Origin of the sequence: Glaciecola sp. XM2, from assembly GCF_018595715.1 — a bacterium.
Taxonomy (GTDB): domain Bacteria; phylum Pseudomonadota; class Gammaproteobacteria; order Enterobacterales; family Alteromonadaceae; genus Glaciecola.
Genome location: NZ_JAHEOJ010000019.1, coordinates 1 through 196,141, shown reverse-complemented (window position 1 = coordinate 196,141; position 196,141 = coordinate 1). Strand labels below are relative to the sequence as shown.

The window sequence follows — 196,141 nt, the reverse complement described above, 5'->3', positions numbered from 1 at the left end:
GTTGGTATGACTCCCTTTGTCAAGTTTGACAAAACAATCCTGTGACATTCTTTCGGTCCATAAGATATTTAAAAATTAAGCTAACGCATCAGATGAGGCAGTATTGTCGTCGGTTTACATGCTGGTATCCGTAGGTTACTTATTTTTCAATAAGCAGAGCTGACCTTACTTTTTCCGCCGCAGTGCCTTCTCATCACTCTATGTTCGTGGGTCAAAAACGTGTTGTTTATTGCCTTCCTAACACCCTCGGAGGTTGCACCACATCCGCGGCCTGATCTAAATGCGCTAGCTTAAAACTCTTTATCATGCTGGCACTCTACTAGTGCGCAATTTTGGATTGACCGGTGTGAGTACCACTTCTTTGGTAATCGCCCATATGTAAGCCGCCATCTCCCTGGCAATCGCTGCAATGATTAAATTGTAGTGTTTGCCCTGCTTACTCATGCGTTGATAGCGCTTGCACAATCGTAGTTGCGCCTTCCAAGCAATGTCCAAAATATCTTTGGGTAAGCACTCTTGTCGCTTTTGTAACTCGGTAGAGATATTAGCGGCGAATCGGTAACTATGAGCGCCTTCGATAAGTAATCGTCGTGCACGGCCATTACCTGTTTTGGTAATGGCCCCAATACGGCGTTTACCACCAGAGGAATGTTCTGAGGGCACCAGACCTAAATAACTCATTAGCTTTCTTGGGTGGTCAAAGCGGGTTAAATCACCCAGCTCAGCCACTACACCAACAGCAACCAATAGTCTTACTCCTCGCATAGATTGAATCGCCTTGACCACAGGATAATAGCGCCACTGACGTACTTGATGTTCAAGTTCATTATCGAGTCGCTCTAAGCGCTGTATTCGTTCAGTGATGGTTTGAATGTATTCTTGTAACACGATGTGCTGTGCAGGATGCGGCAGTACCATTTCAGTGAGCCAACGAAGGTGTTTCTTAGACCAGTTAGCCACTCCGTCGTAGTGAATATTGTTTCGCAGCAAAAGTGCCTTTAATTGGTACTTTGCATCCTTTAAATCTTTCATGGCTGTTTCACGGCCACGAGATAAATCACGTACAGCCTCATCTTCCGGCTCGGGGACATAGATGGGGGATAGATCTTCAGATTTTAGTAATTTCACGAGCTTAAGTGCATCGCGTCTATCGGTCTTTATTTTATCACCAGGCTTTTTAGGAATGAGTGACGGCGCTACCACATAACAACAATGACCTAAGCTGGTGATAAACCGATAAATCCAATAGCCACAAGGGCCTGCTTCGTAAACAAAGTGCAGAGTTGCGTTTGGGTATTTGGATTCAAACTGACGCACAAGCTTTTTCACGCTTACTTTTGAAGAGGCTATGCGTCCCATATGAACCGGTGCTTTCCCTCTACCATCTTCGCAATACGCCACTTCGTGAAATTCTTTATGAGTATCCAATCCAATAAAAATTATGCTATGTTTATTCATGCTAGTCTCCAAATTTATATAATGTTTAATCGACAATTATTTATGGCACTGGCTATTGTAGCTAACCCACGAAAATGCGGAGACTAGCACTTTTGAAGGGAGTCATAATGTCTATACAACAAGTAATTGATTACGACTTTTCATATAACCTGACCGCTAAGACATCCTGCTTAACACCATGTAAAACGGCATTTGCGGTAGAACCAAGTAAGAGTTTTATACCGCTTCGGCCATGCGTCCCGATAACAATTAAATCAACATGATTTTCATTAGCGATCTGATGAATTTCGTCAGCAATTAAACCAGACTTTACATGCACATTGTCTTGCGCGATCCCGAATTTCGTTGCTATTTCACTGAGCTTTGTCTTTGCGTTTTTGGTCCAATCTACGTCGTTATAACTCGTATCAGGCATGCCATAAAGATATGGTTGAACGTAATACGATGGCAATGTGATATAAACAAGGCCTACATCCTCAGGCGAGTCAGCGATGGACAGTGCCTTCTCAATAATATGTTCATATTCTGCATCGTAATCAATAGCCACTAAAATTTTCTTATAAATACTCATGGTTGCACCTCTTGGTCTTTAGTAAAACAAACTTGTGATAAACATCTGAGCACAAATATCTTAATGGATATCGTAGTGTGTATACGGCGTGTAAGGAAGCGGCGTGACCCGATATTCAGGTTGCAAATAAGCAACCACGTCAATGAGCTCTGTCACTGTCATCACATCATTGTAAATAATCATCTTAGATTCTCCAGTGGCCTCATCGGTTGTTATCCACTTTGGACCTCTCGATATGCGATGAGAAGGATTAATAATGCTTGTAACGAGTTGCGCATAGGTCTTAATTTTCGGTGATGCTCCGCCTAAACGAATCTTCTCGTCAAGTTGACTTTCAAAGGCACTATCATCAAGTCCATCTACCGTATGACATGCCATGCAGTTATGCTTAATAAAGACCTGTTTTCCAGCTTCCATATTGCCCTCTGGCAGACTAAAGCCTGTAGGCGCATCAACGCCTTGACCACAGCCTGTAAGTAAAAAACTGATTGCCGCTAGACCTAACATAATGCGCCGACTCATAACATCTCTCCAATTTACAAAATGTATTCTTTACACTACCTAGCATACCGTTAACAAAATTGTAAAGTTTGACCTACGTCAAAAAACCGTTTAGCTAAAAGAAAAGCCAAAACTAAAGAGGCCAAAGAAACGTTGTAACGCAAAAAAATGTAAGCATACAAAAGATAAGTCCACCTAAATGAAGTGCGCAGACGCATAAGACCTTGAAATCAGCAGTATAAATACCAACCTTCTTATTATCCATGATTACCGAGCATACTATGCTACCCATCCTATTTCTTGTCTTACTAGCGAGTGTGATCATTGGCTGGATCGTTTTTCAGCCTACATGGCGAGACTATCAACGTAAAAAAATAGCATCCATACCGTTTAGTCGGGATTGGCGAAAAATCATACAGCGCAGGATGCCTTATTTTCGGTCCATGCCTGCTGATTTGCAGCTGCAGCTCAAACGCCACATTCAGATATTTTTAACAGAGAAAAAGTTTATCGGGCTTCAAGGCATAGAGATTAATGACGAGATAAGAGTCACTATAGCGGCCCAAGCATGTCTGCTTTTATTAAACCGTAAAACTAATTACTACCCCAAACTCAAGAGCATTTTGGTTTATCCCAGAGCCTTTGTCACAAAACATGATACTTCCCACGCTAACGGCGTGAAGTTCACCCAGCATGCGATTTTATCGGGAGAGTCTTGGGGTTACGGGAAAATCGTTTTATCTTGGCACGATACCCTCGAGGGTGCGCAGGTACCTCATGATGGACGCAATGTGGTTATCCATGAATTTGCACACCAACTTGACCAAGAAGACGGCTCAGCCAACGGAGCACCGATACTCGGTAAGCATCAAAGCTATGAAAACTGGTCACAAGTGTTCTCAAAGCAATTTATGCTGCTGCAACATCAAGCTGAAATTGGGGCCAAATCAATTTTTGATTACTACGGCGCAACCAATCCCGCTGAATTTTTCGCCGTTGCAAGTGAGGTGTTTTTCGAGCAAGCGCAAGCGTTTAAACAAGACTATCCAGAGCTTTATGAGCAACTGCGCTTATACTATAGGGTGGATCCAGCGATATGGTGAGCATCCATACATGGATAATAAAGCTAGGTTTTTTGGGTGCTTTTTGCCAACGCTAAAAATGCTTGTGAACTTACCGGCTTGCTCCACAAATACCCCTGCCCATAAGTACAACCAATATTCAGTAACTGCTGGCGCTGTTTCTCAGACTCTACGCCCTCAGCCACTACTCTCATATCGAGGGTTTGAGACATATTCACAATCATTTCAACAATCGCTAAGTCTTTATCCGATTCGAAAATTTTATGTATAAAACTGCGATCTATTTTTAATATATTAATATCGTTTTTGTGCAAATAACCAAGGTTTGAATAGCCCGTTCCAAAGTCGTCAATAGCAACACGAACGTTAAGACTGATGATCTTACATAGCGCGACATTAAACTTGCTATGCATATCAAAAAATACCGACTCGGTAAGCTCAAGAATAAGGAACTCACCATCTAAGTCGTACTCTTCAAGCACCGCTTGCACTTTATCTTCAAAATTGCCTCTTTGAAATTGAATCGCAGACACATTTACTGCAACACATAAGTTGGCTAATCCAGCGTCGTGCCATGATTTACAGGTTTTAACCGCCTCACGTAACACCCAATAGCCTATTTCACTGATAAAGCCAGACTGCTCAGCAATAGGAATAAACTCAACCGGAGAAATCATCCCAAGCTCAGGATGCTCCCAGCGAATAAGGGCTTCAGCTGCGACCACTTCACCAGTCTCAATCATTTGTTTACTTTGATATAGCAAGCTAAACTCATGATTGGTCAACGCCGCTCTTAAGTCTTGAGATAGCCTCAAGTGGCGCGCGCTGTCTTTATTCATATCGGCGTTAAAATATTGATAGCTGTTTCGCCCACTGCGCTTGGTTGAATACATCGCCAAGTCAGCCTTTTGATACAACTCAGAAAAACCAGTGGCATCCCCTGGAGCGACTGAAATACCAATGGAGACCGTTGGCGAAATATTGCTCGCATCAAGCTTAATAGGCGCGCTCACCACTTCAAGTATCTTTTCAGCCAATGCGGAGTAATGTGGTGAGTGGTCGTCACGTTCATGCAGTGCAATTACCACAAATTCATCACCGCCAAAACGACAGACGGTATCCGTCTCGCGTACGCAGTTCATTAATCTATCGGCCACAGTTATCAGCACAGTGTCGCCGATAGCATGCCCAAGGGTATCGTTAATAGTCTTAAAGTTATCAAGGTCAATAAACAACAATGAGGTTTCAAAACCCTCTCTTGCGCCCAACTTTAAGCGCTCACGAACAACATCTTCCGCCATCGCTCGATTAGGTAACCCAGTGAGTGCATCATGGTTTTGTAGACGTATGATTTCTTGTTTGGACTGAGTGACCTTTTCATTTTCTTGAGCTAAATCGCTTAAAAGCTGTTGGGTATTCACAAAAGCCAAATACACCGAAAGACTCACGATTATTAAGACTAAGATAAGCACAATTGCCGTATCTATATCGGAAGGCGTGGTCTCGTTAACATAAAAGCCGTATTGGTTGGCAAAACCATTTAGTAAAATATTGCAGCATATGACAAGCAGCAAAAATCTCACAAACGTCAGATTTGATACCAGCATAGCGAAGATTAACAACGCCGGGAAAGCTAAAATCGCTTCATCATTGAGGCCTTCGCTACGCCACATAAAAAAGCAGGATGTAAGCGTAGCGCTTACCAAGAATAAAGATGTGCCAAATTTGGGTTCAAAACGTTCGGCGATATAATAGCAAACGACACAAACAAGCATATTTGCTACAAAAACACCCACCGCAAACCAGTTTTGCATAAGAGCAAAATAGCCGGTAAGTAATAGGGAGCAGAGGATGCTAGCAACGATGACCTGTTGAAATACGTGTAATTTAAAGTGCACGATGGGCTTGCCGTTAGACTCAAGCAACTTAAAGATTTTAGACACCTTCCATTTGGGTTTAATTGTTGAAAGCTCTCAATAAAATTACACTCTACCGGTACAATAAGGCGAACCTTGTTGGATTGCAAGTAAGCGTGATTACTTATCAGAAAACATCATTCGCATCCGCGCATGTCTGCGCGGACAAAGCATAAATTACCCATTGGCTAACTCAAAAATGTTGCCGCTTTTCCTCGTCCTTCCACTGCCCGTTTACGCAAAGTAAATGCAATGATCCGTTCTAGCTTAAAGGCAGTTCTTTCTTCGATATCATCACGTGAAGAGTTACCGGTGCGACGACATACCCGTTGTAGATCCCAAAATACTGCGCTAGCAAATAACGATAAGAAGCGTCGCTCTACAAAATACCTATTTTGTTGAGCATCCTCACTTTCCTCACAAATTGGGTCGACAATTTTTGCCATTTTGTCATAAAGGCGAGAGCGTATACTGTCTTTGGTGCCCGTCAGTACGAGGTCTTGGATGGTGCTAACAATACCATCGTAATCGCCTAGAGCGTTCAGTAACTTGGAGTCGGTCTCTTCGTCCGCCTCGCGGTCGCGCGATTCAGGGATGTCGTTACCAGGTAAGAGGCTGAGTGTCACTTTGAGAATAAATCGTAGCCTATCCTCTGTGGGTCTTAATATATTGATGGTTAACAAACGATCAGTTTTGCCCGCTGGGCGCATTGCATGCAACACAAAGCATTCATCATGGCTACCAAAATTGTCCGAAGAATGAGGATATCGACGATGTATCTCGTTGACGTAGTCTTCAAATAAATCGAAGTCTTCTTCGCTCGCCAATTGACTTGGGTGCGTCTCATCAGAAATGCGTCCAGGGTTTGGATAGACCGTTATGCCATTGATGCGCTTACCATCGTGGTTAGGCTCAATATTATTACAGTATTCATTAATTTCAGTGATGATACTTTCAGACGGCACAATGGTTTCGCCTGTCGCATAGTTATTTACATTGCCATACAAACCTAAAACAAGAGAGCAGAAACGCGGGTCTATCACTTTATATGCTTCTGCTCTGGCAGAATTACCAAGGTTATTAATGGCTTGTTTGGCGACGATGTCGGCCGTAGGCGTGACTAGTGGCACGTGACCAAGCTGGTCTTGGATAGAAATAATTTCTTGCTCAAACATATCGAGCGCCGTTTCTAGAGAAACATTGAGCATGCGACACACTTGCGAGCTGATGTCTTCTAAAATAAAAGGAATTGCGCCGCCTGGGATGCCAATACCCACCATTCGCTTTAAACCCTCTAGCGATATTTTAAGGTCTCTGCGCTCACCAACGCGGCTGCCAAATACCTCATTCATAGTATTATGAAGCATTGTGAGTGCATCAGTATCAATATCTTGAATAGTGTTACCATGAATAAAGTAGTTGATATCATTGTGCGAAGTACCTCCTGCTAAAGGCGCGATGGCCACCTCAATACCGTCTATACCCGCCTCAACTGCCAACATTTGAGTTGCCGCCGCCTTTGCCTCATCTGTACTATGACAGTGCAAAAATACCGGCAGCCCCAAGGCTTTCAATGCAGGAATGAGGTCTTTTGCCGCATCTGGCGCTAACTGCCCACTCATATCTTTAATGGTAAATGAGTCTAACTGTCCTCCTGCGGCCTCGGCTATACCCATCAATTTTTTGGCATATTCCACATAGTACTGAGTGCTATAGCACGAATTTTCATCGAAATTTTTAGGGCGTACATAAGAAAGCGCTGCCTGCACATGCAACCGTTTGGCCTTGGGTGACTGCCCTTTTTTTATCAAAGCCTCATTGACCTGCGCTGCTTCTAAGTCTTTACGCACCATATAATCGATAGACGCGCGTAAATTTTCATAGTCGTTGAGTGCATCGAAGTTTCTGATGATTAAGGCTTCTTCTTTGTCGACGCTGCTACCCGCGTCGACTAACAAATCGATATTTTTTTGCTGTAGGCTAGTCGGGTAGTGTTTAAACCCAAGCTGGTTAGCACCACGCAGCAATATTTGCAGCGGTAGCCTTTTCCCTGTCTCATCTACTGTCTTTCTGGCAATACGCAACACATTATAGGGGTTATACCCTTGTTGCATGGCAATTTGATAGCTCTGACCACCGCCAATCTCTAAGCTTCCAAAACCTACCGCTGCGGCTTGTTCTACCAAACGTGTTACTACATTTGTTTCAAATGTCCATACACCAGTCGATTGCATCGAGTCGCGAAGAAGCCAACAGAGCTTTACCTTTTTTTGCTGCATAGTTATCCAAGGTTTGTTCAAGAGGAAAGTTAAGAGTATGCGACAAGGTGAGTAGTAATGTAAATTTTAAAATCGTGGTAATTGTGTGCTTTTTAGTTTATTGGGCTATTTAGCGGCTCCTTGCCTTCGCAAGAATAACGAAATGGAGGTTATTTAGTAGCCAAGCTACCTTTCATTTATTGGATTTTAAAGTTTAAAAAAGCCAGCACGTGAAACACGACTGGCTTTATTTTTTACTAAGTTACTTTTTATCACTAGGATACAAATGCTGCCACCACTGCGGCTCATCTTTTAGCTTCATATCAAAGTAAGCCAGCTTGGTTTGCCACCACCTGAAGCGTCGTTCACGGCTATTCACATGATGGTCATCGCCTTGAAACTCAATCAGCTCAACATCTTTGCCAAGCAGCATAAGCGCAGTATACATCTGGTGGCTCTCGCCTACCGGTACGTTAGTGTCGGCGTCACCATGCACTAGCAACAGCGGTGTCGTCACCTTGTCGGCGGCAAACACTGGGCTTTGCTCAACATAAAGACTGGTTCTATTCCAAGGCCACGAGCCTTTGGTTGCAATACCAGAGTAGCCATAGCCCCACCAGCCATGGCCCCAATAGGAGGTTAAATTACTGATGCCCGCGTGTGAGATGGATGCAGCAAACATGTCGGTTTTTGTAGCCAAATACATGGTCATGAAGCCGCCATAAGATGCGCCCATGTTACCAAGACGACTTTCATCTACGAATGCATGCGCATCAACAAAGGCTTTTGTGCTTTCAATGATTTCCTCAGCGGTATTAATACCCCAAGCATTGACATGACGCGCCGAAAATTCTTGCCCATATCCAATAGTGCCAGAGGGTTGCAAGACATACACAACGTAGCCCATCGACGCATACCAACTAAACGGATAGCGCCCAGTAAACCCCCGACCTACGGGCACTGTGCCTGCGTAGTAATAAATAATCGCTGGATATTTCTTTGTTTCATCAAAATCGGCAGGATAGTACACACGCCCATCAATGAACTGCCCTGATTCAGTCGTGTAATCCCAATCCTTAAGGGTGACCAACTCAATATTGCTAAAATCCTCGCTCACTGAATCAAACAAACGCGTGTCGTTACTCGCTCTGAGTCTTTTTGTATATACGCGCTGCGGAACAGTAGCGTTACTGCCAGCATACACCAACTGTGGCCGCCTGCCCTCAGAAATAGAGAATGCAGTCATTGCTTCTACGTTTATTTCAACTTTGGAAAAGCGCTCATCGTCAACGTCATATTCATATAGCTGTTGACGGTCTTGTTCGGTCACATTCAGCAAAAGATTGCCGTTTGCAAACACTTGAGCGCCGCTAATGCTAGGGTCAAAATTCAATGATAATGGTTTTGTGTTGTTATTATTATCCAGCAGATACAACTGACCATCGTAATCGTTGGCAATTGACTCTTGGCCGATGTTTTCGCCCAAACCGTCACTAAAACTTGGTCCAGCAATGACGATGATGCCGTCCTTATGATACTGCGCAGTATTGAGAGTTCTATACTCTCCCAACAAGCGCTCATCAGACGTATCTAAATCAATTTCGAGGAGTTGGGTTAAACTATGCGGGGGCTGATCGTAATCGATAGGATTTCTGCCAATAATCGCCGTTCTTTGCTCGGCATTTATATCGAATACTCTTGTCGATAGCGCGTTATCGGTAACCTGTTTGAATAAGCCAGATTGAATATCAAGTATGTAAAGCTGCTGATTGCCGCGAAAGTAGTTCCAGCGGTCTTCTAACGCACGAAGTCTCTTAGTAAACGCATGAGGCTTATCTTCAGGTTTATGCCATGACAAAAGGAGTTCGCCATCGCTTAAGTATTCGAGACTGCGAACGTCTTTAATGTCCGTCGCTAACTCCTTTAAGCCCCAAGAGCTGGTATCTAGCTCAAATATTGTATTGTCATGCACAAATGCCAGTACTTTGCTGTCATCTCGCCAGGTAACATTGCGCGGTGTTGTACCTTGAAAGCGATACACCACGTTTTGCGAATCTACATCGATAATTTCCACCAAACTATGGGGAGTATCGCCACCTAAATCGCTATACCAGCTCTTTGACCACATTAGCAATTCACCGTTAGGTGACAAATCAAGCATGCCCACGTTTTTACTATCGTAAAAGTGACGCATAGTCGGGCGCATGCGCTTACTATCATCACCAAAGGTCACGGCGACCTTCTGATTGTTTTGTTGCTCTTGCTCCGGTGTTTCCCATGCTATTGTAAAGCTTTCCCAATCTTCAACACCCGACACAATCAACAGTGCACGATGGTCTTGATTTAGGAGCTTTAGTGAAAACTCACCATCACCACTGATGGCCTGGCCGTTTAAAAACAATGAAACGTTCGCAGCACCTTCAACGTTAAGTTTACCGGTTACAAACTGATGTGCCGATATAGAAAAGCGTAACATGTGGGTGCCGCCCGCTTGTCCGCCAAGTGCGTTCCAAACCTTTTCCTCGTTAAAGACGCGGATTGGCTGCCCCTCGTCTAATGCCTGCGAAATCTTCCTAACAATGTTGTGCTCGGCAGTGGATTGAAAAGGATGCGCGTTAAGAGCGTGCGCCGCGTTTTCATCTTGTAGCGTGATTTTGCTAATCAACGCCTTGTCGATAGGCTCAGCTAAAGCCAAAGGCGCAAGGAAGATAAGTGTTAGAGCTAGAAAGTACGTTGTATGTTTCATTGTTATTCTCTGTCGTTATTATTCATGAACCTAGCCGCTATTACGATGCAATGGAGTCGCACGTTTTTGAGCGCTTTGGTTTGTGTTAGCTAGGGTAAACTAGGAAGGATGCTGGCGCAATGTTCCTTTAAGGACTTGGTTAGCATACAGATTTTGTTGATTTATACATCTAACGCGATTAAAACTATGGCACTTACCTCCCCCGCTTATGCCGCGTGCTTGCATCGCCTTGGTTCATGCTTCACCTATGAAGACTTTTACAAATGAGGTTTGGCTTATTTAAAGCACTTGTTGATTGACAATATCCGCAACCGCTTTGCCCCATTGCTCATATATGTGAGGACCGGGATGGAACCCATCTTGTGCCATGGCGCTGGCATCCGCCTCAAAGTTCATCGGAAGGTAATACATATGGACGCTTAAGGCTTCACTTTGGCCGTCGCTCACATCACGATTATGCTTTTTCACATAAGCTTCCTGTTGTCTGTCAAAATGTGTTGCTCTAGCGCCTAAAACATATCGCAGCGGCTGAGGGAGCAACGGGAATTTCCCCATAGGTGGCATGCCACTGATAATAATATGTTTAGCGTGTAGTTGTGTTGTGCAGAACTCACATAAAGCGCGAAGGCTGTTTAAACGAGTCTTACTAGTACAAAACGACGTTACATCGTTTACGCCTAAACTCAGTACCACGACATCAAACACCTCATTTTCACTCAGGTTTGCCTCTGCATGCGCCAGCATATCGCGGGTTTGCATACCTGACTCTGCAATTAAGCGCCATGTTGCACCTATTCTTGCATCTAAGTGTTTGCGAATATTACCAAGCAGTGCCTCATCTTGATGAGTTGCTCCCACACCCGCTGCCGCAGAGTCACCCATGATAAGCAACGATAGTGGTGTTTGTGAGCTCGATGCATTATTTGAACTTGGACCACCTGCTCTTTCGCCATCCGCCTCAGGCAACTTTAGCGCTGTTTTGCGTACTTTTTTACCCTGTAAAACCAATAATGGAAATGTGATAAGCGCGACGAGTTTGTAGAGAAGCATTGATTCAACTTTGCTGGGTTAGGAGTGAGTCAGTATAGTCGATAAGTGAGCCTTTCGGAGTGCAGAAATCAACCGTGCAATATATTACACATATCGAATAAACGTTTTAAGAATCTTCTCATCGCTCTAAGGGCCAATCGTTTACAACGTTTTATATAGCGCTTGTGTAAACAAGCGACATCTGCTGTACTGACTGCCAAGCACCACAAAACCTTTACTCATTGAATATGACTCAGCAAACCTGTAAAAATTGTGGTCACCAAACCACTCACAACTATTGTGCACATTGCGGTCAAAAAACCTCTCTAGATACCTTAAGCACAGTAAAACTTCTGAAGGATTTGTCAGACGCAGTTTTTCAACTTAACCGAGGTTTGTTTTTCACGATCAAAGAAATGACCTTGCACCCAGCTGCTAGTATCACCCAATATTTAGCCGGCATGCGCACGCGTTACTCACAACCCATCACTTATGCCTTTACTTTGGCGACCTTGTTTTTTTTAATGACCAAACTCATGGGAAGCACTACCTTTATAGATCAGCTGTTTGAAGGTTATACAAACGCGGCTAACGACGAACAAAGTGGCGTTAGCGACTCGATGCAGGCACTTATAGAGTGGTTTTCGAGTAATTACGCATACACTACCTTGTTGCTAACACCGGTGTATGCGCTGTCTAGCTATATTGCCTTTGCAAATGCCAAGCGCCGATTTTTAGAACATGTAGTGCTGAATTTGTATATCACGGGCCACCAGTCTTTGATTTACGGCGCGTCTATCTTCCTTGCGCTTACCGGTATTAGGCAGGACATTGTTGAGCTGATGACTTTGCTGTTTTCAATGACCTATGCCATCATTGTATTTACGACATTTTTTAAGAAGAAACATGTAATATTGATGCTGTTACAAGCTCTTCTAACCTATGCGCTTTCAATAGTTTTCATATCACTTTTCATGGGTTTTAAGATATTCTTAATTACGGTTGTATGAGCATATTTATTACAGGTATGATGACTATTTAAACAGCTTCCACCTCAACAAATACGGTATCTCACACCATGCATAAGTGGCAAAAAATTACCCTGAAGATTGTGTTAGCAATTTCGCTAACCACTACCAGTATCTATTTTTTCGCGCCTTGGGAATATGCACTTTATTACATGAAACCTTTACCGGTGACAGTAGAGGCGGAGGTTCAGCAAGCGACCAAAAATGGTTTAGACGGGATAATCATATACTCACAAAGAGCCAGTGAGCCGGCACATATATACACAAGTGGTTGGCATAATCGCGCTGAACAAATACCGGCTTACGGCTCTGCACTTTTTAAAATCGCAAGCATTGCTAAATTATATGAGGCCGTTGCGGTAGCCAAATTAGCAGCCGCTGACCAGCTCGATTTAGACAAAACCCTCGCCGATTATCTACCCGACTTGGCGCAGCGAATCGAGTATGCAGATCAAATAACCATACGAATGATGGTAATGCATCGTAGCGGGATCCCTAACTTTACCGATCAAGATGGCTTTGATTGGGCATCAAGTTCGCTTGACACGTTGGCTTTAGCATTGGATAAACCCGCAGACTTCCAACCTGGGACTGATTACGCATATTCAAATACCAACTATCTGCTGTTGCAGATACTGATGAGCAAAACCTTAGGCTACGACTACACGCAATACATTGAAAACCACATTCTTACACCATTAAAACTGCACGATACCTACTTCTCTATTCATGAAGTCGACAATACGCGCTTAATGAGCGGTTATTATGTAGGTTATGAGGATGACCTCAAACACTTAGACCAGGGCTACGTAGCAAGCGCTGAAAACGTAGGTAGATTCATTCGAGCGCTCAATGACGGCACGTTGTTAAACAAACAAGAGCAAGCCATATACAGCAGCCTTTATGAATATGGGCATACAGGATGGGTACTTGGATATTCAAGCATAGCGAAGTATCACTCAGATATTGACACCGTTGTTGTTCAGTTCACAAACACGACTGGCGATGACCGCGTGATGCTCACCAACATTATATACAACCGCGTATTGAATATTTTGCGCAACCAGTCATGACTAAAATGTCGAGTGTCGTGAGTCCTTCAAAGAAGAACCACGCAGCAATCACAGTACAGTTGATATAAACGTTTCAATCAACGAGCCTATTGCCCACGAAAGTGGAATAGAAATAGCTACAAGCACGCCTTTTATGCTCTGAGGCAAATCAATTGGCCATTCTGATGCTTTGGAAACCTCTTGCTTTAATGCCACTAGCGAACTGAGCCTGCGCAATCTCTCCGGATCGTCGGTGAGCCTGCGCATATTAATTTGGCGGTGGTCAAAAATAACAAGCATTGAATTATTAATGCGTTCCAAGGCTTGTTGTTTTTGAAGCGCAATGCTCTTTTGTACTTTTATCACTGGGCGAAACAACAGCGAAACAATGGCAATCAGAACAACGATTATTAGCGCTTTATCTATAATGGGTATGTCTTTGTTTATCCAGAACACCGGAAAAAGCGCGAAGAAAAACACTGTCATAACCGTATTTGAAATCACCAAGTCTGATATTGGCAATAGTTTTTTATTACCAAATATGCCAATGCGCTCTTTATCTAAAAAGTGTTTTATGACCAAGCGGGTAATAAAAATTAACTGCAGTATGAGCAGCATACACATTGACCAAAATGGCACCGCAGAGACATTTAAAAATAGAATCAGCGGATCTAGGTCCACTGCCAGTAAACCTTCGGTGTATAAATAAACAAGCGTAATGGTAATACCAACCACCCAAGCGACTTTGAAATTTAACCACGAGCGTTTAACAAGTTTGTTTAACACCCATTTTTCTCTGCGAATTAGTTGATTTAAGGTTAAAAACTCATAAAGACAGAATCGTGCGCGCGCAAGCAAGTAGTAATTGCAAATAAAACTGTAGGCGGTAAGTAAGGGCATTCCGATTGCTGCATTTCGTTCTCTGTAAGTTGCTTGAGACTCAAATACACCTAAATAAAAGGCCGCTAGCACCATGATTGCAAAATATAAGACAGACAAGACAATCACTCTTGAAAGCGTCACGTTTTTCATGAGAAATCTTTGGATACGCGCTCTCATACAGGCACTACCACTTTGAGCATTTGACTCACCAAAGCAGCACCAACCCACGAAACAAAAGGCAGTAGCATTAGCATGACAAGTTTTGATGTAAATGGCAGGTTTATTGGGAAAAGGCTTGTTTCTGCAACCTCCTTCCTAACAAGCAACAGGTCGCTGATAAACTGCATACGGATATTGTCGTCGACCAAGCGTCTCGTCGATTTTGTTTCTGGCTGTCTTTGCAGTTGAATGTTTAATGATTCATTGAGGCGGTCGACGGTATTTTCTCGGCTCTCATAGAGTTTTGCTCTAACCACGACAAGTGGCCAAATCAAAAGCCCTAGGGTTAACATTAAAGCGGTGCTTATTAAGATAATATCAGCGAGTGGAATATTAATAACAACTACTTGCATCGCGTAAACCGAAACCAATGCACTAGCTACAGAAAAGCTCGCAAGCACAATATTGCTCAGGGGTTGCATTTTTTCGATTTCAAACAGGCGCACTCTGAGGTTCTTTGCAATATGCCTATGCATGAGCATATAAATTACGAGCACAGTGTAGGCAAAGCACAAAATTGAAATCCAGAGGGGCAGTGCTTGTAGCAGTAAAATGTAACGATATTGGTTGCCGGTATCGGCTAAGATTAATCCTTGCGAACTAAAGTATACAGCGACGACAAAAAGCATGATCCCAAATATGAACGGAAGAGCGCGTTTCACATTTGTGAGAATGATGTGTTTGAGGTAAATACTAACTTGTTCAAGCGTTCGTCCTCGCCTGTGTGCAATCAATACCGACATGTTTTGAGTAAACACGCGCACCAAAAAGCCCTGCCCAACAAAACAAAGAGTGGTTAATATGGGCAACACGACCGCCGCGCCAGCGTCTCGCGCCTCAATGGAATCTCTTGGGAAGTCAAAAGACATAAAACCCAGCAAATAGTTTACTAGGAGCATGGTTATGCAGAAAACTGTACCAATCTTGTATGTCATATTATGCATACTCAATTCGAAACGCTCCTAACGCCTAAAACTATTATTAAAAAGCAAAGCTTTGCAAATATCAATGTTCATGCATGCACGCGTATGTTACGCATTCCCGCAACATTGATTTTCTCATTTATTTTCACCAATAAAAAAGCAAGCCTTAAAGGCTTGCTTTTAATTCTTTGCATTATGAGTAAAGCGCATTATTAATTGCTTTACCATAAAAGTGTATGGCGTTTTTAGGCGCGGCTGATGAGCTTTTGCTTTCTCGCTCTCATTGCGATTAAACCACCCGCTAGCACGAACAAGGCTAAAGTAGATGGAGCAGACACCTCACGCCAAACTAGTAGGTCTTGCTTGCCTGGATCACCTACGCTGCTAAGTACAAATAACTCGTACTTGATAGGGCCAGTATACGCTTTAGCGTCAGCTAGAATCGAGCTAGTAGTGAACGTGGTAGTTTCGAAATTACCAGCGTCAAAATCACCTGGAAGTGCTTCATCATAAACCAGCTCCCATATAGATGCTTGAATTTCCCCACTTACTGTTCCATTAAAACCGAAACCTGGAAGGGAAGAAAGCAACTTTGCAATGGTGGTAACAGAGCTAACGGAAAGTACGTCTTCTGCTTTGACTAAGTCAAACACTGTGGTACTGCCGATACCAATAGACTCGTCTAATTCTACGCAAAATGCATAAATTTCGTTGTTAGCAACGCTATCAAGCCATGTTCCGCTTGTACCGACTTGTGACAAATCGTACATGCCAGCTCTGAATGTCCCGCCGAAATCTGGTGTGTCTAGATCGACGCTAACGTTTTTATAGCCGTTTGCAAAGCCGTCAAACTTAATCGTTACGGGCGTTGCATTAGCAGTGCTCATTGTGAATGTAGCGGCTAGGCTTAAAGCTGCAATTATGCTTTTTAGGTTTTTCATGTGTGTTTTCTCTCTTTATAATTTAGCTCTATCTTCAAACTTAGAGCTACTGCAATTACTTCTTATACACTGCTTAGCAGTTTTTGCGCCAATATTGTAAGCCGTTGAAGTTAAAGATTTTTAATGAAGTCAAAACTTGACAATAGCATGCATTGTAAAATTTTCTGACATGCGTGCTCGTTCACTAAACTACCCTGAATTTAATTCAAAATATAAGAATATAGGAACTATTACTGTTGGCTGAAGTCACGAGGAATTTCATCGCATACATGTCTCATGCTTTAGCCAATGAACAAGGCTAGCCGGCGGCGACGATCACTTTCGGTACTAATATAGACCGTCAATCAAATTTGCGAGCTGCCGTCTTAAGGCTGATTAAAACATTGAACGTATGATAGAGATTTATTGCTGAAGTGCTTTTAATAGAAAAGGGGCCCCTATAGAGCCCCTTATTGGTATGACCTTGTTTAATATGGTCTAAAAATATCTTCTTGTAAAACTCGCGCCAATCACGCCTAGAGCTAAGAGAAATATTGTTGCTGGTGCAGGCACGTATTCAATCACGTAGCCCCCATTTGTATAATTGCGATAAGTAGAAGGGGCATCGTTCCAACTGCCATCACCTCTGAAAAACGCGTATGCAAGTGCGTCTTCCGTTCCGCCGCTACCATTGTTTGGCTCACCGCTAGCCCAGTTAGTAAAACTCCACTCTTCACCAGTGATCCACTGCCAACCACCAATCGGTTCCATAGAACCAGCAGGTTGAAAAGCACCTAACCAGTACTGTGCGTCTCCAACGCCGAGGTTAAAAACAAAATCGCTTTCAGCTTGACTTGTAATAGTTGCTAAGTGCCCGCCTGCTTGCTCTGCTGCTAGTTTAGCATCATGCCACGTTATGCGTGGTGCAGACACCAACTGATATGAGTTACCGTTGCCACCAGACTCAGTTGTCCAAGTAAATATTGGGCTGGCTACTGCGTTGCTAACACCTAACGAGATTAAACCCAGACAAACCACTAATTTCTTACAAATTTTAAACATCGTTACTTCCATCATACTTCGATACCTTCCATGAACTGCAAAAATCGAGCCAATATAATATTCCATTATAATCATATACTTATAATTGCAGCCCTATGTGTTTGTAAATTTAGCTGACACCATAAACATTATATATTGTACATCGTCTAGCGGCTAATTCTTTATCAAAAAATGAGAGTATATAGACTCAGTACTCTTAATAATACTGCGTTTAAAGAAAAATCAGGCCCTATCTGTTACTTGCCAAGTTCATCAATTGGCCTCGCGATGTAGCGCAAACATATAGGTATCAACAATATTCGCACTCAGCCATTATCAATGGCCGTGGAGCATATTTTATATATTCGGGAGGTTTACTCGGAGTACTTTCGATTTGTTAAACATTACCTGCCTGTAAAGAAGCCTTGGGTTGAGTTAAATCGTTTGTTTGTGTGGATGGGGGTAGTTATTTTAATGGAAAAATAAACAGGGAAACCGACACAACAAGCCGACATAGTTGCCGGCTCAGGAATACTTAGGTTGTGCGTATTGCACTACCCTTTTGGCTTAGAAGCCATTTTGATAAACTCCAAATAACTGTTTAACGTTCTATCGCAATACTTCGTCTTTATGACCGTCGACCCATCTCCGGCTTCGTACACTCCTCCAAAAATGAATTGGCCAGTATGCTGTTCATTTGAAACTCGAGTAAACATGTAGTCTGGACGCTCTCCCCACATCAACACATAGTCGTTTTTCAAATCGGCACTTATTTTTTGCTCATCAAACACGCATAAATCTCCGCGAATGGGATATACAGCATCATCGGCTGCTAACCACTTTGCTCCCAAGCCAGATGCATTAAATACAATGACATCTTCATCAATAGATTTTACAAATTCACTTAGACTCTCAACTTCTTTTTTGGTTATCGGTACTTGCATATCCTTTAATGCGGCCATTAGCCGTGGCACATACATGCTTGTATCGATAAAAAAGGTGGAGGCTTGATACCCACCTATTGTAAATCCTTCTATTGGAAGTGTTTTATGCCACTTGACAGGCGTTTGTTCAAAGGGAAGGAAAAAATGTACTTCCGACACCAGAAGACTATTGGTGGGCACAAATAATTCAACGGGCCTTATGCCCCAAGCTTCTTCACTCACTAAACCGCTGAACCAATCTAGGGAGTCTGCTTGGATTTTAAAAAGGCGTTGTGAGCTTTTTTCATCAGAAGCAGAAATATCGTAGGGGTTCCAGAGCGCCGCGGCAACGCCTGAGACTATGTCGGGATACGTGTCTTTAGTCAGCACTTCTACCTCGATATTGCGCTGCGCCAGCATGTAGGCGATCGTCAAGCCGTTCACACCAGCCCCAATGACGATTACTTTGGTGTTGTCGTTAAACGTATCTTCCACAAGGCTGATAGCTTCGATTGCGCTTCCAGGTGATAGCGTCACGCCATAGCCACCGTGACCATAATTGTGCACCACTGTTTGTGAGCTTAAGGTTTCAGCTTCTATTCTAAACCCACCTTCTCGACCAGGGCGTAAACCAACTATGTGGCGATACTTGCCAACTTCGTTTTTCACAATGCTTTGGTCAGGGGGAGACGCATACAGTTTATCTGTTGCCTGAGCTGCCGGCATAAACAATACAACTGCAAGTAAAAATACAAATGAGCGCATGTGTAAAACCTTAGATTTAAAAATAGGAAGTCTGTCATACAGTAACCTAGCAAGGTACAAATAAATTTACAATCAGCAATGTTTAGCAAAAGTATCCTGTGCTGAGAGGTCTAGAAACATTCACCGCAAGAAAACAGACTATTTAACGGTTGGATGAAAGACAAGAAAAGCACGTGTTACGCGAGGCGACGAAAGACGTGTTGATTCCTCAAGTTTACAATCGTCAAAAGCATCCGTTTACAACCCCTCCTTCTCGGGATAAGAAAGACCCAATGTTGGCGTTTTATCACGATACCTTTGCATCTCAAGCGGCAAAAGAACAGCCTATTTACGACATAAAAATGGCTCAGATGGCGCTACATAACTTATTTCAATGCCCAGACGACAAAAGGATCGCCATTGAAGCAGGCTTGCAGCGAGTCGCGAGCGCAGTCATTATGCATGACAAGTTTCAAATGTGTTAACGCGCTGTATTTTGCAATACATTGGCAGTTTACAATTAATGTCGATGCAATCGCTTTACTAGTTGTCTATTGCTTACAGATGCTTTAATTTGTTGAAAAAACAACGAGGTCATCACATGAAGTATGTTGCAGTCGCCATCATCGTCGCGCTTGTTATCTTTTTCTTTATCAAAAGCGCCAGCAATAAAAAAGCAGCTGAAGCCAACTTAGAAATAGGCAAACAATTTTTAATTGAAAACAAACTCAGTGAAGAAGTCATCGAGACCGATTCGGGCTTACAATACACCGTAATGCAAAAAGGCGACGGACAGCAGCGCCCCACTGCGTCGTCCACCGTAAAAGTGCACTACCACGGCACCCTACTAGACGGCACTGTATTTGATAGCTCGGTAGAAAGAGGCGAACCCATTAGCTTCCCATTAAACCGCGTCATCAAAGGTTGGACAGAAGGCGTTCAATTAATGGTAGTGGGCGATAAATTTAAGTTTTTCATACCTGCTGAGCTGGCATATGGCAACAAGTCCGCCGGAAGCATTGAGCCTGGTTCAACCTTGGTATTTGAAGTTGAGTTACTAGGGATTGAATAACAAAATCCGATGGGGTGAGCACGTTTGTGTTTCTAAGAAAAGTAGATATTTAAACCAGATGAGCCATTTAAGAAAGACCCGCTAACAGCGGGTCTGGATGTAAATTTATAAACCGATACGCTTATCTTAACTTCGTCTTGTAAAAAACAAACCAACTAACGCCAAACCCAGCATCGTTAGTGCTGCCGGAGACGACACTGCTACGGTGCTAAACGTTAGATTATCCATACCAAAGCCATCGCCACTAGCTGTTGTTGTAAATACCGCTTGGGTAAATGTTTCTCCAGCATTGGCCACTACCCCCCACCACTCGGCACTATTACCTGTTTCACCTGTGGTTGAGACACTTGCGACAAAAACGCCTGCATTATATAAATCAATTGAAGTGTTAACTAACGCCCTATTATCGATGAAATAAGCACCAAAAAATGAGATGGGCGCTGCAAAATCCAAGGTTGCAACACTTTGAGTTGAGCCGTTCCATTCGACTCGTAAAGCGCGATTGCCTATTGGATTTGAGCCAAATACATCATCCTGGACTGTTAAACCGTTTGGAGTAGCACTCATGCTAACCCCTAAACTGGCAAATTGGTTGGTAATTGAAGTGCCTAACGCCGTAGACTCAAAATCGATTACAGTGGTGTCCATACTAGCGATTGCTGCATCAAAGCCAGATTTGTCATTGTCGTATTCGACTATTGCAGCAGTTGTGAATGAAGAATACAGGAGGGCAGAAACTATTGTGATAAAACTTAACTTTGAGAAGACGTTCATATTATGTTCCTTTTTATAGTAGTGACCGTGTTATGCATATTCCGCGCCCTATACGCAAACAATCGTAAGTTGTTGTATTTAATTGTTTTTTTAATATTAAATAGTCTTTACATAAAATGAATAGTGACTGTTGTAAATAAAGCTGACAGTTTTTTTATGCCAGCCGCCCAAGCAAATGGGGTAACACAAGCTCTCTGAACTCTATAATCACCGATGACATTACGTCTAAATGTTCAAATACATATTGATGAAGTTAATGCTTAAGCCTAACCGCCTCATCATTGAAGCAGTTCTTAATCTGATTAGAATGGGCGCATCACGATAATTTGTGAAGTCGTTATTTATGTTCTATTCTCATTCAACGTAAGTTTTTTTACAGTAAATAATATACATGTACGAAATCGACGTTACTAAAGTGACGGATAAAATAGAAGAGGAGGGAAAAGCTCTTATTATCTATGCATTTACTTCGGTTGGCGGTGCGGTACTCACCTTTTTTTGTACTCTTGCTTACCTTAACCAAAATCTACCATTGGCGATTGTTTTAACTACCGTTATCGTATTCATTCTACTTGCAGCGATCTTAACTTATTCATTTAATTGGGTGCATGAAATGACACTCGTGCTAGCAGTCATAATGCTGCTACTAGCGAACTATCTTGTCATTTCTGGGAGTGTTGAAGGAGCTGGTCCTTACTTTTCATTTCTTATTGCAACGCTGATGGTTCTCAGTTTAGGGCCTTATTTAGCCGTCGTTTTTATACTGCTATACTTAGGCTCGCAAACTTATTTTTTAACATCAGACTTCGCATTTGTTTATCCTTACCCCCCTTCTCATGTACTTAGAATTATAGTTGGACAAACAGCCCTATTGTTTATGATTTGCACAAGTGAATGGGTACGACGACACTCTTATTATCAAATGCAACTTAGCTCAGAGTCCCATTTTAAAATCGCTGTGACAGATGCGCTCACAGGCATTACCAATCTGTCGGTGTTGAGCAACACATTGAAAAATGGGAGCAGGAGAACACCTCTGGCATTATGATTCTGATAGATCTTGACCACTTCAAACACGTCAACGACAAATATGGACACCACACTGGTGACAAGGTCCTAATGGAGTTCGCCAAAACATTGAGAGCGAACACAAAAGGGCGTGATACCGTCGCTCGTTGGGGAGGTGAGGAATTCATATTATTGTTACCCGACACCACACTCGAAAATGCGGCTCAGCTATTGGACACTGTCAAATTGCGCTTCTCTCAAACCAAGTTTGTAGCTCAGCCTCATGAGTTTACCGTGACATTTAGCGCTGGTTTGGTTGAACTCAAACAGTCTGAAGAATGTGAAAGTGCATTAAAACGTGCAGATGAATTGCTATACCAAGCAAAAGCGGCTGGCAGAAATCGCGCGTTACATGATGGCATAAATCCCTTTTTTGCAGTTAACGCCTAATAGATAATAGTGTAATGCTTACTTATTGCTGTTGAGCACCGCTCAGCGACTTCAACGATGTTAGATTCACGGCCCTTGCTAGAAAATCATCAGTTTTTATCTTACGCAGCGATCATTGAACATGTATTTTAAGTACAAACAAACAAACATGATACTTAGAATGGATAATATAATGATGAAAGGTTTTGCCTGTGCTGCCGTTTTGCTTTGTTATATATTTTCCCCAAGCGTATATGCCGACTATGCATTGGGATGCGAAGACCCAAACTATCATCAATACATTGAAGCACAATTCGCTGCTGACGAGGCCAAAAATAGACGATTACTGGCCAGCACATGGCAAGATTATGTGCGCAGTGCACAAACAAGTGATAATCCTTATCAAGTTATCAGCGACTTAAGCCATCACCTTAAATATAGCGCTCAGTTTGATCCAGTTGAGGACGTGACCGCAAAAATAGCACTCGTATTCGACCATGCCGACGCCCTCAGTGTCGAGCAACAAATTGCCGGCAACATTTTTGATCGCTTCAGCAGCGAAACCCACGCCGTTGGTATTGCAAGAGCTTGGATAGCTTACAGAACCGGCAAACGCGACGAAGCCTTTGAAGAGCTATTGAAATCTATTGAGATCAGCGATTCCGCCGTATTAAGCTCCTTCGGCCCAGATTTTTACTTAGTTCGCCAAATGTATAGCGATGGGCATGTAGAGCCCGTAGTAGCGTATATCAATAAATCGGAAGAGTTTTGGAAAGGCCGGCGCCCTGACGGCTTGCGCTACGTATGGCAAGAAATGATAAAAGCCGATTGTAAAATTCAGTTTAACAGTGTTGATACCATTCAAGTGTTAGAACTCGGTCTGCGTGTCTTAGATGTGAAGAAAGACTATGGTCTGAGTCGCTAAGTAATATACGCTATTGTTGAGGCTGCTAATGCTTTTAGCACAGTATTGATATGCCAATTTTTGCGAGTGTTTATTTAGCAGAAGTGTAATATTTATCAATAATATCAGTGCAGTACACCAGTATTAACCACCGTATGCTTCTGCTCTTAAATGAAAACGTTTCCTGATTATTTTTTTATTGCACTGAAAAAATTTATCTGTAATATCAAGTCCGACCTATTGATTTGGTCATATAAAAATACTCATTTAAGGATAAAAAATGAAGAAACACATTATAGGAACAATCGCACTTGCCCTTCTTTCAACCAGCGCTTTAAGTCAGCAAACAGGTCCAAACCCATATAAAGATTGTGGTATTGGTGCGGCACTATTTGCAAACACACCATGGGCAGCCGTTACGTCTAACGTAATTTGGGATGTAGGAACAACAGCTGTTGTCTCAGCTACTGCTAGCCCAGAAACATGCAGTGGTTCTACTTACAAGACTGCCGTATTTATTAACGAAACGTATGAATCTCTAGAGCAAGATATGATTCAAGGTGAAGGTGAGTTCATCGATACGTTAGCAGATATCATGTCGTGCGATAGTGATACAGCTAAAGCGTTAACCGCTGAAGTCCGCCAGAACATCGCGACAAGCGATCTTTCAATCTCGCAAACACGTTTAGAAAAAGCAGAAAGCTTATATCTAAATGTTATGAGCACAAACGCTGCGAAAAGCTGCTCGACTCAATCATAATTATCGATGTTTGAAGTATGTTCAAAGGGCCGATTTTTATCGGCCCTTATTTGTGCTTTTGTGGCAATATTTTCACCAACTCTCCATGCTAGTAGTATCTCTGATGGTTTTATTGATCAGTTTACACGCGTAATGCATGCCCACCCTGTTGGCGCAAATACCTTTAAAAGTGAGTTTCTTGAGCCAGCGTTATATAGTGCTGACTCACAAACCTTTGTGCCTACTGAAGAGATTAAGGCGCTAAAAACGCATCTCGACACGCTAGCACAAGCACACACGCTGTCAGCATATTATTGCAAATACCCAGCTCGCTATCTTGTCATGCAATCGAATACTACAGATTTGCCTGAGCCTGACTACGCCTTGTGTCCTGAACTGTCTCCCTTTGTAGAGGATTTAGAAGATATATCCATTGTGTTTGCCGCCGGATACATGGGAAACCCTGCATCATACTTTGGGCATATGTTTATAAAACTAGGAAGAAAAGATACAAAACTAGCAAACGAAACGCTCAATATCGGTGCAAATGTTCCGGAAGGAGAAAACCCCGTTTTATATATGCTCAAGGGCTTGTTTGGTAGTTACGAAACTCAATACACTTCTACTTCTTATTACAAACAAAGTCATGCTTATCTGCAGCTTGAAGGGCGCGATTTATATGAATACAAACTAGCCTTAAGCGAACAAAACAAATTGTTTTTAAGCTTGCATCTTTATGAGTTGCAGAGCAGTAGGTTTACTTATTATTTTACACATAGAAACTGTGCCTACGAAATATATCGGTTTTTATACGCACTGCCCGATATGGCGGATATTGGAACAAAACCCTTGTTTTATCCGGTACACCTTATTGCATACTTGCAGCAGTATAATTTGGTAACAGGATTTGATTATACGCCTGCCAATAAGACCAAGTTTTCACAACTCTACTTTGATGCTGAACCTGCTACCAGAGCCCTGATAAAAGAAGCAATCGCGAAAATCCAAGCGGGTGTTGAAGTGCCTGAAATTGCGCAACACATTACCAAAGAAATTTCAGAAGCACTGCTGTTTTACGCGTATGCCCATCTTGATGAAGACGTAGACAAGATGATGCTGAACAAAATAAAAAGGTTAAGGTTATTTTTCTCAGCCGGTAAAGCATATGAAAACTCGAGTTTTGCTCAAAAGGATTTGACCGAACGTCCGCCCATTATGATATCTGCTGGCTTTACCAATTTAGGTGATGCAAATGGCATGAGACTGACCTTTCGTCCTGCTCACTATATTCAAACAGATCGAGCAGATGATGTATCTGCAGGTGGCAAACTAGTTTTTTTACAAACTTCTTTGTTTATAGGTGAAGAGATTTTACTCGACCAAATTGATATCGTGGATGTGCACAAGAGCGAAATTGGTAAAACTGGGCTATACGGGGACAATGAGCTCGAATGGGGTCTCAACGTTAATTACCGCAATGTATATAATGATATGGGCCGCTTTGATGATGTATTATCTGCAAGCGGCTATATAGGCGATGTGTATTTTGCGGGTAAAAACACGTGGCTGCAATACGGTATCAAAGGCGGTATCCGTAACAATGTAGCTAGCAACGGCAGTATGTTCGTGGTTCCAACCGTTACGATGGTCAGCGAGCAAAACAATAATGTGAATATGATGATAAGCGTCGGGCATGAATTTGGCTTTTACCAAGCAAGTCAGCAAGGCGTAAACCTTGAAATCGCTGCAAATGTTAAAGTGAACAATTCAAGCGCTATTTCTGCAACCTTGGAGCAAGATTTATTCGGTAGGACGCTTTCGCTGACCTATCACCATTACTTTTAAAATGAGCATATGTTTGTGTAACGCTTAACTGAGTGAAAGTTTTCTATACACAAACGCAAATTGAGCTTGTTTAGGTATGCGAAACGCCGCACTGAACCCTCAACATTTAGCTACTCATGACGATATAACTATATAAGAAGTAGCACTTTTTATACGAGCTGCTGTGTTAATGCGCAGGGGCTTTGTCGTTTTTCGCATTTTAAAACAAGTGAGTATGCGTTATTAATGGGTATGATTTTCTCATTTCAAGCTATGGTTTTTAGCAAGCTTTTGCCTTGCGTAGCGAAAACAAAAGCATTGCAGATGATGACCGTTTTTGCGGCGCATCGGCGCACGCGCGCCCGCGGCTGTGTCTCATTGCCGATGGTATGCGCATTGCTGTTTGTAAGTCATGTCATATTCTTAAACAAAGCCACCGCATTTCAGGGTGCGCCTGTGTTAAGCACCCCCACATCCGAATTCCGCTTTGATGAAATCGAATACACCCCTCCTTCCAACACCGTAATAGACAGTATAGGCGGTCTCGATGGGCAGGCTTTTTCGGCAAGCACCACCACTGGGAAGCTATGCAACGCGTTAGATTTAAGTGCCACAGGCACCAGTGATTACGTTGAATTAAACAATGCCATTGGTGATGGAGTAAGTGATTTTACGATTTCGCTGTGGACAAAAACTACAAAAACGGGGTTTAGCTCTTATGTTTCGGGCGCTGGGAGCAGTGCCGCTAACGAATTGATATTTTGGTCAGCTCATACAAGCTTCAGTCCGTACCTCCAGAATGCTGTGAATGGCTCCGTAAGCATGTCGTCTATCGCCGATGATACATGGCATCACTTAGTCTGGACGCGAAGCGGAACGAACAACTGCTTATATCGCGACAAAGTATTTCAGGGCTGCGTTACCTTAAACACGGGCTCTTTGAGCATCGCCAGTATCATTATAGGGCAAGAACAAGATAGCATTGGCGGTAGTTTCGATCCCAATCAAAGTGTTGATGGCCTGATAGACGAGCTCTTGTTTTTTGATGAAGCCATATCCGCTAGCGATATTGAAGCCATTTATGATAATCAAAACGCAGGGCTTAACTATGATGGTAGTGCTCGCAGTTGCCCATTATCAACTGAGCAGCTCAACTATCGATTTGATGAAAATAGCTGGACGGGCCTTGCAGGTGAAGTTGTAGATACGTCTATCAATAGCGTCAATGGACAAGCTATAGGCGATGCGTCAACAGTTCGCCCCGGTCAAATTTGCAGCGCAGCAATCTTCGATGGCACGGGAGACTACATAGAAGCAAACGGCATCGATGCCTATCTTCGTGACAGCGCCAGCCTGTCATTTTGGATCAATACTACCCAAGTGGGCAATAATACCCCATGGGTTGCCCCTGGAATAACCGGTAATGAGCAAGCCGGTGGCGCTGACGATATTTTTTGGGGCTTTTTGGACGGCTCTGGGCATTTAAATATGCAAAAAGGCAATGGCGCAGCAGCGCGTACTAGCACCCCTATCAATGATGGCGTTTGGCGTCATATTGTGATGACATGGGACAGCGTCAGTGGACAGGCCGAAATGTACGTTAACGGTGTTTTAAATGACACAGTACTGAGTGAAACGGGGGTTGTTACAACCTCTTTTTCAAGCATTGGCAGAATAGAGGGAAGCTCAAGTACAACGAATTTCATAGGTCAACTAGACGAATTTATCGTTTATGACTCGGTGATATCGCAAAGCCAAGTTACCACTATTTATAACAATCAATTGGCACGAAACAACGCCGACGGCACACCAAGAGCCTGCCCTGTTGAACTGCAAGCGGGCCAAGTTACGCTGCGCAATACCTCTGACGAACCTGGGTTTACTTCTGTATGTTTTGATAGGCCGTTTTCCCAAGTTCCTCGCGTGTTTAGCATTCCGGCGACCGCAAGTGCCACTGATTATTTAGCGCTTAGGATTCGTAATGTCAGCACAACCGGTTTTGAGATCGCGCAAGTAGAATCGCCCGAACGAGCGAACCCGAACACACCAGAAGGTAACCTATCTCAAGTTGTCGATTTTATCGCAATACCAGAGGGTGACTATGAGTTAGACGGTGGCGCTATGATGCGCATAGGCTCAGTGCAAACTATTACATCTCAAGCACGCAGACTACCTGGGAGCGCTTTCGATAGAGTATCAATAAGCGATTTAGGCTTTACACAAAACCCCGCGATTATTGCCTCCATTCAAACCATGAACAATGAGAGCAACCCCTTTCCCATCTCCGAGCCTTTTTTAGCCACAACAGTTGATAATGTAACTAACAACAGATTTGATATTGCGCTTGAGCGCGCAGAAACAAATACTGGAGATATCACAAATAACGAGGTTATAGCTTATATGGCGGTTACAAGTGATGCTCAGGGGCAACTAACCAACGACATTGGTTACGAAACCTTTGTCACACCCGATAATATAAATGGTGTAATTAACTGCAGAACTTATGATTTCACCGGTTCATACAGCACTAACCCTTTGGTTGTAGCAAGCCAAAATACACGCGATGGCGGCGATGGCGGCTGGGTAAAACGCTGTTCAATATCGCCAAATAATGTAGGTTTCAGTATTGTTGAAGATGGCGATAATGACATTGACAATAGCCATACCACTGAAGTCGTTGGCGGCATTGCCCTATCTGGCAGTTTCACTAATCAAACTTGCGCGGTGCAAAGTGAGATTATTCATCATTACGAAATTGTGCATGATGGACAAGGCCTTACTTGCGATACCGAGTCAGTCACAATACGAGCGTGTGCCAACGAAAGCTGCTCTAACTTGAGTTCGCAATTAGTTACATTAGACTTTTTGGCTGATGGCGCGTTAATTGAGACACTCTCTTTTACCGGTAGCACTAACGTCAATGTCGACCAAACTACACCAGATATATTAACCTACTCGCTGACTAATACGTCTATATTGGCGTCAAACCCTGTTGAGTGTATCGATGGCAGCGGCAACTCTTGCGATATGGAGTTTACTGACGCTGGCTTTCGCTTCCTTTACGGCGCTACTAACAGCCCTGTTGTGCCCAATCAATTATCAGGCATTGCCTTTGCCGACACACTAAAAATACAGGCAGTTGAAAACAATAATGGCGTTTGCTCAGCACTTTTCACAGGTAATCAAAGCGTTGAACTGGCGCAAGAAAACGTTCAGCCAGGTGGTGTAAGTGGACTAAATTTCACAGTATCTGGCAATACCATTGCCAAGCATCCATCGACTACCGCCGTTAGCTTGAGCTTTGGGGCCGATAGTATTGCAACCCTCCCTACCCCAATCTATAACGATGCAGGGCAAATTCGCATTCAGGCAAACTATAACATTGGCGGTATTAACCTTCGCGGTAACAGCAACACATTTTGGGTGAGCCCAACGGAGTTAGTGGTGAGCGCCAGCGCCGCTGGAGTTTCTATTAATGGAGCGAATGCGAACGCAGCGATAACTCATGGCGCGGGTGATGAATTTGACTTAAGCGTCATTGCATACAACGGTGCATCACCTAGAGCCATCACGCAAAACTATCAGCCTGGGCAAATGCAGTTTCAGCTTAATCGTGTTGCACCTAGCTTAGCCGGCAGCGCGAACGGTACTTTCCAGTATTCCGCCAGCCCGCCTATTAGCGCGGGTGTGGGCGCATCATTCCAAGATGTGACCTTAAATAGTTTTAGTAACGGCGTGTCACTTTACAACGCCGCGACTTATTCAGAAGTAGGCGTGATCAATCTAGATGTGCAAGATAGCAACTATGGTAATGCCGGAATTACTATCCCAGCGAGCAGCATAAATATTGGACGTTTCGTACCGCATTATTTTACCCAAACGGTTGCAGATAATGGGGTGTTAACCGCTAGTTGTGGCCTTAATACCGGCTTTTTTGCCTATAGCGGGCAGCGCAACGAAAGCAACAATACCCTTGGTGCTATTTCTTACTTGAGCAATCCGATAATGGCCATTACTGCCTTTAATAAGCAGGGCAATATCACGCAAAATTACTTCCAAGATACTCAAGGAAGCGCCAATGATTTTATGAAGCTGCGCCCCTCTGATATTAGTATTGCACCACCTAGCGCAGACCAAGTAGCAACGGGGGTTAATGGTATTAACCTTCCGGTCGTTGCCAACCTAAATGCGGGTATTATCAGTCAAAATGACTTAACCGCGCTGCCTAACACCGTGGCGCTACCTAGAGGCGTTTTACACTATCAACTATCCGACGCGGATAATTTTTATTACGTGCGCTCGACCAATGCATTAGTCAGCCCGTTTATTGCAGATATTGATATGTCAGTAGCCAATATTGTGGACCCTGATAATGTCAGCGCCATTAGTACACAAGCACTCTCACCTACCGGTCTAGAAATTCGCTTTGGCAGACAAGTGCTAGAAAACAGTTTTGGGCCAGAAACCTCTAACTTCCCACAAATTATGTCAACCGAGCACTTTGACACAAACCGATTTATTACTAGCCTTGATAATAACTGTACCAGCTATTCTGCCAGTAGAATTAGCTTAACCAATATCAGTCTTGACCCAGCCCTAACAAGTCTTATCGGTGGCCCCGGTAGCTTTGTTTCGGGGCAAACGCAAGCCATCCAATTTGTCGCACCAGGTGCGGGTAATCAAGGGCAGTTGGGCGTCACGTACGATACTTATGATTGGCTTAAGTATGATTGGGATAACGACGGTGTATTTGATGAAAACCCAACAGCGGTGGCAACGTTTGGATTATTTAGAGGAGATGATCGCTTTTTACACTGGCGGGAATCTTTGTAAGCAACCAACAAAAAAGGCAGCGTTACGCTGCCTTTTGTCATTTTACACGCGTCTAATCGAACTGGTAAGACACCGACAGCCCAAATAAACGAGGCTGGTTAGGATACGCATTGAAGCTCCCTGCCTGAATTGGCGGTGGGAAAGCCGTTAAGAAAAACTCATCATTATTTAAATTACGCACCCATACTTGGAAACTTAAACCGTTATCCATGCTCAAACCGGCACTCGCATTAAAGGTACTCACTTCGCGAGTTAACTCAGGCGGAACGTTAGACACTAACTCGATTTCACTTTCATATTGATAATCTAACCGCACATAACCAAACATGCCATTGTCTAAATCATAGTTGTAAGTAATGCCCGCGTTAAAGCTACGCTCATGAATACCAAACGGCTGTTGACCAGTTAAATCAATTGGCCCGTTAATACCAGATGCACCTACAAAAGAGTCATAAACTGGGTCAAGTATGATACCCGCAAAGGTTAAATCTATGGAATCAGTAGGACGATACACTGAGTCAAACTCAATACCCTTAGTCGATTGTTGACCTGCATTTGCCAGTACAAACCCAGTTCCTACAAAAGTACTAGACTGAAAGCCCTCAATGGTTTGGTCGAATATGGTCGCGTTGAATGCCCCATCTCTAAAGCGAGTTTTAACGCCCAGCTCGTAGACCTTACTTTCTTCAGGGCCGGCAAAACGCGTACCGTAGCTTTGGTTGTTTTCCAATAAACCAGCTGCGTCTAATGCGGCTTGATCACTTGGAAAGGGTCGCGTATCGCGAGACAGGTTCCATGAAGTGGCTTTAAAACCGGTTGCCGCTGTCGCAAAGAAGCTTACATTACGGTTAAGTTCATAGGCTAAACGCAAACTCCATGTGGTTTTACTATCGTTGCTGTTTCCGTCTTCAATCGCATTAGGGAAAATAAGCTGTTGAGGCAGGAACTGCACGCCCTGTAAAGTGGGTACAAACGGCGCCAAATCCGGAATTGCGCTCACCGGCACATTAAAGAGCGTTGGCGTAGCATTTAAGTCAATCGCCGAAAGTGCTTCAGTATTCGTTTGGTTTACCGTCACATCCTTTTCATCATTAGTGTAGCTCAAGCCGAGCGTCGCAGTTAATTGCTCCGTAAGGTCATAATCTAAGCTAACAAACAACGAATAGGCTGTGTTATCTTGCATAAAGTTGGTATCAATCTGCGGACCTGCGCCAAAGAATGTGCCAGGCGCTAAACCAAACACCCCTTCTACGCCACCTAGCAAAGGCGCTAATCCCAAGGCATTAAAATAAGGTCTTGTACCATCACCATAAAAAAGTGTATCGCCTGTGTCTACTTGTTCATCAAAGTAGAAACCACCAACCATCCAGTCGAAGGTATTGTCACCATTCGACGTCAAACGAAACTCTTGGGTAAAGGTATCGATATCGGTGCGACCATCCTCAGTCAAAATATCAAGAGAGGTGTAGTCAACGTCTGAAAAATAACCCGATTTATTATTTCTAAACGCTGAGATAGAGGTCAATGCGAAGCTACCGTAGTCCACATCAATTTGCATCGACACACCGCCATCCTCTACCGTATTGTCCGAGTCAGTATTCAGCGCTGACTCATATGCAAATGGGTCATCCGTATCTAGTACCACGCCGCCAAGGGCTCTGACTGCTGCAGTCGTTGGACCGTTAATCACGTCAGCGACGGTACAGCAACGTTCATCAATCTCGCTATAATCGGCAATAATACGCACCACTACGTCCGACGATGGCTCGTACAATGCCTGACCGCGGATATTCCAACGGTCGCGGTTGTTCAGATCACCCAAGCCAACCACACTGTCGGTAAATCCGTCACGCTTGTTGATGCCGCCAGATAAACTCACCGCGAGCGTCTCACTTATTCCATTAGATACATAGCCTTTTAATATGCGCTGATTGTAATTGCCAATCGTAAGTTCTGTTTTACCTTCTAGGCTGTATGTAGGCGCAGCGGTTCTGACATTGATAACCCCAGCTGATGCGTTTTTACCAAACAAGGTACTTTGCGGCCCAGATAATATTTCAACTTGCTCCAAACGCGGTAAGTCACCAATTTGCGCGGCAGCGCGTGAGCGATATACGCCGTCGATGAATACCCCCACCGAAGGTTCAATGCCTGTGTTATTCGTACCATTACCAAATCCGCGAATGGCAAAGTTAGTGTTAGTAGAGCGTTGTAAGGGCGTCACGCGTAAGGTAGGAACAATGCTTTGCAAATCACCGATGTCGAGCACTTTTGTTTGCTCAATATCTTCAGCGCTAGTCACTGAGATAGCAATTGGCGTTTCTTGAAGACCAGTAGAGCGCTTTGATGCCGTAACCATAATGACTTCAAATTCGTCATCGGCCTGCTCCGCTCCTTGTGCATCTTGTGTTTCTTGGGCGCCTGCAACATTGCTCATAAGGCCTAAAGACAAGGCGATGATAGCGGCTAGCGGCTTTGGTGAAAATTTATCTGACAGTTCCTGAATCATTGTGTGCTCTCATAGTGATAAGAATATGCTTTTATTATTATGTGTCGTGTGTGCAAGTGGCTTTTATCTAAAAACACCGCAAAACGCCGACGCTAAGCAATCTATCAAACAATGAGATAAAAAGTAAAAGATATGTTTGTAAAATGTTAACGAACAGGCAGCACTTCCCTTATGAGTCAAATAAAAGTTGCAACAATTTTAAGAAAATCAATGAGTAAACTCTGAAAACTCGGCTATGAAAGTACTATTTATATTGATTATAGATCAACATTAACCAAACAGATGCACATATGCTGTGCATCATCGATGACTAGCTGCGTAGGTCCTGTTCGAATTCTCGAGGCGACACAATATAGCCGTCATCTTCGGTCAGCGGAAATGCTACGATTTCAACTTCGTCCCCTATCAACCCATCGGTCCATCTGCTTTTCCATACCTGCAAACTAATTGCGCTAGGTTCGCACGCTTCCCAGTCGCCGCTCGCCCATTGTTTGGCAAACTCATAACTTGGCCAGACCGGCACGCAATCTTCGTCTTCGGTATTGAGCATAACGCAGCCATGCTCATCGGTAAGGATCCAAACCTCTTGGGTGTGTAAAACTTGTTTAATAAGATAAGCGTAGCGCTTGTCGGGGCTCAAGGCTTGTATGTCATTGATAGATGCTGACAAGATATTACTCCACGATAAAAGGTCGTATAAGGTGTGTTGGTCGATTTATGCTAAAAAACACTTCTATTTTAGCTTTAAAATACCAATTAATACACAAATTGCACCGCCCACCATGGCGGCCCATGCTTCGATAGGTGTGTCGCCACTAAAAGCGCGAGTGATTTGAGATTGAGCAGAATCATATACGTCATATCCCCAAAATCCAAGCGCAATACCAACTACGATAAGTACTATGCCAATGTATTTGTTTTTCATGTTTTTTCCTTGGCTCTATGCATTAGTTTCAAAACGGGAATCGTGCACAATTTTGGTAGATTGAATCGGACACGGCCAATTGCATTTCACATTAGCACTGCTTGCATTGATTGTGCTAGTGTTGCTGATGACACCTATTTTTACTGTATCACAACGTTTACTTGGATTGCTCTTTATGACCCACCTTAAATCATCACGTATGTTTGCAAATTTTGCGCTGCTCGTTTCAGCTCTTTTCTTATTGCAAGCTTGTGCAACGCATGAACAAACGACTATTTTGCCAAAATATACCTACACATCGAGCGAGACTGCGACAAACCAAATTGATGCGATGCTCACGCAAGCAAAAACTGAGAATAAGCTTGCAATGGTGGTACTAGGGGCCAGCTGGTGTCATGACAGCGTGGGACTGCAACAGAATTTTTCCAACCCAAAGATGCATGCCCTGCTAGAGGAAAAATATGTCACGCGATTTATTGATGTGGGATATTTAGATGACTTACGCCATATCACGCAGCGCTTTGGTTATCCTGCATACTTTGGCACGCCAACGGTACTGGTTATCGAACCTCATACACAAACGCTGTTAAATCATGAGCAAGTAAGTATATGGCAATCGGCAGACAGCGTGCCTTTTGATGAATATGTAGCTCATTTTCAAAGCTTTTCGTTGAATGAGTCAACCCCCACAAAGTCACCTGCCGTTAACCACCAAGCGCTCGCTGACTTTGAACAAGCGCAAATACAAAGGCTCTTTGCTGCCTATGCGATTCTTGGTCCACAGCTACAGGCCGATGAAGAAGGTACACTTGAAGATAAAGACGCTTTTTACACTCAATGGCGCAGTGTTTATCAATTTCGCACACAATTACAAGCTGATCTTGTGGCGTTAAAACAACAGGCTTATCAAAGCGCTGCACAAGGCAATGAGGTCAACCTCTCATTCCCTGAATATCCGCCGTTTGCTTGGGAGTAAACAAAACTGATAAAGCACAAGCGCTCATAACGCGTAAATAACAAACCAACAGCAAGCGGGTTTAGGTCATGCGCTTTTTAGTCGTGGTCGTGGCGGGAGAATTTGCTGGTTCATCGGGCCAAAAATGTCGTGGGTAGCGCCCTTTCATTTCTTTTTGAATCTCTTTGTAGCTTCCCGCCCAAAAGCCAACAATATCTTGTGTGGTTTGCAATGGGCGCTGCGCCGGTGAGAGCAGTTCAAAGGTAATGGGTATGCGCCCTTTTAACAAACGCGGGTGGACATTCAAACCATACACCTCCTGCATTCTGACTGACACCGTCGCCGTGCCCTCAGCACTATACTCTATATTTACCTTGCGTCCCGTGGGGATGGATAATGCTTCGGGCAAGAGCTCATTGAGTGATTTCAATTCTGGGTAACTTAATCGTTGGCTGATTAATTGATAGAAATCGAGACGACTCAATGCCTGAAGCGTGGTTTTATCGATTAAATAGGGGAGTAACCATTCGTCGATATCCCTTTGCAACGCCTCTATCGATAGGCTTTCGCATATGCCCACTTCATGAGCATTGGCAATATGTGCGCGTGTAATCAGTGCTTGTGCGCGTCCACCTAACGGCAACCATTGTATTGAATTTTGCTCTATGAGCTTGCGCCACATATCAGCAACCACAACTTCAGACGGCTTCGCCAAAGGTGTTTTGTTGATGATAATCTTACCGAACATACTATGTTTGCTCGCACTGATTTTTTGTTTCTCATGTTCCCACACAACTTGTTCAGACTCGGTAAATAGCGACTCGAAGTGCTTCCTCAAGCTCGTTACCGGCACTGTTTGAGCATAGCGAATGCGAGCGTTATCACTTTGCTTGTCGGTGATTTGCATTAAGCCTATGGCTAACCAGTCGGGGGATGCACTTGCTTGCGTGTTCTGAATACGGGCAAGCATTTCATCCTCATCGGCTAGCGTCGCGCCGCTGCCATTGGCCAAGGTAAACCGCCCTTTTGATGCAGGTTTTGCAACCCAATCCACAAAGCCAAAGGCCAATAATAGCCCTGTATCTTCCAGCGGCCATGGATGAATAGGCACAGATATTTTTTTATGCCACTGGCGAATCAACTGCCATATGCTGTGCGTCTTTTGCGTTTGCAAAAACTGTAAGCGTAATGCGAGCTCAGCACTGCCATGCCCAAACATAGGATCTTTGCTCTCAAGGACTGCTGCAATCGCGCAGGCCATGCTCTGGTGTGCTTCGCTTAACGACTCGCTGCGAATTAGCATCACCGCTAGGTTAACGTCTGTGCCAAGCGCATGCACTTTTTTGCCTAAAGGCGTTAGCTTATCGGCGCTATCGAGTATGCCTAAGTGCTTCAATTTGTCACTCGCTTGTGCCTGTTGAGCGTTTGACGGCGGGTCGATGAGTGCTAAATCGGCAATTTGGGTTCCCCATACAGTAGCTTCTAGCAAGAGCGATGAAATGTCTGATTGCAAAATCTCAGGCACTGATTGTTTGGCAAGTCGGTGATGCTGCTCTTTTGGCCACATTCTGTAACAGGTGCCTGGCATCAACCGCCCTGCTCTCCCAGCCCGCTGAGTAGCAGACGCCTGCGATATTTTGTGCATGGCAAGCTGCATAACGCCTCTTCTTAAGTCAAAGGTCGCGCGCTTTTCAAGACCGCTGTCGACTACCACTTCTATGCCGTCAATGGTTAAGCTTGTTTCAGCTATGTTGGTGGCTAGCACGATTTTTTGCTCACCGGGTTCAGATGCCTCAAGTGCGCGCTGCTGCTCTTTCTTATTCAAGTCAGCGTATAACGGCATTACTTTTGCCGTTATAGATGATGAAGCGTTTAGCAGCGCCGCGGTCTTTTTAATCTCTAATGCCCCCGGCAAAAACACCAACCAATCTCGCTGATGCTCGCCAAACTTATCGATGACCAGCCGGCTAACGCGCTCAGCAACGGGCAGTTTACTTTCACCGGTGGCGTAATGAATATCTACATCAAACTGGCGGCCGTCACTTTGCAATACAGGCGTATTGGGCATAAACCGAGCTAAACTCTCAACGTCTAAAGTTGCCGACATGACAAGAATACGCAAATCCTCCCGAAGCGCTTGTTGCACCTCTAAACTCAGCGCGAGAGAGAAGTCGGCATGCAAATTCCGCTCGTGGAATTCATCAAAAATGATTAAACCTACGCTGGGCAGTTCACCAGACGACTGCAACATTCTTGTCAGCACGCCTTCTGTGACAATCTCAAGGCGAGTGGAAGGGCTAGTTTTGTTCTCACCCCGTATTCTGTAACCTACGGTTTCCCCGACTTGTTCTGACAGTTGCTGTGCCAAATATGCGGCAATACTGCGAGCGGCAATGCGTCGTGGCTGCAGCATAATAATTTTGCAATCACTAAACATTGGGAGGCTAAGTAGGTAAAGCGGCAAACACGTCGACTTCCCCGCACCAGGGGGCGCGATAACAATCGCATCGCCCACTAGCATTTGCTGCGCGAGAGGCTGAAAAATAGTTTCTACTGGAAGCACATTGCGTCTCAAATTGGTGTAAAGCTCAGAGGCTTATATTAACGACATCATAGCAAATTAGATTTATGGATGCTCTCTAGGCTATGGTAACCTTAATAAAAATTGAAGCGTCTATGCGCACGCTGTATTCAAACTGTGAAATACCAGATTGTGGTAGTAGTATGTTTATAGGCAAGGCGCTACTGCGCTTGATAGCATGACGGCACAAACTTCTGTGCAAAAACACCGATATACCGTCAATCCGTTTTAGCGATAGCAAGCTACTTAACCCTTTCGTTTTGTAATCTTTGGACCAAAATGTAATGCGCTCAAACCGTTTTCCAATGAATGAAGAGGCCAAGTTCAACTGGCGTATCTTAGGCAAGTTGTGGCCTTATTTAGCGGAGTTTAAAACTCGTGTATGGCTGGCGCTAAGTTGCTTAGTCGCCGCAAAAATTGCCAGTGTCACCCTGCCCTTCATTCTGAAGCATATCGTTGACAACTTGAATCTAGATACTGCAAAAGAGCAAATTATGGGCGTCATCCTCGCCCTTATTGTGGCGTACGGGGCATTGCGCTTGGCCAATGTGTTGTTTGGAGAAATTCGCGATACCCTGTTTGGAAGAGTAACCGAACGCGCTATGCGCCGATTAGGCTTAACCGTATTCCAACACCTTCATCGCCTCGACCTAGAGTTTCATTTATCACGTCAAACCGGCGGGCTTTCAAGAGATATGGAGCGCGGTACCTCAGGGATAAGCTTTTTGATGCGCTTTATGGTGTTTAACATCGGCCCGACCTTGCTCGAAATTGCTATGGTTGTGGGCATTTTGTTTTATAACTACGGCTTTACCTTTGCCACCATCATCTTGGCTGCGGTTATCATTTACGTGGTATTTTCAATGCGCGCCACCGACTGGCGCACCAAGTTTGTCAAAGAGCTCAATCAAGCCGACAACCAAGCCAACACTCGCGCTATCGATAGCCTTCTGAATTTTGAAACGGTACGCTACTTCAACAATGAAAAATTTGAATCCGATCGCTACGACGTAGGTCTTGAAACGTGGGAAACCGCAAGGCGTAAAAATCGTTTATCGTTATTTGCACTAAATGGAGGCCAAGCCTTTATCATTGCGCTGGCCATGACTTCAATGCTAGCCATGGCGGCATTTGAAGTAGCCAACGGCAACATGACCATTGGGGATTTTGTATTGGTCAACGCATTTACCATGCAAATTTTTATGCCCCTTAACTTCTTAGGTTTTGTTTATCGAGAAATCCGTGGTTCACTGACCAATATCGAAAACCTGTTTATGTTGCTCGACCGCGTACCTAAAATACAAGACCAAAGCAACAGTGCTGATATACTTGTTTCTAAAGGTGAAATCCGCTTTGAGAATGTGAACTTTGGCTATACGCCCCAACGAAAAATACTGTCAGATGTAAGTTTCACAGTGTCGCCGGGCAGTAAAGTAGCGGTTGTAGGCGAAAGTGGTTCAGGGAAGTCTACACTGGTGAAACTGCTGTTTCGTTTTTATGACTTGCAGGCAGGTAAGATATGCATAGACGGGCAAGCTATTAATGAAGTAACCCAAGACTCGTTGCGGGCAAACATAGGCATTGTGCCTCAAGACACCGTGCTGTTTAACGACACTCTATACGAAAATATCCGCTATGGCCGCCCAGATGCTAGCGAGGAGGATATCCAGCAGGCAATTAAGCTTGCCCATCTTGATGCATTTATTGCAAAACTGCCCGACGGCGATAAAACCCAAGTAGGTGAGCGGGGCTTAAAATTATCGGGAGGTGAAAAACAGCGTGTTGCTATCGCAAGAGCTATTCTGAAAAGACCACCAATCATGGTGTTTGATGAGGCCACCTCTTCACTTGACAGCCAATCAGAGCAAGCTATTTTAAGCGCCCTTAAAAAATTAGAGCAAGGTCATACGAGTTTAGTCATTGCTCATCGATTATCGACAATTGTGGATGCTGATCGCATTTTGGTCATGCATGACGGACGCATTATTGAAAGTGGCAACCATGATAAGTTGTTAGCCGATGATGGTTACTATGCAACCTTATGGCGTACGCAACAAAAGCAACAAAGCAAAAGCTGAATTCTATTTAGACGTACTGCGCGACTCTAGCCACGGCATAAATGCTTCTGCTGGCATTGGTTTGGCGAAGTAATAACCTTGTACATAGTGACAACCCAGTTCTAGCAAGGCTTCACCGTGCTCTTTGCTCTCTATGCCCTCTGCGATGACGCTGAGCTTAAATACTTTGGCAAGCTCAATGATGCCCTCAATAATCGCTTTATCATCAGCATCCACCAGCATATCGCGGACAAAGGACTTGTCGATTTTTAAGTATCTTACGGGTAGGCGCTTTAAATACACTAAAGACGAATAGCCGACGCCAAAATCGTCAATAGAAAACGTAACGCCTAAGGCTTTACACGATTCAATAATCGCTGATACCGCCTCTACATCATGCAAAGCACTGCTTTCAACAACCTCTAAATCAAGACTGTTTGCTTTGTAATTAGGATATTTATCTAAATAGGTTTTAAGCTGCGCAGTGAAATCGCCCTGCTGCAGGTGCAAAGGGCTAATATTGACGCTTACCGACAAATCTAAGCCCTGGGTCTGCCAAAAGTGAAGCTGTGCTAAGGCAGTCCTTATTACCCATTGCCCTACCCCAATGCATAAGTTGTCGCATTCAATCTCCGGTAAAAAATCAATAGGGAATAACAACCCTCGCTCAGGGTGATTCCATCGAATCAGCGCTTCAAGCCCCACCACTGTTTGCGTTCGTAAATCCACTTTTGGCTGATAATACAGTTCAAACTCTTCGTTATGTAACGCCATCGAAATGCGTGCTAACTTTTCATTTAAATGTTTTACCGCTACGTCGTTTTCAACGTCGAATACGTGATAGCAATTTTTGCCTTTTTGCTTTGCCAAATACATGGCTTGATCGGCATGGCGAAGCAGCTGATCTGGGTCACAGCTGTCTAATGGAAATATAGTGACACCGATACTGGCCGAAACACTTAATGTATGTCCATCGGCCTTAACAGGCGCAGAGACTGAACAAAGCATACGTGACAACACTGCGTCACTTTCGTGTGGATAAGAAAGATTGTCAATCACCGCGACAAACTCATCCCCGCCTATGCGCGATAAGGTGTCACCGTCTCTGAGCGCATGCTTGAGTTCGCCGGCCAGTTTTTTGAGTAGCTCATCACCAACATCATGCCCATAGTTATCATTCACGGCTTTAAAGCTATCAACATCGATAAAGGCAATCGCCACGTAGTTCTTTTTTCTCAGGCTTTTCACCATCGCTTGCTGCATTCTATCTGCAAGCAAATATCGGTTGGGTAGTCCTGTCAAAGGGTCATAGTGTGCGGAGCGCTGAAGGGCTTGATTCGCCACTTCAAGATTTTGATTAATCTGCTCTAGTTCACGTTGTGTAGCTTTTTGCTCGCTGATATCCTGAAAAATCCCCGTAAGACGAACTGATGCTCCATTTTCTTGCGTTACCACACACGTGGTACGAACATCGATTTTTCGGCCCTTTGTTGTGTAAGTTTCAAGTTCAAGATCATACCCTTTACCATGTTGAATCGCCTCATCTAAGGCCTTGGAGATCCTATCTTTTGACTCAGGTAAAAAATACCCTACGCCAGCGTCAACGGTGGGATTAAATTCTTCGGGACATGTATCGTGGATGCGGTAGGTCTCGTCGGTCCAAAATAGAATGCCCGTGATTAAATCGAGCTCCCAGCCCCCTACTTTTGCAACTTTTTGAGACTGATTGAGTAACTGACTGGTGATGAGCAGACTTTCTTCATTTTTATTTCTCTCATCAATGTTTAAATGCACCCCTATCATTCGCTCTGGCTTACCCTTATGCCACTCAACCACTTTACCCGTCGCCAGCACCCAGATATATGCGCCTGATTTGTCTCGCATCCTAAGTTCCGCTTCGTACTCTTGCGTTATACCATTGAAGTGATCATCTAACGCTTTTTGGGCCCTTTGGAAGTCATCTTTATGAAGGTTATCAAGCCATGCTTTGAATCCTCTAGGCTTTAGCTCCTCTTGTTCATAGCCTAGCATTTGCGCCCATTGCCGGTTAAAAGTTAGCTCGCCAGTTTGCACTTTCCAGTCCCAAACACCAATACCTGTGATGTTGATAATCAGTAATAAGCGCTCACGGTCGAAAGTATCAATATCGGAGAGTTTGAGGTCTTTTTGTGTCATTGACACTCCTGTTTACAAAGCCGTCTTCTTTGAAACTCTGTAAATTTTGATGAAAGCCTTGTTTACAAAGGGTTAACAAGGTCTTCTACACGGTAAATTAATTTTCGATTGTTGTAAATATTCGATACACCATGCCGATATAGTGTAATCACCATTAAAAGGTGAAATCGAGATGCAACATTCATCACACACATACTTAAGTAACAATAGGAATTCATTCCATGTATAAAAAAATGCTAGCAAGTGCGCTGTTACTATTCTTCGCCCAGTTTGCATTGGCAGAGATAGTGGTAGTTGTTCACCCGTCTAATGCCGACTCTTTGGACTCAAAAATGGTGCAACGTATATTTTTAGGTAAAGAGAAGAAGTTTCCAAACGGTAGCGAAACTGTCCCCGTTAACCAAAGCCCAGAATCCAATGTTCGCCAGGGTTTTGACCAAGACGTTTTAGGACGAAGCTCAAGCCAAGTCTCTGCATACTGGTCAAAACTTGTATTCACGGGCAAAGGCGTTCCACCTAAAGAGGTGAGCACCGACGCTGAGGTTATCGAACTGGTATCACAAAACCCAAGTGTTATTGGTTACATTGACCGCGCGTCTGCGACCGATGCCGTCAAGATTGTGGAACTATAAGGACAACACTAATGAAAAAATTAACGACAAGTTTATCAGTCTTGGCAGCATCAATGATGCTCATCGGCCAAGCACAGGCAGACCTACGCATAAACGGGTTTGCTAATTTCACGGGCGGTATAACGTCAAGTGATGACACACTCTATGGCTTCACAGATCGCGTTTCATTTGCAGATCAAAGCCTGTTTGCAGTACAAGTCAGTGGTGACATCAACGATAAAATGACGGCTACTGGCCAAATCATTGCGCGTGGTGCAAACGATTTCAACGCAGATTTTGAGTGGGCTTACATCAGCTATCAAGCAACGGATGATACTAGTGTGTCTGCCGGCCGTTTGAGAATGCCTTTATTCCGTTATTCAGCGTCTCTTGATGTCGGTTATTCGTATCACTGGATTGCTGCGCCGCAGTCAATCTATAATGTTCCATACAACAATATAGACGGCATACGCGTCGACCATTCTGGTTACACTGGGGGTTGGGATTACAACTTCCAAGCGGCGTTTGGTAGGATCGATAACGATTTTGTGCTAGCCGGTCAGCCAGGGCAATTAGCCATCGATAATGTTATCGTTGTAAACGGTGAGTTAGGTTATGAAAACTGGAAGTTCCGTGGTGTTTACGCCGCTGGAAAAACAAACTTCGACCTACCTGCTTTGGATCCGGCGTTTGCTCAGCTTGGTCAAATCTCACCGGAACTAAGTGATAAATTAGCGGCCAGTGATGATACGGGCACCTTCGTGGGCGCGAGCATTGAATATGATGCATTTAGCTGGTTTGTTGCAGCTGAATATACTGCTATTGAAATTGCAGATTCATTTTATCCTGATGAAGCTAACTACTATGTCACTGCAGGTATTCGAACTGGTAAATGGACTCCTCATATTACTTACGAAAAGTCTGACTTAAACGACGGTCCTAAGTTCTTGGATGAAGTTGCAAACTTCCCTGCACCTTTTCAGTTGCCGGTGACACAGCTATTAGTTGGTATCCAACAACCTGCTGCATCTGAAGATACTACTATCACTGTTGGCGTAAGATACGACTACGATACAAACATCGCAGTTAAAGTTGAGGCAACTCAGCAAACTAACGACATCACTGACGATGATGCAACTCTGTTACGTTTTGCAGTTAACTATATCTTTTAAAGATAAGCGAAACACCTAGGCGATAATTGCATCGCTGCACACATAAAAGCCGCCCCTTAATAAGAGGCGGCTTTTTTATTTTTAGCACTCCAATGCATTTAATGCTTGCCATTTGTTTACAAATTGTTAACGTTAGCAACACGAAATGTAAACGCTTTCATTTGAAAAGAGCACTAAATGTCAACACACGTTCATCAAGAAACCTTGCCCCAAGATAAGGTCCCTATTTCAAAGCGCATTATTTATGGCTTTGGTGCCTTTATAAACAATATGTTGGGAGCGGCCATTGGCGGTATGATGATTGTGTTTAATCTAGGTTTAGGCATGAACCCAGCGCTTGTGGGTTTGCTTAGTTCGCTACCACGTTTAACCGACGCCATTACCGACCCACTTATGGGGTATATCTCCGATAACACTCGCACCAAATGGGGTCGCCGCCGCCCTTTCATATTTTTTGGCGCAATACTCGCTGGACTGATTTTTGCGCTTATTTGGCAACTTCCAGACGGTAAGTCTGAGCAATTTTATTTTTGGTACTTTTTAGCAGGCTCTATGATTTTTTATTTAGCCTACACCATGTTTGCAACACCTTGGGTAGCCCTCGGCTATGAGCTGACTCCAGACTACCATGAGCGCACCCGCTTAATGGCTACCCAGAATTTTATGGGGCAATTGGCTTACTTCGTCGCGCCCTGGTTTTTGTGGTTCATGCAAAACGATCAGCTGTTCGACAACATGATTGAAGGCGCCGGCTGGCTCGCCATTATTATCGGAGCGTTTACAATTTGTGTAGGTGTACTCCCAGCGATATTTCTGATCGAACCAGAGCGCGTACCTTATGGCCTTCCACAAACAGGCAACGAGCAACCGAAAACCCTATCTGAGAGCGTCAAAGACTTTTTTAAAGGTTTCGCGATCACCGTACAATTTAAGCCATTTTTATATTTAGCTGGTGCTACGTTCCTTATCTTTAATGGTTTTATGATGATTGCCTCATTTCAATCATACGTCATCATCTACTACATTTTTGGCGGTGATACCGATTTAGGCTCTCAGTATGCGGGTAAAGCAGGTACCCTCGCCGCAGTCGCAACCTTTGTCGCCATAGCCACGGTTACTAAGGTCTCTACCTTGTATGGAAAACGAAAAGCGTTTTTCTTTGCCATTGGGCTTTCTATCTTCGGCTATTTATTAAAGTGGCCTACCTACAGCCCTGAAAACCCGATGCTGTTATTAGTACCAGTACCCTTCATTGCGTTTGGCTTAGGTGGTTTGTTTACGCTCATGGGCTCGATGGTCGCCGATGTGTGTGACTTAGACGAGCTCAATACTCACGAAAGACGTGAAGGCATGTTTGGCTCCATTTATTGGTGGGTAGTTAAACTTGGCATGGCAGCCGCGTTGTTAGCGGGAGGCTTTTTGCTCAACGCAACTGGCTTTGATGTTGCCCTAGGTGGTGCACAAAGCGACTACACTCTATTAATGCTGCGTGTTTACGATATTGTTGTTCCAGTGATCTGTTCTGCCCTTGCTATCTTGCTGGTATGGAAATACCCGATTACTGAAGAGAAAGCCCGAGAGGTAAGGGCTCAGCTCGAAATAGCGAAGGGTACGCAGCCTAAAGATGGTGAATGACATTGTTATATGCGTCCATAGTTAGTTTTGCAATATCCGCAGTGCTTTCTTGCATGTATGCGCACGTTTTAACCTACATGCATAAAGGCAGCAACATGCCATTGTTCGAGTAATATTGAACAAGCACTTGTCCCTCATCCTGCCTTATTATCTAAAACCGCTGGTTTTTTAACCAATACAGCACTAGACTTTAGTAGTGTATTTAACACTGCTGGAGGCACACATTGTCAAAAAGCCCCGCTTTTGAAGCCTCATTGTTGCGCTTTAAACAAGAGTTAACGCGTAATTTAGTGCTTGGCTTTTTTATTGTCTGCGTAATAGGCTTGCCTATTTCCCTGTCTCGCTGGTTCTCCATCGGTTTTCAGCCAATCTTTGTACATCACATTTTGATTACATTGATTGTTAGCGTGTGTTTTTTTAATCACAATAAAAACCACTTTAAACTCAACCTTGTCATTATTATTACGCTACTGAGTTCAATGATTGTTTCTGGCACTCTGTCTTTTGGACTACAAAGTGGTACCTTCGCATTCTCAGCGTTTTGCGCAGGTCTTATTGCTTTGGTCTGGGGCTTTCGCGCAGCTATTTCGTACGCGCTTGCCTATGGCGCATTCATCTTATGCTGTGGCTATTTATTTATTGGCGGTAACATCGCTTATGCTATTGAGCCAAATGCTTATAGTAATACCTTTAGCGCTTGGGCAATAGCCGCTGTTGGGACCAGTCTAGTGAGTATTTTCACCCTTATTAGCGCCAGACAATGCTATCTATATTGTAGTGATTTAATCGATGAAATAGAGCAAAACAAGCAGGACATGGAAGTATTAGCAAACACCGACAGCATGACCGGATACTGCTGCAATCGTTTATCGATGCCTCATCTATCTCAGGCAATCAGCGTGGCCGCGCGGGAAGGTACAAAAGTAGCCACGGTGTTTGTCGATTTAGACAATTTTAAGCAAATTAACGACGAATATGGACATACCGTGGGAGATTTGGTGCTATCTAGAGTCGCCAAGCGAATGCGAGGCGCATTGCGTGAAATTGATATCCCGTGTCGTGTAGGGGGGGACGAGTTTTTGTTTGTTCTACCTGGACTTCAGACGGCAGAAGAAGTAGATGCGATTGTTGCGCGGATTGAAGAGGTCTGGAAACAACCGATCGATGCGGCCGGCACTAAGCTTTATGTAAGAGGCAGCGTAGGCGTGGCTATCTATCCGGATGACGGGAAAACAGCAGACGCCCTGCGCACACGCTCAGATTTAGCGATGTATAGCACAAAGGCGCAACATCGAATTTGTGAGTCAAGCTGATACTTTCAGCCTAACTTTTTGCTTGTTTAAGATGATCGGCAACCAAAAACGCCATTTCTAGTACTTGGTCAGCATTTAAGCGTGGGTCGCACTGAGTTTTATACGCTTGCGCTAAGTCATCATCACTGATTTGATAAGCCCCACCCGTGCATTCAGTCACGTGTTGACCCGTCATCTCTAGGTGAATACCACCTGCATGGGTGCCCTCCGCACTATGCACGTCAAAGAACTGCTTTATTTCTTTTAAGATTGCATCAAAGTTACGGGTTTTATAACCGCTTGAAGCCTTGAAAGTATTGCCGTGCATTGGATCTGAACTCCACACAACATTACGCCCTTCTTGCTTGACACGACGCAGCAAGCGAGGCAAGTTCTGCGCAAGATTATCAGCGCCCATGCGGGTGATAAGGGTTAAACGGCCGGGCGAGTTTTCAGGGTTAAGCGCATCAATCAATGTAATTAATTCATCTTCTTGCATGGTAGGCCCAACTTTCACCCCGATAGGGTTGTTGATACCTTTGAAAAACTCTACATGAGCGTGGTCAAGCTGACGTGTGCGCTCACCAATCCAGAGCATGTGCGCCGAGCAGTTGTATGGCAAACCCGTAAGCGTATCAATGCGCGTTAATGCTTGTTCATAATTGAGCAGCAAAGCCTCATGTGACGTATACAAAGACGTTTCATGCAAGGCAGAAGTGTTTTGACTATTAAGGCCTATTACGTCCATAAACCCTAAGGTATCTTCAATGCGAGTCGCCAAATCTTGATAGCGTTCTTTAAGCGGGTTGTTTTCTAAAAACGCCATGTTCCATCGATTGACCTGATGCAAATCTGCTAAACCGCCTTGTGCAAAGGCTCTCAGCAAATTCAGCGTTGACGCACTTCTGTGATAAGCATCTAGCATGCGCGTCGGATCTGGCTCTCTTGCTTCTTTGGTGAACTCAAAACTGTTAATGATATCGCCGCGATATGAAGGCAAACTGACGCCATCGATAGTCTCGAAGTCACCTGAGCGAGGTTTTGCATATTGACCAGCCATGCGAGCTACTTTTGTGACGGGACTGCGCCCGGCGAAAGTCATGACCACAGCCATTTGTAATATCACTTTAAAGGTATCGCGTATTTTGGGGGCATTGAACTCATCAAAAGATTCAGCGCAATCACCACCTTGCAGTAAAAACCCCTTTCCTTGGCACACTTCACCTAGTTGTTTGTAGAGTTGACGAGTCTCTTCTGCAAATACAAGGGGAGGATAGTTGGCAATTATCGCCTCTACCTCTTTTAAAGCTGCGAGATCGTTGTAATGCGGTTGTTGTAAGATGGGTTTTTCGCGCCAACTATCTGGGGTCCACTGACTCACTTTTGTTCCTTTTGTACGGTTATATTTTGCCTAGTAATGATGCGCCAATAAAGACTTTCGTCATCGTTCAGGCTAGCATCACATTCATATTCGGGAGAATATCATATTTGCGGAGTTTAGGCGTCTGGCTGGGCAATTAAATAGCTTTTTTCACCATTTTCGCTCTTTATTTTGGTAAAACGCTGCTGATACAAACCTTCGACGTTTGATTGCGTTAATACATCAGAGGATTTACCGGCTTCAATCACACGTCCATGAGAGAGCAAACAAGCGTGCGTTGCATAGTGCATGGCTTGATTCACGTCATGATGGCTCATTACTAGTAAATTGCCTTTTTCTCGCAGCGCTTCAAACAGGCTCAGCACTTCAAATTGATGCTTTACGTCAAGTTGCTGCAGTGGCTCATCGAGTAAAATAAGCGCTTTCCCCTGCTCTATCATTGGCCACACTTGCATTAAGTTTCGCGCAAGGTGAACGCGCTGTTTTTCCCCCCCTGATAGCTTATCGAAGTCATGAGTCAACAATAAGCTTAGCTCGAGTTTGCTTTCAATTAGCGCGGGAAGGGCATCAATAGATGTAAAAAAACGTAATAACTCACTCACGGTGATTGAAAATGCACTGCTGTAAGCCTGTGAAACTAAACACCTTACACGCGCTAGTTCGGCAAACGTATGAGCCTGCAAAGATTCGTTATTCAGTGCAATACCGCCGTGATATTGATGCTCGATGCCTGCTACAAGGTTTAACAACGAACTTTTCCCCGCGCCATTTGCGCCTAGCAGCATCCACCAATGGCCTTGCTGCATTTGCAATGACACATCGTGTAATCGAGCGTCTAAGGTAATGTTTGAAAGTGATAGCACCGCAGGCCTCAATAGTTAACACGCAGCAAAAAAGGGAAGCCGCATGAGCGTGGAGAACATCAACAGCGTTAAATTAAACGCTGGCACATATGATGTGATCATGCCCTGTCGATGTAAAGTCTTATGCGTGAGTGATTGCATCATAAGCGCGCTGCAAAGCAAGCTAAGTTTCCCTAATTCAGAGGTTTACGCCATTTGAATTAACATTGAACACCAGCAAAAAAATGTGTAATGATGCTTTAGGTGAATCATTTTAAGAACAAACATCACATGCAAACCGACAAAATTGGCATACTCGCCATTGACCAAGGCACCACTTCAAGCCGCGCCATTGTGTTTCTAAAAGACGGCACGCAAGTGGCTAGCGCTCAGCAAGAGTTTACACAATACTATCCTGAGAATGGCTGGGTGGAGCATGACCCAGCAGAGATTTGGCGCACGACACTGCAATCGTGTCAGCAAGTCCTACAAAGCGCAAAAGAGGCTGGGGTTAAGGTCACTTGTATTGGTATTACGAATCAGCGAGAAACCACCGTTGTATGGGACAAACGTAGCGCCACCCCCATTTACAACGCCATTGTGTGGCAAGACCGACGCACGGCTGCTTTATGCTCTGAGCTAAAATCTGAATTAGAAACCGTACGTAATAAAACGGGGCTTTTGCTAGACCCTTATTTTTCAGCTACCAAGATCAGCTGGATCTTAGACGAAGTAAGTGGCGCCAGAACCTTGGCTGAACAAGGGCATTTAGCCTTTGGCACTATCGATACCTTTCTTGCTTGGCATCTCAGCGGCGGTCATGCACACGTTACCGATGCAACCAATGCCTCGCGTACCAACCTTTATAATATTCAAACGGGCGAATGGGACGACGACTTGCTATCGTTGTTTCGCGTGCCTAAAGCCATGTTACCAGAAGTCAAAAACAGTGCTGATGACTTTGGTATTACCGACCCAGCGGAACTAGGTGCCGCAATTCCTATCACCGGTATTGCTGGCGACCAGCAGGCTGCCTTGTTTGGACAATGTTGTTTTAAAGCCGGTGAACTAAAGTCGACCTATGGAACGGGATGTTTTGCTTTGCTCAATACCGGCAATACACCGGTTTTCTCCGAAAATAAACTACTCACTACTATAGCGTATCAAATCAACAACCAAACAACCTATGCCCTTGAAGGCGCTATTTTTACTGCAGGAGCGAATGTTCAGTGGCTAAGAGATGGCATAGGCGTGCTAGAGAGCGCCAAACAAAGTCAAGCTCTGGCACAAAGCTTGTCTTACGATCACGGTGTGTTTTTAGTGCCTGGTTTTGCAGGCCTTGGCGCGCCTCACTGGGACCCTAATGCCCGTGGTGCTTTATTCGGTATGACGCGTGATACTACGCAGGCTCACTTGGCGCGCGCTGCGCTTGAGGCGGTTTGCTACCAAACCTATGACTTACTCAAAGCGATGCAAAATGACGGTATGGCATCTAGTAATATTTGGGTAGACGGCGGCATGGTCGCTAATGACTGGTTGTGTCAGTTTTTGGCCGATATCCTCGATATCCGCATACAACGCCCTAAAATTATGGAATCAACCGCGCTAGGTGCGGCTTATTTAGCCGGTTTACATACCGGGATATATGAAAATATGGGCGACATTGCCTCGCACAAGCAAGTAGATAAACAATTTACACCCCGCATTGACAAAACGGTGAGAGCAACCCTCTTGAAACAGTGGCAAAAAGCGGTCACGGCAACCTTGGCATTTTCGAATTAAAACGAAAGGTTAGCGTTTAAAAGGCTTTGCGACTTAGCACATAAATAAACAGAGGTGCGCCTATAGTGGCGGTCAGCATTGAAATAGGCAGGGTGATACTGGCAAAATGACTATTGATGATGGCACACATTATCATCACGCTGGCGCCCACAAAAGCACTTAAAAGTAAGACCATTCGATTGTCGTTACCATGCAGTCGTCGAATAAAGTGCGGTACCAGCAGCCCTAAAAATGCAATTGAACCTGCTATTGATACGCTGATACCAACCAGCAACGCAATTAAAACAAGCATCCTTTTATTAAAACGCTTTACGTCGACACCACTTAACTGAGCGGTTTGTTCTCCCAAATACATTTGATTAAGTGGACCTGCGCACCTTAACAAAAAGGCAGTTGCTACTAATGCAAGCGGTCCAGCGACAGCTAAAGTAAGCCATGTGGTGTTGTTAAGGCTGCCCATCAGCCAAAAAGTGAGGCTTTGCAATTGCGTTGGCGGCGCCACTAAAAACATCCACCCTACCAATGCACTGCATACCGTTGAGATAGCGATGCCCGACAAAATGACAGAGCTAATCGAACCGCCCATCCATTTTGCCAGCTTAAAAATCAGTAAGCTACTCAGCAAGGCGCCAACAAAACACAAAACGGGTAAAGCATAGACATTTATCTGCCATTCAGGGCTTAGGCCCAAGGTTGCAAGAGAAGTCCCCGATAACAATATAAATGCAGCGGCAAACAAACTCGCACCGCTGCTGATCCCGATGATGCCAGGGTCGGCAAGTGGATTGCGTAATAATACTTGTAAGGCGGCTGATGCAGCTGCAATGCTTGCCCCTACTGTGATAGCAGTTATTAGAACCGGCAGTTTAAGATGCACAAGAATATAGCGCTCTAGCTCATTAAACGTTAGGGATGGTGGGAGTAAATACACACCTGCTAGAACACATAAAACGCCCAAATAAATAAGAGTAAAACGGTTTGCTTGATGCAAATTATTTCACCAACTGCAGTATCAAACCGTCAGCGGCCTGTTCTATCAAGTCTAAGACAAGCTCAAACCCTTTTGCGCCCGAATAATACGGATCAGGCACTTCCTGGTAGTCACTTTGCGCATAGGACATAAACAAGCGTATTTTGTGATGTAGTTCAGGCGGGCACATTTGCTTTAGGTTAGCTACGTTTTCGTTATCCATGGCGATAACATGATCGAAGTTCTCGAAATCCGTCGGCTCGACCTTGCGGCATTGGAGTTTAGACAGGTCGTAGCCGCGTTTTTGGGCAACATTTTGAGAACGATTGTCAGGGGCTGCACCAACATGATAGCCAGCGGTGCCCGCAGAATCGACCACCACTTCTAAACCCACTTTTTCTGCTTTTTTAAGAAATACCCCTTCAGCCGTCGGGGATCGACAAATATTGCCTAAACAGACAAACAATACCGAGAGATTATCTTTTTCCGCCACACTAAATCCTTATGCTTGCGTTAGTTGAATAAAAAGTGGCAAAATTATAGGTGAATTACCAAAATCATGCATCCGATTTCTTTTGTTTGAGCGCCCGCTCGTGCTCTGCATTTTCGTGCTCACGCTTGACGAGAAGAAAGGTCAAAAACATCTTGGTGGGCAACGACATGATCATGCCTATCGCTACTGTGCAAGCACTGATTAATATGCCGGTAACGCCCATATTTTCGATGGTTTCACTGAACATATGAAAATATACACCTAGCAGAATCAGGCTGATCCCACATGCCATAATCACTTTTAACAGTCGAATGATGCTTTCGTCAGACACAACAATACCCTCAAATAAGCCAATAAAAAAACGCTTTACTGCCTATAACCTTAGCGCAATTCTTGTTCTAAACTATTGATATAAATCATGTCTACGATGGCTAGTTAAGCGCTGAGTATCTCGTCAAACGCAGCAAAGCATTTCATACCACCCGACGCATCGCTCACCTTACTTTGATGCGCCACTTCCGCTAAAAGTGGTGCCTTAATCAGGCTTTGTAAGCTTGCTAGATTCTCATTGTAGTAAGGCATATCATCACTGAGTTGATTGGCGATCCACCCTACGCAGTTTAGCCCGTCATTGACAATAGACTCATAGCTCATCACTGCATGATTCAAGCACCCTAGTCGCATCCCAACCACTAAGATCACCGGCATCTGATTGTGTTTGGCAAAATCGGAAAGGTACACACCATCTCGATTGAGCGGCAGTCGCCATCCACCAGCCCCTTCTATTAACAACACATCGGCCTGATACGCTTCCAATGCCTTAAGATGAGTTTGTAAGGTATCGAGGGTAATACTTTGCCCAACTAACTCTGCGGCAATATGCGGTGCAATAGGCGGTGCATATGCGATAGGATTGATGTGATCATATTCAGCCTTGATAGAACTGGCACTTTGCAGTATCAGTGCATCTTCGTTTCGCAAGCCCGCAGGCGTGTTCTCGCATCCCGCTGAGATGGGCTTAAAACCCAATGTGCTGTTGCCCCGCTGTGTAAGCTCTCTTAAAAGCAAGTTGCTCACATACGTTTTACCCACATCGGTGTCGGTGCCTGTTACGAAAAAAGTGTGTTGTGTCATGATGCTGCATCCTGAAAATTGTAATTTTGTAGCATGCATATTTTCATCAATGTGCATGCCTCATAAAGGCGTTATTTGCTGCACTCGATAAACAAAACTCGATAGTCGAGCTGCAGTGATGATTGATGAGTAAAATATTCGTCAAGCTTGATAAATTCGTTTTTACTCAAGGGAGATTGTGCTGTCAAAGCGGTTTGCGCGCTTGCACCCACACCAGAGATGGATTTAAGCATATGCGACAAACCACGGTGCTCACTATAAAAGCATTCTTCAGAGCTGCGCACCTTCCAAGGGTAGGCTTGAAAAGCGCTCAACCATTGCATAGGTGAGGCAAACGCATTTACTCTGCTAGGCATCTTAATCGCTCGCCAAGCATTGTCGAGGGTTGAAAATGAGGGCGATACCATAATCGCCAATACCGCCCGACCTTGCGGTTTTAGCACTCTAAACATTTCTTTCACAACCTGCTGCGGATGTTCACACCACTGAAGGGCCATGCTTGAATACACCCTATCAACGCTACTATTTGCCAGTGGAATATAGTGTGCGTCAGCAAGGATGCTATGTTCCTTAAGTTTTAAGCGTTCAGTTGCATTCGCTTTAGCACTTTTGAGCATTTCTAAGGAAACATCTAAATTCAACCACTGAGCATGGCCATCTGCGATACGCTTACCCAGGTAACCGGTTCCACACCCTAAATCTAGGGCGACACCGCTTTTGCTTGTTTGCAAGCTGCCCCAATCAATCAGGCCATCGGCTATCTCTTTTTGGATTTGTGCGTGGCGATCATAGCGGTTTGCTGCGCGGCTGAAATGCTCGGCTACCACACGTTTTGGCTTCACGGCTTGCATCAATGCTGGTGGTTCATGCACGAGCGACACCCCTTTAGGCACAGCAACACTCACACACCACCCCAACACTCGTCTCGCACAATGCAAAGACCATCGATAAGTGCGTGAATATCTTTTGGGGTATGCAGGGCACTTAAGGTCACTCTGAGTCTCGCCTTACCTTTAGGCACCGTTGGCGGACGAATACCCGGTACATAAATACCCAATGACATCAGCTTTTCAGAAGACCACATACAGGCTTTATCGTCACCTACAATAATGGGCTGAATAGCCGTATCTGAGGCCATCACCTCAAGCTCCTTAGCCTTGCTTAAGGCTTGAAACAATGCAATGTTTTCATGTAGCGTGGTTCGCTGCTCACCTTGTAGCATGATATTGAGACTCGTTAGCGTGGCCATTGCTTGGGCAGGCGGCATTGCCGTGCTGTACACGTAATGTTTGGCAAAGTTGACTAAGTATTCTATGAGGTTTTTGTCACCTGCAATAAATGCCCCTGCGGTACCAAGTGCTTTGCCAAAAGTGGCCATGAGGATATTAATATCGTTTGCATCTACCCCATCCACCTCGATACTGCCAAGGCCATTGTTACCAATCACGCCAAGTGCGTGGGCATCATCCACTAACAGCTGGATTGACCCTGCATGACGTTGTCTTTCATCGATGGCTTGTTGAATGCTGGGGATATTACCCAAATCACCGTCCATGCTAAACACGCCCTCAGTTGCCACCAGCACATTATCTTTGCAGGCGTTAAGTCGAGCGTTGAGGTGGCTAATATCGTTGTGATGAAAGCGCGAAAGACGTGCATTGGTATGCATTGCACCTTCTAAAAACGAAGCGTGCATGAGCTTGTCGCTCACAATATGGTTAGTTGGCTTTGACTCGCTTATTCCACTGCCTGAAACTTGGCCAAAAAGTGCTTGGCACAGGGCTTGATTGGCACAAAACCCACTGTTAAACAAAAGCGCAGCAGGTTTGTTGAGCAGTTCGCTTAAGCGGGATTCTAAATCATGGTGAGGCTGCATATGACCACACACCACAGCAGACGCCGTGCTACCGGCACCAAACTCGGCCAAACCATTGGCGTAGGATTGCAGTACATCAGGATGTTGACTCAACCCTAAATAGTCATTACTCGCAAAATTTAAGCAAGGCTTGCCGTCTATTGTAATAATGCCGTCGCGCGTTGAAGATACTAACTTTCGCGTACGCAGCAAACCTTGTTTTTTGCGCTCATTAAGAACGTCGTCGACGAACGCAAAACTCATACACTAAGCGTCAGATAATTGCTTGGAGGCACGCAGTGACGTTTGCGTGGCATCTACGAACATCGCTGGCTGCTGATTTTGCTCAATTTCATCGTGCAGTGCCGCTGCATAAGCCTCATCAGAGTAGCTTTTGGTTTGCTTCGAATTGATGCCAAGTTTTTTAAACAGCAGTACATCTTCGTGAGTTTCAGGATTAGAGGTGGTTAACAATTTGCAACCGTAGAAAATACTGTTTGCACCCGCCATAAAACACAGCGCCTGTATTTGCTCGTTCATCGACTCCCTACCCGCTGACAATCGAACAAAGCTTTGCGGCATCATGATGCGAGCAACGGCAATGGTGCGAATAAACTCAAAGGGCTCTAAATCGTCAACACTGTCTAAAGGAGTGCCTTTGACTTTTACCAGCATATTAATTGGCACGCTTTCGGGCTGCTGCTCTAAATTCGCTAATTGAATAAGCAAGCTCGAGCGGTCGTTTGCAGTCTCACCCATACCCACAATGCCACCAGAACACACATGCATACCTGACTCTCTTACATGCTTTAAAGTATCAAGGCGGTCTTGATAAGTGCGAGTGGTAATGATTTCACCGTAAAACTCTGGTGATGTGTCAAGGTTATGGTTGTAATAATCAAGGCCCGCTTGTTTAAGCGCGACGGCTTGATCCCGCGTCAACATACCCAAGGTCATGCAGGTCTCAAGACCTAAAGACTTGACCTCTTTAATCATCTCGGCCACATAAGGAATATCGCGGTCTTTAGGGTTGCGCCACGCCGCCCCCATACAAAAACGCGTTGAGCCTGCGGCTTTTGCTTCGCGAGCACGCTCGATGACTTTGTTAATCTCAAGCAAACGCTCTTTTTCTAGGCCAGTGTCATAACGAGCGCTTTGCGGACAATACTTACAGTCTTCTGGGCATGCGCCGGTTTTGATCGATAACAAAGTGCTCACTTGCACATGGTTAGGATCAAAATTTTGTCGGTGAATGGATTGTGCTTGAAAGACTAGGTCGTTAAAGGGTAACGCAAAAAGTGCATTTACTTCTTCTAATGTCCAATTGTGGCGGGGTGTTGATTGAAAGTGTGCTGACATAAAAAGGTTTACTCAAAGCAATAATGGCTCTAGTCTATGCGCACTGCTCGCTTTGTCAATCTTAGCAACACAATAAGTTTTACAACAGGTTAAATATTGAACAACATCGAATTTGATCGCCAACACATATGGCACCCTTACACCTCCGCAACCGCGCCCTTGCCCTGTTATGAAGTGACCTATGCAAAAGGAGCACAAATCACACTGGCCAGTGGCGAAGTATTAGTCGATGGCATGTCGTCTTGGTGGGCAGCTATACATGGCTATAACCACCCTGACATTAACCAAGCAGCGCATACTCAAATTGAGCAGTTTTCTCATGTTATGTTTGGCGGCCTTACGCACTCACCCGCCGTTGAGCTGACAAAAACACTGTTAGACATTGTGCCTAGTGGTTTACGTCGCGTATTTCTTGCTGACTCAGGTTCAGTGTCCATTGAAGTGGCGATTAAAATGGCTATTCAGTATTGGGCATGCCAAGGGCGCACCGAAAAATCAAAGTTACTAACCCCACGGGGCGGTTATCATGGTGATACCTTTGCTGCGATGTCGGTATGCGATCCGGTTAACGGTATGCATAGCTTGTTTCAAAAAACGCTCATTGAGCACTATTTTGCGCCCGCGCCACAAATTCCTTTTGGGCAAAGCTGGCATCCTGACGAAATAGCCCCCATGCGGGATATTTTAGAACAGCACCACCATCAAATCGCGGCGCTTATCCTTGAACCCATAGTACAAGGTGCTGGCGGCATGCGCCTTTACCACAGCGAGTACGTCAAGCAATGTAGAGCCCTTTGCGACGAATTTGATGTACTACTAATATGCGATGAAATTGCCACAGGTTTTGGTCGCACAGGTAAGCTCTTTGCTTGTGAGCACGCGGGCATTAGCCCCGACATTTTGTGCCTTGGAAAGGCGTTAACCGGCGGTTACATGACCATGGCTGCAACATTGTGCACCGAACAAGTCGCCCAAGGCGTATGTGAGGGTGAACCAGGCGTCTTTATGCATGGCCCAACGTTTATGGGTAACCCGTTAGCATGCGCTGTGGCTAACGCCAGCATCAAGGTACTGCAAAGCTATAACTGGCAAGAGCGTGTGACTGATATTCAAGCGCAATTAGAAGCAGGACTTGCGCCACTCGCGAATTTAGATGCGGTGGCCGATGTCAGATGTTTAGGTGCTATTGGCGTAGTGGAAATGAAACAACCTGTAAACGTCGCACAAATTCAAAAGTATTTTATTGGAAAAGGCGCTTGGATTAGACCTTTTGGAAAGCTAGTGTACGTGATGCCGCCGTTCATATGCACCCATGAGCAAATTAATACGCTTGTAAGTGCAATTACGTACGGAATAGAACAAGTCACCGCGAAATAAACCCGATGACTTGAGGGCTTAATCCACTTCCCTAAAGTCAGCCGCATTTAGCCCATGCTTTTTCATCAGTTTGTGCATGTCGGTGCGGTTGCGCCCGGCTAAATCTGATGCGCGAGTCACATTGCCATCGGTTAACTGCAGTAAGCGGCATAGGTAACGATACTCAAATGAGTCTCTTGCCTCAGTCAGTGTTGGCCAATACTCCGTCTCTTGCGATAGCGCTTGTTCAACAAGCGATACTGGAATGATCTTAGAGTTAGTCAGCGCCACACAGCGTTCAACCACATTGACCAACTGTCTTACGTTCCCCGGCCAGTCGGCTTTAGTGAGGCGACTAATCGCATCATCAGCAAACTTTATCACGTTAATGCCATGCTTTTCAGCGCTTTCTTTTAATAGGTAGTCGGCCAATAATGGAATGTCTTCAAAGCGGTCTTTGAGTTTTGGAATATCGAGATTCACCACGTTTAAACGATAGTATAGATCTTCTCTGAACTCGTTTTCACTCATCGCTTGGTGCAGATTTTTATGGGTAGCGGATATCAAACGCACGTCCACATCCACTGAGGTTGTGCTGCCTACCGGCCTGACAGAACGCTCCTGCAGGGCACGAAGCAACTTCACTTGCAGCGTAATGGGCATGTCGCCAATTTCATCTAAAAATAGAGTGCCACCATCCGCCTCTCTAAATAACCCTGGGTTGGCCTGCACAGCTCCTGTGAAGGCTCCTTTTGCATGTCCGAATAATTCAGATTCCAAGAGGTTTTCAGGCAACGCGCCGCAGTTGATCGCGACAAAAGTTTTATCTTTTCGCCCAGAGGCTTTATGGATCGCTTTTGCTAACAACTCTTTACCTGTGCCGCTAGCACCGTTGATTAGTACGCTGACATTTTTGTCTGCCACTTGCTCCGCTTGCTTGAGCAATTTAATCATGTCGGGAGAGCGGGTAATAATATCCTCACACCAATCACCTAAATCATTTTTGGTGGTTTGCGCGATGGCTCTAAACAGAATTTTACGCAACTCGTCATGGTCAACAGGTTTAGTTAAAAAACTAAACACGCCGCGTTGCGTTGCTGCAACCGCATCGGCAATGGTGCCATGCGCGGTCATAAGAATAAGGGGTAAATCTCGTTGTTGCTGCAGCACTTCATCAAACAGCGATAAACCGTCCATACCTGGCATGCGCAAATCACTTAATACCACATCAAATTCATTATTAAACATTAACCTTAATGCTTGAGTCCCATTGTCAACCGCGGTCACATCAAAACCTTCGGCCTTTAACCGTATAGACATCAATCGCAGCAAACTCTCGTCATCGTCAACTAACAATAACTTAGGTGTTTTTTCTAGGGCTAATTCTGACTCAACACTCAAGCCTAGTTACTCCTCTTTTGTTCAGACATTTTGGCTTCTATTTTTAATAATTGCTCTACTTGAGAGCGCTGTTTTTCAATTTCTTCACTACGAAGCACTAACGCGTCTTCTAGTTCTTTCATGGTTTTTTCTTGTTGTGCGTTCAGTCGGCTTAGCAGCGTAATGGCAGACTCCAACTCTAGGATCTGTTGAGAGGGATCACGAATGAGCGTATTGAGCGCACTCACCATGGTCTCATCCATCGACTCGCTCACGGTCCTTATCCAGTTTTGCGCCCTTAGGCGGTTTCGGTAGGGTGTATCTTGTGCTTGGCTAAGCAATATTTGTTCTAGCATTGTCTTTGGCGTGTCGCCACGTTTATCAATTTCTGCGCGTCGCTTTGCCCACGATAAACTTTGCGCAGATACCATAAAGCGGCTCCATTGGCGCAGGTCGCAATACTCTTCAAAGGTATTTATGCTTGCTTCGTTTTGGCACAGTGCGGCGGCATTAAGGTCGACAACCTCGGCACTTTCACCCATAGACTGTTGCAACACCTCGCACCCCGATAGCCATATGACCGACATGAGTATCATTAGGTTTCTAAACATTAGTCTCTCCTAGGCAAGCGCACCCTGAAACACACGTCGGCGTCAGGTGTATCAATAATTGCAACGTCACCATTAATTAGGCGTGAGCAATCAGAAACGATGGATAAGCCTAAACCTGCCCCCATTACTTTGTCGTTACGTTTGTCGCTGCCGCGCTTAAACGGCTCAAAAATTTCTGCACGCGTCTTTTGGTCGATGGGGTTGCCTGAATTGAGCACATCTAACAAGATATATTGATTGTTTTGTGAAACGCGCACCACAATTGTGCTAGAGATGTTGGCATATGCAATAGCATTGGACACAAGATTGTCGAGAATACGGCGCAATAACTCCACATCGGATACCACTTTGACTTTTGGCAACACCTGGATATCTATTTGTTGGTCATTTTGCGCCAACAATAACTGATACTCAGATACACACTCATCTATCATTTCAGTAATATCGATGGGCACAAAACTAGGCTGAGCCTGCTGCAGTAAGGCGTTATAGTCGAGTAATTTTACCACCAGTAGGTTTAAACGTTCTGTGGAGTTATTAAGCAAGCCCACCACCTCAGTCTGGCCTTCAGACAGCTGACCGACAGCTTCTGTTTGCAGGATTGCACACCCCTCTTTGATACATGCTAGTGGCGTTTTGAGCTCGTGAGAGGCATGGCGCAACAAAGCAGTTCTCACCTTTTCTAACTGCTGCAAACGGCCATTTAACCAAAATAGGTCGGTTTCAACCGCTCGCAATTCTTTTGGACCAACAACCGACTTTTCGGGCAATTGATGACTAGATTTTGCTATTGCATGAATAATTTCTTGTAATTTTTTAATGGGTTTCAAGATGAGTTGTGCGGCAAGTATAATAAGTGCAAGGGAAAGCACTACCAGCAAACCCGTTGACCAGCCCTGACGCTTTTGGATGCTATCGAGATGTGCTTGCTGCTCATTTATTCTAAAAGCAACCGCTTCATTCACTTGTTCTTTGATAAACTCCACCGACTCTGCAAAGCGAGATAAATGGGCGTCCATTAAAAGCTGATCATTAAAATCAGCATAGCCTCTTAGCGTAGTAATATGCTCTTTCATGACGCTACATTCTGGAAAAGTACCTAGCACATTGCACAAAAACGCTAACTTGTCTTCAAAGCGCACAATAGCAAAATCGGCGAGTTCGTCGAGCTGCGCATTTGGCAATACCTGGTACTGCATGATAAGACGCTCCACATCTTGGCCGATAAGCTCTAAGTCTCTTAGTTCGCTTGCAACAGACACGTAAAACTGAGTGTTTACCGTGGTAATGTAGCTTACGTCGTCAAAGTCTTGCTGACTCTGCCAAAGCAAAGCTATCAGGGGGATTAGCGCAACCATGTAACTGCCAAGTACAAGTTGCCTGAGTGAACCTATCTGCACGTTGTTTTTCTGCTCAATCCTTTAAGTGGGCTAGCCGACATCTTATTACCTTCAGCATGTCAGTGGGTAAACGCGTCTAGCATTGCACAGCGCGCCGCTCTCATCAACCTAATATCGTGTAAATAAAAAGAGGGCGCCCGCCACTCGCAAAGCAAAGCGCCCTACTGAACTTCGATATTTCCCTTGCTCACAGCATGAAAAACTATCAGCCAATGGATTATTTTTTTATATGGCTATACAAAAAGAGTCTTACAAATCTCGTGCCAATTTTATATTTGTTATATAAATCATGACATTATAAAAATTCAAAGAAATAACTCGCGATATTTTGTTGCTGATCGCAGACAGCAGTTCTTCTGTACGGTAAGGATACGCGCCACATTATAGCGACTAGCCTAGAACACTCGATGTACGACGTGATGTTGCAAATTACACACAGCCACTAAGAGTCTGCTTTCAATGGCGGCAGTCGCAGATAAAGCAGGTCGTTGTAGTGCACAAAAATATGCGTCGTAAAGAAGATTATGCGGCACTATATGATGGTGTAGATGGTCGCTAGGCTAATGAGAGAGAGAATAAAAAGCGCTAACAGGTTAATGCCATAATGATCGGCTTTTCGCCGGTTTCGTCTTGCTCGCACAATGAGTGTGAAAAAACTAACCAGTAAGCTGGTTTCTAGTAAAATTGTCAGCCAATTTAGTTGCTCTTGACGCCAGACTTCACGCCCTTCAATACCCCAATAATTTTGCAACCCAGTAATAAATTCTGGGCGAGCGTAATGAAAAACCACCAATGCACTGAGCAACAACGTCCACGCTAAAATATTCAGACCTACCGCTATTTGGTAAACCACATCTTCTGAACGCAGTTTTTTGCGGCGTTCCCGTCTAAAATCAGGCATTTTTAAGTGCATATGCTGAACATCATCAGACTTTTTGGATTTATTTTGCATAATCAGCTTTGACTAGTGGCATACTCAATTCGGATAAGTATACTAGTGTGCTTGAGATAATAATGCGACCAAGAAACGCAAATTCTTTGTCCTTTTCCCAGAGTCAGTCGCTTGCCTCCTACTTCGAGGCACAATTGCCTCTTGTTTATTTAAATGGAGACCCCTATGAGCAAAGCCCCAGTCGCCGATGTTTTGGCTGGTAAATTTCCTGTTGGCAGCACCGTGCAAGTGCAAGGTTGGGTTCGCACTAAACGCGACTCAAAAGCTGGCCTGTCATTTATTGCACTGCATGACGGCAGCTGCTTTGACCCCGTTCAAGTTGTCGCGCTTAATACCTTGGCAAATTACAATGACATCACGAAATTGACCACCGGCTGCTCTTTAACCGCTATTGGCATAGTAAAGCAATCTGAGGGCAAAGGGCAAGCGATTGAGATTGAAGCTTCAGAGGTTAACATTGTTGGTTGGGTTGAAAATCCAGACACCTACCCTATGGCAGCCAAACGCCATAGCTTAGAATATTTGCGAGAGCATGCGCATCTTCGCGCCAGAACCAACATCATTGGTGCGGTTACCCGTGTGCGCAACTGTTTATCGCAAGCGGTTCACCGCTTCTTCCATGAAGAAGGTTATTGTTGGATAAGTACCCCCATTTTGACCTGTGCCGACACCGAGGGTGCCGGTGAGATGTTTAGAGTCTCGACTTTAGACATGATGAACATCCCAAAAACCGATGAAGGACAAGTAGATTATTCAAAAGACTTTTTTGGCCAAGAGACCTTCTTAACGGTTTCTGGACAATTAAACGTTGAGACCTACTGTACCGCCATGTCAAAAGTGTATACCTTTGGCCCAACATTCAGAGCAGAAAACTCAAATACCACTCGCCATTTGGCGGAATTTTGGATGATTGAACCTGAAGTCGCATTTGCAGATTTAGACACCATCGCAGAGCTTGCAGAAAAACTGCTTAAATATGTATTTAAAGCGGTGATCAGCGAAAGAGCCGATGATTTAGCGTTTTTTGAGCAGCGAGTGAATAAAGACGTGATTAAGCGCATGCAATCGGTTATCGATTCGGACTTTGTAAGAATGGACTACACCGACGCCATTGAGATTTTGAAAAACAGCGGTCGCAAATTTGAATTCCCTGTGGAATGGGGCGTTGACTTATCTTCTGAACACGAGCGTTACATTGCTGAAGAGCATGTTGGCGCGCCAGTGATCATGCAAAACTATCCAAAAGATATTAAAGCATTTTACATGCGCATCAATGATGACAACAAAACCGTTGCCGCTATGGACGTACTCGCGCCAGGAATTGGTGAGATTATTGGTGGTTCGCAGCGCGAAGAACGCTTAGACGTGTTTGACCGTCGCCTAGCAGAAATGAACCTCAACCCAGAAGATTACTCGTGGTATCGAGACTTGCGCCGCTACGGCACGGTTCCTCACGCAGGATTTGGTTTGGGTTCAGAGCGCTTAGTAGCGTATGTAACGGGCGTGCAAAACGTCAGAGACATCATCCCCTTCCCTCGTACACCAGGTAACGCAAGTTTTTAAGAATAGACGAAAATGTAACGAGGATTGTTATATTTTGGTTAAAAAGGCTATTTGTTAAAAATAGCCTTTTTTATTGCCTCTCATCCTACCTCTCGCAACACCAGTATCCATCGCTATTGTAGGTAAATTTAAGCATTTCGTTACATTTGGCACATACCTTGTAAACACTTGCTCTATATAGTGCGACTAATGCTCTTTTAGGATAAAAAATATGAAAGCCACTCTTATAAAAACTGCCGCGTTTATCACGATCATAGTGCTAGCGCTTGGCGTGAACAAAGCGATTCAAGCAACGGCAAAAGAGCAGGAAGAAAAAGCTCCTGTAGACAGCAGACCGTTGGTTAGTGCACAAGCGATGCAAGCCATCAATCACGACGTGATCATTTCAAGCTTTGGCGAAGTCCAGCCCTTAGAGCAAACGGTGCTAGCCGCTCAAGTTAGTGGTGAAGTCATCAGTTGGCATCCAAACTTCGTGCAAGGCGGTGTAGTCAAGCGCGGTGATGTGCTCTTTAGTATAGAGAAAGACGCGTACGAGGCTGCCGTGCTGCAAGCGCAGGCGCAAGTAAGCCTTGCGGATGCAACGCTTACCGAAGAGTTGGCTCGACAACAGGTGGCAAAACGCGAAGCTAAAAACCTACCAAATAGTTCGGTCAGCGACCTGTATTTGCGTAAACCTCAAGTATTGAGTGCACAAGCGCAGTTGAAGTCAGCCCAAGCAAATTTAAGAATTGCCGAGCGCAATTTAGCAAAAACCGAAGTCACAGCACCTTATGATGCACTGGTCATGAACAGAGACATTGGCACCGGCCAATATGTCAGCGCCGGCATGCAGGTTGCGACCTTGAGCAACATTGAGAATGCGGAAGTAATTGTCCCTATTGCCGGATTTGATCGTCCATTTCTACTTGATCAAATACAAGGTAATGAAGCGATTGTCAGCACGAAAGACCGTGCACCCGTGCAGCGCTCTGGGCTAGTTTCAAGAGACTTAGGTGTGCTTGACCAAGATACGCGCATGCTCCATTTGGTCATAAGAATAGAAGACCCCTATAGCCTAAATAGTGACGCACCTCCTATCAAATTTGGCTCTTATGTAGAGGTCAGCTTTAAAGGACAACAGCTTAAGGGCGTATTTAAAGTACCTCAGTCTTTAGTCAACAATCGCAAGATATGGTTGCTCGATGAAAATGACACATTGCGCTCACAATCCGTTGAAGTCATCAGAGAAGAAGGCAGTTACTTTTTGATTTCTAGTGGCCTTGGTGCAGACGATATTATGGTCAAAGACCTGCCTGAATATCCGCAAAACGGCATGCAAGTAAAAGTAAAAACGCCAGAACAAGCGCTTATTTCTTACGTGCGTCGCTAGGGAGATAGGATAATGGAAAACACAACACACAAAAACGAAGCACAAACCGATGATAACGCCCCATTACCCAGCGGCATAATTTCATATTTTGCCCAAAATCCGGTTGCGGCAAATCTACTCATGGGTTTTATCATCATCATGGGAATCATCAGCTATAGCACTATACAAAAGCAGATGTTTCCAAATATCGAAATTAACTACATCAACGCATATGTGACCTACCCTGGCGCATCCCCCAAAGAAATTGAAGAAAGCATCATCATTAAAATTGAAGAGGCGCTGACTGATGTTACCGAAATCAAAAAGTCCGTTGGCCGCTCCTTTAGGGGTGCTGGTCGCGTCACAATGGAAATTCATACAGACGTCCACTTGCCAGATGTACTCGATAAGATTAAAGCGCGGATAGACGGCATATCAAATTTTCCAGCGGGCATGGAGCCAATTACGGTCTCGCAAATAGAGTGGCAGCAAGAAGTTATCGAAATGACCATTTCTGGAGACATGCCACTCACTGAGCTTAAACCTTTTGCCGAGCAAATCGAAGAGGAGTTACTGCAGCTAAGCAATGTACAGCTTGCTAACGCCAACTCTCCTAGTGCAGAAATTGGAATTGAAATCCAGCCAGAGATGCTAAAAAAATATCAGCTATCGATTAACGAAATCACGCAAGCTATTCGTCGTTATTCCGCTAATTTTTCAGCTGGTCAAATTCGTACCGATAGCGGCATGATTGCTGTGCGCGTAGAAAACCAATCATATAACGGTGATGAATTCCGCAATATTCCAGTAAAAGTCGGTGATAGTGGCGCCCAGGTACTATTAAAAGATGTTGCAACTATCAAAGATGAATTTACCGAAGGTGAGCGCTACTTTAGATTTAATGGTCAAAACACCATTATGATTGGCGTGTCGGCCACTCGCAGTCAAAACATCATCCCGGTTGCAGATTCCGTAAAGGCCTACATTGAAGAGAAAAACAAAACCTTGCCCGACGGGTTACACCTCGACGTCTTAGTAGATTTTACTTACTACCTGAACGGTCGCCTCGACATGATGCTCAACAACCTCACTCAAGGTGCAATTCTAGTATTTTTAATGCTGGCAATATTCTTGCGCTTTAAGCTTGCGTTTTGGGTCATGATTGGATTACCAGTGTGCTTTTTAGGTGCCATGATGCTCATGCCCTTCGTCGGTATCACCATTAACATTCTGTCGCTCTTTGCCTTTATTATGGTGCTAGGGATTGTGGTGGATGACGCCATTGTTATTGGCGAAAGCGCTTATACTGAAATTGAATCAAAAGGCGAAGGGGTAAGAAACGTCATTGTTGGCGCAAAACGTGTTGCTACGCCAGCTACCTTCGGAGTATTAACCACTATCGCCGTATTTGCGCCGTTTGCCTTTGCATCGGGCCCAATGGGTGACTTTTTTATCAATATTGCGGGGGTCGCGATCCTATGTTTAATCTTCTCACTGATTGAATCGAAGCTCATTTTACCTGCACATATCGCCCACTCTACCTTTAAACCCCTTAAAGAAACCAGCTGGCGTCACAAGTTTAACCGTGCTTATTTTGGATTTATTAATGGCCCGTACAAACGTTTTGTTACCCTTTGCACCCGCTATAGATGGATTGTGTTTGCAACATTTGTGGGACTTTTAATTATCAGCTACGGGCTCATCGCGGCCAATTATGTGCGCATGGTTCCCGAGCCTAAGGTACCTCATGACTTTCCGAGCATCAGTATTGAAATGAGTGAGACCGTGGCAGATGACGTCACCATAAATGCACTTAAAACCATAGAGCAGGTCGTGCTTGAAGTGGATCGCGAAATCGAAGCTGAGTTTGGCACAGGCATGGTTCGCGATATTCTAGTATGGAACAATAACCGTACCAATGGCCGCATCATGGCACCATTGATTGACGAAGACTTGCGTCCAATGGATACCTTTGAGCTAGCGCGCAGATGGCGTGAAAAAATGCCTGAAATTTCCGGTATGAAATCACTCACTATTCAAGATGACGTAAATGGCGGTGGTGACAATGGTGAGTTTGGTTACATGCTGTTTGGTTCAGATGTGGCAACGCTCAATCAAGCTGGCCGCGTGTTAATTGAAAAACTCCAGCTAGAGAAAGGCGTGTTCGACGTTAGCTCTACTATTGACCCTGATAGCAAAGAAGTGCAACTGCAGCTAAAACCCGTTGCCTATGATTTAGGTTTAGATCTATCTAACATCGCCGCGCAAGTAGGCGCGAGTTTCTACGGCGGCGAAGCGCAACGCGTATTGCGAGATGGCGAAGAAGTGCGAGTCATGGTCAGATATCCTCAATTAACCCGCGAACGCTTCGCTGACTTGAAATATGCCTTAATCAGGACTCCGACGGGTGACGAAGTGATGCTAGGCGATGTTGTTGATTTATATGAAGCCCCTGGGATCAGCTATATTCGTCGTGAAGGTGGATTCCGTAGCGTGTATATTTGGGGCTCAATCGATGAGGAAATCATTGAGCCAGGTGATGTAGTCGACAATATCAAAGAAAATATATTACCTGAGTTAAAACAAATCTTTCCATCAGTGAAAACCGAGTTAGGTGGGCAAATTGAGGAACAGCAAGCACAGCAGTCAGAGCAAATTATGTTCTTCGCTGCTGGCATGATCATGGTATATATTTTACTGGCTGTGCCGCTTAAAAGTTATGCTCAACCTTTGATTATTATGTCAGTCATTCCATTTAGCTTCACCGGCGCCATTTGGGGGCATTTCTTGTTTGATATGGATATCAGCATGTTTTCCTCGTTTGGTTTAATTGCTGCGGCAGGGGTGGTGATTAACGACTCCTTGGTGATGACAGATTTCGTTAATCAACGCAGGGCACAAGGCTACAGCGTAAGAGATGCTGTGATTGAAGCAGGCTGCGCAAGGTTTAGAGCAATCACTTTGACGTCTATTACAACGTTTGCCGGCGTGCTGCCAATCATGTTCGAGACCAGCTTGCAGGCAGGCTTTGTAATCCCCATGGCCGTCGCGCTTGGATTCGCGGTAATGTATGCCACACTTGTCACACTGCTGTTAGTGCCATGCTTATATATGATGCTGTCTGACATTGGTGAATTTTTTAGCTCTATTGGCAAAAAGGTTAAGGGTTTGTTTGTAAAATCAAGCAATACCGACGTGGTGACACAAGACGCATAACGCAATAATCGTTGTGATTTTGAAAACGGGCTTTACGCCCGTTTTTTATTGGCTAAAATTAAATTGCGATTAGTACTTAACCTTTTTGCATTCTCTACGTTAAAGTATTAACAAACATAATCATTTTGTGAACTTTCATTTGTGTCATGCTTAACGAGCGACTGGAAAGTGAGTGCATAAAAATGGTTATTTTCAGACAAAAGCACGAAAGCGATATAAGGGATCTATGCCAGCAAAAGCGCCAATAAAAGTCATGGTAGTCGACGATTCATCTCTAATGCGAAGTCATATATGCAGCGCATTAGTCGAAAATGGAATGGTGACCGACACTGCCGCAAATGGACAAGAATGCTTAAATAAGCTCAATACGTTTGTGCCAGACGTTATCACGCTGGACATAAACATGCCGGTAATGGATGGTTTAGCCTGCTTAAAACGCATCATGCAAAACCGTCCGACGCCTGTTGTGATGGTGTCATCGCTGACACAAAAAAACGCAGAAGAAACCTTGCAGGCACTTGAAATGGGTGCGGTTGATTATGTTGGCAAACCACATGGCCCTGTGTCCCTCACACTTAATCGCTCCAAATATATGTTGGTCAGTAAAGTGCTCAATGCCAGCAAAATAAAAGTCAAAGCAAAATCAACCGGCCGGGTGGTTGAGCAAAAAACGGTTGCACGGCCACTGAACATGGGTTCATTGGGTGGCGGGGGAAGAAAGTTTGATTTAGTGATCATGGGAGTGTCTACCGGAGGACCAAGCAGCCTAAATGAAATACTGCCGAAGTTACCCGCGAACTACCCCTACCCCGTTGTTATTGCACAACATATGCCATCTCGGTTTACCCAAGTATTCGCTGCCAGATTAGATAAAATGTGCGAAATCAGCGTAAGCGAGCTCACCAGCCCAACTGCACTGCAACCTGGCCATGTATATATTGCGCAAGGCGATGCTAACGTCGAAGTATTTGCCAGAGGCTCACAACTATGGGCGCGACCAAACGATGAATCAACTGAGCATATTTGGCGACCTAGTATCACTAAATTGGTTGAATCGGCGCTGTTAGTCGTGTCGCACAAAAAGTTATGTTGTGTGCAATTGACCGGTATGGGAAATGACGGAGCCCAAGCCATGGCAAAAGCCCACTCACTGGGCGCGACGACGTTTGCGGAGTCTGAAAAAACCGCTACTGTCTATGGCATGCCAAAAGAGCTTGTAAAATTAGGTGGAGCGAGTAAGGTACTGCCAAATTATGACATTGCGCAGGCTTTGTTGTCTCTTAACTAACTTATCGAGCGTATAAAACTGTCGTGGACAAGCAAGAATTTATTCAGATTCGCCGCTTTATCGTAAAACTCGGTAAAATGCTACATAAATACGGCACACCTGCATTTAGGTTAGAGGCCCACCTTTTAGAGGTCGCGGCATACCTAGGCGTGAATGCCAGCTTTATCTCTACACCGACCTCATTGACCTTCGTTATTTGGAGCGACCAGCATGAAGATGAATACAATCATGCGGCTAGAGTGCAACCTGGCGAAATCGACTTAGGCTCGCTATCACGCACCGACGAACTTGTTAATCGCTTATTAAGCGGCGAGCTAACGCTCGCTGAAGCAGATGTTGAAATAACCCGCATCGATGGCTTACCCAACTTCTATCATCCGATTGTAGAATTGATTGCCTTTGGATTATCCACAGGCTCTTTTGCCATTGTCATGGGGTCGAGTATTCATGATGCCGTGGCAGCCGGGGCCATTGGCTTAGTGATGTATTTGATAGCCCTGTGGGCACTTAATTCAAAGCGCGTATCGCTTATGCAAGAGCCATTAGTGGCGATGGTTGCCGGTATTTGCGCCTGTGCGATAAGCGCGTTTGTCGACCCCGCCATCAATATTAGACTGGTTGTGCTCTCCTCCATCATCATATTTATACCGGGTTTAGCGCTCACCATAGGCCTAGCAGAACTTTCTTCGCGTAATTTAGTATCCGGCACCGCACGGGTAATGGATGCACTGATGCAGTTATTTAAACTCTATTTCGGAGCATTTTTGGGTATCGCCATGGGATTCTGGCTATTTGATGAGGTGACTTTGGTACCTACCGAGCCCACGCCTAAATGGGCCGTTTGGTTATCGGTCTTGGTATTGTGCTCAGCCCTTGTGGTGATTTTTAAGCTGCGCATAAAACACGCGCCTTGGGCAATCATGTGCGGGGTAATTGGTTACTTTGGTACTTATTGGGCATCTAAATATTTGGAATTTGGCTTAGGTACCTTCGCCGGTGCATTTGCCGTTGGGGTATTTGCAAATGTGTTTACTCGTTTGATGAATGCGCCTGCTAGTATCGTGCTTATGCAAGGGCTAATTGTGTTAGTACCAGGCTCAAAAACCTATATTGGGTTGAATTCGTTTGTTTCGGGGCAAGACTTTATGCAAACCGAACATATTGGCCAAGAGACCTTTGTTATCTTTATGTCGCTAGTCGCAGGATTGATATTTGCGAATGTGATTATGCCTACCAAAAAAGCGCTTTAGGTATTAAATATTTTAAGCAAAGGCGGCGGGTTCGTTATTGCATACCACGCATTGATTGCGCCCGTTTTCTTTGGCTCGGTATAGGGCTTTATCGGCTCTATCCAACCAATCATAGCTCGATTCTGCTGCTTCAAAGTGAGCGACACCTGCAGAAACAGTAATGGCAATATCAATCTCCCCCCAGTCAGCCATACTCACTTCCTTTGTGATATCTCTTGCAAGGCTAGCAGCTTCAAACAAACCGGTATTTTCAAGCAACAGCACAAACTCTTCTCCGCCTAGTCGGTAGAAACTGTCACTTTTTCGGATGCGTTTTGTCATAAAATCAGCAAACATTTTCAGTACTTGATCGCCAACCCCATGGCCAAATTGATCATTGATACGTTTAAAATGATCAATATCGAATATTATCAAAGAACTCGTCTGCTCAGGTGCTCGCAGCATTCGACGCACACTTTCTACCAAACGTTCCTCTAGTTGACGTCGATTGCCAACACCGGTTAATGGATCTGTTGTGGCTAAATCGGTTAAGAAAAATGCCTGCTCCCGCATTCGGCTGGAAAATGAATACAAAAACAAAAATGTCGCCCCAGCAGACACCACAAAGGTCATTAAGAAAACAAAATCTACGGTCGAATATATAAACAAAACTACTAGCACTAAACACACTAGAGATGCACAGGCAGCAATGAGCGGCGTAAGGAGGTAGAAAGCCGTGGTTAACGCGGGGTAAACCCAAAGCACATTAGATGCGCCTTTTAAGTAAACAGTGCCCAGTAATACACCAAAAGTAACAACGGCCAGGCCAGTGCGGGCATGATGTGTTTTTCGCGTGACTAAAACAAGCAAGAACAATGCAAATGTAGAAAGCATCGCCGAAACATTTAAAATGGCGATTGGCCAATCTTCCTGAAGCACTCGCAACAAAGAAAACGGCAGCATCCCCAGCGAAATTCCGGCACTGAGGATCATAAATACAATGCTATCTGCTTTAGCCCCCATTGGTCGGGAACCCGCCATAATGCTCATACCGCTGCTCATCATAGTGTCACATCATGTTTTGAATCCTTGTTTGATAGGTTCAAAACGTCACCATGCAAGTAAAATTTAATGCAAAAAGATACACCAAAGTCTAAGGTATTGCACATAAAAAACACACTTATTGACCGTTTGATACCAGCGCTTGAGTTCACAAACACAAAAAACGCATTAAAAACCGAGGCTTAAACTCAAGTTTTTACGATATAAATAAATGGCGTCACGGTTGATTGCCCTGCACTTTACGTTTATTGTTCTTGGCAAAGAAGACGAATAATAAAATTACACATGACTGAACGTTTCAAAGTTCCCCACACGCTAATACTGCTCCTTTCGATGATGCTCGTTGCCTACCTAGCGACATGGCTTGTACCCCAAGGCTTTTTCGAAACTATCACACTAGACAATGGCAGAGAAGCGGTTGTAGCAGGCACTTACGCCTTAGCCGATGAGCAAATTCGGCTGACACCGATGGATTTTCTAGTGGCCATCCCGCGAGCCCTTGCTGCCGCGCAAGACGTTATTTTCTTTGTGTTTATTGTTGGCGGTGTGTTAGCCATTGCACGTTCTACCGGGACGATTGATGCACTCATTGGTCGCCTATTAGAGCGGTTTGGACATAAACCAGAACTCTTGATTTTTATGGTGGTGTTTAGCTTTGCATTAGCGTCTGGGGCTATTGGAACGGCTGGCGAATATATTCCGTTTGTATTGATTCTCGTGGGGCTGTGCAAGGCCATGCGTCTTGATGCGATGACCGCAGTCGGCATGGTGGTCACCGGTTACGGTATTGGATACGGAGTATCTGCATTTAGCCCATTTACCGTCATGGTGGCACAACAAGTGGCAGGACTACCGCTCTATTCTGGCATAGAACTGCGGCTCGCTATTTTTGTACCATTTGTATTAATTGGCTTTCATCATGTGTGGCGATATGCCAAGCGGGTACAACAAGACCCCGCGAACTCATTAACAGCAGGACTACCCTGTCCTTTGCAAGGGTCTGATGCTGCCGACTACCCTACCTTAAACGCTCGTCATAAGCTTATTTTATTTGGGCTAGTTGCCACTATTATCACCGCGGTTTGGGGCATTTCGCAGCGTGGTTGGTACTTATATGAATTGGGCGGTATTTTTATTCTGTGGGGAATGTTCACCGCTATCGTTGGACAACTGAGCGCCGATACCGCCGCTGAAAAATTCATCGAAGGGGTAAAGGATTTAGCCACCACCGCGATTTTAATCGGTATTGCCCGCGGCATAGCCTTGATTATGGAGGATGGTCAAATCTTACATACCTTGGTGTACGCAATGTCATCTCCGCTATCCCACCTCGGCGCAGAGCTTGCTGCAGTAGGTATGTTCTTTATGCAAACCCTGCTTAACTTATTTATCCCATCTGGCAGTGGCCAAGCGTATGTGACTATGCCTCTTATGGCCCCAGTGGGCGATTTAATCGGTGTAAACAGGCAAATTGCAGTATTGGCTTATCAATTTGGTGATGGATTCTCTAACATGATCATCCCTACCAATGCGGTATTGATGGGCATCATTGGTATGGCGGGCGTGCCGTATCATTTATGGTTTAAGTTTTGTTGGCCGTTAATTGTCAAACTCATGCTCGCAGCCTCTGTGGTATTAGTACTGGCTGTAGTGTTTGACTACGGTGCCGACGTTCAACCACAACAAACTAGCCAAGCACAAACTATCGAGCTGGCGCTCTAAAGCCTAGCCCAGAGTTAATTGATAGGCACAAATATTAACGGCGCTGGCAAGATTAAGAGAATCGATAGCACCGCTGCCTTTTATGGTAAATGCTTTTGCATTGAGTGCCTGCAAGCGCTCGGTGGGCACGCCTCTAGCCTCATTGCCAAATAGATAACAGTCAAATTGCTTAAAAGATGGACTTTGTATGCCCTCTCCGTTCATATCTAAATATGCAAACTCTGAATACTGCTGAGCTAAATCCTCTAATGTGACATCGAGTTGCATGGGCACGTGAAATATCGCGCCCATGCTAGATCTCACCACTTTTGAGTTGAATGGGTCGACGCTATTTGGGCTAAGCAAAATATGAAAATTATCAAACCACGCCAAGCTTCTTAGAATCGTCCCTAGATTACCTGGGTCTTGAATTTCATGCAGGTAAATCGCTTTTTGATGCTTGCTGACTAACGTCGGCCTATCCTCAGTAGCAGGCAATGGCACTAAAGCCACCATTCCTTGGGGCGATTTGGTATCGCTAATATGTGACATCTGCTTTTGTGAGAGCACTTGCAAAGTCCATTTCGATGAAAATTGCGCCGCCCACGCTTGGTGTTCTTGGGTGATATAAAGCGTCACTTTTGGCGCATACTGGATATTTTGATGAGCCTTTGCAAGCTCGAGTATCAGATGCTCCCCCTCAACAAGGAAATGCTCAAACTGAGTTCTATATTTTTTTTGATGTAGTTTTTTCAGCTCATCAAACTTCATATTTTACAATCCATAGAGGTAGCCATAAGCGTCATGGCAAAACTAGAGGCTTGCACGACATAGACGCTCACATTAAGCGGTTAGTGTATCTTGATGGACTGATGAAGTCATATGCCATCAACGAAATTTGTTAGATTAGTTTGTTTAAACGGGTTGTTTAACACCATAACGCCCTTCAAGCCTTTGCAAATTGAAGGCGCACCTTTACAATAGCGTCGTTTTCACTATCACAACGACAATGGCGTAATGGCAAAATCAAAGACCAGCAAAAAATGGATGGAAGAGCATTTAAACGACCCTTACGTGAAGCAGGCGCAGGTGGACGGTTATCGCTCGCGAGCAAGTTATAAGCTGCTTGAAATAAACGAAAAAGATAAGCTTATTCGTCCAGGTAACATTGTCATGGACTTAGGCTGTGCGCCAGGAGGTTGGTCGCAGGTGGCCGCGCCTATCGTGGGTGATCAAGGATACATTATTGCATCAGATATTTTGCATATGGACGGCATAGTTGGCGTTACCTTTATACAAGGTGATTTCACCGAAGATGCGGTATTTGAAGCCATTCTTGAAGAACTTGGGGATGATAGAGTCGATAGTGTGATATCCGACATGGCACCTAATTTAAGCGGTGTAAACGTCACTGACCAATACGCTTCTATGTATCTTACTGAACTAGCGCTCGATATGGCTCGCAACGTTCTGAAAACCGGTGGCAACTTCTGCGTAAAGGTGTTTCAGGGAGTGGGCTACGACGAATATTTAAAAGACGTGCGCACCTCATTCAATAAAGTCCTCATCCGCAAACCCGAAGCTTCACGCCCTCGCTCTCGAGAGGTTTATATCGTGGGCCTGGGGTTTAAAGGGCGATAATATCGCTATATAAAAAAACCGGCTATATCACTAGCCGGTTTGTCATTAACATTTAAGCGTCTTAGTCAGACAAGCCTCTGTTTCTTAGCAAAGCATCCGTTGTTGGCGCTCTACCTCTAAAGCCTATGTATGCTTCGGTGTAATCAAGCGTGTCACCACGGCTAAATACAAAGTCATACAACTTTTGAGACGTCTGTTCATCAAAGATATCATTGGCTTCTAAAAACGCATCAAAGCCGTCGGCATCAAGAATTTCAGACCACATATACGCGTAGTAAGCTGATGAATAACCACCAGAGAAAATGTGACCAAAATGCGTACTGCGATGGCGCATAATGATTTCGTCTGGTTTACCGTATTCAGTTAATACTTTATCTTCAAATGCTCTAACATCTAAACTCTCGACTTCAGTCATTTGATGGTAAGCCATATCGACCAATGCTGAAGCAGTAAATTCCACAGTCGCAAAACCCTGGTTGAAAGTACTTGCCTCTTTAATACGCACAAGCAGCTCTTCAGGCATAGGCTCATTGGTTTGATAATGACGCGCAAATTGCTGCAAAATCTCTGGTTGGGCAATGAAGTGCTCGTATATTTGCGCAGGAAATTCTACCCAGTCTCTTGGTACATTCGTGCCCGACAAGGTTGGGTAGGTTACATCAGATAGCAATCCGTGAAGCGCGTGTCCAAACTCGTGGAAAAGCGTCACCGCATCACCGTAGCTTAGTAGCGTAGGCTCGCCTTCTGCGGGTTTGTTAAGGTTCATATTGTTTAAAATAAGTGGCTTAACATCGCCTGCTAGCTTTTGCTGCATTCTAAATGCACTCATCCACGCACCTGAGCGCTTAGACTCTCTAGCGTAGTAATCACCATAGAATATACCGACAGTTTCACCATTAGCATCTTTGACTTCCCACGTGCGCACCACTGGATTGTAAAGTGGGATATCAAATCGCTCTTCAAAGGTAAGACCAAACAATTTAGTGGCTACGTAAAACTGGGCCTCAATCATATTGTTGAGCTCAAAGTATTGGGTAACCTCGCTTTGGTCTAGGTTAAAGCGCGACTTTCTGACCTTTTCAGTATAATAACGCCAGTCCCACGGCTCTAGCTCATGCTCAACGCCCTCGCTGGCCATCAATTCTAGAATCCACTGCTTTTCTTGCTCTGCTTTTGCAACCGCTGGCTCCCAGACTTTCAACAGTAAGTCCATTGCAGCTTCTGGCGTAGCGGCCATCGCATTCGAGAGTACATAGTCAGAGTGATGCTCAAAACCTAGTAACTGGGCGCGCTGTGCTCTGAGCCCTACAATCTGTTCAATAATCCCTTTGTTATCAAACTCATTGTCGTTATCACCGCGTTTTGCCCAGCCTTCAAACGCTTGTTGGCGTAGATCTCGGCGCTCAGAGAACTGCAGAAATGGTTGCACGCTTGAGCGGTTTAGAGTGATTACATATTTATCTTCAAGACCGCGACTCTTTGCTTGCGCTGCGGCAGCATTGATTACGCTATCAGGTAAGCCTGCTAGATCGCCTTCAGATAAGGTCAATGTAAATGCTCGGGTATCGTTGAGCACGTTTTGACCAAACTGTGTGGTTAAGCTCGACAACTGTTCGTTGATGGTGGCCAAAGTGGCTTTATCTTCATCAGAAAGATTGGCACCCGCACGAACGAAATCATCATGAGTTCGCTCGGTGAGTCGCACTTGCTCAGCGTTTAAGCCACTGCTGTTTCTTGTTTCGTATACCGTTTTTATGCGTGTGAACAAAGCGTCGTTCGTTAGTATTTCGTTTCTATGGCGCGTGAGTATAGGCGATAATGTGCGCTGCAATGCTTGAAGCTCATCGGTAGATTCAGTGTTTGCCACGTTGAAAAAGACCCGTTGCACTCTTCCTAATTTTTCACCCGCCAACTCCAGTTGTGCTAAGGTGTTGTCGAAGGTTGGCAGGCTGTCAGCATTCGCAATTCTCTCAACTTGCTGTTTATGCTCTTCAATGGCTGCTTCAAAGGCAGGCATAAAGTGAGCGTTTTCAATTTGCTCAAACGGGGGGGTAGAAAACGGCGTATTCCATTCTTGGAAAAATGGATTTTCTTGTGCTAACTCGGCAGTAGTTTGCTCAACGGCGTCTGCGCTTTGTTGGTCAACGGTAGTTTGTTGGGGCTTAGAACAGCCGGTTATTGACAAGCCGACAAACAGAGCAAGGCCTGCGAGCGGGAAAGTGGGTTTGATCAACTTCATGATATTCCTTATTACCTCTTATAGTTGTTATGAACTTATTATATGAAAATTATTCACGCTAACGAAGCGTTTAGATGCATGTTTTAACCGCAGTTTTATTGCGAATTATTGGAGGATTTATTTAGTAGCAATAAGCGATTTGTAAAGATCAACAAAAACGCACACATTGTTAAAACCACCCACAAGTATTTACATAAAATTTACAAATAGCGCATATTGTTTATTTATTGTACACTTGCAAAGGTGACTTATTAGGACTAACGCTATGAAAAAATTACTATCACTGTTCGTTGTCGTATTGTCTGTTTCCCTCATGTCTTGCAGTCAAGAGCAAAGACCGACAAATCAAGAATCCTCAACAATGTCTTCGTCTGACCCGTCTACAAGCTATCAAAACACTATGGCAGAAGAAGCGCCTACTGTTGACGCATGTTCATTTGTACTGGGCTTTGACGCATGGGACCCCTACCAATATGTGGATATTGACGACCAAGTTCGTGGTCTCGATATCGAAGTTGTGTCAGCTGTAGCCGAACAAGCTGGATGTTCACTGGAATTCGTTCAAGGCACTTGGGTATCTTTACTTGAAGGACTCAGAGAAGGTGAAATCGACATGCTCTTAGGTGCCTCAAAAACACAGGCGCGAGAAGAGTTTGCATATTTCAGCGTCCCCTATCGCACCGAAGAGTTTGCCCTGTATATACGAAGCGACGATGCAAAACATGCCGGCTACGCAGATATTGAAGAGTTCATCGCTAACGATAGTAATATTGGCGTGGTAGGCGACTATTTTTACGGCGCAGACATATCAAATATGCTGGATGATGAAAAAAGTGCTGAACAGTTTAATTTTGCCATTATGGGTGAATTAAATATTGCTCGCTTGCTCGACATGGACATTGACGGCTTCTTAGAAGACAGTTTTGTTGGTGCCTCAATGATCCGGCGCAAAGCATTACAAGACTTTGTGACTCCTCATGGCTACACCATACAAACTGGCGACATTTATGTGATGTTTAGTCGCACCTCCGTTGAACAAGAGCATGTTTCGAAATTCAACCAAGCCATGGCTGACTTTAAGGGGAGTGATGAATACAAGCGAATCATGAACAAGTACCGTGGCAAGTGATGGTCTTGTTTTAACACCTTAAGGTAACAACCGCTAGCCAATCAACGATTGTCAGATGTCGTAAAAGGGAGCATACTTATTTTAAGGTAATGATTTAAGGAACACTATGAAGCTGTCTTCTATTTCTCTAGCAATGTTAATGGGCATTGCTTCTTATACACACGTTCACGCGCAAGACGCAGTCGTCATATCCGAGCAGCTCGAACAACAAGTGATTGAGTGGCGACGCGACTTGCACCAAAACCCCGAGCTAAGTAATCGTGAATTTCGTACCTCTAAGGTGATTGAAGAGCACCTAAACTCATTGGGATTAGAAGTGCAGACGGGTATTGCACATACCGGCGTGGTGGGCGTGCTAAGAGGCGCTAAGCCGGGTCCAGTCATTGCCATGCGCGCAGATATGGATGCTCTACCTGTGGTAGAGCAAACCGATGTGCCTTTTAAATCCACGGTAAAATCTGAGTATCGCGGGAATGAAGTTGGCGTGATGCATGCGTGCGGACATGATTTGCACATGGCGATGCTGATGGGTGCAGCACAAAAACTAGCGTCGATGAAAGATGAAATTGAAGGCACCATCGTATTCATTTTTCAACCCGCTGAAGAAGGCGCACCGAAGGGTGAAGAAGGCGGCGCCGAGCTGATGTTAAAAGAGGGTTTGTTTACCGAGCATCAACCAGAAGTAGTGTTTGGCATTCACGTGTGGTCAGCAGGCACAGCCGGTCATATCGGCTACCGTGAAGGCCCCCTTATGGCCTCTTCCGACCGCTTTGAAATTACCGTGACGGGCCGCCAAACCCATGGCTCAAGACCATGGGGAGGAGTAGATCCTATCGTGGCTGCAGGTCAAATCATTGGCTCTACGCAAACCATCGTAAGCCGGCAGGTGGATATCACTAAAGCGCCAGCGGTGGTCAGCTTTGGTATTGTTGAAGGCGGCGTCCGCAATAACATAATTCCTGACGATGTCTATTTAGAAGGTACGATACGTAATTTCGATATGGACAACCGAGCTCAGATTTTTGAAAACTTAAAAACGACCGCTGAAATGACTGCAAAGGCGACAGGCGCTCACGCTCATGTGCATATTGACGAAGGTTATCCTGTTACTATTAATAACCCTGAACTGACCCGTAAAATGCTGCCAACCATGAAGCGTGTGGCCGGCGAAGACAAGGTGCATGTAAATGATTTAGTCACCGGCGCTGAAGACTTTTCATTCTTTGCGCTAGAAGTACCAGGGCTGTTTGTGTTTTTAGGGGTAACGCCAGAAGGACAAGACCCAATAACCGCACCGAGTAACCATTCACCGTTTTTCTATGCCGATGAGACGGCTCTAAAAACCGGTACCGAAATGTACGTCAATTGGGCGCTCGATTACGCCAAACTCTAAACGAATGCCATTACTCATATGGCATCCAATTAGCCAATTCGAGTCCATAAGCAGCGGTTCCTAACATGCTGTTTGTGGTCTCGACCTTCACTGTCCCTTCAAACCAAAATGCATCTTCTAAACTTTTGAGCTGTACACCTTTGTCTGTTTTCACATGCAGCATCTGATTAGGCGGCGGTGGCGGTAAATGCAAACACGCGCCAAAGTATGGCACGATAAAGAACTCGGTAATATTTTGATCATCATCCGACGACAAAGGCACGATGAAGCCGGGTATGCGAATGTTTCTACCATTATATTCTTCAATAACGGTTGTCGAGCCAAGTGCCTTTAAATAAGGAGCCGTACGCGGATCTTCTTCAATTCCGCCATGTAACAAGTCTAGCGAATCGGCCGGTGAGCCCTCCATGACATCGTCAATATACGATGGAGGGTTCATGAGTGCAGCTAAGTCATCGTCTGGCATTAAAACAATCCACTCGATTTCCTCATATTCAGTGTCGTTTTGTGCATTTGCAAAGGGTAAGATTAAACAAAACACCACTGCGACTAACCATTTTTTACACATACATCCTCATTCTTAAAAAGTTGTCATTGTTCTTTGAAGCTATCGCGCTCAACATGAGAGTGTTATAACATACCAGAGAATACTGTAGAAATATGTTTAAACACGGATATAAGATTACACTCAATGCAAAAAGACGCGATCGCCATACAATTTGAAGACCTTGTCTACCGTTACAACAAGGACAGTGAACATGCCGATGTTGCCGTCGACGATTGGAAGATACACGCCGGACAACACGTATTTTTGCGAGGCCAATCTGGCTCTGGTAAAAGCACGCTGCTAAATTTACTGGCGGGCATTTTGAAGCCCGACTCCGGCACCATACGCATACTCGGCGAGGCATTTTCCGATTTATCGTCACGTCAACGAGATGCATACCGGGCAAAACATATTGGCGTTGTGTATCAACAATTTAATCTTATTCCCTTTATTAGTGTGCTAAAAAACGTGCAGTTAGCGGCTCACTTTGCCAACACTCCTACATCGCAAGTCGAGCAGTTTCTCAATGCATTGTTTCCTAAGCTTGAGCTACCGCTGGATTGTTTACATAAGAAAGCGTCTGAACTCAGTGTGGGTCAGCAACAACGCGTTGCTATCGCCCGAGCATTAGCTAACAAACCCGACATTTTGTTAGTAGACGAGCCTACCTCAGCATTAGACGCCAGTGCACGTGATGCCTTTATGAAAGTACTCATCGACGTTACCAACAAATATGGGAGCACCCTAATTTTTGTTAGTCATGATGCACACCTACAAAGCTATTTTGAGACCGTCATAGATATGCAAACACTCAATACCGCAAGGAGTGCAGCGCTATGATGATGTCATTTGCATGGGATAGCTTGAAAAATCGCCGTAAATCAGTGCTACTTACCCTATTTTCACTGTTAATTAGCGTGAGTGTACTGATGAGCGTAGAACACATCAGAGCGCAGGCAAAAGACAGCTTCAATCGCACCGTATCCGATGTTGACCTGATTGTGGGAGCGCCAAGTGGTCAGTTGAATTTGTTGCTATATTCGATTTTTCGTATGGGAAGCCCAACGAACAACATAAGTTGGAAAAGCTTTGAAACCTTAGATGCCCTCGAACAGGTCGAATGGGCCATTCCCATTTCACTAGGGGATTCTCATCGGGGCTATCGAGTGTTAGGCACCTCTCAAGCGTATTTTGATCATTTCAAATATGGTAATCAGCAACCGTTAAGCTTTTCATCTGGTGAACCATTTGCAGGTACATTTGAAGCCGTCATCGGGGCGGATGTTGCCAAGCAATTAAACTATCAGGTTGGTACCGAGATTGTCATTGCTCACGGCATTGGTGCGGTGAGTTTTAAAAACCACGACTATGCCCCCTTTGTGGTCAGTGGGGTGCTCGCCCCCACCGGCACACCCGTCGACAAAACCGTTCACGTAAGCCTAGCAGGTATTGAAGCCATTCATTTGCCCCAAGCAGCCCTTAAGCAACTCTCTGAGGCTAACGCAGAGCAAACGATTGACCTAACACCCACATCTATATCAGCGGTATTGCTTGGCCTTGAGTCAAAGATGATGGTGTTTACCCTTCAGCGCAGTATCAACAACTACCAACAAGACCGTTTGATGGGCATTATGCCAGGGGTTGCTTTAGCCGAACTTTGGCAGCTGATGTCGATGGTAGAAAACATTCTTATTGTCATCAGTGCATTGGTATTAGCGTCGTCACTGATTGGTTTATCTGTAATGCTGCTGTCATCTATGCGAGAGCGCAGACGTGAAATTGCCATCCTTAGAGTAATTGGCGCAAGCCCCTTCACGGTCTTTTCATTGATTATGACCGAAGCAATGTTGGTGGTAATGATTTCACTTATCAGTGCTTTAGGTTTGTTAACGGCTGGGTTTTGGCTTGCGGGCGATTGGTTATCAGCAACCTATGGCCTATTCATTGATGCAAACTTATTCACGACGAATAACCTAATCATCGCCGCAATTGTGCTTGCGTGCGCCGCACTGACAACATTAGTGCCGGCAATTGACGCTTATCGCACAGCCCTTCAATCGAACCTATCGTCCGACAACTAAGCTTCCTTAGCTGTCGAATAAGCTACATAGGATCTATCGTGAGCAATAGACGTGCATCTGCTTGATTACACGCTGGAGAGCGATGCACAATGCCATTGTTTTCGTTTTCAGGCCACGCCTCTCCCTTTAGCAACAACACATCACCACTTGATGCCTGCATGACTCGATGCTGTTCGCTATTGATTAAATCCTTTGAGGATTTTTGTGGGTACTCGCTATCTAACCATTGTGTTGCCGCGCCAACATAGGTACATATTAGTCTGCCGCTAATTTTATCGGTATGAAATTTAGGGCACATGGCGCGGTCTAGCTTTGCAAGTCTCAAGCCCACACTGTCGCACTCAAATAAGCAGCTGGTCATATCCACTAGCAGCAATAGGTCTTCTAAAAACGCCGATTTTTGCGGATGCCCAGGCAGTGCCGCATCCAAAATTGAACGTGCCTCATGCGTGTCGACTGCCCGCACAATATTGATATTGTGATTCACTAACTCTGTGGCATATTGCTCGAATTGACTCGAAAGCTCTCTTTCCCATATGCACAGGTTGATAGCATCGTCGAAAAAAGAGGTAAATACTTGGTGTGAATCGTCTTTGATGGTACCCGAAAATTCAATTGCCTGAATTGCCATGTATTGTAGCCTCCTATCTATAAGCGCTGGTAGTTAGCTTGTTTACTAAGCTTTAAACTAATTAAATGTGCCGATATTAAGCAGGCTGACCCAATCATGGTTAACACAACCTCTGGGAAGCCGTGGAAAAACATTGCGCTTAAAAATGCGCATATGCCAACACTGGCTAGTATCAACATGGTCTGATTTCTTGTTTTTAACCATTGTTTAGGGATACTCAACGCTGCAAATAACAAAACGGGTAGCAACAAGGTTTTGTGCACCCACTCTTGCTCTAGCACGCTAAGTACCGCACCACTGCCGAGTAACAAAATCAACACTGGCGTCACTAAGCAGTGACATATGCATAAGGAAGAAAAAGTAATACCTAATCGGTCGGAGATCATTTGCTTTTTACTCTCGCTAGTCTATATTGTTACAATATAACATCTCAAACATTAATGTTACAATATAACATTTACAATTGATGTGTCTTTGTGATCAGGAACATGTTAAAAAACATAATATTGAAAAAGATTATCCCACCATCAGTCGTCATTGCTGACAGACTGATGGTTGTTTTGAGAAAGAGAGCAGATATGCCATTAACAAACAAAGCACCTTTAAAGCAAAATAGCCTCGTAATTGGGCTTTTAGTCAGTCTTTCGACCTTCACCTATGGCAGCACAAATGCACATATCCACGGTCAAGCTGATTTCACCGTTGCTATGGAAGCAAACCTTGTACATATGCAGTTAACACTCCCCGCTGGCGATGCTATTGGATTTGAACATAACCCTACCAATCAACAAGAGCAGCAAAAGTTGAACGACGCCAAAGCAAAGCTGCAAGAAGTATCTACATTATTTGTGCTCAATACCCAGCAATGCGAGATAGTCGAATCCATCGTCGAATTTGGCACAGACAATGCGCTAAAGGGGTCTTTTGAATCTAACAGCATGTTGCAAGATGTTGGCAGAGATGAGCATGAACATGGTCATCAGCACAACCATGACCATACTGATAAACATGCTTCAACGGAGTCTAAACATCAGCATAACAATATCATCGCACAGTACATGCTTGAGTGTTCAAGTGCAGATGCGCTTAAGAATATGAGTGTCAATCTCTTTGATATATTCCCAGCAATATCTACCATTAATGCACAGTGGATTGCCCCTCACGGTCAAGGTGGGCAAACACTGTCGGCAAACACGCGACAACTTAATTTACAATAATCCGGAGGCTTCTATGATTTCAAGACGACAATTTAACCAAGGTTTAGTAGCGTTAGCATTTGCCGGACTCTCAAGACAACTCATGGCCATGCCCGGTAGTCAAACCAGCAAAGCACTTGCCGATGGCCTCGGATACGGAAAGCTTATTAGCGACCCTAATGGGATCTTAGATTTGCCCGCAGGATTTTCATATAAGGTCATATCATCGCTAGGCGATATGATGTCTGACGGGCTAACCGTGCCTGATAGAGCAGACGGGATGGGATGTTTGCCTCTAGACGAAGAGCGTGTCGCGTTGATTAGAAATCACGAACTATCTCCTTTAAAATCCCCTAAATCAAAATCTGATACACCTCGCTTAGTCAACACCGCACTTTCATATGATCTTGACGCAAATGACTTCCCATTGCCTGGCGGCACAAGCAATATTATCTACAACCTTAAAACCCAGCAGGTTGAAAAAGAATTTATGTCGCTCATCGGCACTATTCGAAACTGTTCGGGTGGTATTACACCTTGGAATACTTGGTTGACCTGTGAAGAATCGGTGATGAAGGCATCTGATCAGATTGGCAAAGATCACGGCTATGTATTCGAGATACCCGCTAATGCAACACAGTTAGTCGATGCTAAGCCTATTAAAGCAATGGGGCGCTTTAACCACGAAGCGGCTTGTGTTGACCCTAGAACCAACATTGTCTATCTCACCGAAGACAGACATGACAGCTTGTTTTATCGTTTTATTCCCGATAATAAGCAGGACATCCATGCAGGCGGTCGTTTGCAAGCCATGGCATTAGCCACTCAATCTCAGTTTGATACACGTAATTGGGAGCGTCTTGAAATGCATCTCAATCAAGACTATGCCGTTCGCTGGATTGATATCGATAACGTAGAAAGCCCAGAAGATGACTTACGCGTACAGGGTTTTGAAAAAGGCGCAGCGCTTTTTGCAAGGGGCGAAGGTATCTATTGGGACAATGACCAAATGTACTTTTGCTGCACCAACGGTGGACAAACAAAACTTGGACAAGTGATGCGCTATAAGCCGTCTACTAAAGAAGGAAGTGAGGTCGAAGTTAGCGAGCCGGGTATCTTAAGTCTATTTGTAGAGAGCCCTAACAAAGCGACGTTCAACTATGGCGATAATATTTGTGTTGCACCAAACAATCATTTGATTGTGTGTGAAGACCAGTACTCTGATACCGTCAATAATCACCTTAAGGGCATTACGCCAAACGGAGAAATTTACGACTTTGCAAAGGTAAGATGGCAAACCGAGCCAGCAGGCGGATGTTTTTCTCCTGATGGAAAAACCTTCTTTGTGAACCTCTATTCGCCCACGGCAACACTTGCCATCACGGGGCCTTGGGAGAGCTTTAAACAAGCTTAAAGCTGTTTTGACGCAGTATTTGCAGGAGAGAAAATAAGTAGTGGGACAATTTAATCTTACATTATCGCCTCGCACTAGAGGGTTTCATCTTATTACAGATGAAGTCCTCGATGCATGTGGCCCGCTTCCCGATACTGGATTAATGCATGTGTTTATCCAACACACATCAGCCTCCCTTACTATTAATGAAAATGCCGACCCGAGCGTGCGCCAAGATTTAGAATCCCACACCAACGTACTAGTGCCTGAAAATGCCTCATATTATCGACATATCTATGAAGGCAGCGACGATATGCCTGCGCATATCAAAGCCTCGCTGTATGGAAGCAGCGTATCGATTCCAATCATCCGTGGCCGATTAGGACTAGGTACTTGGCAAGGGATTTTTTTGGGTGAGCATCGTGACCAAGGGGGTAAAAGGCAACTGGTTATTACCATCATTGGTTGCATGGAATAATCGGCTATTCGAACTCTAAGGTGGGAAGTATTTATTGATGCATGAGCGTAGCTCTATGCTTTTAAATAACGTGGCAAATGCTTTTGACTAGCGTCTATTGTCTATTGCCGTATTCTCAATGTTGTGAAGTTGTGAAAAAACACGTATGTTTATTTTATACACACAAAATAACCGTACAAAATGATAAAAAATCTATTTTTAGAAGCCCAAAGACGACGCGTTTGGTCTGTTATAGCATCCTACGCTATCGCTGGATGGGTCGCGGTTCAGGTGCTAAGTATTATTCCTCAGGCGATTGGCTTACCTGACTCGATTTTAACGCTTTCAACGGTGCTGTATTTAGCCTTCTTCCCTGTAGTGATTTTCTTTTCATGGTATTTCGATATCACCTCTGAGGGCATAAAACGCACACCTAATAAGGGGGAAACTGAACCTGCAAAGGTAGGTAAGCTGTATTGGTTTGGGTTTGCAGGTATGGTTGTTTTATCAAGTATACTTGGCTTTTACGGATATCAGCATGCAATATCGCAAATTGGTAATAATGCAGAACTCGTAAAGCGAGAAAATCTAAGTCAAAGCATAGCGGTGCTGCCGTTTAGAGATGCCAGTTCTAATTCAGATCAACTCTTTTTGGGGTTAGGACTACAAGAAGAAATATCCAATAAGTTATCAACCTTTGCAGGGTTAAAAGTTGCTTCTACCTATTCTTCAACCGCCTATGCCGCAAAGTATACAGATCTATCAGTTATCGCAAGTAAGCTAGGAGTCGCAACCATCCTCACCGGGAGTTCTCGCGTAAGTGGCGATCGCCTCAGAGTAAGAGTAGAGTTAATCGTTGGCGCTACTTTAGAGGTAATTTGGTCCCAGTCATTTACGAGGGAATTAGTTGATTTTTTTAGTATTGAGGAAGAAATTAGCCGGGCAGTGGTAAACCTACTTCAAGAAAAGGTGATTAGCGATGATGATTTTATAATCGCAAGTAAGACGGAAAACTCGCTCGCACTAACCCTGTATTTACAGGGCCGGGAAAAGCTTCGCTTGAGAACCTCTGAAGATATTTTAGAAGCTCGTAAACTTTTCGAACAGTCATTGGCGCTTGACTCCGAATATGCAAATGCCAGAGTAGGCTTAGCACAGACATTTTTGTTGTCTGCTTCCGGCCACAACAGCTTAGGTAACTTGGATCCCGAACTCGCTGCGCAACTTGCCAAAGAAAACATTGATGTAGTGTTATCAAGATTCCCGGAATTACCGGAAGCCCATGCTAGCTTAGGAAGGGTGTTGGCTTATCGTGGCGAACATGAACAAGCCTTAACGCATTATCAACAGGCTATCTCGCTAAGCCCCAACTACGCCACTGCATATGTTTGGCAGTATTTTTCTCTAGAGGCATTACAACGTTCAGAACAAGCGTTTGCAAGTTTGGAAAAAGCCTATGCTCTCGACCCCGCATACCTTCTAGTCATATACAATTATGCACTTGCTCAGCAGGAGTTAGGCAATTTAACAGACGCTGAAAGGCTTTATAATGAAATATTAGAGCTTCATGAAGAGTCGCCTTTGTCGCATAGAGGCTTCGCAGCCTTGGCCTTCTCCCAAGGGGATTTACCGAAAGCCGCCATTGAATACAAAAATGCCTTAACCAAATCACCAAAAAGTGAATCTTACCGAACTGCTCTGTTGAGTATTTTGTTTCAAGTGGGAGCGGTAGATATAGCAAAAAGCTATCTTGTGAATAAAGAATGGGACGTAAACGTCCTAATAGCGGAAGAAAAATATGATCAAGTACATGCTTTGATGGAGCAAAAACTAATCTTATCGGAAAACAACAAATGGTTAGTTTATGAAGCTGCTTGGTATCAGTATCTTTATGGAGATATGAATGCCGGTTCTCAGCTATTGTTAGAAAATAACTCCCAGTTTTCAGAGCAAGAAATGTTTCTCCCTCCTCTGTGTAACCCTGCGATGGAGTTTGCTTATGCCTACCAACTAAACGATGACTTAGCTAAAGCCACAAATCTATTGCAAGGCTGTCGCGACCTTCTCGCTAATGCAGAGACTGCGGGCAAAAAAAGTGAAGCACAAGACTATTTAGCAGCACGTATAGCAGCGTTAAGTGGTCAACCGTCGATGGCAATAGACAGGCTGCAGAATGCGTTTGATAAGGGTTGGCGCGAGCATTGGAGTAAGAATGACCCGCTTTTAGTCAGTATTCGTGATGACAAGCAGGTGCAAGAAATTTTTTCACAGATAGATGATGAATTAAATAAAGCAAAAACAGCTATCGAAGATAACTTTGCCCAGTGACATTGTAAGCCTGAGGAGTACTTAAGTCACTGGGCTAGTTTGCAAACGCACGTATTTAAGTGCGTTTTTTACGCCATAAAATAAAGGCCAAGCCCAAGGCAAACAACGAAATAACACTCGGAGCACTTACCAGTTTTAAACCATAGCGCTGCGTTGTAAACTCGAATTGTTCACCTATCTTAGTCCACAAGAAAAACCTAACACCGTTTTCGTCAAATATAGACAAATTAGGATCATATTCGCCAAACTCAAACCCATCAGGCGCACTATAAATTGTAGTCAAAGCAATTTCGTAATTCCCTACGCCAAGACTATCTGGAAACACGGTATCTAAAAACACATCAACATGACTACCGGGCACCAGTGATGAGGCTGTCGCCGCGAAGCTTATAAGGGCCTCTCCTGGTGTTGTACCTGTGCCCTCGGCAAATATTGTCCATTCATAAGAAGCGGTTACACCGTTTTCCTTACCATACAAATCACCGAAACCTTGTACGCTAAATGGGTCATTAATATTAAAGACGTACTCGCAGGTAGACGGGTCGCATCTTTGAGCTTCATCGACTTCTGAAAGTGCTCGATTTGCAAAAGGAATGGCTTTTGTCAACTCATTGTTAGCACCTGGGGTCTGAATAAGTGTTGGCAGGTTCACATCTTGAAACAAACCAGTGTCTACTGGCGCTAGGTAGCGAATAGTGCCACCGCCGCCAAGACCAACTCCCGCGCCACCGCGTATGATGAGTTTCGCTTCTGCAATGGATGTGAATAATGTACAAATCGCTATGCTTAAAATGAAAACGCTTGTGCTCATGGACTTCATATGGAAAATCTCGTGATCCGAACCAGACTAAAATGTATGCAATATCTACGCCCTTGCATAACCTATTGAAATTAAACACTTATTTTATGCTGATAAAAAAACATGTAAAAAAATCTGACATGTTTGGTGATTAACAATCACAGGGCTTTGGGAGAGCTTTAAACAAGCTTAAAGCTGTTTTGACGCGGTATTTGTAGGAGAGAAAACAAGCAGTGGGACAATTCAACCTTACATTATCGCCTCGCACTAAAGGGTTTCATCTTATCACTGATGAAGTCCTCGATGCGTGTGGTTCGCTTGCTGATACTGGATTAATGCATGTGTTTATCCAACACACATCAGCCTCCCTTACCATCAATGAAAATGCCGTTCACCAGCGTTCCACCTCGATATGGCGTATTCAATTCACAGCGCACTTTTCCATGGTCAGTCATGCTTGAACGCTGTTCGCTAACAAACACCAACCTGTTCTTATGGATTCATGAAATAAAAAATAAAAATTTATGGAATAAATCATTTGGTAATCCGTTAATCAAGCAAACGGTCTTAGAAGTTTCTGACATTGGTAAGCGTGGTTATGCGGTTTTGAAGTGCATAAGCACTCATATAAGAAAGATGCGTTTATTTTAAATAACACAAAATAGTTAGTGAGGATAAACAATGAAAATGCAAAAGCGATATATTTTAAGCACAATGGTAGCAACCTCCATGCTTTACGCATGCGGTGGCTCAGGCGATACAACTACTGAAAGCCTACCGACAACGGCAACTGGCTCTTTGTCGGTGGCGATTGATGGCCTGCCTGCGGGCGCCCAATCCGTTGTATCTGTCACGGGTCCAGGGGGATTCTCAAGCAACGTTAACCAAAGTACAACCCTATCTGACTTAGTCCCGGGCACCTATACATTAACAACGTCGCCTGTATCGGCGGATAATATTGAGTTTAACGTGCTACCTGCCAGCCTCTCTGTAAACGTCAGCGCGAACACAACGGTATCGCAAGAACTGATTTACATGACTGACGTGCGTAGTGAGGGCGTGATTAGCAACTTTGGTAGTGTTTTTGTTAATGGGGTGCGTTTTTCTACCGATGATGCAACAGTAGAAACTGACGACAGTGATAATGCAAGCGAAGATGATCTTCGGGTTGGCATGAACGTCACGGTAAAAGGTCGTCAGACCGCCGATGGTGCTATTACTAGCGCAAGTAACATCATTCACTCGGTGCATGTTGAAGGACCATTAGACGCAATCTCGCTGGCAGATAATCAACTTGTTGTCTTCGGGCAAGTGTATGTGGTTGACTCGCGCACCGTTTTTGACGATATCACCTTTGAGACTTTGCAAGTAGGCGAAATTGTTGAAATTAGTGCCATTGAAGGCAGTGATGATACATGGATAGCAACCTATGTAGAACTTGAAGATGACGCGGACTCTTTCAAACTAAGTGGTGAAGTTTCCAACCTAAATTCTGCAGAGCAACAGTTTAACCTTGGCAGTGTCATCATCGATTATTCGCAAGCCAATATCGACGCTGAATTAGCAAATGGACAGAAGGTAAAAGTCATTTCAAGCCTAGGACTGATAGATGGTGTGATTAACGCAGACAGAATTCAGCTTAAGAATGATGAAGATGACAATGATTCAGATCGGGAATCCATCGATGGCATTATTAGTGCATTGGGCGATAATCAATTTAATATAGGCGACAAAACAATTCTTTGGAATGAAAGCACTTCTTTCAAAGCGGGCACTAGCGAAGACCTGACACTAGGTTCAAGAGTTAAAGTAAAAGGCACAAAAACTGACGACGGTATTGTTGCTGAGCGTATCCGTTTTGATAAGCAAAGCGAACTTGAAGTGGAAGGCGTGCTGCAGTCTGTTGATATAGAAAATAGCACTGTGACCGTTTTAAATACCGTATTTTTAGTCGATGAGTTTAGTGTATTAAAAGATGATTCTGATTTAGAAATCCGACGCTTTAGTTTGGACCAGCTCAATGTTGGCGACCTACTTGAAATAGAAGCGTTTTTAAACGGCGATACTTTAGTAGTGAAAACGCTGGAGCGCGAAGAAATTGTGGGCGGCAGTGGTAACGACGATGATGATGCCAAATTAAAAGGGCAAGTTGTCGCTATTGAGGGCAACACGATGGAATTGTTAGGAACCACTGTATCAACAGGCCAATTTACCGAGTTTGAATTAGGTGATGCAGATGTATCAGCAGATGTGTTTTTTGCTCAACTTGCTATAGGTGATTGGGTTGAAGTTGAAGGCATCAGGCAGACAGACGGCAGCATTCTGGCCACTGAAATTGAGACTAGCAGTGCAAATGGAAATAATGGTGATGATGAGTCTGGTGGTGTTGAATTTGAAGGCTTGATTTCTAACTTTGAATCGCCAGAATCATTTACCGTCAATGGTCGTCAAATAACCACTAACGACCGTACCTTTTTCAAAGGCAATGCACTTTCTATGCTCGCAAATGGTGTGTTGATTGAGGTGTATGGCCGTGAAGCCGACAACGGTGATATTTTAGCAACGAAAATTGAACTCGAAGATATGGACGACAGAGACGACTATGACATCGAGATTAAAGGTCTTCTGGAGGCCGATGCCGCAAACGGTTTGATAGTTGTCAATCAACAGGAAATAAGGTTTAACGAGTCCACCGAGTTTTCAGACGGGGGCGTTGCGGACTTACTCCAGGGCACTTTTGTAGAAGTAGAAGCGACTCTTGATGAAGACGGCGTGTTATTCGCTAATAAGATTGAGATTGATGACCGCGACGACGACAACAGTGTTGAACTTGAAGGCCTCATTTCAGAGATTTTAGAAAATGGCGAAATTGTTGTTGCCGGAATCACAATTGTTCTGACTGAAGGCACGGAGTTTGAAAATGGCAATATGGATCGCCTAGAGATAGGTTTGTATATTGAGGTAGAAGGACGCTTTAACGACGAACAAAAGCTAATCGCCGATGAGTTAGAATTTGGTGAAGCTGAGCGTGATGAATTAGATGGCGCTATTGGACAAGTGTTAAGCGATAATCAATTTACGCTTGGTAGCTTCATAGTGCAACATGACCGGTATACCCGTTTTAAAGAAGGCTCTGTAGGCGATATTGCTGCTAACGTGGAGTTGGAAGTAAAAGGGTTTTTCAATGATGAGGATATTTTCATCGCCGAGAAAATAGAGTTTGAAGATGATTAATTAAACCCTAAAAATAATGCCCTCAGTCGATAGTGTCATTGACAGGGGGCATTTCTTTATTTAGCTTGGTATAACAGGCGATTGTAAATGGAGCAAAGGAATGAGAATAATGACGTTTAAGGTTGCCATCACCTACCTTATCTATGTATTTACAGCCATATATTTAGTTGGCTTGAGCAAAGTTGCTTTTAGCAAAGATGCGGGAGGTTTTTCTTTCGATGGACAGCTAGAGGCCTTTGTTGGTAATGATAATAACGTTGTGATAGAGGAAATTGATTTAACAACGTCCACCAGTGATACCTTTTTTACGTTTAAAGCAAAAGGTGGTTTTGACTATAATTTTGATCAACAACATAGCGTTACGGCAGCGCTAAGCTACACCGATAAAAGCTATTCTGATGCCGACCGTTTTGATCTGCAAACGACTTTGTCTACCGTCGGTTATAAGTTTAAACATGAAAGCTACACAATCAATTTTGATTACAGGAAAGCGGACGCCGAACTAGGTGGGAATGATTTTCTTGTTTTGACACAAATATCTCCAGCTGTGTCGTTTTTTCTTACTAAGAAAAGTTTTTTTCGTCTGGCCTATACGAATATTGAAAAAGAGTTAGTCAACAATCCAGTGCGCGACGCAAGCAGCGATGAATTTGGTCTTGATTATTATTTTTTCTGGAATGGCTTGAATGACTATTTCATTAGCTCAATTAGGTTGAGACAGGAAGATGCACAAGACCCCATATTTGATTTTCAAAGCTACCAATTGCGGTTCGCCTATAAAAAGCGATTTGAATTAATGGAATATAGCTCACGCTTAAGTCTTGATGCTAAATATCGGACACGCGATTTCGACACAAGCATTAACCCTTCAATCAATGCCTTTCGCGTTGATAAAAGAAGATCATTAAGTGTTTCGAACGAGCTAGAAGTCTTCGATAGCCTTTTTTGGACCTTAGCGCTTGAATACGTTAACAACGATTCAAACTTAGACACCGCTAGTTTCAGCGAGACAGAAGTTATCACTGGCATTTTGTATCAGTTTTAGTTATTCCGCTTTGCTTTTAATTTGCTCTTTTTGCAAAAGCGAACTCTGAGTAAGCGCACCAAAACCGTAAATCTCGTCTTTTCCTGGCTCCCCAAGGTCAAGCGTTAAGCGCATTAGCTGATTTAAGAGAACCCTTTGTGAATCCTCGTTAAGGGGTTTTTCAGGCAGCATACTGAGAATCTTGGCAGTAACAAACGGGGTAGCAAAAGAGGTACCGGTTACATTTGCGTATCCCTGTTTATCATCTGCTGCCCGAACATTCACACCATATGCGGCTATATCGACCTGTGAACCTCTTACCGCTCGGCGGTACACGAGTTGATTTTCAGTAATTGCAGTGACCCCAACAACACAATCATAAGCTGCTGGAAACAAGGGCTTAGAATGAGGGCCATTATTACCAACAGCCGCAATAATAATAACGCCCTGTTGACAGTACTTATTGATAACGGATGATAATATCATGTTTGGAGGGCCAGCTAAGCTCATATTAATCACCTTAATATCTTGCGACACAAGCCAGTCCAGCGCCTTAATTAGACTCTCGGTGGTAGTAATTTGACCATTTGTAGCGTCGTCAAAAAATACTGACGCGGCAAACACATCAATATTACTCAATAAGCCTGTATACTCCTTACTATTGCCGGTGAGAATACTTACCACTGAATTGCCATGCGCGCTTGCTGAAGCGGGTGTGTTTTCGGCAAAGTCTTTACTGGTAATATTGACTGAGCGCAATGCCGGGTGATTTCCTTGTATTTGAGTATCGATGATACCTACTTTTTGTTTTCTGGAAGGAGACTCAATACTTAATAAATGATGTGGATTTAGTTGGGTTGCTTTCACTTTTTCATTTTGCTGCGAAAGCGCATAGATATGGTTGAGATCAACGGCTCTATCGCGAGTATTTAAGCTCATTAGCAATCGTGCGCCTTCGCGATCTCGTTTAAAAGTACTGGGGGCTTCTACACGGACTAAATCTTTATCCAAGCTAGGCAAATAGCGTGTGCTAATGATGGAATAGCCCTTAGAGCTGAGAAAGTCAGCATCATCTGGGGTATTTAATATTAACCAGTCGTCACTAAATACCTTTTCAATGCTTGCGTCGTTAATTTGCCCGATAACATCTTCTACTTCCCGAGTAGCACGCATCTCTATAATATCGTAGTTATCATCAATATCAGCTATAGCTAAGGCTTCGGTTGCAAGCTCTCCGTCTATAAAATCGTCTTCGACGTCCTCTTCAATGTCATCGAAGACATCGTTTTCAGTATCATCCTCTACATCATCCTCTACATCATCCTCCACGTCGTCCTCTACATCATCCTCCACGTCGTCCTCTACATCATCCTCCACGTCGTCCTCTACATCATCCTCCACATCGTCTTCAACATCGCTTTCAACGTCGTCTTCTACATCGCTTTCAACGTCGTCTTCTACATCGCTTTCAACGTCGTCTTCTACATCGCTTTCAACGTCGTCCTCTACATCGCTTTCAACATCGTCTTCTACATCGCTTTCAACGTCGTCTTCTACATCGCTTTCAACGTCGTCTTCTACATCACTTTCAACGTCGTCCTCTACATCGCTTTCAACATCGTCTTCTACATCGCTTTCAACGTCGTCTTCAACGTCGTCTTCAACATCGCTTTCCACGTCGTCTTCTACATCGCTTTCCACGTCGTCTTCTACATCGCTTTCCACGTCGTCTTCTACATCGCTTTCAACGTCGTCTTCTACATCGCTTTCAACGTCGTCTTCTACATCGCTTTCCACCTCGTCTTCTACATCGCTTTCCACCTCGTCTTCTACATCGCTTTCAACGTCGTCTTCTACATCGCTTTCCACCTCGTCTTCTACATCGCTTTCCACGTCGTCCTCTACATCGTCTTCAACATCTCCCTCTACATCAACTCCTAGCTTAAAAACGTCATGAATCGGTAATGAAGTCGAATCCAAGAACTCACGGGTATAACGAGTAAGAATATAGTCAACATTAAAATATAGAGGTGTTGACCTGTGTGCGAGTAAAGCATCATCTTTGTTCTGGTCTAGTCCAACCGCAGTTCCATGAGCTAAAAAAGCGCTTATAGACAAGGCTAGCTGATGGTATGATTTAGAAAACCGCATATATGTTTTACCCGCGCCGAAAAAATAAAATAAAAAAATGCTTAGTTCTTGGAATAAAGCATAAAGTCATTCGTTAGTAAAGTAGATTAGAGAATACAAAAGATGGACAAAGAAGCTTTGAAGTTACTAATTTTAGATAATCTCAAAGATCTGCGTCGCTTTGCTTATTCACTGACAAATGACATTAATGATGCCGATGACTTGACCCAGATTGTTGTGGAGAAGCTGCTAACAAAACCTATTCCTGACAATGTTGAGCCTTTGCCGTGGATTTTTAGAGTTTGCAAAAATGCTTGGATTGATGAGCTGAGGTCAAGAAAAATACGCACCATCGATGATAACGTTGAGGTATCACAAATCGAGTCCTCGACTAAAAGTAGCGAGATTGCTGAAGACAATTTGCAGCAGTTAAAAATAGCGATTACTGAGCTCCCTGAGGCTTATAGAGTCGTCATGAGTTTGATAATAATATCGGGGCTTTCCTACGCAGAAACGGCTGAAGTGTTAGAGATACCGATAGGGACCGTGATGAGCCGGGTTGCCAGAGCGAGAGAGAAATTGTCACAAATGTTAAATAAGTATGGGGTGGGTGAACAATGAACAAATCGGATATTGAGATGCTCTCAGCTTACTTAGATAACGAGCTTAGCGAGGCCGAGCGCAGTCATTTTGAAGAACGCCTGGCCACAGACGAGGTTTTAGCTGAAGCGTTTACGAAATATAGTGAGAATGATCAGGTATACCGAGAAGCATTCTCCGCTATTGATGAAACTCCTGTTCCAGACTCTATACTCAGCTTAATCAGTGAGTCGGAAAAAGACGTGTTGTTAAGTAATCAGCACAATGTGGTTGAGTTGAAAAAGTGGCGGCGTGTTAAATGGCTCCCAATCGCGGCTTCGTTTTTGATTATTGCTTTGTCTTTGCCCGTATTGTTCAACATGAATGAACCAGATAGTCCCTCTGTTGCAAGCGTGCTCGATAGTCAACTCTCTGGTCAAAAGGTTGAAATAGCTGCGACAACAAATTTAGAGCTGGTAATGAGCTTCATTGATCAGCAAGGTCATTTGTGCAGAGAATATGTACTTTCGCAATCTAACAGCGTTGAACAGAAAATAGCGTGCAAGATTGACGGCATGTGGCAGACTCAAATCAGCGATACCCTTTATAATCTTGGTGGGAATCATTATCAGGTCGCTTCAAGCGGCGGCTCTGACAAGATTGAAAACTGGCTGGATCTCAACATGTCGGGCATTCCGTTGAGTACACGCGCCGAGGAAGCCGCGTTAAACCGCTCTGCTCCTCAAGAAAAATAAATGAGAATGCAGGTTAGTTCAATCGGACCAGGCTTTAGAGTGCAAATAGCCAAATAATTAAACTCTTCTTTTGCTAGATCTACCCTTTCAATACTTACTGACGCTCATCCTTTGTTGATTCCATTAGCACATGCGTCGTAATAGTGGCGACTTGAGGGAGTGTGCCAAGCACATCGGTATGAAACACTTTGTAGTGTTTTAAGTCGCGTGCCTCTACCCGTAAGATATATTCAAATGACCCTGTGACGTTGTGGCATTCCTTTACCTCTGGTGCTTGTGCGATAGCAGCTTCAAATTCTTGTTGAGATTTTTTGGTATGTTCACTGAGCCCCACCATCACGTATGCAATAAACCCTATCCCTAACTTCTCTTTATCAAGGACAACACGATAGCCCTTTATAATACCCGATGATTCTAGCTCTTGGACCCGACGTAAACATGCCGAAGGCGATAAATTTACTTTGCTCGCAAGCTCAGTGTTGGTAATTCGGCCTCTCACACCAAGTACTTGCAATATTTCTCTGTCTATTTTATCCATAATGAATTTTTATTGCGCCATTGATTATTTATATAAAACATATTGCACATTAATTTACCATTTAATTCACTATAATTGCGAGAACAAACAATTACATCGGATAAAAGCCTAATGACATTAGAAATCGCGCTTGCACTTATGCTCTTTGCAATGGCTTCATCAATCACTCCGGGGCCGAACAATCTAATGCTAATGACCTCCGGCGTAAATTTTGGGTTTAGACCCACCCTGCCGCATATGTTTGGTGTGTCATTAGGCTTTGTATTGATGGCAATTTTAGTGGGCGTGGGGATTATGCAGTTGTTTGACGCCTTTCCCATCAGCTATCAAATTTTGACGGTACTGAGCGTGTGTTATATGTTGTTCTTGGCATATAAAATTGCGTTTAGTGCAAATAATATCAAGTCTGTATCCGGTAAAAGCAAGCCAATGACCTTTATTCAGGCAGTGCTCTTTCAATGGGTCAATCCTAAAGCATGGACGATGGCACTGACCGCGATTAGCGTATATGCGCCGTCTAAGACAGTAATGTCTATTATGTTTGTAGCGTTGATTTTTGGGGCGGTCAATTTCCCATGTATTGCGCTTTGGGCAGGGCTTGGAACGAAAATTAAACGTATCCTTCACTCCCCAAAACGTCTGCACCGATTTAACTTCACCATGGCAGCCTTACTTATATTGTCTTTGTATCCCGTGTTTATTTAAGCTAAGGGTCTGCTGAATGAACGTAAGTCACCATCAAACAGCGCTGAGTGGTCTGACTATCACAGTTTTTCGTATCCTCCATTGATTTTATAAAAGGTAAAGCTAGCAGGGGGATGCGTGATACAGGTTTCTGATCTAACCATGGAGTATGGGCAAGAGGGTGCGCCTCTGCGGGTACTTGATAATCTAAATTTTAGCATGCAGCGAGGTGACACCGTCGCCATCGTTGGGCCATCTGGATCAGGCAAAACCACCTTAATGCAGCTGCTTGCAGCCTTAGAGCAACCCACGCACGGAAAGATTGAGCTTGACCAACAAGCATTATCAGGCTTATCGGTAGATGAGCTGGCAGACTTTCGGCGCGACAACATGGGCATTGTGTTTCAATCCTTTCACTTAATCGACAGTTTAACTGCACTAGCGAATGCTGCCCTACCCCTTGATATCGCAGGCAAAGCTAACGCATCACAGCGTGCCAAAGACATGCTAGAACGCGTAGGTCTTGCTCATCGTATATCACATTACCCACAGCAACTATCGGGTGGCGAACAGCAGCGAGTTGCCATTGCAAGAGCCTTGGTGCACGAACCTAGGCTGATACTGGCCGATGAACCCACCGGTAATTTAGATGAAAACACGGGTAATCGCGTAGCAGATTTACTGTTTGATCTGCATGCACAGTCAAACGCAACCTTAGTACTCGTGACGCACGACATGCGTTTAGCACAGCGCTGCAAACGTTTGTTTTGGCTCGAATCAGGTAAATTACGTGTTGAGGACAACAGTGAACTTTCAGCTTAAATTTGCATGGCGTGATTTGACTCAAAGCCTCAAACGCTTGTGGCTCTTTTGCGCTTGCTTGATGTTTGGCGTGTGCTTGGTAATGGCGGCGGCAAGTCTTTATCAAATGCTCGATCGCGTCTTGCTGTCGGATACTCGCGCGCTGATGGGAGGCGATGTCGAAATTGAGTCCAGCCAAGCCATCGAGCAAGAGGTATTAGATTGGATTGCAAACACCTCTGAAATATCACTCACCCGTGAACTCGATACCATGATGAGTACACAAAGCGATGAATTTTCCCTCGTTGAATTATTAAGTACCGATAACGCCTACCCTCTCTATGGAGAGTTACTGCTTGAACCCAATCAAGCGCTGAGCGCGGCGCTAGAGCAGGTTGATGGCCAATGGGGCGTGGCGATTGACCCTTTATTGGCAGAGCGCTCAAAACTCAGTGTTGGAGATATTATTTATATCGGCGATTTGGAACTTGAGGTTCGCGCTTTGGTGCTAGAGCAGCCCGACCGTCGATTAAACGCAAATTGGCGCGGCGCACCGGTGCTCATATCAGAATCGGCAATGGATGCTTCAAATCTTATCTTGCCAGGTAGCCGCGTAGAACATGAATATCGCATTAAAACCTCGCTTGATGTGAAAACTTGGGAGGCGAATTTCATCGCACAATTCCCAAACACTGATTGGGAAATACAAACCTTTGAGGATAGGAGCGAGCGCATCGCAGAGCGTCTTTCGCAAATTGCATCTGGCTTGCTGATTGTTGCATTTAGCACCTTGTTTATTGGTGGCTTAGGGGTTTACAACAGCATATCGGTGTATCTACAAAGTAAACGCGAAACTATTGCAACTTTGAAGGCTTGCGGGCTTAGAGATGGCAGAATTGGGCAAGTTTTTATCATCCAGATCGCTCTCCTTGGTGGCATTTCAGGCCTATTGGGGGTCGCGCTTGGTAGCATTATGGCTATGTTAGGCAGCCAAGTTTTAGCGCAAGACCTGCCCATTGCTTTGCAAGCGAGCGACGTGATGATAGCGGCAATCGCGGCTTGTTTTTTTGGCATGGTAACGGCTTTTACCTTTGCGCTGCCGGCTTTAGGACGAGCCCTGCAAGTGGATGTGGCGCATTTGTTTAGAGCCAACAATATTGGCGGCGATAGAATTAGTCCACGTTGGCGTATTGCCAGCTACGCAAGTGCCGTACTGCTGGCTTTCATTGTATTGCTGGCTATTCCTAACCTTTTATTTGGCTTGGCGTTTTTGGCAACGGTGCTCTTATGCTTGGCATTTTTTGAGGCTGTGGTGCACGGTTTACGCAAGCTATCCAAAAAGATGGAGCAGCGACCTTGGCTCGCCAGTCATGCAGCAACACGTTTAGCACTTGCTAATATGCATCGCCCCGGCACGCCCTTGCGAATCACGCTGCTGTCTTTAGGCACTGCGCTGACGCTGTTGGTTGCCTGCACCGTTATTGTGATTGCTTTGCTTCGATTGGTTCAAACGACTATTCCTAACGAGTCTCCTGCACTGGTGGTTTATGACGTGCTCGCTGAGCAAAAAGATGCCGTCACCAGCATCACACAAGAATTCGATTCGGTGACCAAGTTATCTTTGTCGCCCATCGTTCGAGCACGCGTGTCGTCCATTAACGATACTGCCATACGCGACTTAGCAGACCAACAAATCGATTGGCAGGACATGGCCCGCGATGAGCACAAGCTAAGCTACTTAACCGGCAATATCGACGGCATAAAGATGGTTGAGGGTGAAATATGGGACGACGCTTTAGAGCAAAGCATCGCCGAAAACGACCAACTCGACTTTGCATTTATTATGGAAGATAGAGAAGCCAATCAAATGCGCCTAGAGATTGGAGATACCGTTCAATTTACCATCGTTGGCATCGAGCGCACAGGAGTACTCACCGGTATCTATAGCCAACAAGGCATACAAACCCGCTTTTGGTTTGAAGCTATCTTTTCTGATGGTGCACTCGATGATTTCATCACGTCTTATGTGGGTACCGTGTATATGGACAATGAGCAAGCGCTGACCCTGCAATCACAATTGGCGCGTAATTATCCCAATATCATTACGGTTCGTACTCAAGATCTTATTGATTCGGCCAGTGACCTATTAAACAAAGGTTCCAGCGGATTAACCGTGATTTCGTCTATCAGTTTGTTGGTAAGCTTAATGGTGCTAGCGAGCGTAATGGCAGCTGGCCGCAGCAAGCAAAGCTATCATGCCATTATTCTATATTGTATGGGGGCACGAATTTCTTATATTCGACGTGCAATTGCCATTGAATACGCCTTTCTAGCAGCAGTGGTCAGTAGCTTTTCGGTTGTTTTAGGGCTCACAATCGCCACACTCGTTTTACAAGTGCGACTGAAGCTATTTGCATGGGACGTATATTGGTTAGGCATTACAGTGGCAATACTCTCATCACTTATTGTATTTGCTCTCGGGGCGCTTTATTTATTCCAAAAGTTGAAAATTCAGCCTGCCCAGTTGCTTAGAGAATCAAGTTAGGCAAATTACAGTACGAAAGTGCACTTACACCTACAAGAGCGTCGCTCTTAACGCGCTGCCCGTCGTTACCTTGAGGTACGATTTACCGGTGGACCTTTAAACACTTAAGCCTTTTTTCGCGCAAAAAAGTGAAATTTGTAGCAAAGCCGTCATCTATTTGGTAAGTTTTTGATTGAACGATAGACATATCAAAATAATTACTGGATATTTTAGAACAACAAGGAAGGCGCTATGAAGTTGCTGTTAGCATCATTAATATTTTTACTCTCTTTTACTACCTACTCTACCGAACTCCCCATGGAACAATTCACGCGTCATGGCGATTATTTAGACATGGAACTTTCACCCGATGGTAAGCACGTGTTCGCGCGTGTAAGAGTTGAAGGACTCGTTGCTATCTTGTTTATAGAAACAAAAACAATGAATGTCGTTGGTGGCGTAAGACCACCAAATAAGGGACAGATTCACTCAGCCGAGTGGATTAACAACGAACGCATTGTTTATCAATTACAAGAAAAACAGTCTCGTTACGACGCGCCTGTAGCAACCGGTGAGCTATTTGCGATCAATATAGACGGCTCTCGCTCCACCATCCTATTTGGGTATCGTGCTGGTAATGCTGAAACCGGTAGCCGGATCTCTAATCGTGAAGATGTGCGAGCTAGCGCAGAAATCTTAAGCTATTTGCCCGAAGACGATAAATACATTCTTGTGGCCGAGTATCCCTGGACCTTAATTGGTAATACCTTGTACGATGACCGCAAAAAGAATCCTAACATCGTCCGCTTAAATGTTTATACCGGTACGCGCAGAAGAGTCGAAACCATCCCCTTCCCAGGCGCAAAAGTCTTTGCCACGCAAAATGGCGACATTAAATTTGCACGCTGGATAGATGAAACAAATACGCTAAATACTGCATCACGTAAATCAGAAGATGATGAATGGACGCCTTTTGAGGTAGATGGTATTCCTGATTTTGTGCCAATTGCACTGAGCAACGACGGCACAAAAGTATTTGCCTATGGCGATATGACTGACAAAGAGTTAAACACTATTTATCAGCTTGATTTAGAAACCCAAGAGGTGAGCAAATTATTTGGTGATATCACCACCGATATTTTTGACATTAATTGGGATCCTGCGCTTAACATGCCGGTGGTCGGGATGAGCTATCCAGGCAAAGTCCAATATAGCTATGCCCCGGTAGAAAGCGAAACCGCTAGTCTTCATAAGCGTCTTATACCGGCTTTTGGCAGTCAGAAAGTCTCTATTCCTAGCCAAAGTAAGAATGGCGAAATTTTGCTTTTACGCATCGACAGTGATGTGAACCCCGGCGAGTATTATTTGTTCAATACCAAGACCAATGGCGCTGAGTTTATTTGGGCGAACCGCTCATGGATTGACCCTCGCATATTGTCAGCAAAACAACCCATTTCATTTGAAACCGAGGATGGTTTAACGGTTCATGGCTACGTTACGCTGCCACAAGGCACCACAGCAGAAGACAAACTCCCTATGGTCGTCATGCTTCATGGCGGTCCACATGGCGTTTATGACCGCTGGGAGTTCGACACTGAAAGTCAATTACTCGCGAATCGCGGATATGCTGTGCTACAAGTAAACTTCAGAGGTAGCGGTGGTTATGGCGATGCTTATTTACGAGCAGGCTATAGAGAATGGGGCGGTAAAATGATTCAAGACATTCTCGACGCCACCGAATATACCGTAGCTAACTTCCCTATAGATAGAGACCGCATGTGTACCTATGGTGCCAGTTATGGCGGATATGCCGCGGTAATGGCAACGGTCAGAGCCCCTGACATGTACAAATGTGCTATTGGCTACGTTGGATTGTATGACTTAAGCTTTGCCTACACCGACTCGGATATCACCCGATCATTGGGCGGTCAGGCATATCTTGAGCGTGTAATAGGCACGGATCCTGAGGAGCTTGCCGCAAACTCTCCGGTAAACTTCACTGATAAAATCAAGGCCAATATCATGCTTATTCACGGTGAGCGCGACGCCCGAGTATCTGTTGAAAACTCAGAAGTACTCAAAGAGCGCTTAGAGGCCAATGGTAAAGAAGTACCCTATCTGAACTTCAGCCGCGCCGGACACGGCGTGTTTGATGAGTCGGGACGATACGAACTTTATACCGCAATGGTTGAGTTCTTTAATGAGAATATAGGTAAATAGAGTTAACGCTGTTTTCTCGCTACCCGTTAGTCTAATAAAAATAACGGCAGTTTTTAACTGCCGTTATTAACGCCAACAATACAATAATTCATATATGTTTAAAGCCCGTTGAACATATGACTACTCAACTACAAAGCTTCATGCGCTAGTCAGACTGTTAAGTAATTTTCCATAGCAACTTAAGTAGTGCTTTCTTCTATCTGAGGCAATCACCTGAAAATTGACAACCACACAACGTATGCTAGTTTTTGACATGGTTTACAAAGATTTTTTAACCCACTGCGTTTACTAATGGAAAAATAAATGAAAATAATCACTACAAAAATAGCACTCACTATCGCTTTAACCGGCTTTACCATGATGGAAGTCGAAGCCTTAGGTTCAAAGAACGTTCAAAACTTCAAAGTGTCTGAAAGTAAAATAATATCTAATGACTTACGCTTAGCATTGCAATTAGGGCTATCACAGACTCAATACAAACGCTTTATTGAAGTAAAAAGCCTCTCTGGGGCATTTTACAACTTACCAAACGCGATAAACCTAGAAGCAAGCGCCGCTTGGATGCAGGTAAAGCAATTAGAAAAGCAGCTTGATGAATTGCCTATTAATCTGCAGGATGAGGTTCAAAATATCACGCAACATAACATACAAGTAGCAGCAGAATATGTGGGCGTGACTGCTTCTCAATTCAACGAATTGTTATCTAAATATGTATCCCTGACTGGTACAACATTCAAGGCCACCAGAACAATACACTCAAATAGCGCCTCGGCAACGAGTACAAATGAAGATGACGAGCAAGAGGAGGAAGAAGTTCAAGTAGAGGTCATCAGTGTGACGTATACGGTGTCTGGTAGTAATGCCCTTAGTCTATTAAATCATGGGCACGCGGGGTTAATGAATCGCATACAACGCGATGCTTCTAACACAATCACAAGCCAACTTGGTGTCGTAAATGTTACTTTTAATGTGCCAGAAAAAGGTATGGTTGTTCAAAAACAGTACCAATACGATAGCGGCAGCATTAGTAATAATGGCGACTTTTCATGCACCGGCAACTGTAATGATGGGAATATTTTTATTCCTTTTTAAGCAGGGTCTTTTCTTGAATACCATCAGTCAGCGTTGCGCCCATTTGGGCCTTCGCACTATGTAGGGATTTGAGTACGGATTTGAATACTTGGATAGCGAGGCTTTTGGGGTAATTGTTTGAGAGCATTGCAATCCTGACGGCCAGTTTATACAAAATAATCGCTCTAACTGGAAGAATCGGCATCTAGTGTCAAATACAACGCTTTATTCTTGGCCAAATATTCAGCAGGTTGATGAGTCAATAAAATCACCATCCTAGTCGATAACCACGGGCTGATGTTCTTCCAAATTCGATTAGCCATATTTGCATCAATTCCATTAAATGGCTCGTCTAATATAATTAGCTGAGGGTCGCGCAGCAGCAATCTGGCAAGACAAATCCGCCTAGCTTGCCCGCCAGAAACCTTGCCGCCAGTTTCACCTAACCAAGTATTGAGGCCTTGCGGTAAACTGTTGACCCATTGCGCTAATTCAAGTTGTTTTAAGACACTCCACACGTATTGTTCATCTACCGTGCTTAAACCCATAACAAGATTGTATCCTAAGGTTCCCGCGAAAATAGTATTTGCCTGCTCGAGGTAAGTCACCTTTTGGTGCCAACTGTTTTTAGCAATATCTGAGATATGCAGACGATCGTTTATGAGTACTTCGCTTTTCGAATTTAAGGCAGTCACGCCCGCCAAAAGATCAGCGAAGCTTGATTTGCCACTTCCCGATTGACCTATAATGTTTAACATTTGATTATCACAGAGCGTAAGATTAACTGCTTGTTGTTGACTTATGCTGACCTTTTGTTCATCAACAAGGCGCACAGCAAGCGAACACACTGAATTGACATTGTGTTTAGTAGACTCATTACTTATGAAAGAAACTGCGCCAGAATCGTCTAACTTCGCTAAACGACCGGCTGAGAAATCCGTTTTACCCCATGTGCTAAACTGCATCACAAAAGTTTGCAGCACTTCGTTTACGCCTAAAAACATCATGACTAGCATAATCGCTTGTGGGCCTGTAATAACCGAGCTATTGACAGCACTCAGCAACGCGACACTGACCACAAATAAATTGATATTTAATACCCAGTCTAACAAAGACTGCAATTGAACCGTTTTACGACTCAGCGTGTTTTGTGCAACGTCCAATTGCTGCAAGCGAGTATCGAGACCACGTTGGTGAACGTCCATAAGATGATATGATTGTAATTCAACAGAGCCATTTAAATGCTCGATTACCTGCGTTCGGCAATGATTTAAGATTGCGCATGCGCTAGAAGAAGATGCTTCTGTGCTTTTAATGGTATAGAAAACACTCAAGCTTAAACAAAGCAACATAAATAACCCCGAATAAAGGGCAAACTCAAACCAAAAGACACTGATAAACACACTCAAACCAATGATCAGCAACAGTGCGGCGATGGGTGGCAAAATATAGCGCACCAATATGCTGTCAAGGGCATCAATATCGGCGGTAAGCCTGCTTAGCCACTCGCTATCGGAGCTTTCGCGCAATTGTTGTAAAGACATATTCGATAAGCGCCTAAACAAGGTCACTCGAAATAATGAAATCAGCCTTAAGATAGTATCGTGATTATAAATGCGTTCAATATAACGGCTAATCGTTCGACTCAAAGCAAAAAACCGAATACCAGAACCGGGCACGTACATATCAAAGGTAATCACAAGACCCGCAGCAATACTAATGCCTGCCAGTGCAGTTGCGTTGATAAACCAACCAGAGAGCATCAGCAAGGCGATCCCAGAGAGCATAGTAATCAACGTCAGTAAAATACCTACGCTGATTCGTTTTAGGTTGGTTTTAACAATTAATTCAAACCAAAATCTCATGAGTACCCTACCCCCTGTTCGCTCAACTTCATGCGTAAATCGGCCATTTCAATCAGGTCAGGATCGTGGCTTGCAATCACAAGCATTGAATGGGCTCTTAGGCGGCTTATGGCTTGAAGCACAAAGGCTTTGTTGTGCGAGTCGAGTTTAGCGGTAGGTTCATCGAGCAATATCACTGGGCTTGGGTTTAATAATACCCTGGCAAATGCGATGCGCTGCAGCTGCCCACCAGAAAGGCCAGCAGAATGCTCACCAATGACGCTACTTAAACCGTTATGTCTAATATCTAGCTCATCAGATAAGCCCAATTGTTCAAGTGCTGTGAGCATTTGTTGCGTGCTGGCGTTAGGCGCCAAAGCTTGTAAGTTTTCACGGATAGTGGCGTTTTTTATCCATGCAGATTGTGGCAAATAGGCCAGGCCATAAGAACACTCAGAAGTAATGGTAAAGCTACCTTTCACGGGCTCAATAAATCCCGCTAAAGTATTTAATAAGGTGGTTTTTCCTGCGCCTGACTGCCCATAAACAACCAACATTTCGCCCGTTTTTACAGTTATATTTAAACTGCTTGGGCCCACACTTTTATCCGCATAACCGAGCGTTAAATCTTCCAATGTTAAGGTGGCAGGAGGCGCAGCAATAGCATTTGATGACGTGTCTGCATAAGACTTGCGCATGGCATCGCTATCTTGGCCTGACAACATCGTCACCAAATGGTGAGCGGCGCCAAGCGCCGTTGCCCTGTCATGATAATACTGCGATAAGATTCTCAGCGGCTGAAAAAACTCCGGTGCCAATATCAAAATCGCCAGTCCAGAGAACAGCGTCAAGCTAGCTGACGGCCCCCATGCAATTGCGCCATATAAGGAAAATCCGATATAGATAGCCAATGCGGCAATAGCAACACTGGTGAAAAATTCCAGTACCGTGGATGACAAAAACGCAACGCGCAACGTACGCATTATTACGCGTCGATAGCGCTCACTCACATCGTGCACCTCTGTCAGTATTTCCTCTTGTGCATTGAGTAACTTAATAGTGCTTAGCGCAGAGACTCTATCGAGAAAGTGGCCCGCTAATCGCTGGCGCTGCAGGGCATATTTTTGGTTAAGTTTCTCAGCTCCCATGCCCACTAAAATCATGAACGTAGGGATGAGAGGAGCACTGATGAGCAATAGCAGGCCGCACAGCCAATTTAAATAAAACACTACCGCTAAAATCAATAATGGTGAAATGATGGCTAAGGCTTGTTGAGGCCAGTAGCGGGAGATGTATCCATCTAAACTCTCGATACCTTCAACAAACTGACTCGCATAGGCACCTGCCGACACCTCTTTAAGTGCCAGCGGGCTTGTGCGTCGCCATTTTGTCAGCATTTTTTGACGAATATTGTTTCGAATATTCACACTCGCATCGTGTGCAAACTTGCTTTGGGCTTGCTGAAATAGTGGCTTGCTTAGCAAGCTAATGGCTAAAATACATAGCAAGGACACCTGCGTATTCAAGTCCACTTCATAGACGATGACAGCTTCAGCGAGTTTGGCAAAGCTCACCCATTGAAATAGCATGGCAACGCACGCCAGCGCGCCAAACGCCACTGATAAAAGTAACCTTTTGCGCTCACTGTTCACCTGAGTTCGCAAGAACGTATTGCCGGCAGAACGTTTCAAGCTCGCGCTTGCTTTTGCACCCTTTATTTTATCGTTTGCTTGTTGAACAAAAGCAGAATTGGAAGTGTCTTCCAATTCTGCTTGCGAGTGATTGTTACCCATGGTTTTAATGGTATCCAGTCGCCTTCACTTTGCCTCTAAAAATCCAATACGTCCATGTTGTGTATCCTAAAACAATAGGAATAACGAACAAGAAACCAAGTAATAGGAAAAGCTGTGAATTATAGGAAGATGCCGCGTCCCAGATCGTGAACTTTGGTGGCACGATATAAGGTAGTTTACTGGCAAGTAGCCCTAGATAGCTGAACAGAAAAATACCCATTGAAGCCACAAATGGCATGCCATCTTGACGCTTTTTCACTGAGCGAAGCACTAGATACGCACAGTACAAGGTCAAGGCCGGAATTACCCAAATCACGCTTATATTATCAAACCAACGCTCTTGCACATAAGGGTCGACAAACGGTGTATACACACAAACAATAGCAAATACAGTTAATAGCGCGCCTAATAACGGTGGCGTGAGTTTATATGCCCATTCTTGCACTTCACCCTCTGTTTTCATTATCAACCACGTGCTACCGAGCAAGGCGTAGCCTGCGACCATACCTAAACCGGTTATCACGGTAAATGGCGTGAGCCAATCTAAAGGTCCACCTGAATATACAAACCCTTCGGTTTCAAAACCTTGAATATAGGCTCCTACTACCGCGCCTTGAGCAAACGCTGCAATGGTTGAACCCGCTGCGAACGACCAATTCCATAAATACTTAGAGGTCTTTGCCTTGAATCTAAACTCAAACGCAACCCCTCTAAAAATTAGGCCGGCTAACAGCAAGAACACACCAATATAAAGCGCAGGTAAAAACACCGAATAGACCAAGGGGAAAGCCGCTAACAAGCCAGCCCCGCCTAATACCAACCACGTTTCGTTGCCATCCCATACAGGTGCGACTGAGTTCATCATCTGATCTCGCGCCGCTTCATTTGGAGCAAACATAAACAGGATCCCTTGGCCCAAATCAAAGCCATCCATCAAGACATACATCATTAAACCAAAGCCAATTATGCCTGCCCATATAACCGTTAAATCAAAAGTTGCTTCCATGATTATGCCTCCCCATCTATGGCAACGTGTGCAGCAGAAAATGGTCTCATCGGCCGCTCTACTTCTTCTAGTTCATGAGGTGCATTTGCTTTTTCTATGCCGCCTTTGAACACTTGTAATAAATAATAAACACCAGCACTAAATACCGCTGAGTAGACCAGCACATAACCGATTAAGGTAAACAGCGCCATACCACCAGAGAGTGAAGGGGTTAAACCTTGTGCATGTGTCATCTGGCCGTATATGAGCCAAGGCGCTCTGCCTACCTCTGTGACGACCCAACCTGCTAACACTGCTACAAAAGGGCTCAAGCTCATAAGCCTAAGGCCATTGAGAAAGGTTTTGTTTTGATAGTAACCGCCATTGCGTCTGAGTATTAATCCCCAGATACCAAAGCCAATCATCAATAATCCCAACCCAACCATGATGCGGAATGACCAAAATACGATGAAAACAGGCGGCTGCTCTTCAACGGGAACATCCTTTAATCCCGGTACTTCGCCATTCCAGTCATGGGTTAATACATAACTCGCTAAGCCAGGAATGCCTATTTCAAAATGATTGGTCTGGCTTTCTTTATCAGGAATGGCAAACAACAACAGAGGTACATTAGTATCTCTTTCCCAATTCCCCTCCATCGCCGCTACTTTAATAGGCTGATGCTCTAAGGTGTTCAAACCGTGGAAGTCACCCACAACCGTTTGTGCCGGTGCAAGAAACAGTAAAAACCATAAGGCAACAGATAGCGCTTTCTTGTTCGCTTCTAGCTCACGCTTTTGCAGGACAAACCATGCGCTCACACCAGCCACCACTAACGCGGCAGTTAAAAATGATGCTAATGCCATGTGTGCAAAGCGATAACCAAAGGATGGTGTAAATAAAGAGTCTGCCCACGAGGTGACAAAATACATACCGTTAATTAACTCCAAACCTTGCGGTGTTTGCATAAGAGAATTAGCGGCCAGTATCCAGAATGACGAAATAAACGTACCCGTAGCGACCATAATGGCTGCAAATAGGTGAACGCCTTGCGGAACTTTATCGCGACCAAATAACAGCACACCTAAGAATGCAGCTTCAAGGAAAAACGCAGTCACTACCTCGTAACTAAGCACAGGTCCAAGAAAGTTGGCCGTCGCATACGAGAAGTTACTCCAGTTAGTACCAAACTGAAACGACATAACGATGCCCGAGACAACACCGATACCAAACACCACAGCAAACACCTGAATCCAAAATTTAGATAGCTTTTGCCAGACGGGGTTACCGGTTTTGTAATGAAGGGTTTCAAATCCCGCAATGGTGCTTGCAAGACCTATCGTAAACACCGGAAAGATGGCGTGAAAACACACCACAAACGCAAACTGTATGCGCGAAAGAATGAGAGGATCGAGTTCCATAATTTTACCTTTTAGAATGTTGAGCAGATTTGCATGTAACGGGCAAACGAATCTTGCTTACACGCATGACATGTTAATGCCACTCCTGCACAGACTGATCCAAGTTGTCGAAATAGAATCGGAAACTGCCCATCAGTCAATCCAGACACTGTAAATATCTTAGCGCGGATATTTTATTTTTTATTTACAATCAAACACTTACAAATACCTTTGAAGAAAAAAACCACAAGCATGATTGCTAAAACTATTCATGTACATAAGAGCGTTTTAGCGCTTTTGAGCTACAAACCATCGATTTTTGTTAAATTTTATGCCAATAATGTCAGCTGGTTTGTCAAATGTGTCTAAACTTATTTAAACGAGGGTCTGTTGACTTTTTCTGGGTGATTTAACGGAATTTTGAGCGTGATTTGTACAAAGGAACGTATCGAAGGTGCAGTCATCTACAAAAATTACGACGAGAGAATACAAATGAAGCACAAGCGCTACCAGAAGGGTTCTCACAGTAAAAATCAACAGGCCCTAGACCCTTTTTTACCAAATGGACGAGCGACAGTCGCCACCCTCCAGCAGTGATAATGCTAAAGTCTTAATTAAGCCAAAAAAAGCCATGCGTTAGCGAAATGCTTAGTCGTATTTAAGGCCGTATTTTTGTAATTTGCGGTACAAAGTGCGCGTACTTAGGTCTAAGTTGTTGGCAAGCTCGTCTATTGTCAATGATGGGTTTTCACACAGAAAACGTAAATAATCGGCCTCCACTTGTTCGAGTGACTTAATATTGTTGCTCCCTTCTGAAGTCGTTGTATGTGGGGAGTGACCATTACCTGCCAAAGCCATACCGTCCTTATTATCATTATGAAGACGATGTTGAGAATGCAACACATGTTCGGGTAAGTCTGCGATTTCTATGATGTCTTCGTTTGCTAATAAGGCGGCATGCTCAACTATATTCTTTAATTCGCGGATATTACCTGGAAATGAATATCGGCTCAGATGCGTAAGCGCATCTTCAGAAAATCGTTTAGTTTTTTGCTTTGTCAGGCTCAAAAAGTATTTGCATAAGGCAGGAATGTCTTCTTCACGCTGCGACAAACTTGGCAGGTTTATGGGGAAGCCAGCAATCCGATAATATAAATCCTTTCGAAATAGCCCCTCGTCGACAAGTGTCAGCAAATTTTTGTGGCTAGCGCATATCAAACGAAAGTTTGCCTTGCGCTGCTTTAAGCCCCCTACCGTTCTGTAGCACTGGGTTTCTATCAAGCGCAGTAATTTAACTTGCATGCTAAGGGCAACGTCGGCAATTTCATCAAAAAACACCGTACCGCCATTGGCAATCTCTATTAAACCTTTTTTACTGTGTGTTGCGCCCGTGAAGGCCCCTTTTTCATGCCCAAACAATTCTGATTCGAATAAGTTTTCGTTCAATCCGGTGCACTCGATAACCACAAAGGGTTTGTCAGCACGCTCGCTAGAATCGTGTAATGCTCTGGCAACAAGCTCCTTTCCAGTGCCTGTCTCACCATGCAACAATACGGCGATATCAGCTTTCGCTGCGCGGTTGATTTGGGTCAGCATCTTTTTAAACGGAGCAGACTTACCAATCATTTTATTTTTTTGCGGTTCGGCAGCAGCAAAGTTAATTTTATCTAAAATTTCTAAAAAGCCGATCACCATACCGTCAGCATCTTTGACGGGCTTCATTAGAATATCGCAGTATGTTTTGCCAAACTCCGTATTGTGCACATGCATTACATTACTAGACTTTTGGGTACTCATGCACGTTTGAATCGGGCAATCTTCGCCATGCTTGTCACAGGGGCTCGAATGGTCGTGCGAGATTTCAAAACATCGGCTTTTGCCAAGTACCACTTCGCTCTCGTATGTTCCTCGATAGGCCTCATTGACAGCTAATATGGTGTATTGGGTATCAATAAATATCGCGGGTCTTTCGATGGAATCGATCATGTTTTGAACAATAGAATTGTTCATCCTAGTACTTCCCCTCTTATCAACATCGCCTTATCGCTTGCTGTGTTAGTCTGCTCATTATTTGAGTCGTTCTCAGCGCGCTTTACTTTATATTTAGATGCTGGTGGTTGCTAGCGTTTACGCCATATCTGTCTTTCATTCTGTCAAGATTGACAGTTTTGACAAGCATTTTTTTATTTTAATTGATACTGAATTGAAAATACTTTAATAATTTCAATTGGTTATATTTTTTATATGATGGCATATTTTTTGATAAGTTATTATTTAATGAATAGCTCGGTGCGCTTAGCACTGAACAGATAAATAAGGAAAACGCCATGTCTTGTTCAAAAACAAAGGTAATGCATTACCTGCTGATTTGCGGTTTGTGTACTACCGCTAGTTTTATGCTTGATGCGAAAACAACTGAAGATGCTCAAACACCGGCGACAGTCGCTAGTGAGCAAGTGTCTATGCAAAATCAACTTGATATGCAAGCCAACAACAAAGTGAAGGCCTTTGCTACTGAGTTAAAGCAAGCACTGGTAGGTGCTATTCAGCAAGGTGGATTTGAAAATGCAGTTGAAGTATGTCATTCAAAAGCACCAGAAATAGCCAGCAATTTATCGCGAGACGGATGGACAGTAGCGAGGACCAGCCACAGAGCAAGAAACGAAAATAATGTGCCAGATGCATGGGAACTAGATCGCATGCAAACGTTTAGCGAGCAATACAAGGCGGGAACACCAGCCAATCAGTTAACCTTCAGCAAAATTGAAGACGAGCAATATCGATTTATGAAAGCAATACCTACTGACAAAGTATGTTTAGGTTGCCATGGCAGTTCTGTTAACCCTGACTTAGCCACCAAAATCAACGCCCTTTACCCCCAAGATGCAGCCGTTGGTTTCTCTATCGAAGATTTAAGGGGAGCGTTCACCTTAACTAAGTCGCTTGAGGATAAATAAATGAGCATGCTTGATATAAAGCCGTTTTTTGATACCAATACAAATACCGTGACATATGCTGTAACGGATATTGCCAGTAAGCAAACCGCCATTATCGATCCTGTTTTAGATTTTGATGCGAACTCTGGGACGCTCTCTTCTCAAAACGCCGATGACGTAATTGCTTATTTGGACAAAAATAATTTCACCTTAGAGTGGCTGCTGGAGACTCATGTACATGCAGACCATATAAGCGCCTCAAACTACATACAAAGCAAGCGTGGTGGTCTAATAGGCATTAGTACCCATATTACCAAGGTACAATCTACTTTTTGTAAGCTGTTCAATAATTGTCAAGAGATAGACTGCAAGGGTGAACAGTTTGATTGCTTATTTGATGACGGAGAAGTCATTAAACTAGGGCACTTAGACATTCAAGTTATACATACACCTGGTCATACTCCAGCGTGTGCCTCCTATAAAATAGAAGATGCAGTTTTTGTGGGAGACACCATTTTCATGCCCGACTTCGGTACTGCAAGAACGGACTTCCCTAGCGGTAGTGCAAAATCTTTATATCACTCGATTCAGCAAATTTTATCCCTACCTAACAATACAAGAATATTCGTGGGGCATGACTATAAAAGCGAAACGCGCGACGAATATGCTTGGGAGACTACCGTTTATGATGAAAAAGCAAGCAACATCCATATCAAGCAAGGTACTTCAGAGCAAGCGTTTATAAACATGCGCAATGCTCGCGATAAAACACTGATGGCTCCGCGATTACTACTACCGTCAATACAAATTAATATGCAAGCAGGCAAACTGCCAACGCCCGAAGAAAATGGTAAGCAATACCTTAAGTTACCCCTTAACCTCGCTTTGAGCTAACTATTTACATCGCAAACCATAGTGACTTGCAGCTTGATAGCGAAGGTTAGTCTCAAGCTGCTTGCTAATGCCTATTCAGGTAAAAGTATCACCGTACAGTTCACTCATTAAAATGCTTGAAATGGCCCTCCTCCTTGTATTGTTTTAGTTTCGAAAACGACAAAATTAGCGCCGCATTTGTCAGTTTTCTTGGCATCGCAAAGATCAAAAAAAGCGCCTGTGTGTGTTAGTTCATGAAGCATTACTAGAATCAATTTCTGGCCATTCAGATAAGACTAGTCAGGCTGTGAAACGCTTGCTGCCATTATTGTCTTTATATATGTCAATAATGACAAATGAGAATCTAAGACTTTTGTTGAAAATTAAAATACCTAATAAATACAGTGACTTATATTATCTAAATGTTGGTACGGATATTGAAGTATACAAAGTAAATAGAGTTTCTTTTTACATTGTTACGACTTAGGAGAATGAGTATGAATGCTCAACCAGAACTTTTAGATACTTTTAACGTGAAACAACTTTTGGCAAACCTTGTCGCTTTAGTTGCTCTAGCACTTTTGCCTTACTTGGTATACATCGGTGTATTAATTTTTCAATAACCTTTTAAATAGTTGATGGAGTAAAATATGTTATCAATGATATTTAGCGATCCAGTTGTATGGGGCTCACTGTTGGGCATTTTAATAATGATAATTATGGCGGGATATTATACCTACCTGTTTATTCACAATAGTGGCGAACAAACCTCAGAAAAGTAACGGCATAGCAATAATATCTAACCATTAATTTGTTTAGATGCGGATGTTGTTGCTATCGCCAAGATGGACTAAGCCTTCCTAATGTAACGCCAGTGCTCATTTTTCTGATAAACATCGAAGGTCATTGTGGATATCCACAATGTTGTCTTTGGTTTTTTTAAGATAGCCTTGTTGCATGAATTGAATCTCTGCTGAGGTATTTAAGATGGAAATACAACGACATGGTTTAACCGTTGGTATTGAACGGATTGATAACAACATTTACCTTTTTATCAAAGTGATTGGCAAATTAACCCATGATGATTATCAAACCATTACGCCCATGTTAAATGGCGCGCTAGAAGGTATTAGCACGCCAGAAGTCAATGTCCTGTTTGACGCAAGTGAACTGGAAGGCTGGGAGCTTAGAGCTGCTTGGGATGACCTGAAGTTAGCCTTAAGCCATGGCAAAAGTTTAAAAAAATCGCAATACTCGGTGGGAAACAATCCCTCAGGTATGCATCATCCATTGGTACTTGGTTTACTAGTGGCGAGATAAAAAACTTTGATGATGCGACCAATGCTTATCAATGGCTAAGCGGCCAGTAATAATGCATCAAGGTATTACGCTTTTAAATCAATGAGGCTAAATTATGATTCGCTTTGAACAAACCAAGGATGCGATTAATCACATCCACTCTTTTCACGTCGCTTTAAGCGAATACTATTTAACCTTAAGTAAGCATCATGGTGATGAACGAGTTCGTCTTTGTTTGCATTACTTATCCGAGCAGGAACTCAAATTTGCTGAAGAAATGTCGCATTATAAGTCGCAAGCAAGTGCCGCAATATTAAATACTTGGTTTCAATATACCAATGACGATAGCATATTGCAGATACCCACAAGCAGCGAGGCTGATAGCAACTTAAGCTTAAACGACATTATTTCTCTCGCGACACAGTTTTCAGAAGAACTCATGACCTTATACAACGATTTGCATGAACAAGCGAATACAGACGAGTTGCAGTCAGTGTTTGAACACCTCAAAAGCGCCCAGGTGCAAAAGAACAAACAACTGTCGGTCAATCTAGACCGAATGATGGACGTGTAGGTCTAGTTAGCTGGCTAATCTATTTTGGTTAATGTGATCTGATTGGCCGGAGGATAAATAGCATTAAAAGGCACAAAGACAAAGGTTTGCTGCACGCTGAACCTGCGCAACAGTGACTGCAAACTGCTGGATGTAATCGAAATGCATGACCAATCTGGCATAGGGTAAAGGGTGACCGTTCCGCCCTTTTTTAACACTCGATAAAACTCCGTAAATATCTTTAGTAATTCTTGTTCATCATCAATCCAAATAAACATCAACCAACAGCTTAAGATGGCATCCATCTCGCCATCGGCAAAGGGTAAATTGTCAGCGGTTGCATGCAGCGCTTTTTCACTCGATGCTGGCTTTGTGTGAAACGAGCCCTGACCGCTGCTAAACAAAGAAAACATCGCATCGGTGTGATCAATAACGACATTATGTTGAATAATCGGATCGATGCCGTAAAAGTCGATGCCCTTTAACGCGCAAGCTGTAAACATAGAATCAGAGAAATAAGGGGTGTAGCCGCATCCGACATCAACGAGCTTTTTGCCCTTCAAACTATCGAGCACAGCTGCCGCATTTTGGTTATGATAAAACACCCTTCGATAGTACGAAAAAGGCCTATGAGTACTCAACACTTTATAAAAAAAAGGCCGTAAGGCTTGCAACTGCAATCGCGTAATGAAAAACGACGAGGTAGCAAGCCAGTTAGTTATCATGGAGACAGCACGCTTTGTGTTGAACGGGCAATGACCAACTCTTCGTTGGTGGGTATCACAAGCACCTCAACTGCGCTTTTATCGCTATGAATAACAGATGCGTTATCGCGATTTGCTTGCGTATCGAGAGCAACATTTAGCCAGTTCAAATGCTCACAAATTTTATTGCGCACAACGGCTGAGTTTTCACCCATTCCACCGGTAAACACAATCGCGTCCAACCCATTATTAGCGCATGCTAGTGAAGTGAGCTCGCGAGCTGCCCGATAACAAAATAGGGCCACGGCTTGCTTAGCATTAGCATCGCTGCTGTCTAATAGCGCTTGCATATCGCTAGTGATACCAGAGACACCCAGTAAGCCGGACTCTTGATACAACATATGTTCTATAGCGTGCGCACTCATTTGCTGATGCTGCATTAAATATAAGATGACGCCGGCATCTAAAGAGCCGCAGCGTTGCCCCATCATTAAGCCGTCTAATGCAGTAAACCCCATGCTGGTGGCAACGCTTTTTCGCTTACTGAGCGCGCACATGCTTGCGCCATTACCTAAATGCGCCACCACAATACGTCCATCGTAATTATCAGTTAAAACGTGAGGTAATTGACTGGCAATATATTCATAAGATAAGCCATGAAAGCCATAGCGAATGATACCCTGCTCTGTCAGCTTTCTAGGTAAGGCAAACAATGTTGATAGTTCATCTTGAGTGCGATGAAAGCTTGTATCAAAACAAGCGACCTGCGCGAGTTCTGGGGCCCATTTATTGACTGCCTCTACTGCAGCTAAGTTGTGGCCTTGATGCAAAGGTGCAAGAGGGATAAGCGATTGAAGTTGCTTTGCCACCTTGGCGTCAATTTGCGTGGCTCCAGTAAATGACACACCACCGTGAACTACACGATGCCCTACACCAATAACATTAAAATGATTATCCTGATGATGTAACCACGTCAACAAAGACTGAATAATATCTTCATGAGAGGTACTTTGCTTAAGTCTAAACTCTTTATCTACCTTAAGCGGTGTTCCTTGCCCGTTTGTTACAGTGACTCGCGGAGATAAGCCAATATTGGCGACTTTGCCTTTAAGTTGCATCGCAAGTTGCGCTGCATCGACGCTATAAAGCGCAAACTTTATGCTAGAGGACCCGGCATTAATGACTAAAATAGCATCGCTCATATTGTGTCTCAGACTTGTTTGTTAGTGTGAAAGTCAACATAGCGCTGGGCAAGCACGCAGGATGCTAGGCGCGAGAGAATGCCATCTGCGCGGCTAGTCAATATAATGGGTACCGATGCCCCTAGTACAATCCCTGCTGACTCTGCTCCCGCGAGGTAGATAAGCTGCTTGGCTATCATATTGCCTGCTTCTAAGTCGGGGGCGAGCATGATGTCTACATCTCCTGCCACATCAGATTCTAACTCTTTAGTAGCCGCTGCCGCTTTTGATATGGCATTGTCAAAAGCAAGGGGACCATCTAACAAGCCGCCTGTTATCTGCTTGCGATCTGCCATTTTACATAGCGCGGCGGCATCTAATGTTGATGCCATTTTTGCGTTAACGGTTTCTACCGCAGCCAAAATACCAACTTTTGGCATTTCAATACCTAAGGCATGAAGCAAGTCTATTGCGTTTTGCACAATATCGCGCTTGGTATTGAGATCTGGAGAAATATTGATAGCGGCATCGGTCACAAACAGCGGTTTATGATAGGTTGGGACATCTAAAGCAAATATATGACTCATCCTGCGTTCAGTGCGGATGCCGTGCACTTTATTGACTACCGCCTGCATCAGTTCGTCGGTATGCAACTTTCCTTTCATCAGGGCTTGAACTTTCTTATCACGCACTCGCTTGACTGCTGCCTCGGCCGCAGCATGACTATGAGCGACGTCGAGTATTTCAATTCCATCTAAGGCGCATCCGCACTCGCGGGCCACCGCTTCGATTTTGTCTTTTGGGCCAATTAAAATAGGCTCAATAACGCCCTTATTCTTAGCTTCTATTGCCCCCATTAATGACAACTCATCGCAAGGGTGCACCACGGCAACTTTAATAGGCACCAGGTCTTTGGTGCTGTCGAGCAGTTTTTGATAATGCGCACCACGCTCATGCAAATGTACTTCTGGCAACATTACTCTAGGACGGCGCACTTTTTCACTTGGTGCAATCACCTCTGCTTGCCCTTTAATCACCAGCTCACCTGCCTGATTAATGCATTCACAATCAAGTAGCACTTTGCGTTTTTCAAGGTTCTTTTCTTTGACGGTGACTCGCACCAGCACCTTGTCACCCAGGCCCACTGGTCGGCGAAAGCTCAAAGACTGGTTCAAATAGATGGTGCCCGGACCAGGTAACTGCGTGCCTAAAAGGGCAGAAATAAGCGCCCCGCCCCACATTCCATGGGCAATGACTTTATGAAAGATATCGTCTTTTGCATACTCATGATCCACGTGCGCCGGATTGACATCTCCCGACATGACCGCAAAAAGCTCAATATCTTGAGGCTTTAACTCTCGCGTAAGCTCTGCAGTATCTCCAACCTCTATTTCATCAAAGGTTTTGTTTTCGATGTATTCCATCTTAGCTCCTAAGCTAGGTAATATGCGGCAACACATTCAACTTTATGCGGTAACGTAGTAAACAGCATCCAATTTTATCTTCGAGAATACCATTTAATATTGACTCCTAGCCTATTTGAATGAACCGTTTAGCGTCAGCAACAGCTATTTTTGCATTACATACGTTCCTGGTGCATCACACAAAACCGGGAGCTGTTTCTTAGGAGCACCCATCTGTGGCGGTTTGCACATCGTGCCTGAGCGCTCATGCAGCCATTGGGAAAACTCCGACCACCACGAACCCTCTTTACGCGGTTGATGCGCCGCCCAAGTGTCAGGGTCAGTATAGTTATCTTCTTTTAAGGTAGTGGCGACCTGATAGTGTCTTCGCGGGTGCCCAGGTTCACATACAATGCCGGCATTGTGACCACCACTGGTTAGTAAAAAGGTGACATCGGTGTCACACAAACGATGGAATTTATAAACAGAATGCCATGGCGCAACATGATCTTTCTCAGTACCCACCACAAATATAGGAACCCTAATATCAGTCACAGAAATAGGTACATCGTCGACCGTATACCGCCCTTCTGATAAGTCGTTATTAAGAAAGAGTTTGCGCAAATATTGCGAATGCATTTTATATGGCATACGTGTGGTATCGAGGTTCCATGCCATTAAGTCGTTTATTTCAGCGCGCTTTCCCATGAGATAATCATGCACCACGCGCGACCAAATCAAATCATTAGAACGCAACAATTGAAAGGCCCCTGCCATTTGTTTAGCGTCTAAGTAGCCTTGCTCCCACATCATATCTTCTAAAAAGCTCACTTGGCTTTCGTTGATAAATAGCATCAACTCACCTGCTTGCGTAAAATCAACTTGCGCTGCAAATAGCGACAGTGAGGCAAACCTTTCATCTGCGTCTCTTGCCATTGTAGCTGCCGCAATCGAGAGCAAGGTGCCACCTAAACAATAGCCTACACCATGTACTTTAGTGTCACCGCAAATTATACCAATGGCATCAAGCGCAGCCATCACGCCCAGTTTACGATAGTCTGGCATGCCCATATCGCGATCATCAATGTCAGGGTTTTTCCACGACACCATGAACACCGTAAAACCTTGCTCAGTTAAGTATTTCACCAACGAATTGTTAGGTGATAAATCTAAGATGTAGTACTTCATGATCCACGCCGGCACAATTAGGATTGGCTCTGGGCGAACTTCTTTTGTAGTGGGACTGTATTGAATGAGCTCTATCAACCGGTTGCGATACACCACTTTGCCCGGCGTAATCGCGAGCTCTTTGCCCACACGAAAACCCTCTACCTCGCTAGGCGGTTTGTTCGCAATGACGCTTTGCATATCTTCTACGAAATTATTTGCACCTCGAATAAGGTTTTGACCCGCTTCTTTTTGGGTTTGTTCAATTAACTCAGGATTAGTTAGCAAATAATTTGAGGGCGAAAATACGTCTAATATTTGCCGCGTAACAAATTCCATGACATTTTCGTGCTGCTGGGTGACCCCATTAACACCGGTGGTCGCGTTAGACCACCATTGCTGGTTAAACAAAAATGATTGATAAATCACATTATACGGCCATTTTTGCCAAGCATCGCCGCTAAAGCGTTTGTCAAAAGGCATTGGCTCAATGCAGGCTTGAGCTGAACTTTGCTTGTGCGCACACGTGCTTGCAAACGTACCCAACCGAGCCGCTTTGCGGGCTGCTTTTTCTATTAACTGCAGGCGTTTACCCGGAGATGATGCTAGATGTACCGCCCAGTCCGAATAAGCCTCTAATAAGGCGCTTGGAGAAAGACCTGCGGTTAACTTAGCCACATTTGCGTGTAAAAATTTGTCCATGATCTGTTGCTGAGATTCTTCGTTTTTCATTCTGAAGCCTTAGCTGGGCAGCAGCATATTGCTCTGCCGCATAAAAGAGGATGATGTGAGTGTAAAGTAGCATGGTGGCCGTATTGCCAACAATTGGGACTGCCCGCACATCGATGTGGCTGCCCACAATGTTCATGCGAACGCCCCACGGCGACGCTCAACCGTCAATTCAAAACGTTACTCCTTAAACGAAATTTCAAGAATGTTTAAGCTGAGTTTGCACTTGACCGAATTGGCCACCAAGCAACTACTGTCGGCCTTATGCAGCAAACGCTCCGCTTTTTCAATGCTCTCACCTTGCGCTATTACTAGCTTTACTTCGCTAACCACTTCAGTGAACTGACTTTTACCTTCAATCCTATCTAAAGTGCCCGTTGAATTGCACTGAATAGACATCCACTCAAACTTTGACGCTCTTGCGATGGCTTTAAATGACAAAATCAAGCAGCTCGAAATAGACGCCATAAAAAAGTCCTCTGGTGACCATTTATCGCCGGGACCACCGAACTGCGCGGGCGCGGCTACCGCTAGTGCCTCTACATTTTCAATTTTAACATCGAGGGTATTATCAGATTTGCCAACTGCATTTACATGATAATGATGGGGTAAAGACTGCATGATTTCTCCTAAAAGGGTATGAATGGATAGTGTGAATTGAGATTTTGTATAGAATTGGTGAGATAGTAACGAAATTAATCTGTCGTTTTTTTGATATAGGTTAAAAACTCATCGTAATCTTTTGCTAGCGTAATAAGAAAGCTAAACAACGCTAGAGAGAAAAATGCAAGACAAAGGCCTTGAGCAAACACCTTGGCATTCAATGAGTGTTCAAGAAACCTTAAACATGCTTAACTGCAGCGTCTCTGGACTTTCCCAAAATGAAGCCCAAAAACGCTTGGACGAGTACGGCGAAAACGTACTCAGTCGAGGCCAAAAAACTCATCCACTACTGAGATTTCTCGCCCAATTTCATAATATTCTCATATACGTATTAATCGCTTGTGCACTGGTCACCACAGCACTTGGGCATATTGCCGATACACTTGTCATTTTAGCCGTTGTGCTAATTAATGCTTTGGTTGGTTATGTGCAGGAAGGCAAGGCCGAGCAAGCACTTGACGCTATTCGACAAATATTAGCACCAAAAGCCAATGTGCTAAGAGACGGGCAGCGGGTGAATATAGATGGAGAGCAACTCGTACCCGGTGATGTGGTGCTCTTAGAGGCGGGCGATAAAGTCGCCGCTGACCTTCGAATCATTTCTTCACATGGCCTATCGATTCAAGAGGCCATTCTAACCGGCGAATCTATGCCTGTGGACAAAGACACAGAATCAGTAAGCAAACAAAGCGCATTGGGTGACCGAGTGTCGATGGCATTTTCAGGTACTCTAGTTACTAGCGGCAAGGGCAAAGCGCTTGTTGTGGCAAGCGGTCAACAAACCGAACTTGGACGAATAAGTGGATTATTGGCAAAAGTAGAGCCTCTCACAACTCCTTTAGTCGCGCAAATGAACCAGTTTGCGAAATGGCTTACCTTTATTATTTTTGTTATTGCATTAGCCCTGCTTGGCTTTACTTACTTTGCCTCACAGTTTGAGTTTACAGACATGTTCATGGCGGTAGTAGGACTCTCTGTTGCAGCCATTCCTGAAGGCTTGCCCGCGGTATTAACCATAACCCTAGCGATCGGCGTAAAGGCAATGGCACATCGAAATGCCATTGTAAGACACTTACCCGCTATAGAAACCTTAGGTTCAGTGTCAGTTATTTGCAGTGATAAAACCGGCACCCTTACACGTAATCAAATGATGGTAGTAAAAGCGATTACCCATGCTTATAGCATGATGGCAGACGGCACTGGATATTCACCTAAGGGCTCGGTCACAATAAACGACGAAGCGGTGTCGATTGATAACAACCCTATTGCCAAAGAACTCGCCCAAATCGCGGTGTTGTGCAATGACGCAGCTTTACGCCAGCATAAGGATGCATGGGTAGTAGAAGGTGACCCAATGGAGGGCGCGTTGCTGGCCTTTAGCGCAAAACTTGGGGCTGATGCGGATGATATCCAGGAAGGATGGAAACTAACCGACACCATTGCATTTGATGCAAAGCACCGTTTTATGGCCACGCTCCATCATGACCACGATGAGCATGCTTTTATATTTGTCAAAGGCGCACCTGAACGCATGTTGGCCATGTGCAGTGCTCAGCGCGCAGCCGATGGCAGCGCAGAGGCACTTGATGAGCACTACTGGAACCAACAGATTGAAGAGGTAGCAGGCCGAGGGCAACGGCTATTAGCCCTGGCGATTAAACCCATTGATTGTGAGCGTCATGTTTTAGAGCATAAAGACTTAGAAGAAGGTTTGGTGTTAGTCGGCATGTTGGCGATGGTTGATCCACCTCGCCTAGAAGCAATTGAGGCCATTGCACAATGTCATGATGCAGGCATACAAGTGAAGATGATCACCGGCGATCATGCAAAAACTGCCGCAGCGATAGCGAAACAAATAGGCTTAAACAATACTGACATGGTGCTAAGAGGCGAAGACATTGACCGCTTAGATGATAAAGCCTTAAAAGAGGCCGTATTAGAATGTGATATATATGCACGCACTAGCCCTGAGCATAAATTGCGCCTAGTCATGGCATTGCAGTCACATAATATGACCGTAGCGATGACCGGCGACGGGGTAAACGATGCGCCATCACTAAAACGCGCAGATGTGGGCATTGCAATGGGTAAAAATGGCAGTGAGGCGGCAAAAGAAGCCGCAGATGTCGTGCTTGCTGATGATAACTTTGCCTCGATAGTGGCTGCTATTCGAGAGGGTCGAACGGTATACGACAACCTCAAAAAAGTCATTAGCTGGACACTTCCTACAAACGCCGGCGAAGCAAGCACCATTATTGTTGCGTTGCTGCTGGGAATGACGATGCCTATCACGCCTATTCAGATTTTGTGGGTCAACCTGATTACGGCTGTCACCTTAGGGATTGCCTTAGCGTTTGAGCCAACCGAAGCTTCCACCATGAAACGCATGCCCCGTTCTCGCGACGAGCCGCTCTTAAACAAAGAGCTCATCTGGTATGTGGTTTTAGTATCGTTTTTATTTCTATGCGGCGTTTTTGGCTCATATCATTATGCAATAGAGCGAGGTTATTCTATTGAATTGGCCCGCACTATCGCCCTGAATACCCTGGTAGTGATGGAAATCTTCCAGCTGTTTTTTATTCGCAACATTTACGCAAGCGCTTTAAATTGGGAAGCCGTGCGCGGCACAAAAATAGTATGGACCGTGGTAGTAATTATTACGCTTGCGCAGTTTGCTATGACTTATTTACCGCCGTTACAAAGCGTTTTTGCTACCGCGTCTATTCCGCTTATAGATGGGGTTTTGATTATTGCTATCGGGGTTGCCTTATTCATTATTATTGAATTAGAGAAGCGGTTGCGTATGGCGGTAAAAAGACGCTACGCCTAAATAAAAGGTTCATCATAGAGCTAGATACGCTAGCTTTCATGAATATTTGACTCAAAAAATTGAGCACCATAAATGTCATGATGAGGTCGAGTAATCGACAATATTCTTTAGGCCCTCGCAACGACTCAAATACGTAATTTGCAATGCAAAAGCGTGCTCAAGAGCGTGAAAAGCTATGTAGCTCTCGCCACAACTACCTCTCTGTTTCATATGGCGTTGGGGGCCTGCCCTAATTAACTCGATGTTACCTCTTTGTGTAACATGCTGACCATCGCCATCAATTTTAAATGGTGAGTTTTAAGCTTTTTATGCAGCTCGGCTTGGGCGGCATGCTCCTTCGCTTCTTGCTCGTGCAAACCGACTTGTTTCTCGTCCGCTTCAGCGAACTTTTCACTCGTATGGTCTTGCTGAACTTTGCGCATGGTTTTTTCATGCTCACGCTGTTCGCCTTCGTGTGCTTTGATTGCCTTTACATGATCTAACAAGTTGGCAGACCGCTCACGCAACGCTGACTCAATGTATTGAAGTTTATTTAAAGCTTGCTCATGCTCTTTCAGCCAAAAACCCACTTCATCTAACCACATTTTATGCTCACTTTCCCACTGTGCATGTTCATGGTGAGCAGTCAAATGGGCTTCATCTACCACAGCGTCAGCTTGCTCTCGTAAACTTTGCGTAAATGCGATTAACTGAGCAGTATTATTGTTAGCAAGGGTTTTAAACTTGCTCCACATAGACTCATTTAAGTAGGCCATATCAAACTTTAACTGTTCTTTATACGCCTCTGTAGCACCTTCTACAGCATCGCTAAAGGTTTTGAAGTTGTGCTTTAAGGTTTCACTGGCGTGCTGGATATTTTCTTTGCTATGTTCTGTGGCTTCTTCAAGCTTTTTCTCCGCGGCATGAAAGGCCTCTTGCAAGCTTTTACCTTCTTTTTCTACAAACTCTTCTACGGCTTCTAGCATGGCTTTGTAGCTTGGTTGATGCTGTTTATCATGGTTATCATTTTTCATAAGATGTCACCTCTGTGGGATTCTTTGGTGTGTTTTATCAAACACGCAACTGATATAGATTTGTCGTGAGTAAAATGTGAATAGGCTCACATTACATAAAAACATTCAGCTATTACCACCAAGATTACACCCCTGTGCACTTTGTATCTATAAGCAATGATACGCATGCAATTGTGGCTACTACGGATAGCGCAAAAGGGATGAGTGTAGGAAAATGGGACAAACAAGGTGACGCTGTTATTTTGCTTTGCGCACGTCAAAGCAAGGAAGAACAAAAGGTGTTCGACGGTTGCTTTGTGTGGAGATGCTTATGCACTTTAAAGACTATTATGAAATTCTTGGTGTGAAAGAAGATGCTGACTTAAAAGACATCAAGAAAGCCTATCGAAAAATTGCGTTAAAACTGCACCCCGATGTCAATTCGGGGGCAGACGCGGATGAGAAGTTCAAAGAGCTAGCCGAAGCATATGAGGTACTAAAGGATCCAAAGCGCAGAGCGCAGTACGATGAAATGCGCAAATATGGAGGAAATACAGCCGACGGATTTAACCCACAGCGAGAGTGGCAAGGCCAATCAGACGGTTTTAACGGCGCTCATGAACACCAAGATTTTTCAGACTTTTTTAACTCTGTGTTTGGAGGTGGCGGTTTTCATAAATCCGGTGGCGACAGAGGCTCAACAGAGTATTCCAACGATTTTGCCATGAAAGGTCAAGATGCAGAGATTGAAGTGCCGATCTTTCTTGAAGATACCTTGCACATCACTGAAAAAACCATCCAGTATTCGATACCGCACGTGCTCGATGGACAGATTCAACATAAACGCAAAACCTTAAAGGTCAAAATACCCGCAGGAGTCAGCGATGGTGAACGCATTCGCCTAAAAGGACAAGCAGGTAAAGGGCACGGTGATGGCCCTAATGGCGACCTATACTTACATATTCGCCTAGTCCCCCACCCCTTATTTGATGTCAGCGAGCATGATCTGATGATCACCGTTCCTCTATCACCATGGGAGGCAGCACTCGGCGCAGAAGTCACGATTCCAACGTTGGATGGAAAAATTAAGCTCAGCATAAAAGCAAATAGTCAGGCTGGTCAAAAACTCAGAATAAAGGGCAAAGGCCTCAAGAGCAAACATGGCAAAGGCGACCTCATCGCCATATTGAAGATTGTGATGCCTGAGAAATCCGATGAAAAAAGTCAGTTGCTGTGGCAACAATTAGCGCAATCGCAAGACTTTGACCCACGTGAACAATGGAGTAAATAAAATGTCAGATAACATGCTAATTATCTCTTTTGACGAGCTGTGTGAATCCCACCACATTCAACAAGAGTTTATTATTGAAATTGTTGATTATGGCATTGCCAAACCCATATCGGGAGATAGCGCTGACCAATGGCAGTTTGAAACCGCAAGCGTGCCTTGGCTTAAAAAAGCCATTGATTTATACACTATGCTTGAAATGGACTGGTTTGCAGTGGCAATGATAATAGAGTTGCTGAAGCAAAAAGAAGCTTTAGCGAAGGAAAACACTCAATTAAAAAGGCGCTTAGAAAGGTAAGTGTATCTGCCAAAATCAGAGTCAGTTTTTGTTATCGCCGCTTTGCTTGGCTTTGACATGGGAGGGCTTGTCGTATTTGCGCTGAGCTTAACAGTGGTGTCTTTTTTAGCACTGCCTTATTTGTTTATAGTAATGAAAACTATCGTTCATTCATATTGGACGTGCAGGATAGCGCTTTAACACATTTTTGAATGTTCTTGTTGAAAGCGAGCGCTTTAAATCATACGATTTGGCCTTATGGCGAAGGGTTTGAAATTGTTTAAAGGGTAACAAATAAGGAAAATTATTGGACTATGGACGTCACCTGTTCTAAATGTAAAAGAAAAATCGATGCGAACAATATTAATGTAGCGAAAGACACCGCGTTTTGTAGTTCTTGTGAACGTCTTACATCTTTATCAGACATACTTCAATCAACCCCAAGCAAGAATTTTCGCGCAAACTCACCCGTTCAAGGCACGACCCTCGATGACCAAGGTTATATGTGGACGGTTTGTGGTTCGCATCGTAGCTGGATGGCGCTTTTCTTCGTTCCCTTCACCATGGTATGGGCGGGAGGTTCGCTCTCAGGTATTTATGTTAGCCAAATCATTAAAGGTGAATTCGATGTTACTCAGTCACTTTTTGGCCTGCCGTTCTTAATCGGTAGTATTGTATTAATATCGGTGTGTCTGATGAGTGTTTTCGGAAGGACATTAATCTCCGTTGAAAACGGCAAGGCACTTGTTTTTATAGGCGTAGGCTCAATTGGCTGGTATCGAAGGTTTGATTGGAAGACAATTGACAGAGTCACGGAGAAGCACTCTGGGCAATATAAATATATTTCTTTGGAGGGAAGTAAACGGATTAATTTAGGCTGGGGTCTGAACGGAAAAAAGCAGTACTATATTGCAAACTTTCTTCGGACTAAACTTTAATGGTAAACATTGGCATTACGGAAAATTGCATATAACAACAAAGGAGCAAGTTAGTGTTTGAATCAGATGTATTTAACCGAAAATCAAGCGGCGAAGAAGAAATTAGTGGTGCGGCTCTGTATATGGATATTATTAATCTATTTGTGAGAATTCTACGCATTATGGGTCGAAAATAGTGACGGGATTTTTGTAACGCTATTTCTTTGCATCAACTCAAAGGGGACATGAGTAATGGAACTACTAGTAGCATTATTAACAAACATTGGCCTAATCTTTTTCTTTGTATTTGGCATTGCCGTGTATTTGGCGGTAAAGCAAAAAAATCACAATGATTAGCATTTTGCTCCAATTAAGCCATAGCGATTGCCATTGCCAAATTTGGCGTTTGTGTTTTCATAAAGCAGTTTGGCACCAACCTGTATGGTGGTATTGGCGGCGGTAATCAAGGTAACACCCTATAAAGCGAGCTTGAGTGCCATAAAGCATTGAGTTGAACAACATTTGGTGAATACGTGTGGCGTTTGAGCAAAATGAGTGTTCGCAAAGCAGGCCATATCTTATTGTGGTATTTGTGAACACCAAAAGCGGTATTTTTTATGTAGGCTTGGTAAAAAATGCGTGCTGTAAACTTAGCGTAAATCGTGTGAAAAACGGGCAATAGAAGCAAGATAACTTAATGGAGTCTTGCTGTATCGCCCGATATCTTATCCTGCTTTTACTCCGACTTAAATTTAACCGCAGTGCCGTAGGCAAGAAGCTCGGCTGCACCTTGGGCAATCATCGACGTGGTAAAGCGAACATCGATAATCGCATCGGCATTAAGGCGACTTGCTTCATCTAACATTCTATCAATGGCTTGCTCGCGGCTTTCTGCCATTAGCTTAGTATATTCATTGATCTCACCGCCCAGAATGTTTCTAAATACGGCTAAAATATCTTTGCCAAGATGACGTGCCCGAATAGTGTTTCCTCGCACTAAGCCTAAGTGCTGAGCGATGACTTTTCCGGCGACTTCATCAGCAGTAACTATCATAATGCTTTTCATAACTTTACTCCTTTATATTTATCTGTTTTTCTAGCTATAAATTGTTGGCGTGCCACGCTTACAAAGAGGCCAATAATACTGCCCCAAACCAAGCTTGGTATTAACTTTTCAAATACACTTAAATTACTTTCAAAATAAAATTCATAAACGCTAAAAACAAGCCCGATGCACAAGGATATAATTAATATTGTCCATGCAATGGTTTGCGCGATTCTTGACCCCGAGCCTTCAAGCAGCGCCTCAATTTTATCGGCCTCTAAGCTTGGTGCACTGCTGCCTTTCACCATATTTTTCATTTGAATTAACTCTTTTAGCTCTTGCGCACATGGCGCACAGTCAGCAATGTGTAAATCTATCAATTGTCGTTGTTGTTGGGTGAGTTCATTGTCTGCATATGCACTAAGTAGTGTGCGGTCGCAATTACGCTCATTTGCACTATGAACACTTTCATTGCGTATGGATTTATTCATTGTATTCTCCTTTTTCCGCAAGCTTGAGTAGCTCTGTTTTTAGGGACTGCCTTGCGCGAAACAGACGTGACATAACTGAGCCGTTCGCGATGGCCAAAATCTCAGCTATCTGTGCGTATGAAAAGTCGTGATAGTCTTTTAGTAAGATTATCTCTCTGTGCGATGCGCTGATACTAGCCAATGCCAAATCTATCCTTTGTTTACTTTGCGCTTGGCTCAAAAGCATATCTGGCTCATTGCTGCTAGCGTGTGGGAGTATGCTATGGGCGTCATCTGGTTGATTGTTATTCTGTAATTGACAATCAGCTTGTTGACGTTTGAGCGCGATAGTATTTGCTCTTAATCTGTCTATTGCTTTGTTTCGCACAACTTTAAAAAACCATGGCTTGAACTCAGCATCAGCGTATTCGCTTTCTTTGCGCTTTGTTAAGGCAATAGTTGCAGCATCTTGCATTACGTCATAGGCGTCGTCTGGCTGGCCAACAATATTAGCTGCCAGCCTATATGCGTCGTTGACGAGATCTATAAGATGCTTTTGCATAAATACCTTACCCAATTAATTTAACGCTTATTACTATAACGAGTGAGCTCTCTGATTTATTCCCACATTATGAAAAAAAATGCAAAAAGATTCAGCCTATAGGCAAATCACTCACCAAAGCAATGAGCAATCAGATAAACCCTATCAAGCAAAAAGTATGACATGGGTTATCCGGTTACCGGCTCAGCGCTTAAAACGGGTGTTTAACATAGATATTAGCGAATGTGAAAAATGCGAGAAACGCAATATAAGCATCATCGCTTGGATTATAGATAGTCAGCTTATCCACAAAATACTGGCATATTTAGAGAAAAAGTCAGACAAACAAAGCTATCTTACGACTGGCTGAATGTCTGCTGTGGATGTTCGTTGCCAGTCAAGCGATTGAGTAGAAAGCAATTCTTTGACGATGTTGTGCAAATAGCTACCCTCAGAAACGGAGCATTTGGGCCGAAGAACTCGTTTAAAACACCTGAATGCCGTGGTTACGCAACCAAAACTCATCAAGCTCCCATTTCACTTGTGTAACATCGTCTTGCTCAGTGATGAGCTTAGCCACTTTCAATTGTATTCTTGCAAGCTCCTTTTGCGCTGCTACCATCTTTTCAGAGTCATCATCTTCATAGCGAAGTTCTGATGACATTGCTCTGAGCACAGACGTGGCAGATACCTTACCAGAGCGTGGGCTCGATATGGTGACCACGCCGTTGTCAAAAGACTCAACGCTAAACGTATAAGGATAATTACTAATTTCTGAATCATCTTGCAGAACGTTGTTGAGCTGATACACACGCAAATCAAAAAATAACAGCCAGGCCAGTATAATTAATCCTGCGCCGATGGCTATACGCTTTTTTGTTCGTGTATTCATATAGTTATACTCTTATAAAACAATCAGCAACCAGAAGTATCTCAATCATTTAGTACTAACAACACGCCTTTTGAATTGTATCCATATCACAGGTGATCACGGTAACATTGGTGTACCCTACTCTAGCTAATTGCTCTGCTGACAGCATCGCTCTTGCCGATGTGGCGCAATGCAAATAAATAGGTCTTTGCGGGTCCTTTTCTATTTCCATTAATTTCATTTCAACTAAGCCACGAGGAATATTAATTGCCCCTACCGCTGGCTTAGCAGCATGCTCTGCTGGTTCACGAACATCTATGAGCAGCCCGTTGTTTTGCTCTCTTTCTTTCGCGGCAACATCTGCCGAAATACAGCGAACATTAGGCTTCACTTCGCTCAGTAAGTCGGGAATGGTTTTTAACATGGTGTATTCCTTTTGCGGATTATCTTATCTTAAGACGGATATATTCTAAAACGCACTCTATCGGGAGGCGTTTTTTTGAAGTCGTTTGAATATATATCACCCAATAAAGCCTTATCTTGACGTGCATCAAAAATGCGATCGTTGGTTTGAATATTCTCTATTGCAGGTGCATGATCGGTGCTATGGTTAACAAATAATTAACAATGGGCAGCAATATATGGCGACCGTAACATGCTTAGGTGCAGCACAAGAAGTAACAGGCTCATGCCACTTAATCGAAGCTCCTTCTATCGGCAAGGTGTTACTAGATTGTGGCATGCATCAAGGGGCAAGCGCAGTCAAGCGACTCGGCAAAGAACGATTCGCGTTCAATCCCAAATCGATTGATGCTTTAGTGCTCTCTCATGCCCACTTAGATCACAGCGGACTAATACCTAAACTCGTAAAAGAGGGCTTTTCTGGCCCTATATATTGCGCTGATGCAACGGCTGATTTACTCAAGATAATGCTGTTCGATTCGGCGAGCATTTACCTGAGTGATCTAGAGCGTGAGAACCGCAAACGCCAGCGTAAAGGCAAGCCTCCTCTTGAGCCAGAATATACGGAAGACGACGTGCGCTCGGCGCTTTCTTTGTGTATTACCAAAGACTATTTAACGCCTTTTACGCTATCGGATGAAGCAAGTTGTACCTTTTATGATGCAGGACATATTTTAGGCTCAGCCATTGTTGAGATTACCTTAAGCGATAAAGGCCAAACCAAGACATTAGTGTTTACAGGCGATTTAGGCAATCAAAATACCGTATTGATGAACGACCCTTCGTTTTTAAATAAGGCCGATATTTTGCTCATGGAAGGTACTTATGGCGATCGTAATCACCGCCCCATCGAAGATACCGTGCAAGAATTACGCGACATACTAAAAGAGACTCAAGAAAGAGGTGGAAACATCATGATCCCGGCCTTTGCAGTGGGCCGAACCCAAGAGATACTGTTTTACTTAGGCCAGTTACATCGCGAGGGCGCGTTGCAAAATTGGCAAGTGGTACTCGATAGCCCCATGGCCATTGAAGTCAGCAAAGTATACGACCGTTGGTTCTCTTCATTAGACGCAGACGACATTGATGAAGCTGCGCCTAACGCCCGTTCTATCATTCAAGACTTTATACCTAGTTTGTTTTTATCCGTTACCACCGAAAACTCAATGGCAGTGAACAATATAAAAAAAGGCGCAATCATTATCGCAGGCAGCGGAATGTGCACTGGCGGGCGGATTAAACATCATTTTAAAAGCCGCATTTGGAATGAGCGCAATACGATTATTTTTTGTGGTTTTCAGGCAAAAGGCACGTTAGGGCGATTGTTGGTAGACGGCAAAAAATCAGTGACCATTTTTAATGAAAGATTTGCTGTGCGAGCGCAAATCGAAACGTTGGGCGGCTTTTCGGCCCATGCTGGCCAAAGTCAGCTTGTAGAGTGGGTAAGCCATTTTTCACCTGTACCCAAAGTCGTCCTTGTGCATGGCGATGCAGAAGCTTTGGACACTCTGTCTTACGTACTTTGGGAGGACAAAAAGATTGGCAGTATCATACCGAGCTTAGGGCAGTCTATCGCGTTTTAATATCAAAGGTAGAAGCGACTCACAAGAAGGTAGTCATTCATGAGTCGCACGTATAACTGAAACGCAATCATGTAGCCACACGGATCAGGGCTGAAGATTACAATTTAAGCCTGGTATTTACGGTATTTAAAAAGTCTTAACGACAAACTTCTCTTATAAGCAGTTAAGCGGCTGCGCTTTGCGCCAACTCGCGGATTTTACCAACGATGGCGCGCAAGCCATTTCCGCGCGTTGGCGTAATGTGGCTCTCTAAATCTAACTGCAAAAAGTAGTCGTCTATGTCAAAAGCAAGAATGTCATCAGCAGACTTTTCGTTGTAAGCCGCTAGCACGAGTGCTAATAGGCCTTGAACGATTACGGCGTCGCTGTCTACGACAAAATGAAACTTACCGCCGCGATGCTCCGACTTAAGCCAAACGTTACTCTGACAGCCTTTTACGAGCTTGTCAGGGCTGTGTTCACTCTCGGGAAGTTTAGGTACATGTTTACCTAGGTCAATAATGTATTGATAACGCTGCGACCAGTCGTCAAAGAAGGCTAAATCATCAATAATTTCTTCACTTGAGGGTAATTGCATTACATTTCCTATGGGGGAATTGGGTTAAAAGCTGTGTTCAATCTAATGGGTTTAAGCGCTGGCGCGCGTTATTCACGCACGCATGATATTACTTTGACTTAAAAAAACACGCCAGCTTCAAGCTGTGCTTCTTCACTCATCATATCGCGAGACCAAGGTGGATCAAACACAAGCTCAACGCTCACCTTCTCAACAAACGGCACCATGCTCACGCGATATTCAACATCTCCCACCAATACTGGGCCCATGCCGCACGCTGGTGCGGTAAGCGTCATATTGATGTTGACGCATTTTTGCTGCTGGTCAATATTGACGTCGTATATCAAACCGAGGGAGACAAGGTTAATGGGAATTTCAGGGTCAAACACGCTTTCTAACGCGTCCCACACTTGGTCTTTATCTATGTTGCCATCACTGGGCGCATCAAATGATAAATGCAGAGGCTTGCGACCAATGGCGCTGGCATCGGTACCGTCGATGCGATACATATTACCGCGCCACGTCACCGTGTAGTTGCCGCCTAAATCTTGGGTAATATTCACAAACTCACCCGCGGGGATGGTCGCGGGGTTGCCAACAGGTACTAGCCTCGCTTTACAGTCACGCTCGGTGACTACCATTTTTTGCTTCATACTGCTTTACACTGCCTTATATGCTTAGTGTGTTTTAACCTACGTTAAAGCTCTCGCCACAACCGCACTCGTTAACCACGTTAGGGTTGTTGTACTGAATAATGCCGTTTACACCCGCCTTTACGTAATCGATTTCAGTGTTTTTGATTAGACCAACCGCATCGTCGGCAATGGCAACGGTCAAAGCATCGCTAAATTCAATGACTTCATCGCCGTCTTTCGGTGCATCTGCAAAATCAAGGACGTACGCATAGCCGGTGCATCCGCTCATTTTAGTTGAGAAGCGAATGATACTGCCGGGTTTTGTTGACAGCATACTTTCAAAATGCGCAATAGCACTGTCGGTCATGGTAATGACTTGGGTGCTTGGGACAAATGTTTCTACACTCATAATGACTCCTATGCCAACATCATCTTGGCTTTTTTAAGCGCAGCAAAAAGCTGGTCAATTTCTTGGTGGGTATTATATATCGAAAACGAAGCTCTTGCTGTACCAGGAATGTTCAAGCGCTTCATAAGCGGTTGCGCACAATTATCCCCAGTGCGAATGGCTACGCCTTGCTTATCTAAAATAAACCCAATATCGGCAGGGTGAGCATTATCAAATAAAAAGCTCATCACACCAATTTTATGTTTTGCCTTACCTATAATGCGCATTCCTTCAAAAGCATTGGCTTTCTCGGTGGCGTAATCAAGTAAACTTTTTTCATGTGCCTGTAAGGCGGCCATATCTTGTGATTTAAGCCAATTTACCGCAGCGCCTAAACCAATCACACCGGCAATATTAGGCGTACCTGCCTCAAGACGGTTTGGCAATGCGCCCCACGTGGCTGTATCGTAATCCACATCGTGAATCATCTCACCACCGGTTTGCCATACCGGCCAATCTTCAAGTACTGAACGCTTACCCCAAAGCACTCCAACACCGGTGGGTGCAAAGATTTTATGACCTGAAAAGGCATAAAAATCACAGCCAATATCAGCTACATCAACATCGCCATGAGCAATACCTTGCGCGCCATCTACTAGCACCCAAGCGCCCTTCTCTTTTGCTTTTGTGCTGAGAAGTTTAATTGGGTTGATTGTGCCTAAGGCGTTAGAAACATGCGGAAAAGCGACCATGCGCGTGTTATCGGTCAACAACGCATCAAAGGCGTCTAAATCAAGCTCGCCGTCTTCGGTCATTGGGCACACCTTTAAGGTTGCGCCGCTGCGCTTGCACGCTTGTTGCCAGGTCACTAGATTCGCGTGGTGTTCCATTTGGGTTACCAACACTTCATCACCGGCTTTAAGCAGTTGGCCAAGACCATTGGCAACCAAGTTAATACTTTCTGTCGTACCGCTGGTCCAAATCACCTCTTCTCTGTGCGGCGCATGAATAAACGCAGCCACATCATCGCGCGCTTTTTCGTATCGGCGCGTAGCATTATCCGATAATTGGTGAGCACCGCGATGCACATTTGAATTGCACGTGGTGTAAAAATCAACAATGGCGTCGATGACCGCTTGCGGCTTTTGCGTAGTTGCAGCGTTATCTAGGTAAACCAGAGGTTTGCCATGAACACTTTGAGCAAGTACGGGAAACTGCGCTCGAATAGCCTCTACGTCAAAGCTCATTTAACCTCCATGCTCTCAAAGCGCTTGCTGAGCAATGGCAGCAACCAGTCACGAATCGCTGGGTTTGGTATCGCATTCACCAGTTCTTGGATAAAGCCAAAGTTTAGCATTACCAGAGCCTTTGAGCGTTTAATACCGCGGCTAAGAAGGTAGTACAGCGCTTGCTCTTCTATTTCTGCCACCGTTGCACCATGTGCGCACTGCACGTCGTCAGCGTAAATTTCTAGCTCTGGTTTAGTATTGATAATCCCGCGACGAGACAGCAACAAATTGCGGTTGTTGAGCTCAGCAAGGGTCTTTTGCGCATCTCTGTGAATATGAATACGACCGTTAAAAACCGCTCTGGCTCTGTCACCAACAATACCACGAGCGTTTTCTTCTGTGGTGCCGTTTGGCATCGCATGCTCAATGGTCGAGTGAAGGTCAAATAATTCGCCCTCACCCAATAAATAAATCGCATTCATCTTCGCTTTCGCGTGCTCACCAGCGTGAATAATATCCACGTCAACGCGAGATAATTCGCTGCCATAACCTACAAGCGTGCTATTTAAACGCGCATTGTCGTGTAAGCTGAAATGACTACCACCCACTTGCTTAGCAAGCTCGGTAAAAAACGCAAAGCGATAGTGCTCAAGAGAGGCCGACTCGCCAATACGATATTCAGCAAAGGCGGTAGTAAAGCTTTGCTCAGTGCCGCTACCATATTCGATAATTGAGCACTGAGAGTTGTTTTGCATATTCACCAGCACGCGGGTATGTGCATCGGTGTCTTGGGTTGCTAAGTTCACAATGCGCACTGGCGTGTCAATTTTGGCGCTCTGCTGCACCTCAATATAAATACCTTGCTGACATAATGCGTCGTTGACCAAGCCAAACAAATGGCGTGTAGGTTTAACCGCACCAAACAATGCTGTAATTTCGGTTTGCTGAGTTTGTGTTGCGTTAGTCAATGAATGTATTTGCAAACCTGCAGGTAGAGTTAAAGCCGACAAGTCACTAACCAATTGACCGTCAATAAAGACGATGTCAATTGAGTCAACGCCTGGAATGCTTTCAACCTTGCTAGCAACAGCGCTATCTAGTTGATCAATCGCAGCTTCACGCTCTTTTAACGAGCTTAGCGGCGTAAAGCGCCAAGCTTCATTGCGCCCGGTAGGCCAGCCTTCTGCGCGCAAGTGTTCAAGGGCTTGCTGACGCACCGGTGCAAGATAATCCTGCACTTTTGTTGCATCATCAATGACCTTGTTTAGCCATTGACTCATGCCTCCACTCCTTCAAACTCTTTGCCTAAGAATGCATAACCTTCTTTTTCAACTTTTAAGGCAAGTGATGCGTCGCCGCTTTTCACTATTTTGCCGTTTGCGAGGATATGTACAAAGTCAGGCTTGATAAAATCTAGTAGTCGCTGATAATGCGTGATCACTATAAAGCTTCGCTTGTCATCGCGTTGACTGTTGACGCCGTTTGCCACAACCTGCAGTGCATCGATATCAAGACCAGAATCTGACTCATCTAAAATGCACAAGCTTGGCTTTAATAAAATCATCTGCATAATTTCGTTACGCTTTTTCTCGCCGCCGGAGAAGCCCTCATTCACGCCGCGCTTTAAGAAGTCGAGGGGCAGTTGTACTTGCTTGCATGCTTCTTTCGCGCTTTTCAAAAACTCAGCAGCCGAGAGAGGCTCAAGACCTTGTTGCTCACGCACGGCATTTACCGACTCTTTCATAAATTCCATGTTGCTCACGCCTGGAATTTCAACAGGATACTGAAACGCTAAGAACAGTCCATTAGACGCGCGCTCTTCAATTTCCATGTCAAATAAAGCTTCGTTGTTAAAGGTCACATCGCCTTCAAGCACTTCATAGCCTTCGCGACCAGAGAGTACATAGCCAAGGGTACTTTTACCGGCACCGTTTGGTCCCATAATGGCATGAACTTCACCGGGCTTAATCTCAAGGTTAACGCCATTTAATATGGTCTTTTCTTCTACTCGCGCGTGCAAATTATTAATTTTTAACATTACTATCCCACTGACCCTTCTAAGCTAATCTCTAGTAATTTTCCTGCTTCGACGGCAAACTCCATCGGCAGCTCTTTAAATACTTCTTTACAAAAACCGTTCACAATCATCGATACCGCTTTTTCCGGATTGAGACCTCTCTGCTGGCATAAGAACAGCTGCTCATCGCTCACTTTTGAGGTGGTCGCTTCATGCTCAACAATCGCGGTAGGGTTTCTGCTTTCTATATATGGAAAGGTGTGCGCGCCACAGGTATCGCCAATCAGTAACGAATCACATTCGGTAAAGTTTCGAGCACCATCTGCTTTGGGTCCCATTTTTACTAAACCGCGATAGGCGTTGTTACTTTTGCCTGCTGAAATACCCTTGGAAATGATGGTAGAACGGGTATTTTTACCCAAATGAATCATCTTCGTGCCGGTATCGGCTTGCTGTCTGCCACGTGTAAGGGCAACTGAATAAAACTCACCTACGCTGTTATCGCCTTTTAATACGCAGCTTGGGTACTTCCACGTTACCGCAGAGCCAGTCTCGACCTGTGTCCAAGATATTTTGGCATTGGTGTGGCATATGCCGCGCTTGGTCACAAAGTTATATATACCACCCACACCATTTTCGTCGCCTGGGTACCAGTTTTGTACCGTGGAGTATTTAATGGTGGCATCGTCTAGGGCAACCAGCTCAACCACCGCTGCATGCAGTTGGTTTTCATCGCGCTGCGGGGCGGTGCAACCTTCAAGATAGCTCACGTGGCTGCCTTCATCTGCCACAATTAGCGTGCGCTCGAACTGACCAGTATTCATTTCGTTAATGCGGAAATAAGTAGAAAGCTCCATCGGGCAGCGAACGCCCTTAGGAATGTATACAAAAGAGCCATCGGTAAATACAGCACTGTTTAAAGCAGCAAAATAGTTGTCGGCGCGGGGAACCACTGAGCCAATATACTTCTTCACAAGCTCTGGATATTTATGAACCGCCTCTGAAATTGGGCAGAATATCACGCCCGCTTCTTCAAGCTTGCTTCTAAAAGTGGTCACAACCGATACCGAATCAAATACGGCGTCTACTGCTACACCGGCTAGCATTTCTTGCTCATGTAATGGAATGCCAAGCTTTTCATAAGTGCGCAGGAGCTCTGGGTCGACTTCGTCTAATGACTGGGGCTTATCGGCCATACTTTTTGGCGCAGAATAATAAGAAATACTTTGATAATCAATTTTAGGATAATCAACGTGCGCCCACTCGGGTTCTTCCATCTTCAGCCATGTTTCGTAAGCTTTCAGGCGCCATGCTAGCATCCATTCTGGCTCACCTTTCATCTCAGAGATACGGCGGATGATTGATTCATCCAAACCGGCTTCAAAGGTTTCTGACTCAATTTCAGAATAAAAACCGGCATCGTACTTACGTTCTAATGCTTGTTCTATCTGTTCACTCATATTTGAACCCACTTAATTGTTAGTTTTGACTAGTACTTTGCTCACTGTAATCAGTGATGCTGTCGTGTCGTGCTTAATTATACCCAACTACTCTGATATAGATCCCATGCATGTGTGCATGGTCACGTGATGTAGAGCATGTCTGCATCACACCGTCCATGGGATATCGAGAGGTGTATATTTTATACTTGAAGCAAAATATTGATGTCGGTTGTTTTGGCTCGGTCGCTTTGGCGACTCGAAACATCTTTTACTTGTTCTGTGCTAATTAAATCTTGAAGTGAAATGCCGTTAAGAAAATCATTAACGCGGTCACTCAAGTCTTGCCATAGCGTATGTGTTAAACAACGCTCACCACCTTGGCAGTCTGCTTGACCTTTACAACGAGTGGCATCTACCGTTTCGTTCACCGCATGAATCACAGAGCCTACGGAAATTTCTTTGGCTTTGCGCGCCAGCGCATAACCGCCACCTGGACCACGCACACTGCGCACCAAATTAGCCTTGCGCAAACGCGCGAATAGCTGCTCGAGATAAGACAGCGAAATGTCTTGACGCTCTGAGATCTCCGACAACGAAACCGGACCTGAATCACAGCGAATGGCTAAGTCTAGCATCGCGGTAACAGCGTAACGCCCTTTAGATGTTAGTTTCATGCGCACTCCATAATTAAACAACGAGCGCGATTTTTTCATAACCTACTAAAATGGTCAAGTATTAAACCAACTATTTTAGTCAAGTATTGTAAAGCTCACCGTACTCATCCGATGAAAAAACCTATTATGAGTAGGGCAAGCATTTATTTACGGTCGGTACAAGGATTCTAGTATATCACAGCAAACTTGCACGATTGAATTTACTTATGTTTGAGATTGACAAATCTATGTGATGAATAGCTGACAATCTGCCCATTTTCATCTCGTGTAAAAGTGAGCGTTTCGCCCATATCACCCTCGTCACGTTTAAACCGGAACGTATCGCCTTCAACATGAGCATTATTGTTAGCATTACCATCTACTAGATTAATGACAAAGATGGTTAATAGGCGCTAAAATTAAGGTGATACAGGTCACAAACATAATCGCTTGTTTTCATAAGTTCTCAATTTCTCCTGATTATATTAAAGCAGTGCTTTGCAAGCCGCCTTTGTACTGCAAATCGTTACGGTTGAGGATCTCGACTACGCGATTTCGAACATCGATAATCCCATCATGTTGTAAATGTGCAAGGACTCTACAAAGGGTTTCTATTGCCATACCCAAGTAGCTTGCCATATCGGTGCGCGTCATCGGCAAACGAAACTCGTTGCCAAGCAACCCCTGAGCTTCAAATCGATCTGACAGACGTATTAAAAATTGAGCTACCCGTTGCTCTCCAGTGCAATAACTGTGATTGAGCTGCATATGCTGTTCGTAGGTTAATCTACTGCTTAAAATACTGAGCAATTGATGTCGAAATTGCTCGCTATTTGCCAACAGCGCATTGACCTTTTTTGCGCTCAAATAACCCACGCTACTTTTTTCAAGAAACTGCACATTTTGCGTGTGGCTGTTTTGATAAAAACCATCAACCCCAATTAAATCCCCTGGTAAAAAGAATTGTGTAACAAGCTCCATACCCGAATAAGAACTAATGGCGCTCTTTGCAGAGCCTGAACGTAATTGATATAGGCCGTTAAAGCGGTCTCCGGCAAAATACAAGGCTTGTTTCGCTGGGTAGACTCTGTGTGAAATGCTATCGACCCATTGATTTAAAGAGACATAAATAACACCCTGGCTAAGGGCGCTATTTTGACAGTCTTTTCTGCGTGCTTGATGCGTTGTTAACATCCGTGGGATATCCTATGTCTATTCAACATGTTATGAAGCAATAATCGCCTCATAAATATGATAGTCATGATACTCACGTAGTTAATTAATATGCCATTGGGTATTTCGCTTAGATGATTGCGGATAGTACTTAGTGCTAATGCTTGTCTTTAGAATAATTCTCCTTTTTACGGCGCACCGTCTAAGATTACTTTGCCTAGCATAAGGATTTCGGCTATTGTTTTTGAGGTTACACTGCTTTATTTTCATATTAACGTTTGAAAAGTCAGCCAAACCCTATAGTCCGGCGCAACCTACCATTTTGCATTTAATAAACTTTCATTTAACGGCTTCATGATGACCGACATCTATAAACAAAGCTCAGCGGCATTTTCAAAACGAGTATTAGCGTATTCATTGCTTGCCACATTCGCGACAGCCTGTTTGATCGCTTTGAGCCTATTTTATATTGATTCACAAGGCCGCGCCCACATCGACCGTTTAACCGAAAATACCGCGAAAGGAGTCGCCTCGCTATTACAGCAAGACTTAGAAAACAAAATGATGTCTTTAAGCGAGTTTGCGCAAATCTCTCAAATTGACGGCGTCATTAGCGAGCAAGAATGGCAATCAATCAGTCAAACTTTATATGACACAAACAGGGGTTATCAAGCGATTGGCTGGTTAGACGCTGACTTTAACATTCTTAAGGTGACCCCCGTTGAAGGCAACGAAATTGCACAACGCTTTAATATATCCGCCAATCCATCCGCTTTCATTGCCGCGACGAAGGCTAAAAACGAAAAACGTATTGCGATAACAAGTCCGCTTGAATCGATTCATGGTGGATTAGGAATGGGCATTTATGTGCCTATGATAGATAAACAAGAGAACGTAACTGGATTCTTTTCAAGTCTCATCTTGTTTGAACGGTATTTAGAGGCAGTGCTACCAGAAAACTTACTATCGGAACACGTTCTTTATTTGCGCATAAATGGTCAACTCATTCAGGCCTCTATGCTTGAAAACAATGCACTAGAAACCCCTTGGTTACACGAGGTCAGCATCAATATAAAAGACCAAGTATGGACGGTGGGTGTAGCGCCAATAGCGCAATATTTAACGTATGCTCACTTCAGCAAAATCCGCATCCTCTTCATCTTGGGAATTGCGCTGTGCATATTGGTTGGCTTAGCTACCTTTAAAGCCCTTAGTGCAAAAAGAAAGACAGATATCATCAGTGATGAACGACATAAGGTAGAGCATTTACTAAAAAACTTGCCTGGCATGGCGTATCAATCATATAACAAAGTCGATTGGCCAATGATACTGGTTAGTCAAGGCTGTGAACAACTTACAGGCTACACAAAAGAAGAGTTTGAAAATCACAAAATACTGTGGGGGAAGATAATTTACCCGGACGACTATATCCGAGTGCGAGATAAAGTAAATGAAGCAGTGGCGAACCAATGCTTTTTTGAGCTCGAATATCGTATTTTAAGCAAGAACAATGGCGTACGTCTGGTATGGGAGAAGGGGGAGGCGGTAAGATCGCTGGTATCGGACGAGCTTGTTTTAGAGGGGTTTATTAGCGATATCTCTACTATTAAGCAAGCTGAAAAAGACCTAATCGTAAGTCGTGAATTTTCTGATGCTATTGTCAATTCGGTTGTTGAAGCGGTAATTACCATTGATCAAAATGGCATCATCAAGAGGGTTAATCAAGCTGCTTTACACATGTTTGATTATACTTACGAGGAACTCAGGGGGCAGCCGGTTAGCATACTTATGCCCGAACACGATGCAGCAAGACATCAACAATACATCGCTAAGTATCAGTCTAGCAACCAAGCTAAAGTGATTGGTAGTGGTCGAGAGTTGCAAGCAAAACGCAAAGATGGGAGTCTGTTTCCCATACATGCATCTATTAATGAAATCGTGTCGCACGATAAGGTGATGTATGTTGGTTTACTACGCGATATCACCCTACAACGTAAAGCAGATGACGAAAAACGCTTACACATAGAGCAAATGGCACACACTGAGCGGCTTAATTCACTAGGCGAGATGGCGGCAGGTATCGCACACGAGGTGAATCAACCGCTAACCGCTATTTCTTTGTTTTCTCAATCGGGCAAGAAGCTCTGCGACCAACAACGCTTTGACCGACTACCGGATATCTTTGACAAACTCAGTCAGCATGCAAAACGTGCCGGAGACATTCTTGAACGCATGCAGTCGATGACGAAACAAGGAAATCGAAAAAAAGAGCGTGTCGATTGTCGTGTATTGATAAACGAAGTCGTGAGCCTTGCCGAGCCTGATGCGCGTATGCGCGACATCAATATTCAAGTAGAGATGATGAACACCCCCACTATGCTATATGTAGATTTAGTGCAGGTTCAGCAAGTGCTACTTAACCTGCTAAGAAATGGCATGGAGGCAATGCAATCAGCCGGCTTAGCCCATGGGGATACCATTGCTCTTGTTTGTACAATCGAGCCACCTCGTTATGTGAAAATTGCCATTAAGGACAGTGGCAGCGGCGTGGCCGATGATATGCTTGAAAAGCTTTTTTCGGCGTTTTCATCAACCAAGCAAAAAGGTATGGGAATAGGCTTATCTATTTCAAAAAGCATCGTTGAAGAACATGGAGGCAGTATTCATTATGCCGAGAACACCCCATGTGGCTCTATATTTTATTTTTTATTACCGATAGACCCAGCAACACCAAAGCAAACTTAATCGCGCAACGATAGCCATACTACTATGATTCGACGATATTTAACTGGCAGATAATGAACGCCTGAATAACGCTAAACTCATCGTTAAAAACGTAACGCCCAATGCACTAACCAAAATCAGTTCTGGCCACACTATATTGATGCCAGCTCCCCTGAAAACAACAGCTTGCGTAAAGCTCATATAGTGTCGAGAAGGTAATAACCAGGTAAAGGCTTGCACTACCTCAGGCTGACTTTGCACTGGGGTCATGCCCCCAGATAACATCATCATTGGAATAGTGAGCAGCAGCACCAATAATGAAAATTGCGCCATGGTTTTAGCAACGGTCCCTAAAAGAATGCCAATGGCCGCAACCACTAGGACGTATAGTATCGTGCCGAGCAATAAAAGCAGATGAGAGCCTGCTACCGGTACTGCCAATAAGTACTCAACCAGTAAAGTCAGCGACAATATAAATGCGATGACAATCACTAAGCTATTTGCCCATATCTTTGCCGCAACAATTTGCATGACGCTCAGTGGCACCGTTAACAAATGCTCAATGGTTCCATGCTCGCGCTCCCTCAGCAATGCAGCTCCTGTAAGCACCATTGTTAACAGCGTAATTTGATTTAATAGAGCATTAATAGAACTAAACCACATGCCAGTGCCGTTTGGATTAAATGCTCGTCGAATGGCCAAGCTAACAGAATATGTGCTACTTTGTGCACTGCGGCTTGCGAAATAGTTTATCTCTTGAGTGATAATGCTTTGTATATAGGCATTGCCTAAACTTGCTTGTGTAACAGCCGTTGCATCAATATCGATTTTCACTTCAGGCGTTTGACCACCTCTCACGTCTTTTTCAAAATGCGGTGGGATACTCACAACAAACATGAATGTATCTTGATCCATGTAAGTATCAACTTGGTCCGCTTCAATATATTCAGGTGTGTTGAAATACGGTGGATAAAACGCGTTGGCAATAGCTCTTGATAAGCTAGATTGATCTTCATCTATTATCGCTATCGACGCATTGTTAACCGACTCGCTAATGGCCGTTGCATTAGAATAAATAGCAAGGCTAAAAGAATACAAGATAAGCACGACCAATACTTTGTCGGTTAATATACTGCGAAGCTCTTTGGTGCCTAGCCATCCAATGTTTTTCAATGCCCGCATCTATGCCTCCTGCTTCTTCAATAAAAGCCAAGATACCAAGATTAAAAATGGACCAAACAACATCAGCATCATCAGGTCGGGTAATAACTGAATAAAACTCAGGCCCTTAGTAAACGCCGCGACACTCAGGTGCATATAATAAGTGGCCGGCCAAATTGTACCAATTACGTAACCACTGCCCTCTAAGGTAGAGGTGGGCTGAATGATTCCTGAAAATTGTAATGTAGGCATAATAGATAAAATGGTTGTTGCAAAAATAGCGGCCACCTGCGATTTAGTTAACGATGCGATCAACATGCCAAATGCTGTAGAGCCAATGACATACAATACAGCCCCCAAACTAAGGCCTAACAAGTCTCCTTTAAGTGGCACTTGCAACACAAAAACAACCAACAAGGTCAACACAATAAAGTTGATAAACCCTATGGTGACGTAAGGGACTTGCTTACCAAGTAAATACTCTAGCTTTTTGGTTGGTGTGACGTAAAAGTTAATCACCGTTCCCATCTCTTTTTCTCGGGCAATGCTCACCGCCATCAAAATAGCGGGAATCAACAACAGTAACATTGCTGGCACCTTAGGCCCCATCGAGTAAATGGTTTCAAAACTGGGGTTATAACGGAAGCGGGGCTGCAAACTTACGCGTTCATAAGCAGATAAATCGTAGCCTTTATTGCGGGCAAGTGAAACTAGATAAGCTGCATGTACACCCTCAACATAACTTTCAATCGTATTGCTACGCAGGGTATTTGCACCATCTATCCAAATTGAAATAGTGGTCGCATCGCCTTTTATTAAATCACGACCAAATCCAGGCGGCACTTCTATTGCTAATGCAATATCGTCGGCTTTCAATCTTTGCTCTAACGCTTCAACACTATTTGCTTGAGGCGTTTGTATAAAGTAACGAGAGCCTTCAAACTGCCGCAGGTACTCCCTGCTTTGTGGGCTTTGGTCTTGGTCGTAGACTGCATAACGCAGGTTATCCACATCCAGTGAGGTACCGTAAGACACGACTATTAACAGCAAAGCGCTACCTAAAAACGCAAAGCTTAAGCGCACGGGGTCTCGCATGATTTGCTTAGCCTCCAGATAGGTGTAAGCCAACAGGCGCCGTAAACTAAAACCCTGAGTGTGGTCACGGTCATGCCTGCCTTTTAAATCACGTGATCGCGGATCGTTTTTACCATGGTAACCGTCACTTTCAATAGTGCTTTGATCAGCTGTGCTAGCAAACACGGTTGATGGCTTTTGTATGTCTTGTGCTACTTCAGAGTTTGTGCTCTCTAAGTAACGAATAAAAGCACCTTCTAAATCATCACTGCGTTGGCTTTTGATAATATTGTTTGGCGTGTCACATGCCAGCACCTTTCCAGCATGCATTAAAGATATGCGATCGCAACGCATTGCTTCGTTCATAAAATGCGTCGAAATAAAAATCGTGACCTTATTGTTACGTGAAAGCTCAACTAACAGCTGCCAAAAATCATCTCTGGCGACAGGATCCACCCCAGAGGTAGGCTCATCTAGGATTAATATTTCAGGCTCGTGAATGATCGCAATGGCCAAAGACAAACGCTGTCGAATGCCAAGCGGCATGGATGAAGCTAATGTGTCCATATAGTCAGTCAAGCCAAAGCGACTGGCTAGATCACGAATTCTGATGGTCGCTTTATCATCATCTAAGTCAAACAGCTTAGCGTGCAAGACCATGTTTTGCCGCGCACTTAACTCGGTATACAAAGAAAAGCTCTGCGACATAAACCCCACCCGGTAGCGAGTTGCGATATTGCTTGCATCAATAGCCTGTCCAAACAAATACGCTTCACCGTCACTCACCGGCAGCAGTCCGGTCAACATCTTCATAGTAGTGGTTTTACCGCAACCGTTAGAACCTAAAAAGCCAAATATTTCACCGCTTTTAATGTCAAAGCTCACGTTATCTACTGCAGTAAAGTCGCCGAATCGTTTGGTTAAGCTTTTTGCCACAATCGAGGAGGATGTTCCTTCAAAGTTCAGTTCAGGAATGCTTAACGCACGATGGCCTTTGCGCTTTTGCTCGGGTAATAACGCAATAAATGCCGCTTCAATGTCATTGGTATTCGTTTGCTGCTTAATTTCTAACGGTGTGCCACGGGCGAGGATTTTCCCATCGTCCATCGCAAACAATAAATCACATTGCTCAGCCTCATTCATGTATGCTGTTGACACCAAAATACTCAAACGTGGTTTATCTGCCCTAATGGCAGCGATTAGCTCCCAAAACTGACGCCGAGATAAGGGGTCAACACCTGTAGTGGGCTCATCTAGCAATAATAAGTCTGGGTCATGAATTAAAGAGCAGCACAAACCCAGTTTTTGCTTCATACCGCCAGAGAGTTTACCTGCGGGACGGGATAAAAATGGATGGAGTCCTGTGGCAGTGCTCAGAGCGTTAATTTGTTGTTTACGATAGCTCGAATTAAGGTCAAACAGTTTACCAAAGAAATCTAAGTTCTCTGCGACACTCAACTCAGCATACAAATTTTTACCTAAGCCTTGTGGCATATAGGCTATACGAGGGCTTACACAAGTGCGATGCGAGGCTGAGTCAATATCCCCACCTAGCACCTCAATCTTACCGTGTTGTAATTTACGCGCCCCAGCGATTAGGCCCATTAAGCTTGATTTACCCACCCCATCAGGCCCAACCAAACCGACCATTTGCCCTTCTGGGATGAGCATCGACACATCGTTTAAAGCCGTTTTCTTACCGTAAGCATGCGACACATGGTTAACGGTTAAGACATGCTGCATGTCATCATTCATTTAGTTGAATCCAGAATCTGGTAAAGCATCATTGCTATCCAGTTCGGGGGGCAAATGCGTGAGAAACTCAGGCCAAGCAGAAGGCGTTTGTTGTTCAAATGAGCTAAGGCGAATATATGCCACACCTCTGACACCTGTTTTGACTTGTTCTAAATGCTGCATGACCAATGTCTGCGGTATGCGCACCTTCACTCTAAACATAAGCTTGTCGCGCTCCGTTTGAGTCTCAACGGCTTTGGGTGTGAACTGCGATTCAGGGGAGATAAACGAAACAGTCGCTGGAATTGCATAGTCTATAACATCCAATTTAATGCGCGCTTCGCTCCCAACAGACGTGCTAAATGCCTGTTCGGAGGGCAAGAACACTTCCATGTAAATATCTGTTAAATTAATCAGCGTAAACACTTTCCCGCCGCTTGCTAGTACCTCACCGGTTTCTGCTAAACGGTATAAAATGCGCCCGGTAACCGGGGCAACTAATGTGGCTTCATCGATATAAGTTTGTACTTTGCTTACCGAGGCTTCAGATGCTGTCACTGCATATTTTAAGGTCGTTAAGCGCACGTTAGCCGCGGCTAAGGCAGCTTGCGCACTGTCTTTGACACTTTGCTTTTGATCTAAGTCACTTTGCGACAGTGCACCTGATTTGACTAAAGGTATCACACGATTGAGCTCTTGGACGGCAAGCGTTAGCTCGCTTTGACGCTGCGCGATAATCGATATCTCTTCCTCCACCGCCGCTTTACTTTGAGCCAATTGAGCTTGCGCTAATGCCAGTTCACTATCGAGCTCATCGGTATCCATAATGGCTAGCACTTGTCCGGCACGAACTAAATCGCCCTCTGCAGCAAGTACTTGCTCTATTCTACCTGCATATTTAGTCATGATATCGATTTGGTCGGCCTCAATCCTGCCGTTGCCGTATGCAATATCTTGTGGAGTGGCGGCTTGCTCTTGTTGCCACCACTGCCAAATGACAAGCATACTGACCACTACGATCATCATGATCGCTATCGCACTAAAAGATTTTTTTATCATCACTGAATTCGCTCGTTGACTCATAATATGAAGGGAATTAAACACCAAGGCATAGTGTGCATGGTTTACGTGTCAAGCGTTATTAGGGATACCCACACCCAATTTCAGTTTGATTAGCGCTGATCCGAGTGAAATGGCCTTATTTTGAGCCGCTAATATAAGTACTAGCCACAATATGATTAGGTAAGCCCCTCATTGCAGAAAATACCCACCGCAATACACTTGTCTGTATTAGTCAGCATAATCAAAACCAAAGGTTTAATACTTCTCTTTAGGTTAAGGAAATCATGCAGGATATAAAAATGAATGAACTACTCACCAATGACCATGTGAAACTCGATATTGCGCAACATCTCGTTACTCTGCGTCCAATTACACCAGAAGACAAAGAGATCGAAGCCTCTTTTGTGCACAACTTATCGCTTGAAACAAAATACGAGCGATTTTTTGAGGGCATAAAAGACCTTTCCCCTTATATGCTTAAAAAGCTTTGCGACATAGATTACGTCAGCACCATGGCTTACGTCGCTACGGTGCAAGAAGATGGAAAAGAGAAAGAGATTGGTGTTTGCCGCTATGCGCCAGGCAATAATGAGGATGAACGCGAGATGGCCTTGGCCATTGCCGACGACTTCCCCTATCTTGATGTGGCTGTCCCCCTGCTTGAGCAGTTAATTGCCCATGCTAAATCAAACAACGTAAAACGCCTATATTCCATCGAAATGAGCGGCAATCACCGTATTATTAAATTAGCCAAGAAGATGGGGATGCAGGCAAAAACAGACCCTGATGACGCACAACAAATGATTTATTCATTAACGCTTTGAGCAAAAAACCAATAGTATAGCTATAAGCTGTCCCAATTTATGGGTACACCAGATTAATCAACTAAGTAATATATATGCAAAGAGAACAAATAGTATATATCGTCGATGACGATGAAGGTATCCGCGAAGGCCTCAGCCTTTTGTTAGAAACCGTAGGTTTACCTGCGCAGCTTTTTAGCAGCGCTCAAGAGTTTTTAGATGCCTACGATGAAAAACAAGGCGGATGCTTGGTGCTAGACATAAGAATGCCTCGTATATCTGGACTAGATTTACAAAAAATCTTAAAAGAGCGAGGGTTTGCTTTACCCATTATCTTTATCACTGGTCATGGCGATATTCCCATGGCAGTTGAAGCCATGCGCCATGGTGCAATGGATTTTATTCGCAAACCCTTCCGTGAACAAGATTTGCTCGACACCATCAATCAGGCGCTGCAAGTAGATGCGGGGCAAAGTAAGCACCAACAAGAGCGCAATGCAATATTGAACAAGCTAGCTTCGCTGTCTGAGCGCGAGCGAGAAATATTCGAGCGTGTGGCAAATGGCGATATGAATAAGGTCATTGCTTATGATTTAGGGATCAGTGAGAGAACCGTTGAGGTGCATCGCTCGCATGTCATGAAAAAACTCGATGCTAAAACTCTTCCCGCTCTCGTGCGCTGCAAACTTGTGGAAGAAATGTCAGGCAGTGTTTAACGCATCATAAGCTCGACCGAAGCGCTCGATTAGGCGTCATATTTATCTGGTTTGACGACGTCGATAAGCTAAACAATTGGGGTAACGGATAAGCTTACGGGGAAGTGATCTGAAGTATGAATATTCGTATGAACATGCACGTGATTCGTGCGTAAACCACGGCAGTAAATATGATCGAGGTGTTGAAACAAATGGTGCATTCTTGGTCTTCGCGTTATCTCCACCTCGTTTAAGGCAAAGGCGGTCGCCAACGACTGCAAGTATTTCAGCCGCTGACGGTTCCAAGTGTTGAAGTCCCCCGCCATTATTACCGGTCCGCGATGCGCGTTAAGCACCTCAAATACACCTTTTAAATGGCTCATAAACTTATCTATCGACACAAAGTTAATCAGATGCGCGTTTACCACCAATAATTGTTGATGACTATTGGCAATGGGGTAAAGGCAAGCCAGTGACATTTTTTTTGTTTTGGTGATGGGCTCGCTATGTGCAGATGCAGCAAATGTATGCTCAATAGCCGCCACGCGACAGCCTGTTTTTATGCCATTCTCAACATTATCGCGCATATTCTTAAAGCTGCGGGCCATAATCCACTGATGCTCTCGGGAGCGGGTAAATTGAAAATCAAAACGTGAATTTAACACCGCCTCTTGTAGTAACACCACGTCCTTGTGTTTAATCAAACTCACGAAATCTTCGTGCCATCCAGATTTTTTACACTTAAACACATTCCACAATAATACTTCAATACTTGGGCCTAATGCGTCTTGCGGCGCATTGCCCATTACCCGAAGTGACTCTAGCGGATTATATTGGTGAGATATCATAGGTTAACTAATCTTGAGCTCATGAGATGTAGCATAGTACGTAACAGCCCCTTTAAACGGTAACACCACTTACAAATACGGAGAAAATAAACGAAATAGATTATTTCGCATTCGTTTGTAGATAGGAAATCCTTTTGCTTGCTCTGGGGTTACCTGCCTAGCCGCCTCTCTCTTCGTATCAAAAAATGTAGCGAGTTTGGCATTAAGGGTTTTATCGTAACACTCTAGGTTAATTTCAAAGTTAAACTCTAGGCTTCTTGCGTCCCAGTTGCTCGAGCCGATAAAAGAATACACATCATCTATTATCATAATTTTACTGTGATCAAAGGGCCGTGTGTTCTGATACAGCTTGATACCATGCGCAATTATCCTTGAGAAATTCGCCTGTAGAACCCAATCTAAAAACAGAATGTTGCTATTTTGGGGAACGATGATTTCAATCGTTATGCCTCGCAATGCCGCAGCATGCAGCGACGCCATCAAAACGCTATCTGGAACGAAATAGGGCGTCATGATTTTCACGTTCTGTTTTGCACACGCCAACGCGTTTATCAAGGTCCATTTGACTTTATTATGATGCTCATCAGGGCCATCCTGAATAACTTTTGCGAGTACCGAACCCTGATTCGCTGACGCGTTTGTTTTATCAAATAAAGGAAAGGCAATCATCTCACCGGTGGCAAAATACCAATCCTCGATAAACACCTGACTGATTTGATCAATTACAGCGCCTGTCACTTTAAAGTGAATATCATCTATAGGGCTATTGGATGAAGCGATGACATTGTGTTTACTGACATTCATACCACCAATAAACGCATGCGTCCCATCAACACAAAGAATTTTTCTGTGATTTCTTAGATTGATAAAGCGGATGCCTTTTAATGAGACCGTTGGTAAAAAGCGTGCTGTCTTTATCCCAGCCTTTTTTAACGCTCCCTGAGAATGTTGCAATCCATATCGAATACCGATGCCATCTAGCAGCACGTTTATTGTCACGCCTCGTTGCTTGGCGTTTGCAAGTGCCGCAACAAACTGCTTGCCTATGGCATCATGCTCAAAAATATAGCTTGATAATATGATATGCCTGCGCGCGTTATCAATCGACTCAAGCATGGCGGGATATGCGTTATCACCATTCACAAGTGGCTCAACATCACAATATTGTAAACGACTAAAAGGGTGAATATTGCTGCCAGACTTAATAGAGCCACGCCAGTGCTCGGGCAGATCATGAAAGTCTATGGAAGACAATTCCATGGGGATATCGTTGTTTATCTCTGGGGGATGTATTTTCTGTGCAAAGCGCTGAATACGATTGACGCCAAAAATCCAATAAAACAGGCTGCCTATAATGGGAGATAATACCACCAGCCCAATCCATGCTAGAGATGTGCGCTCATTTTCTTTGTATAACACTACGTGCATGGCTGTAATTGATGACACACTCACATGTATCAATACACTAATACCTACCCAGTATTGGGAGGCCCATTCTAGCCATTCATGAATCATTGACTTTCAACCTGTTTTGCATCAATCATGGTGATATTTGAACCGGACACACTATCTCATTGGTAAGCGAACTATACAACAAAACAGAAGTGTATTTGACCCAGACGCTAGGCGAACACTTTATTATCTTCACACTGCTGTTAACAACGGCGGTGACCTTAGCGTACTTGCTTGTCATGCATTACATGATTACTCACCTAGATGCTAAATACTTCCTTAAGAATAGCCCTCACGCTGCTGCGCCGAGCGAAAAACGGGTTCGCAATATCAATTCAAAGTTTCACTTGTTTACCCGCGCCACACATACCACCTTCGGCTATTTCATTTACGCGCTAAAAATACTGCTGGGCATTTGCTTGTTAGGGGTCGGGATTGCCATGCTAGTGTTGCCAGGACAAGGCATACTCACTATCGTACTTGGCCTAAGCTTGCTCCCCTTCCCAGGAAAACACGCTTTAGAGAAAAACCTTTTGGCGCGAAAATCTGTGCGCGCCAGCCTCAACTGGTTTAGAAAAAAAGCCAATAAACCACCGTTTATTTTTGAGTCAGACCCGCATGAGCCTCAATAAGGCCTTGTGTAAAAGAGAACGTTCAATATGATAAACAATGAAAGGGAGTATTGACTGTTCGTTACGCAGTGTTTAAATCATATATTTCTATACGGTTCTTGTCTTGTCCTTTTGCTTTATAAAGAGAATGGTCAGCCCGTTGCAAGGCTGGTTCAATAGAATCCTCATCGTGGTATACGCATGCAACACCGCCACTTACCGTAAATTGCGTGGGTTTGGTCAGCCTTGCGACATTTTCCCGAATATTATTCGCCACCCTCATAGCACCATCAATATCAGTGAAAGGCAATATCATCACAAATTCATCCCCACCAAAACGGAAGGTTTCATCAGAATCTCGGCTATTTGCGCGTATGGTTTCTGCAAGCGCTCGTATAACCTCGTCACCCATTTTATGTCCGTATTGATCATTGACGGCTTTAAAGTCGTCAATATCAAACAAAATCAACGTTACTGGCAATAGACGTCTGCGGCTCATTGTAATAGCTTGCTCGGCAAGTACAGGGAACACTCGGCGATTGTGCAGGCCAGTCATAAAGTCTTTACGCGCCTCAAGTTGTAATTTTTCAGATAGCCTTTCAGATGCTAGTAACAAAGGTCGAATCACAAATAAAACTAATCCTACGATTAGCAAAGCTGCAGCAATGAATGTAATGCCAAGCAAGTTAGAAAGCTTTCGAATTCGCTCATTACTATCTTGTTCATACTGCTGTACAACGAGATCGAACTTCTCCAAAATTTGTTGGGAGTTAGTTTTTAAGCGCGCGAGCGTTTGTTCATCTGCTGTAGCAGGCACATTCAGTAAGTCTCTCGCTAAAGCAACATATTCATTCAGAGCTGTGTTTAAGTCGTTGGGAGCAGTGAAATAAAGGGCCTGTAATTTGTCGGTTAGCAAGTTATCTTGCTCTGTGACGCTTACCTGCTGATATTTATTAATCAGCATCTGATGGCGCTCAAATAATAAGTCAATAGCTTCTAGCGCAATGGCTTTATCGCTTGCATTGCCGCTTGTAGCATATTCAGTAGTGTAAAACGCAATGCGCTGAGACAGCATCCGTTGATACCCGCCCACGTCTATTTTAGTCGCAAAGGTAGTTTGTTCGTCTATGGTTTTATTAATAACCGCATACACAAATATGGCCAAGCCCGATACGATAAAAATCGAGATAAATGCGGTAGCGGCAATCAACCTTACGGGTGAATACTTTTTGAGCAAACTGCGCATAATTTAACCTTTTTGAATTTTTTTCATTCTATCCTATGGCTTCAGAAACATTCAATTAATAATGCTTTTTTAACGTTAGGGTATTCATGATTAGCTTTTTAAAGCAGTAGGAATACTTCTTACCCATAGCCAAATAGCATGAAAAAATATTTAAATCACACTGTTAGCTGATAGACGCTGTAATAATTGCGCATCATAGATGCATTTGGTTTTAATATGCTCGATGGCGAGTTAAATGTCAGTGCACTGAACGAAATACTAGGCTGCCGATCAGAGCTAATCGCAAGATCAGAAAAGATGTCCCAACGCGCACAACAAGCAGTTGAATATTCACTTTGAAATCCCCCTTGTTCAGCCGTGTTAAGCCCATAAAACTGCAATGACCTCGTTTAAGAGTTAACTTTTCATCCTACTTAATACTCGCCCTTGCTATGCGCTCAATATTTACTCAATGTTTGAAGGATATATAACCACATACTGTCAGCTTGTTTTACACTTCGCTGTATTTTTAAATATCAACTGCACTAAGTGATTGTTTTTAATTATAAATATAATAGGTGCAGTTCTTGCTTCATCGCACCTTTCAAGGCGGAGTGAAGGTGCTCATTTTATTCCGCTTTTTTCGCTGCTGTCATGAGTATGTAACAGACTTAACCGAACATTATAAACTGAAAATAACGAAAAGCCGGCTAACCGGCTAAAGCTTCCTTTGGAGATACCATGAAACGAACATTAGCAACGGCGCTATCTCTAGTGTATGCATCCGCAACACTAGCAACGCCCGTTTTTATCAACGAAATTCATTATGACAACACAGGTGGTGACGTCGGTGAATTTGTCGAAGTAGCCGCACCTGCAGGGACTGACCTTAGCGGATGGTCAGTCGTATTTTATAACGGGAGTAACGGCACCAGCTATGCGACAAGTGCACTGTCTGGCGTTGTTAGCGAACAAAGCAATGGCTACGGATTTGTCACAGTATCTCCGTCGAGCATTCAAAATGGTTCACCCGACGGCCTTGCGTTAGTCGACAACAATGGCAACGTTGTCCAATTTTTAAGCTATGAAGGAACACTCACAGCAACCAATGGTATTGCTAATGGTTTAACCAGCACAGACATTGGCGTAAGCGAACCTGGCAGCACGCCAGTAGGGTTCTCCTTGCAGCTTACTGGCATTGGCCAAGCATATGCAGATTTTTCTTGGGCTGAACCATCACCCGAAAGCCCCGGCTCAGTCAACGCTGAACAGTCGTTTGGCGATAGTATTGAAGATTTAGCGCCTACGGTAACAATCACCCCCGCCGATGGTGATGTGAATGTGGCAGTAGATGCCAATATCGAACTACAATTTTCAGAAAATGTGAACGTTAGCGGCATAAATCCAATTGTGTGTGCCAGCGAGGTTTCGATTTTTGCCACACTTTCTGGCGGTGGTACGAGCTACATAGTCGACCCAGACCAAAACTTTGCGTCAAACGATCAGTGTAGTTTTACATTAAGAGCAACCGACGTTACCGATTTAGACGGCGCACCTAACAACATGGCAGAAGATGTCACCGTCACATTCACGACTGTTGACTTAGATGCCAGCATCGATTTTGTCATCAATGAAATTCATGCAGACCCAGCTAGCGACATCACTGGCGATGCTAACGGCGATGGTGTTCGTAATTCTTCTCAAGACGAATTTGTCGAGCTTGTTAACACCGGTGAACTTGCGACAGACATCAGCGGATGGACATTGAGCGACGGGGTTGGTGTACGACACGTCTTCCCTGCTGAGTCTATTGTAGAGCCAGGTTGTGCTGTTGTTGTCTTTGGCGGCGGAACGCCAGTTGGACTGTTTGGCGGTGCCTTGGTGCAGACCGCATCAGGTGGAAGTGTTGGCCTGAACAATGGTGGTGATTCAATCGTTCTCTCAAATGGCGCAATCAGCATCGACACCTCTTATGGTAGTGAAGGTGGTCGTAACGAGTCTCTTACCCTTAACCCAGATATTACCGGTGAAGGCTTTGCCCAACACTCTTCAATAGAACAAGCAAATGGCGCGTTATTCTCGCCAGGAACACGTATCGATGGCAGCACATTCTCTGGCTGTGTTGTGCCCGATGTTGCACCAACAATCGTTGATGTTGCACCTGCAAATGGTGCTAACAATGTCAGCGTAGACACGTCAATTGCCATTACCTTTAGTGAAGAAGTGTCTATAATCAATCCGCCTACTTTACAGTGCAGCATCAGCCAAGCGGTAGACCTGATTGCAACTGTTGAAGGCTCAACGGTCAACTTGACCTTGGTAAACGAGCTAGCGGGCAATGAGAATTGCACACTAACCGTTAACGCAAACTCAGTGGTCGACATCGACGGTGGTGCAAACCCACTTCAAAATACATTCTCTAGCACATTTACCACCGCAGCACCGCTAGTATGTAATACGCCAGATGTCACGCTAATTTCTGCCGTGCAAGGTAACGGACCAGTCAGTCCACTACTAGACCAAGTCGTATTAGTGCAGGCGTCGGTAACGGCTATTCTGCCTAACTTAAGTGGCTTTGTGGTTCAAGAAGAAGCCGTCGACAACGATGCTGACCCTGCAACCTCTGAAGGTATTTTTGTTGCTAACGGTTCTATTGATTTTGAAGCGCCCGCTATCGGCGACGTAGTATTACTGAATGGCGCAATATCAGAGCGCTTTGGACGTACTCAGCTTGAGCTTTTAGCTGCTCCACAAACGTGTGGCGCAAACACCATCGCAGCAACACCTTTTGGCCTGCCGGTAAGTTCGCTTGATGATTTAGAAGCGCTAGAAGGTATGCTAATTAGCAGCGAAGCGCCTTTAACAGTCACCGATAACTTTAGTCTTGGTCGCTTTGGCCGTGTCACACTATCAAACGGTCGACTTTTCACCCCTAACAACATTGAGTTGCCAGGCAGTGAAGCTAACCAAGCATTGATTGCTGCTAATGAGCTAAACCGTGTTGTGTTAGATGATGCTAGCGACTTCTCAAATCCAGACGTTGTGGTGTTCCCTACGGGTAACCTTTCGGCCAATAACACCCTAAGACTTGGTGATACAGTGTCTTCACTTACAGGTGTGCTCGATTTCACGCGCGGTGAATACATGATTTATGCGGTAGAAGAGCCAGTTTTTGCGGGAACTAACCCGCGCACAGATGCGCCTGAGCTAGCGCCAGGAAATCTTACAGTTGCCAGCTTAAATGTGTTGAATTACTTTACTACACTAGATGCACCCGGTTCGGTGTGTGGTCCTAGCCAATTAAGCTGTCGCGGTGCTGAAGATAATGGCTTTGACAGTTTTGAGCGCAGCGAATTCGAGCGCCAGAAACTTAAAACGGTAGCCGCAATTGTCGCGATGAACGCTGACATTGTTGGATTCATGGAAATTGAAAACAACGGCTTTGGTGAAGGCAGTGCAATTGCCGACTTAGTGAGTGCGGTTAATGCTGAAATGGGTGAAGGTACCTATGAAATTGTTAACCCAGGCAGCACAATCGGTACTGACGCAATTACCGTTGCAATGATTTACAAACCATCGGTAGTGAGCTTAAGCGGTGATTTGGCAATACTAAGTAGCGAAAACTCTATCGTGGACGAGAACGGTCAGCCCCTGTTTAACGACAGAAGAAATCGCCCGTCTCTTATCCAAAAATTTGCCTTAAACGAAAATGGCGCAGAAATTGTCATTAGCGTAAATCACTTGAAATCTAAAGGCGGCAGTTGTGGCGAAGGCGACGACGATACACAAACAGGGCAAGGCAGCTGTAACCTTACGCGCACATTGGCGGCACAAGCTCTTACTACGTTCTTAGCAGAGAACTTTGGCGATACCCCAACGCTTATTATTGGCGACCTTAACGCCTATGCCAAAGAAGACCCAATTCGCACTATATTAGAGACCGGTTATACGGACCTAGCTAACCTCTTTGGTGGCGCACAGGCATACTCTTATACCTTTGGCGGTGAAATGGGTTATTTAGACCATGCCCTCGCCAGCGATAGCCTGCTTGATAAAGTGGTTGATACTACTGAGTGGCATATTAACGCTGACGAGCCCGTTGTACTTGATTATAACCTTAACTTCAAAACCGCTGATCAACAGATTCAGTGGTATTCACCTGATGCCTATCGCATGAGTGATCACGACCCAGTGTTAGTGTCTTTGCAATTAGACGCAGGTGTTGTAAAAGGTGATTGGGATGGTGACGGAGATGTGAATGTCAATGATATCCGTGGTTTGATTCGCGCAATACAATCTAGACAAGAAATTGATATGAGCTTTGATTTAAATGAAGACGGTAATATCTCGGTACTAGATGTAAGACTGCTTGTATTTTTATGTACGCGTCCTCGTTGTGCTATTCAATAGAGTAGCTAAGCGTAGGATACAACACATAGTTTTAGCCGCAACTTTTACATAGTTAGGCTTATATTCAAAACCCCAGCTAAGCTGGGGTTTTTTATTCAATCTACTTTTCGAGAAACTGTAGGGGCAATAACGAGACTATAAAGCTTAAACTTGCGGCGCCTCAATTTTACTTCGTTCAAAGTTAATCCCTGTTAAAAATCCAAAAGCACCAAAAACAACCAAAGCAAAGCTATACAGGTCAAAGTGCACTAATGCATCATATGAATTGGAAAGCACAAGATACCCATAAAAAATTGTGACACATACCCGCATAGCAAGGCTCTTATGCGCAGTTGCCAGTGCAATCATTAAAAATATTAAAATAGGTAGCCAAATAATCAGCGCTAATGCGCCAGCGAACTGATCAAATAACGTCACGCTTACAATATTGACACCAAGCGTAATCAAGATGAGCAACAAACAAAGTGCGATGAGCAGAACAAGCATAACAACGTTGCAAATAATAAAGCGTTGCTTATTCACGTCGGTAAGCGATTTCGGCAGAGGCTCACCGCCTCCGGACAAATCTAACCATAGTGGAAACGTATACCAAGATGACTTGGGCTTTTCATTATCTACAAAAAGATGAGGAAACAAATTTTGCGCATATATGTGAGATATCAATACAAATACCGCAAACAGCAAAATACTTAGGACCGATGGAGACGACAGTAGGTGGTTGGTATAAAACAAAAGGCCAAGAACGCCCGATATAAAGCCGGTAATTAATGTAACCTTTACCGCGCTTTGCCTAAGCAAATTAGCGCCAGCTACAATGCATAAGATGCTAAAAATCGTATACAAGCTAATTGAGTGATAATTTGCTTCTAGCCACCAAACACCCATGCTAATGAGCACATAGGCAAGGCCATGGATTTTGTATTGCTGAGAGTTCATTGCCAGTACCAATCTAATTATATATACGGAAGCGATTCACTGGCGCGAATCAAACCTTTAATCCCTCGATACGTCACGAAAATACTGATCGCAATGCCTAGCGGAATAGCAATGATAATACCCGCAATAGTAATGTATAAGAGAATACACAACACCCATCCCCAAACGCTCAACCAAAAAGTACCTATGACTCTTTTGAAATGACTTCTTTCAACGTAAGAGTACTTATCCATTTGCAAGTAGCTCACAATAAGCCCGGCAATAGGAGCAAAAGGCATGAGCACCCAGCCACCTAAAAGGAGTCCCCATGCAATCAAAACAAAAGTTTTGCCTTCACTAGACTCGGCGGGTTTGTAGGATTCTGGACTAGTCGTACCTGACAAAATGAAACTCCTTTTTTTAATTGAATGACACGATGCTGAAAGTGATTTTTCAGTATATGGGAGTCTTAAAGGCTGTCAAGGAGGTTTCTTGATGGTTGGGTAAAACCACAAGTGAAAGTTTCATCTGTGTTTACCTGTCTTATGAGTATCAACGACCGCTAAGGTCACCTTTCCCACTTTGGCACTATAAACCATGCAAACAGTCACTCACATGTATCAATTCTTTTTAGCCTTTGCGTTGTTTTGTGGGATGCATTAGTGCCCCTAACTTTTATCGGTCACATCTCAATAGAGTTTCCGTGATCTGGCCGCTCATATTCTTTTGGCGGTAAAAGAGTATAAATACTGTTATGTTGATTTTAGTTATGGCACAAGAAAACGTATACTTGAGTGATTCAAGTAGGAATTTTCCGTATAAACAAGTATTTAAAGAGACAAACAAGACCTGCAACTATGGTGATTAGCACTATGGCGAACAGTGTTGTTTGTGAATAAACCAAAAGCATACTAGAAAGCACGATAATGACCCAAAGCAGCAGCAAAACAGCGATTTTAATATTGGCCGCAGGCGCATCGTCACGCATGAGTGTGCCTAAACAAACGCTACGGTGGGGGTCTCATACGCTATTACAACACAGTCTAGACCAAGCACTTGCAGCAAATGCAGACGAAACATTTGTGGTGTTAGGTGCACACTTTGAAGCGATTAAACCCCTTGTAGAGTGCACCGAGGCTCAAGTCTTATTCAACCCAAACTGGCAACAGGGAATGGGTGCGTCTATCGCGTTTGGTATTGAGCGCATTCAAACCCAAGGGTACACGCAAGCGTTAATCATGCTGTGTGACCAACCATCTATCGATACCCGTTATTTAAACCGCATGATTGATGCGCACGCCGAGCTACAAAGCACCGTTGCAACACAATACGACGATGACCACGTAGGCGTGCCTGCGATGTTTGACCAGTTGATGTTCGCAACTTTAATGCAATTAAACGAAGACAAAGGGGCTAAAAAGTTATTAAACAGTCCTAACGTTGAAGTTAAAACGCTTAAACCTTCTACCCCTTTATTTGATATCGATACACCGAACGACTATCGTCGTTATAAGCCCCTTTAAGTGCGTTGTGGCTGAATAGGCAAACTGCGATAACGTTTACCCGATGCTTGATAAATCGCGTTGATCAACGCCGGCGCAAACGGTGCCATGCCCGGCTCGCCTAAACCGGTCGGCGCGGCATCTGACTCAATAAAATGCGTATGCACGTCTGGCATATCATTTATTCTCATCACTGGGTAATCATTAAAATTACCGTTTACCACCGCGCCTTCCTTAAAGGTGATTTCACAGTACTTTGATAATGAAATACCCATTGCAACTGCACCTTCTTGCTGCGCTGCTGCGCCGTCTTTGTTCAATACCTGCCCGCAATCAAGCGCGGTATCAACACGTACAACCTCAAAGTCATCACCTTTCATACGTACATGCACGGCCATGGCTACGTAAGATTGAAAGCTATAATGCACGGCAATCCCTAAACCCTCTCCCTCGGGCAGAGACTTCCCAAAGCCTGACTTTTCTGCTGCCAGTGCAAGCACCGCTTTTGACCTGCGCACCTGTTCTTCTTGTTCAGGATTGGTGTTAGCGTCATAAATTCGATTTAACATCGTTAGCGTATCTACGCCTGCTTTTTCGGCTAGTTCATCGGCAAACACGCCATAACCAAGCCCCCAAAAAATCGCATATACCGCGCGGTACCAACCAATGCGAGTATGTGCAGGCGCTAAACCTGATTCACTGCGTAAATTCGCAATCCCAAACGGATGGTTTTCAATTTCACTAACCGCATTAGCAGGTGCAAATTGAATAGATGGGTCAAATAAAGTGTTAATGGACGGAAACGCAATTCGATGCAACCAGCCCGAAACATTACCCTCTTCATCGAGCGATGCCTCAATATACTGCGCACTGTTTGAATGATAATAGCCTGTTTTGGTGTCTTCTTCTCTGGTCCAGGTTAATTGAATAGGTGTTCCAACGGCTTTTGATATTGCGGCTGCTTCTTGGACATAATCGCATTTAAATTTGCGGCCAAATGCGCCACCACAAATCATCACGTTTACCTTGATACTTTTTTTATCCATACCCAAAAAGCCGGATAACACAGATTGGATGTCGTCTGGGCTTTGAGTGGATGCCCATACCTCGCAGTGATTATCGTGTACCGATACCACGCTCGCGTTTGGCTCCATTGGCGCATGTACTAAATGTCCTTCGGTATAGGTGGCAGATACCTTATGTTTTGCTCTATCAAAAGCGCTTTGTAAATCGCCACGCTCTGCTATTTTTTCTGCGGGCTTTTGGACATTTTCAACAAGTTGCTTCATGTACACGTCGGTGTCGTAACTGCCGTGCTCACCTTTATCCCATTCAACTTTAAGCTTTTGTACACCTTGTTGTGCCGACCAAGAATTGTTCGCTACAACCGCGACACCGCCAAGCGAACCAAACGGGACTTTTAAAGGCGCAACCTCCACCACCGCTGTCACACCCGACACTTTAAGCGCTTCGGTTTTATCAACAGATTTTAAGGTGCCTCCCATTACCGGACAGTGAACAATTGCCGCGTACTGCATACCTGGCACTTTTACATCCGCGCCATAGATTCTTTTCCCTTCAACGACCATGCCCACATCGTGACGCGGTAGACTTTTACCGATGTATTCGAAGTCTTCTTTGTTTTTTAAGCTAGGCGATTCTGGCACTGGCATATTGGCCGCTATGGCTACTAACTCACCATAGCTAAGCTTATTGTTGTTCTCATTATGGTAAACGTAATGTTGTTTGGCATAGCAGTTTTGTGGTGAGGTATTCCATACCTTTGCAGCTGCCGCAACCAACATTTCTCTGGCTGACGCGCCTGCCTGTCGCATTGGTTCATACATAGTGCGTATACTGGCAGAGCCGCCAGTTGCCTGAGAGCCATACTTATCTTGGTCTCCTTCAGCTTGCTCAACGCGTACCCGCGACCAATCGGCCTCCATCTCATCGGCCACTACAGAGGGCAACGCCGTACTAATGCCCTGCCCCATTTCACAGCGACCGCAGTAAATAAGTAAATCACCATTTTCTTGCAAATGAATAAACGCATTGGGGTTAAACTCTGTCGCCTTATCGCTAGATGCAGCTAATGACGACATGGGTAAAGAAACGCCAATAAATAAACCGCCAGCAGCGATGGCTGTTCCCTTTAAAAATTGACGCCGGTCTATTTCCAACCGGCCTAATGTGCTGGCCAACTCTTGTGCTTGTCTCTTTCTTTCTGCAACTAAAAAACCTTGGATATCAGGACGCATGACTAAACCTCCTTCGCCAGTTCATCGGCTGCAATATTAATAGCCTGCTTTATGCGTTGATAGGTACCACAACGACATATATTACCCTGCATCGCCGTCTCAATTTCTTTTTCGCTAGGGCTGGCATTAGTGGCCAACAAGCTCGCGGCGTTCATTATTTGCCCCGCCTGACAGTATCCACACTGAGGGACACCCACCTCTAGCCATGCTTTTTGTAAGGGATGATCGGCATTGTCTGACAGGCCTTCTATGGTGGTAATGCTGCGCCCTGCTAGCGCCCCCACTGGCATTACACAAGAGCGTGTTGCCTGACCATCAACATGTACAGTACACGCACCACAAAGTGCTTTTCCGCAACCAAATTTTGTACCCGTAAATTCTAAGCGGTCTCGAAGAAACCACAAAAGCGGCATATCTTCAGGAACGTCGATGTCGTATGACTTATTATTGATGGTGATTGTTTTTGACATGGTAAATCCCTTGCTTAACAGAAGGTAGATGATGTACTTGGTAGACTAACTCCATCACTGTCGCATTGCAATTATCTGGGGGGGGTGCTTTGTGTTTTAGGTGAATAGCTTTTGAGAGGTTCGTTTACTGTGTAAAAGTATTTGAAAAGCGAGTGTGCAGAAGCTTAATTACTCCAGTGGGGAGTTACGCATCGCTCGACATTAAAATCTTGGTGCTTGCACAGCTAGGGTAGATTTACTTTGTTCAGGTGCATGTATGCTGTTTTGGCGGTTATGGCAGAGTAGTGAGGGAAACAGGGGCGCTTTACTATTTACCGCATGCGCGAAAGCAAGAAATAATAGGGCTTTCTTTTGAATTTGGCGGAGAGAGAGGGATTCGAACCCTCGTTAGGTTTAACCCTAAACACACTTTCCAGGCGTGCGCCTTCAGCCACTCAGCCACCTCTCCGAAATTTTTTGCCGTTTACTGTGAGTGCGAGTAAACGGCGGCTATAGTAGGGAAAAGCTGGGGTTGTTTCAAGCATTGATTATGCAATAACCCATATTCGCTTGCCTTACGCGCCAATGTGTTCTTAGTTTTTCAAACTTGCCGCAAAATCGAGCATACGATTTAGCGGTATCATTGCTTTGGTGCGCAGGGCATCATCCACAAATATCTCTTTGCCAGTAGGTGAAAGCAACGCTTGATGCATAGCTTCTAAACCATTCATCGCCATCCATGGGCAATGTGCGCAGCTTTTGCACGTTGCGCCATTACCTGCGGTAGGTGCCTCTATAAAGGTCTTATTGGGCGCCAGTTGCTGCATTTTGTAAAAGATGCCCTTGTCGGTGGCAACAATAAAAGTCTCGTTAGGCATGCTCTGAGCGGCCTTAATCAGTTGCGACGTACTGCCTACCGCATCGGCCATGTCTACCACACTTGCTGGAGACTCAGGGTGTACCAAAATAGCGGCATCTGGATGCAGGTGCTTGGCAGTTTTTAACGCTTGCGATGAGAACTCGTCATGCACTATACATTCTCCGTTCCACATCAACATGTCTGCGCCGGTTTGCTTTTGGATATATGCACCCAAATGACGGTCAGGGCCCCAAATAATTTTTTTGCCTTGGCTGTCGAGATGCTCAACAATTTCAAGTGCAATAGATGAGGTAACCACCCAATCGGCACGCGCTTTGACCGCCGCGGAGGTGTTTGCATATACCACTACTGTGCGCTCGGGATGCGCGTCACAAAATTCGGTAAATTCTTTTTCAGGGCAACCTAAATCCAAAGAGCATGTCGCCTCTAGGGTTGGCATGATCACGGTTTTTTCGGGGCTGAGTATTTTAGCAGTCTCCCCCATGAACTTAACCCCGGCAACAATCAAGGTTTGCGCGCTATGATCTCTGCCAAAGCGAGCCATTTCGAGTGAGTCTGAGACGCACCCGCCGGTTTCTTCCGCTAAGGCTTGGATAACAGGGTCGGTGTAGTAGTGCGCAATAAGTGCAGCGTTTTTCGACACCAGCAGCGATTTAATTTGTTCGCGTAATTGCTCTGTGCGATCAAAAGTAAGTTTTTTAGGTTTTTCCGGAAACGGAAATGATATCGGCGCGACGCGCTCGGCTATAGTCATATTGAAGATTATATATTTCAAACGTTCGGGTATTATACGTTTGTGTCATCAAAACTTCATGGGTTTTTTAAGGATAGTTTTTGAGGGGGATGTTTTCTTGTGTGCTTATTGATGGTGGGTCGTGCTGGATTCGAACCAGCGACCAATTGATTAAAAGTCAACTGCTCTACCAACTGAGCTAACGACCCTCAATAAGTGTCCGTGCAAAGATGAAAAGATGGTGGGTCGTGCTGGATTCGAACCAGCGACCAATTGATTAAAAGTCAACTGCTCTACCAACTGAGCTAACGACCCATCAATGACTATCTGTTGCAACGGCGGCATATAATACTTAAATAGAACCTTGGTGCAACCTTTAAATGTCTTTTTTCGAATATAATTGTTTAATTGTGCGGAAACTATACAGCGCAACCTGGCCGAGGCTTAACCTTTGGCCAGTTCGCTACTAGACATATTCGCTGAAGTGCTATTGGGGTACTCAGCAATGACTTGTTCAAAGTATTGTCTGGCTAAATTAGCATTGCCCTGACTTTTTGCAATCATGCCAAGCTTGTGAAGAGAGTCTGGACGCTTTGGCGAATCGACAAAACGTTGAGCGACTTGCACAAACTGCGCTTTTGCAGCTTCCCAATCTTGGTTGTTGTATAACAACTGGCCAAGCCAATAATGTGCATTATCGGTCAATTGTGAATTAGGATAGTTGGTTAAAAATGCCTGAAAAGCCGGTACAGCGCTTTCGTAGTCATTTTCTTTTAATATGAGGTTAACAGCACTTTGATATGCTTCTTGTTCAGTCTGCGTGTTTGCAGGCCTTGTAGAAGGTGTTGTTGACGCACCCGCAGATAAATTTGTGTTGCCCGTGGAGACAACCGCTTGCCCTTGCAGGGACTCAAAACGACGATCTAGCTCTAAGAACAACTCTCGTTGACGCTCGAGTATTTTCTCTAACTGATGGTTATGCAGCTCAATCGATCCTCGAATACTATCAACATCAGACTGCAACATATCTAACTGCTGCTGCATGCGTTGTTGGGTATTTGAACGCGATTGTGAGATACGCTCAATCACCGCTACTCGACTCTCAAGATCAGAGGTTGTCACAACGCCCGTAGTGGGTGATGTAACGGATGTCGTAGTGTTTTGTTGCGTAACATCAACTACTGGCGCTTGCGCAAGGCAAGCACCAGAGATTGAAATTAAACCTAGAGTGAATACTAAGCTTTTCATCGATTATTGATAAACCACTACTGCACGACGGTTTTGAGCAAATGCATACTCAGAAGTACCGGTTACAGATGGTTTCTCTTCGCCGTAAGATACAACAGAGATTTGAGAAGCTGATACACCTTCGTTTTGGAAGAATGTTTCAACTGCTTTTGCACGACGCTCGCCAAGAGCGATGTTGTACTCAGGTGTACCGCGGCTGTCAGTGTGACCTTCGATAACAACTGTTTGCCCTGGGTTCTTAACTAAAAACTCAGCATGCTTTCTGAGTACTGGGAAGAACTCAGACTTGATAGTAGCGCGGTCAAAATCAAAATACACAGTTTGCTGTGACTCTAATTCTGCCTTTTCTTGCTCCATCATTTGTTGTGCACGTTGAAGTTGCTCAGCAGCAGCGGCTTCGGCTTGTGCGGCAGCAGCTTGTGCGGCAGCTTCAGCTTCTTGCTGTGCTTGTTGGGCAGCAGCGGCAGCAGCATTTTGGCGTTCAGCCTCCAACTCTTCGTCGCTAGGGCCAGATGAACATGCCATAAGAGTAATGGCAGGTAGCGCGATTAAAAGCGTTCTTAATTTTTTGTTAGTTAGCATGTAAAATCCTTAATTGTATTAAATTTATTATAATAAAAACGGTGACCAGCTTGGCGACTTCACCTGCCCTTCTGCTGCCGGTAAAAGCGCTTTAAATCTGCCATCCAATGAAACAAGCGATAACACCTGCTTGCCTTCATGTACTGTACTGTAAATAATCATACTGCCATTGGGCGCAATACTTGGTGACTCATCAAGGAATGTCTTGGTTAATACCAACATATTACCATTTTGCAGGTTCTGCCTAGCAATATGATAATCTCCTTGCGTCCTATTTACGACAACTAAATTCGTATTATCAGGCGTTATTGAGGCGCCAAGGTTCATTTCCCCTTCAAAGGTTAGCCTTCGAGCACGCTTAGTATCTAAATTTACTTGATATATCTGCGGTTTTCCACCCCGTTCTGAACTAAAAATCAAGGTTTTTCCGTCAGGCGCCCAACTTGGCTCTGTATCAATCGTCCGATTTCGGGTTATACGCTCAAGGTTTCTTGAGGCTAAGTCCATCACATAAATTTCTGGGTTGCCGTCTTTTGACAACACCATCGCGAGTTTTTTGCCATCCGGTGAAAATGCCGGCGAGCCATTAATACCTGGAAAATCAGTCACTAACGTGCGACGGGTGGTATAAATATCTTGAATGAAAATCTGTGATTTTTTATTTTCAAAAGATACGTACGCAAGTTGATTACCATCTGGAGACCAGGCAGGAGACATCAGTGGCTCTGGAGAAGACAACAAGCGCGTTTCGTTTTCACCATCGTAATCTGAGATCACTAACTGAAATGGCAGTGGATTGGTTTCTCTATCGCGAACGATCACATAGGCAATGCGGGTCAAAAACGCGCCGCGCTCGCCTATTAGTGATTCATAAACAATGTCGCTAATAATATGTGCATACTGCCTAAAATCCGCAGTGTTGATAATTTTCTCACGCGCTTCAACGATATGGTCTTTACTCAACACCAGTGCACCATTAACTAGCGACTTTGACTCTCCGCCCGTGGCTTGCGCTCGAAGCACATCGATTAACTGAAACGATACTTCGTATTGGCCATTTCCGCGCTCTTCAATGTTGCCGACTAATACCGTGTCAATGCCCTTTTCTGCCCATGCATCGTAATCTACTTCATCGTCTTGTGTAGGAAATTGCGGCATATCAGACATTTTCATGGGGTTAAACTTACCGCTGCGCAATAAGTTATTGGTAATCACATCTGAAATATCTTCAGGTAATACCGTCGCACCATTCCACCTGAAGGGTACAACGGCTATTGGGCGTGCATTGCTCACCCCCTCGGTAATGACAATCTCTATTTTTGCCTGCGTTGCCACCGCGCTTAATACAAGCACAGTCACCAACACACTTTTCACTACACTCTTTAGACTCATTGAGACTCCGGCCTTACAGTAATATTAAAATCTTTAAATTCAGCAAACACTGCTGGGTCTTTCGATACTGGCAAGGTGTCGGGTCGTAACACCGCCGCCCGAGATGCCCTGCACAGTGCATCGTTGCCATCCAAAATGCGCACATCTATCACTAAGCCATTAGGTGCTAAGCGCACATTTAAGCGACATGTGCGACCAATAAAACTGTCAAAATCGAACAGGTTTTGGACAATGGTTTGATGTACCAACGCTTGATACTTTTCAACCTCACTCATCACACGTCTTTGATTCGCTGCAGATCGCGCAGCTTGCTCTTGCTCTAGCTGCTGGGCAATCTCGCGCTCTAAGGCTTCTTTGCGCTTGTTTTCTTCTTCTATGCGACGCTGAATTTCTTGCTCTCGCTGGCGCTGCTCTTCAAGGGTGCGCTGGCGTTCTTGCTCACGTTTTCGCGCTTCTTCTTGCTCTTTCTTTTTGCGCGCATCGGCCGCTTTTTTGATTCGTTCACGTTCAGCGGCTTGTTCACGCTCACGCTGTTCGCGTTTTTCTCTTTCTTGTTGTCGTGCTTGCGCTTCTGCTTGCTCTTGCTTGCGCTTTTGGTCCGCAATGGCCTGCGCATCAATGAACACCGCTTGGATAGGCTGAGACGGCGCCGATGCTGCAACCGCTGGCTTGCGGCCAAAATCAACCGACACTAACAGCGCCACCAACAACGCTGAGTGAAGTCCAAGTGATATGAGAATCGCCTTTTTACTTTGCATAATTAGGTAGCGTTAGGGTCCGTCATCAAACCAACTGAACTGGCGCCAGAATTTTGCAATAGCACCATCAAATCAATCACTTTTTCATAACTAATATTTCTGTCACCATTTACCACTACTGGAATCGTCGGGTCGGCCTGTAAGCGAGAGCGCACCAGCGCCGCAACCGCATTTGCGCCTATGGGTTGGTCAGGATTGTCGCCCACATTAAGATAGTACTGACCCTGTGCGTCTATCGACACAATCATGATAATTTCTTCTTCGGTTTCTAGGGTTTGCGCATTAGCTTTAGGCAAATCTACATTTACGCCTTGCGCAATAACCGAGGCGGTTGCCATGAATATGATAAGTAGCACTAACATCACATCGATGTAGGGTACAACGTTCATTTCAGAAACCGGGCGACGTCTGCGTCTTTGATACATAGCCTATCCTCTGCTCGCTAGACTTTGGCGATGCAAGATAGCAGAAAACTCTTCCATGAAATTGCCGTATGCATTTTCAATTTTTTCCACTTTCGTGGTGAAACGGTTGTAGGCAACATAAGCAGGAATGGCAGCAAAAAGACCAATTGCCGTGGCAATCAAGGCTTCAGCAATACCTGGCGCAACCATTTGTAAGGTGGCTTGTTTAACTTGCCCTAGTGCAATAAAGGCGGTCATGATGCCGTATACCGTTCCAAGTAAACCAATGTAGGGGGAAATCGAACCCACTGTCGCCAGATACGGCAAACGTGTCTCTAACTCATCTACCTCGCGAGACATAGACACACGCATTGCTCGATAGGTGCTATCGGTAATGGATTCTGGTGCAACTCCAGGTGTTTTACGCATCCTGACATATTCTTTAAAACCAGAACAAAATATGAGGGAGCATCCAAATAAGCCTTCCCTTTGCGAAAGCTCACCATAAAGTTTATTTAGGTCCGCTCCCGACCAAAACGAATCTTCAAATTCTCTTAGCTCTTGCTGGGCTGATTTTAATGCCGAGTTGCGCTGAAAAATATACGCCCAGCTAGACACCGACATACCTAACAACAATAACATGATAAATTGAACTACAAGACTTGCTTCCAGCACTAAGCTGGCGATTGACATATCATTTGTCACTACGCATTTCCCTCAAAAGGTTAGATGGGATCGGACAAGGCGTTTTTTTGCGGGTATCTACGCACCCTACTTTTACCTTTGCCTCGACCAAACATTCTTTTTTATTATTATATACCGCTTGGTTAAACATTATGCTCACACGCTTTATTATAGTCGGCTCACAGCTTACTGTTAGCACATCGTCGAGCACAGCGCTTTTGTGGTAGACAATATTGAGTTCTTTGACGACAAAAGCAATGGATTGTTCCAATAAATTTACTTGATCTGCTCCTAGCTGCCTCACCCAATCAGAACGCGCTCTTTCGAAGTATTTTAGGTAGTTAGCGTAGTAAACAATGCCGCCTGCATCGGTGTCTTCATAATAAACGCGTATTTTCTTATCAAATTTTTTCATGGGAAATTGTTATTTTTTATAAGTAATTTGTAAAAAAATTGCTAAGCACCCATTTAAATATACAAACCATCAAATACAGATCAATTTAAAGCATGAATTTTATTAATGCGAAACCAAAATTTAATTCAATTGCCTAGCGATGAAAAACTCGTATGATACGCACCATATCGATGCGATGCAGAGTTTGTTTCGTGTTTTATGGATCCCTTCCGTTGATTATTTTAGCCCGCACTCGTTGCGGGCTTTTTTTTGCTTTTAATCCAGCAATATTTTATTTTTTCACTTCAAAACCAAGATGCGCATATGCATGCTCAGTTGCAATACGTCCGCGAGGTGTGCGCTGTAAAAAGCCTTGCTGAATCAAAAACGGCTCTATCACATCTTCGATGGTTTCTTTTTCTTCACCAATGGCAGCTGCCACATTCTCTAAACCTACTGGGCCACCGCCAAATTTTTCAATAATGGCAAGCAGTAACTTTCGGTCCATAAAATCAAAACCTTGCTTGTCGACATCGAGCATATTAAGAGCACTGGAAGCTACCTCTGCATTGATGCAACCGTCCGACTTCACTTCAGCAAAGTCACGTACTCTGCGCAGCAATCGATTAGCAATTCTTGGGGTACCGCGGCTACGCTTAGCAATTTCATAAGCGCCCGCTTCTTGCATTTCTAAGTTGAGGTAACTAGCGCTGCGAGCAACGATATTAGTTAAATCTTTTACGTTGTAAAATTCGAGGCGCTGAACAATGCCAAAACGGTCTCTTAAAGGCGAGGTCAGCGAGCCGGCGCGAGTGGTTGCGCCAATCAGGGTAAATGGCGGCAACTCGAGTTTAATCGAGCGTGCAGCAGGCCCTTCTCCTATCATAATATCAAGCTGATAGTCTTCCATCGCTGGATAGAGCACTTCTTCAACAACGGGGCTCAAACGATGAATTTCGTCGATAAACAAAACATCATTTTCTTCTAGATTAGTTAATAACGCGGCTAAATCACCGGCTTTTTCTAGCACAGGACCCGATGTAGTTTTAATGCTCACATTCATTTCGTTGGCGACAATGTTGGCAAGCGTGGTCTTACCTAGACCCGGTGGACCGAATATCAATAAATGGTCTAGGGCCTCTTCGCGTTTGCGTGCGGCCTGGATGAAAATTTCCATTTGCTCACACACATGGTCTTGCCCTGCATAATCAGCAAGCATCTTCGGGCGAATGGCGCGATCAACGGCTTCATCTTCGTTTTGTGCGGTGGGTTCTATAATCCGATCTGCTTCTATCATAGGTCTCTCAATTTGTGCCACTACACCATAGACTTAAGTGCATCGCGGATCAATTGTTCACTGCTAGCATCTTCATTAAATATCGCTTTAATCGATTGCTCTGCCTGTACACGTTTGTATCCAAGCGCTACTAATGCACTGATGGCTTCATCTTTTGCCGACGCAGTGGGCATTAAAACCGGCGCTTGAGTTTGATCAGACACAGGGGCTGATAGCTGAGCGGCGCTCATTGGCGCATCAATATCATTGAGCTTGTCTTTGAGCTCCACTACTAATCTTTCTGCGGTTTTCTTTCCTACGCCAGGCATTTTCACTAGCGCAGTGATATCCTCATGCATCACGCTATGTATAAATTGAGATGCTGACATACCCGATAAAATGGTACACGCTAGTTTGGGGCCTACACCGTTGGCTTTAATCAGCACACGGAACAAGCTTCGCTCGCTGCGTTCAATAAAACCAAATAACAGTTGGGCGTCTTCACGCACCACAAAGTGGGTAAATAAGCTCACTTGAGCCCCCACATCGGGCAGTTGATAAAAGCTTGTCATAGGAAGCTGTATTTCATAGCCCACACCGTTTACGTCTAGCAAAATATCAGGTGGAAGCTTTTCTGTAATCGTACCGCGAAGTGAACCAATCATATTATTATTATCATGTTGTGACGATTAAAATGTAGGCTCGCGTCGTTTTAGCGCAACCGACGACGAACCGTTTTTGTTGCCTGCCCCGCCATGCGCACCAAGCTCTGCTCAGTATGCAAGTGACACAAGGCAACTGCAAGTGCATCTGCTGCATCTGCTTGCGGTGTTTTGCTCAGTTTTAACAGATGCGTGACCATATGCTGCACTTGTACTTTATCTGCAGCCCCCTTGCCCACTACCGACTGCTTGATTTGTCGGGCGGAATATTCGGCAACGGGCAATTCATTCGTTGTCGCCGCCACAATAGCCGCCCCGCGCGCTTGACCGAGCTTGAGCGCCGAATCAGGGTTCTTTGCCATAAATACTTGTTCAATCGCAAATTCGCTAGGAGAGAACTGGCGAATAATTTCACTGACTCCGGTAAATACATTGTGTAAGCGCACCGACATTTTTTCATCTTCGACTCGAATGCATCCGCTTGCAAGATAGACAGCCTTATTGGCCACTACCTTAATTAGACCATAACCTGTGATGCGTGAGCCGGGATCAATGCCAAGAATAATCTTCATACATTAAATGCTCACAAGACGCTCGGGACATATTTTTCTATGGCCAAACGATTGGATTCAGACCACGCACGAGCGATAGCGTCTGACTTACTCATCCATTGGTAACTAAGGTGTTCGGTCAAGGTAATGGTGTGGTTACTGCTGACCTTTGCGCAAAAGACATGTTCGTCGTTGTAAACCGTGCCTTCAGGGTAGCGATGAAGCCACTGCTTGCGAATGCGGTATTGATTAATTTGCCGACAATCTACTATCTGATGCTTGGCAAACTCTAATATTAAGCCCGTCTCTTCTGCGACCTCACGATAAGCAGTTTGAATAGGGGTTTCGCCTGCTTCAATCGTGCCGGTGACCGATTGCCAGAAGTCAGCGTCGTCATCACGTTGCAATAGTAAGACTTGCGCATCTTCACTATAAAGCACCACGAGCACTGACTCTGGACGTTTTAAGGTCATATTATGCTTGTTTTTCCTGAATGGTCGCTATCGCAAGCTCTTTAAGCTGATCAGGGTTTGCCTTTCCTGGCGCACCGGTTAATGGACATGCCGCGGTCGTCGTTTTAGGGAAGGCCATCACGTCGCGAATAGAATCTGCACCGAGCATTAACATCACTAAACGGTCGAGGCCAAATGCCAAACCTGCATGGGGAGGTGTACCGTATTTTAATGCTTCTAATAAGAAGCCAAATTTTTGCTGGGCTTCTTCTTTGCTAATACCTAGCAGTTCAAATACCAAGGACTGCATTTTCATATCGTGGATACGCACCGAACCGCCGCCAAGCTCTACGCCATTTAGGACCATATCGTAGGCGTTAGATAAGGCCTCTGTAGGATTGTTTTTCAAAGCATCTAGACTGCTATCTCGCGGCGCGGTGAACGGGTGATGCAGTGCGTGCAATTGCCCATCGGCCTCTTCAAACATGGGGAAGTCAACCACCCATAGCGGCTTCCACTCGCCTTGCAGTAGGTCAAAGTCTTTGCCCAGTTTTAAACGCAGAGCGCCAAGGGCTTCTGTGACGACATTGTAGGTATCTGCACCAAAAAATAAGATATCACCGTCTTTTGCCTGAGTGGCCTTAAGGAGCTTATCGACGGCCTCGGCGTTAAAGAACTTAAGCACGGGCGACTGCAAGCCTTCAATGCCTTTAGCTACTTCGTTCACCTTCATCCAAGCAAGGCCTTTAGCCCCATAAATACCTACAAACTCACCGTATTGGTCAATTTGCTTACGCGATAAACTTGCGCCGCCTGGCACACAAATGACCGATACGCGTCCGTTTGCATCATTTGCTGGGCCGCTAAACACTTTAAACTCAATGTCTTTGACAATATCAGCCACATCGACAATTTCCAGTGGGTTACGTAAATCGGGCTTGTCGGAGCCATAACGTTGCATAGCCTCTGCGTAGCTCATGACAGGGAAGTCTCCTAAATCCACATCAAGCATTTGTGTAAACAAACTGCGGATAAGACCTTCAGTGATTTTCATCACGCTATCGGCATCTAAAAACGAGGTTTCAATATCAATTTGGGTGAATTCTGGTTGGCGGTCTGCACGCAAATCTTCATCGCGGAAGCATTTTACGATTTGATAATACTTGTCCATGCCACTCATCATCAACAATTGTTTAAACAGTTGCGGAGACTGTGGCAAAGCAAAAAACTCACCTTTGTGCGTGCGACTGGGAACAAGATAATCTCTAGCGCCCTCTGGCGTTGCTGCGGTGAGAATAGGCGTTTCGATATCTAAAAAGTCGTTATCTTCTAAGTAACGTCTCACCGCACCTGTGACTTTGCTACGAAACACTAAGCGGTTAGTCATCAATGGGCGACGTAAATCTAAATAGCGATACTTAAGACGTTGCTCTTCGCTGTTTTCTTGATTCCAATCCAGCGGCAAGGCAGGTGCGCTATTGATAATAGTGACTTCTTTACCTAATAACTCTACTTCGCCGGTGCGCATATCGGCATTGATTTGACTCTCTGGGCGCGCTCTAACTAGCCCAACAAGTTCAATACAAAATTCATTACGCAGCTGTGATGCAGTGGCAAAGGCAGCTTCTGTGTCTGGGTCGATGACTACTTGTAAAATACCTTCTCTGTCGCGTAAATCGATAAAAATAACGCCACCTAAATCACGACGTTTATTTACCCACCCCTTCAGAGTGACGGTTTGTCCAATGTATTGTTTATCTATTCTTCCACAGTAGTCGGTGCGCATTATCAGCCTATAAATTACTTGCTTGCCGCGATGGCGAGATGTTGATTGATTGAAGCGCGCTATTATAGACCAAAGGTAGGCAATGCAAAACGCCTAGAGGGCTATTAATTCACTTAATCGGCGATATATAACTAGTTGTTGTCGCTAGCGAAGCAAATCACGTGTTCAATCGACAAACGAATACCAAAAGACTCACCGATTTGGTGGTTGTGATGACTCGGGGCTAAGCAAAGCACTTCTTCGTTAAAATTTGGCAGGTTTAAGCGATACAAAATATGCGCCCCACGAAACCGTCGATCGGTCACTGTCGCCTTCAAAGGGCTGCTATCTTGATGCAATATATCGTCAGGTCGCACCAATACGTCTACACGCTGATTTTCAACAAAGTTGTGGCTGTGGGTTAATGCCAGTCTGCCTAATTGGGTGTTTACATACCACTGATCTTGATGCATAACTTCACCGGAAATAAAGGTACTCTCTCCAATAAAGTTAGCCACAAAACGCGTGCTAGGTTGATGATACAACGCATAGGCCGAGTCCCACTGTTGGCATTTATGCTCCGCGAAAATGCCGATTTTATCGGCCATGGCAAAAGCTTCGTTTTGGTCGTGGGTAACGAGCAGTGAGGTAATGCCTAAGCGCTTGATAAGCGCTCTTACATCTACCGCTACACGCTCTCGCAGCTGCGGATCTAAACTAGAAAACGGCTCATCTAACAGCAGCAGTCTTGGTTTAGGCGCTACCGCTCTTGCAATGGCCGCGCGCTGCTGTTGGCCGCCCGAAAGCTCATGGGGATATACATGCAGGTAATCTTCTAAGCCCACTAATAAAAGGTGCTCAGTGGCCACCTGTGTACGCTGTGCTTTTGGTAGTTTGTGTAGACCATACTCTACATTTTTAAGCACACTCATGTGTGGAAATAGCGCAAAATCTTGAAACACTACCCCCACACCTCTGGCATCTGGCGCTAAATTAGTTTGCGTATCGTTGACGCACACTCTGTCAATCAGAATGCGCCCACTTTGCGCCGGATGAAACCCCGCAATCGCTTGTAAAAGCGTTGTTTTACCGCATCCTGAAGGCCCTAAAATGCAGCCTATCTCACCCGTTTCTAACTGCAAGTCAACTTGCTTAAGAACCTCTATCGTTCCATAAGCCAAAGAGAGATGTTCAAGAGTCAGCATGTTTATACATTCGCCTTATTCAGTTGTCGGGTTAATAACACCACGGGGATGAGCCCAACCAATACAATGGTAATGGCGGGTAGCGCAGCATCAATCAAGCGTTCGTCAGAAGCAAGTTCATATGCTCTTACTGCTAATGTATTGAAGTTAAATGGGCGCAGCACCAAGGTAGCTGGCAGCTCTTTGAGAATATCTACAAACACCAATAAAGTGGCACTGATTAAACTGGCCGATAACAGCGGGATTTGAATTTTGCCCAAAAGCCTTTTGTAGCTTGGGCTTAAACTTAAAGCTGCTTGATCAAGCTTTTGCGGCACGCGCATAAAACCGGTTTCAGTATTTTGTAGGGCAACACTGATAAAGCGAACGGCGTAGGCAAAAATCAGAATCATCATGCCCCCAGAAATAATCAGCCCAGGGCGATAGTCAAACCATGCTTGGGTAAACTGATTGATTTGACGGTCTGTCCAGCCTGCCAGTATTAATACGCCCACTGCAATCACAATGCCTGGCAATGCATAGCCTAAGCTAAGGGCCTGTTCAACGGTTTTCATCGGCATTTTTGAGGGCTGCTGCTCATTGAGTCGTTTGCTATAAGACACAACAACAGCGAACAATACGATAATACCAGCGCCAAGGGCCGCCAAACTTAATGAGTTTTGAATCAGCGTGATAAAGTCGCCTAAATCACCCACCGTTGCATATTCAATACTCCAAATAGCCAGTTGTATGAAGGGAATGATAAAGCCAAATATTGCTGGAATTAAACACAATGCAAAAACACCTAAACCTATTACACCCGGTAATTTTACAGGACTGATGGATTTTGCCTGTCTAGACTGATAACGAGCGGCGTCTTTACGACTGTGCTTTTCGAGTACCAACAACACCAGCACAAACACGCAAAGCACAGTAGATAATTGCGCCGCACCTTGTAAGCTCCCCATACCAAACCACGTTCTAAAAATGCCCGTGCTGAAAGTGCTGATGCCAAAATAGGCAACCGTGCCATAATCCGCTAGCGCCTCCATCATCGCCAAAGACGCCCCAGTTAAAATAGCCGGACGAGCAAGTGGTAGCGACACATGTTTAATATGTTGCAAGCGCGTGTAACCGGCTAGCTCACTGACCTTGTTAAAGCTATAGGATTGTTCGGCAAAGGCGCTTCGCGCGAGAATGTACACATAGGGATAGAGCACAAGAATCATCATCACTATCGCGCCAGATAAAGACCGAATATCCCAAAACCAATAGTCGTTTCTTGACCAGCCAAAGGTCTCACGCAAGGCGGTTTGAATTGGCCCGCTAAAATCAAGCAGGCCAGTGTAGGTGTAGGCAATGATATAGGCAGGCATAGCCAGCGGCAGCATAAGCAACCAGCTCAAAACACCCTTGCCCCAAAAGCGATAGTTAACCATGATGTAGGCAAGATAGGTCCCAATCACAATGGCGCCAAGACCAACACCTCCAGCCAAAACTAGGCTATTAAAGACGTATTCTGTAAATACTGTATCGAGAAGATGTGTCCACAGTTGAGTATCGATTGAAAATACGCTAGCGGCAACAATTATGAGGGGCATAACAACAACCGCCGCCAAAAGGCAGACCGCTGTTGCTAGGCCAGTTCTCGCATTCATTGCGACAAACGTATTGAAGTAAAAATGCTTAGCGCCAACCCGCCTTATCCATTAAGCGAAGGGCTTCACCGTTCATTGCGCCCATCTTTTCAAAATCTACGTCTTGCGCTTTGAAGGTGCCAAACGACTGCAACTCTTTGCTCCACTCAACACCGTCTAGCAATGGATATTCATGATTAACTTGTGCATACCATTGCTGTGAATCAGCTTCTAACATAAACGCTAATAACGCCTGTGCTTCGTCAGTGTTTTGCGCATACTTTGTAATCGCCGCACCCGAAATATTAATATGCGTCCCGGTAGTGTCTTGATCTGGCCAGATAACCCCTACCTGCTCAGCAATCGCGCGAGTTTCTTCGTCTGCAGATGTGAGCATGCCACCAAGATAATAAGTGTTTGCTACCGCAAGCTTGCACTCGCCAGCCACAACCGCTTTGATTTGGTCTCTGTCACCGCCTTTTGGCGAACGCGCGAAGTTACCTACCAATGCCTTTGACCATGCCAAAGTTGCCTCTTCACCTTGCAATAAGATGAGGGATGCCGTCATAGACTGATTATATATGTTACTAGAAGAACGGATACACACTTCGTTTTTCCATGCGTCGGTGCCTAGCTCTGCTAGGGTGCTAATTGCGTCGGGCGATACATCGCCTTTGCGATACATAATTGGACGGGCGCGTTTTGTCAGCGCAATCCAGTGATTATTGTCGGCTTTAAATGCTTCTGGCACGGTTTGGATAAGTGCTTCATCGGTAACTGCTTGAGTTAAGCCCAACTGCTCAGCACGCACCAAGCGACCTGCGTCGGCCATGATAATAATGTCGGCCGGTGATAAGTCACCCTCAGACTGCAGGCGACTGATTAAGGCGTCAGAGCCACCTGTTACTAAATTAACTTCAATGCCGGTACGCTCACTAAACTTGTCTAATAAAGGCTTGATTAGGGCTTCTTGTCGACCTGAGTACACATTGACTTCTTGGGCAACAACGCTTGGAATGAGTAAAGACGCTAGTATGCTAGCGAAGATGAACTTTTTAATAACAACCTCCAAATATCTAAAAATACGCGCTTCTAATTGATAATACGTCTCAATTACACAAATAGTATCACAAGGTTTTTTGAAGCGTTACACTTTCATTCAAAAAGACACCGCTGCCCTGCTTTAGTTGCATTAAGGCATTATTCGCACTAAAGTTTTGTCACTTTTTTAAATCAATACAGGATGTAAGCATGACCGCTTCTTGTGACCGCCCTGGTCTGATGGCAATCGAAGACGCCAAAGCCAATATTCTAGCACTCGTGCAACGCGTCAGCGAGACCGAAACCATCCCTTTGGAACAAAGCCTAGATCGCATGCTAGCACAAGATGTGTGTTCAAATATTAATGTGCCAGGGTTTAATAACTCTGCCATGGACGGATATGCGTTTAGACATCAAGACTTGGTGGAGTTAGAGACGCTGACTTTAGTGGGTAAAAGCTTTGCTGGGCGCTCTTATGAAAAGCCCTTATTGCCCGGTGAATGCGTTCGTATTATGACAGGCGCAGCTATGCCTGATGGCGCGGATACGGTCATGATGCAAGAGAATGCCATCGTTGACGGTGACAACATTTCTTTTATCAAAGTGCCTGATATAGGCAATGACGTTCGCCTAGCTGGCGAGAGTATAAAAAAAGATAGCTTGGTGGGCGCTACAGGCAAAAGGCTTAATGCAGCCGATATCGGTTTGCTATCTACATTGGGCTGCGCACAAGTGACGGTTTATCGCAGATTGAAAGTGGCCATATTCTCCACCGGAGATGAATTGATGCGCGCGGGGGACACCTATCAAACCCATAAAATTTATGACGGCAATCGCCCTTCTATTATTGCACTTCTCACCAAGCTTAATTGTGAAGTCGTCGATTTTGGTATTGTACCCGACGATAAAGATACGATTCGAAATATTATGCAACAAGCCGACCAAAGCGCAGATTGCGTGATCACGTCAGGCGGCGTGTCGGTGGGTGAAGCCGACTTTATCAAAGATATCTTGGCAGAAATTGGGAAAATCGATTTTTGGAAGATTGCCATAAAACCGGGTAAACCCCTCGCATTTGGGCGCCTACCTAACAGCATCTTCTTTGGTTTGCCGGGCAATCCCGTGTCCGCCTTTGTGACCTTTAATCAAATTGCCACTGATGCACTTAAAACCATGTCGGGCGAAACACTCAGCCTACCTCATACATTTGATGCAGTCGCCACCGAAATGCTGAGAAAACAACCGGGTCGAGTAGACTATCAACGTGGCAGATGCTTTGTTAATGAACAAGGCCAGCTATGCGTGGCATCAACTGGGCCTCAAGGCTCTGGGATATTCTCAAGCTTTGCCAACAGCAATTGCTATATCGTGTTAGAAAGAGAGCGAGGACGGGTTCAAGCAGGTGAAACGGTCAAGGTGCAATTGTATGACCATACACTGACTTAATTAACCACCTGTTACGGGCGGGAAAAAGGCCAGTTCATCGCCGCTATTGACAATGGCATCATCACCGCAGATGGCTTGGTTTAAGGCAAACAATACATCTTGCTCATCAAGCATATCCCACGGCGAGCCCTTTTCAACGAGGGCTTGTTTAATAGCAGCGATAGTTTGCCCATCTTGGCCGTCAAGCTCCATTTCACTTACCCCTAAGGTCTCGCGAAGATAGGCAAAAAACTTAATACGGATCATGCTTTCTCTCTCTCCCACAAACCGGTTTTACCACCTTGTTTTTGCTCAACCTTTATATCGCTAATGACCATCCCAGGGTCCACCGCTTTGCACATATCATAGATAGTTAATGCGGCAATCGAAACGCCAGTAAGCGCCTCCATTTCAACGCCTGTTTTGCCCACTAATTTACACTCACAGCGAATGTAAATGCTCGAATTGACCTCATCATACTCAAAGTCGACCCCCACTTTAGAAATCATGAGCGGGTGACATAGCGGAATAAGCGTTGAGCACTGTTTCGCACCTTGAATACCCGCGATACGCGCAGTAGCCAATACATCGCCCTTTTTCAAATCATTGCTTTTGATAAGCGCCAAGGTCTCTTTTTGCATGAGTACCGCAGCAGTAGCTACCGCAATACGAGTCGTTGCTTGCTTTTCGCTGACATCGACCATATTCGCGTTTCCGCTTTGGTCGATGTGGGTGAGGGTATTGTCTGTCAATGCACTGTCCTATTTCATGCCTATGCTATGCCGATTATTGAGAATGGGCCGCAATTAAAAAGATGATAGTCAAATGTGAGGCGCAAAATTGCAAGGCTTGTGGGTAGAGTCTAACTGCTCTTTTAAAATACCTTCCCATGCCGTTTTGCATGCACCTGTTGACCCTGGCATACAAAAGATAATGGTTTTATTTGCCATCCCAGCAATCGCCCTAGACTGCACGGTGGATGTACCAATTTCTTTATATGAAATGTAGCGAAACAGCTCACCAAAGCCTTCAATTTGCTTATCAAATAGAGGCGTTAGGGCTTCTGGGGTTGAATCTCTTTGCGTAAAGCCTGTGCCGCCAGTGATCAAGATGGCTTGAACACTCTCATCTGCAATCAATGCAGACACTTTTGCTCTTATTTTGTAAATGTCATCGATAATAATATCTCGCGCCAACACCTTATGCCCCGCAGCACTGGCTTGCTCTGCAAGGTAATCACCGGATGTATCATTTTCTGTGGTGCGCGTATCTGAAATGGTTAATACCGCAAGGTTTACTGCTTCAAATGGTCTTCCACCTTTACTCATGCATTGTCTCCTTTACTGCAAATGCATTGATTGTTATTAAAGATTAGGTATTTAAGATTAGATGGTATTGGGCGCTTATCCACCCAACATTGCTAATTGTTTCGTTGCGCCGGTAAAGCCTTTTTGTAGTTCATGACTTGCTGTTTTAAGCGTTAAGTGGCCACGTAATGCATCGCAGGTGGCGTCCACATCGCCAGCGGTGAGCGTATCACGAATATTAAGGCCCACTTCAGAGAACAAACATAAATGCAATTTACCCGAGCTTGAGACGCGAAGGCGATTACAGGTGCTACAAAAATCTTTTGAATACGGCATGATCAAACCAAGATTACCCAAATAATCAGGGTGACTAAATTCTTGCGCCGGGCCAGCATGCTTTTCGCGAACCACGCGCTGCCAGCCCTTTGCCAGCAAATCTTGCTTAATCGTCTCGCCCTGCACGTGATTTTTTGCAAAGAACTGGGCGTTATCGCCTGTCTGCATAAGCTCAATAAAACGCCACGTTACTGGGTGGGTTTTCAGATATTCTAAAAACTGCTCAATGCCGCCAAAGTTATGTTGCTTTAAAATCACTGAGTTAAATTTTATATGCTTGATACCCGCCTCTACCGCCGCATCGACCCCGGCGAGTATATCAAGTAATTTATCCTTACCTGTGATAGCTGCAAACATTCTAGGGTCAAGACTATCGGCACTCACGTTGAGCGCATCGAGGCCCGCATCTTTATATTTTTGCACGTCTTTCTTAAGGCGAAAAGCGTTTGTGGTCATCGCGACTTTCTCGATGCCCGGCGTGCTTTTACAAATGGAAATGATTTCGATGAGGTCTTTACGTAAGCTCGGCTCACCACCGGTAATGCGGATTTTACTTGTCCCTAAACGCGCAAATGCGCTCACCAGCGTGCGTATTTCATCTATCGTCATATTGTCTTTTGAAGTGTCGCATTCGTTGCCATTTGGCAGACAATAATTACACCTAAAATTGCACATTTCTGTGATGGACAGGCGCAAGTAATGAAATTGCCTGCCGAAGTTGTCTTGTAACATGTGTTGACCCTTTCCAAAATACAATTATTGAGCAAAACGCTCCACGGGAGGGTAAGTAATTTCTCGCTTACCCCTGGCTACGCTAAGTAGCGGCCTAAAAATCATGGCGACACGCTTTTTTGTGTCACTTTAGATTCAAAGGCTCGAGTCTTTATGGTTTATTATTTCCTATTGAATACAGTTATACCCTAGGTTTTTTGTCATCAAATTAATACTATTTTAATGTACTACTTGTTCGTGTTCTTATGAGCATAATAGTAATCACGTATCTTGTATCCCAATTAGTTTGCTCAAAGTTCAAAAATTTGGTGCCACATAAGTAATACACAAACGTATGCGTATTACAATGCTTTAAATATCGCAAACAGTGAATCGCCGACCTTGATTTGCATGGTTGTGTATGAGCGCTTTGATATTAAAGAGCGCATTACCTGTCCGTTGGCACTCATTGTGACAACAACCCCTTTTGGATAATCCGCTCGATAACTATCGGCCTCATCAATGCTTGTAACGATTACCAAAACACGGTTTAACATGCTTGAGGCAAGATGCTGTTCATGGGTCAAACTAATTTTGTCAGCATCAATGACATGGGCAATGACATCATGTGTCAGCGATATTGATGAAGCGTCCCTACTCTGATTTCTCTTTATCACCTGTTGTGCAGCATGCTTACCATCGCCAGGCAGCTCCCATATCTCTAGCTGCTCGTCTAATGGGTCTACTCCACGGTACTTTAAGTTGAGCACACTAAATAAGGTTTGACCGTTGATTGGCAAGTTCTCTTGTCTACCTTCAGCCTTATCGCCTCTTTGGGTACTGCTAATTAATACTTTATCGAGAGCATCGTCTAATACCGACTGCAAAACAAACTTGCCTTCTTGTAGCACCCAGATGTGATCGCAAGTGAGCGCAAGCTCTTTGAGAGAATGACTGACAAGCACAAAACCAAAGGAGTAATCTGCCTTAAGCTTGCTCAACAGGCCGATAAAATACAAACGCGCCGACCAATCAAGTGCCGAAAACGCCTCATCTAGCAATATAATAGACTTTCCACACAACAACGCTCTGGCAAAAGCGACGCGCTGCTTTTCGCCGCTCGATAATGCCAAGATTGGCTGGTTTAAAAGGTGCTCTATGCCGCAAAGCGCAACAACCTGCAGCATATCTATTTGGCTTTTTTGAGAGCTTGCACTGTGTTTGATTACAAGCGTTAAGTTTTCACGTACTCTTACATGGTCAAACAGCACGGCATCTGAGCCAACATAGACACAAGGATTGCTAGCACCAGGGATATTCTCATAGTCTTGCCCATGAACTTGTAGGCTATAATCTGCGCTTGGAATTAAACCTGCTAACACCTTAAGCAAAGTACTTTTGCCGGTACCTGACTGCCCAAATATGCCCAGTATTTTACTATCAATGGCGTATTGTTCTTCTAGCGCAAAACGTATTTCTTGCTTTGATGAACGTTTAATTGTGTGTGAAAGTTTAAATTTCATTTGCCCGCCCCTATCCCAAGCGGCAAGGCTGAGCGATTGAACTTATATAACAAGGTCAAGCTCACCATGCTAATAATCAGCAACGCTAAAGACAGAGCATGAGCGCTCTCATACTGCAAAGACTCAACATGATTAAACAAAGCAATTGAGACCACCTGTGTTTCTGAAGGAATGTTACCTCCAATCATCAGGATTAAACCAAACTCACCTAATGTATGGGCAAAGCCCAAGGTCGCCGCACTCACTAAACTTGCGCGCGTCATGGGTAAAATAATAAATACAAAGGTTTTGAAGCGCCCAATGCCCAAGGTACTGGCACTTAGCTGCGCGTGCCCAGCAATTTGCGTAAACGCAGCGAGCATTGGTTGAATCACAAAGGGCATGGAGTAGATAATCGACCCAACGAGAATACCTGTGAAACTAAACACAAATTGCTCACCCACCACGTCAATCCATAATTTGCCAAGGAATGATTGAGGAGAAAATGCACTGAGCAAATAAAACCCTAGCACCGTAGGTGGCAACACCAACGGCAGGGCAATAAGCGCTTCAATAAAGGGTTTAAAGCGCCCTCGATATTTTGCCAATTGCCAAGCAACCGGTAAACCAAAAACAAGCAGCACTAGCACCGTAATAAATGCTAACTTTAAGGTTAAGGCAATGGCAGGCCAGTCGCTTTGTAAACTTTCGATCATGGCCTTGCATACCCCAATGTGACTAACACGTTTTGAGCGTCGTCGCTTAATATAAATTCAGCGAAAGCCTCTGCCTGGGGATGCAGCAGCGGTTTTTTGATGACACTCAAGGACTGTTGAATCTGAGTATAGTCCGATGGAGGAATCAATAAGTACTGCGTATATTTATCATCTTTCAATAACTGATATGCTTGAATCAAGAGTGATTGAGCTAACAAACCCGCTCTGGCATTACCAGAATCTACAAATTGAAATGCTTGGCTAACATTGGCTCCTTTTACAAAGCGCTTAGCGAGAAATGCTAAATCCTCATTACCCCCTAACACTTCGTTTGCAGCATAACCAAAAGGTGCTAATTGCGGGTTAGCAATGGCCAATCTCCCATCTAAACCTTTTAGTTGCTTTATATACATAGCCCGAGCATCTTGCTCCGATAAACTATTAAGCGCATCAGATGAACCTTCTACAGGCCATAGTACTAAACGCCCTATTGCATAGACTTCTGGGGGTTTAGCCAGCCCTGCTTGCATTAATAATTTAGGGCGCTCACTGTCGGCTGAAAAAAACACATGAAACGGCGCCCCTTTGGTAATTTGTGCATACAGCACGCCCGATGAGCCGGTCACCACCCTAACATTTTGCTCAGACCAATATTCGCTAGCGCCAAGGATTTCGTTTAGTGCATGCGCAAAATTACTCGCTACCGCCACGGTAAGGCGCTCGCTATTGTGCTGAGCGATTTGCCGCGTATCGGCGCTAAATGCAGTGGTGAGCATCAGCAATAGACACGAGCACAGCCTTATTACACAACGCCAATTATTCATTGCAAACCTTACATCCATTAGCCTTCGACACTTTTAGCTTCACCCATTGCGCTTGCATGGCATCAAACATAAGTAACGAGTTGGTGAGCACATCACCATAATCACTCAAGATTTTTATTGCCTCTAAAGCTTGCATGTTACCGATAACACCCACTACTGGAGACATCACGCCTGCCTCATGGCAACTCAACTGCTGCTCATTAAAGAATTGGCTAAAACATTGATAGCATGCTGTTTTTTTAGCGGGCAAAACACAAAAAAGTTGTCCTTCCATACGAATAGCCGCACCTGATACCAAAGGCACTTTTGACGAATAACACTTATGATTAAGGCTTTGTCTCGTTTCAAGATTATCTGTGCAGTCTAATACAACGTCGTGCTTTTCAATTTCCTTTGTTAACGCTTCGTCACGCAAGCGCTCACATATTGCTATCACGCGACTTTCAGGATGTTTTTGCGCCAGTAAATCTGCTGCGGTTTGCGCTTTGGACAAACCAATATCTTGCTCAGCGTACAATATCTGCCGAGGCAAATTATGTACTTCAATTTTGTCATCGTCTACCAGCGTAATATTACCTACGCCACTGGCGGTGAGATACTGGGCAGCTGCGCATCCTAAGCCTCCCGCACCAATAATTAATGCGCTCGACGACAGCAACTTTAATTGCTTATCAATATCAAAGTTAGGCAGCATAATTTGACGAGCAAACTTCATGGCTTGCTTATGTGTGAGTTCGTTTTCCAATGACTTTTTGTTCATCCGTTGATGTTAAAATAAAGAGTAAGCATGTGATCTGCTTATACTTAACTGTATTATAGTTTACTGATATTGTAAGCGAAAATTTAAAGATTTAGCTAACACAGGCACATTCATGATTTCCATACAAACCGAAGATTTTTCTCAAGGCGACGAATATGAGGGTATGCGAGCGCGTGCCCTAAGCGATGGTGCAATCGTGACATTCACAGGCATTGTGCGAGATTTTAACGCGAATACAGACGTAGTCGCCATTGAGCTAGAACACTACCCTGAAATGACTGAGAAGTCCCTCGACGCAATATGCAAACAAGCCCGAGACAAATGGCCGCTGGGCGAAATACGTGTCATTCATCGAATAGGCAAGATTTTAGCCCACGAACAAATTGTGTTTGTAGGTGTGAGCGCTAAACATAGAAAAGCAGCGTTTGACGCTTGCCAATTTATCATGGATTTTTTAAAAAACGATGTACCACTTTGGAAAAAAGAAATTAGTCCTAAAAACAGCATTTGGGTAGCAGCTAAAGCCTCAGATAAAGCGTCTACACACAGGTGGTCTTCAAAATAAGTTCAGCGTTTTTTGCTATCGCACAAGCGCGATGGGATTTAAGAGAGAGAAATATGGCTCGTAGTATGTTTGATATTATGAACGACCTGCAGCAAAAGCAAACCCCTTTTGCAGTAGCTACGGTAGTCGATACCTATGGCTCAGTGTCTGCGAAGACCTCATCGAAAGCCATAATTGATGCCCAAGGTAGGGTTATTGCAGGTTGGATTGGTGGTGGATGCGCAGAGTCGAGTGCTTGCGAACAAGCGGTAGAATGTATTGAACAAAACAAAACCGCACTGATGGAAATTGATTTAAATGATGAAATGTTGGGCGCCGGAATGCCTTGCGGAGGTGGTATGAAAGTATATGTAGAGCCCGTTTTACCCGAGCCAGCATTATGGATAATGGGCCATGGGCGAGTTGCAGAAGTGATTTGCTCAATGGGTGATACCCTAGGATACAGAGTAATTGTGAACGATCTTGGCGCAACATGGGATAAATTTCCAAGCGCCAAGCAAATCATTACCGACGATCTAGACTATAGCCAGTTAAGGCCTTCACAAAACGACTATGTCATTATTGCGACTCAACACAAAGGCGATCATGAATCTATCAAGCAGGCACTTAGCCGTGATGCCGGCTATATCGCGCTAATAGCAAGTCGCAAACGTGCCAGATTGGTGCTCGACTATTTACGAGACGAGAGCTTTAGTGAAGAGGAAATCAAGCGTGTGGTCGCGCCATCTGGGCTTGATTTAGGGCCGCAAACGCCTGAAGAAATCGCGCTGTGCATACTAAGTGAAATAACCCTTTTACGCAGAGGCGGAACAGGCATTCGCAACCGCGACAAGCTAATTGCAGAGAATGAGGGTAAAGACGTCCCAAATATCCAACATTTGGAAGCTGTAGGGAATTAGTACGTGGAAGATTCCGTGGCACGTTTGCATATAAAAGAGAATGAACTTGATACTCAAGGGCTTCTTAATCCTGTGCGCGTGAAAGAACACTTCCCAATTTTCAACAACAACCCTCTGACCCAAGGGCTGAGTTATTTAGATAATGCCGCGACCTCTCAAAAGCCAGAGTCTGTTATCCAAGCAATGGATGACGCAATGCGCTTGTACCACAGCCCCGTTAATCGCGGTTTTTACCCGCTAGCAGAGCAAACAACCGATAAATACGAACAAGCAAGAGAGCGCCTTGGTGCATTTATAGGCGCGGTCGATTTGCGCTCGGTAATATTCACCCCTTCTGCAACAGATAGCATTAACCAAGTCGCTCAAGGCTTTTTATTACCTAGGCTAAGTGCGGGTCAACAGGTTTGGGTAACCCGCATGGAGCACCACGCGAATTATTTACCGTGGCAACAAGCATGTGAACAGGCTGGGGCGACCCTTCGCATCATAGAGTTAAACGAACACGGCGAGTTGGCCTTACCAAGTGAGTCTGAGCTCTTTAGCGATACGACCGCTATGATTGCGGTCACGCATACTTCCAATGTGTTGGGCGTGACAAATGATATTCAGTGGTTATGTTCTAAGGCCAAAGCAAAGGACATTCCGGTTTTGATAGACGCCGCTCAAGCAATGGTCAGCAATAAGATAAATGTCAACGAGCTTGGATGCGACTTTCTTGTGTTTTCTGCACACAAGATGTTTGGCCCTACGGGAGTTGGACTGCTCTACATTGCTCCGACTAGAATTGAACAAACGCAGCCACTCAGGCTCGGCGGCGGCATGGTAGATTTTGCCGCAGATAGCATAGCAGAAACCACTTGGAGTGATGCGCCGCACAGGTTTGAAGCTGGCTCTCCAAACCTTGTTGGCGCCGTTGGGTTTGCGGCTGCGTGTGACTTTGTCGATTCCATTGGCCAAACCCACGCAAAAAACCATATTCATGCTTTGGCAACACGTCTATATAAAGCGCTGTCTTGCCATCAAAACATACATATCGTAACGCCTAGTGCGCATCTAGCATCCGGTATTGTGAGCTTTTATCATAACGACATCCACGCACATGATCTCGCACAAATAATGGGCGATGCCAATGTTGCCGTGCGCGCCGGGCATCATTGTGCCCAGCCTTTATTACGGCATCTTGGCGTGAGCTCCACACTGCGCATCAGTATTTCGATTTATAATACCGAAGCGGATATTCAAGCCGCGCTTAGTGCAATTGAAAATGCAGAGGAGATATTTGCCTAATGTCTACTACTCAACTGTATAAAACACAATTGCTCGACCATTTTAAAAAGCCGCGCAATAAAGTGAGTGGTGATTTAACTGCCATGCAATTTGTTAAACGTGGCGCAAACCCTCGATGCGGAGACGACATCGAAATCGGCTTTAGTGTGACCGATAGCCTCATTGACCCTATACAGTTTAGAGGCAGAGGATGCTCAGTATGCATCGCCTCAGCATCTATGATGACCGAGGCCATAGCAGGAAAATCAGTGGCTGATGCCGCAAAGCTTGCGCAGAATATGCAGGCCTGGATTGAAGAAGGTAAAGCGGTGACGTTGCCAGATACGCTTCAACCGCTTGAGGCAGTTCGCCATCACCCAGCACGAAAAAAGTGCGTGATGTTGGCATGGCATGCGCTTAGACAAGGTATGGAACAATGCAATGGCTAGTATGATTGCTCAAAGTTTGATGACGTAAGAATATGCTCACTGCAAGTAGCTCAGTCAAGGTGAACCCGCCGAAGTCCTTTATTAGCGATGCGCGCGTTCTCATGATCTAGCTTATCCGTCTTTTTTCGATGTGCTATGAACACAACGATTTGTTAACAGGTTTATGCTCAGGAAATTTTTTCTATAAAAATGGCGTAGGCCACAAATATTGCAAATCAGGATTAGTTTAAGAATCGAACATATCGTTATTATGTTTTATCAGAAGCTTAATACTAGTCAGCATAGTCAGAGCCGCTGATAATGTCTAGTGTACACATCTTCTCAATCAAATATTGGTTGCTGAAGCAAGGTATAAGTACATCCATACGCTTACCAAGTTAAACACCGAAAGCTAGTATAATACATTCATTTTTTATATACGTTACATCCAAAAACGTGATTATTTTTATGACTATCACGTCCCTATATAGGAAGTATGAAGCAATATAGGAGCAAATGATGAATACGGTTACCCAATTAGTTTTATCCGCCGCGCTTGCCTTGAGTACAAATCAAGCGGCTAAGGCGAACATAAGCGACTTTTTTACAGCGTTATCAAATACCGAGAGCGCGGTTGCTGTCGATTTATTAATAGGCGAGCAAGATTTAAATGGCGTTCGCTTAGCCTATCGACCGCATATTTATACTTTAACTGATGTCCCCTACTTTAATTATCTAGACGTTTATTGGGAAGTTAGTGCAAACTTTTGGGAATACGGCGCAAACAATCAACATGAGACAAACTACGCGTTAGCAATTTCACCCGTAATCGGAAAAACGTTTTATCATGTAAATGACAAATATCCTGTAAAGTGGGAGTTTGGAATTGGTATATCATTCGTCAACGACACTCGATTTGCGGGCAAAGATATAGGCTCACATTACCAGTTCGAAGACCGTTTAGGACTGACTATGGATTTTGGCACTGAGATGGAGCAAAGCGTTTCGCTGCGTTACATGCACTATAGTAATGGCGGTCTAAATAGTAAAAATCCGGGCTTAGATTTTTTGAATGTTAGCTATGCTCATCGGTATTAGATATTAGCGTATGATTGTCAGTAATAATCGCGGCATTCGAATTTCACGAGGATCTACGTAGTTTATTTTGTAAGCTCCTTGATAGTCCCCCTTTCAATTTTCTCAAATTAATGACGTATGCAAAGGATACCGTAGTGCAACATATCAAACGTATTACATCTTTTAGCTGAACGCCTAAAATTGCTTGGACGGCCCTATCAATTCTTGAGTTTAGACGATAGTGGTCACGGTTTTGTTAAGCATCGACAAAAGGTAGATAAAGTGGTTATAGAGTAGTCTGTGAGCTTCACGCCTTTTTAGTATTGCTAATTACGCTAATGCAACAACCCTTCTATATGCTCGCTGCCGCGGCGTTTAACGTTAGTTGCGCAATGCACATTGCCCCACCAGCGATGGTATAGCTGGTCGTCGACAAACGCGATGGTAACCGAAGACTGTGCCATTTGTTGCACAAACGCTTGTTGAATCAGATCGGTTCCGCCTACCACGGGGCCGTTAGGATCGGGAGCGATGAACATACCATTTACCAGTGCTGAGTTGACCATATTAGGTATTAAAGATGTGCCGTCTGCTTTGTACCAGGCGGGAACTTTAATGAATTGATCGTCGGAAATACCCAGCTCTTGTTTAAGAATGTCGATGTTTTTGGTCAGTGCACCCGCCTCAATGCTTTGATTGTGCGCAATGCCTTCATTGTCGCTCAATAGGGTGTTGATGGTATATTCCTCTTCAAACGGTATCAGCATTGGCAGGTCGCCATGGCCGCTTTGTTGGATCTGCTTGGCAAGTTTTAGCATCTCTGCCGGACTTGGCACTAGCGCGTACCAGCGCCCATCGGTACCAGGTACCCAGCTTAAGGTTTCATCAGCGTGTTTTATCATCAAATAGCTGACATCCAGTGCAAATGGCGTCTGCCGTCCTTGAGCGGCAATTTTTGAGACAATACGCGCATCTAACTGATTACCGGCTCCCGCTTCTCCGTAATACATGCGTCCATGAGGGTGTGATGGCAAAGGCGGAGACACTTCCAAGTTGCCAAACCAATCCATCCAACCCACGCCTTCGATACCCTTAGCGTATTTATCTCGATAGTCGCCTACTTGCATCCAACCAAAATCGGGCCCTAAGAGGGTGTCACTTGAAAATCTATCAATGTCTTTATTTCTATTAGCCTGCAGAACAACCGGCATGGAGCGAAAAGGCGTATACTGACGTCCAATTTCTAGCGTATCTTGCAGCCAGATATTCGAACTTTCATAATCTGCGTCAGCAGGAATGATATGCAATTTGGTGTTGGCCTGAGGGAGTAAGACTTTTAGTTGCTCAAGCATTTTATCGTTGCGTCCCGTGTATTGGCGAACATACAGCTCTTGAGCTTCGCTGGCGTTTGACAGCATTAACCAAGGCGCAATGCGAAGTGCCAGTTCTACTGACTCAGCGTTTGCTTTGCCATTGGCTACTTTTACAGAAACTGAAAACTCGCCGTTCCATTGCTCACTTGCAAAGTCTCTTCCTTCAATAAACAACATAGGGGCTTCTTTTAGCGTGCTCACGGGCATGCTAAGCACATTGCTAATATCAAGGGAGCTAAATGAAGCGTCCTTTTGTTGATGAAAAAGGCGCAGGGCAGTTTTTGGCGCATTTGTGATATGAATATGTATGTCCATATCATCATTTAAGCCCTGCACATTGATTTTTACGGGATATAAATCCAGTACATCTTGGCTGCCATTGACCCGCTCGTCAGTATCGTCAATTTGTTTGTCGCCGTTATCATCATCCGCATTGTGAAGCACGACCCCATGATACATACCACCGGCGAACTTACGTTTGCCCGCACGGCGCACGTCGGTATCGGGAATGTGATCGCCGCTTGTATCAATCAAGACTTGCAGCGAGCCTTTTGCCGATGTTTGCTTAGAAGCATCAGCAGGTTGTGCTTGGCTTAAAGCCAAAGCCGTTGTCGTTATAAATACAAAAGATAGCATCGTAAAACATCTAAACAGTGAGTGACGCATGGGCACAGTGCTCTTAATATTGAATGTGAACTTTCACCAGAGTAATACGCTGATACAGGTGAGGCAATGATTATTAGCGTGGCGAAAATACCAGCATGGGGTGAACATCAACTTGTATGATCAGATATGAGCATTTTTTTGCACATAGACATTATGACTCCCTTCAAAAGTGCTAGTCTCCGCATTTTCGTGGGTTAGCTACAATAGCCAGTGCCATAAATAATTGTCGATTAAACATTATATAAATTTGGAGACTAGCATGAATAAACATAGCATAATTTTTATTGGATTGGATACTCATAAAGAATTTCACGAAGTGGCGTATTGCGAAGATGGTAGAGGGAAAGCACCGGTTCATATGGGACGCATAGCCTCTTCAAAAGTAAGCGTGAAAAAGCTTGTGCGTCAGTTTGAATCCAAATACCCAAACGCAACTCTGCACTTTGTTTACGAAGCAGGCCCTTGTGGCTATTGGATTTATCGGTTTATCACCAGCTTAGGTCATTGTTGTTATGTGGTAGCGCCGTCACTCATTCCTAAAAAGCCTGGTGATAAAATAAAGACCGATAGACGCGATGCACTTAAGCTCGTGAAATTACTAAAATCTGAAGATCTATCCCCCATCTATGTCCCCGAGCCGGAAGATGAGGCTGTACGTGATTTATCTCGTGGCCGTGAAACAGCCATGAAAGATTTAAAGGATGCAAAGTACCAATTAAAGGCACTTTTGCTGCGAAACAATATTCACTACGACGGAGTGGCTAACTGGTCTAAGAAACACCTTCGTTGGCTCACTGAAATGGTACTGCCGCATCCTGCACAGCACATCGTGTTACAAGAATACATTCAAACCATCACTGAACGAATACAGCGCTTAGAGCGACTCGATAATGAACTTGAACATCAAGTACGTCAGTGGCGCTATTATCCTGTGGTCAAGGCGATTCAATCTATGCGAGGAGTAAGACTATTGGTTGCTGTTGGTGTAGTGGCTGAGCTGGGTGATTTAACCCGCTTTGACCACCCAAGAAAGCTAATGAGTTATTTAGGTCTGGTGCCCTCAGAACATTCCTCTGGTGGTAAACGCCGTATTGGGGCCATTACCAAAACAGGTAATGGCCGTGCACGACGATTACTTATCGAAGGCGCTCATAGTTACCGATTCGCCGCTAATATCTCTACCGAGTTACAAAAGCGACAAGAGTGCTTACCCAAAGATATTTTGGACATTGCTTGGAAGGCGCAACTACGATTGTGCAAGCGCTATCAACGCATGAGTAAGCAGGGCAAACACTACAATTTAATCATTGCAGCGATTGCCAGGGAGATGGCGGCTTACATATGGGCGATTACCAAAGAAGTGGTACTCACACCGGTCAATCCAAAATTGCGCACTAGTAGAGTGCCAGCATGATAAAGAGTTTTAAGCTAGCGCATTTAGATCAGGCCGCGGATGTGGTGCAACCTCCGAGGGTGTTAGGAAGGCAATAAACAACACGTTTTTGACCCACGAACATAGAGTGATGAGAAGGCACTGCGGCGGAAAAAGTAAGGTCAGCTCTGCTTATTGAAAAATAAGTAACCTACGGATACCAGCATGTAAACCGACGACAATACTGCCTCATCTGATGCGTTAGCTTAATTTTTAAATATCTTATGGACCGAAAGAATGTCACAGGATTGTTTTGTCAAACTTGACAAAGGGAGTCATACCAAC

The 196,141-nt window shown here is 44.4% G+C and carries 167 protein-coding genes, 3 tRNA genes, 2 pseudogenes and 1 riboswitch; of the genes and pseudogenes, 69 read left to right on the top strand and 103 right to left on the bottom strand.

Features of this window, described 5'->3' with window-relative positions:
* Positions 1 to 303: 303 nt before the first annotated feature.
* The 3 genes from KJ365_RS04695 to KJ365_RS04685 all read right to left on the bottom strand — a co-directional run bounded on the left by KJ365_RS04695 (position 304) and on the right by KJ365_RS04685 (position 2,551).
* Positions 304 to 1,458 carry an IS110 family RNA-guided transposase gene (locus tag KJ365_RS04695; protein WP_214449579.1) on the bottom strand — a complete coding sequence of 385 codons (1,155 nt, stop codon included), beginning with the start codon at positions 1,456 to 1,458 and terminating at the stop codon, positions 304 to 306.
* A gap of 130 nt (positions 1,459 to 1,588) precedes the next feature.
* Positions 1,589 to 2,029: a universal stress protein gene (locus tag KJ365_RS04690; protein WP_214450473.1), complete on the bottom strand. Its 441-nt coding sequence runs from the start codon at positions 2,027 to 2,029 to the stop codon at positions 1,589 to 1,591.
* A 60-nt stretch (positions 2,030 to 2,089) separates the two neighbouring features.
* Entirely contained in the window at positions 2,090 to 2,551 is a 462-nt protein-coding gene (locus tag KJ365_RS04685; RefSeq protein ID WP_214450472.1) for a c-type cytochrome, read from the bottom strand.
* Positions 2,552 to 2,811: 260 nt separating this feature from the next.
* Here KJ365_RS04685 and KJ365_RS04680 point away from each other — a divergent pair, with 260 nt between their 5' ends.
* A complete protein-coding gene (locus KJ365_RS04680; RefSeq protein WP_214450471.1) occupies positions 2,812 to 3,633 on the top strand; it encodes a M90 family metallopeptidase in 822 nt (273 codons plus the stop codon).
* A gap of 23 nt (positions 3,634 to 3,656) precedes the next feature.
* On the opposite strand, the gene KJ365_RS04675 is transcribed toward KJ365_RS04680, so the two are convergent.
* From KJ365_RS04675 to KJ365_RS04660, 4 genes are all read right to left on the bottom strand, one after another.
* A complete protein-coding gene (locus KJ365_RS04675; RefSeq protein WP_214450470.1) occupies positions 3,657 to 5,555 on the bottom strand; it encodes a putative bifunctional diguanylate cyclase/phosphodiesterase in 1,899 nt (632 codons plus the stop codon).
* 161 nt (positions 5,556 to 5,716) lie between these two features.
* The gene (locus KJ365_RS04670; RefSeq protein ID WP_214450469.1) at positions 5,717 to 7,807 is read right to left on the bottom strand and encodes a hypothetical protein; all 2,091 of its coding nucleotides are present in this window, start codon (positions 7,805 to 7,807) and stop codon (positions 5,717 to 5,719) included.
* Positions 7,808 to 8,048: 241 nt separating this feature from the next.
* Entirely contained in the window at positions 8,049 to 10,532 is a 2,484-nt protein-coding gene (locus KJ365_RS04665) for an alpha/beta hydrolase family protein (protein ID WP_214450468.1), read from the bottom strand.
* Positions 10,533 to 10,811: 279 nt separating this feature from the next.
* A complete protein-coding gene (locus KJ365_RS04660) occupies positions 10,812 to 11,582 on the bottom strand; it encodes an SGNH/GDSL hydrolase family protein (protein WP_214450467.1) in 771 nt (256 codons plus the stop codon).
* Positions 11,583 to 11,923: 341 nt separating this feature from the next.
* On the opposite strand from KJ365_RS04660, the gene KJ365_RS04655 reads away from it, so the two are divergent.
* Together KJ365_RS04655 and KJ365_RS04650 are read left to right on the top strand one after the other, a co-directional pair.
* Positions 11,924 to 12,571 carry a DUF3667 domain-containing protein gene (locus KJ365_RS04655; protein ID WP_214450466.1) on the top strand — a complete coding sequence of 216 codons (648 nt, stop codon included), beginning with the start codon at positions 11,924 to 11,926 and terminating at the stop codon, positions 12,569 to 12,571.
* A 68-nt stretch (positions 12,572 to 12,639) separates the two neighbouring features.
* On the top strand, positions 12,640 to 13,662 hold the full coding sequence (locus KJ365_RS04650; protein WP_214450465.1) for a serine hydrolase domain-containing protein: 1,023 nt from the start codon (positions 12,640 to 12,642) through the stop codon (positions 13,660 to 13,662).
* A 48-nt stretch (positions 13,663 to 13,710) separates the two neighbouring features.
* Here the strand turns inward: KJ365_RS04650 and KJ365_RS04645 are convergent, their stop codons facing one another.
* The 5 genes from KJ365_RS04645 to KJ365_RS04625 all read right to left on the bottom strand — a co-directional run bounded on the left by KJ365_RS04645 (position 13,711) and on the right by KJ365_RS04625 (position 19,314).
* Positions 13,711 to 14,673: a hypothetical protein gene (locus KJ365_RS04645; protein ID WP_214450464.1), complete on the bottom strand. Its 963-nt coding sequence runs from the start codon at positions 14,671 to 14,673 to the stop codon at positions 13,711 to 13,713.
* Positions 14,674 to 14,696: 23 nt separating this feature from the next.
* Positions 14,697 to 15,641 (bottom strand): hypothetical protein, encoded by a 945-nt coding sequence (locus KJ365_RS04640; protein ID WP_214450463.1) that lies wholly within the window; start codon positions 15,639 to 15,641, stop codon positions 14,697 to 14,699.
* Positions 15,642 to 15,910: 269 nt separating this feature from the next.
* Positions 15,911 to 16,606: a hypothetical protein gene (locus tag KJ365_RS04635; RefSeq protein ID WP_214450462.1), complete on the bottom strand. Its 696-nt coding sequence runs from the start codon at positions 16,604 to 16,606 to the stop codon at positions 15,911 to 15,913.
* Between the two features lie 477 nt (positions 16,607 to 17,083).
* On the bottom strand, positions 17,084 to 17,647 hold the full coding sequence (locus KJ365_RS04630; RefSeq protein ID WP_214450461.1) for a lectin-like protein: 564 nt from the start codon (positions 17,645 to 17,647) through the stop codon (positions 17,084 to 17,086).
* Between the two features lie 533 nt (positions 17,648 to 18,180).
* Complete coding sequence (locus KJ365_RS04625) at positions 18,181 to 19,314, bottom strand: FAD-dependent oxidoreductase (protein ID WP_214450460.1); 1,134 nt, start codon at positions 19,312 to 19,314, stop codon at positions 18,181 to 18,183.
* Between the two features lie 149 nt (positions 19,315 to 19,463).
* On the opposite strand from KJ365_RS04625, the gene KJ365_RS04620 reads away from it, so the two are divergent.
* Positions 19,464 to 19,778 (top strand): asparagine synthase-related protein, encoded by a 315-nt coding sequence (locus tag KJ365_RS04620; protein WP_214450459.1) that lies wholly within the window; start codon positions 19,464 to 19,466, stop codon positions 19,776 to 19,778.
* Positions 19,779 to 19,894: 116 nt separating this feature from the next.
* Positions 19,895 to 20,365 carry a BamJ family beta-barrel-assembly machinery protein gene (bamJ, locus tag KJ365_RS04615; protein ID WP_214450458.1) on the top strand — a complete coding sequence of 157 codons (471 nt, stop codon included), beginning with the start codon at positions 19,895 to 19,897 and terminating at the stop codon, positions 20,363 to 20,365.
* Between the two features lie 126 nt (positions 20,366 to 20,491).
* Here the strand turns inward: bamJ and KJ365_RS04610 are convergent, their stop codons facing one another.
* Entirely contained in the window at positions 20,492 to 21,139 is a 648-nt protein-coding gene (locus tag KJ365_RS04610; protein WP_214450457.1) for a hypothetical protein, read from the bottom strand.
* Positions 21,140 to 21,530: 391 nt separating this feature from the next.
* On the opposite strand from KJ365_RS04610, the gene KJ365_RS04605 reads away from it, so the two are divergent.
* The 6 genes from KJ365_RS04605 to KJ365_RS04580 all read left to right on the top strand — a co-directional run bounded on the left by KJ365_RS04605 (position 21,531) and on the right by KJ365_RS04580 (position 30,876).
* A complete protein-coding gene (locus KJ365_RS04605) occupies positions 21,531 to 22,187 on the top strand; it encodes a hypothetical protein (protein WP_214450456.1) in 657 nt (218 codons plus the stop codon).
* The gene (locus KJ365_RS04600) at positions 22,184 to 22,597 is read left to right on the top strand and encodes a GGDEF domain-containing protein (protein ID WP_250884015.1); all 414 of its coding nucleotides are present in this window, start codon (positions 22,184 to 22,186) and stop codon (positions 22,595 to 22,597) included. Before KJ365_RS04605 ends, KJ365_RS04600 begins: the two co-directional genes overlap by 4 nt.
* 172 nt (positions 22,598 to 22,769) lie before the next feature.
* The gene (locus tag KJ365_RS04595) at positions 22,770 to 23,501 is read left to right on the top strand and encodes a hypothetical protein (RefSeq protein WP_214450455.1); all 732 of its coding nucleotides are present in this window, start codon (positions 22,770 to 22,772) and stop codon (positions 23,499 to 23,501) included.
* A gap of 259 nt (positions 23,502 to 23,760) precedes the next feature.
* Positions 23,761 to 24,240 carry a DUF3015 family protein gene (locus KJ365_RS04590; protein WP_214450454.1) on the top strand — a complete coding sequence of 160 codons (480 nt, stop codon included), beginning with the start codon at positions 23,761 to 23,763 and terminating at the stop codon, positions 24,238 to 24,240.
* Between the two features lie 60 nt (positions 24,241 to 24,300).
* A complete protein-coding gene (locus KJ365_RS04585; protein WP_214450453.1) occupies positions 24,301 to 26,064 on the top strand; it encodes an Lnb N-terminal periplasmic domain-containing protein in 1,764 nt (587 codons plus the stop codon).
* 303 nt (positions 26,065 to 26,367) lie between these two features.
* Positions 26,368 to 30,876 (top strand): LamG-like jellyroll fold domain-containing protein, encoded by a 4,509-nt coding sequence (locus KJ365_RS04580; RefSeq protein ID WP_214450452.1) that lies wholly within the window; start codon positions 26,368 to 26,370, stop codon positions 30,874 to 30,876.
* Between the two features lie 52 nt (positions 30,877 to 30,928).
* Here KJ365_RS04580 and KJ365_RS04575 read toward each other — a convergent pair whose 3' ends face one another.
* The 3 genes from KJ365_RS04575 to KJ365_RS04565 form a co-directional block, all read right to left on the bottom strand.
* Positions 30,929 to 33,385, bottom strand: a complete 2,457-nt coding sequence (locus tag KJ365_RS04575) for a TonB-dependent receptor (protein ID WP_214450451.1) — start codon at positions 33,383 to 33,385, stop codon at positions 30,929 to 30,931.
* A 310-nt stretch (positions 33,386 to 33,695) separates the two neighbouring features.
* Positions 33,696 to 34,055 carry a DUF2750 domain-containing protein gene (locus tag KJ365_RS04570; protein ID WP_214450450.1) on the bottom strand — a complete coding sequence of 120 codons (360 nt, stop codon included), beginning with the start codon at positions 34,053 to 34,055 and terminating at the stop codon, positions 33,696 to 33,698.
* Between the two features lie 63 nt (positions 34,056 to 34,118).
* Positions 34,119 to 34,310, bottom strand: a complete 192-nt coding sequence (locus KJ365_RS04565) for a DUF3185 family protein (protein WP_214450449.1) — start codon at positions 34,308 to 34,310, stop codon at positions 34,119 to 34,121.
* Positions 34,311 to 34,389: 79 nt separating this feature from the next.
* On the opposite strand from KJ365_RS04565, the gene KJ365_RS04560 reads away from it, so the two are divergent.
* Positions 34,390 to 35,286, top strand: coding sequence for a thioredoxin family protein (locus tag KJ365_RS04560; RefSeq protein WP_214450448.1), 897 nt, complete (start codon positions 34,390 to 34,392; stop codon positions 35,284 to 35,286).
* Positions 35,287 to 35,347: 61 nt separating this feature from the next.
* Here the strand turns inward: KJ365_RS04560 and hrpB are convergent, their stop codons facing one another.
* Positions 35,348 to 37,828 (bottom strand): ATP-dependent helicase HrpB, encoded by a 2,481-nt coding sequence (gene hrpB / locus KJ365_RS04555; RefSeq protein WP_214450447.1) that lies wholly within the window; start codon positions 37,826 to 37,828, stop codon positions 35,348 to 35,350.
* 302 nt (positions 37,829 to 38,130) lie between these two features.
* Between hrpB and KJ365_RS04550 the strand changes: the two genes are divergently transcribed.
* Positions 38,131 to 39,924, top strand: coding sequence for an ABCB family ABC transporter ATP-binding protein/permease (locus KJ365_RS04550; RefSeq protein ID WP_214450446.1), 1,794 nt, complete (start codon positions 38,131 to 38,133; stop codon positions 39,922 to 39,924).
* A 3-nt stretch (positions 39,925 to 39,927) separates the two neighbouring features.
* Here the strand turns inward: KJ365_RS04550 and KJ365_RS04545 are convergent, their stop codons facing one another.
* Positions 39,928 to 42,078: a bifunctional diguanylate cyclase/phosphodiesterase gene (locus KJ365_RS04545; RefSeq protein ID WP_214450445.1), complete on the bottom strand. Its 2,151-nt coding sequence runs from the start codon at positions 42,076 to 42,078 to the stop codon at positions 39,928 to 39,930.
* Positions 42,079 to 42,299: 221 nt separating this feature from the next.
* Between KJ365_RS04545 and KJ365_RS04540 the strand changes: the two genes are divergently transcribed.
* The 4 genes from KJ365_RS04540 (at position 42,300) to KJ365_RS04525 (ending at position 46,809) form a co-directional block, all read left to right on the top strand.
* Positions 42,300 to 42,710, top strand: a complete 411-nt coding sequence (locus KJ365_RS04540) for a type 2 periplasmic-binding domain-containing protein (protein WP_214450444.1) — start codon at positions 42,300 to 42,302, stop codon at positions 42,708 to 42,710.
* Between the two features lie 11 nt (positions 42,711 to 42,721).
* A complete protein-coding gene (locus KJ365_RS04535; protein ID WP_214450443.1) occupies positions 42,722 to 43,861 on the top strand; it encodes a porin in 1,140 nt (379 codons plus the stop codon).
* A 177-nt stretch (positions 43,862 to 44,038) separates the two neighbouring features.
* Complete coding sequence (locus KJ365_RS04530) at positions 44,039 to 45,496, top strand: MFS transporter (protein ID WP_214450442.1); 1,458 nt, start codon at positions 44,039 to 44,041, stop codon at positions 45,494 to 45,496.
* A gap of 224 nt (positions 45,497 to 45,720) precedes the next feature.
* A complete protein-coding gene (locus tag KJ365_RS04525) occupies positions 45,721 to 46,809 on the top strand; it encodes a GGDEF domain-containing protein (protein ID WP_214450441.1) in 1,089 nt (362 codons plus the stop codon).
* Positions 46,810 to 46,819: 10 nt separating this feature from the next.
* Here the strand turns inward: KJ365_RS04525 and KJ365_RS04520 are convergent, their stop codons facing one another.
* Together KJ365_RS04520 and KJ365_RS04515 are read right to left on the bottom strand one after the other, a co-directional pair.
* Positions 46,820 to 48,169 carry a class II 3-deoxy-7-phosphoheptulonate synthase gene (locus KJ365_RS04520; protein ID WP_214450440.1) on the bottom strand — a complete coding sequence of 450 codons (1,350 nt, stop codon included), beginning with the start codon at positions 48,167 to 48,169 and terminating at the stop codon, positions 46,820 to 46,822.
* Positions 48,170 to 48,285: 116 nt separating this feature from the next.
* The gene (locus KJ365_RS04515; protein WP_214450439.1) at positions 48,286 to 49,032 is read right to left on the bottom strand and encodes an ABC transporter ATP-binding protein; all 747 of its coding nucleotides are present in this window, start codon (positions 49,030 to 49,032) and stop codon (positions 48,286 to 48,288) included.
* 270 nt (positions 49,033 to 49,302) lie between these two features.
* Here KJ365_RS04515 and glpK point away from each other — a divergent pair, with 270 nt between their 5' ends.
* The gene (gene glpK, locus KJ365_RS04510; RefSeq protein ID WP_214450438.1) at positions 49,303 to 50,793 is read left to right on the top strand and encodes a glycerol kinase GlpK; all 1,491 of its coding nucleotides are present in this window, start codon (positions 49,303 to 49,305) and stop codon (positions 50,791 to 50,793) included.
* 16 nt (positions 50,794 to 50,809) lie between these two features.
* On the opposite strand, the gene KJ365_RS04505 is transcribed toward glpK, so the two are convergent.
* The 7 genes from KJ365_RS04505 to bioB all read right to left on the bottom strand — a co-directional run bounded on the left by KJ365_RS04505 (position 50,810) and on the right by bioB (position 56,604).
* The gene (locus KJ365_RS04505; RefSeq protein ID WP_250884014.1) at positions 50,810 to 51,784 is read right to left on the bottom strand and encodes a FecCD family ABC transporter permease; all 975 of its coding nucleotides are present in this window, start codon (positions 51,782 to 51,784) and stop codon (positions 50,810 to 50,812) included.
* Position 51,785: 1 nt separating this feature from the next.
* Positions 51,786 to 52,256, bottom strand: coding sequence for a low molecular weight protein-tyrosine-phosphatase (locus tag KJ365_RS04500; protein WP_214450437.1), 471 nt, complete (start codon positions 52,254 to 52,256; stop codon positions 51,786 to 51,788).
* 64 nt (positions 52,257 to 52,320) lie between these two features.
* The gene (locus KJ365_RS04495; RefSeq protein ID WP_214450436.1) at positions 52,321 to 52,587 is read right to left on the bottom strand and encodes a hypothetical protein; all 267 of its coding nucleotides are present in this window, start codon (positions 52,585 to 52,587) and stop codon (positions 52,321 to 52,323) included.
* A gap of 104 nt (positions 52,588 to 52,691) precedes the next feature.
* Positions 52,692 to 53,390, bottom strand: coding sequence for a dethiobiotin synthase (bioD, locus tag KJ365_RS04490; RefSeq protein WP_214450435.1), 699 nt, complete (start codon positions 53,388 to 53,390; stop codon positions 52,692 to 52,694).
* Between the two features lie 71 nt (positions 53,391 to 53,461).
* Complete coding sequence (locus KJ365_RS04485) at positions 53,462 to 54,262, bottom strand: methyltransferase domain-containing protein (RefSeq protein WP_214450434.1); 801 nt, start codon at positions 54,260 to 54,262, stop codon at positions 53,462 to 53,464.
* A 29-nt stretch (positions 54,263 to 54,291) separates the two neighbouring features.
* Entirely contained in the window at positions 54,292 to 55,509 is a 1,218-nt protein-coding gene (locus tag KJ365_RS04480) for an aminotransferase class I/II-fold pyridoxal phosphate-dependent enzyme (protein ID WP_214450433.1), read from the bottom strand.
* A 3-nt stretch (positions 55,510 to 55,512) separates the two neighbouring features.
* Complete coding sequence (gene bioB, locus KJ365_RS04475; protein WP_214450432.1) at positions 55,513 to 56,604, bottom strand: biotin synthase BioB; 1,092 nt, start codon at positions 56,602 to 56,604, stop codon at positions 55,513 to 55,515.
* A gap of 96 nt (positions 56,605 to 56,700) precedes the next feature.
* Between bioB and bioA the strand changes: the two genes are divergently transcribed.
* On the top strand, positions 56,701 to 57,981 hold the full coding sequence (gene bioA / locus KJ365_RS04470; RefSeq protein ID WP_214450431.1) for an adenosylmethionine--8-amino-7-oxononanoate transaminase: 1,281 nt from the start codon (positions 56,701 to 56,703) through the stop codon (positions 57,979 to 57,981).
* 18 nt (positions 57,982 to 57,999) lie between these two features.
* Here the strand turns inward: bioA and KJ365_RS04465 are convergent, their stop codons facing one another.
* The 4 genes from KJ365_RS04465 to KJ365_RS04450 all read right to left on the bottom strand — a co-directional run bounded on the left by KJ365_RS04465 (position 58,000) and on the right by KJ365_RS04450 (position 62,303).
* On the bottom strand, positions 58,000 to 59,361 hold the full coding sequence (locus tag KJ365_RS04465) for a sigma 54-interacting transcriptional regulator (RefSeq protein WP_284731248.1): 1,362 nt from the start codon (positions 59,359 to 59,361) through the stop codon (positions 58,000 to 58,002).
* 2 nt (positions 59,362 to 59,363) lie between these two features.
* Positions 59,364 to 59,951, bottom strand: a complete 588-nt coding sequence (locus tag KJ365_RS04460; RefSeq protein ID WP_214450430.1) for a hypothetical protein — start codon at positions 59,949 to 59,951, stop codon at positions 59,364 to 59,366.
* Positions 59,951 to 61,351: a sensor histidine kinase gene (locus KJ365_RS04455; protein ID WP_352109325.1), complete on the bottom strand. Its 1,401-nt coding sequence runs from the start codon at positions 61,349 to 61,351 to the stop codon at positions 59,951 to 59,953. The genes KJ365_RS04460 and KJ365_RS04455 overlap by 1 nt, the downstream gene beginning before the upstream one ends.
* A 532-nt stretch (positions 61,352 to 61,883) precedes the next feature.
* Positions 61,884 to 62,303, bottom strand: a complete 420-nt coding sequence (locus KJ365_RS04450) for a hypothetical protein (protein WP_214450429.1) — start codon at positions 62,301 to 62,303, stop codon at positions 61,884 to 61,886.
* A 165-nt stretch (positions 62,304 to 62,468) separates the two neighbouring features.
* Here KJ365_RS04450 and asnS point away from each other — a divergent pair, with 165 nt between their 5' ends.
* From asnS to KJ365_RS04425, 5 genes are all read left to right on the top strand, one after another.
* The gene (asnS, locus tag KJ365_RS04445; protein WP_214450428.1) at positions 62,469 to 63,866 is read left to right on the top strand and encodes an asparagine--tRNA ligase; all 1,398 of its coding nucleotides are present in this window, start codon (positions 62,469 to 62,471) and stop codon (positions 63,864 to 63,866) included.
* Between the two features lie 211 nt (positions 63,867 to 64,077).
* Positions 64,078 to 65,235 (top strand): efflux RND transporter periplasmic adaptor subunit, encoded by a 1,158-nt coding sequence (locus tag KJ365_RS04440; RefSeq protein ID WP_214450427.1) that lies wholly within the window; start codon positions 64,078 to 64,080, stop codon positions 65,233 to 65,235.
* Between the two features lie 12 nt (positions 65,236 to 65,247).
* Complete coding sequence (locus tag KJ365_RS04435; protein ID WP_214450426.1) at positions 65,248 to 68,430, top strand: efflux RND transporter permease subunit; 3,183 nt, start codon at positions 65,248 to 65,250, stop codon at positions 68,428 to 68,430.
* A gap of 226 nt (positions 68,431 to 68,656) precedes the next feature.
* Positions 68,657 to 69,718 carry a chemotaxis-specific protein-glutamate methyltransferase CheB gene (gene cheB, locus KJ365_RS04430; protein ID WP_214450425.1) on the top strand — a complete coding sequence of 354 codons (1,062 nt, stop codon included), beginning with the start codon at positions 68,657 to 68,659 and terminating at the stop codon, positions 69,716 to 69,718.
* 23 nt (positions 69,719 to 69,741) lie between these two features.
* Positions 69,742 to 70,968, top strand: coding sequence for a threonine/serine exporter family protein (locus KJ365_RS04425; protein WP_214450424.1), 1,227 nt, complete (start codon positions 69,742 to 69,744; stop codon positions 70,966 to 70,968).
* 12 nt (positions 70,969 to 70,980) lie between these two features.
* Here KJ365_RS04425 and KJ365_RS04420 read toward each other — a convergent pair whose 3' ends face one another.
* Complete coding sequence (locus KJ365_RS04420) at positions 70,981 to 71,988, bottom strand: GGDEF domain-containing protein (RefSeq protein WP_214450423.1); 1,008 nt, start codon at positions 71,986 to 71,988, stop codon at positions 70,981 to 70,983.
* Between the two features lie 306 nt (positions 71,989 to 72,294).
* On the opposite strand from KJ365_RS04420, the gene KJ365_RS04415 reads away from it, so the two are divergent.
* Positions 72,295 to 73,731: a YfcC family protein gene (locus tag KJ365_RS04415; RefSeq protein WP_214450422.1), complete on the top strand. Its 1,437-nt coding sequence runs from the start codon at positions 72,295 to 72,297 to the stop codon at positions 73,729 to 73,731.
* 3 nt (positions 73,732 to 73,734) lie between these two features.
* Here KJ365_RS04415 and KJ365_RS04410 read toward each other — a convergent pair whose 3' ends face one another.
* Positions 73,735 to 74,481: a TrmH family RNA methyltransferase gene (locus tag KJ365_RS04410; RefSeq protein ID WP_214450421.1), complete on the bottom strand. Its 747-nt coding sequence runs from the start codon at positions 74,479 to 74,481 to the stop codon at positions 73,735 to 73,737.
* Between the two features lie 246 nt (positions 74,482 to 74,727).
* On the opposite strand from KJ365_RS04410, the gene rlmE reads away from it, so the two are divergent.
* Positions 74,728 to 75,351, top strand: a complete 624-nt coding sequence (gene rlmE, locus KJ365_RS04405; RefSeq protein ID WP_214450420.1) for a 23S rRNA (uridine(2552)-2'-O)-methyltransferase RlmE — start codon at positions 74,728 to 74,730, stop codon at positions 75,349 to 75,351.
* A gap of 61 nt (positions 75,352 to 75,412) precedes the next feature.
* Here rlmE and KJ365_RS04400 read toward each other — a convergent pair whose 3' ends face one another.
* Entirely contained in the window at positions 75,413 to 77,590 is a 2,178-nt protein-coding gene (locus tag KJ365_RS04400) for a M3 family metallopeptidase (RefSeq protein WP_214450419.1), read from the bottom strand.
* A gap of 265 nt (positions 77,591 to 77,855) precedes the next feature.
* Here KJ365_RS04400 and KJ365_RS04395 point away from each other — a divergent pair, with 265 nt between their 5' ends.
* The gene (locus tag KJ365_RS04395; RefSeq protein ID WP_214450418.1) at positions 77,856 to 78,719 is read left to right on the top strand and encodes a substrate-binding periplasmic protein; all 864 of its coding nucleotides are present in this window, start codon (positions 77,856 to 77,858) and stop codon (positions 78,717 to 78,719) included.
* A gap of 106 nt (positions 78,720 to 78,825) precedes the next feature.
* Positions 78,826 to 80,112 carry an amidohydrolase gene (locus KJ365_RS04390; RefSeq protein WP_214450417.1) on the top strand — a complete coding sequence of 429 codons (1,287 nt, stop codon included), beginning with the start codon at positions 78,826 to 78,828 and terminating at the stop codon, positions 80,110 to 80,112.
* Positions 80,113 to 80,122: 10 nt separating this feature from the next.
* Here the strand turns inward: KJ365_RS04390 and KJ365_RS04385 are convergent, their stop codons facing one another.
* Complete coding sequence (locus KJ365_RS04385) at positions 80,123 to 80,680, bottom strand: DUF3299 domain-containing protein (protein WP_214450416.1); 558 nt, start codon at positions 80,678 to 80,680, stop codon at positions 80,123 to 80,125.
* A gap of 123 nt (positions 80,681 to 80,803) precedes the next feature.
* Between KJ365_RS04385 and KJ365_RS04380 the strand changes: the two genes are divergently transcribed.
* Both KJ365_RS04380 and KJ365_RS04375 read left to right on the top strand, forming a co-directional pair.
* The gene (locus KJ365_RS04380; protein WP_214450415.1) at positions 80,804 to 81,499 is read left to right on the top strand and encodes an ABC transporter ATP-binding protein; all 696 of its coding nucleotides are present in this window, start codon (positions 80,804 to 80,806) and stop codon (positions 81,497 to 81,499) included.
* The gene (locus KJ365_RS04375; RefSeq protein WP_214450414.1) at positions 81,496 to 82,740 is read left to right on the top strand and encodes an ABC transporter permease; all 1,245 of its coding nucleotides are present in this window, start codon (positions 81,496 to 81,498) and stop codon (positions 82,738 to 82,740) included. The genes KJ365_RS04380 and KJ365_RS04375 overlap by 4 nt, the downstream gene beginning before the upstream one ends.
* Before the next feature lie 22 nt (positions 82,741 to 82,762).
* Here the strand turns inward: KJ365_RS04375 and KJ365_RS04370 are convergent, their stop codons facing one another.
* Complete coding sequence (locus KJ365_RS04370; protein ID WP_214450413.1) at positions 82,763 to 83,371, bottom strand: DUF1826 domain-containing protein; 609 nt, start codon at positions 83,369 to 83,371, stop codon at positions 82,763 to 82,765.
* Between the two features lie 17 nt (positions 83,372 to 83,388).
* Entirely contained in the window at positions 83,389 to 83,757 is a 369-nt protein-coding gene (locus KJ365_RS04365; RefSeq protein ID WP_214450412.1) for a MerC domain-containing protein, read from the bottom strand.
* A gap of 192 nt (positions 83,758 to 83,949) precedes the next feature.
* Here KJ365_RS04365 and KJ365_RS04360 point away from each other — a divergent pair, with 192 nt between their 5' ends.
* The 4 genes from KJ365_RS04360 (at position 83,950) to KJ365_RS04345 (ending at position 88,745) form a co-directional block, all read left to right on the top strand.
* Entirely contained in the window at positions 83,950 to 84,588 is a 639-nt protein-coding gene (locus KJ365_RS04360; protein ID WP_214450411.1) for a DUF2796 domain-containing protein, read from the top strand.
* 13 nt (positions 84,589 to 84,601) lie between these two features.
* Positions 84,602 to 85,981 (top strand): alkaline phosphatase PhoX, encoded by a 1,380-nt coding sequence (locus KJ365_RS04355; protein WP_214450410.1) that lies wholly within the window; start codon positions 84,602 to 84,604, stop codon positions 85,979 to 85,981.
* Positions 85,982 to 86,021: 40 nt separating this feature from the next.
* On the top strand, positions 86,022 to 86,438 hold the full coding sequence (locus tag KJ365_RS04350; protein WP_214450409.1) for a secondary thiamine-phosphate synthase enzyme YjbQ: 417 nt from the start codon (positions 86,022 to 86,024) through the stop codon (positions 86,436 to 86,438).
* Positions 86,439 to 86,618: 180 nt separating this feature from the next.
* Positions 86,619 to 88,745: a tetratricopeptide repeat protein gene (locus KJ365_RS04345; RefSeq protein ID WP_214450408.1), complete on the top strand. Its 2,127-nt coding sequence runs from the start codon at positions 86,619 to 86,621 to the stop codon at positions 88,743 to 88,745.
* Between the two features lie 55 nt (positions 88,746 to 88,800).
* Here the strand turns inward: KJ365_RS04345 and KJ365_RS04340 are convergent, their stop codons facing one another.
* Positions 88,801 to 89,556, bottom strand: coding sequence for a hypothetical protein (locus KJ365_RS04340; protein WP_214450407.1), 756 nt, complete (start codon positions 89,554 to 89,556; stop codon positions 88,801 to 88,803).
* A gap of 221 nt (positions 89,557 to 89,777) precedes the next feature.
* Between KJ365_RS04340 and KJ365_RS16735 the strand changes: the two are divergent.
* From KJ365_RS16735 to KJ365_RS04325, 3 genes and pseudogenes are all read left to right on the top strand, one after another.
* Positions 89,778 to 89,933: pseudogene (locus KJ365_RS16735) on the top strand (YjbQ family protein); the annotation flags it as partial.
* A 292-nt stretch (positions 89,934 to 90,225) separates the two neighbouring features.
* On the top strand, positions 90,226 to 92,778 hold the full coding sequence (locus tag KJ365_RS04330; protein ID WP_214450405.1) for a DUF5666 domain-containing protein: 2,553 nt from the start codon (positions 90,226 to 90,228) through the stop codon (positions 92,776 to 92,778).
* Between the two features lie 109 nt (positions 92,779 to 92,887).
* Positions 92,888 to 93,823, top strand: a complete 936-nt coding sequence (locus tag KJ365_RS04325) for a surface lipoprotein assembly modifier (protein ID WP_214450404.1) — start codon at positions 92,888 to 92,890, stop codon at positions 93,821 to 93,823.
* On the opposite strand, the gene KJ365_RS04320 is transcribed toward KJ365_RS04325, so the two are convergent.
* Entirely contained in the window at positions 93,824 to 95,953 is a 2,130-nt protein-coding gene (locus KJ365_RS04320) for a S8 family serine peptidase (protein ID WP_214450403.1), read from the bottom strand. It abuts the gene before it with no gap.
* Between the two features lie 102 nt (positions 95,954 to 96,055).
* Between KJ365_RS04320 and KJ365_RS04315 the strand changes: the two genes are divergently transcribed.
* Both KJ365_RS04315 and KJ365_RS04310 read left to right on the top strand, forming a co-directional pair.
* Complete coding sequence (locus tag KJ365_RS04315; protein WP_214450402.1) at positions 96,056 to 96,553, top strand: RNA polymerase sigma factor; 498 nt, start codon at positions 96,056 to 96,058, stop codon at positions 96,551 to 96,553.
* The gene (locus KJ365_RS04310) at positions 96,550 to 97,266 is read left to right on the top strand and encodes an anti-sigma factor family protein (protein WP_214450401.1); all 717 of its coding nucleotides are present in this window, start codon (positions 96,550 to 96,552) and stop codon (positions 97,264 to 97,266) included. The genes KJ365_RS04315 and KJ365_RS04310 overlap by 4 nt, the downstream gene beginning before the upstream one ends.
* Before the next feature lie 94 nt (positions 97,267 to 97,360).
* On the opposite strand, the gene KJ365_RS04305 is transcribed toward KJ365_RS04310, so the two are convergent.
* Positions 97,361 to 97,804, bottom strand: coding sequence for an Lrp/AsnC family transcriptional regulator (locus KJ365_RS04305; RefSeq protein ID WP_214450400.1), 444 nt, complete (start codon positions 97,802 to 97,804; stop codon positions 97,361 to 97,363).
* A 111-nt stretch (positions 97,805 to 97,915) separates the two neighbouring features.
* On the opposite strand from KJ365_RS04305, the gene KJ365_RS04300 reads away from it, so the two are divergent.
* The 5 genes from KJ365_RS04300 (at position 97,916) to KJ365_RS04280 (ending at position 105,125) form a co-directional block, all read left to right on the top strand.
* Positions 97,916 to 98,509 (top strand): LysE family translocator, encoded by a 594-nt coding sequence (locus KJ365_RS04300; protein ID WP_214450399.1) that lies wholly within the window; start codon positions 97,916 to 97,918, stop codon positions 98,507 to 98,509.
* A gap of 117 nt (positions 98,510 to 98,626) precedes the next feature.
* On the top strand, positions 98,627 to 99,310 hold the full coding sequence (locus KJ365_RS04295) for an ABC transporter ATP-binding protein (protein WP_352109323.1): 684 nt from the start codon (positions 98,627 to 98,629) through the stop codon (positions 99,308 to 99,310).
* Positions 99,294 to 101,834, top strand: a complete 2,541-nt coding sequence (locus KJ365_RS04290; protein WP_214450398.1) for an ABC transporter permease — start codon at positions 99,294 to 99,296, stop codon at positions 101,832 to 101,834. Before KJ365_RS04295 ends, KJ365_RS04290 begins: the two co-directional genes overlap by 17 nt.
* Positions 101,835 to 102,065: 231 nt before the next feature.
* A complete protein-coding gene (locus tag KJ365_RS04285; RefSeq protein WP_214450397.1) occupies positions 102,066 to 104,033 on the top strand; it encodes an alpha/beta hydrolase family protein in 1,968 nt (655 codons plus the stop codon).
* 303 nt (positions 104,034 to 104,336) lie between these two features.
* The gene (locus KJ365_RS04280; RefSeq protein ID WP_214450396.1) at positions 104,337 to 105,125 is read left to right on the top strand and encodes a hypothetical protein; all 789 of its coding nucleotides are present in this window, start codon (positions 104,337 to 104,339) and stop codon (positions 105,123 to 105,125) included.
* Between the two features lie 164 nt (positions 105,126 to 105,289).
* Here the strand turns inward: KJ365_RS04280 and KJ365_RS04275 are convergent, their stop codons facing one another.
* From KJ365_RS04275 to KJ365_RS04255, 5 genes are all read right to left on the bottom strand, one after another.
* Positions 105,290 to 106,969 (bottom strand): amino acid ABC transporter ATP-binding/permease protein, encoded by a 1,680-nt coding sequence (locus KJ365_RS04275; RefSeq protein ID WP_214450395.1) that lies wholly within the window; start codon positions 106,967 to 106,969, stop codon positions 105,290 to 105,292.
* Complete coding sequence (cydD, locus tag KJ365_RS04270) at positions 106,966 to 108,741, bottom strand: thiol reductant ABC exporter subunit CydD (protein WP_214450394.1); 1,776 nt, start codon at positions 108,739 to 108,741, stop codon at positions 106,966 to 106,968. The genes KJ365_RS04275 and cydD overlap by 4 nt, the downstream gene beginning before the upstream one ends.
* A 4-nt stretch (positions 108,742 to 108,745) precedes the next feature.
* Complete coding sequence (cydB, locus tag KJ365_RS04265) at positions 108,746 to 109,747, bottom strand: cytochrome d ubiquinol oxidase subunit II (protein WP_214450393.1); 1,002 nt, start codon at positions 109,745 to 109,747, stop codon at positions 108,746 to 108,748.
* A 2-nt stretch (positions 109,748 to 109,749) separates the two neighbouring features.
* The gene (locus tag KJ365_RS04260; RefSeq protein WP_214450392.1) at positions 109,750 to 111,147 is read right to left on the bottom strand and encodes a cytochrome ubiquinol oxidase subunit I; all 1,398 of its coding nucleotides are present in this window, start codon (positions 111,145 to 111,147) and stop codon (positions 109,750 to 109,752) included.
* A 627-nt stretch (positions 111,148 to 111,774) separates the two neighbouring features.
* Positions 111,775 to 113,136, bottom strand: a complete 1,362-nt coding sequence (locus KJ365_RS04255) for a sigma-54 interaction domain-containing protein (protein ID WP_250884013.1) — start codon at positions 113,134 to 113,136, stop codon at positions 111,775 to 111,777.
* Between the two features lie 317 nt (positions 113,137 to 113,453).
* Between KJ365_RS04255 and KJ365_RS04250 the strand changes: the two genes are divergently transcribed.
* The 6 genes and pseudogenes from KJ365_RS04250 (at position 113,454) to KJ365_RS04230 (ending at position 116,808) form a co-directional block, all read left to right on the top strand.
* Positions 113,454 to 114,083 carry a Tll0287-like domain-containing protein gene (locus KJ365_RS04250; protein ID WP_214450391.1) on the top strand — a complete coding sequence of 210 codons (630 nt, stop codon included), beginning with the start codon at positions 113,454 to 113,456 and terminating at the stop codon, positions 114,081 to 114,083.
* The gene (locus tag KJ365_RS04245) at positions 114,084 to 114,956 is read left to right on the top strand and encodes an MBL fold metallo-hydrolase (protein WP_214450390.1); all 873 of its coding nucleotides are present in this window, start codon (positions 114,084 to 114,086) and stop codon (positions 114,954 to 114,956) included.
* 476 nt (positions 114,957 to 115,432) lie between these two features.
* A complete protein-coding gene (locus tag KJ365_RS16890; protein ID WP_284731247.1) occupies positions 115,433 to 115,558 on the top strand; it encodes a hypothetical protein in 126 nt (41 codons plus the stop codon).
* A gap of 27 nt (positions 115,559 to 115,585) precedes the next feature.
* Positions 115,586 to 115,717, top strand: a complete 132-nt coding sequence (locus KJ365_RS04240; protein ID WP_214450389.1) for a DUF3149 domain-containing protein — start codon at positions 115,586 to 115,588, stop codon at positions 115,715 to 115,717.
* A 205-nt stretch (positions 115,718 to 115,922) separates the two neighbouring features.
* Positions 115,923 to 116,305, top strand: a pseudogene (locus KJ365_RS04235) (SpoIIAA family protein).
* A 44-nt stretch (positions 116,306 to 116,349) separates the two neighbouring features.
* Positions 116,350 to 116,808 carry a hypothetical protein gene (locus KJ365_RS04230; protein WP_214450388.1) on the top strand — a complete coding sequence of 153 codons (459 nt, stop codon included), beginning with the start codon at positions 116,350 to 116,352 and terminating at the stop codon, positions 116,806 to 116,808.
* Between the two features lie 14 nt (positions 116,809 to 116,822).
* On the opposite strand, the gene KJ365_RS04225 is transcribed toward KJ365_RS04230, so the two are convergent.
* The 5 genes from KJ365_RS04225 to KJ365_RS04205 form a co-directional block, all read right to left on the bottom strand.
* On the bottom strand, positions 116,823 to 117,362 hold the full coding sequence (locus tag KJ365_RS04225) for a class I SAM-dependent methyltransferase (protein WP_214450387.1): 540 nt from the start codon (positions 117,360 to 117,362) through the stop codon (positions 116,823 to 116,825).
* A 146-nt stretch (positions 117,363 to 117,508) separates the two neighbouring features.
* The gene (locus KJ365_RS04220; RefSeq protein WP_214450386.1) at positions 117,509 to 118,693 is read right to left on the bottom strand and encodes an acetate/propionate family kinase; all 1,185 of its coding nucleotides are present in this window, start codon (positions 118,691 to 118,693) and stop codon (positions 117,509 to 117,511) included.
* An 8-nt stretch (positions 118,694 to 118,701) separates the two neighbouring features.
* Positions 118,702 to 120,096: a bifunctional enoyl-CoA hydratase/phosphate acetyltransferase gene (locus KJ365_RS04215; protein WP_214450385.1), complete on the bottom strand. Its 1,395-nt coding sequence runs from the start codon at positions 120,094 to 120,096 to the stop codon at positions 118,702 to 118,704.
* A gap of 144 nt (positions 120,097 to 120,240) precedes the next feature.
* On the bottom strand, positions 120,241 to 121,974 hold the full coding sequence (locus KJ365_RS04210; RefSeq protein WP_214450384.1) for a PHA/PHB synthase family protein: 1,734 nt from the start codon (positions 121,972 to 121,974) through the stop codon (positions 120,241 to 120,243).
* Between the two features lie 177 nt (positions 121,975 to 122,151).
* Positions 122,152 to 122,592 carry an OsmC family protein gene (locus tag KJ365_RS04205; protein ID WP_214450383.1) on the bottom strand — a complete coding sequence of 147 codons (441 nt, stop codon included), beginning with the start codon at positions 122,590 to 122,592 and terminating at the stop codon, positions 122,152 to 122,154.
* Between the two features lie 163 nt (positions 122,593 to 122,755).
* Between KJ365_RS04205 and KJ365_RS04200 the strand changes: the two genes are divergently transcribed.
* Positions 122,756 to 125,464 (top strand): cation-transporting P-type ATPase, encoded by a 2,709-nt coding sequence (locus KJ365_RS04200; RefSeq protein WP_214450382.1) that lies wholly within the window; start codon positions 122,756 to 122,758, stop codon positions 125,462 to 125,464.
* A 233-nt stretch (positions 125,465 to 125,697) separates the two neighbouring features.
* Here KJ365_RS04200 and KJ365_RS04195 read toward each other — a convergent pair whose 3' ends face one another.
* Complete coding sequence (locus KJ365_RS04195; protein WP_214450381.1) at positions 125,698 to 126,477, bottom strand: zinc ribbon-containing protein; 780 nt, start codon at positions 126,475 to 126,477, stop codon at positions 125,698 to 125,700.
* Between the two features lie 310 nt (positions 126,478 to 126,787).
* Here KJ365_RS04195 and KJ365_RS04190 point away from each other — a divergent pair, with 310 nt between their 5' ends.
* The 3 genes from KJ365_RS04190 (at position 126,788) to KJ365_RS04180 (ending at position 128,959) form a co-directional block, all read left to right on the top strand.
* A complete protein-coding gene (locus KJ365_RS04190) occupies positions 126,788 to 127,747 on the top strand; it encodes a DnaJ C-terminal domain-containing protein (protein WP_214450380.1) in 960 nt (319 codons plus the stop codon).
* Between the two features lies 1 nt (position 127,748).
* Positions 127,749 to 128,042 carry a chaperone modulator CbpM gene (locus KJ365_RS04185; protein WP_214450379.1) on the top strand — a complete coding sequence of 98 codons (294 nt, stop codon included), beginning with the start codon at positions 127,749 to 127,751 and terminating at the stop codon, positions 128,040 to 128,042.
* Positions 128,043 to 128,335: 293 nt separating this feature from the next.
* A complete protein-coding gene (locus tag KJ365_RS04180; protein ID WP_214450378.1) occupies positions 128,336 to 128,959 on the top strand; it encodes a hypothetical protein in 624 nt (207 codons plus the stop codon).
* Positions 128,960 to 129,674: 715 nt separating this feature from the next.
* On the opposite strand, the gene KJ365_RS04175 is transcribed toward KJ365_RS04180, so the two are convergent.
* The 3 genes from KJ365_RS04175 to KJ365_RS04165 are packed head-to-tail and all read right to left on the bottom strand — an operon-like array spanning position 129,675 to position 131,015.
* On the bottom strand, positions 129,675 to 130,004 hold the full coding sequence (locus KJ365_RS04175; protein WP_214450377.1) for a YbjQ family protein: 330 nt from the start codon (positions 130,002 to 130,004) through the stop codon (positions 129,675 to 129,677).
* Positions 130,001 to 130,474, bottom strand: a complete 474-nt coding sequence (locus KJ365_RS04170) for an anti-sigma factor family protein (protein WP_214450376.1) — start codon at positions 130,472 to 130,474, stop codon at positions 130,001 to 130,003. The genes KJ365_RS04175 and KJ365_RS04170 overlap by 4 nt, the downstream gene beginning before the upstream one ends.
* The gene (locus tag KJ365_RS04165; protein WP_214450375.1) at positions 130,467 to 131,015 is read right to left on the bottom strand and encodes an RNA polymerase sigma factor; all 549 of its coding nucleotides are present in this window, start codon (positions 131,013 to 131,015) and stop codon (positions 130,467 to 130,469) included. The genes KJ365_RS04170 and KJ365_RS04165 overlap by 8 nt, the downstream gene beginning before the upstream one ends.
* 79 nt (positions 131,016 to 131,094) lie before the next feature.
* On the opposite strand from KJ365_RS04165, the gene KJ365_RS04160 reads away from it, so the two are divergent.
* Positions 131,095 to 131,364: a hypothetical protein gene (locus tag KJ365_RS04160; RefSeq protein ID WP_214450374.1), complete on the top strand. Its 270-nt coding sequence runs from the start codon at positions 131,095 to 131,097 to the stop codon at positions 131,362 to 131,364.
* Between the two features lie 114 nt (positions 131,365 to 131,478).
* On the opposite strand, the gene KJ365_RS04155 is transcribed toward KJ365_RS04160, so the two are convergent.
* Together KJ365_RS04155 and KJ365_RS04150 are read right to left on the bottom strand one after the other, a co-directional pair.
* Entirely contained in the window at positions 131,479 to 131,886 is a 408-nt protein-coding gene (locus tag KJ365_RS04155) for a hypothetical protein (protein ID WP_214450373.1), read from the bottom strand.
* Positions 131,887 to 131,941: 55 nt separating this feature from the next.
* Positions 131,942 to 132,289 carry a rhodanese-like domain-containing protein gene (locus KJ365_RS04150; RefSeq protein ID WP_214450372.1) on the bottom strand — a complete coding sequence of 116 codons (348 nt, stop codon included), beginning with the start codon at positions 132,287 to 132,289 and terminating at the stop codon, positions 131,942 to 131,944.
* A 217-nt stretch (positions 132,290 to 132,506) separates the two neighbouring features.
* Between KJ365_RS04150 and KJ365_RS04145 the strand changes: the two genes are divergently transcribed.
* Positions 132,507 to 133,910, top strand: a complete 1,404-nt coding sequence (locus tag KJ365_RS04145; RefSeq protein WP_214450371.1) for an MBL fold metallo-hydrolase RNA specificity domain-containing protein — start codon at positions 132,507 to 132,509, stop codon at positions 133,908 to 133,910.
* A gap of 163 nt (positions 133,911 to 134,073) precedes the next feature.
* On the opposite strand, the gene KJ365_RS04140 is transcribed toward KJ365_RS04145, so the two are convergent.
* The 9 genes from KJ365_RS04140 to KJ365_RS04100 all read right to left on the bottom strand — a co-directional run bounded on the left by KJ365_RS04140 (position 134,074) and on the right by KJ365_RS04100 (position 142,024).
* Positions 134,074 to 134,487, bottom strand: coding sequence for a SufE family protein (locus KJ365_RS04140; protein ID WP_214450370.1), 414 nt, complete (start codon positions 134,485 to 134,487; stop codon positions 134,074 to 134,076).
* A gap of 98 nt (positions 134,488 to 134,585) precedes the next feature.
* Positions 134,586 to 135,119: a putative Fe-S cluster assembly protein SufT gene (gene sufT, locus KJ365_RS04135; protein ID WP_214450369.1), complete on the bottom strand. Its 534-nt coding sequence runs from the start codon at positions 135,117 to 135,119 to the stop codon at positions 134,586 to 134,588.
* A gap of 34 nt (positions 135,120 to 135,153) precedes the next feature.
* Positions 135,154 to 135,510 carry a HesB/IscA family protein gene (locus KJ365_RS04130; RefSeq protein WP_214450368.1) on the bottom strand — a complete coding sequence of 119 codons (357 nt, stop codon included), beginning with the start codon at positions 135,508 to 135,510 and terminating at the stop codon, positions 135,154 to 135,156.
* An 8-nt stretch (positions 135,511 to 135,518) separates the two neighbouring features.
* Positions 135,519 to 136,736, bottom strand: a complete 1,218-nt coding sequence (locus KJ365_RS04125; RefSeq protein ID WP_214450367.1) for an aminotransferase class V-fold PLP-dependent enzyme — start codon at positions 136,734 to 136,736, stop codon at positions 135,519 to 135,521.
* On the bottom strand, positions 136,733 to 137,998 hold the full coding sequence (sufD, locus tag KJ365_RS04120; protein WP_214450366.1) for a Fe-S cluster assembly protein SufD: 1,266 nt from the start codon (positions 137,996 to 137,998) through the stop codon (positions 136,733 to 136,735). The genes KJ365_RS04125 and sufD overlap by 4 nt, the downstream gene beginning before the upstream one ends.
* Entirely contained in the window at positions 137,995 to 138,756 is a 762-nt protein-coding gene (sufC, locus tag KJ365_RS04115) for a Fe-S cluster assembly ATPase SufC (RefSeq protein ID WP_214450365.1), read from the bottom strand. Before sufC ends, sufD begins: the two co-directional genes overlap by 4 nt.
* 2 nt (positions 138,757 to 138,758) lie before the next feature.
* Positions 138,759 to 140,195, bottom strand: coding sequence for a Fe-S cluster assembly protein SufB (sufB, locus tag KJ365_RS04110; protein WP_214450364.1), 1,437 nt, complete (start codon positions 140,193 to 140,195; stop codon positions 138,759 to 138,761).
* 182 nt (positions 140,196 to 140,377) lie between these two features.
* Entirely contained in the window at positions 140,378 to 140,851 is a 474-nt protein-coding gene (gene iscR, locus KJ365_RS04105) for a Fe-S cluster assembly transcriptional regulator IscR (protein WP_214450363.1), read from the bottom strand.
* 459 nt (positions 140,852 to 141,310) lie between these two features.
* Complete coding sequence (locus tag KJ365_RS04100) at positions 141,311 to 142,024, bottom strand: helix-turn-helix domain-containing protein (protein ID WP_214450362.1); 714 nt, start codon at positions 142,022 to 142,024, stop codon at positions 141,311 to 141,313.
* A gap of 336 nt (positions 142,025 to 142,360) precedes the next feature.
* Here KJ365_RS04100 and KJ365_RS04095 point away from each other — a divergent pair, with 336 nt between their 5' ends.
* The gene (locus KJ365_RS04095; protein WP_214450361.1) at positions 142,361 to 144,748 is read left to right on the top strand and encodes a PAS domain S-box protein; all 2,388 of its coding nucleotides are present in this window, start codon (positions 142,361 to 142,363) and stop codon (positions 144,746 to 144,748) included.
* A 39-nt stretch (positions 144,749 to 144,787) separates the two neighbouring features.
* Here KJ365_RS04095 and KJ365_RS04090 read toward each other — a convergent pair whose 3' ends face one another.
* From KJ365_RS04090 to KJ365_RS04080, 3 genes are read right to left on the bottom strand one after another with little or no spacing between them, the layout of a single operon-like run.
* Positions 144,788 to 145,909, bottom strand: a complete 1,122-nt coding sequence (locus tag KJ365_RS04090; protein ID WP_214450360.1) for an ABC transporter permease — start codon at positions 145,907 to 145,909, stop codon at positions 144,788 to 144,790.
* Positions 145,910 to 148,717 carry a ribosome-associated ATPase/putative transporter RbbA gene (gene rbbA, locus KJ365_RS04085; RefSeq protein WP_250884011.1) on the bottom strand — a complete coding sequence of 936 codons (2,808 nt, stop codon included), beginning with the start codon at positions 148,715 to 148,717 and terminating at the stop codon, positions 145,910 to 145,912.
* Entirely contained in the window at positions 148,718 to 149,755 is a 1,038-nt protein-coding gene (locus tag KJ365_RS04080) for an HlyD family secretion protein (RefSeq protein WP_214450476.1), read from the bottom strand.
* Positions 149,756 to 150,057: 302 nt separating this feature from the next.
* Between KJ365_RS04080 and KJ365_RS04075 the strand changes: the two genes are divergently transcribed.
* Both KJ365_RS04075 and KJ365_RS04070 read left to right on the top strand, forming a co-directional pair.
* The gene (locus KJ365_RS04075) at positions 150,058 to 150,582 is read left to right on the top strand and encodes a GNAT family N-acetyltransferase (protein ID WP_214450359.1); all 525 of its coding nucleotides are present in this window, start codon (positions 150,058 to 150,060) and stop codon (positions 150,580 to 150,582) included.
* A 74-nt stretch (positions 150,583 to 150,656) separates the two neighbouring features.
* Complete coding sequence (locus KJ365_RS04070) at positions 150,657 to 151,277, top strand: response regulator transcription factor (protein ID WP_214450358.1); 621 nt, start codon at positions 150,657 to 150,659, stop codon at positions 151,275 to 151,277.
* Positions 151,278 to 151,345: 68 nt separating this feature from the next.
* Here KJ365_RS04070 and KJ365_RS04065 read toward each other — a convergent pair whose 3' ends face one another.
* Positions 151,346 to 152,104, bottom strand: a complete 759-nt coding sequence (locus KJ365_RS04065) for an endonuclease/exonuclease/phosphatase family protein (protein ID WP_214450357.1) — start codon at positions 152,102 to 152,104, stop codon at positions 151,346 to 151,348.
* 69 nt (positions 152,105 to 152,173) lie between these two features.
* A complete protein-coding gene (locus KJ365_RS04060) occupies positions 152,174 to 153,619 on the bottom strand; it encodes a phospholipase D-like domain-containing protein (RefSeq protein WP_214450356.1) in 1,446 nt (481 codons plus the stop codon).
* Between the two features lie 89 nt (positions 153,620 to 153,708).
* Between KJ365_RS04060 and KJ365_RS04055 the strand changes: the two genes are divergently transcribed.
* Positions 153,709 to 154,188, top strand: a complete 480-nt coding sequence (locus KJ365_RS04055) for a PGPGW domain-containing protein (RefSeq protein ID WP_352109327.1) — start codon at positions 153,709 to 153,711, stop codon at positions 154,186 to 154,188.
* 61 nt (positions 154,189 to 154,249) lie between these two features.
* Here the strand turns inward: KJ365_RS04055 and KJ365_RS04050 are convergent, their stop codons facing one another.
* Positions 154,250 to 155,413: a GGDEF domain-containing protein gene (locus KJ365_RS04050; RefSeq protein ID WP_214450355.1), complete on the bottom strand. Its 1,164-nt coding sequence runs from the start codon at positions 155,411 to 155,413 to the stop codon at positions 154,250 to 154,252.
* A 720-nt stretch (positions 155,414 to 156,133) separates the two neighbouring features.
* Between KJ365_RS04050 and KJ365_RS04045 the strand changes: the two genes are divergently transcribed.
* Positions 156,134 to 159,802 (top strand): ExeM/NucH family extracellular endonuclease, encoded by a 3,669-nt coding sequence (locus KJ365_RS04045; RefSeq protein WP_214450354.1) that lies wholly within the window; start codon positions 156,134 to 156,136, stop codon positions 159,800 to 159,802.
* Positions 159,803 to 159,946: 144 nt separating this feature from the next.
* On the opposite strand, the gene KJ365_RS04040 is transcribed toward KJ365_RS04045, so the two are convergent.
* The gene (locus KJ365_RS04040) at positions 159,947 to 160,738 is read right to left on the bottom strand and encodes a hypothetical protein (RefSeq protein WP_214450353.1); all 792 of its coding nucleotides are present in this window, start codon (positions 160,736 to 160,738) and stop codon (positions 159,947 to 159,949) included.
* 17 nt (positions 160,739 to 160,755) lie between these two features.
* Entirely contained in the window at positions 160,756 to 161,121 is a 366-nt protein-coding gene (locus tag KJ365_RS04035) for a hypothetical protein (protein WP_214450352.1), read from the bottom strand.
* A 522-nt stretch (positions 161,122 to 161,643) separates the two neighbouring features.
* Here KJ365_RS04035 and KJ365_RS04030 point away from each other — a divergent pair.
* Positions 161,644 to 162,240, top strand: a complete 597-nt coding sequence (locus KJ365_RS04030) for a nucleotidyltransferase family protein (RefSeq protein ID WP_214450351.1) — start codon at positions 161,644 to 161,646, stop codon at positions 162,238 to 162,240.
* On the opposite strand, the gene KJ365_RS04025 is transcribed toward KJ365_RS04030, so the two are convergent.
* The 21 genes from KJ365_RS04025 to KJ365_RS03925 form a co-directional block, all read right to left on the bottom strand.
* A complete protein-coding gene (locus KJ365_RS04025; RefSeq protein WP_214450350.1) occupies positions 162,237 to 164,477 on the bottom strand; it encodes a xanthine dehydrogenase family protein molybdopterin-binding subunit in 2,241 nt (746 codons plus the stop codon). The two genes, KJ365_RS04030 and KJ365_RS04025, sit on opposite strands and share 4 nt — an antisense overlap.
* A 2-nt stretch (positions 164,478 to 164,479) precedes the next feature.
* A complete protein-coding gene (locus tag KJ365_RS04020; protein WP_214450349.1) occupies positions 164,480 to 164,947 on the bottom strand; it encodes a (2Fe-2S)-binding protein in 468 nt (155 codons plus the stop codon).
* 358 nt (positions 164,948 to 165,305) lie between these two features.
* Positions 165,306 to 165,395: transfer RNA gene (locus tag KJ365_RS04015), tRNA-Ser, on the bottom strand.
* Positions 165,396 to 165,519: 124 nt separating this feature from the next.
* Complete coding sequence (nadA, locus tag KJ365_RS04010) at positions 165,520 to 166,560, bottom strand: quinolinate synthase NadA (RefSeq protein WP_214450348.1); 1,041 nt, start codon at positions 166,558 to 166,560, stop codon at positions 165,520 to 165,522.
* A 112-nt stretch (positions 166,561 to 166,672) separates the two neighbouring features.
* Positions 166,673 to 166,748, bottom strand: a tRNA-Lys gene (locus KJ365_RS04005).
* A gap of 30 nt (positions 166,749 to 166,778) precedes the next feature.
* Positions 166,779 to 166,854: transfer RNA gene (locus tag KJ365_RS04000), tRNA-Lys, on the bottom strand.
* Between the two features lie 129 nt (positions 166,855 to 166,983).
* Positions 166,984 to 167,787 (bottom strand): tol-pal system protein YbgF, encoded by an 804-nt coding sequence (ybgF, locus tag KJ365_RS03995; protein ID WP_214450346.1) that lies wholly within the window; start codon positions 167,785 to 167,787, stop codon positions 166,984 to 166,986.
* 3 nt (positions 167,788 to 167,790) lie between these two features.
* Positions 167,791 to 168,369 (bottom strand): peptidoglycan-associated lipoprotein Pal, encoded by a 579-nt coding sequence (gene pal / locus KJ365_RS03990; protein WP_214450345.1) that lies wholly within the window; start codon positions 168,367 to 168,369, stop codon positions 167,791 to 167,793.
* A gap of 27 nt (positions 168,370 to 168,396) precedes the next feature.
* A complete protein-coding gene (gene tolB, locus KJ365_RS03985; protein WP_214450344.1) occupies positions 168,397 to 169,761 on the bottom strand; it encodes a Tol-Pal system beta propeller repeat protein TolB in 1,365 nt (454 codons plus the stop codon).
* Positions 169,758 to 170,519: a cell envelope integrity protein TolA gene (gene tolA / locus KJ365_RS03980; RefSeq protein ID WP_214450343.1), complete on the bottom strand. Its 762-nt coding sequence runs from the start codon at positions 170,517 to 170,519 to the stop codon at positions 169,758 to 169,760. The genes tolB and tolA overlap by 4 nt, the downstream gene beginning before the upstream one ends.
* A 2-nt stretch (positions 170,520 to 170,521) precedes the next feature.
* Positions 170,522 to 170,944: a protein TolR gene (gene tolR / locus KJ365_RS03975; RefSeq protein WP_214450342.1), complete on the bottom strand. Its 423-nt coding sequence runs from the start codon at positions 170,942 to 170,944 to the stop codon at positions 170,522 to 170,524.
* A 3-nt stretch (positions 170,945 to 170,947) separates the two neighbouring features.
* Complete coding sequence (gene tolQ, locus KJ365_RS03970) at positions 170,948 to 171,616, bottom strand: protein TolQ (protein ID WP_250884018.1); 669 nt, start codon at positions 171,614 to 171,616, stop codon at positions 170,948 to 170,950.
* Between the two features lies 1 nt (position 171,617).
* On the bottom strand, positions 171,618 to 172,022 hold the full coding sequence (gene ybgC / locus KJ365_RS03965; RefSeq protein WP_214450340.1) for a tol-pal system-associated acyl-CoA thioesterase: 405 nt from the start codon (positions 172,020 to 172,022) through the stop codon (positions 171,618 to 171,620).
* Between the two features lie 271 nt (positions 172,023 to 172,293).
* Positions 172,294 to 173,298: a Holliday junction branch migration DNA helicase RuvB gene (gene ruvB / locus KJ365_RS03960; protein WP_214450339.1), complete on the bottom strand. Its 1,005-nt coding sequence runs from the start codon at positions 173,296 to 173,298 to the stop codon at positions 172,294 to 172,296.
* Positions 173,299 to 173,318: 20 nt separating this feature from the next.
* Positions 173,319 to 173,942, bottom strand: a complete 624-nt coding sequence (gene ruvA / locus KJ365_RS03955; protein WP_214450338.1) for a Holliday junction branch migration protein RuvA — start codon at positions 173,940 to 173,942, stop codon at positions 173,319 to 173,321.
* Between the two features lie 47 nt (positions 173,943 to 173,989).
* A complete protein-coding gene (gene ruvC, locus KJ365_RS03950) occupies positions 173,990 to 174,511 on the bottom strand; it encodes a crossover junction endodeoxyribonuclease RuvC (RefSeq protein ID WP_214450337.1) in 522 nt (173 codons plus the stop codon).
* An 11-nt stretch (positions 174,512 to 174,522) separates the two neighbouring features.
* Positions 174,523 to 174,963 carry a dihydroneopterin triphosphate diphosphatase gene (gene nudB / locus KJ365_RS03945; RefSeq protein WP_214450336.1) on the bottom strand — a complete coding sequence of 147 codons (441 nt, stop codon included), beginning with the start codon at positions 174,961 to 174,963 and terminating at the stop codon, positions 174,523 to 174,525.
* 1 nt (position 174,964) lies between these two features.
* The gene (gene aspS / locus KJ365_RS03940) at positions 174,965 to 176,728 is read right to left on the bottom strand and encodes an aspartate--tRNA ligase (RefSeq protein WP_214450335.1); all 1,764 of its coding nucleotides are present in this window, start codon (positions 176,726 to 176,728) and stop codon (positions 174,965 to 174,967) included.
* A 131-nt stretch (positions 176,729 to 176,859) separates the two neighbouring features.
* Complete coding sequence (locus KJ365_RS03935; protein WP_214450334.1) at positions 176,860 to 177,912, bottom strand: ABC transporter ATP-binding protein; 1,053 nt, start codon at positions 177,910 to 177,912, stop codon at positions 176,860 to 176,862.
* Positions 177,913 to 177,914: 2 nt separating this feature from the next.
* Positions 177,915 to 179,492: an ABC transporter permease gene (locus KJ365_RS03930; RefSeq protein ID WP_214450333.1), complete on the bottom strand. Its 1,578-nt coding sequence runs from the start codon at positions 179,490 to 179,492 to the stop codon at positions 177,915 to 177,917.
* An 85-nt stretch (positions 179,493 to 179,577) separates the two neighbouring features.
* Positions 179,578 to 180,588 carry an extracellular solute-binding protein gene (locus tag KJ365_RS03925; protein WP_502793480.1) on the bottom strand — a complete coding sequence of 337 codons (1,011 nt, stop codon included), beginning with the start codon at positions 180,586 to 180,588 and terminating at the stop codon, positions 179,578 to 179,580.
* Positions 180,589 to 180,779: 191 nt separating this feature from the next.
* On the opposite strand from KJ365_RS03925, the gene moeA reads away from it, so the two are divergent.
* Positions 180,780 to 182,015, top strand: a complete 1,236-nt coding sequence (gene moeA, locus KJ365_RS03920) for a molybdopterin molybdotransferase MoeA (RefSeq protein ID WP_214450332.1) — start codon at positions 180,780 to 180,782, stop codon at positions 182,013 to 182,015.
* Here moeA and moaD read toward each other — a convergent pair whose 3' ends face one another.
* The 8 genes from moaD to moeB all read right to left on the bottom strand — a co-directional run bounded on the left by moaD (position 182,016) and on the right by moeB (position 188,150).
* The gene (gene moaD / locus KJ365_RS03915) at positions 182,016 to 182,261 is read right to left on the bottom strand and encodes a molybdopterin converting factor subunit 1 (RefSeq protein ID WP_214450331.1); all 246 of its coding nucleotides are present in this window, start codon (positions 182,259 to 182,261) and stop codon (positions 182,016 to 182,018) included.
* Positions 182,258 to 182,746: a cyclic pyranopterin monophosphate synthase MoaC gene (gene moaC, locus KJ365_RS03910; RefSeq protein ID WP_214450330.1), complete on the bottom strand. Its 489-nt coding sequence runs from the start codon at positions 182,744 to 182,746 to the stop codon at positions 182,258 to 182,260. The genes moaD and moaC overlap by 4 nt, the downstream gene beginning before the upstream one ends.
* A 69-nt stretch (positions 182,747 to 182,815) precedes the next feature.
* On the bottom strand, positions 182,816 to 183,322 hold the full coding sequence (gene moaB, locus KJ365_RS03905; RefSeq protein ID WP_214450329.1) for a molybdenum cofactor biosynthesis protein B: 507 nt from the start codon (positions 183,320 to 183,322) through the stop codon (positions 182,816 to 182,818).
* A 75-nt stretch (positions 183,323 to 183,397) separates the two neighbouring features.
* Positions 183,398 to 184,369, bottom strand: a complete 972-nt coding sequence (gene moaA, locus KJ365_RS03900) for a GTP 3',8-cyclase MoaA (RefSeq protein WP_214450328.1) — start codon at positions 184,367 to 184,369, stop codon at positions 183,398 to 183,400.
* Positions 184,360 to 184,530, bottom strand: a riboswitch (molybdenum cofactor riboswitch). It overlaps the preceding gene by 10 nt.
* A 180-nt stretch (positions 184,531 to 184,710) precedes the next feature.
* Complete coding sequence (locus KJ365_RS03895; protein WP_214450327.1) at positions 184,711 to 185,871, bottom strand: ATP-binding cassette domain-containing protein; 1,161 nt, start codon at positions 185,869 to 185,871, stop codon at positions 184,711 to 184,713.
* The gene (modB, locus tag KJ365_RS03890; RefSeq protein ID WP_214450326.1) at positions 185,868 to 186,566 is read right to left on the bottom strand and encodes a molybdate ABC transporter permease subunit; all 699 of its coding nucleotides are present in this window, start codon (positions 186,564 to 186,566) and stop codon (positions 185,868 to 185,870) included. Before modB ends, KJ365_RS03895 begins: the two co-directional genes overlap by 4 nt.
* On the bottom strand, positions 186,563 to 187,390 hold the full coding sequence (gene modA, locus KJ365_RS03885; protein WP_214450325.1) for a molybdate ABC transporter substrate-binding protein: 828 nt from the start codon (positions 187,388 to 187,390) through the stop codon (positions 186,563 to 186,565). The genes modB and modA overlap by 4 nt, the downstream gene beginning before the upstream one ends.
* The gene (gene moeB / locus KJ365_RS03880; protein ID WP_214450324.1) at positions 187,383 to 188,150 is read right to left on the bottom strand and encodes a molybdopterin-synthase adenylyltransferase MoeB; all 768 of its coding nucleotides are present in this window, start codon (positions 188,148 to 188,150) and stop codon (positions 187,383 to 187,385) included. The genes modA and moeB overlap by 8 nt, the downstream gene beginning before the upstream one ends.
* A gap of 112 nt (positions 188,151 to 188,262) precedes the next feature.
* Here moeB and moaE point away from each other — a divergent pair, with 112 nt between their 5' ends.
* The 5 genes from moaE to KJ365_RS03855 all read left to right on the top strand — a co-directional run bounded on the left by moaE (position 188,263) and on the right by KJ365_RS03855 (position 192,406).
* A complete protein-coding gene (gene moaE / locus KJ365_RS03875; RefSeq protein ID WP_214450323.1) occupies positions 188,263 to 188,715 on the top strand; it encodes a molybdopterin synthase catalytic subunit MoaE in 453 nt (150 codons plus the stop codon).
* 53 nt (positions 188,716 to 188,768) lie between these two features.
* Positions 188,769 to 189,614, top strand: coding sequence for an XdhC family protein (locus KJ365_RS03870; protein WP_214450322.1), 846 nt, complete (start codon positions 188,769 to 188,771; stop codon positions 189,612 to 189,614).
* Positions 189,615 to 189,617: 3 nt separating this feature from the next.
* Entirely contained in the window at positions 189,618 to 190,901 is a 1,284-nt protein-coding gene (locus KJ365_RS03865) for an aminotransferase class V-fold PLP-dependent enzyme (RefSeq protein ID WP_214450321.1), read from the top strand.
* Entirely contained in the window at positions 190,901 to 191,329 is a 429-nt protein-coding gene (gene sufU / locus KJ365_RS03860) for a Fe-S cluster assembly sulfur transfer protein SufU (protein ID WP_214450320.1), read from the top strand. Before KJ365_RS03865 ends, sufU begins: the two co-directional genes overlap by 1 nt.
* A 498-nt stretch (positions 191,330 to 191,827) precedes the next feature.
* Positions 191,828 to 192,406 (top strand): acyloxyacyl hydrolase, encoded by a 579-nt coding sequence (locus KJ365_RS03855; protein WP_214450319.1) that lies wholly within the window; start codon positions 191,828 to 191,830, stop codon positions 192,404 to 192,406.
* 314 nt (positions 192,407 to 192,720) lie between these two features.
* Here KJ365_RS03855 and KJ365_RS03850 read toward each other — a convergent pair whose 3' ends face one another.
* Positions 192,721 to 194,424: a protein-arginine deiminase family protein gene (locus KJ365_RS03850; protein ID WP_214450318.1), complete on the bottom strand. Its 1,704-nt coding sequence runs from the start codon at positions 194,422 to 194,424 to the stop codon at positions 192,721 to 192,723.
* Positions 194,425 to 194,683: 259 nt separating this feature from the next.
* On the opposite strand from KJ365_RS03850, the gene KJ365_RS03845 reads away from it, so the two are divergent.
* The gene (locus tag KJ365_RS03845; RefSeq protein ID WP_214449579.1) at positions 194,684 to 195,838 is read left to right on the top strand and encodes an IS110 family RNA-guided transposase; all 1,155 of its coding nucleotides are present in this window, start codon (positions 194,684 to 194,686) and stop codon (positions 195,836 to 195,838) included.
* Positions 195,839 to 196,141 lie beyond the last annotated feature (303 nt).

What these genes read in the sequence shown, in the direction of transcription:
- KJ365_RS04695 (WP_214449579.1), bottom strand. Translation starts at nt 1,458, where the DNA reads ATGAATAAACATAGCATAATTTTTATTGGATTGGATACTCATAAAGAA.
- KJ365_RS04690 (WP_214450473.1), bottom strand. Translation starts at nt 2,029, where the DNA reads ATGAGTATTTATAAGAAAATTTTAGTGGCTATTGATTACGATGCAGAA.
- KJ365_RS04685 (WP_214450472.1), bottom strand. Translation starts at nt 2,551, where the DNA reads ATGAGTCGGCGCATTATGTTAGGTCTAGCGGCAATCAGTTTTTTACTT.
- KJ365_RS04680 (WP_214450471.1), top strand. Translation starts at nt 2,812, where the DNA reads ATGCTACCCATCCTATTTCTTGTCTTACTAGCGAGTGTGATCATTGGC.
- KJ365_RS04670 (WP_214450469.1), bottom strand. Translation starts at nt 7,807, where the DNA reads ATGCAGCAAAAAAAGGTAAAGCTCTGTTGGCTTCTTCGCGACTCGATG.
- KJ365_RS04665 (WP_214450468.1), bottom strand. Translation starts at nt 10,532, where the DNA reads ATGAAACATACAACGTACTTTCTAGCTCTAACACTTATCTTCCTTGCG.
- KJ365_RS04660 (WP_214450467.1), bottom strand. Translation starts at nt 11,582, where the DNA reads ATGCTTCTCTACAAACTCGTCGCGCTTATCACATTTCCATTATTGGTT.
- KJ365_RS04650 (WP_214450465.1), top strand. Translation starts at nt 12,640, where the DNA reads ATGCATAAGTGGCAAAAAATTACCCTGAAGATTGTGTTAGCAATTTCG.
- KJ365_RS04645 (WP_214450464.1), bottom strand. Translation starts at nt 14,673, where the DNA reads ATGAAAAACGTGACGCTTTCAAGAGTGATTGTCTTGTCTGTCTTATAT.
- KJ365_RS04640 (WP_214450463.1), bottom strand. Translation starts at nt 15,641, where the DNA reads ATGCTCCTAGTAAACTATTTGCTGGGTTTTATGTCTTTTGACTTCCCA.
- KJ365_RS04635 (WP_214450462.1), bottom strand. Translation starts at nt 16,606, where the DNA reads ATGAAAAACCTAAAAAGCATAATTGCAGCTTTAAGCCTAGCCGCTACA.
- KJ365_RS04630 (WP_214450461.1), bottom strand. Translation starts at nt 17,647, where the DNA reads ATGTTTAAAATTTGTAAGAAATTAGTGGTTTGTCTGGGTTTAATCTCG.
- KJ365_RS04625 (WP_214450460.1), bottom strand. Translation starts at nt 19,314, where the DNA reads ATGCGCTCATTTGTATTTTTACTTGCAGTTGTATTGTTTATGCCGGCA.
- bamJ (WP_214450458.1), top strand. Translation starts at nt 19,895, where the DNA reads ATGAAGTATGTTGCAGTCGCCATCATCGTCGCGCTTGTTATCTTTTTC.
- KJ365_RS04610 (WP_214450457.1), bottom strand. Translation starts at nt 21,139, where the DNA reads ATGAACGTCTTCTCAAAGTTAAGTTTTATCACAATAGTTTCTGCCCTC.
- KJ365_RS04605 (WP_214450456.1), top strand. Translation starts at nt 21,531, where the DNA reads ATGTACGAAATCGACGTTACTAAAGTGACGGATAAAATAGAAGAGGAG.
- KJ365_RS04600 (WP_250884015.1), top strand. Translation starts at nt 22,184, where the DNA reads ATGATTCTGATAGATCTTGACCACTTCAAACACGTCAACGACAAATAT.
- KJ365_RS04595 (WP_214450455.1), top strand. Translation starts at nt 22,770, where the DNA reads ATGATGAAAGGTTTTGCCTGTGCTGCCGTTTTGCTTTGTTATATATTT.
- KJ365_RS04590 (WP_214450454.1), top strand. Translation starts at nt 23,761, where the DNA reads ATGAAGAAACACATTATAGGAACAATCGCACTTGCCCTTCTTTCAACC.
- KJ365_RS04580 (WP_214450452.1), top strand. Translation starts at nt 26,368, where the DNA reads ATGATGACCGTTTTTGCGGCGCATCGGCGCACGCGCGCCCGCGGCTGT.
- KJ365_RS04575 (WP_214450451.1), bottom strand. Translation starts at nt 33,385, where the DNA reads ATGATTCAGGAACTGTCAGATAAATTTTCACCAAAGCCGCTAGCCGCT.
- KJ365_RS04565 (WP_214450449.1), bottom strand. Translation starts at nt 34,310, where the DNA reads ATGAAAAACAAATACATTGGCATAGTACTTATCGTAGTTGGTATTGCG.
- KJ365_RS04550 (WP_214450446.1), top strand. Translation starts at nt 38,131, where the DNA reads ATGCGCTCAAACCGTTTTCCAATGAATGAAGAGGCCAAGTTCAACTGG.
- KJ365_RS04545 (WP_214450445.1), bottom strand. Translation starts at nt 42,078, where the DNA reads ATGACACAAAAAGACCTCAAACTCTCCGATATTGATACTTTCGACCGT.
- KJ365_RS04540 (WP_214450444.1), top strand. Translation starts at nt 42,300, where the DNA reads ATGTATAAAAAAATGCTAGCAAGTGCGCTGTTACTATTCTTCGCCCAG.
- KJ365_RS04535 (WP_214450443.1), top strand. Translation starts at nt 42,722, where the DNA reads ATGAAAAAATTAACGACAAGTTTATCAGTCTTGGCAGCATCAATGATG.
- KJ365_RS04530 (WP_214450442.1), top strand. Translation starts at nt 44,039, where the DNA reads ATGTCAACACACGTTCATCAAGAAACCTTGCCCCAAGATAAGGTCCCT.
- glpK (WP_214450438.1), top strand. Translation starts at nt 49,303, where the DNA reads ATGCAAACCGACAAAATTGGCATACTCGCCATTGACCAAGGCACCACT.
- bioD (WP_214450435.1), bottom strand. Translation starts at nt 53,390, where the DNA reads ATGACACAACACACTTTTTTCGTAACAGGCACCGACACCGATGTGGGT.
- KJ365_RS04480 (WP_214450433.1), bottom strand. Translation starts at nt 55,509, where the DNA reads ATGAGTTTTGCGTTCGTCGACGACGTTCTTAATGAGCGCAAAAAACAA.
- bioB (WP_214450432.1), bottom strand. Translation starts at nt 56,604, where the DNA reads ATGTCAGCACACTTTCAATCAACACCCCGCCACAATTGGACATTAGAA.
- KJ365_RS04460 (WP_214450430.1), bottom strand. Translation starts at nt 59,951, where the DNA reads ATGTTTAGAAACCTAATGATACTCATGTCGGTCATATGGCTATCGGGG.
- KJ365_RS04450 (WP_214450429.1), bottom strand. Translation starts at nt 62,303, where the DNA reads ATGCAAAATAAATCCAAAAAGTCTGATGATGTTCAGCATATGCACTTA.
- asnS (WP_214450428.1), top strand. Translation starts at nt 62,469, where the DNA reads ATGAGCAAAGCCCCAGTCGCCGATGTTTTGGCTGGTAAATTTCCTGTT.
- KJ365_RS04440 (WP_214450427.1), top strand. Translation starts at nt 64,078, where the DNA reads ATGAAAGCCACTCTTATAAAAACTGCCGCGTTTATCACGATCATAGTG.
- KJ365_RS04435 (WP_214450426.1), top strand. Translation starts at nt 65,248, where the DNA reads ATGGAAAACACAACACACAAAAACGAAGCACAAACCGATGATAACGCC.
- cheB (WP_214450425.1), top strand. Translation starts at nt 68,657, where the DNA reads ATGCCAGCAAAAGCGCCAATAAAAGTCATGGTAGTCGACGATTCATCT.
- KJ365_RS04420 (WP_214450423.1), bottom strand. Translation starts at nt 71,988, where the DNA reads ATGGCGGGTTCCCGACCAATGGGGGCTAAAGCAGATAGCATTGTATTT.
- KJ365_RS04415 (WP_214450422.1), top strand. Translation starts at nt 72,295, where the DNA reads ATGACTGAACGTTTCAAAGTTCCCCACACGCTAATACTGCTCCTTTCG.
- KJ365_RS04410 (WP_214450421.1), bottom strand. Translation starts at nt 74,481, where the DNA reads ATGAAGTTTGATGAGCTGAAAAAACTACATCAAAAAAAATATAGAACT.
- rlmE (WP_214450420.1), top strand. Translation starts at nt 74,728, where the DNA reads ATGGCAAAATCAAAGACCAGCAAAAAATGGATGGAAGAGCATTTAAAC.
- KJ365_RS04400 (WP_214450419.1), bottom strand. Translation starts at nt 77,590, where the DNA reads ATGAAGTTGATCAAACCCACTTTCCCGCTCGCAGGCCTTGCTCTGTTT.
- KJ365_RS04395 (WP_214450418.1), top strand. Translation starts at nt 77,856, where the DNA reads ATGAAAAAATTACTATCACTGTTCGTTGTCGTATTGTCTGTTTCCCTC.
- KJ365_RS04390 (WP_214450417.1), top strand. Translation starts at nt 78,826, where the DNA reads ATGAAGCTGTCTTCTATTTCTCTAGCAATGTTAATGGGCATTGCTTCT.
- KJ365_RS04385 (WP_214450416.1), bottom strand. Translation starts at nt 80,680, where the DNA reads ATGTGTAAAAAATGGTTAGTCGCAGTGGTGTTTTGTTTAATCTTACCC.
- KJ365_RS04380 (WP_214450415.1), top strand. Translation starts at nt 80,804, where the DNA reads ATGCAAAAAGACGCGATCGCCATACAATTTGAAGACCTTGTCTACCGT.
- KJ365_RS04375 (WP_214450414.1), top strand. Translation starts at nt 81,496, where the DNA reads ATGATGATGTCATTTGCATGGGATAGCTTGAAAAATCGCCGTAAATCA.
- KJ365_RS04370 (WP_214450413.1), bottom strand. Translation starts at nt 83,371, where the DNA reads ATGGCAATTCAGGCAATTGAATTTTCGGGTACCATCAAAGACGATTCA.
- KJ365_RS04365 (WP_214450412.1), bottom strand. Translation starts at nt 83,757, where the DNA reads ATGATCTCCGACCGATTAGGTATTACTTTTTCTTCCTTATGCATATGT.
- KJ365_RS04360 (WP_214450411.1), top strand. Translation starts at nt 83,950, where the DNA reads ATGCCATTAACAAACAAAGCACCTTTAAAGCAAAATAGCCTCGTAATT.
- KJ365_RS04355 (WP_214450410.1), top strand. Translation starts at nt 84,602, where the DNA reads ATGATTTCAAGACGACAATTTAACCAAGGTTTAGTAGCGTTAGCATTT.
- KJ365_RS04345 (WP_214450408.1), top strand. Translation starts at nt 86,619, where the DNA reads ATGATAAAAAATCTATTTTTAGAAGCCCAAAGACGACGCGTTTGGTCT.
- KJ365_RS04340 (WP_214450407.1), bottom strand. Translation starts at nt 89,556, where the DNA reads ATGAGCACAAGCGTTTTCATTTTAAGCATAGCGATTTGTACATTATTC.
- KJ365_RS04330 (WP_214450405.1), top strand. Translation starts at nt 90,226, where the DNA reads ATGAAAATGCAAAAGCGATATATTTTAAGCACAATGGTAGCAACCTCC.
- KJ365_RS04325 (WP_214450404.1), top strand. Translation starts at nt 92,888, where the DNA reads ATGACGTTTAAGGTTGCCATCACCTACCTTATCTATGTATTTACAGCC.
- KJ365_RS04320 (WP_214450403.1), bottom strand. Translation starts at nt 95,953, where the DNA reads ATGCGGTTTTCTAAATCATACCATCAGCTAGCCTTGTCTATAAGCGCT.
- KJ365_RS04315 (WP_214450402.1), top strand. Translation starts at nt 96,056, where the DNA reads ATGGACAAAGAAGCTTTGAAGTTACTAATTTTAGATAATCTCAAAGAT.
- KJ365_RS04310 (WP_214450401.1), top strand. Translation starts at nt 96,550, where the DNA reads ATGAACAAATCGGATATTGAGATGCTCTCAGCTTACTTAGATAACGAG.
- KJ365_RS04305 (WP_214450400.1), bottom strand. Translation starts at nt 97,804, where the DNA reads ATGGATAAAATAGACAGAGAAATATTGCAAGTACTTGGTGTGAGAGGC.
- KJ365_RS04300 (WP_214450399.1), top strand. Translation starts at nt 97,916, where the DNA reads ATGACATTAGAAATCGCGCTTGCACTTATGCTCTTTGCAATGGCTTCA.
- KJ365_RS04285 (WP_214450397.1), top strand. Translation starts at nt 102,066, where the DNA reads ATGAAGTTGCTGTTAGCATCATTAATATTTTTACTCTCTTTTACTACC.
- KJ365_RS04280 (WP_214450396.1), top strand. Translation starts at nt 104,337, where the DNA reads ATGAAAATAATCACTACAAAAATAGCACTCACTATCGCTTTAACCGGC.
- KJ365_RS04275 (WP_214450395.1), bottom strand. Translation starts at nt 106,969, where the DNA reads ATGAGATTTTGGTTTGAATTAATTGTTAAAACCAACCTAAAACGAATC.
- cydD (WP_214450394.1), bottom strand. Translation starts at nt 108,741, where the DNA reads ATGGGTAACAATCACTCGCAAGCAGAATTGGAAGACACTTCCAATTCT.
- cydB (WP_214450393.1), bottom strand. Translation starts at nt 109,747, where the DNA reads ATGGAAGCAACTTTTGATTTAACGGTTATATGGGCAGGCATAATTGGC.
- KJ365_RS04260 (WP_214450392.1), bottom strand. Translation starts at nt 111,147, where the DNA reads ATGGAACTCGATCCTCTCATTCTTTCGCGCATACAGTTTGCGTTTGTG.
- KJ365_RS04255 (WP_250884013.1), bottom strand. Translation starts at nt 113,136, where the DNA reads ATGAACAATTCTATTGTTCAAAACATGATCGATTCCATCGAAAGACCC.
- KJ365_RS04250 (WP_214450391.1), top strand. Translation starts at nt 113,454, where the DNA reads ATGTCTTGTTCAAAAACAAAGGTAATGCATTACCTGCTGATTTGCGGT.
- KJ365_RS04245 (WP_214450390.1), top strand. Translation starts at nt 114,084, where the DNA reads ATGAGCATGCTTGATATAAAGCCGTTTTTTGATACCAATACAAATACC.
- KJ365_RS16890 (WP_284731247.1), top strand. Translation starts at nt 115,433, where the DNA reads ATGAATGCTCAACCAGAACTTTTAGATACTTTTAACGTGAAACAACTT.
- KJ365_RS04240 (WP_214450389.1), top strand. Translation starts at nt 115,586, where the DNA reads ATGTTATCAATGATATTTAGCGATCCAGTTGTATGGGGCTCACTGTTG.
- KJ365_RS04230 (WP_214450388.1), top strand. Translation starts at nt 116,350, where the DNA reads ATGATTCGCTTTGAACAAACCAAGGATGCGATTAATCACATCCACTCT.
- KJ365_RS04220 (WP_214450386.1), bottom strand. Translation starts at nt 118,693, where the DNA reads ATGAGCGATGCTATTTTAGTCATTAATGCCGGGTCCTCTAGCATAAAG.
- KJ365_RS04215 (WP_214450385.1), bottom strand. Translation starts at nt 120,096, where the DNA reads ATGGAATACATCGAAAACAAAACCTTTGATGAAATAGAGGTTGGAGAT.
- KJ365_RS04210 (WP_214450384.1), bottom strand. Translation starts at nt 121,974, where the DNA reads ATGAAAAACGAAGAATCTCAGCAACAGATCATGGACAAATTTTTACAC.
- KJ365_RS04205 (WP_214450383.1), bottom strand. Translation starts at nt 122,592, where the DNA reads ATGCAGTCTTTACCCCATCATTATCATGTAAATGCAGTTGGCAAATCT.
- KJ365_RS04200 (WP_214450382.1), top strand. Translation starts at nt 122,756, where the DNA reads ATGCAAGACAAAGGCCTTGAGCAAACACCTTGGCATTCAATGAGTGTT.
- KJ365_RS04195 (WP_214450381.1), bottom strand. Translation starts at nt 126,477, where the DNA reads ATGAAAAATGATAACCATGATAAACAGCATCAACCAAGCTACAAAGCC.
- KJ365_RS04190 (WP_214450380.1), top strand. Translation starts at nt 126,788, where the DNA reads ATGCACTTTAAAGACTATTATGAAATTCTTGGTGTGAAAGAAGATGCT.
- KJ365_RS04185 (WP_214450379.1), top strand. Translation starts at nt 127,749, where the DNA reads ATGTCAGATAACATGCTAATTATCTCTTTTGACGAGCTGTGTGAATCC.
- KJ365_RS04180 (WP_214450378.1), top strand. Translation starts at nt 128,336, where the DNA reads ATGGACGTCACCTGTTCTAAATGTAAAAGAAAAATCGATGCGAACAAT.
- KJ365_RS04175 (WP_214450377.1), bottom strand. Translation starts at nt 130,004, where the DNA reads ATGAAAAGCATTATGATAGTTACTGCTGATGAAGTCGCCGGAAAAGTC.
- KJ365_RS04170 (WP_214450376.1), bottom strand. Translation starts at nt 130,474, where the DNA reads ATGAATAAATCCATACGCAATGAAAGTGTTCATAGTGCAAATGAGCGT.
- KJ365_RS04165 (WP_214450375.1), bottom strand. Translation starts at nt 131,015, where the DNA reads ATGCAAAAGCATCTTATAGATCTCGTCAACGACGCATATAGGCTGGCA.
- KJ365_RS04160 (WP_214450374.1), top strand. Translation starts at nt 131,095, where the DNA reads ATGCAAAAAGATTCAGCCTATAGGCAAATCACTCACCAAAGCAATGAG.
- KJ365_RS04155 (WP_214450373.1), bottom strand. Translation starts at nt 131,886, where the DNA reads ATGAATACACGAACAAAAAAGCGTATAGCCATCGGCGCAGGATTAATT.
- KJ365_RS04150 (WP_214450372.1), bottom strand. Translation starts at nt 132,289, where the DNA reads ATGTTAAAAACCATTCCCGACTTACTGAGCGAAGTGAAGCCTAATGTT.
- KJ365_RS04145 (WP_214450371.1), top strand. Translation starts at nt 132,507, where the DNA reads ATGGCGACCGTAACATGCTTAGGTGCAGCACAAGAAGTAACAGGCTCA.
- KJ365_RS04140 (WP_214450370.1), bottom strand. Translation starts at nt 134,487, where the DNA reads ATGCAATTACCCTCAAGTGAAGAAATTATTGATGATTTAGCCTTCTTT.
- sufT (WP_214450369.1), bottom strand. Translation starts at nt 135,119, where the DNA reads ATGAAGCAAAAAATGGTAGTCACCGAGCGTGACTGTAAAGCGAGGCTA.
- KJ365_RS04130 (WP_214450368.1), bottom strand. Translation starts at nt 135,510, where the DNA reads ATGAGTGTAGAAACATTTGTCCCAAGCACCCAAGTCATTACCATGACC.
- KJ365_RS04125 (WP_214450367.1), bottom strand. Translation starts at nt 136,736, where the DNA reads ATGAGCTTTGACGTAGAGGCTATTCGAGCGCAGTTTCCCGTACTTGCT.
- sufD (WP_214450366.1), bottom strand. Translation starts at nt 137,998, where the DNA reads ATGAGTCAATGGCTAAACAAGGTCATTGATGATGCAACAAAAGTGCAG.
- sufC (WP_214450365.1), bottom strand. Translation starts at nt 138,756, where the DNA reads ATGTTAAAAATTAATAATTTGCACGCGCGAGTAGAAGAAAAGACCATA.
- sufB (WP_214450364.1), bottom strand. Translation starts at nt 140,195, where the DNA reads ATGAGTGAACAGATAGAACAAGCATTAGAACGTAAGTACGATGCCGGT.
- iscR (WP_214450363.1), bottom strand. Translation starts at nt 140,851, where the DNA reads ATGAAACTAACATCTAAAGGGCGTTACGCTGTTACCGCGATGCTAGAC.
- KJ365_RS04100 (WP_214450362.1), bottom strand. Translation starts at nt 142,024, where the DNA reads ATGTTAACAACGCATCAAGCACGCAGAAAAGACTGTCAAAATAGCGCC.
- KJ365_RS04095 (WP_214450361.1), top strand. Translation starts at nt 142,361, where the DNA reads ATGACCGACATCTATAAACAAAGCTCAGCGGCATTTTCAAAACGAGTA.
- KJ365_RS04090 (WP_214450360.1), bottom strand. Translation starts at nt 145,909, where the DNA reads ATGCGGGCATTGAAAAACATTGGATGGCTAGGCACCAAAGAGCTTCGC.
- rbbA (WP_250884011.1), bottom strand. Translation starts at nt 148,717, where the DNA reads ATGAATGATGACATGCAGCATGTCTTAACCGTTAACCATGTGTCGCAT.
- KJ365_RS04080 (WP_214450476.1), bottom strand. Translation starts at nt 149,755, where the DNA reads ATGATAAAAAAATCTTTTAGTGCGATAGCGATCATGATGATCGTAGTG.
- KJ365_RS04075 (WP_214450359.1), top strand. Translation starts at nt 150,058, where the DNA reads ATGAATGAACTACTCACCAATGACCATGTGAAACTCGATATTGCGCAA.
- KJ365_RS04070 (WP_214450358.1), top strand. Translation starts at nt 150,657, where the DNA reads ATGCAAAGAGAACAAATAGTATATATCGTCGATGACGATGAAGGTATC.
- KJ365_RS04065 (WP_214450357.1), bottom strand. Translation starts at nt 152,104, where the DNA reads ATGATATCTCACCAATATAATCCGCTAGAGTCACTTCGGGTAATGGGC.
- KJ365_RS04060 (WP_214450356.1), bottom strand. Translation starts at nt 153,619, where the DNA reads ATGATTCATGAATGGCTAGAATGGGCCTCCCAATACTGGGTAGGTATT.
- KJ365_RS04050 (WP_214450355.1), bottom strand. Translation starts at nt 155,413, where the DNA reads ATGCGCAGTTTGCTCAAAAAGTATTCACCCGTAAGGTTGATTGCCGCT.
- KJ365_RS04045 (WP_214450354.1), top strand. Translation starts at nt 156,134, where the DNA reads ATGAAACGAACATTAGCAACGGCGCTATCTCTAGTGTATGCATCCGCA.
- KJ365_RS04040 (WP_214450353.1), bottom strand. Translation starts at nt 160,738, where the DNA reads ATGAACTCTCAGCAATACAAAATCCATGGCCTTGCCTATGTGCTCATT.
- KJ365_RS04030 (WP_214450351.1), top strand. Translation starts at nt 161,644, where the DNA reads ATGACCCAAAGCAGCAGCAAAACAGCGATTTTAATATTGGCCGCAGGC.
- KJ365_RS04025 (WP_214450350.1), bottom strand. Translation starts at nt 164,477, where the DNA reads ATGCGTCCTGATATCCAAGGTTTTTTAGTTGCAGAAAGAAAGAGACAA.
- KJ365_RS04020 (WP_214450349.1), bottom strand. Translation starts at nt 164,947, where the DNA reads ATGTCAAAAACAATCACCATCAATAATAAGTCATACGACATCGACGTT.
- nadA (WP_214450348.1), bottom strand. Translation starts at nt 166,560, where the DNA reads ATGACTATAGCCGAGCGCGTCGCGCCGATATCATTTCCGTTTCCGGAA.
- ybgF (WP_214450346.1), bottom strand. Translation starts at nt 167,787, where the DNA reads ATGAAAAGCTTAGTATTCACTCTAGGTTTAATTTCAATCTCTGGTGCT.
- pal (WP_214450345.1), bottom strand. Translation starts at nt 168,369, where the DNA reads ATGCTAACTAACAAAAAATTAAGAACGCTTTTAATCGCGCTACCTGCC.
- tolB (WP_214450344.1), bottom strand. Translation starts at nt 169,761, where the DNA reads ATGAGTCTAAAGAGTGTAGTGAAAAGTGTGTTGGTGACTGTGCTTGTA.
- tolA (WP_214450343.1), bottom strand. Translation starts at nt 170,519, where the DNA reads ATGCAAAGTAAAAAGGCGATTCTCATATCACTTGGACTTCACTCAGCG.
- tolR (WP_214450342.1), bottom strand. Translation starts at nt 170,944, where the DNA reads ATGTATCAAAGACGCAGACGTCGCCCGGTTTCTGAAATGAACGTTGTA.
- tolQ (WP_250884018.1), bottom strand. Translation starts at nt 171,616, where the DNA reads ATGTCAATCGCCAGCTTAGTGCTGGAAGCAAGTCTTGTAGTTCAATTT.
- ybgC (WP_214450340.1), bottom strand. Translation starts at nt 172,022, where the DNA reads ATGAAAAAATTTGATAAGAAAATACGCGTTTATTATGAAGACACCGAT.
- ruvB (WP_214450339.1), bottom strand. Translation starts at nt 173,298, where the DNA reads ATGATAGAAGCAGATCGGATTATAGAACCCACCGCACAAAACGAAGAT.
- ruvA (WP_214450338.1), bottom strand. Translation starts at nt 173,942, where the DNA reads ATGATTGGTTCACTTCGCGGTACGATTACAGAAAAGCTTCCACCTGAT.
- ruvC (WP_214450337.1), bottom strand. Translation starts at nt 174,511, where the DNA reads ATGAAGATTATTCTTGGCATTGATCCCGGCTCACGCATCACAGGTTAT.
- nudB (WP_214450336.1), bottom strand. Translation starts at nt 174,963, where the DNA reads ATGACCTTAAAACGTCCAGAGTCAGTGCTCGTGGTGCTTTATAGTGAA.
- aspS (WP_214450335.1), bottom strand. Translation starts at nt 176,728, where the DNA reads ATGCGCACCGACTACTGTGGAAGAATAGATAAACAATACATTGGACAA.
- KJ365_RS03935 (WP_214450334.1), bottom strand. Translation starts at nt 177,912, where the DNA reads ATGCTGACTCTTGAACATCTCTCTTTGGCTTATGGAACGATAGAGGTT.
- KJ365_RS03930 (WP_214450333.1), bottom strand. Translation starts at nt 179,492, where the DNA reads ATGCCCCTCATAATTGTTGCCGCTAGCGTATTTTCAATCGATACTCAA.
- moeA (WP_214450332.1), top strand. Translation starts at nt 180,780, where the DNA reads ATGACCGCTTCTTGTGACCGCCCTGGTCTGATGGCAATCGAAGACGCC.
- moaD (WP_214450331.1), bottom strand. Translation starts at nt 182,261, where the DNA reads ATGATCCGTATTAAGTTTTTTGCCTATCTTCGCGAGACCTTAGGGGTA.
- moaB (WP_214450329.1), bottom strand. Translation starts at nt 183,322, where the DNA reads ATGAGTAAAGGTGGAAGACCATTTGAAGCAGTAAACCTTGCGGTATTA.
- moaA (WP_214450328.1), bottom strand. Translation starts at nt 184,369, where the DNA reads ATGTTACAAGACAACTTCGGCAGGCAATTTCATTACTTGCGCCTGTCC.
- KJ365_RS03895 (WP_214450327.1), bottom strand. Translation starts at nt 185,871, where the DNA reads ATGAAATTTAAACTTTCACACACAATTAAACGTTCATCAAAGCAAGAA.
- modB (WP_214450326.1), bottom strand. Translation starts at nt 186,566, where the DNA reads ATGATCGAAAGTTTACAAAGCGACTGGCCTGCCATTGCCTTAACCTTA.
- modA (WP_214450325.1), bottom strand. Translation starts at nt 187,390, where the DNA reads ATGAATAATTGGCGTTGTGTAATAAGGCTGTGCTCGTGTCTATTGCTG.
- moeB (WP_214450324.1), bottom strand. Translation starts at nt 188,150, where the DNA reads ATGAACAAAAAGTCATTGGAAAACGAACTCACACATAAGCAAGCCATG.
- moaE (WP_214450323.1), top strand. Translation starts at nt 188,263, where the DNA reads ATGATTTCCATACAAACCGAAGATTTTTCTCAAGGCGACGAATATGAG.
- KJ365_RS03870 (WP_214450322.1), top strand. Translation starts at nt 188,769, where the DNA reads ATGGCTCGTAGTATGTTTGATATTATGAACGACCTGCAGCAAAAGCAA.
- sufU (WP_214450320.1), top strand. Translation starts at nt 190,901, where the DNA reads ATGTCTACTACTCAACTGTATAAAACACAATTGCTCGACCATTTTAAA.
- KJ365_RS03855 (WP_214450319.1), top strand. Translation starts at nt 191,828, where the DNA reads ATGAATACGGTTACCCAATTAGTTTTATCCGCCGCGCTTGCCTTGAGT.
- KJ365_RS03850 (WP_214450318.1), bottom strand. Translation starts at nt 194,424, where the DNA reads ATGCGTCACTCACTGTTTAGATGTTTTACGATGCTATCTTTTGTATTT.
- KJ365_RS03845 (WP_214449579.1), top strand. Translation starts at nt 194,684, where the DNA reads ATGAATAAACATAGCATAATTTTTATTGGATTGGATACTCATAAAGAA.